This window comes from Paraburkholderia sp. BCC1884 (genome assembly GCF_900996225.1).
Lineage (GTDB): Bacteria > Pseudomonadota > Gammaproteobacteria > Burkholderiales > Burkholderiaceae > Paraburkholderia.
The window spans coordinates 57,672-284,105 of sequence record NZ_CAAJGL010000068.1; the positions used below are offsets into that span (position 1 = coordinate 57,672).

The window sequence follows — 226,434 nt, forward strand, 5'->3', positions numbered from 1 at the left end:
CTTCGCGCGCGAAGAGTTCGGCGGTGGCGAGGCCGATGCCCTGCCCTGCTGCGGTGATCAAGGCCGTCTTGCCGGCCAGTCTTTGTGTCATCTACGACTCCAGTTGAATGGACTACCGTGGTCTTTTCCAGAAATCACAGTCGATAAAACGCAGCGGCATTGCCGCCAAAAACCGCTTCGCGCTCGGCGTCGCTCAAGGACGCGAGCAATGTGTTGGCCGCCGCATGCCAATGCAGATAGTCGCCGTTCAGATCGAGCACCGGCCAGTCGCTGCCCCACATCAGGCGCGCCGGACCGAAAGACGTCAACAGATGCTCGACATACGGCCGCAGCGTTGCCTCGGTCCAGCCAGGCGAAGCTTCCGTGACGAGGCCCGACAACTTGCAATGCACTTGCGGCAAACGCGCGAGCCGCGTGATCGCATCGGCCCAGGTTTGATAGCCCGCCTGGCCGTAACGGATTGGTGGCTTCGCACCGTGATCGACCACCACGCGCAACGCAGGAAACCGCGCCGCGAAGGTTTCGAAATGCTCGACGTGGCGCGCAAAGATGAGCGCGTCGAAGGCAAGGTCATGTGCGATCAGCGCTTCGATCGCCGGGGCGAGAGCGGGATTCGCGATCCATGTGTCGTCCGGCAAATCCTGCAGCATCGGCCGCACGCCCTTGAACTTCGGATCGTGCGCGAGGGCGCCGATCAAGGCGGGCGCTGTCGGCAACAGCAAGGGTACCCAGCCCACCACGCCCGCGATGGACGGCTCATGCCGTGCCATCTCCAGCAGGTAACGCGTTTCGTCGAGGGTCGGCGCCGCCTGCACCACCACCGTCCGCTCGATGCCCGCCGCTTCGCGCAAGGGCTTCAGGTCCGCCGGGCCGAATGTCCGGTATAGGATCTTCAGTTCCGGCGTGAGCCACTCGTAATCGCCGCGAGCGGGGTCCCAGTAGTGCTGGTGGGCGTCGATTGCCATCGTCGAATCAATCCTCTGGCGCGGGCGCGTGGCGCTCGAGCAAGCCTTTGTCGCGCAGCGCGGACCACAACGCTGCAGGAATCGGCTGCTCGAACGACGCGACGTTCTCGCGTAATTCGTCGGCACTGCGCGCGCCGGTCAACACGGTGGCGACCGCCGGATGCGCATACGGAAACTGCAAGGCAGCGGCAGCAAGCGGCACGCCATGCTCGCGGCACACCGCCTCCAGCCGGGCGACGCGCTCGATCACTTCGCGCGGCGCTTCGCCATAGTTGAATTTCAGATCGCCGCCGACGCCGCGCGCCAGAATGCCCGAGTTGAACGCGCCGCCCAGCAGGATGCTGACACCGCGCTTTTCGCATGCTGGCAAGAGATCGTCGAGCGTGCTTTGTTCGAGGAGCGTATAACGCCCGGCAAGCAGCGCGCAATCGATATCGAACTCCGCCATCGCGTCGAGTACGACCGCGCCTTCGTTCACGCCCAACCCGACCGCCTTGATCGCGCCGCTCGAACGCAAGCTGTCGAGCGCGCGAAAGCCGCCGCCTTCGGTGAGCTGCCGCCAAAAATGGGGATGCTGGTCGCCGTGCGTCATGCGGCCAATGTCGTGCACCAGCAGAATGTCGATTTCGACGATGCCGAGGCGCTGCTGGCTGTCTTCGAACGAGCGCAGAATGCCGTCGTGGGTGTAATCGTAGACGGCTTCGAAGGGCAGCGGATTCTGCCAGCCTTCCTTGTCGTCGAAGGGCGTGGTGCGCGGCACAAAGCGGCGGCCCACTTTGGTGGACAACACGTAGTCGCCGCGCGGATAGCGACGCAAAGCGTCGCCCAGACGATGCTCGGCCTTGGTGTTGCCGTAATGCGGCGCGGTGTCGAAGTAGCGCACGCCCGCGTCCCACGCTGCGGCGATGGTCGCGAACGCTTCCTCATCGGACAGATCGCGGTAGAGGCCGCCCAAGGGCGCCGTACCGAGGCCGAGTCCGGTGACTTGCAGCGCGCCACGACCAATACGGCGCCGCTGCGCGATCCTGGAATCGATCGTTGCGGTCATGAAGCGCGTCTCCTGTTTTTTCACGTTTTAACATGCGCGGACGGGAAGTGCGCGCAGTGCCCGGACTGCCGATTGAGGCGCGCAGAAGAACCGCTCAGTGCGGCTCGATCGCGACAACCCGATGCGTCGACGCAGCGCTCGACGGCAAGCATGCCGGCCCAACCGGTTCGAACGTCTTGTAGGTCAGGATAAATTCCTGATGACCGAGCGTCTCCGATTTCGACGCGGCACCCCGCGACACCGCCACTGTCTGCTCGAACACTTCGCGGCCCACTTCGTCGAGCGTACCGCGCCCTTCGAGGATGCGGCCGGCATCGACGTCCATGTCGCCGGACAGGTTGCGATACGTCGCCGGATTCGCGCACACCTTGATGACCGGCGAGATCGCCGAGCCGACCACCGAGCCGCGTCCGGTCGTGAACAGAATCACGTGCGCGCCGCAGGCGATCAGTTCGCCGATTTCCGCGTTGTCGCTGATGTTCGGAAAGCCGAAGCGCGGCTCGCCGTCGGGCACGACGTCGAGCAGGTAGAGGCCACCGGTCGGTGGAATATCGCCCGGTTTGATGATGCCGACAATCGGCGATGCGCCGCTTTTGGCATACGCGCCCAGCGATTTTTCTTCCTGGGTGGTGAGGCCGCCGTCCGCGTTGCCAACCGCGAAGCTGCCGTGTCCGAGGATCGAGTAATAGCGCGCCGCCTTGGCCACGCAGGCGACGATTTCATCGCCGAGTTCCGGGCGTGCCGCACGCGTTTTCATATGAAATTCGCAGCCCACCAACTCGCCGGTTTCCTCGAAAATGCAGGACGCGCCCGCTTCGATCAGATGATCGAACGCGCGACCCACAGCCGGGTTCGCCGTGATGCCGCTGGTGCCGTCCGAGCCGCCGCAAATCGTGCCGATCACGAGTTCGCTCAGCGCCATCGGCACCTTCTTTTGCGCGGCAAGCTGTGCGCGCGCACCGCGAATCCAGTCGACGCCGTATTGAATCGTGCTGCGCGTGCCGCCTTTCTCCTGGATCGTCAGGACTTCGACGGGGCGGCCGCTGGCGCGTACCACGTCCACGAGATAGTGCTTGTTCATGCTTTCGCAGCCGAGCGACACGAACAGCACCGCGCCCACGTTGGGATGCGTGGTGAGCCGCTCCAGCATTTTTTCGGCGTAACCATTCGGATAGCAGCCGGGAAAGCCGATCAGATGCACCGGCGGCTCGCGTTCGGCGGTGGGATCGTCGAAGGCGTCGAGCGGCTCGCGAAACTGCGTGACGATCTCGCGCGCCACGTGATGCGCGCACTCCACCAGATACGCCACCGCGACCACATTGCGGATGCCCTTACGGCCGTCGCTGCGTAGGTAGCCTTGCAGAACGGGCTGCTGCGCGGCGGCGGATGCTACGGAAATATCGGTCATGATCGTTCCAGCGCGGCACAGGGCCGCGTGATTGTGCCCATTTCAGTTCAGTGGTGGACGAACTCGTGGCCCGCGTCGTGGGTGTAGGTCGGCAGGTAATCGCTTTCGAGGTTGTGCGTGTGCAGATGCGCACCGCGCGCCACCGCTTCCGTCACATGGCCGATCACTGCGCCGTAGCGCAGCACCTTGTCGTCTTTCGCGAGTTCATGGCGCGCCACTTTGTGACCGAGTTCGATGGTTTTTCCTAGCGTCACGCGCTCGCCTTCGATCTCGAGTTGCGTGCCCGCGTCGAGACGCGCCGCCGCGATCAGGCAATTGTCGGCAGGGGTGAGCAGGATCAGACGTGGGTCGGTTTGCAATGGACGGTTGGTCAACTGGGTTCTCCGTGATGCCTATGCGTTAGTTCTGACCTTCGCCGCTCGCAAGGCGAGCCACCATCAGCGAGCCGAGGATGATGGCGCCGTAGATCGCCTGAATCCAGAACGACGGCACCTGGGCGAGCGTGAGCAGGTTCTGCACGACGCCGAGCAGCAACACGCCGGTGAGCGCACCGAACATCGTACCCTTGCCGCCGTCGAGCGAAATACCGCCGATCACCGCCGCCGCGAACACCGTGAAGATCATGCCGTTGCCCTGGTTGGCGTTGATCGCGCCGACGTAGCCGGTCACGATCAAGCCGCCCAATGAGGCCAGCATACTCCCGAGCACGAACACGCCCCACGTGATGCGCTCGACGCGAATCCCCGCCGCGCGGGCCGCTTCCGGATTGCCGCCGATCGCATACAACGCGCGGCCCAATCGGTGATAGCGCAACACGAAAGCCGCAATCGCAAACGCCGCCGCCGCGAGCCACACCGACAAAGGCAAGCCGAGCACGATGGTGGTTGCGAGCGAGAAGAACGACGGCGGCATATCGAACAGCGTGCCGCCCTTGGTCGCGCCGACCAGCATGCCGCGCAACACGATCAGCATGGCCAGCGTGACGATGAACGCATTGAGCCGCAGCCGCACGACTAAAAATCCGTTGATCAGTCCGATCACCGCGCCAACCGCGACGATGGCGAGCAAGCCCACCGCTGCGGGCCATTGCGTGCCGAAGCCCGCCGACGCCGCCGGCATCACCAGCATCGCGCCGACTGCGGGCGCAATGCCGACTGTCGACTCCAGCGACAAGTCGAACTTGCCGGTCAGCACGATCAGCGATTCTGCAAGCACGACCAGGGCAAGCGCCGCCGACGCACCCAACACGCTGATCAGATTCGCCCGCGTCAGAAAGCTGGGGCTGACGAATGCGCCGATCACGAGCAACAGCGCGAGGGCCGGCAACAAAGCCAGTTCACGCAACCGCGCAAGTTCGGTGCGGGCGCGTTTGCCGCGCGTCAACGGCGCGGCGGCCTGCGCCTGGCTGGAACCTTGCGCGGTGCTAAATGCCGGACTCGGCACACTATTCTTCATGGAGACTGACTCCTTCAACGGATGCGATCAGGTCGTGGTCCTGCCAACCCGCGGGAAATTCGGCCGCGACACGGCCACGGAACATGACCAGCACACGGTCACAAGTGCGCAGATCGTCGAGTTCACCGGACACGACCAGCACGGCCTTGCCCTCTTCGCGCACGCGATCCACGACGGAGAGCAAGGCCTCTTTCGATTTCACATCGACGCCCGCCGTGGGATCGATCAGCACGAGCACATCCGGATTGGTGGCAAGCGCGCGCGCCATCACCACTTTCTGCTGATTGCCGCCCGACAGACCGGAGACGACATGCTCGGGACCTTGCGCGACGATGCCGAGCGCCTCGATCATCTTCTGACCAAAGGCATTTTTCTTTGCGGGCGGCGCGATACCGAATTTGCCGAGTAGACGCGCGATCGTCATCGACGCGTTTTCCGCGATCGATTGAGTGAGCACCAGGCCTTCGTGATGCCGGTCCTTCGGTACGCAACCGATGCCGTGCGCGAGCGCGGCAGGCACATCGCCGGGCGGCAGGATCGCACCGTCTACGCTGATCGTGCCGCGTCTGGCCGCGCGCAAGCCGGCAATCGCTTCGGCCACGCTCGTGCGGCCGCTACTCGTCGCGCCGGTCAGTCCGACCACTTCGCCGCGCTTCACCGTGAACGACACGCCGTCGTAGTCGGCGCCGGCCAACTCGCTGACTTGCAACGCGATCGCCGTATCGGCGGGCAATGCGTCGCGCGCCGCCGCATCGGCGACCGCGAGGCCGCCGCGTTCGCCGGTCATCGCTTCGATCAACTGCTCGCGCGGTAACGCGGACACCGGCGCGCTGACGATGTGCCGCGCGTCGCGCAACACGGTCACGGCCTGGCAAATCTCATACACCTCTTGCAAGTGATGCGAGATGAACAGGAAGGTCACGCCCTCGCGCTGCAATTCGGTGATACGCCGGAACAGACGTTTGATCTCGTCGCCGTCGAGCTGCGCGGTGGGTTCGTCGAGAATGATGAAACGCGCGCCGTAGGACAACGCCCGCGCGATTTCAACCAGCTGACGCGCTTCCACCGACAGATCGCCCGCGCGCGCATCTTCGCGCACATCGATCTTCCAGTGATCGAGCAACTCGCGCGCGTTGCGACGCATCGCTTGCCAATCGATCACGCCGCCACGCGACGGCTGCCGGTTGATGAACAGATTCTCCGCGACGCTGAGGTCGCGGATGATCGTCGAATGCTGATAGACGCACGCGACGCGCTCGCGCCACGCGTCGCGATCCGCGATCGACGGCGCGGCCGCGCCGCTGAAACGCACCTCGCCGGTGTCGGGCTTGCGCAGGCCGGTCAGGATCGACACCAGCGTCGATTTGCCCGCGCCGTTGCGTCCGACGAGCGCATGCGACTCGCCGGGCATCACGCGAAGGCTCACGTCTTTCAGCGCGGCCGTCGAGCCGTAGCGTTTGGTGATATCGAACGCTTCGACTACCGGCACGGAGGGCGTCGGCTCGCTCATTTGACCGTGTTACCCCAGAGGGCTTTGTCGTCGACGTTCGCCTTGGTCACGAGCGGTGCCGGCAACTGGTCTTCGAGCACGCCCGGCGACAGCTGGATGATGTTGCTGCCGTGATCGGTCGGACCCGGCTTGAAGGTCTGCCCGGCCAGCGCCGCCTTGATGTAGTAGAGGCCATATTTCGCGTACGAATCGGCGGGCTGAGAGACCGTCGCGTCGATGTCGCCACGACGAATCGCTTCGAATTCCTGCGGAATACCGTCATTGCTGACGATCACGACATGCTTCGGATTACCCGCTGGAAACAGCATCTGCTTACGACGCAGCGTTTGCAGCGTCGGCGACAGATAGACGCCGCCCGCCTGCATGTAGATGCCCTTCACGTCGGGGTTGGCGGTCAGCAGACTGTCGAGCGCGGTGGCCGCCACGTCGCCCTTCCAGGCCGCCGGAATTTCCAGCACCGTCACGCCGGGATAGCCCTTCATGCACGAACGGAACGCTTCCGAGCGGTCGCGCCCGTTCACCGATGCCAGATCGCCCATGATCTGCACGACCTTGCCCGACTTCACGTGATCGCCGATGTACTTGCACGCTTTCTCGCCATACGCATGATTGTCGGCGCGCACCACCATCGCGACCTTGCCTTGGGTCGGCGCGACGTCGACGGCCACCACGGGCACGTTCTTCGCCGCTGCGGCATCGAGCGCGCGGCTGATTGCCGCCGAATCCAGCGGGCCGACCACGATGCCCTTCGCGCCGAGATTCAGCAGGTTGTTCATGTCGGTGATCTGCTGAACCGGGTCGCCGTTCGAATTGACGGGGGCGAGGATATCGAGGTTCGAGTCCTTCGCGTATTTGGGGAGGTAGTTGTTGTACGACTGCCAGAACGGCGAGGTGAGAAGCGGCAGATCGAGGCCGATCTTGCCGGTATCGGCGGCTTGCGCTGCGCTGCTGAGGCCAAGCCCGGCGATGCACGCCGCAGCCGCGACGGTGGTCAGCGAACTGCGGAACGAACGGCGAGCCGCAAGCGGCCCTTTCGCGAACGACATGGTTGTCTCCTATGTCGGACCGGCATCAGCGCTTCAGCGCGTATGTCGGCCCTATGCGTTGTGGGAACAGCGTGAACCGGCATGGTTGCCGGCACTTCGTCCTGCGCTTTCTTATGAGTATTGGCGTGCGCTCATTCACCAATGAACGTATTATTCATATACGGACTTTTCGAAGTCAAGGAATGTGCACTGCACCATGCGTCCGTGTTTTCCCTGGACGTGCGTCCCGTCCACGAGAATCGCCACGCAATTACACTCACGCGCCAGATAATGAGAAGACCACACGGAGCCTCGCTGACGATGGACGCAGACGACAAAGACGACGCCGATCGATATCGCGCGCCGGCGCTCGACAAAGGCCTCGACATCCTCGAACTGCTAGCGGAGCAGAAGGACGGGCTCACGCGCGCCGAAATCACCAAGCTGCTGGGGCGCAACGCGAGTGAGATCTACCGGATGCTCGAACGGCTGGTCGCGCGTCAGTACGTGGTGCGCTCGGCGGCGGGCGACCGCTATTCGCTGAGTCTGAAGCTGTATGCGCTCGCGCATCGTCATCCGCCGATGAACCGGCTGATCTCAGAGGCGTTGCCGCTGATGCAACGCTTTGCCGATGCCGCCGAACAGTCGTGTCACCTCGTGGTGTACGACCGCGGCAATCTGCTGGTGATTGCGCAGGTGGATGGACCGGGCACGTGGGGCATGTCGGTGCGGCTTGGGTCGCGCGTCGGTCTGATCGATACCGGCTCGGGTCGCGTGATGCTTGCATTCCAGAGCATCGAGCAGCGTCACAACATGCTGGCCGAACACACCAAGGTGAAGGGCGAAGTCACGATCGATCGCGAGGCACTCGAAGCGGCTTGCGAGCGCATTCGCACGGCGGGTTTTTCGCAGAAGGACAGCCAGCAAACTTTTGGTGTCACCGACGTGACGTTTCCGATTCAGGGGCCCGCCGGTCAGGCGATTGCTGCGCTCACGTGTCCGTATCTGCGACGAATCGACGAATACGTCGCGCCGACGCTGGAAGCCGCGACCGCGCTGTTGCGCGAGACGGTGCAGGCGCTGTCGATGTTTCGCGAGGACACAGTCTGGACTGGCTGACTGGAGCGTGGCTTCGAACTGCGGCCAATGGAAAATCGGCCGCTCTCGCACATGGTTTAGAATGGCGACCCTTTCAAATTTAAGCCGCGTGGGGTCACCCATGCGCGCGCATCGATAAGCAATGGCGAAACTTCTGACCGATTCCGAATTCCAGCGTTTTTCCGAACTCCAGCAGAAGCAGTCGAGCTTCACGATCACGCCTGAAGAAGCCGACGAACTGCGCGACATCGTCGCTCACGCGCAAAAGCGCCGTGACGACCGCGCCGCGGCGATGCAGAGCATCGAATCCTTCATCCAGCAATTCGACATCAGCCCGGACGAGCTGTTCTCGCCGGAGCAGATCGGCGACGCGGCGCGTACTTTCGGCCTGATCCCGGCCGCCAAGAAAGAGCGCGTGTTGCCGCCGTCGTTCACGTTCAACGGCAAGCCGTATCAGTGGACGAGCCGTGCGCTGCCGGACGATATCCGCGTGCCGTTGTTCGATGCGTTCAAGGCGGGTGAGTCGGTGAAATCGTTTATCGCAACGCCGAAGGACGCGATTCGTTGCGCGGTGACGATTGCGCGGCTGGAGCGCGAGACGGGTGCGGTGTATGCGGAGGCGTGGCTGGAAGAGTTGGCGGTGACGCGTGCGCAGGTTGATGAGGCGGTGGCGAAGCTGGCGGCTTAGGGTCGCGCCGGTTCATCCAACGCCATCCTGAACCCAACCACCCCCGGGTCCTCGGTCCGCGTAATCGTGAACCCGCAGGACCTGGCGAGCGCGATCATCGGTCCGTTCTCCCGCAACGCCTCGCCGACCAGCCAATGGGTGCCGCGCGCCCGCGCATACTTGACGATCCGGTCCATCAGCAACTGGCCGAGGCGCCGGCCTTTCTGGTCCGAGCGCACCGCGACCGCGAATTCAGCGGTTTCGTTGTCGGGATCGGCCACCGCCCGCACCACCCCCAGCGTGCGCGTGAAACCCTCTTCGCTTCGCACGGTGGCAATCAACGCCATTTCGCGGTCGTAGTCGATCTGCGTCATGCGCGCGAGCTGCGAATGGTCGAAGCTGCCCACTGCACCAAAAAACCTCAAACGCAAATCTTCAGGCGTCATGGCTTCGACGAAGTCATGATGCGCCGCTTCGTCTTCCGGACGAATCGGCCGCACGGTCACGCGCAGGCCTTGCCAATCAAGTGTCTCCTCGAAACGTCGCGGATAAGGCACGATCGCAAGCCGGCTACGCGTCGCGGCAATGCTCAGCGTGGGATCGATCACCGCCACGCGCTCGCGGAATATGCGCAGCGTCAGCGTCAGTCCGACGATTTCCTTGACGTCGCACACCGCTTGCGAAAGCGCCGTAAGCGCGGCCAAAGCAGGCTCCGGCGAAATCAGCTGCGCGTAACGCGAGCGCGTGACGAGATCGCGCGCGAGCGTCGGATTGAGCGGCGGCAGACCGTAGACCTGCACGGGATCGGACAGGCCATCGGCCGCTGGCGCAGTGAAACGGAAAACCGGGCCGAAGTTGTCGTCGTCATGTAGCGTCACGGCGATGTCCACCACAGGCGTGGCCGAAGATCCCGAGTCGCTTTCCAGGCAATCGGATTGCGCTGTCGCTTGCGATGCCGCTTCGCCCGTCTGCCTCTCAACTTCGAGCCCGAAGCGCTCCAGAAAATGCTTCGCCGCGTCGCCGGCCAATTCGTGCTCACCAGCCGCCAGCGCCGCGCGTGCTTGTGCCTGCGCGGCGTCGATCGCTTCAGGAATCTGCTCCGGCAAGCCCTCTGGCGTCTGCATCAACAATTCACGTCCCATCCGGTAATCGACCAGACGGGCGAACGCGCGCGCAAGCCGCTGCGGTGTCGTATGTACCGGAATGCCTTGCGCGTGCAGCGCGTCGCGCGTGGCCGCATCCACGCCGCCAAAGAAACACGCCAGCAAACCCCGATACGCGAAGCGCTGGTTCTCGATCAGTGCCTGCGCGACCTCGCCGACTGGCGCGCCATGTGTCGACGCATGCACCACGAAGGCGGTGCCGGTGCTGCGATGCTCCGCGAGCAGTTTGAGCGCCGTGCCGAAATGCTCCGGACGAGCGTCGTCGCCGAGTTGCAGCGGATTGCCGCCGACCGCATGCGGCAGCGCTTGCCGCAACGCGTCCGAGGCTGCGTCGGGCCATGGCGCGAGCGTATCGCCCGCGGCAGCGAACGCGTCGCAGGCAAGCGTGGCCAGGCCGCGGTCGCTCGTGATCAGCGTGGCCGTGGCGCCGGCCGCGACGCGGCCGACGCCGAGCGTTTCGATTTCGTCGAGCAGGTCGTCGAGCGCGTCGACACGCACCATGCCCGCGCGGCGAAAGGCGGCGGTGTAGAGCGCATCGGCGGGATCGGCGCGGCCCGAGCGCAGCGCAAGCACCGGCTTGTTGCGCGCCGCCGCCCGCGCGGCCGACATGAATTTGCGCGCCGCCCGCACCGTGTCCAGTTCGAGCAGGATGGCGCGCGTGCCGGGGTCGCTCGCCAGATAATCGAGCACGTCGCCGGCGTCGACGTCGGCTTCGCCACCGAGCGCCACCGCGTGCGAGAAGCCGAGACCACGTGCATGCGCCCAGCCGAGCACGGCGTTGGTCAATGCATTCGACTGCGACACCCACGCGACACCGCCCGCCTTGACCGTGCACGACGGCGCGCCCAATTGCGCGCGCAAGGCCGGCGAGACCACGCCGAGGCTGCCCGGGCCGACGATGCGCAGCAGATGCGGCCGCGCCGCCGAGAGCGCGTGACGCATCGCCAGCCGGTCGTCGTCGCTGCGTACCTCGCCGACGATAATCGCCGCCCGCGTGCCCAACCCGCCGAGCTTGTGGATGATGCCGGGCCACGTGTCCGGCGGCGTGCAGATCACGGCGACAGTCGGCGCTTGCGGCAAATCGCCCGGATCGCCGATCACGGCATGGCCGCCGAGCGTTTCGTATTTCGGATTGACGGGCCACAGCGGGCCTTCGAAACCGCCTTCCAGCACGCGCGCCCACACCATCGCACCGGTGCTGCCCGGCCGCTCGGAAGCGCCGATCACGGCGACGGATTTGGGTCGAAACAACGCATCGAGATTGCGAACGGTCACGGGCGCTCCGCGGATGACTGGGACGCGCCGGCAAGAGGACGCGCATCTTCGTCAGGATAGGCGAACTCGGGCTGACGCGCGCCGGAGATTTCTTATCGAGACCAAGCAAAATGCCGGGCGCAAATGCGACAATCGAGGACCGCCGGAACGGCGGCCTGCCCTGAAAAATCGCTGGCTTGGAACGATCAAAATCTGCGCGTCGGAGACAACGCGCGGTCAGCGAGGCGGACGACTCAAAAAGTATAGAAGGTGATTTATGCGGCGCCTGCCATCGCTGATTGCGTTGCGCTTCTTCGAAGAAACGGCTCGTCACATGAGCTTCAATCGCGCGGCTACAGCGCTCTGCGTCACGCAAGGCGCGGTGAGCCGGCAGATCAAGCTGCTCGAGGAGTCGCTGGGCGCCAAATTATTCGAGCGGGATCACAAAGGCATTCGGCTTACGCAAGCCGGCTCGCAATTCCTGCCCTGCCTGTCCGAAGCCTTCGACACCATCGAGCGCGGCTTCCGTCAAATCACGGCTGCCAAGGGACGGCGCCGCCTCGTGGTGTCCGTGCCGCCCACTTTTGCCACGCAATGGTTCTCCCCGCGACTCGGCTCGCTGGCAGTGGAATTGCCCGACGTCGAATTGTCGATCCGCACGGAGCCGAGCGGCGATTGCCATTGCACGATCCGCTTCGGGCGGCACGCGTTGCCGGAGGCCCATTCCGAATTGCTGATGATGGAGCGTCACGTGCTGGTGGGCGCACCTCGTCTGCTGGGTGAATCGCTCGATACGCTGCTCGACCGGATGCCTGCGCTGCATGTGCTGCACAACGACGCACGCCTGGAACTCTGGCCGAACTGGCTGGCCAAGGCGAATCTGCCCGCGCGTTACGCCGATAACGGCATCGAGTTCTCGACGCTCGAGCAGGCGATTCGCGCGGCGGGCAAAGGCGCGGGTCTCGCGATCGTCGATCGCAACATGATCGTCGACGAGTTGGTGGACGGGAAGCTCGCACAGTTCTCCGATATCGAAGTGATCGGGCCGTTCGGCTACTGGCTGGACATGGCGCCGCGTCATGCCGCGCTGGAGCACGTCCAGGCGTTTGGGGCCTGGATGCGGGAAGAGGTGTTGAAGATGACATGAAAGCGCCTGCGCCGTATGCGTGGCATTGGCGTGGCTTGGCGTGGCAAACGTGCGGACGAAAAAAAACCGCGCCATGAAAGGCGCGGTTTTTTGCTGGACCGACCGACGTTACATCGATTTCTTGAACGGTGCGCCCGAATGCTCGCGCAGTTCGTTGAACACGATCTTCGGCCACGCTTTTTGCGCGACTTCGATTTCCGACACGTGCGAGGCCAGATACGTCGGCGCATCCGATGCGTCGAGCGCGATCCGCGCCGCGTATGAGTCGGTGAATCGGCGCAATTCAGCGGCGTCGTCGCAAGTCACCCAACGCGACATGCGGTAGCGCGCCGGCGCCATGCGCACGTCGACCTTGTATTCGGTCGACAAACGATGCGCCACCACTTCGAACTGCAACTGACCCACCGCGCCGAGAATCATCAGGCCGCCCACTTCCGGACGGAACACCTGAATCGCACCCTCTTCGCCCAGTTGCTTCAGCGCTTCGCCGAGTTGCTTGGCGCGCATCGGATCGACCACTTCCACCGTCTGGAAAATTTCCGGCGCGAAGAACGGCAGACCGACGAACTGCAGCATTTCGCCTTCGGTCAGCGTGTCGCCGAGACTCAGCGTGCCGTGATTCGGAATACCGATGATGTCGCCCGGATAAGCCTCGCTCACCGTCTCACGACGTTGCGACAGGAACGTCACCACGTTATTGGCGCGGAACGTCTTGTTCGTGCGCGTGACCTTCACGGCCATGCCGCGTTCGAAATGCCCGGAGCAAACGCGAATAAACGCCACGCGGTCGCGGTGCGCCAGATCCATGTTCGCCTGCACCTTGAACACGACGCCGGTGAATTTCGGCTCGTCGGGCATCACCGGACGCTGCACGGTCATGCGCATCGACGGCGGCGGCGCCAGGTCGACCAGCGCGTCGAGAATTTCCTTCACGCCGAAGTTGTTGATCGCCGAGCCGAACAGCACCGGCGACTGTTGACCGGCAAGAAACTGCTCGCGATCGAATTCGGGCGATGCACCGGTAATCAGGTCGATCTCTTCCTTCGCCTTGATCCAGGCGTGGCCGAAGCGACGTTCGCCCTCTTCGTCGCTGAGCGCGTGCAGCGTTTCGACTTCGCCGCCCGCCTTGTCTTGCCCCGCACGGAACAGGCGTACCTGATCGCGCTGGATATCGTAGACGCCCTGGAAATCCTTGCCCATGCCGATCGGCCACGTGAACGGCACGGCGGCTACGCCCAGATGCTGCTCGATTTCGTCGAGCAGTTCGAGCGGCTCGCGCACTTCACGGTCGAGCTTGTTGATGAAGGTGACGATCGGCGTCTTGCGGCTGCGGCAGACTTCGAGCAGCTTCAGCGTTTGCGCTTCGACGCCATTGGCGCCGTCGATCACCATCACGGCGGCGTCGACCGCGGTCAACACGCGATACGTGTCTTCAGAGAAGTCTTCGTGGCCCGGCGTATCGAGCAGGTTGATGACGGCGTCGCCGTACTCGAACTGCATCACCGAGCTGGCCACCGAAATGCCCCGCTGCTTTTCGATCTCCATCCAGTCGGACGTCGCGTAGCGGTTGCTTTTGCGGCCCTTCACGGTACCGGCGATCTGAATCGCGCCCGAGAACAGCAGCAGCTTTTCAGTCAGCGTGGTTTTGCCCGCGTCCGGGTGGGAAATAACGGCGAACGTGCGGCGGCGTTTGAGTTCGGAGACTGACATCGGGTCTGGCGGGTCACGGATAGGGGTTCGGGCGGTTCCCGGCGGCTTGTGGCTACCGGTGTGCCGCGCCTTGCGCGGCGGCGTCGAGCTGCGGGAGTCGGGTAATCACCCGCATCACAATGGCAACTCGACCGCGTCGGAAACAGGTCACGAACGAACCTTCGACAATCCGGGAATCGCCAGCGCAGAACAGCGCAGGGAACGAATGATACACGTCATGGGCGCGCGCGTAGGGAAATGGGGTTTGAGGGACGGATGGTTAACGGCGCGCAGCAAATCAAAACCCGCCGCATCGGCGACGATGCGGCGGGTTTTTAGCCAGCGTGGAACCGAGACTTAAGCGCCGCTGGCTTCGTTCAAGGTTAGATGCCTGGTTTCCGGCGCCCAGGCGATCGACACCACCATGCCGATCAGCAAAACGGCGGCAAGCGCCATCATCGTCGCGTGAAAGCCGAGATGGGCGATGCCCAGCGGCAGCAGGAAGGTCCCGATCGCCGAACCGAGCCGGCTGCACGCAATCGCCAGACCGACGCCGCACGCCCGCACTTCAGTCGGAAAGCACTCCGGCGGAAACACGCCGACCAGATTGGAGAACGCCGACATGGTCAACGTGAACAGGCCGAACGCGGCGATCATGCCGAGCGGCGCCGACTCCGGCAGCAAGCTCAACGCAATCAGCGAAACGCAGGTGACCGCGAACGAACCGATCAGGAACACGCGACGCGGCAGCTTGATTGTCAACCAGATGCCGATCAGCGCACCGAGAACGAGGAAGCCGTTCAGCAGAAAATCTGCGCCCGAGTCGTTGTTCAAATGAATCGCCTTGAGGATGGTCGGCAGGAACGTATAGATCGCGAAGTACGGAATGACCAGACACACGAAGAATGCGCAATTGAAGATCGTCCGGCGAATCAGGTCCTTCCTGAACAGGCGCATGAAGCCGCCCGGCAAGTGAGCGTGGTCGGCGTGCGCGTTGTCGAGCGTCACGTTTGCGCCAAAGTGCTTCAGCACGACCGCCTTGGCTTCTGCGATCCGGCCTTTGCCGTGCAACCAGCGCGGCGACTCCGGCGTGCCCATGCGCAGCACCAGCACGATCAAAGCCGGAACGCCCGCCGACGCGAGCAGCCAACGCCATGCATCCGGCGAAGCATCCGCGTAGTACAGGCCGAGCACATTGGCGAGCACATAGCCGATCGTCCACACCACGCTAAAGGAGCCGAGCAAGGTCCCGCGATGCTTGCGCGGCGAAAATTCCGCGAGAATCGCATGGCCGACGGCAAAATCGCCGCCCATGCCGAAACCAATCAGGACTCGCAGCAAACACAGTTCGAGCGGCGAGCGCACGTAGAACTGCGCGAACGCGGCGGCAGTGATGATGAGGAAGCTCAGCAGAAAAATCTTCTGACGGCCCATCCGGTCGGACAGCCAGCCGAACACGAGGCTGCCCAGGAAAATGCCCATCAGCGCGGAACTGCCGATCATGCCCATCCAGAACGCGTCGAGCGGCATCTGGCGGCTCATCGAGGCGAGTGCGTAGCCGATCGTGCCGAGCGCGAATCCTTCGGTGAAGTGCGCGCCGAACGTCAAGCCGGCGATCTTCACGTGGAAGGCGTTCAGCGGGACGTCGTCGAGAGAAATCGGGCCGTGCGTGGAGGGCGCCACTACCGGCCGGGTGGGGGCGAGGCCGAGTGTGGCCGCCTGAAGGTCTTGATTGCTCACGCTGTCTCCTTCGTTGGTATGGGAACGAGGCGCAGCTGGTGTATGACCGGCCGCACCTCGCGGCGTCGCCCGCTTGCGTGGCCTGCATGTGCAGGCGCACGGCGGTGACGCGGTCTGACGATCAGCGCCCGAGGCCGCCCATCATCATGTATTTCAGCTCGGTGTATTCGTCGAGACCGTACTTCGAGCCTTCACGCCCGAGCCCCGACTGTTTGACGCCGCCAAACGGCGCGACCTCGGTGGACAAAATCCCTTCGTTGATACCGACCATGCCGCTTTCCAGCGCCTCACCGACGCGCCAGGCACGGGCCAGGTCGCGCGTGTAGAAATAAGCGGACAGACCGAACGGCGTGTCGTTGGCGGCAGCGATGGCTTCCTGTTCCGTCTTGAAGCGGAAGCAAGCGGCCACCGGTCCGAAAGTTTCTTCCTCGGCGATCAGCATCGAACGCGAGGCGTCGATCAGCACCGTCGGTTCGTAAAACGTGCCGCCGAGCGTGTGCGCTTTACCGCCGGTCAGGATCTTCGCGCCCTTCTGCAAAGCGTCCGCGACATGCGTTTCGACTTTCTTCAGCGCGGCGTGGTTGATGAGCGGACCCTGTTCGACATCGCCTTGCAATGCATTGCCCACGCGCATCTTGCGCACGGCTTGCGTCAACGCAGAGGTGAACGCGTCGTAAATACCGTCTTGCACATAGAAGCGATTCACGCACACGCAGGTCTGTCCGGTGTTGCGGAATTTCGAAGCCATCGCGCCCTGCACGGCGGCGTCGATATCGGCGTCGTCGAACACGATGAAAGGCGCATTGCCGCCGAGTTCGAGCGACAGCTTCTTCAGCGTATCCGCCGACTGTCTGGCGAGCAGTTTGCCGACACGCGTCGAGCCGGTGAACGAGAGCTTGCGCACCACCTCGGACTCAGTCAGCGCGCCGCCGATTGCAACCGCATCGCCGGAAACGATATTGAACACGCCCGGCGGAATGCCCGCCTGCTCCGCCAGCACGGCCAGCGCGAACGCGGACAACGGCGTCTCTTCCGAAGGCTTGAGCACCATCGTGCAACCGGCCGCGAGCGCAGGCCCGGCTTTGCGCGTGATCATCGCCAGCGGGAAATTCCACGGCGTGATCGCCGCCACGACACCGACCGGCTCGCGTGTCACGATGATCTTCGCGTTCGGATTCGGGCTCGGAATCACGTCGCCGTACATGCGCTTTGCTTCCTCGGCGAACCACTCGAAGAAGCTCGCCGCATAGCCCACCTCGCCGCGCGCTTCGGCAAGCGGCTTGCCTTGCTCGAGCGTCAGCAATTGGGCCAGCGCGTCGCGATGCTCGAGCATCAGCTCGCCCCAGCGTTTGACGCGGGCGCCGCGCTCCTTCGCCGTCAAGGCGCGCCATGCAGGGAACGCACGCTCGGCGGCGGCAATCGCCTGTCTGGTTTCACCCGCGCCGCCTTTCGCAACCTCGGTGATGACCTCTCCCGTCGCCGGATTCAGAACGGGGTACGTGCTCGCGCTTTCGTACCACTCGCCGCCGATGTAATGCCCTCTGCGCAGAAATTCGTTCATGCCGCCTCCTCCAGAGTCTCGTCGAACATGCCTTGTGCAAGGCGCGGCTCGCGGGCGATGCGCCTGCCGGCGGTGTAATCGTTGATCAGGTCGCACGGCGTGTAGTTGCGTTCGAGCTCGAACAGTTCATCGGCGGAGAGCGTCGTGCCGAGCGCGGCGACCGCGCTGTCGAACTGCGCCGGCGTGTCCGCGCCGACCAGCATGCTCGACACCCCGCCGTGATTCAGCACCCAGGCCTGCGCAATCTGCGCGGCCGACACGCCACGCCGCGCAGCGACACGCGCCACCGATGCCGCGACCTCGCGCGACGCCACATCGCCATACATCTGTGCGGTGAAGAAGTCGGTCTGATTGCGCGTCGAATTCGGATCGCAAGTCAGCAGGCCACGCGCAAGCGGACTGAACACCGACACGCCGACGCCCTGATCCTGGCAATACGGAATCATCTCGCGCTCTTCCTCGCGATACGCCAGGTTCAACTGCAACTGCATGTTGACCGGCTTATGCCAGCCATTGCGCTCGCAGACCTGCATGATCTTCGCGAACTGCCACGTGTACATCGTCGACACGCCGATATAGCGAGCTTTGCCGGCGCGCACGATATCGTTGAGCGCGCCCATCGTTTCTTCGACAGGCGTGTTCACGTCGTAGAAATGCAGCATGTAGATATCGACGTAATCCATGCCGAGACGCGTGAGCGAAGCGTCGATGCCGTCCATGATGTGCTTGCGCGAATGGCCGCCGGCGTTCTGGTAGACGCCCATGTCGTAGCCGACCTTGGTCGTCACGACGATTTCCTCGCGACGCGCGATGCGCTTCAGAATCCGCCCCACCACTTCTTCGCCGACACCGGTCGAATAGAAATCAGCCAGGTCGATGAAGTTCACGCCGGCTTCGAGCGCATGGCGGACGATCGGCTCGCTTTGCGCTTCGTCGAAAATCCACGGCTTCCACTGCGGCGTGCCCATGTTCATCGTGCCGAGGCACAAGCGCGAAACCTTCAGGCCGGATTGGCCGAGGCGAATGTATTCCATAGTGCGTGTCTCCTTCCAGATCTCATCCGGCAGCGCAGCCGCGTGCGTGACGCCGCTGCGCTGCACGCGATTAACGTTGTTTCGGGGTATAGAACGGGTTCGATACGTCGCGGGCGGCGGCGAACACTTCATCGCGATGCGGCAGGCCCTTCATCGCCGCGAGGATGGCGTTCTTGCACGCGCGGTAGTTGTTGGCGAAGACGGCGTCGAGATCGTCGGTGGCCGGGTTGACCCAGTTCGCCGACACGACCACCCAATCGTTTTCCGCTTCGGGCGGCAAGGTGCCGTTTTCCAGCGACTCGGCCACCGCTTTCGCGATACCGGCTTGCGACGCGCCCCAGGTTGCGTTGCCGTGAAAGTCGCTGCCGATCTGCGCCTTGTTCACATACAGCGTGAGGGGTTTGGTCGGCACGCCGGGACGCGCGATCACGACGAACGGCGCATGGCCAGTCGAAGGTGTCGCGAGTGCGGTAGCGAAAGCCTGGCCCGCCGGGCCGTTGCGCGGGCCGACCAGCACGTTGATGTGCGCGAGGTTGACGCCAGGGCCTTCGAAGCCTTCGCCAATAAAGAGTTGTTTGTCCGTGGAGTCGCTCATGGTCTTTCCGTCGAGGTTGAGTGGATGACGGATTGTGGCGTTCGCCATCCAGGACCATGTATCGATGAGTTTTGATCCGGGGTATGAGGCGAACTCAACTCCGGGTTTGTCCCGAGCGCCGGGCGCGGCCCGTGCGAGCGCGCGCAAAGGTGAGTGTTTTCGGGAGGTGCCACGGTGTGACGCGAGTCGACGCGGAAGGTGAACGCTCGGCGAGTCGTTCACGCACCTGCAATGTCGGCTGAAGGGAGGAACTGAACGTCCTGCAATCGACGGCGTGCGCGTCGAACGCTCTGCAGAGCGATTCTTCGGACAGCCTGGGAACGCTTACCAGCAAGGGCTGGCGCGGGTTTCAGCAAAAAACGGAGAAGCGCGACGTGATGCGACGGCAAGCTGTATGCAAGGTGAGCCGCGCGATGACGCGCTGGTCACCGCCATCGCCGGCGCGGGTCGCTTCGCGCCGGAAATCCTTTGGCATGTGCGTGTGGTTCATGCGAAAGGTGAGGGTTTTCGGGACTTGCCTTGCGGTGCGGAAAACCACGCACGGAGCATCACCCCAGACCGTTGGCCGCGCGACGGATCACCTCATCACGCCGTCAGGTACATCAGCCTTCGATCAGAAACCGCTCGCGGTTCTTGCCCGTCAACCAGGCGGGTGAGCGGCCGCGCCCGCTCCATGTCTCACCGGTTTTCGGGTTGCGATATTTGGCGACCGACACGCTCTTGCGGCCCGGCATGCGTTTGTTCGCGAAGCCGAGCTCCTCGGCAGTGAGATCGTAATCCGCGATTTTCTGCTTGATGTCGGCGATCGCCTCGGCGATTTCCTTCTCGCGCGCCACCGCGACTTCTTTGTGAAGTTTTTCGAGCTGGGCAGTCAACTGCTTGTACGAGGCCATGGCGGGTTGCTCCGTTCGGATTGACGAATTGCAGTGCGGGACACTATCAGACAATAAAAGTGCCGGATAGAGAAGCCCGCAGTTACAACGCGACGCGCGCCACGCGGACGCAGGGTTCGTCCGCCGCGGCCACGAACTCAGTCGTCGATTGCATCGTACACGCGGCGCTCGAAGTCGAGTGCCATTGGAAAAGGCTCGATGGCGCGTCGCTGGATCAGCATCAGCCCGATGAGGTTTTCGACCGGATCGGCGAACCAGCTCGTGCCGTAGGCGCCCGGCCAACCGAACGACCCCAGCGATCGATAACCGAGCGGCAACTGCTGCGCCGGATCGTCCACGACAGACAGGCCCAGCCCGAAGCCTTGCCCCGCCCAGAGCACGTGACCGAACGCCGGCACGCGGCGCTGATCGCGGGAGAGAAAATTCGAGCGCATCAGATCGACGGAGCGATGCGACAGCAAGCGCGTCTCGCCGACGCGTCCGCGTCCCAGCAGCAATTGTGCGAACTGCAGATAGTCCTGCGCCGTCGAGACGAGTCCGCCGCCGCCGCTCTGGAATCGATTCGGATTCGCCCAACGGCTCGCCGAGGGATGATCCTCGACCACGCGCTGTCGCGTGCCGGACTCGACGCTGTAAGCGGTAGCGAGGCGCGCGAGTTGCGCGTCAGGCACCCAGAACGCGGTATCGCGCATGCCGAGCGGCTCGAAAATGCGGGTGCGGAAGAAGTCGCCGAGCGTCATGCCGCTCACGCGCTCGATCAGCACGCCGAGAATGTCCGTGGCAATGCCGTAGTGCCAACGCGACCCCGGCTGGAACATCAACGGCAGCGCTGCCATGCGGGCGAGCCATCGAGCGCCGTCCACGCTCGACTCGAAACCGTTGAACGCAGCCGAATAGGCCTCGGAAAGCGGTCCGGTCGCGGTGAAGTGGTAGGCAAAGCCGGCGCGATGCGTCAGCAGATCGAGCACGGTGATCGGCGCCCTCGCCGGGTCGGTTTCGTCGAGCGGGCCGGCCGGATCGCGCAGGACGCGCGGTGCGGCAAGTTCGGGCAGCCAGAGGGAGATCGGCGTGTCGAGCGCGAGCCGGTCCTCTTCGATCAGCATCAGGATCGCGACGCTGGTCACCGGTTTGGTCATCGACGCGATGCGAAACAGCGTGTCGCGCTCCATCGGCAAGTGCCCGGCTTCGTCGCGTAAGCCGAGCGGCTCGAAATAACCGATTTCTCCGCGCCGCCACACCATCGAAACGACCCCGGCCACTTCGCCCCGCTCGACGTAACCTTGCATCGCGTTGGTCAGCGCCGTCAGCCGGGTCGTCGAAAGTCCTGCTGCTTGCATGAGTGTCCTGGGTCAGTGGATGAAGAGATGGGCCCGCTCACCGCTGCACCGGGCAGACAGTGTGGCCGTTACGTTCCCTCATTCTTGCAGAAAACGTTACGCCGTCGCAGGGTACATAAGCTTCATCCAACGTAACAGGCGCTCAGACTTTCTGGCGATTCTCCAACGCCGACAGCGCGCTTTTGAGTCGCTTGACCCGGCTGGCTTGCGCCGGAACGAGTGCCGCGCCGGACACGGATTCAATGCGGTTGCGCCAATAGGACAACGGAATACGGTCTCCAGCCGAAATATGCGAGATTACGTGTTCGAGATGTTCAATATCTTTTTCGATCTGATGGTGATTCATTGCTTTCCCCGGAATACTTGTTGGACCAACTTGTCAGCAATAAGCATGAAGCGTGCCGAAGACGGATTACGGTTTTACCGTGGACGGAAAATTATTCTTCACGACTTCCGCGCCCGGCGCTTAAACCAGCAAAATCTGCTGACCGGTTTAGACCGTGAATCGGCTGGAAACAGACTACTGCTGCGGAACTTCGCGTTCCGTTAGCTTCCGCACCGACTTCATCCAACGGCAGAAACGGCAGCCTGTTTGATTGACGTCGACGGCAAGGGGAATAATCAGGAAAACCAGCGGCTTATCCGATTCGCATGATAAGTCACTTGCCGGACGTCTATTAGACGCAGGCCTTTATGACGACCATGTGCTTTTGCGCGGGGCTTTGATTTATCGCTCGTTAAGTGGAGCGATGAAAAGTGAAAGCTTATAGGAGAGGCATCCCGCCTTCTTTCAAAGAAGCACGGCGGAATGCGTAAAAAATGGACATCGAAGACGCGCCGATTGGGCGCTGGCAACGCGTTATTTTGCGCGGCAGGCGTAGAGCAGGCTGAGCGTGCCGTTATCGCTGGACTGGCGGACGACGTCGAACGCGCCATTACAACTCGCGCTGGCCTGCTGGGAGCAGGAATCGGAGCCGGCCGGACATTGGACTAGCGTGGTCGGGCGGCCGTCCGACAGAAACAGCGGTGCGCTGCTGCTGCAGCCAATTAGCACGGCGAATGCCCCGATTGCCAGGGCGGCGCAAGCCCGACGCGCGAAGGAAAAATTGCGTTTCATCTGAACCCCGATCACATCTTGTTTTTCGATCACGCGATTGTGCCACGCGGCAATCACGCTGCGTGGTTCGACATCGTGCGACTTGGTCAGATGTCGATCCCGTACGCCGCGATCTTCTTATAGAGCGTGGCGCGGCCCATGCCGATCTGACTGGCCGTCTCGATCACGCGCCCTTCGTTGGCCCGCAAGGCATCGCTCAGGAAGCGCTTTTCGAAGGCCGCCATGGCGTCGTTCCACGATGTCGGCGTGGGCGTCTCCGAAACCAGGTCCGACTGCGCAGACACTTGAGCCGCGATAGCCGGTAGATTGGGGCGCAGACCGCCTCGCGCCGCGCCGCCGATAAACGGCGCCATCAACCGGGCGTCGATCCGCTCGCTGTCGGACAGCATCACGGCCCGCTCCAGCGTATTGCGCAACTCGCGCACGTTGCCCGGCCAGTCGTAGGCGCAGAGCAACCGCAGCGCATCGTCCTGCAATTCGAAATGACCGCCGCCGCCACGCGCCTGAGTGGACAGGTCTTCGAGCATCGCATAAGCCAGCGCCACGATATCGGGGGCGCGCTCGCGCAAAGCCGGCGCGTGGATCGTCAGCACGTTCAGGCGATAAAACAGGTCTGCGCGGAAGCGCCCAGCCGCCACCAGCGCGGGCAGATCGACCGAGGTGGCGGCGATGATCCGCACATCGGCGCGCACGATCCGGTTCGAACCGAGTGGCTCGAACTCTTTATCCTGAAGCACTCTGAGCAGCTTGCCCTGCAGCGGCAGCGGCATATCGCCGATTTCATCGAGAAACAGTGTGCCGCCGTTCGCAAGTTCGAACTTGCCGACCCGGCCCTTGCGATCCGCGCCCGTATAAGCACCGGGCGCCGCGCCGAAGAATTCGACCTCGAGCAGGGTCTCGGGAATCGCCGCGACGTTGACGGTCACGAGCGGCTGATTCGCCCGCGCCGAGCCGCCGTGGATGGCATGCGCCAGCAACTCCTTGCCGGTCCCGGTCTCGCCGAGCAGCAACACCGGCGATTCGAGCTGCGCCGCACGACGCGCCTGACGCTTAACTTCGAGGCTGGCCGCACTCGTGCCGACGAAGCTCCCAAACGTATATTTCGCGCGCCGCGCCTGAGCGAGCGACTGCCGCGTGGCGATCAACTCTTCCTGCACGCGGGAGTAGTGGGAAAACAGCGGTGTCAGCGCCTTGAGTTCGTCGAACAGCGCGAAGCCCACGGCACCGACCGTTTCGCCGGCTTCGTCCTTGAGCGGCAGGCGTGTGACGACGAGCGGCTCGCGGTCCGTTTCCAGAATGTCGAGCAGAATCGGCTTGCCGGTCTTCACGACCTCGCGCATCAGGCTATTCGGGATCACCGCCTCGCAGTCGCGGCCGATGGCCTGCTGCGGGTCCGCAAATCCGAAGCGCGCGGCATATCGCTTGTTGATCCAGACGACTCGCGCCTCGGCGTCGACGATGAAAGTGCCTTCGCTGAAATTTTCGAATGTGCGGAACAGCGAATCCATCGCCCGGCGCAGTACGTCGCCGTAAGTAGCAGGAAGGCCCGCCCAGTCGTTCATCATCTTGTCGCCGTCTCCAACACTCGTTGTTTTGTGCATGTCTCTTTTCGGAGACAAGCTTATCTCATCACCGAGATCGCCAACAAGCTTGTCGCATAGGGGTTTTCCTTTGGTTTACCCAATCTTCAGCGCTTTGTCGTCCCGCTTTTGAGACGTTTGGGTACAATCGGCCCGCATCACGTTTCGAACTTCGGCCTGCGAAATCAACCGGCTAGCCGATCCAGTGCCAGTGGCACGGAACCTGCAATTGCGGGCGCCGTGCCGTTGCGCTTTCGGGACGGCGTACACGTAGAACAACCAAGCTTTGGAGACTCAATGTCCTTTGTCATCGTCCTCGCCGCGCTGGCGTTTCTGATGTTTGCCGCTTATCGCGGCTACAGCGTCATTCTGTTCGCGCCGATCGCCGCGCTCGCCGCGGTGCTGCTGACCGATCCGGCCGCCGTCGCACCAGTCTTCACCGGCATCTTCATGGAAAAGATGGTCGGTTTCGTCAAGCTGTATTTCCCGGTGTTTCTATTGGGCGCCGTGTTTGGCAAGGTGATCGAACTGTCCGGCTTTTCGGAGTCGATCGTGGCCGCCGCCATTCGCTACATCGGACGCTCGCGCGCCAATGCGGTGATCGTCGCGGTGTGCGCGCTGCTCACCTACGGCGGCGTCTCGCTGTTCGTAGTGGTGTTCGCGGTCTATCCGTTCGCGGCTGAGCTTTACCGCCAAAGCAATATTCCGAAGCGCCTGATGCCCGGCGCAATTGCGCTCGGCGCGTTCTCGTTCACGATGGATTCGCTGCCGGGCACGCCGCAGATCCAGAACATCATCCCGACCACCTTCTTCAAGACGACGTCCTGGGCCGCACCGGCACTTGGCACGATCGGCTCGGTGTTCATCATTATCGTGGGTCTGACGTATCTGGAATGGCGTCGTCGCGCGGCAATGGCGACTGGCGAAGGCTACGGCACGAATCTGGTCAACGAGCCGGAGCGCGTCGAGTCGAAGCAACTGCCGCATCCGCTGCTGGCTGTCGCACCGCTGGTGCTGGTCGGCGTCGCCAACTTCCTGCTGACCCGCTGGATTCCGAACTGGTACGGCGCGTCGTACACGATCGCTCCGGACATCCTGCCGGGTATCCACGCACCGGTCACGACGACGATCAAAAGCGTGGTCGCCATCTGGGCCGTGGAAGGCGCCCTGCTGCTCGGTATCGTGATGGTCGTGGTGACGGCGTTCAACCGCGTGCGCGAACGTTTCGCGGTCGGCACCAAGGCTGCGGTGGCGGGCGCCTTGCTGGCTTCGTTGAATACGGCGTCGGAATACGGTTTCGGCGGCGTGATCGCGGCACTACCGGGCTTTCTGGTGGTCAGCGACGCGCTGAAGAGCATTCCCAATCCGCTCGTCAATGCAGCCGTGTCGGTAAGCTCGCTGGCGGGTATCACGGGTTCGGCCTCGGGCGGCATGAGCATCGCGCTCGCGGCCATGTCCGACACGTTCATCAAGGGCGCCGAAGCCGCGCATATTCCGATGGAAGTGCTGCACCGGGTCGTCGCGATGGCGAGCGGCGGGATGGACACGCTGCCGCACAACGGCGCGGTGATCACGCTGCTGGCGGTGACGGGTCTGACGCACCGTCAGTCGTATCGCGACATCTTCGCGGTAACGGTCATCAAGACGCTGGCGGTGTTCTTCGTGATCGCGGTGTACTACGCGACCGGGCTGGTTTGACGGTGCCCGCGCTGCGGCTTGCCGAGTGCAGCGCGCATTTGACTCAGGCAGGGGCTGGCGAAAACACGCATCGCCATGGGTAGTTTTGGTCGGTTAGCGTAGCGGTTCGACAACCGCGACCCGATATTGGCCATTTTCATGACTTCAAGCCCCACCTTTTGGACGATCCCGACCGCACCTACGCCGGTCGGCCCGTTCTCCCACGCCACCGAAGCCGACGGCTGGGTCTTCCTGACCGGCCAGATGCCGACCTCCCCCACCGACGATGACGCGCCCTTGCCGGACGGCGTCGTCGCGCAAACGCAGCGCGTCATGGACAACCTGGGGTTGGTCCTGCACGGGATCGGCCTGGGATTGCAGCATGTGGTCTCCGCGCGCATCTTTCTGACCGAGTTCAAGCGCGACTATGCGTCGATGAACGCGGTCTACCGCGCCTACTTCCCCGCGAATGCGCTGCCCGCGCGCACCTGCATCGGCGTCACCGCATTGGCGCGCGAGGCACTGGTCGAGATCGACTTCATCGCCAGACGACCGGCCTGACTAGCGCGTCCGAACCACCACCGTTACGCCGCTCGATGCAATCACTGCGCCGAGCGCTCGTCCAGGCCGTAGTGGTCGCACAACTCGTCGTGCAAGGAAATGGCGCGCTCATCCATCTCGGTGGCCCAGCGTTCGGTGTCGCGGCATAACTGCTGCAACTCACGACATTGCTGCGCGAAACGCGCCTCCTGCACGATCAGGAACGCGCCGCCGGCGCTATGCGCCCAGCCGCCCAGGGCCTCGCGATCCTCCTGCTCCACGATCGTCATCAGCCTCGGCAATTCGCTTTGCAAATGCGTCTTGAGCATGGCGGTGTAACGCGATTTGTCGACGGGATCGAGCGAGGGCTTCGGTTTGTCCGCGGGTCGCCGTGCCAAGGCCGCGTCCGCTTGCGTCGCACCCGGTCGTGCGGCGGCCACTTCGACTAGCGCCGTCTCCAGTTCGCCCAACGACGCCGGTTTGGCCACATATCCCGCGAAGCCGCGCTCACGCCAGGCATCGTCCTGCTGACTGTCGGTGACGGCGCTGAAAGCCAGCACGGGTAATGCCGGGTGTGACGCGCGCAGACGCGACAGCAGTTCGTATCCGTCCATCACGGGCATGTGGATGTCGGTCAGCACCACGTCGAAGCGCGCGCGTTGCGCCGCAGCCAGTGCTTGCCGGCCGTCTCCAGCGAGGGTCGGCGAACAGCCCAGGGCGGTAAGTTGTTCGACGATCAAGGTCTGAATCAACGGGTTGTCTTCGGCGACGAGCACCGCCAGACCTCGCAGCACGGGACTGACCTCCTGCAATGGCGGGAGCGCCGTGTCGGGAGCCGTCACCGAAGCGTCGTGAGACGTCGCCACGCCGCCAGCCGCGAGATCGAGCGCCGCCTGAACCGCCCTGCGGCTGAACTCGCTGGCCTCGAACACGCCCTCGCGTCGCTCGACCGGCGTATGCGGGCCGCCATAGGTAATCCACACCGTGCCGACCGCCTGCACCGCGCGCAATTCGTCAACTGAATCCAGCGGGTATTCGCCGGTCACCACCATGACATCCGGCCGGTTGACCCGCAACCATGCCAGCGCGCCGCGCAGGGAGGTCTCCGTGTGAGGAGCCCAACCTACACTTTGCATGCCGCTTTCGAGCAACTTCGCCGACTCGCGCTCCTGACAGAGCACCAGGACGTTGCCGCGGCGAGGCGGTTCGACGGCAGGTGTGCGCGACGCTTCGGGCGCGAGCGCAAGCGGTATGGAAACGGTGAATGCCGTGCCGACGCCCAGCACGCTCTCGACTGCGATATGGCCGCCCATCAACTCGCACAACCGCGCGCAGATCGACAGACCCAGACCAGTGCCGCCATAGCGGCTCGAAGTGCTCGCCTCGCCCTGCACGAAGGGATTGAAGATGCGGGCTACCAGCGCCTGGTCCATGCCGATTCCCGAGTCGCAAACGCGGCAGACCAGAACCTGGCGATCCTGCAGATCGTTCTCTATGTCCGCATTCAACGTGATCTTGCCGCACGAGGTGAATTTGAATGCATTGCTCAGCAGGTTATTCACGATCTGCGCAATCCGCGTGCGATCGCCCCGCAGCACCTGATCGAGATTCGGCGACAAATGCGCGTAAAAACGGATCGGCCGATCCGCCTTCATCGGCGCATACGACAGCGCGATATTTTCGAGGTCGTCGATCGGACGGAACAGCTCCGTCACGATCTTCATCTCGCCAGCGTCGATCTTCGAAAAATCGAGGATGTCGTTGACAATGCCTCGCAGCGCATTCGCCGCGACGCCCAGAGTAGCGAGCCGTTGACTATGTGCCTCGAGCCCCGGTGTCCGTGCAAACAGTTCGAGATTGCCGAGCAAGGCGTTCAACGGCGTGCGGATTTCGTGGCTCATGGACGCGAAAAAATTCGACCGCGCCCGCATCATCGTTTCAGAGGTCTGCTGCGCGAGCCGTAGTTGCAGTTCGAGTTCGTGCTGGGCGGTCACGTCGAGGATCGCGCAGAACAGCACGTCCTGGTCGGCATAGCGAGCCGGCGCATAGGTGAACTGCAGGAATTGCGAGGCAGCCGTCTCGCCCGCAAGCGGTCGCGCCGGCGCGACGAACGCCGCGATTTTCGCAAATGCGGCACCAGCCAGTTTGTCCGGCCCCTGCGCACGAATTTCTTCGACGATATGTGAGGGCAGCCGCTCGTCGGCCGCCTCGATATGCAGCAACTCGTTGGCGAGTGCGTTGGCGGTCAGAATCGAAAAATCGCTTTGCCGTACGACGCATAAACCGACCGGTGTCGCACTCACCAGAATGTGATTGATCGTCTCGCTTTCCAATGCGCGCGACGTCTCGACGAAGCTGTTGCGTAGCAAACGCAGGCCCCAGAAACGCGCGATCAGCGCGATCGCCACCAGCACGAGCAGGGTCAGGATCGCCAGCGTCGCGAGTTGCCAGCCCAGCAACACGGTCAACCCGCGCCACGTGATGTAGCCGACCAGCGCGCCGAAGCCGGGCATCAGCGGCTCGTGGAAGGCGATGCCATCGCGCAGATAGAGATTGGTATCCGGCGGCGTTCCCGCCACGGCGTTCTGCAGCGTCTTGATGGTCGGCGCGTCGAGCGGCGGCGACGACACGACCAGGCGGTGGTCCGCCATCAACAGCAACATGGCGCCCGCGCCGCTGGGCCAACTCAGATGCGCCGACAGAACGTCGAGCGGAATGGTGATGACGATCAGCGCGACCGCCTGGTCGCCCGCATAGTAGGTGCTGACCGCCGAGATCACGACGGCGCCCTGCAGCGGATCGCGATACGGACCGAGCCAAAGATGCTCGCCCTTGGCCGGCAGGCGTTTGCCGGTCTGTGCCAGCAGTTCGTGTTCGAGTGCTTCCCGCGCGGTGCCGACGAGCGCCGGTTGCAACGTCGGCGCACCGGCCGTGGACCCCTGCGCGTTCGGTTGAGCGAGCGAGGGCAGGATCGCGGCGTAGTCCTCGTTCAGACCCAGCAGCATCGTTCGCTGCCGCAGTTCGAAGGCCTGCTGTGTCACCAGAGTGGACTGCGCGGCTTCGTACAGCCGCCAGAGTTTCTCGCCGAAGGCCGGTCCCCACGCCGTGCGCGTGGCCTCGCCGACCAACACATCGAACCCGCTGCCGACCCGGCCGACCTGGCCATGCGCCACGCCAGTCTGGCTCACCGACTGTTCGACCGTGTCCGGCGCGCGCATCACGTTGCGCGTGGCCTGATAGTAGTCGAGGGTGTATTCGGTGCGCCGCAGGAAAGACTCCTCGCGATGCAGGACCAGCGAAATATCCGCGGCGCTCTGCGAAGCGAAGGTGCGGCGATAGTCGAGTTGTTTGTATGCGGTGACGACCGCAAGCACGACGGCGAATGCCACGACGATCAGCATCAGCAAGGCGATGGTCGCCAGATAGACGCGCTGTTGGCGCTTCGCGCTCTGTTCGAGCGAAGCGAACGCCTGCGCCAGTGACTCCTGAGTACGGTCGAGGATCTTCTGCATCGGCTCGCCTGGTGGACGAGCGCAGTTTAGCGCTTTCGAAGTCGGCACGCGACGCATCCGGCGCCCGTTTCAACGTCTACTCATCCTGCATCAACCGAACCCTGCAATAACGGCTCAATGCGACCTAAACCTGAGTGGTTTAGTGGGAAACCCTAAAGCTTCAAGGGTTAATTGCCGTTAATCCTTGCACTATGTAAGCCCAGCACGCACTCGTGCCGGGCACCAGCAAGGAAAGCCATGCGCAACAACCAGCCCGTCACCGGGCAAGAGTACGAATTCGCGGCGTCGCACATGCTCGTCTCCGCGACCGATCTGACCGGCAGCATCCAGTATTGCAACCCGGCGTTCATCGCTGTCTCCGGCTTCACGCGTGACGAACTGATTGGTCAGCCGCACAACCTGATCCGGCATCCTGACATGCCTCGCGAAGCGTTCGCCGACATGTGGACGACGATTCGCGAAGGTCGCCCGTGGACCGCGCTCGTCAAGAACCGCCGCAAGAATGGCGACCATTACTGGGTACGCGCGAATGTCACGCCGGTGGTGGAGAAAGGTGCGGTCGTCGGTTATCTGAGCGTGCGGGTGAAGCCGGAACGCGACGCCGTGCGCGCGGCAGAAGCGCTCTATGCGCGCATGCGCACCGGCGCTTCGCGCGGTCTGAAGCTGCGCCGTGGCGTGGTGGTGCGATCCGGCTTGCCGGGTCAAGTGCAAGCGCTGATGCGGCTGCCGGTCGCCACGCGCGCCGGCGTCGGCTACGCGATCACGCCGCTGGCGCTGCTGTTGACCGGACTCGCCGCATGGCACGGCGCGCCGCCTGCGCCCTTCTGGCTGGCTTTCGGCGTCACGGCGGCGGTGAGCCTCGTGTCGTGGCGCATGCTGGCGCGGCAGCTCGCCGCGCCGATCAACGACATGTCGGGCTTCGCCTCGCGTCTTGCCGCCGGCGATCTGACCGCCAACCTCGACATCGCGCGCCACGACGATCTGGGCGACGTGCTGCACGCACTCAATCAACTGAAAGCGAATCTCGCGGCGATCGTGTACGACGTGCGCGCCCAGATCACTGGCATGCTCGACAACGCCCGCGAAATCTCCAGCGGCAATGTCGATCTCGCGCGTCGCACGGAATTACAGGCGGCGTCGCTCGAAGAAACGGCGGCCACCATGGAACAGCTGACCACCACGGTCCAGGCCAACGCCGATGCCGCCGTCCGCGCACTCGACCTGGCCCGCGACGCGCAGGCGGCTGCCGAGGCCGGCGGCAAGATTGCGGTGCAGGTCGAGCAGACCATGGCCGGCATCACGGCCGCCTCGCGACGCATCGCGGACATCACCGGCGTGATCGACGGCATCGCGTTCCAGACCAATATCCTCGCGCTGAATGCCGCCGTCGAAGCGGCGCGCGCGGGCGAATCGGGCCGCTCGTTCGCGGTCGTCGCCGGCGAAGTGCGGATGCTGGCGCAGCGCTGCGCGGCGTCGTCGAAGGAGATCAAGTCGGTGGTCGAGGCGAGCGCGAGCGAAGTCGCAACCGGCACGGAACTGGTGGCGCGCACCACCTCGCAAATGCGCACGATCGATGAAGCCGTGAGCCGCGTCTCGTCGATCATCGTCGAAGTCGCGAACGCGAGCAGCGAACAGGCCGAAGGGATTCGCCAGGTCAATCAGGCGGTTTCGCATCTGGACGGTGCGACCCAGCAGAATGCCACGCTGGTCGAACAGGCGGCCGCCACCGCGCAGCGTCTTGCCGAACAGGCCGACGTGCTGGACGAAGCGGTGCGCCTCTTCACCGTCGCCGAGGCGGCGCCGGCTGCGCGCAAAGCGACATTGATCTGATAGATCGGCGTTACTCCCACCTCGACAGCCCAGTATTGGCGCATCACGATGGAACCGTCAGCGCCCAGTTGGTTGCAAGGGCAGGCTGACCCGAGTAACAACGGCGTTTAGCAGCCCGCCCTCCAGATGAGGACGGGCTATTTTTTTGCTCATGCGATTCGAGTCCATGCCTAGTTGGGCGATGCGTCATCCGCGTGACAGCTCAGGAGAAGAGTTGCACCGCCACGGGGCACGAAAAATGCATTCGTTGCGGTGGGCAGTCGCGTTAAACTGCCTATTGCAGGCGCACGGCGCGACAGACGGCGCGCCATCCTGCCCGTACAATGGTTCGATCAACAACGGAACGAGGACAACTTCGATGCGCACTACCGGGTCTTCCGGGTCAATGGCCCTGCTCACCGAGTACGACGACGCAACGGCGCGCGAACTCCGCTCGCTGCGCCTCGAATCGACAGAAGACGGCAAAGGCATTCTTTTGATCGAAGTCGACGAGCGCAAGCCAGGTATTCATCGCGAAGTGCGTTACGAAATCACGCCAGCCGAATTGATTGCCGCAATTCGCGCGCACGGCGCCGAACTACCCGGCGAGCAGCACAATCATCGTCAATGAAATAAGGTTTGCGGCACTACGCGAATGCGTAAATGCCGCTTGCCGAATCGGCACATCCGGCGCAAGACCGAGTGCAAGAAAACGTTCCAGCAGCGTAAATCGGACATTATTGCCGAGCCGACTTAATACGCGAACGTCCGTTCTTTTCAGATTGTTTTAATCGCACGGCCAATGGCCGTGTTTAAGCGTTTTCGCGCATCGTGCCCGTACTTTCAACGCCCGAATAACGGACATCTTTTCAAGGCGTTTGCACGTCTCGAAAATGCGTCCATAATCCTTGCATTCTCCTTCGCTTTGCCTACCTGCGCCGCTCCCGAAAGGGCTGCGGATGTAAGCCGATGCTACATGATCTCATCGAGCAATATGGGCCGGCGCTCGTCTTCGCGAACGTACTGGCCGCCTCCATTGGATTGCCGGTGCCCGCGATGCCTAGTCTCGTGTTGTTCGGTGCGATGGCCGCCATGCATCCGGGCTCGGTCGGCACGCAAATCGCGCCGGTGCTGATCCTGTCGATCTTCGCTACGCTGATCGGCGACAGCGCCTGGTACCTCGCCGGCCGGATATACGGTGGCAACACGTTGAAAACGATTTGCCGCCTGTCCCTGTCGCGCGATACCTGTGTCAAGAAGACGGAGCGCTTTTTCGGGCGCTGGGGTGTGCGCGTGCTGGCGGTGGCGAAGTTCGTCCCGGGTCTGTCGATCGTCTCGATTCCGATGGCCGGTGCAATGGGTACGCGCTACCGCACCTTCCTTACCTACGACAGCATCGGCGCGGCGCTGTGGTCCGGCACGGGGCTGATCATCGGCGCGCTGTTCGCGGCGCAGATCGACATGCTGTTCTCGCTCGCGGGACGGCTCGGCCGCACGGCGGCCTTCGTGGCCCTCGCGCTGCTGCTGCTGTACGCGGCGTACCGATGGATTCGTCGTCGCCAGTTGATTTCCAAGCTTGCGTCCGCACGTATCGAGGTTGATGAACTCGCCACGCTGTACGCCGCCGGCAAGATGCCGGTGCTGTTCGATATCCGTTCGCAGGAAAAGCGCAAGCTCGATCCGTTCGTGATTCCGGGCTCGCTATTCGCCGACGAACGGCAGCTCGACGAGATCGTCGCGACCTATCCGCACGATCAGAAACTGGTGATTTACTGTTCCTGCCCGAACGAGATTTCCGCAGCATGGATGGCCAAGCAATTGAACGAAGCAGGCTTCGCCGACGTGCTGCCGTTGCGCGGCGGCATGGAAGCCTGGCGCGATTCCGGCAAGCCGGTTGAAGCGCTGCCACACTCGCCGCCGCCGGAAGTCGCGGTCGACGACGTCGCGCCGAAGGCCGTGTAGCGCGCAGCGCACCAGGATTTGCGCCTGCGGGCGCCGCGCCGCTTCGCCTCCGTTCAAATCGATCAATGAACACCGAAGGAGCGGTTCAATGCTTTCGACTGAAGAAATACCGACTCAAGAAGCAGTAGGACAAGCCCAGGCGATCGTCGCAGACGCGCCGTTTTCAAATCTCTCGACGCGCATGCACCAGATGTTCCCGCAACTCACGTGCGCGGAAATCGACCGGCTGCGGCGCTTCGGCGAAGTGGGCCATTGGGAAGCCGGCGAGTTGCTGTTCGAAACAGGCCACACCGGTCCGGGCATGTTCGTGCTGCTCGAAGGACGCGTGAAGGTCTATCAGCGCGACGGCATCGGTCGCGAAGTCCTGATTGGCGAACACGGCGCGCAACATTTCCTGGCCGAAGTCGGACAATTGTCGGGGCGGCCCGCGCTGGTCAACGGCATGGCGCTCACTGCGGTGGATGCCTTGCTGATTCCGCCGGAGCGGCTGCGTGCCCTGCTCGTCGCCGAAGCCGAATTGGGCGAGCGCATCATGCGGGCGCTGATCCTGCGACGCGTGTCACTGATCGAAAAGGGTGCCGGCGGCCCGATCCTGATCGGCAGCAGCAGCGACTCCCGTCTCGTCAGCCTGCAAGGCTTCCTGTCGCGCAACGGCCATCCGCATTCCGTGATCGACGAACGCGATGAAGACGCGTTGCGCCTCATCGAGCAATTCGCCGCACAGCAAGAAGACATGCCGCTCGTGATCTGTCCGGACGGCTCGGTGCTGCGTCACCCGAGCATGCCGGAACTGGCCACCTGTCTCGGTCTGCTGCCCGACCTCGACAATTCCCATGTGTACGACGTGGCGATCGTCGGCGCCGGACCGGCGGGTCTGGCCACGGCGGTGTACGCAGCGTCCGAGGGACTGTCGGTGATCGTGCTCGACAGCCGCGCGCCGGGCGGCCAGGCCGGCGCCAGTTCGCGCATCGAAAACTACCTCGGCTTTCCGACCGGCATTTCCGGCCAGGCGCTCGCGGGCCGCGCATTCGTGCAGGCGCAGAAGTTCGGCGCGCACGTTGCAATTCCCGTTCATGTGAAGGCGCTCCATTGCGCGGAATCGCCGCATCGGCTGGAACTGAAGTGCGGCGGCCAGATCTCGGCGCGCGCCATCGTGATCGCGAGCGGTGCGGTGTATCGGCGCCCCGCGCTCGAAGGTCTCGACCGCTTCGACGGACGCGGCGTGTACTACTGGGCCTCGCCGGTGGAAGCCAAGCTGTGCAAGCGCCAGGAGGTCGTGCTGGTGGGCGGCGGCAATTCCGCCGGCCAGGCCATCGTCTATCTGGCGACACACGCGGCCAAGGTCCACGTGCTGATCCGACGTAGCGGTTTCGAAGCCACCATGTCGCGCTATCTGATCGACCGCATCCGCTCGCTGCCGAATGTGATCGTGCATCCGAATTCGGAAATCGGCCGGCTCGACGCCGACGAAACCGGACTTGCGTCGGTCGGCCTGAAAAAGCCCTTGCCCGACGGCACCGATCACATCGACACGCGGCATCTGTTCCTCTTCACCGGCGCGGACCCGAATACCGACTGGCTGCGCACCTGCGGCGTCGAGCTCGATGAAAAAGGTTTCGTGCTGACCGGCACGAGCGCGGACGGCGTGTCCGCGTGCGACCTCGCCACCACGGTGGACGGCATCTACGCAATCGGCGACGCCCGCGCGGGCTCGACGAAGCGGGTGGCGGCGGCAGTCGGCGAAGGCGCGGCGGTGGTCGCGCAGATTCATCAGCTGCTGGCCGTCTCCGCGGAAGAAGCGGTCGCGCTAGGCGCCTGACGTGTATGACCCGCCTGCCGGACCGCGCGACGGCCCGGCGGGTAACCTGCTGTTACACACCCCTTCAACTCGTTGCACCTTGCCTGCTTTCTGTCTCGTAAGATTGCCGTCAGCCATTCGACAGCGAATGGCCGGCTCTTTCGACTCAGGAGACAAGCATGATCCAACGCGCGATCCTCTTCGCCGCCTTCGGCCTTGCCGCCGCCTGCGCCTCAACGGCCGCCTCGGCCCGGGTGGACGTCGGCGTGTTCGTCAATACGCCTGGCCCCATCTACGCGGCGCCTCCGGTGTATGCGCCGCCGCCAGTCGTCTATGCGCCTCAGCCTGCGTATGGCTATGGCTATCGCGGCGATCGCTACCATGAGCGTCGCTGGCATCATGACCACGGCTATCGTCGCGGCGGGGACCGGCATCACGGGCGCGGGTGGTGAGCGCGTCTTCGCGTGCCAGGCGTCGTATGACAATGGATGACCCGTCGTACTCGGCCGGTGTGTCGACATCGACGCCGGTCTCTGCTCTGGCTTGCTGAAGGCGGACGTCGACGCTTGAGTTGCGCGCCGATTCGTCTGCCTCGTTCGCGCTACAGTAGCGGCTGCTGATCCAGGCCGGGCCGCGTGCCCGCTTCCTCTCGCAGTTCACTGACCGACGCTCGCGTGACGACCCTCCCGCTTTCCGCAGCCCGTACGCTGCATCTGGCCGCCCAAGGCCTGCTGACACCGCCGCGCCGCAAGGCCGTCAAGGCCGACGTGCTCGACGCCATCCGCCGCATGATGCAACTGCAGATCGATACGATCCACGTGGTCGCGCGCAGTCCTTATCTCGTGCTGTTCAGCCGGCTTGGCAGTTATCCGCAGCAGTGGCTCGACGAATTGCTCGCCGAGGGCGCGCTGTTCGAATACTGGTCGCACGAAGCCTGTTTTCTGCCGAGTGAAGACTACGGCCTGCTGCGTCACCGCATGCTGAACGCGAGCACGATGGGCTGGAAATACGCGGGCGAGTGGCACCAGACGCATCGCAAGGAAATCGACAAGCTGCTCGCGCACATCCGCGAGACCGGGCCGGTGCGCTCCGCGGATTTTGCCCGCGAGGCGGGCAAGGGCAATGGCTGGTGGGACTGGAAACCGGAAAAACGCCACCTGGAAGTGCTGTTCACGCTCGGGCAATTGATGGTGGCCGAGCGGCGCAATTTTCATCGCGTCTACGACGTGTCCGAACGCGTCATGCCACATTGGAACGACGCCCGCGATCTGCCGCCCGCGCATACCATCACCGATGAACTGTTGGGCCGCACCTGCCGGGCGTTAGGCGTCGCACGCGCCGATTGGGTGGCGGACTATTACCGCTTGCCGCGTCGTCCGTACCGCGACGAACTGCATGCGCTCGCCGATCAGGGAGATCTGATTCCCGTGCAGGTGGAAGGCTGGAAGCAGGACACATTCGTCCATAAGGATGTCGCGCCGTGGCTCGACGACGCCGCAAGCGGCAAGCTTGCCTCGACTGTCACCACGGTGTTGTCGCCCTTCGACCCGGTGGTGTGGGACCGCAAGCGCGCCGCCGCGCTATTCGGTTTCGACTATGTCATCGAGTGCTACACGCCTGCGGCAAAGCGCAAATATGGCTATTTCGTGTTGCCGCTGCTCAGCCGGGGGCGTCTGGTGGGTCGCGTGGATGCTAAAGCGCATCGCACGCAAGGCGTGTTCGAAGTGAAGGCGCTGCATATCGAGCCGGGCGTGCGGCTGAGCGCGCGCCTGGCCGGCGATTTGCGCCGCGCGTTGCAGCGTTGCGCCGACTGGCACGGCACGCCTCAACTGGAGATAAGCAGCGCGCCGCCGGAATGGCTTGAGGCATTGAGCGTGGACAGCATGACGGCCTGAGCGCAACGTACTCGCTCAATGCAGTGCGGCCCACGAGAGCGGCAAGGAAAACATGCCCAACACGATCGACACGCCGCGCTGCATTTTCGCGGGATCGAACCAACCGATCTCAGTGATCGAGTTTGGCGCGCAATTCGCGAGCGGCTTCGAGCAGACCTTGATAACCCGACCGCGCGTGTTCCGGCAGATCCGGATCGCCGACAAACGCGCCCAGCGTTTCGATCAGGCTATACAGAATGCCCTTGGCGGCGCCCGATGCAATGCTGCCTGAGGATACCTGCTGATCCACGTGACTGAGCGCCGCGTCGAGATGTTCCAGGTCGGGCCGATTGCCCGTAGATGGCTTAGGCGTTAAGTCTTCCGTCATGATGAAACATTTCTCCTGTTGAAGCGTCGGTGAACAAGCCTTCCTTTCAACCCTTATATACCGATCGTGCGTTGGCGTCTATTCGTGATCGGAGCGAGTGCGATCCAGCTTAAGGTGTCCATCGATACATCAGGATCTTGGCGCGCGCGTCGTCTTCCACGAGGACCACATACTCGCCGTTGTCGCGCTGAACCGCGCTGATACCGAGGTACACGTCCACCCAGCCGCTCGTGTTGCCGACGCTCGCGCCGGGCGTCATATAACCGACTGCCTGGCCAGTGCGCGCGTCGTAGACATCGACCTTCTGGGTGTATAGCTCGGCGACGAAGACATAGTTGCCCGCCACCGCGACGCCCACCGTGGTGACTTGCGGATTGCTTTGCGTGTTCCAGGGCAGCGATATCGCGTACTGTTGTGCCGGCGTGCCGGAACTCCAGTTGTCATAGCGCGCGAGCACCGGACCGGCCTCTTTCCAATGCGTTGCATCCCACGGAATCGCGGCTGTAAAGCCGGAGAGATACATCGTGTCGGTTGCCGCGACATACACGAGCCGCGCGAGCCGCGTGAACGGCTGCGGCATCGCGAACATCTTCGCGCTGGCATACGTGTAAATCGGATTGCCGACGGGATCGATACCCTGCAGCGGCATCTCGCGGATGCCGCTCAAGGGCGTGGCAAGCCACACGTTGCCCGGCTCGTCGACCCACCAGAAGCCGTTGCCGACCGTGCTGCCCGTCGACGGATTGCTGCTGATCTCGCTGGCGTCGACCATGCCATTGCCATTGCTATCGCGCCACAACCATTCGCCATAGGTTGGCTGTGCCGCGGGCCACGTCCCCGGCAACGGATTTTGCGCGAGCAAGCCGGAGGGAATCGCGATCTCACCCTGTAGCGCGTCGAAGCGATAGACGTTCAGGTAATGCGCGCCCGGATCGAGCGTGTAGAGAAACGGTTGGCCATTGATACGCCGGACCATCGGCTCACCGCGCACGCCGCGTGGCTGGTGGAACGTCGGGTCGTCCGGAAAATTGAAACGATCGAGCGTGAAGGCCGCATACGACCATTCGTGGCCGACAGGCTGGCTGTAGTCGAGTGTAAAACGCTTCGAACCTGTATAGACCGAGTTCGGCGTGGCGGGATCGAACGCGGCGCTGTCGAGGAAGGTCAGCCCGTACAGCCGCCAGTTAAAAACGTATGAGCGATACCCATAGCTTTCGAGCACCGCGCCTTGCCCGACCGATGCCGATCCCGTCGGCCGGGGACCCTCGCCGTTTTGCGCGACATACAGATTGCCCGCCGGATCGAGCCCAATCCCCGTCATGCCATTGAAGCGCCGGTTGCCCGGCACGCCGCGCACCGTGTGAAAGAGGCCATTGCGCGTGCCGTAAGGCGCGGCGGCTTGCAACTGACCATTAGCGTCTTTGCTGAACACGAGGATTTGCTGCGACGGTCCGTTGTCCGCGACAAGAACTTGCCCCGATGGCGTGATCGCGATGTCGACCGGCACGGCACCGGTGGGTAAGGTCACATTGCTCGCGAGCAGTGTTCCGTCGGCAGTGTAATGCTGGATACTTAGGTTTCCGGATGAAAATCCGGCTATGACCCACAGCGTCGAGTCGGTATCGATGGCGATACGCGACGGCGAGTTCGCGCTCCACGAGCGCAAGCGTTGCATCGTGACGGCATCGAATACGACGATCCGGTTGGCGTAAGTGTCGGCCACATAGAGTTCGGTGTCGGTGGCGGCCATCCCGCGGATGCTCGCGTCGATGCCGGTCGTGATCGTTTCCAGCGGCAGGAAGCTGTTCTTCGTCGCGTTCGCGCTGTTGCCGATGCCGCCGCTGAACGGCGCACCGCTCGCCAGATTCGCTAATGTGCGGCGCGTGATGCCGTACCAGGTGAGGTTGGCCGGTGGATAATCTGCGCCGACCAGACCGTTGTTCTGGTTGCCGATCGACATCGCAGCGTACAGATAGGTATGGTTCACCGCGACGGCGTCGCCGCCGGCGGCACCCCAGCCGTGCGTCGAACCCGCCACGGCGAGCTTGTCTCCGGCGCGGTAAGCGGCGATCTCACTGCCGCTTTCGTCCCAAGGTGCGTTCGTGTAAACGGTACCGTCGGCACCGACACTGATTGCCTGAATGTCCTGCTGCATCCATTTACCGTCGCCAAATCCGAAGCTATTTCCGATCCATGACGTGGTGTAGCTGAGCTGCGATTGCGCCGACGCGCCAGGTGGAAAAAGACCTTGGACCAAGACAACGGCCAAGCCCAAGCGGGATAAGAGATTCACGGCGGTATTTCCTTGCGGGTTGCGGGATGGGCCATCGCGCATACGCCAATATTGGCGTTTTATCCTCGCATAGAAAAAGCGTAAATATATTGATAAAAAAAGTGCTTTTAATTATTAGGCATTTAATCAATTCGAAGTGCATAAATGCATGCACTCTATTAGCGTTGTTTGCTGGTGAGTCGAATACGATAAGCACCGCAGCGCATGGCCGACGCCACCGTGCCCCTTGCTCGATTCGACCCACGCAGCCGCGCTCGATACGGCAACCTGCCAAGCCGCCCGAGCGCGAAAACGAACGACGATGTTTTCACTGACTACATGACTTTCATGCGCCTTTTCAGGCTCCGCGTGACGAGTCGGCCTGGGCGGCCTGGATCGCTTGCGCCGCCGCCGCCTCCCCTGCTGCCACGGCTGGCGAAACAATTGCGGGTTGCCCCGTTTGTCGACGCGAGCGGCCCGAACTCAGATAGTCCGCAATGGAGTCCTGCGTGACCTCTCCGATATATCGGCCGTCGCTGTCCAGTACCGGCATCCATGACGAATTGAACTGATACATCTTCGACAACACGATGCGCAGATGCTCGTCGGCACTGACCGTTGCCTTGAACGGCGTGAGGTGGTCGCCGCACACGCCCTGGCCCGAACGTGCCGCGCGGCGCGTCACGTAACCGAGCGCCTGCTGGGCATCGTCGACGATCGTCAAATACCGGTTGTCGCTCTCGTCCATGATCTGGAAGGCGCGCGCCACCGGCATATCGGCGCGGGCGGTCTCGGGTTGCGTCGCCGCGTCACCCGCCTTCACCAGCAGCAGACGCTTCAGCGTGCTGTCCTGACCGACGAACGCGCCGACGAAATCATCGTGCGGGTGCGCCAGCAGCGTATCCGGATGATCGTACTGCACCAGTTGACCGCGACGGAACACCGCGACACGGTCCCCGAGCTTGATCGCCTCGTCGATATCGTGGCTCACCATGATCACGGTCTTGTTCAACTGACGCTGCATCTGGAAGAACTCGTTCTGGATCGACTCGCGATTGATCGGGTCCACGGCGCCGAACGGTTCGTCCATCAGCAGCACTGGCGGATCGGCGGCCAGTGCGCGAATCACACCGATACGCTGCTGCTGCCCACCCGACAATTCGCGCGGATAACGCTTCAGGTATTGCTTCGGATCGAGCGCCACCATCGACATCAACTCCGTGGCGCGTTCACGGCAACGCTTCTTGTCCCAGCCAAGCAGACGCGGCACGACCGTGATGTTCTCCTCGATCGTCATGTTCGGAAACAAGCCGATCTGCTGAATCACATAGCCGATGTGACGGCGCAACTCGACTTCGTTCAGGCCCGAGGTGTCCTCGCCGTTGATCAACACGCGGCCCGAGGTCGGCGTGATCAGTCGGTTGATCATCTTCAGCGTGGTGGTTTTGCCGCATCCCGACGGGCCGAGAAACACGCAGATTTCGCCTTCGCCGACGGTCAGGCTCACCGAGTCCACCGCGCGCACCTGTTGGCCGTCCTTCTGCGTAAACGTTTTGGTCAGTTTGTCGAGTTCGATCATGTCTTTTGCACTCCCTTCGGTGTCAGCAAGCGTTGCAGCGCTTGAAGCAGCAAGTCGGCGACGATCGCGAGCAAGCTCACGAGTACCGCGCCCACCAACAGTTTCATCATGTTGCTTTGGCCGATCGCGCGGATGATCAGCGTGCCGAGGCCGCCCGCGCCGATCACCGCGGCGATCGTCATCACGCCGATGTTCATCACCACGGCCGTACGTACGCCACCCAGAATCACCGGCACGGCAAGCGGTAAATCGACGAGGCGCAACCGTTGCCAATCCGTCATGCCGATGCCGATGCCGGCTTCCTTGATACCCGGATCGACATTGCGCAACGCAAGATAGGTGTTGCGCATGATCGGCAGAAGCGAATACAGGAATACGGCAGTAATCGCCGGCACCGCGCCGATGCCCTGGCCGAAGCGCGAGAACACGGGAATCATCAGACCGAACAAGGCGATCGACGGCAGCGTCAGCACCACGGTCGCAACGCTCAACAGCGGCGCCGCGAGCCACTCATGGCGATTGATCAGGATCCCCAGGGGTACGCCGACGATGATCGCGCAGCCCACGGCGATGCCCACCAACCACACGTGCTGGCCGGTGAGTTGCAGCAATTCCGGCCAATTGGCCGATAGATAGTCGAATACATTCATCGAAATAGGTCTCCGCTCAAGGCAGCTTGTGCGTGCGCAGGAATTCCGCCGCGACTTCGCGCACCGACTTGCCGTCGATGTCGACTTGCTTGTTCATCTCCAGCATGACGTCGTTGTTCAGCGAGTCGGACAGCGCATTCAATTGCTTCGCGAGTTGCGGGTTCTGGTCGAGCGTAGTCTTGCGAACCACCGGCGTGGCGTTGTACGCGGGGAAGTAGTGGCGGTCGTCTTCGAGAGGCACGATATCGAAGCCTTTGACACGGCCATCCGTCGTATAGATCAGACCAATCGACACCTGGTTGTTATGCAACGCGGTGTAGACGAGGCCCGGGTCCATCTGACGCGTTTCCGCGCGGCTGAAGTGCATGCCATAGGCGGCTTCGAGGGGCTTCAGCCCGTCGGGACGATTGGCAAATTCCGCGTCCATCGCAAACACATGCTTCTTGTTCGGCTCAGCCGCGATCTTTACGGCGAGCTGCGAAATCGTGCGGATGCCGGTTTGCCGTGCTTCCTGCTGCGGCAAGCCGAGCGCGTACGTGTTGTTCAAGGGCGAGGCATCGAGCCAGACGAGGCCACGTTTGGCGTCGAGCGCTTTGACACGCTCGTACATCGTCTTCGGATCGAGCTTCTCGGTAATCTTGTTGTAGACGATCGCGGCGGTGCCGGTGTATTCCCAGGTGATATCCACCTGGCCGTTTTCCTGCGCGCTGCGCAACAAGGTGCTACCGAGACCGGTGCGCGCGTCGATCGTGTACCCCTTCGCGCGCAGGTATTGCGAGGTGATTTCGGTAAGAACGTATTGCTCAGTGAAATTTTTTCCACCTAACACGAGGGTCGCGGCGCTGGCGTGCAGGCTCGTGAAGAGCACGACGGCGGTCGCGAGCCAGCGTCGGCTGCGTTTGAAGAGACTGGTCATGCCGTCACCCCGCGTCGTGCGAGCAGGTAGCGGCTGCCGGCCGAGACGATGCCGTCCAGCACCAGCGCGAGAATCGCCGTCGCGGCGGCGCCAAGCAGGAGTTGCTGCTGATTGTTCAGATAAATACCGGGGAAAATCAGCGTACCGAGACTGTCGGCGCCGATCAGGTAGGCGAGCGGCGCACTACCCACGTTGATGGCGAGCGCCGTCCGCACGCCGCCGATGATGATCGGCATTGCGTTGGGCAGTTCGACGCGTATCAGCGATTGCCAGCCTGTCATGCCGAGGCCGCGCGCCGCTTCGCGCAGCGCGGGCGAGACGTTTTTCATGCCTTCATACGCGTTGCGCGTGATCGGCAGCAAGGACGCGAGAAACAGTGCGATGAGCGCCGGAATGTCGCCGATGCCGAAGATGCCGAGCGCGATCGCCAGCACGGCCAGCGATGGGATCGTGTTGCCGATGTTGAAGATCTGCATGAAGCGTTCGGCGTGACGGGCAAACGATGGGCGGCTCAGCAGAACGCCGGCGGGGATGCCGACGAGCAGGGCGAAGGCCATCGAGTAGCCGACGAGCAGCAGATGGCGTTTCGTGTAGTAGACGAGATCGGGCGCGTACTGATGGAGCGCGCTGGGGTCGATCGCGCGGCACAACAACGCGATGACAACGCCGATGGCTACTAGACTGCCGATGAGTCTGGCAGGATGTTTTAGCATGAAGATCAGCCTCCTGGTTCGGGTTCGAGCGACGCGCGGAAAGAGACGCGGCGCGTGGGCGTCGTGAGGACGCTGCGAATGGGATTCGAGGCGCGGTTTTTTTGCTCCCGCGAGCCTGAATCTTTTAGGTGGCTAGAGAGGTTTTCTCTCTGTTGGGGCGAGGGCGGGGTCGGGATTTTTCCGCTCTCTGGGTGGTTGCCAGTTTGCTAAGTAGCAAGAGCGGTGCCAGAGGGAGGGGCGCCCTCGCTTACTGGGGGTCGTGGTGGAGCAGTCATTTTTCCGGCGGCGCGGGGCGCGCCGCCGGGTCGTTCTTCTGGTGGGTCCCGGAAACGCTCACCTTTCCTACGACGCTCGCGCTCTTCTTATGAAGACTTTGCGTGTCAGATCGAATGCCACCAGGTTGCCTGCTACGACCAGCAGTAAGCCGACTACCGACAGCGCCGACCACTGGTAGCCCTCGAAGATCGTCGAGGCGGCAAGCGCGACTATCGGGAATAGCACAGTGCAGTAGGCCGCGCGCTCCGGGCCCATGCGGCCGACCAGCATCAGGTAAGCCGTGAACCCGATCACCGAGCCGAAGATCGCCAGATAGGCAAGCGCGCCAAGGTAGCGCGTGGTCGGTTCGACGGCGAACGATAGGCCGGCGAGCGCGCTGCCTATCGCCAGGACGCTGGCACCGATCAGCATCGCCCAACTGTTTGTGGCAAACGGGTGTAGACCCATTGATTGCATTCGGCTCGACAGCAGATTGCCCGCCGAAAAACACATCGTCCCGAGAAACGCGGTGCCGAGACCCAGCCACGCGGTTCGGTCGCTCAAATGGCCTGACATCTGCTGCACGAATAAACACACGATGCCGACGAGGCCCAGCAAGGCGCCCGCAATCACCGTAGGCTGCAGCGGACGACCCATGAACAGACGGCCGTTGATCGAGTTCAGGAGCGGCGCAGTGGAGAACACCACCGCAACGAGGCCGCTCGGCACGATCTGCTCCGCGTAGTAGAAACACAGGAAGTTGCAGCAGAACAGCGCCACGCCTTGAGCGACGAGGAACCGCCACGCGGCGCGCGGCGGCCAGATGGGCCGGCGCATGATGCGCAACAGCGCAAACAGCACCAGCGCCGCGATCCCGAAGCGCCACGCTATCGATACCGGCGGCGGCACCACGCCGAGTTGCCATTTGATTGCAATCCAGGTGGTGCCCCAGATCAATACGGTAACGGCGTAAAGCACGAGATTCATGGTCAGGTCTACAGCAGCAATGTCGGAAGCTCGACTATGCGGCCGCGGCGCCTCATGAACTTGTCCAAAATTGCGCACTTTTCCGCCGCTCCAGACCGCGGCACGGCCCGCACCGTATACTGGCGCCCACTCCCTCTTCCAAAGCACTCGCCCGCTGCCGTGAACGCCAGACCGCCCATCCCTGCGATGAATCCTACTGAAACGCCCTTCGGCCTTCAGTCGGTCTGCCACACGCTGAGCAGCGCCAACGCGAATCTGGACCAGTTCGCATGGCTCGGCGACGGGCTCGCCATCGCTCTCTGGACGCGCGACACGGAAGAAGCCGAGACCGTCTACGACCAGCCAGGGCATCACACGCTGTCGTGCTATCTGGATGGCGGCTATCGCACCGAGCGTCAAAAAATGCCGGGGCGCTATGGCGCGCCAGCGCGGCTCTGTGCGCTGCCCGGCGACCACGAATCGCGCTGGTGGGTGCGCGGTCATATGCACTTCATGCATCTCTACTTCCTGCCGGAGCATTTCACGCAGCGCGCCGTGCAGGAGCTGGACCTCGAACCGCGCGAACTGACGCTCGCCGATCGTACTTATTTCGAGGACCCTCGCATCGCCACGCTGTGCCAATCGCTAGTCAATGAAGATTGGCAAGACCCCGATGGTCTGCTGCGCACCAACGAGACTTCACATGAGGTACTGAGTCTGCTGCTGCGAGCGCAAGGCGTGCGACGCGCGAATGCGTCGCTCAAAGGCGGTTTGTCAGTCGCAACGCGGCGGCGACTGCGCGACTACATCGAGAGTCATCTCGCGCAGACGCTCACGCTCGGCGAACTGGCCGGCGTCGCCGCGCTGTCGGAGTTTCATCTGGCGCGTATGTTCCGCACGTCGTTCGGACTGCCGCCGGCTGCGTGGATCGCGCAACGGCGGCTCGAGCGTGCGCGGCTACTGCTGCGCACAACCTCGCTGCCGCTCGCCCAGGTCGCCGAGCAATGCGGCTATGCGAACGCCAGTCACTTCAGCCATCGCTTCCGCGAGAGCGTAGGCGTGGCGCCGACTGCGTACCGGCAGGCTATCGCCGCCTGATCCGCCTGGCCGTCGGCGCGATGTGAATCATTGCAGCGCCATCGCCAGCACACGCGCCACATGCAGGGCGTCCACCGCCGCGCCATCGTGTATCTGATGGCGGCAACTCGTGCCGTCGGCGACCATCAGCGTGTTGTCGTCGATCTTGCGCACTGCGGGCAATAGCGACAGTTCCGCCATCGCCTGCGAAGTCGCGTAGTGCTCCGCCTCGTAGCCAAAGCTACCGGCCATGCCGCAGCACGACGACTCCACCGTCGACACCTTCAACCCGGGAATCCACTTCAGCACGGTCTGCACGGGCGTGAACGCGTCGAAGGCTTTCTGATGACAATGGCCATGCACCAGCGCCTGTTGCTTCGCTAAGGGTTTCAGCGCGAGTTGCAGACGGCCGGCCGTTTCTTCGCGCACCAGAAACTCTTCGAACAGAAACGCCTGCTGCGAAAGCCGTCGCGCTTCGACGCCGAAACCGTAGTACAGAAACTCGTCGCGCAACGACAGCAGGCATGACGGCTCCAGACCGACGATCGGCACACCTCGCTCCACGAACGGCTTGAACAGATCGAGCATGCGTCGCGCTTCCTGCTTTGCTTCATCGACCAGGCCTGCCGCAAGGAACGTGCGGCCGCAGCACACAGGCCGCTCGCCCTGGCGCGCATTGAAATGCACCGTATAGCCCGCCGCCTCCAGAACTTGCTGCGCCGCGCGCGCGTTCTCCGGTTCCATGTTGTTGTTGAACGTATCGACGAACAGCATCACCTCTTTGAGCGCCGCGCCTTGCGCCGCCCGGTTCGCCACGGCGCTCGACAGAAACGATTTCCTGAAGCGCGGCAAACTGCGTTCAGGTGCGAAGCCCACCGCGCGCTTGAACCATGTCGAGAGCAACGGCACGTTGTCGGCCAGCGCCATCACGCCCGGCATGCGACTCGCGGTCGCTGCATATCGCGGCATGAAGGCCACCAGCCTGTCACGCAAACGCAACCCGTGTCGCTTGACACGCGCCGCCCGCGCTTCGATCTTGAACTTCGCCATATCGACGCCGGTCGGGCAATCGCGCTTGCAACCCTTGCACGACACACACAAGTCGAGTGTGTCCTTGACGTCGTCGCTCGCGAGTCCCGCTTCGCCGAGTTGCCCCGAAATAGCCAGACGCAATGTGTTCGCCCGACCGCGCGTGAGATGCTGTTCGTCCTTCGTCACGCGATAGCTCGGACACATCGTACCCGCGTCGAACTTACGGCAATGGCCGTTGTTGTTGCACATCTCGACGGCTTTCGCGAGACCGCCGGCCAGATCGTTGCCGCTACCCGGCGGCGTTTCCTGCCCCGTCAGCGGATCGCGTTCGACATTCCACGCCGACCAGTCGAGCGCCGTATCGATCCGCTGCGCCTGATAACCCGGCGCGAAGCGGAAATTGCGCGTGTCGTCCATTTTCGGCGGACGTACCATCTTGTCGGGATTGAAGCGGTTGTCCGGATCGAAGAGCGTCTTGATCTCGTTGAAAGCCTGATTCAACCGCGGACCGTATTGCCAGGCAACCCATTCGCCGCGGCACAAACCGTCGCCATGCTCGCCCGAATAAGCGCCCTTGTATTCGCGCACCAACGCCGCCGCTTCTTCGGCGATGGCGCGCATCTTCACCGCGCCGTCGCGCCGCATATCGAGAATTGGCCGCACGTGCAGCGTGCCGACGCTCGCGTGCGCATACCAGGTGCCTTCCGTGCCGTGCCGATGAAACACTTCCGTCAGACGGCTCGTGTACTCGGCGAGATGTTCGAGCGGCACCGCGCAATCTTCGATGAAGGACACGGGCTTGCCGTCGCCCTTCATGCTCATCATGATGTTCAGTCCGGCTTTGCGGACCTCCCACAACGCTTTCTGCTCGTTCGCGTCCGGCATTTCGACAACGGAATCGGGCAAGCCGAGATCGGCCATCAACTCGGTGAGCTGCTTCAACGACGCGATTTGGGCGTCACGATCTTCGCCCGCGAACTCCACCAGCAGAATCGCTTGCGGCTCGCCGACCAATGCCTTGCCGATCACTGGCCGGAACGCGGGGTTGCTCATCGCCAGATCGATCATCGTGCGGTCGACCAGTTCCACCGCGACGGGCTTCAGTTTGACGATGTGCTGCGTCAGATCCATCGACTGCCAGAAGGTCGGGAAGTTGACCACGCCAAGCGTTTTATGCACCGGCAGCGGCACGAGCTTGAGCGTCAACTGACGGCTGAACGCGAGCGTGCCTTCCGAGCCAACCAGCAGATGCGCGAGGTTGGCGACGCCGTCGTCGGTATAGGCGCGCGGGTTCTGGCAATCGAACACGTCGATGTTGTAGCCGGCCACTCGACGCAAGACCTTCGGCACGCGCGCCACGATTTCATCGCGTTCACGCTCGGCGATCTGCTTTACGCCCGCGAGAATCTGCTGCAAGCGCGCGCCTTGCGGCGCTTCGCGCAGCGACGCGAAATGGGCTTCGCTGCCATCGGCAAGAATGGCGTCGATCGCTTCGACGTTGTGCACCATGTTGCCGTATTCGATCGAGCGCGAGCCGCAGGAGTTGTTGCCCGCCATGCCGCCAATCGTGCACTGGGCAGCCGTCGAGACGTCCACCGGAAACCAGAGACCGTGCGGCTTGAGCCACGCGTTCAGATGATCCAGCACGACACCCGGCTCGACCGTCACGGTGCGCGCTTCGGCATCGAAGTCGACGATATTGTTCAGCCACTTGCTGGTGTCGATCACCAGCGCCTCGCCGACCGTCTGCCCGCATTGGCTCGTTCCCGCGCCGCGCGCAAGCAGCGGTACTTTCTCGCTGCGAGCAATTTCCAGCGCGACACGCAGGTCGTCCTGGTCGCGCGGCACTACGACGCCGATCGGCGTGATCTGATAGATCGACGCGTCGGTTGCGTAACGGCCACGGCTGGCGAGATCGAAGAGCACGTCGCCGCGCAACGACTTGCGCAGAAGCTGCGCGAGCGGACTCGTCAGACGGGCGGCGGACGGAACGAGATGAATCGGCTTGACGAGTAAAGCGGAGGTGGGGTTCGTCATTTCGTCGGCCTATAGCAAAACCTGGAGATGCAACTAGTACAGCGTCAGCGTGACCGGTGCGAGCCCTTCGATGCGGCCGCTTGCCGTGCCTGCGCGCTGCGGAAAGAACATGCCGGTATACGACCCAGTGGTCACGACCATGTCCGGCGTAATCGCGATGCCTCGCAAGGTGGCATGATTGACGAGCCAGGTCAGCAGGCGACGGGGATCGCCGGCCGGATTCGCGGGCGTCCCTTCGACCACGTCCTGTCCGTCGAAACTGAAACGCAACGCCGGCGCCACGAACGGAAATTCCTCGTGATACGCAGTGAATTCGCCGACCACCAACGCACCGTTGTTCTGCAGATCGGCGAGCTGCGCGAGTTTGTCGACGGCGGGCCACTGCGCATAGCGGCTCGATACGATCTCGATGGTCGCGCCGATCGAACCGATGCCGGCCAGCACTTCAGATTCGCTGTACGGCGTCGTAGCCGGTTCGAAGTCGCGCTTGAAGCGGAACGCGACTTCCAGTTCGAGCCCAAGCGTTTTGAACACGTTGCGCGGCAGACGCGCGCCGTCCGCGTGGACATCGACATGGGGCAAAGGCGCGCCCTGGATCGGCCCGCTGTCGGACTTCGCGCCGATCTTCCATCCGCCGGGTCGCGCGCCGCTCGCGGCCAGGATTTCGTGCTGGATCGCGTACGCCGCGCCGGCATCGGCGGGAATCATTTCTGGCGGCAGCGAGTCGAGCGTCGTGTGATCGCGGCGGGCGTCGGCGAGTTGCCGGCTGAGTGATGTCGTCATGTCTTGAAGGTCGTTGAATGAGAACGCGCCCGACGCTTATGCGCCCAGACTCGTGCGGACCGTCGCCGGGTCTGCCGCGTCTAGCGCGAACTTGCTTTCCGGCTGCATGCGGAACGCGAGCACGACACCGATCGCCATCAACAGCATGCTGCCGGCGAACGGCAATTCCCAGCTGCCGAAGTAGTCGATCAGAAAGCCGCCCACCACCGGCGAGATGATCGCGGCGAGTGCGGAGCCCGTGTTCATCATGCCGCTCGCAGTGCCCGAGTATTCCGGCGCGATATCCATCGGGATCGCCCACATCGGACCAATCGTCATTTCGGCGAAGAAGAAGCCGGACGCGAGACAGGCCATCGACAGATAGAGGTCGTGCGTGAACATCAGCGGAATCAGCGAGATCATGCAGAAGAACATGCAGACCGACACCATCCAGCTACGCGCGCGCTTCAGGCTACTGGTGCGCGTGAAGATCCAGTCGGTCACGATGCCACCGAGCGTGTCGCCGATCACACCGGCGAAGAACACCACCGAAGCAAAGATCGCCGACTTCTGCAGTTGCAGGTGATAGCTGTGCAGGAAGTATTGCGGAATCCAGCTCAGGAACAGCCAAAGTGTCCAGCCGTAGCAGAAGTACACGATCGTCACGGGCCACATGCGGCGAAAAAGTTTGCCCCACGGCACGCGTGCGGCTTTCGGCTTCGGCGCGGGCAGCACGGCGAGTTCTTCGCTGGTGATGCGTGTATGGTCTTTCGGATGTTCAGTGAACGTGACCGCCCACACGACGACCCATATCAGGCTGAAAATGCCGCAGATATAGAACGATTCGCGCCAGCCCCAGGTGGCCATCACCAGCACGATCAAACCGGGCGCGATCGCATTGCCGATCCGCGAGGCCGCATGTGTGATGCCCTGTGCGAAGCCGCGTTTTTCTTTCGCAACCCAGCGCGCCATCGCCGAAGTGGCAGCGGGAAACGTCGCGCCTTCACCGAAGCCGAGCAACACGCGCGCGGCGAGCAGCGAGATCAGGCCGCCAGCTAAGCCGGTCAGCAAGGTCGCGATGCCCCAGATCGCGCCGCAAAACAGCAGCGTGCGCTTCGCGCCGAAGCGGTCGCTCACCCAGCCGCCAATAATCTGGAAGATCAGGTACGGATACGCGAAGGCCGAGAACACGAGGCCCACTTGCGTATGCGAAAGATGGAATTCCTTGCCGAAGCCCGCAGCCGCCGTGCTGACATTCACGCGGTCGAGGTAAGTGATGAAGTACATGATGCAGAGCATCACTAGAACGATACTGGTCGCACTGGTCACACGAAACCGCTTCATCGCCTCTCTCCATTGCATGTGTCGACGGCGCGCCTGAAGTGACACGCTTGCGTCGTTGCCCCGTCGACGGCATGCGCCGCAGGACCATTGCATGTTGTACGGGCCGCGTTTCTGTGCGCGGCTTGTTGAGGAAAGTGCTCCCCGCCTTCCCTTGATGCGAAATGCCTGTTCTGGGTGGCTTGTTGCTGTGTTGCGTGGTGCTCTGGTGGGTTGCCGCACCTGATGTTCTGCGACGTGGTGGCCGGGCGCTTTGCCCCGGCCACCGCGTCACGCCATGCCGCGCGCGTTCAGGCTGCCGCTTTCAGACCCGACGCTTTGCTCGGCTGGCTCAACCACTCCATAGCGGCAGGCAGACCACTTTCCTTAAGGGCTACACCCGCGAGTCGCAGACCCATTTCGCAACCGGCCAGCGTGGCCAGCAACATCAGGTCGTTACAGTCGCCCAGATGACCGATGCGGAACATGCGGCCTTTCATCTTGCCGAGGCCCGTGCCGAGCGACATGTCGAAGCGTTCGTAGATGATCTTGCGCACGGCATCGGCATCCACACCCTCGGGCATCATCACGCCGGTCAGCACCGGGCTATACACCGACGGATCCGCGCACTGAATCTCAAGACCCCACGCGCGCACTGCACGGCGGGTGGCTTCGGCGAGACGCTCGTGACGGGCGAACACGTTGTCGAGTCCTTCGCCGAGGATCATTTCCAGCGCTTCGTTAAGTCCGTACAGCAGGTTGGTATTCGGCGTGTACGGCCAGTAGCCGGTCTTGTTCATCTCGACGATGTCGGTCCAGTCCCAGAAGCTGCGCGGCAGTTTTGCCTGCTTGGCGGCAGCCATGGCTTTCGGCGAGATCGCGTTGAAGCTGATGCCCGGCGGCAGCATCAAGCCTTTTTGCGAACCGGAGACGGTGACGTCGACGCCCCACTCGTCGTGACGATAGTCGGCGCAGGCGAGACCTGAAATCGTGTCGACCAGCAGTAGCGCCGGATGCCCGGCGGCGTCGATTGCACGACGCACGGCGGCGATATCGGAGGTCACGCCCGTCGACGTTTCGTTATGCACGACGCACACGGCCTTGATCGCGTGCTGGGTGTCGGCACGCAGACGCTCTTCGATCATTTGCGGCTGAACCCCGCGGCGCCAACCTTCGATGCCCGGCAGGCCGAGGAACTCCGGCTTGAGTCCAAGGCTTTCGGCCATCTTTTTCCACAGCGTGGCGAAATGGCCGGTTTCGAACATCAGCACGTGGTCGTTGGGGCTCAGCGTGTTCGACAGTGCTGCTTCCCATGCGCCCGTGCCGGACGCCGGGTAGATCACCACGGGCTGCTGCGTCTTGAAGATTTTCTTGATGCCGTCGAGCACTTTCAGGCCGAGTTCGCCGAACTCCGGGCCACGGTGATCGATGGTGGGATAGCTCATCGCCCGGAGGATGCGGTCGGGCACCGGGCTCGGACCTGGAATTTGCAAAAAGTGACGGCCAGCGGGGTGAAAGTCTAGCTTGAGCATTTGGCTCCTCCGATTGAATTTTGCATTCAAAAAACTATATCAGACGATCCACGACGATCCCAAGGTAAAAAGCGCCTTTTCCTCACCGGTGTTTACCCGTGCTATTAACTAATCGGTGAGCTTCCGATAAAATCCGATCTAACGTGATGTTGAGGGCTTTTGTATGCAAAATTCAGATTTCGAGGCAGGTCTGGCTGTCTCCCCGCTGATGCCGAAGGTTGAGCGGCAGCGTTTGCACGACACGGTGGTGGAGCACATCCGCCGCTTTATCGTCGAAGGGGTGCTCGAGCCGGGCAAGAAACTGAACGAGCGTGAGCTGTGCGAAACGCTCGGCATTTCGCGCACGCCGTTGCGCGAGGCGCTCAAAGTGCTGGCCGCCGAAGGGTTGATCGAGATTTCGCCGAATCGCGGGGCGTCGGTATCGAAGATGTCGGAGGCGGAGTTGCGCGAGACCTTCGAATTGATGAGCGGTCTCGAAGCTTTTTCGGGCGAGCTGGCGGCCGAGCGGATGACCGCGGCCGAGCTGGCGGAGATCAAGGCGCTGCATTACGCCATGCTGGCTTGCCGGACGCAGAACGATCTGGCCGGGTACTACAGCCGCAACCAGGCGATCCACGACAAGATCAATGAGGCCGCGCGGAATTCAGCGCTGCGGCAGACTTATATCGCGGTCAATCGACGCTTGCAGGCGCTGCGCTTTCGTTCGAATTTTCAGATCCCGAAGTGGGATAGCGCGATTCATGACCACGATGAGATGCTGAAGGCGCTCGAGGCCCGCGATGGTAAGCGGCTGAGTGCGATTTTGCGGCAGCATCTGCTCGATAAGCGGGATGCGGTGTTGCAGGTGCAATTGCGGGAAGAGGTGTCGGCTTCGCCGTTGAAGGCTTGAGGCGGGTTTGGCGCATTGGGGTGCCTGGTGCCGCGCAAGAAAGTTGTCCACATAAATTGTTCGCAAGGCTGTGGACAAGTTGCGCATAGCTCGTTCAAGTGATTGATCGCATGGGGAGATTGCGGGTCGGTGCGGGGGTGGGCAGGGGGAGTGGAACGACTAGCCACTCCGACCGGTCGTGAACGATTGCATGAATGAGCACCGGTACTTCCTCATCAGTCGCGATCAGCTCGCCCGCGAGCGGGTGTGAATTTACCCAGCCGCCATCGCTTTTTCGGGGTGACTGATCGCGAGACATAACGAATCGTTGATCTTGCGAAGCTGAGGCGTCCAGCGAGGCGCATCGGCTTCGTAGAACAATGCATTCGCTGAAACGGTTAGCCGTTTCGGCGGGTGTGAGGGGCAGCGATGACGACCTGCCAGTTCGGCGCTCGGCAACGATTTAATTGTTTTGTGAGTTCCGGCCTTTTGGAGAAAGTGGTTCCGGCAATCCTTCAACGCGATGCTTTTTGACCCCGGGATTCTCGTAGAACGCAAAGCGCTCGCGAGCAAACGTCATGACGTCCGCCGGGCCGCTCAGAACGCCGGTGCCACCGTTCCATCCTCGGTCGGCATAGATGCACCAGTCCCCCGATTTCGGCAAGACGGCGTACCGCTGCGAATGAAATCCAATCGCATCGGCGGGACTATCGCCAGGGTCTGCCATCATTATTTCGAAAAAATCATCGTTGGTGTGGCATGCCTGAACGAAGAATCCTGGATACTTACCAAAGTGAAAATTAAAATAGTTGAACGGATCGGGGTCCAGAACAATCAGCGAGAATTCGCCTGACCCCTCGAAAGCAGCAACGCTTCGGATAAGATTGAGAAAAATCTCCGTCGCAATATTTGACGAGTCAAAGTGAAGCCGCGTTGAAGACGGACCCGCTATCGCCTTTTCCATGCAGCTGCTCGCCCGCTCCCACAGCAACGTAAACACCTCACGATTCTGGATCAGGTCGATCTTGCTCATTGGCCACCCAAGCGGATCTTGACCGTTGCTTTCTTCGCGCCTAGAGGGAAGTAGTCTGCAGTCGACTGTCCTTGGTTCGACTCGTTCCGGACCCCGTAGCGATTGCCACCTTTTGTAAACATGTCTATTTTTCCGTCCTGCTCTGCGACTCAATCCATCCGTCATTTCTCAAGTTTGCCTCAAATTCGGCCTTCGTCACGTCAGTCTCAATGTTCGTGACACTGTCCCCCTCAGTTATATCCTCGTACTTGGATGCCACTCGACCTGGCGGAATCCCCTCAACCTCGGTCTCGGCAGAGGGCTTGCACATCGCCTTGATACGATCCCAATTCTCCGCGACCTTTTTCGCGCCCTGACCGATTCCGATCTGACGACCGGATGCTGCATCAGCCGGTAGATCATCGCGATGGCCCTTATCGAACCATCAATCAAGCCCGCCGAGAAATGGCACCCGCCACAAACAGTGGACGTCCCGAGTAGGTTATCGCCCAGCAATCGACCTTTGCCTTGGCGGTTTGCGGGCGGTCCTACCGAAGAGTCGCCGTAGTTATAGTTATCGATCCACTGCTTGGCTTCTTCGGCGGAGATGGCGATATCGGTGCCATCGTTCAGGTCCAGAACGCTGCCGTTCCTTGCAACCGTGGCGGAACGCAACGTGGCTTGCCCGTCCGGCGAATAGCCAAACCTCGCCTTAAATACGCGTGGGGTCCCACCGTTCGCGGCGCTTGCGTACTCCATGAACTTGAAGCTATCGATGCGCGGCCGCCGGTCATAGGTCAAATAAAAATCACCGGTCGGGTTGTAGCCCGCCAGGCGCAGCTCGCCGCCATCCAGCCACTCGTCCATGGACCGGACGGCAGCGTGATTCATCCACGCCTGCTGGAGCAGTACACCTACCGTGCGCGTATGACCGGGAGCTATCAAAGCGAAGCGGCTTATCCACCGAACGTTCGCAATGCCCATTACGACGTGGTGCTGGCGGCCGTGTCGGCCGCACGCATCGAGCTATTACATCTGCACCGATCAGGTTTGATTCACGACGAACTTCTGACCACGCTGGAACACGATCTGGACTTGCAGGAAATCGCCGCGCAGCATGGCAAGGGATAATCGCGCGCACGCCTATCGCGTTGCATCGATCCGCCGCAGCGACTCCGGCAGGCCGTACAGCACGATCAACGCGCACACCAGGCTCATCGCACCGATCACATAGAGGGCCGGCGTCGTGCTGCCGGTCAGATCCCGCACGCGTCCCACCATGATCGGACTTACGATGCCGCCGAGTTGTCCGAGCGTGTTGATCAACGCGATCCCACCGGCCGCCCCCGCGCCCGTCACGAGCTTCGGCGGTAGCGCCCAGAACGCCGGAATCGACGCGACCACCCCTGCGCCCATCACCGCCAGCGCAACGACCAGCAAGGCCGTCTGTTTATCGAAGAAGCCCGCAGCAAAGAAGCCGATGGCCGACATCACCAGCAAGCCGAATACATACTTGCGCCGCTCACCGCTCGCATCGGACAAACGCCCCACCACTACCATGCAGATCGCGCCGGCAATATAGGGAACGGCCGTCAACAAACCGATTACGGTTGGGTTATTCGTCCCCGCCACATGGATCAGATGCGGTGCCCAGAAATTCAACCCGTACGACGCCACCTGAATCAGAAAGTAAACCAGCCCGAGCGTGAGAAAGCCCGGCGTTCTGATTGCGCCCATCAACGAATGCCCGGTGTCCGGATGGCGACTCTGCTGCGCAATCTGCGTCGTCAGAAACGACTTCTCTGCCGTCGACAACCAACCCGCGTCTTCGATCCGGTCTTTTAACAGTTTCAGCACCATGACCCCGAGCACGATGCACGGCAGGCCGCCGAGCAGAAACAGCCAGTGCCAGCCCGGCATGCCGAGCACGCCGTTCATGTGGCCGATCACGAGTCCCGCGAGCGGCGCGCCGACCAGCCCGGAAAACGCGGACGCCAAAAACAGCATCGACGTGACACGTCCGCGGTAGCTCGGCGGAAACCACAACGTGAGGTAGTACAGGACGCCGGGCGCGAAGCCCGCTTCCATCGCGCCGATCACGAAGCGCAGCCCATAGAACTGCCATTCGTTGTTGACGAACACCATCGCCGCCGTCGCCAGACCCCACGAGATCATGATCCGCGCGATCCAGCGCCGCGCGCCGACTTTGTACAGAAACAGATTGCTCGGCACTTCGAACAGCACGTAGCCGATCACGAACAGGCTTGCGCCCAGGCCATACGCGGTGTCGGACAAACCGAGATCGCTCTGCAACTGAAACTTCGCGAAGCTGATGTTGATGCGATCGAAGAACGCAAACAGATAGCAGATCATGATCAAAGGCATCAACCGCCACGCCACCTTGCGGATGATGGTCGCGGCATCGTCCGCGCTGTGTTCACGGTTGCCGGTTGCGACTGCGCCCAGGTCACTCATGTTTGTCTCCAATGCCGGATTCGGCGATGCCGTCCGGTCGTTTAATCGATCAGGGGCAGCTCAGATCTGCCGAACGTAGTCAGGCACGGGATGCAGGTCACGGTTGCGGCCGGCCTTCGCCAGTTGACCGGGTACGTCGTGGCCGAGCAACGCCGGCAACCCGCGCGACAACGCGAGCAGTTTTTCCAGATCGATACCGGTCGGGATGCCCATTTCGTCGCATAGGTTGACGAGGTCTTCCGTGCAGATGTTGCCGGACGCGCCGGGCGCGAACGGGCAACCGCCCAGGCCGCCCAGGGCCGCATCGAAACGCCGTGCGCCGGCCTCGTAGGCGGCCAGCAGGTTGGCGAGACCCAGACCGCGCGTGTTGTGAAAATGCAGCGTGAGTGCCGTAGCCGGCAGCCTGTCGAGCACGCGCGTGACGAGCCGCGTCACCTGACGCGGATTCGCCATGCCGGTCGTGTCCGCGAGCGTGATGCCCTCGATCCCCATCTCACGATACGTATCGACAATACTGATGACACGGTCTTCGTCGATCTTGCCTTCGAACGGACAACCGAAGGTGGTCGCTACCGATGCGTTCAGCAACACGCCCGAGTCCTTCACGTGCCGCACGATGTCGCCGAACGCCACCAGCGACGACTCGCAACTCATGCGCATGTTCGCGCGGTTGTGCGTCTGACTCGCGGACATCACCAGATTCAACTCATCCGCGCGTGAGGCCAGCGCACGTTCGGCGCCCTTCAGATTCGGAATCAACGCGACGTAGATCACACCCGGTTGGCGCTCGATCTGCTGGAACACGGCTTCGCCGTCACGCAGCGCCGGAATTGCTTTCGGCGACACGAACGACCCTGCCTCGATGCGCGTGAAGCCCGCAGTCGATAGCGCGTTGATCAGGGCGATCTTGTCGGCTGTGTCGACCCACGTAGGTTCGATCTGCAAGCCGTCGCGCGGCGCGACTTCCTGCACGATCAGTTTGTCGTATTGGGGGTGGCTCATTGCACGGCTCCTTCGCGGCGCAGCCGCTCGATGTCTTCGCTGGTGAATCCGAGTTCGCTGAGTACGCTGCCGGTGTGCTCGCCGAGCGTCGGCCCTTGCCAGCGCACTTCGCCGGGTGTGTCCGAGAGCTTGGGTACGATCCCCGGCATCTTCACCGACGCACCGCCCGGCAATTGCGCCGGCAGCAACATGTCGCGCGCCTGGTAGTGCGGATCGGCGACGATGTCGGCCACCGAATAAATACGTCCGGCCGGCACTTCCGCGCTTTCGAGCGCAGTCAGCACGTCGTCGGTGGAATGGTGCGAGGTCCAGGCGGTGATCGCCTGATCGAGCATCGCGCACTGCTTCGCGCGGCCGTCGTTGCGGGCTAACGCGGGATCGTCGGCAAGGTCGGGGCGGCCGATCACCTGCATGAGGCGCTTGAAAATCGGATCGCTGTTACCCGCGATCACGACGAAGCCTTCGTCTTCCGTGCGATAGGTATTCGATGGCGCGATGCCCGGCAACGCGCCGCCGCTGCGCTCGCGCACATGACCGAGCAGGTCATATTCCGGCACGAGGCTTTCCATCAGGTTGAACACGCTTTCGACCAGCGAGACGTCCACCACCTGACCTTCACCTTGTCCGGTCTTCACGCGCAACAGGGACATCAGCGCGCCGATCACGCCATGCAGCGACGCGAGCGAATCGCCCAGACTCACGCCGACGCGCGCCGGTGCGCCGTCCACTTCGCCAGTGGTGTAGCGAATCCCGCCCATGGCTTCGCCGATCGCGCCGAAGCCCGGCCGGTCGCGATACGGGCCGGTCTGGCCGTAGCCGGAGATGCGGACCATGGTCAGTTTGGGGTTGATGGCGTGCAGCACGTCCCAGCCGAGACCAAGCTTTTCCAGCGCGCCGGGACGGAGGTTTTCGATCACCACGTCGGCGTCGGCCGCAAGCCGTTTAACGACGTCGACGCCATCCGCCGACTTCAGATTCACGCAGATCGACTTCTTGTTGCGCGACTGCAGATACCACCAGAGCGAGGTGCCTTCATGCAGCTTGCGCCATTTGCGAAGGGGGTCGCCGGTCTCGGGCGCTTCGATCTTGACGACGTCGGCGCCGAACTCGGCCATGAGCCGCGCGGCGAACGGCGCGGCGATGAGGGTTCCGATCTCGATGACGCGGATACCCTGAAGGGGTCCACCCATTGTGCTGTCTCCCAGGCGGGTTTCGTATTGGAAGACAGATTAGGTGGGGCACGGCGGCGGCGTCCAACCGCAATTCGCCAACGACCGTTCGCGAACGGCGAACGCTCAGGTTTCGGCCACGGGCGGCGGAACCTCGGTGGCTGGCACGGTTTCTACCTTTTCCGCAGCTTCGATCGAGCGCAGATGGTCGAACAGCAGCCGGCTCACGGGCGAGAGCGCGTCGACGTCGCGGACCACCAGCACGAGGCTACGCTCGGACCAATCGTCCTCCAGCGGCGCGCCCACCAGCCCCAGCGGACGCCCCATGAGCTGAAACACCTTCTGCGGCAATACGCCGACGCCCATGCCGGCCTGCACCATCCGGCACACCGCGTCGAATCCCGGCACGTGGATGCGCAGCCTTAACGGCTTGCCGGCCTGCCGTGCCGCGAGATGCGTGCGGGCATTGATGGAACTGGCAGCGTGCAGGCCGACGTGATCGCCATCCAGCGTTTCGACGAAGGCGACGCTTTGACGCGCGGCCAACGGATGGTCGTCGCGCATCACCAGCACGAGCGAATCGCGCCGGTAGTGTTCGACGTGCAGATCGCGCGTGTCGGCGTCGCCGGAACAGATGCCAAGGTCTGCAAGGCTGTCGTCGATGCCTTCGACCACGCCGCCGCTCGGCCGCTCTTCGAGATCGAGCTTGACGCGCTCGTGCTGCAACTGGAACGCGCGCAAATCCTCCGGCAGAAATTCGACGATCGCGGACAGATTGGCCATCATCCGCACATAGCCGCGCACGCCGCTCGCGTGGCCGGCCAATTCGATACCGATGTTTTCGATGTCGCGCATCACGCGGCGTGCGTGATGCAGCAGCGTTTCGCCGGCCGGCGTGAGCGTCATGCCGCGCGCGTTGCGCTGGAAAAGCGTAGCGCCCACCGCCTGTTCGAGTTCGAGCAGACGCTTGCTCGCGGCGGAAACGGCAATCGCCTCACGCTCGGCGGCACGCGTGAGCGTGCCTTCTTCGTAGACGGCGAGGAAGAGTTGCAGCGTGGTGAGGTCGAGCCTTCGGAGAAGGTTTTTGATTACCATGGCGGGGCGCCGGGAGTTCGATCAGTGGTAATCATCCTCTAGCTGATGCCGCACAGCCAGCACGGTGACAGTTTGACTATCTTCGATGTCGAACAGAGCGACGTATCCCGACCTGCCGAACGGCACGATCAGTTCACGCAAGAACGGCGTATCGCGCTGCACCTTGCGGCAGGTGAACGGCGACGTGCGCAGGGTCGCCATGCCATCGCGGATCGCCTGCAGCGCGCGTTCGTCAAGCTGGAAATCCGTCTCGTCACGTTCGAGAATGACGTCGTAGAGTCGTTCAAGGTCGGCTGCGGCAGCACGCGTGAAACGGACCTGATACGTCATCGTTTCTTCTTCGCCTTGGCTTTCGCCTCGCCGAGCCGTGCTTCGAGTCGGGCCACCACGTCGTCGGCCGAAACGTAGTCGCCGCTCTCTTTCGCATCATCATGTGAAACCAGCCCACGCACGACGAATTCACGGTGCTGCAGGCGCCGCGCGATGTTGTCGCGAATGGCCTGCTCTACAAAGTTCGAAATACTTTCACCGTCTTGCAGCACGTCTTCAGCCGCGGCTCGCAATTCCGGCTCGACCCGCACCGACGGAAAATTGGCGCTCTCATCATTCACCTCATGCATCGCATTTGCAATGCATTATCGCGCCATCCGGTTTTTCGGTGCAAGCGAGCGCGGCCAGCCACCTCGCCGTCGAAGCTGATTCAATCCTTCCAGGCCGACCCCAGAATCATCGTGCAAAAATTCTCGCGATGATAATGCGGGTCTTTCAGCGCCAGCACATCGGCCTTTACGTTGCCGAACGTCGTGTCGGGCTTGTAGATCGTCCCCTGTGCGAAGGCGTCGATAATGCCTTCCTTGAAGTGCTCGCCACGCGGATGCGCATGAATGACCTCATGCCGATGGTGCTCGCTGAACTGATCGTACTCGAGACCCAGTACGTCCATTTCCACGCCTGCCGTCACCAGCGCGACCACGGGCTTCATATGCTGCGGAATACCCGGCGTGGTGTGCAACGCGATCGAATTCCACACCTGATCGATGTCGTCCTCGCCGATGCCGTGACGGCGCAGGAATTGACGCGCCGCATTTGCACCGTCCACTTCGAAACGGTCATGCTCGCTGCTATACGGCGCGACGAGGCCCATGTCATGGAACATTGCGCCGATGTACAACAGCTCCGGATCGTACTTCAACTCTTTGCGCACGCCGGCCAGCGAGCCGAACAGGAAAACCCGCCGCGAATGGTGATACAGCAATTCGGTTTCGGTGTCGCGCACGAGTTGGGTGGCTTCACGCGCCATCATGCTGTCTGGAATCTTGATACCTGCGATCGTGGTCATGTGAGATGCTCCTTAACGGATTCAAATGGACGGAACGCGCGGTCTTTGTGACTTGGAAGCGCGTTTGGTATGCTGGCCCGCGGTGCTTTTTTTGAGCGATTCAAGCAACGCGTCCGATGAAGTGAAGTATTGGCCAACGCGCGGCCGCGAACAATCGTCGCGGGCCGTCGAACACTGCCAAACGCACCGCGTTGACTGCCGCAGCTTGCAAAGTCCGTCCATCGTCAAAGGAAATTTTCCGATGCCCACCGTCGCGATCGCGATCTTTCCCGGCGTGCAGGCACTCGACGTCGCCGGTCCCGTCGACGTGTTTTCCGAAGCCAACCGCTTCATCGCGGCCGAAGATCGCTACGAGGTGAAGCTGCTGAGCACCTTGCCCGCACCGCTGCGCGCGTCCAACGGCATGGCGCTGATCGCCGACGCCACCTTCGACACCGCGTGCAGTCCGTTCGATCTGGCGCTGGTCGCGGGCGGCCCAGAGCTACCCGATACGACGCCCGAGGCGCCGCTGCTGGAGTGGCTGACGAACGTCGCCACACAGTGCACCCGTTACGGCTCGATCTGTACCGGCGCATTCGCACTCGGCCACGCGGGGCTGCTCGACGAACGCAACGCGACGACGCACTGGCAACACGCGGCGCAACTGGCCGCGCAATTTCCGCAGGCGCGCGTCGATTTCGACCGCATCTATCTGCGCGACGGACCGCTCGTGACCTCCGCCGGCGTAACAGCCGGCATCGATCTGTCGCTTGCCCTCGTCGCGGAAGATTACGGTCCGCACATCGCGCTCGCGGTCGCCAAACGCCTGGTGGTGTTCGCACAGCGGCAAGGCGGTCAGTCGCAATTCAGCCCTTATCTGACCGCGCCCGCCGACGACACCTCGCCCGTCGCCAAAGTGCAGGCACACGTCATGGAACGGATTCGCGAGAGCTTCACGGTGAAGCAACTGGCGGACGTCGCCGGTATGAGCGCGCGCAACTTCGCGCGCGTGTTCGTGCAGGAGACGGGCGTGACGCCGCATGAATTCGTCGAGCGGGCGCGTGTCGATGCCGCGCGCAAGCTGCTCGAAAGCAGCGACGCGGCGCTCAAGGCGGTCGCTTACGACTGCGGCTTCGGTACAGCGGATCGGATGCGCATTGTCTTTGCGAGGCGAATCGGCGCGACACCAATGCAATACCGCGAGCGCTTTCGCTCCACATAGAGACGCGGTCTGGAGGCAACCCGGCGTGTGAAAGACGTGCCGCTGCATGCCGGAAATGCGCGTGAGAAAATAGCCGCCTCATCCAGCCAACGATCCCAAGGAATGCCATGACACCCTCTTCTCCGACTCGCGCGATCGTCACCGGTCACAACCGCGGTCTGGGCGCCGCGCTCGCCGAACAACTGCTCGCGCGCGGCATCGCGGTGCTGGGCCTGTCACGCTCGCGCCACGCCACGCTCACGGAACGCTTCCCGGCATTGCTCGAGGAAATCGAACTGGAATTGGCCGACACGACGCGCGTCACGCAATGGATCGCAACCGACGCATTGCGCAGCTTCGTCAGCGGCGCGCAAACCGTTCTGCTGATCAACAATGCGGGCATGGTGCAGCCGATCGGCCCGATCGAAGGACAGGACCCGGCGGCGATCGCCATGGCGGTCAGCCTGAACGTCGCCACGCCGCTGATGCTCGCCAGCGCGCTGGCTGCAGCCGCGGTGGACGCCGCCGACCGCCGCGTCGTCCATATTTCCAGCGGCGCGGCCCGCAACGCGTATCCGGGCTGGAGCATCTATTGCGCAACGAAGGCGGCGCTCGATCACCACGCACGCGCCGTCACACTCGACGCGAACCGCGCGCTGCGTATTTGCAGTCTGGCGCCGGGTGTCATCGATACGAATATGCAGGCGGAGATTCGCGACAGTGCCGTCGAACAGTTCCCGATGCGCGAACGATTCGAAGAGCTCAAGCGCAACGGCCAGCTTGCCACGCCGGAGCAGTGCGCCACGCAAATGCTCGACTACGCGTTAAGCGATGCGTTCGGACAAACGCCCGTAGCCGACATTCGCGAGATCGCGAAGCCGGCCTGAAGCGCACCAACAGCGCTCCCGAAAAGTCTCACCTTTGCGTTAATTCGCCGTTGATCCGCCGCTAACAGGCAGATCAAACGCCGGGCGCGAGCATCATGCCGCGCTCGGCCGCACCGATCTCACCGTGCGGCACGAACACATAACCCTGCCCCCAGACGGTCTGCACATAGCGCGGCTCGGAAGGATCGATCTCGATCAGCCGACGCAGCCGCCATATCGACACATCGAGGCTGCGGCCTTGATGCACCACGCTATTGCCCCGTAGCTTCTCGTTGAGTTGCACGCGCGTGAGGACGGTCATTGCGTGATTGACGAAGATTTTCAACAAGGCGAACTCGGAACTACGCAGCGCGAAGCGCTCGTTGTCGCGTTGCAATTCGCGTGCGGAAAAGTTCAGCTCGCAACGGCCAAAGCGATACGGCGGCCGCGTCTCCGGCGCGCCGGGCGCGAGCGCGCCGCGCCGGCGCAGCAGCACGCGAATGCGTGCAAGCAGTTCGGCCGGATCGGCGGGCTTGCTCATGAAGTCGTCGGCGCCGAGCTCGAGGCCGATCACGCGATCGATCGCCGTGCTGCTTGCCGACAGCAGAATCACCGGCACATCGTTGCCGCTCATGCGCAAGTCACGGAGCACCGCCAGCCCGTCGCCGTGCGGCGCCGAGATGTCGAGCACCATCAGCGCCGGCCGCTCCGCCTCGACCACGTGTTTGAGTCCCACGCCTGGCGGACGTGCCGACACGCCGCAGCCCTGTCCACGTAAAGATTCGCCCACCACGGCAGTCAAGCCGGCGTCGGCACCCACGAAAAGAATATGCTGACTCATCCAACTGATCCCCGGAGACGATCGTTTTTTTCAGCGACGGGCGTGTCTGCCTTGCGGATAGGGCAAAGCCGCCGACCTTGTCGTCTGCGTCGTCATCTTCTCTGTTTGCGTGCGTTCTCAAAACGCGGAACAGCCCCCAAGGTTGCCAATTTCTTCCAAACTCTTTCAACACGGAAAGTGATAGGGGAGCGGGCGTTCCGTCACAGCGCAATATGCAACCCGCTCCCGAAAAACCTCACCTTTCGCCCGTAGCGATGGGAGTTTGACGCCAGGCGGATCGTGAACCGGTCCCGAAAACCCTCACCTCAAGCCAGTGGGGGCAGGCCGCAAAGGCATGCTGGGCGGGGAATGGGTAGTGCAGAATGGGCTACTCCCGCAAACTCTCACCTTTGAGTCGCGAGAAGGGGCCGGTCTATCAAGGCGGGACGCCGCACCCGCTCACGCAGTATGAAAGGCACTGCGCGGCGCGGCTCCCGAAAACTCTCACCTTTCGGCGTTGCGGTCGTGCCGCAAGCGTTCAGCTGGCCAGCTTGCGGAACGTTTCCAGCACGGCCTCGCCCTTGAACGGCTTGACGATCCAGCCTTTGACGCCCGCTGCCTTGCCGCGCTCCTTCATGGCCGGGCTGCTTTCCGTCGTGAGCATGATGACGTTGACGGTCTTGTTCGCGAGTTCGCCGCGAATCTTTTCGACCATCGTCAGGCCGTCCATGTTCGGCATGTTGACGTCGCTGATCACCAGCTTGATGCCCGGGCTCGCCTGAAGTTTCGCGAGGCCGTCCTTGCCGTCCACGGCCGTGTCGACGTCCAGACCGTTCTTCTTCAGAAAGCCGGCCACTTCGTCGCGCACCGTGCTCGAATCATCCACCACCAGAATTTTCGCCATGTTGTTTCCTTTGATAAGACTTAGAACAGATCCAGTTCGCCGGCTTCGACCATCGCGCCGACATCGTCCGCGACTTCCTTGAAGTCCTCCGGCGACCAGCTCAGGCTGAACACGAACCGCTGATGCAACTTGACCGAGTGGCCCGACTGCGGCTCTTTCAGCCAGTACGTGAAGCACAATTGCGGATTGCCGGTGCCGAACGAGATGTACTTGTGCTTGTGATTCACCAGCAACGGCACTTGCACCTGACTGCGCGCCCAGGCATCCGCATCGCCGACATAGCGGTTCTTGAACGAACCCCAGACCAGATTCGTCACCTCACCCAGCACGTCGTTCAGATCGCGGAAGTCCGCCTCGCCCTCGCGCGCGCTGTCGACCATCCGGTATCGATCGAGCAGGTCGAGAATCGGCGTCTCTTCGGCCTGCATCATCATGTAGCCGCGGCACCATGCGCTTTCCAGCGGAATCAGACTGAACACCTCACCGAAGATGATGCGGTCGCGCACGATGTACGGCGTGTCGCACGTGATGGTCAGATCCTTGAAGACGTCGCCGAGTATCGCCTGCGTCATGTCGGCGATGCCGCGCACGAGCGCATTCGGATAGTCCAGACTAAAAATGTATTCGTCGATCACCTCCCGCAGCGGCGCCATGTCGTGCGCGACGTACGCGGCGCAGACCACGCGACGCAAACTCTCCGGCAAGCTGTCCACGCTCGGCTCGCTGTCGCGCCGCATGATGATCGGCAACTCGGGGCGCACCGCGTTGATCCGGATCGCGATCTCGGCGCCGGCCTCGGCGGAACCTCCATAAGTTTCGCCAAACAGCACCGCACCCAGATCGATATTCGAGCGCAGCACCGACTGCAAGCGATTCTTGCCGACCTTCACGCCGACCAGATTGTTCTCATCGCAGAAACGCTTGAGCGCTTCCTTGTGCTCCGGGCAATCGTCCAGCACCAGTACCTTGCTGACCGGTTTATTCATGTTCATCGCACGCTCCTGCTCACAGCGGCTCTCCCTCTCTCGATCAAAACAATTCCAGCTCGCCGCTGCTTTCTTCGATCACACTCGTGTCCGCGACGAAGTCGATCGGTGCGTGCGCGCAAACGCAGAGGGTCGCGCCAAGCCGCACGCTACCGTTGAGCGTCACGGAATACGACGACAACAGACCTGGCTTCAATTCATGCAGATGCGCCAGGCAGCGCGCCTCCAGCACATAGGGCGTCGACATGCCGAGGTCGGGGAAGTTGAGCAGCAGTTCCTGATTCATCGCCCCGCAGCACAGATTGCAGATTTCCAGAAAGGCTTCTTCGAAGGGCCGCTCGTCGGCGTCTTTCAGGTAGTAACCGCGCGTGCTGTCGTCTTCGTCGAAATGAAGGATCAGCAGCAAGCGGAACAGGATCGACGAAATGGTCAGCACGACCACCTGGGTGTCGCGGGTCGAACGGGCACTCGCATCAGCGAGCGGTTCGATTTCGCACAGGTCGGCCGAATCCAGCGGCAGGCGCGCTTGCGCCGCTTTACGGAAAATCCGTTCGAAGCTGTCTTTGGCGTGTGCCGTAATCACGCCGGCACCTCGTGCAGCGTCGAATGAAACTGATTCGCCAGCGATTCCACGCTCGCGAGCGAGGCCGCGATCATCTTGCCGCCTGCCTGGATATCCTGGAACGTGGAGGTGGTCGTGAGGTCGTTGCGATGCAGACTGTCGCGATAGCTCTTCGACAACTCCTCGGAGCGCGCGGCGAGCGCGCGCACTTCGCTCGCCACCACCGCGAAGCCGCGACCGGCCGGGCCCGCACGCGCCGCTTCGATCGACGCATTCAACGACACGATCACCACGTGCCGGACAATCGACGACAGCTCCTGATTCTTTGCGTGCATGTCGTGGTTTTGCGTCATCAGCGAAATCATCTGCTCGTGCCAGCGCTCGAAGGTCGCGCCGAGACTTTTGAGCCGTGTGGCCTCGCCGGCGATGTGACGCGCCTGGTGCGCCCAGCGGTCTTTGTCCTCGGTGACGGCTTTGAGCGCCGCGCGCGCATCGTCAGCGCTGGTCGTTTGCTGCGCGAGTTCCTCGCGCAACTGCTCGATCAGCGCCTCCAGTTCCAGCGCCGCTTTCTCGCGTTGCTGAAGCGCATCGCCATGATCGATCCGTGCGGCTTTGAGCGTGTCGACCCGGATTTGCGCTTCGGCATGCAATCGCGCCGTCAGTTTCCTGCTGTGCAGCGTGTGCGCGGCAAAGGTCAGCAGTGCGGTCACCACGCTGCCGGCTGCCGCCGCTGCCAATACGTACTGTTGAATCACAACCATTCCTTGCGAAGTCCGGCGCGAAGCCGGTCGATTGGCGCTTAATCCGCCACTGCGTCGAGTTGAAGCTCGCCGGCTTCCCCGCGTGCCTGCATGCCGAGCGTGTCGACGGCCACGCTATCCGGCAGGCTCACGATGGTCTGGAACTGACGGAAGGGGGCGCCCTCGTGATCGTCCGTAAAGCGCAGTTCGATGCGGCCTTTCTCACGCTTGAGGAAGTCGCGCACGGCATCCATGCCGACGCCACGGCCCGACAAGCCGGTGACGGTTTCGGCCGTCGAAAAACCCGGACGGAAGATGAACTCGGCGATCGCTTCGTCGCTCAGCGTGTCGCCAGCGCCGATCCAGCCGCGCTCCATCGCGATACCGCGAATGCGTTCGAGCGCGAGGCCGCGACCGTCGTCGCTCAACGTGATCTGCAAGGCGCTGGCGTCCACGCCGACTTCGATATCGATCGTGCCGGCCGGTGTCTTGCCGTGCACGCTGCGCGTTTCCGCGGATTCGATGCCGTGGTCCATCGAGTTACGCAGCAGATGCATGAACACGTTGTTCAACATGCCGCCGACCTCGCCGCGCAAACGGTAGCCGTTGTCGTCGATACGCACGGTGGGCGCGGGCTTGCTTAACTCGTTCGCCAGCGACGGCAACGAGTCCAGCACACCGGACAAAGCGTCGCCCACGCTTTCGCTGCCCAGAATCCGCAAGCGGCGACGCAGCGTGTCGCGCATCGACTGCAGTTCGTGGATCTCACCGGCGTTGGTCTGATCCAGCATGCTCAGCGTGCGTTGAATGTCGTCTTTCCCGACCAGCACGTAGCGGCCTGCGTCGCCGGCCTGATTGGCCTGGCCTTTGTTCTTGCGGCCGAGGCTTTGTTCATTGATCTTCGCATAGCTCTCGATCGCTTCGCGCACGCGCGTCAGTTCGCGCATCAGGTCGTCTTGATCCCACGGGCGATCCGCGTCCGGCTGGCGCAGTTCGTGGTAGCTCTGCTCGGTTTCATGCACGACGTTCGTCAGATGCTGCAGGTTGTAAGTCCGCGCGTTGCCCTTGATAGTGTGCATGTTGCGGAACAACTCGGCGATCGCCGCATGATCCGCTTCCGAATGCTTGCGAATGATCCGCTCGTTCTCGCTGACGAAGCCAGCCGAGCTTTCGATGAAGTGATGGAATTTCTCTTCGCTGACCGCGAGAATCTCGCCGATCATGTCGAGACGACGACGCTGTTCGCTGGCTTCGGCCGCGAGCTTGCGCAACTCGGTCACGTCGCGCACGCACAACATCAGGCGCACGATGACGTCGTTTTCGTCGGTGATCGCCGACCAGCTCAGATCGAGAATCTTCGCGCGGCCGTCCGGCATGCGCTTTGAAATCTCGCTCACCAGCAAGTGCTGATTGAACGCGAAGTTGATGCAGTCTTCACCGAGACACGCGTGCGTGGCTGCATCGATTTGCGAGAGCACGTCCGAGCCGAGGTCGGTGTCCGAGAAGACGAGATCCATCAAACCGCGCCCGGCAATGTCCTTCGTTTCGAAGATATCTTCCAGATAGGCCGAGTACTCCGAATGGACCACGGCACCGTCGATCACGGTCAAGATGCCTTGCTGCATGTTCTGCAACATCGCCTGAATATCGGCGGTTTTCTGCTTGAGTTGCGCGGAGCTTTCCTGAATCTTCCCGATCATGCCGTTGAAGGCGACGATTGAGTGACCGATTTCATCCAGCCGACCCACCGGCACGCGCCGCGTGAAATCCTGGCTCGACGCGATCTCGCTCATCATGGCTTGCATGCGACTGAGCGGACGCGTGATCTGGCGATATAGCAGCGAACCGATCGACGTCAGCAGAATGATCGCGATACCCGTGACGATAGCAATCGCCGTGGTCGTGGTGGAGAGCGTCGTGTTCAGCGCAGTGATCGCGTCGTCTTTCTGGCGGTTCTTCTCGACGCGCAACGTGTCTACGATGCCTTCGAGTTCGTCGCGATACTGCGCGACATTCGCAAAGAGATAAGCCTGCGCAAGTTCGTTCTTGCCGTCGGCCTTCATTTTCGCCGTCTCGTCGATGGCGGAAAAGTAGTTCTCGAGGCTGTCGTTCGCCTGGGACACCAGGCCCTTCTGAGCCTGGCTCGCAGCGTCTTTGGCCTGCAGCGCGAGCGCCTGTTGCAGGGTGGTTTTTTTCTTCTTCAGTTCGTCCTGCGCCTGGCTCACCATGTTGGCGTCGGGCGCGTAGACCAGCGTCATCGTGGAAAGCTGCACGTCCTTGACTTGCGACACGAGGTCGGCGGAAGCCAGCGCGCTGGGAACAACGCCCTCGGTGACCTTGCGCACTTCGGCCGCGCTGCCGCGCGTTTGATACACGGCGTAGCCGCCAATCGCCGATAGCGCGACGAACATCAAAACAACCAATAGCGTAATGCGATGACGGATAGTCATGTAAAACCCCCGAGAGCTGGCCTTCGCGTCAGCCCTCGTTGGAGCAGCGCGCTTTATGCGAAATATGGTTCGACTTGCAGCACTGCGGAGTATTGCGAACGCATGTTACTAAGCGATGACTACAAAGACTTTTTGCGCTTCGGGGAGGTGAAATATAGTGCTAAAGTTTTTGGATGGGATGCCGTTAATCATGGGCATTTTTTTGAACGCTTCAGCGAAGAGGCGGAAGATGCTTCGACGCTTCACGCAAGGTGAGCGGCGACATGATGTCTCTCGTATCGGAGAGAAAGCGGCTCACCGGTTGAGGCGCGTGCCACGCGTAATCGCGTAAGGCCCAACCGATGGCTTTGCGGATAAAGAAATCGCTTTCGCCGGCCAATGAACGCGCGTAGCCGAACAAACGCGTTTCGTCCGTGTGATCGCGCCAGCCCAGTTGATGAATCATCGCGACGCGTCGCACCCACATCGATTCGTGCTTGAGCGCTTCATCCATCGCGGCTTGCACTCGAGGTGTATGGACACGCGCGGCTCTCAATACATCGCCGACCACGCCCGCGAGCGGGTCGACGCAATCCCACCACGATGCGCGCTGTGCGATCTCCAATAGATGCACGATGTCCGCGGCATTGAACGTCTTCCATTTGCGTGCGAGCAGATCGGTGGCGACATATTGGTATTCGCGTGCGGGCATCTTCCACAGCACGTGAGCGCACGCCAGCAGATGTTCGGCATTCTCCACCTGAAGGCGCTTGAAAACCGGTAGCACCACCTGCCGTCGCAGTGGCGTGGCCACACCAATGAACTCGAACTGATCGCGCATGTAGGCACGCATGGCGGGTGCGCGCCCGGCATCCGCGTGCGGCGCGAGCGCTGCCTCGATCTCTTTGGAGAAAGCGGCCGGTGTCACGGCGAGACGCCGTTGATGCGGCGGATTGCTACGTTCAGACGGACAGCCATGCAGAACTCCGATGGAAGGAAACACTATCGAGCGAGGCGAAAAATCGATCGATGAGGGACGATCGGTCGCGATCCCGAATTCCCTCACCTTTACTTTTGAAGTGCGCACACAGGTAGCGATATTCTCACCGCGTGAGCTCCCGAATAGTCTCACCTTTGGCTTTCAGCGGCCTTCTCATTCGTCGCGTGGATCACGCGCGCGGCAGCGTTTCGTTTAAGCCTGCGCGACGTTGCGAGGAAGCACGATCGAACCACGAGGGCCATCGCCGCCACCTGGGCCGCCACCTGGGCCACCGCCAGGACCACCTCCGCCGGGGCCACCACCACCCGGACCACCACGCCCCCACCCCGGCGGCGGCCCCCACCAGCAACCGCTCAGTGTGGCGACCAGAGCAACCAGCGCGGCAATTGCCAAGAGCTTCTTCATGCTTTCTCCTTCGATCAGTCTACGGACACGCTGCGTTCTCGCTTTTGTATGGAGCGATGGCGCTGCGGGTGTTAGCCGCAACTTATCAACCCGTGAAGGATCATGTTTTACGAGGTCGTTACAAGCCTGTGGCGATTAGCGACGCTCGCGTGCCAGGCATGAGGTCTTGCGCAGCCGTGCTCGCGGGTTACGCGGTCGACGCGGCGTTACGCGGGTGGGCCGCTGCATTCACGCTTTGTTTGTATATGGAAGAGGCTGTAAGGAGATGTGGCGTGTCGGTGAGATATTCGGGCGCCAGTCGCGTCACCGTTGCTTGCGACAGAGGCAACTCCCTGGAAATCCTCACCATATCGAAAGTGCGGAGCGGTGGTGAAGTTGACTCACCTCCTAGAATCGCTCACCTTTGGCGAGTCAATCTCCTGGAACGTCTCACCTTCACTCGGGCCGTTGCTGTATCCTGGAATGTCTCACCTATAGGAAACGTTGGCGCGATTCCCTGGAAATCCTCACCTTGACGGCTGAATGCGCGGTCTCCTGGAACGCCTCACCTTTAATCGCGGTGATCGTGTGGCGCTCGAAAACGCTTACCGTTGGGCACTTTGCGTGATCTCCTGGAATTCCTCACCGTCTGTTTTCGGTGACTGCATCGGGACAGAAATTTTCACCAGGATTCGCGGTGACCACATTGAATTCGACGCACTCACCGATGTGTGGGTGACGCCGTCATGCGTGGAACCCTCACCTCTATGGGTTCCACGGACATCTCCTGGATCGACTCACCTTTCGACGTCTAGGCGTTCATCTCCTGGAATTCCTCACCATTCTGGGATCGCTCACCGCGTTGGAACCGAACGCCCATGCCATCAAAACTTCACCTTCACCTGAAACCCGATCGTGAACGGAAGGTTGTCGGAAGGAATCGGCGGGATCACGATGAAGTTCGCGCCCACGCGTTTGTATTCGACCATCACGATAGGCGCGACCACCGGTCCGATCGTATGATCGCGGCCGAGACCCCAGTTGCCGTAGTTATAGCCCGAGATGATGCCGCCGATTGCCGCGAGTCGCACGATGCCCCAGTGCGCAAATTCGGGCGCCCACACACCGCCGCCATAATAGGAAGGCCGGCGCAGCGAGTTGCGGAAGCCCCCGGCGGTGAGCGCCCACTGGTTGTTTAGCCAGCACTCGACGCCAAGACCTGGATTGAACTGATCGAAGTGAGTGCCCGGATCGGGGTCGATATGATACGAGCCAAGCATTGCGTCGACCCAGACGCCACCTTCGCACCAATCGCTTGCATGCGCGGCGGACACTGCGGCGAGACTCGCTACGAGTGCCACCGCCGTTCGTCGAAGGTTCTTTTTGATCTGCCGAAAATGCATGTCTTCTCCGCCACCGGTCGAGCGCCGGCGTCATCTGTGTTCTGGATAGTCGTGCTTGCCGCCCGTCGCGCACTGTACCTCAACCCGCGCAGGCGATGTTGAGGACACGCTCGGACCCGCGGGCACGCGACGTGCCCCGTGAGCAAAGACATAACGATATCGGAGAACCGATGGCAAAGCGGTGAAGACTCGAACTTGCTTTTCGGAAGAAGGTTCAGAGACCGAGGTCGGACAATCCTGGATGGTCGTCAGGACGGCGCCCAAGCGTCCAGTGAAACAGACGGTCCGTTTCACGAATCGGCAAATCGTTGATGCTCGCGTGACGGTGCGCCATCAGCCCATGCTCATCGAATTCCCAATTCTCGTTGCCATACGAGCGGAACCAGTTATTCGAATCGTCATGCCACTCATAGGCAAAGCGCACGGCGATGCGATTATCCGTGAACGCCCAGAGCTCCTTGATCAGGCGATAGTCGAGCTCCTTCGTCCATTTGCGGCGTAGCAAGCCGACGATCTCCGCGCGACCATGCGTGAATTCGGCGCGATTGCGCCACACGCTGTCGACGGTATACACGAGCGAGACGCGTTCGGGGTCGCGACTATTCCAGCCGTCTTCAGCGCCACGCACTTTCTGGATCGCAGTTTCGCGTGTGAACGGCGGCAGCGGCGGGCGGGTTTCGATCGGATCGGCCATGTTGTTTCCTCAGTCAGATTGCACGGTCCGCCGGGGTGGCGGTCGTTTGCGGGAAGACTTGTTTAAAGCGTGGTGGGCCTCGCCGACGCATGCCGCGTCGAGCACCGATTGTGCGGCGGCTTGCGCGTCGAGCGCGGCGTCGGCGTTACCGCTCACGAGTGCCACGCCGATCGCTCCATCGAGCAAAATCAGCCACTGACGCGCGAGGCCTGCGGCGCGGCGCGCATCCATGCCGGACTCGGCGGCGTAGTCATCGCATTGGCTTTGCACGAAAGCGAGCAGGCGCTCCTTGTGCTCACGCGCGACCACCCGGATCGGATCCTCTGGGGAAGCAATTTCGCCAGCCGCGTTCAAAAACGCACAGCCGTGAAAATCCGCCGAGACAAACCATTCGCGTAACACGTCGAACATGCCGAGCAAGCGCGCTCGCGCAGTGTCGCCCCGCTTGTGTGTGCCGGTAATGAACCAGTTCATCCAGCGTTCGTCGCGCCTTTCGAGCGCGGCAGCTACGAGTGCATCCTTCGACTCGAAGTGCGTGTAGAAACTTTTGCGCGCTGTGCCGGACTGTTTGACGATGGCGTCCACACCGGTTGCGTGAATGCCGCCGGCGTAGACCAGCGCTTCAGCCGCGGCCAGCAGGCGCTCGCGCGCACTACCGGGCGAAGACGTTTCAGCTTGAGTTTCGGTGACCATGAACGAAGGGTAGAACGATCATTCTCCTTCGTCAAGTTTTTGTTTTTGCGACCTAAGCACGCTACCTGTTATCGTCAATGGATCGATTCGCTGGAAGGTCCTCCATGATCCGCTCGTTGACACGCACCATCATGCTGCGCAGCTTGCTCAGCGCAACGCTGCTGACGGCGGTGGCCTGCACGCCGATTCAGGTGCTCACGCACTCCGTCAGCCAGAACGAGACGCGCGTACCGGTCGGCCACTACGAAATGGATCCCGACCACTGCAGCATTACCTTCGACATCGACCACTTCAAGTATTCGCGCTTTACGATGCGCTTCGATCGCAAGCGCGGGCAGCTCGACTGGAAAGAGGGCGGTCTGGATCAGAGCACAGCGTCGGTCACGATCGACGCCGCGAGCATCGATACCAATGTGCCGCTGCTCGACAAGATGGTGAAGAGCGACAACATGCTCGACGTCGCAACGTATCCCGAGATTCGCTTCGTCAGCACGCGTTTTGATCGCACTGGCGAATCGCGCGGCACATTGACGGGCGATCTGACCATTCACGGCGTGACGCAACCAGTCACACTCGACGTCACCTTCAACGGATTCGCACCCGATCCGCTCACGAAAAAAGACACGCTCGGTTTTTCGGCAGATGGCCACTTCAGCCGCGCGAAGTTCGGTCTGGCGACCTGGTATCCCGCCGTGGGCGACGATATTCATGTGCGCATTCAGGCCGAGTTTGCAAAAACGCCCGCAGGCGCGTGAGCGCGATGCGGGCGTTTTTGAGGGTGATGCGTTGAATGCGTGCGCTTAGGTCGCGCTACACGAAACGTCGGAGAAACCCGTTCACGCAGCCGTCCAGTCGAGAATCACCTTGCCGCTTTCGCCTGAGAGCATCGTGGCAAAGGCTTCCTGATAGTCATCGACCTTGAAATGGTGCGTGAGGATCGGCGACAGATCCAGCCCGCTTTGCAGCATCGCGACCATCTTGTACCAGGTCTCGAACATCTCGCGGCCATAAATGCCTTTGATTTCGAGCCCTTTGAAAATCACCTGCGTCCAGTCGATTGCGGTTTGTGCGGGCGGAATGCCGAGCAGCGCGATCTTCCCGCCATGGTTCATTGCTTCGAGCATGCTGGTGAATGCGCTCGGCACACCCGACATTTCCAGCCCGACGTCGAAGCCTTCGGCCATGTGCAGGTCCGTCATCACGTCGCGCAGCGATTCGCGCGCGACGTTGACGGCGCGCGTCGCGCCCATCTTGCGCGCGAGTTCGAGACGATAGTCGTTGACGTCGGTGATCACCACGTTGCGTGCGCCGACGTGTTTGGCGATCGCCACCGCCATGATGCCGATCGGCCCCGCGCCGGTAATCAGCACGTCTTCGCCGACCAGATTGAACGACAGCGCCGTGTGCGTGGCGTTGCCGAACGGATCGAAGATAGCGGCGAGATCATCGGAAATCTCGGGCGGAATCTTGAACGCGTTAAAGGCCGGAATCACGAGGAATTCAGCGAATGCGCCTTCGCGATTCACCCCCACGCCCACCGTATTGCGACACAAATGTCGACGACCCGCACGACAGTTGCGACAGAAGCCGCACGTGATATGTCCTTCGCCCGAGACGCGATCGCCGATCGCAAAGCCGCGCACTTCCTGGCCCATCTCGACGATTTCGCCGACGTATTCGTGACCGACGTGCATCGGCACAGGAATCGTTTTCTGGGCCCAGTCGTCCCACTTCCAGATATGAATGTCGGTCCCGCAAATCGCGGTGCGCGTGATGCGGATCATCACGTCGTTATGGCCGACTTCGGGTTTTTTGACGTCCGTGAGCGTGAGGCCCGGGCCGCGTTCGAGTTTTGCCAGTGCTTTCATGTTCGCCCCGTATTAGATGACACCGAGCTCACGGCCGACACGCGCGAATGCGTCCACGGCGCGATCGATCTGTTCGGGCGTATGCGCGGCGCTCATCTGCGTACGGATGCGCGCGCGCCCTTTGGGCACGACCGGGAACGAGAAGCCGATCACGTAGACGCCTTCCTTCAACAGTGCATCGGCCATTTTCGAAGCGAGCTGCGCGTCGCCGAGCATGACGGGGATGATCGGATGCTCGCCGGGCACAAGTGTGAAGCCAAGCGCGCTCATCTTGCTGCGGAAGTACGCGCCGTTTTCGCGAACGCGTGCACGCAGTTGCGCGCCTTCGTCGCTGGCCAGCAATTCGAGTACTTTGAGCGAGGCCGCGGCAATACTCGGCGTCAGCGTGTTCGAAAACAGATAGGGACGCGAGCGTTGCCGCAACAACTCGACGACCTCTTTGCGCGCGGCGACGTATCCGCCCGATGCGCCGCCCAGCGCCTTGCCAAGCGTACCCGTGATGATGTCGACGCGCGCCAGCACGCCGCAATGTTCGGGCGTGCCGCGTCCGTGTTCGCCGACGAAGCCCACTGCGTGCGAATCGTCGACCATCACCAGTGCGCCGTACCGGTCGGCCAGATCGCAAATGCCGGCGAGGTCGGCGATGATGCCGTCCATCGAGAAAACGCCGTCCGTCGCGATCAGTTTGAAGCGCGCGCCAGCAGCTTCGGCTTCTTTCAGGCGCGCTTCGAGATCGGCGAGGTCGTTGTTCTTGTAGCGAAAGCGCTTCGCCTTCGACAGACGCACGCCGTCGATAATGCTTGCGTGGTTCAACTCGTCGCTGATGATCGCATCGTTCTCGTCGAGCAGCGTTTCGAACAGGCCGCCATTGGCGTCGAAGCAGCTCGAATAAAGAATGCAGTCGTCCGTTTGCAGGAATGCGGCAAGCGCCTGCTCGAGTTCTTTGTGCACGGTTTGCGTGCCGCAGATGAATCGCACCGACGCCATGCCGAAGCCGTCGCGGTCCAAACCGTCTTTCGCTGCATCGATGAGACGCGCGTCGTCGGCGAGACCAAGGTAGTTGTTCGCACAGAAATTCAGCACGCCCGTACCGTTTGCCAGGCGAATGTCCGCCGATTGCGGGCTCGCGATCACGCGCTCGTTCTTGTAGAAACCGTCGGTGCGAATCTGCTCTAGAGTGCCGCGCAGATGGGCAAGGTAAAGGTCACGCATGAACCAGACTCCTGAAAGGGTGAGTGTGCCCATGTCAGCCTCAGCGTGTTCGGCATGTGCGACGCAGGGGCGGGCTGTTATAGTCGGCTGTCAGCTTTATCGGATATTTTCGTTTTTCCGAACTAAAATCCGGTATATCGAACAACTCTAAACGATGGATCGGTAAATGGCAAGTACGGGAATCCGCCGTGCCGCTGCGAAAGCGGCGCCCACTTCAGGTGTGAATTCGGTTCCGGCGATTGCGGCGCCGCCGCGTGTGGGCGAGCAGATTCAGCGTCTGCGCGCCGAACGTCGCATGACATTGGATGATCTGTCGCGCGCGGCCGGTGTGTCGAAATCGATGCTTTCGGAGATCGAACGCGACAAGGCCAATCCGACGATCGCCGTGGCCTGGCGATTGACCAACGCGCTCGGCGTCAGTCTGGATTCGTTGTTCGCGCCGCAAAAGACGCCGGAGGCGATCGCCGTTTCCGGTCCGCACGAGATTCCCACGTTGAGTGGGCATGACGCCAAGTATCAATTGCGCGTGTGGGGGCCGATCGAACTGGCCGGCAAGTTCGAGTGGTATGAGCTGACCTTGCAACCGGGCGGGGCGCTGGTGTCGAATGCGCACGAACCCGGCACCCGCGAGCATTTGACCGTGCTGCATGGATCGATAGAGATCGAAGCCGCCGGCACGACCAAACGGCTGAAGGTCGCGGACACGGCGCGCTACGTCGCCGACGAACCACACGCGATCCGCAATGTCGGCAAGGGTGAGGCGAAGGCGCTGCTGGTGGTGATTCACGGCTGACGCACGCGCGCACCGTCACTATGGGTTGGCGGAATTCGCGCACGCTTCGAGGTTGCGCCTGACACTGTATATTTGTACAGTACAGGGTATCGACTGGAGCCGATAATGAACGACCTGACGACCGCCCGACCCGACCACGCTTTGGCCGCGCTGCGCTATCAGACCGCCGCGCGCGATCTTGAACGCATCGTTCGCAGTATTGCCGCGCGCTATATCGTGCAAGAGGTGCCGCTTACGTGGCGTCTGCTGCAGGCCATCGAGGCCGAGGCGCTCGCGGATCTCGGATTCGCCAGCCGGCACGACGCGATCATGCTGGGCCTGTTCCAGCGGCCGTCCGATCTGCCTTATCCGGAAACGGACGAGACGGTGGACTTCGGCAGTTCCACCGCGCTTCCCGCCGTTTTCGCGTTCGCCGTCAGCGCTTATGAAGAAGCCGCGAGGCGAGCGGCGCAGCCTGCATCAATCGTTGCGCCATCGAAGCGCACGCGGGCTTGGGGCGGCTGAAGGCTGTATTTTCTCCGGTTGCCACCTACAATAGGCGCAACTAACGGAAAGATAGCCCATGTCGCCACCTCATCTGACCGACCCCAGTCCGCGCCCAGCACCCTCTTCGGATCTCTTCGATCAGCAACGTGAAGATTGGCGTCGCGACCCGCAAATTGCCTTCGACGCGTGGCTGGCCAAGCAGCATTTCAGACGCTCTTCCGCTACGGTATATCAAGCGCAGTGGGGACTTTTTCTCGACTGGCTTGGGATTCGCCAGAAGAGTCTGGTGACGGTCGACACGCTCACCATCGCCGAATTCGTAGCCAGTCTCGAGGTTAAAAAACCGCAGCGCCTCAGATATTTGCGATTGATCGAGCGCGTGCTGGACCATGTCCGCGAGATCGAGTCCGCCGGCACCAATCCGGCTCGCTTCATTGCTCAGGATGGCGAAGCAGCCTGGCGGAACGCGCGCGAAAATGAGCCGACTGGTTTTCTTAGTCACGCGGAACGCACTGCGCTGATTGCACATCTGTTTGCTCCGTTGCCGGGTTTGTCAGAGGCGCAGCGTTGGCGAGAACGGCGCGATCGAGCGTTAATCGCAGTGTTTCTCGGTGGCGGTTTGAAGACGGGGGAAGCCATTGCGCTTACGGTTAGTTGCGTGAATGCCGGATCGCCGTGGGTGACGATCGAGTCGGCGAATCCGATGTTGACCAGGCGGACGCGACTCGCGCCTTTTGCTTCCGCAATTCTCGATGCGTGGCTCACCGAGCGGCGCCTCGCCGACCTGCCCGGCAATCTGGTCTTTCCGGGGTCGCCCTCCGGGCGCCCCATGCATAAAGCCACCATGCTGCGCTCAGTGGATGCCTTGGTCGACACGGCCGGGATCGCCGCGTCGCGTATTTCGCGAGCCAGTCCGCAAACATTGCGCAACACGTTCGCGGCAGACCTCTTTGAAAGCGGAGTCGAGGCGGAGTTGGTCGGGCAATGGTTGGGATTTGTGCAGGCGGTATCGGCGAATCGGCTGTATCGGGCGTGGCAGGCGTGGATGGATCAGCAGGATCCTGCAACTTTGCAACACCCGGATCCGGCCGCGCCTCCATTGCCAAACCCTAGGCGCGACGGGCGTTGGACGAGGAAACAGTGAGTGCCGATGACCTGTAAATACTCACCGTACAGGTCCCGAATTTCCTCACCTTTGGCACTTTTGCTGCTATTGCACCGCGTCAAACCGTCCAGTCGACGCCGCGATCGAGCCTGGTGCGAGAAACCGGCTAACCGCTTCCAGCCTTGATTCGCCTAATCCCGATGAGTGATCGCACTCTGGACACTGCAGTTCGAAGCGGTGATCCACTTGCGATAGTTCGGGCTCACCTTCTTCGCATTTTGGGCAGCGCGGCGGCAGGGCGATGTGGCCGTCGACCGCGGTGCCAATCGCCCGCAACTCGTCGGCCGAAAGCCGGCCAGCGTCCACCAGCGAACACAGCAGAATCGCGATCGCCGGATCGATGCCTTGCTGGCCGCGCAACCCGGCAACTTCTTTCGTCAAAGCGTCCACTTCGTCCGACTGTTCGCGCAATTGGGCATCCAGTCGGTCACCGCGCGCCTTCGCTGCAGCGATTTGCTGGATGAAGTCGAATTCCTTCCGACTCGCGTCGCGAACCCCCGACTGGTAGGTCGCCGCCATGCTGCGCAACGAATCGAGCTCGACCAGCATAGGTTTGACACGGCGTTCGGCTTCGGCAACCGCGTCCTTGATCTGTTGAGCATAGTGCTCGGTGCTTTGGCGCAATTCGACGTGCAGTGCATCGATCCTGTCGCGCAACGCACTATTGGTCGTCGATTCGGCGTCAAGGCGTTGACGCAACGTTTCGTTGTCCTGGTCGAGTCGCCGTACGGTCGATTGAAGGCCTTCGTGGTGAGCATTTCCCTGTGTGGTTCGGCTGGACAACTCGGTTTCCAGTGCGCGAACCCTTTCCCAGGCTGCTTCAGCGCGCAGTTCGCTGCGCTTAATGGCGTCTTCCGATGCTTCCAGGCGAATTTCCGCCTCTCGAGCACGCTGATCGGCTGCGGTGACTTCAGTGCGGATTTCCTCGCGCTCGTCGTCCAGCGTCGAACGGGCTTGCACAACCGCCTCTTCAAAAAGCGCCCCGAGCAATTCGCCGGCGCGATCCTCTAACGCCTTCGGGATAGCCCCGGCGCCGACTTTTACGCGCGACACATTTCTGATGCGTTCCCAAAAGTGGTCGATGTCCTTTGGGATGTCGCTAGCGCTACCGGTCTGAGTGAGATCGCGCACTGTGGCCATCGACGGTCGAATTCCGAGGTCGAAAAAAAGCCGCTTGCAAGCGTGAAGCGAAAGTTCTTGCCGCCGAGCGCCGCTCGTCCGCAGCGCGTCAAGCTCATCACGAATGGCTTGGCGCTCCTGATCCAGATTCATGTATACCTCGATGTCGCTCGAATTGGATGAATCATAACAATTTACGTAATGTTCGCTACGTATTTGTTGAGGCTTAGCGGTTTCTAGTCAAGCTCTGTGTTTAGGTGATTTTTTGGCGCGGTCAGATCGTCGCCGGTCTGGTTTTTCCGTGAAACAAAACGAAGAATAGCCAATAAGTATTTGTAGATAAAGAGTTTTTAGCTATTTACCAGCGATCGTGCACTGTTTCACGGACTTGTCGTAACGGCGAAGTGGTTGGATTGCTTTGTCCGAAGGACGCGCGGGTGAAGGTTCTAGAGAGTAATAAAAGTAAACACCTTTGAACCCATGTTAAAAACGTTAACGCCACGGCAAAGCCTTATGCAGCAAGCGTTTCAGCGGGGCAAGGTGAGGCTTTGCGGGAAAGATGGTGAGGTCTTGCGGGAAGGTTGAGTGATGAGGTTCGGGAAGCTCGGTGAGGGGGTGCGGGATAGAACGTGAGCGGGTTCAGGAGCTGTTTAATAAATGGAGTATTCCCAATGGTGAGATTTTGCGGGACCAAGAACGCCGGGACCGCCCGGCAGCGCTCGGCATGCGGTTCCGATGCCGGGCGGCCTAGAGGTGAGGGCTTTCGGGACGCTTCTGAACGGCCAATTCCGGCCTTATTTTGGGTGCGAGAACCTCATTGGTGAGACAAGACGGGAGAAAACGGAAATCGAAGGTGAGGTTTTACGGGGCACAGGGACAGTTTTGCCTCAAATTTGTGCATCGAAGTGCCTAAGGTGAGTGTTTGCGGGAGTCAGGGGTGTCTTTCAGGGTGAATCCTGGGGTGACGACTGTGATTTCCCTCTACCATCGATCGAAAGGTGAGCTAATTCGGGATGCCCTGATTTGCCTTCGTGCCGAATTCCTTGGAATGGCTCGTTTTTGCTATAGGTGAGGTTTTTCGGGAGGTGTTTCGAGGTCATTGGTTCGCTGAGGTGAGGGAATTCGGGAGAAAAACGAGGGAAATCACCTTGGAATGCCCTACTGTCGCTGTCGGTAGCCGCTTCTATTTTTGTCGGCGGAATTCGAAAGGTGAGGTTTTTCGGGACCTTCGTAGTTGGAATTCGAGGCAAGTAACGGCGGTGTGGTCGGTTCTGAGGTGAGGGAATTCGGGAGGCATATCCTTCGATGCCAATGATGGGTGTTATATAAGTCGTTGAAATAAAAGAATAAAATGTTGGATCTAGTGAAAGGTGAGGTTTTTCGGGAGGCTATTTTCGGACGATGCCGGCGGTATCCGATGGCGCTTCGGTGAGGGTTTTCGGGGGGTATTTGCCGGGTGTTTGGGGCCCTGATTCGCTGGAGGCCGCGTCGTTTCTAGCACTGGACACGCCTTAAGGTGAGCTTTTTCGGGGGGTGTTTTGCCGGTTCTGGGAGTATTTTCGCGTGGCGGCGCCTCGCGGGCTGACGCTCAGCACTGTGTACTGCGCCGTAGACAGGGCTATGGCGTGACAACGGTTCGACTGTCTGTTCACACGAGATGGGCGGCTAGTGCGCGGTGTTGGTGCTGGTAGGAACTGAATGGCCACGAAGTTGGGAGCTTCGGGTTGTGGCCGGTACTCCCGTACGAACTGTCCCCGCTGTGCCGTCCAGGAGGGCTGCCCGACTGAGCCGATTCGTTTTTTGCCTAGCCACGCTCACCCAGCCTCGATAGGCCGTCGCGCGAGTCAGCATGGCGGTTAGCCCTAAGCGGCGGCGTCGTTCGTCGCGTCCAGTCTCTCCCCTCCCCCACCGACGCAGCCTCGGACCGTGCTCGGAGCGACAAGATCACCGCCGACTCGTCGGCCGTTCCCCCGCACTGCATCACCCAAAACCTGCGAAATTTTTTTGAGGTGAGAAGATTCGGGATCAAAGAGCTCCCGCTCGTGATCGCCGCGAAAACGTCTGGATTTGCCTGGGCCGCGACCTGTAAGGATGGCCCGAACCTGGCGTCAAACGGGAAAGGTGAGGGTTTTCGGGAGTGGCTCGAGGTGAGTCGCGTACCGTAAACTCACTTCACCGGGAACGGTGAGAGTCGCGCTATAGACGCTTATCACCACAGCCGGTATGCTCTCGCCAAATCCCTCCTCGACCAGATGCATGGCCACCAAGCGCGCGAAGAAGACCGATGTAGTCAGCCCGAGCTCGGCGGAATTGCGCAAAGCCGTCGAGGCGATCGCGATTCAGCCCAAAAGCGGCAAAATCACCCTCCTCACCCGCAAGCTGTTCAACGTGCTACTCGCCGTGGCTCAGCAAGCCGACGAATCCGGCGATACCTATCGGGCCTTGCTGTCCGACATCGTTGCCAATTCCGCCTTCGATTCCAACGATACTGCGCTCGTCAAGGAACACCTGCGGCGCATGGTGTCGGTGCAGGTCGAGTGGAGTACGGGTACGTCCAGTCAGAAGCCTGGGCGCAAATGGGGTATTTCGACTCTGATCGCCGACGCGGAAATTCTCGAAGATCCCACCACGCGCCGTGTTTGGGTGGAGTTTTCGTTTGCTCCGAAGATCAAGAAGAAACTGCTCGATCCGGTTCAATACGCGCGCCTGAGTCTGCAGTTTCAGAGTCAGCTGCGTAGTAGCGCCGGTTTGGCGCTGTACGAGATTTGCGTACGCTATTTGACGAACCCTAGCCATCTGACCATGCGTGAATCATGGGAATGGTGGCGTCCGATCCTGTCCGGCACGCCGGACACGGAAGCGGGCGATGAGGCGAAGCGCGAGTACAAGTACTTCAAGCGTGATTATTTGCGCCCGGCGATCGCCGAGGTGAATGCCGTCACGAACATCTTCGTCGAATTGATCGAGCACCGCGAAGGTCGGCGCGTCGCGGAAATCCAGTTCCGTGTGACCGAGCGCAAGCAGCCGATGCTCGCGCTCGACGAGCATCCGAACGTGTTCGACAGCACGTTGGTCGACCGGATGGTGAAGATTGGCATCCCGCTGAAGGAAGCGCAGACGCTTTACGCGGATAGCGAAGAAAACCGCATTCGCGCTGCATTGCAAATGACCGAGCAGCGCATGCGCAGCACTTCGCTGCCGGCGGTGCGCAGCGCACCGGCGTTGTTCAAGGATGCGTTGAAGAAAGGTTATGCGCCGCCGGTTGAATCGTTGCCGTCCGGCGGCGTCGTCGGTAAGGCCGCGATGGCGGCACCGGCCGACGACCTCAAAGCGCGTCTGCTCGGCGAGTACTCGGCTTATCGGCGCAAGGAAGCCTACGCGTTGTACAACGAACAAGGCGACTCGGAGCGGGAGATCGCACGGCAATCGTTCGAAGAAGATGAACTGCCGGTGCTTGGCACGCACATGCGTGACGACTGGCGCCGTCGCGGGCTCGATTCGAAGATCGTCGAGACTGCGTTCTTCGATTGGCTGGCCCGCAAGACCTGGGGCGAGCCAACCGATGGTGATCTGCTTGCCTTCACGCTGAGCCAATCGCGCGCAGCGTAATCATTCAGCGGTGCGGCACTTCAGAGGAAGTGCCGCTGCGTCCCCCGCCTCGCCTTATTTCAGGCTTTCCTACTTCAACATCTTTTCGATTTGCCTGAGGATGTCATCGCGCTTTTCACGCGAGAGCCCCTTCAGGCGCAACTCGATCCGGTCATCTCCATACGACTTGAGATCGCCAACCGATACGCCGCCGAGTTTGATTTCCAGGCGCTGCGCGTAGCGCTGGCGCCCCGCGGGCTTGGTGCTCTCCTGGGCATTGGCTCGTCCTTTGACGATGTCGGCGACCTGCCGCGTGCTCAGATCGTCGGCGAGTATCTTGTTGATCAGACGCAGCGTGGCGTCGGCACCGCGCGCCGTGTGATAACGGCCGACCTGATACGCCATGTTCGAACCGAAACGATCCGGCCGGGCGACCATCTCGTGCATGACTGTTTCGGGCAGCTTGGCGATCGATAAAGCGACAGCGACTGTCGACTCGTCAAGTCCGAGATGCTCCGCGAGCTCTTTCTGACTCTGAAAATGCCGATCATCGAGAAAGCGTCTCCAAACGACTGCGTTGTCGAAAACCGTCTGCGAGTCACGTTGGACGTTGAGGTCGTAGCCGAGCTTGTAGCTTTCGAGGCCGATCGGCAGGTCGATGACGATTGCCTTCGCCGATTCATTGTTCGCTTCCTTCAACGCCCGAACGCGCCGGCCGCCGTCGCTGACGAAGTACGTGCCGGGATTGTCGTAGTCGGGAATGACGTGAATGGCCTGCTGCTGTCCCTGCTTCGCGAGATTGACTGCCAGTTCGGCAATCGACGACTTCAGATAGAAGTGGCGTGGGTTGAACGGGCTTGGCTTGATGGCCTTGAGCGCGAGGTCGATGACCTGGCCCGGCCGATAACCATGCTCGAGTCTCCACGCGCGATAGGCTGCGGATTCATTGGCGACGTCGGTGGTGTCGACTTCTGTAACGCCAGGCGATACGGCCGAAGTAGTCGCTCGCGAGGGGATCTCGTTGGCCGTGGCGCCGTTCTTCACCAGGCCGTCAATTGCGTTCAGGCGGTCCAGCGCGGTTCGCTTTTCGCTGCTGGTCGTATCAGGACGTGCTTGAAAGCCTTTGGCAAATTGGGAGGGTTTCATTCAGGGTCCTTTCTTTATGCGCATAAATTCAGGGGAGCAAGGCGGCGATCTCATTCGCGCATGCCCTTACTTCGAGGGCGGCAAGCTTGGCGCCGCGATCGTTCATCTGAAGCACCGTCTGCCCTAGCGCCATGGCTTGTTTGTAGGCTTCGCGTGTCGGAATCTGAGTCTTGAGCAGGGGAAAGCCGAGTTCTTCCAAAGCGCGCTTCAGTTCGCGCGTCAGCATCCGCTTTTCTTCGGTCTTGTTCAGCAAAAAGACGGCGCGCAGATCTTCATTCATCACTTGGGCCTGCTGGACAAGCTTTACCAAGCCGATGCTCGACCAATAGTCGGCGGGCGATGACGACGTCGGGATGACGGCGACGCTAGCGGCGAGCAGCACGACGCCGGAAACTTTCTCGGTGATGGAGGGCGGGCAGTCGACAACGATGATGTCGTAGTCACTGACGAATTTCTTGATTTCACGGTGAATCTGGCTGCCGGCCTCTGAGAGATTGACGACCGGGAAGGGAATGCCGGTGTCACCGTCTGACGATGCGCTGGCCCAGTGGATCAGCGTGTTTTGACCATCTGCGTCTACGACGAGGACGCGTTTGCCTTTCTCATGAAACGCAGCCCCGAGATGCATCGCGATAGTGCTTTTCCCGACTCCACCCTTCTGCTGAGTTACCGCGATGATTTCCGCTGCCAATCTTCACCCCCTCTTTTTAGACGCAGATGGATTCTACCTGGATGAGTTTGTATTTCAATCGTTTTTGTGTAAACACAATAACGATTAGCCGTTTGGCCTAGGTTTATGCGCATAAAGGTTTGCGGATCGAGGTCGGCGGGTGGTCGCCGGAGGTGCGATTCTTCCGCCTTCGGTTGCGATTGGCGAGGCACCGATTCGGTTACGGCGGAGCCCCGCAGCGCGGCAACCTAGGGAGATGGGAATTGCGAGGAGCAACTCCCGAGGTCAGGGGCGTGACTTCTTTCCGGTCGTCGGGCGCTCTATCGACGATCTTGCGGATGTGTCGAGTCAAGCTCTTATGGGACTCTTCACGCGCAGTCGGGATGCTTCAGCCGACGAAAATTGCGCGTCGGTGCGGTGCGGTGAGAAAGGCGCGGAACGCCCGGGCGCAGCCTAATTGGTTTTTCGTTTGTGCTTTCGAGCCGGCGTGGCAAGCAGCGAGCGGCCGACGGATCACACGGGGACGCAGAGGCTTTATGCGCATAAAGTCCCCCGGCTCACCGGCTCACCGGCTCACCGGCCCAGCGGCCCAGCGGCCCAGCGGCCCAGCGGCCCAGCGGCCCAGCGGCCCAGCGGCCCCTTGGGCGGACGCTCGCTCAGCCCGCGGAGGCGTGTCATTTTCGGTATCGCCGGAACACCGTTGAACCCACGAGCCGACGTTTGCGTTACACCCGCGCGGTTCAGATCTGCGTGCGCTGCAAGCAACCGCCATGAAACGACATCAGCGACGCAAGCTCCGGAGCCGACAGCCTTCAATACTCAACGCGTCTTTATGCGCATAAACCGGAGAGCGAGCTTCACTCCGCCGCGCGGGTCCAATCCGCTTTCCCTAGGCGCATCAGCAAATGGCATTTATTCGCCTCCTACCCTGAATACCGCACGGGTACTCTCCCACGTTTGCCGACTGCTCAGAACCGCAGCGGTTCGGACCGTGGACCTGAGCGCCAGCCTAGGCTCAATCGTGGCTACCATCCGGCTACCCGCTTTCATACAGGCAAAAATCGCCAAAACATTCCGAGAAAAAATATAAGTCATAAATGTTCACTACCTAACCTCCTCGCCACTCGATGAACATCCCACCGCACCCCGCCAATCGCGGTCCCCACCAACCCGCGACTCCCCCCGCAGCCGCTAAAATCCCTCCAAATCCACTACCCCTCCGCCCCACCGTCATGATCACCCTCTACCACAACCCAAATTGCTCGAAATCGCGCGCCGTCCGCGACCTGATCGCGAGCACCTACAACGTCCCCAACGAGGCGACCGAAATCGTCGAATACCTGAAACACCCTCTGACGATCGCCCAACTCCAGCAACTCAACACCCAACTAGGTTGCCCGGTTCGCGAGATGATCCGCGACACGGAAGACGAATACAAAGAACTCAACCTCGCCGACTCCACCCTGACTGAAGCTCAGTTATACGAAGCACTGGCTCGTCATCCGATCCTGCTGCAAAGACCCATCGTCGTGCGAAACGGGCGTGCCGTGATTGGCCGTCCGCCGGAAAATGTCGCGGCCCTCTTCGCCTAGGCACTTCCATCAGAGACGCCACGTGCGATTTGCCACCGTGCCGCCCCGACGCGCCGAGCCTCGCTACAATCCGTCATCCGCACACGGCTGCGGAGGCATCAATCGACAACAAGGGACATCGTGCATCTGACGACAACACTCGCGCCGTGGTCATCCCACGACACTCAACTGATTCTGTCGTGCGGGCTCGGGCTCGCACTGATCATCGTCTTCATCAGCGTGCTGAAGCTCGCGCCGTTTCTGTCGATTCTGGTCGGCACATTTGCGGCGGGCTTCGCGGCTGGCCTGCCGCTCGAAGCAGTCGCCAGCGCGTTCAGCAAGGGCGCAGGCGCATTGCTCGGCGATGTCGGGATCATCATCGCGCTCGGCGCCATGCTCGGCGCGTTGATGGCCGAATCGGGCGCGGCCGACCGGCTCGTTTCGACCATTCTCAAACACTCCACGCCACGCACGCTGCCATGGATGATGGCCGTCGTCGCGCTCATCATCGGCCTGCCGCTGTTCTTCGAGGTCGGCCTCGTGATGATGGTGCCGATCATCTTCGTCATGGCGCGCCGCTCGAACCAACCGATCCTGCGAATCGCGATTCCCGCGCTCGCCGGCATGACGACCCTGCATGCACTTTTGCCGCCCCACCCGGGTCCGTTGATCGCGGTGAGCGCGCTGCACGCCGACCTCGGTCTGACGCTCGGCCTCGGCCTGATCGTCGCGATTCCGGCGGTCATTCTCGCGGGCCCGTTGTATGGCATCTGGTTGTCGAAACGGATGCACGTGGTCGAGCCGGAAGAAATGGGCAAGCTTTTTAGCGCGCAGCAAAGCACGGCCGAGCCGCCGGGTTTCGCCATCTCGCTCGCGACGATTCTGTTGCCGGTCGTGTTGATGCTCGGTCGCACTGTCGCCAAACTGCTGCTGCAGCCCGAAACTTTTCTGTTCAACACGTTGAATTTCCTCGGCGAACCGCTGGTCGCGCTGGGCCTCACCGTGCTGTTCGCGGTGGTTGCGCTCGGCTGGTCGCGCGGTATGGCGCGTGATCGTGTCGGCGGCATTCTGCGCAAGAGCTTGCCGCCGATCGCCGCGCTGCTACTGACCATCGGCGCCGGTGGCGGTCTCAAGCAGGCGCTCGTCGTCGCGGGGATCAGCACGACCATCGGCAAGATCGCAGTCGGCGCGCACATGCCGCTGATTCTGCTGGCGTGGCTAATCGCGGTCGCGTTGCGTCAGGCCACAGGCTCGGCGACCGTTGCCACGACTACGACGGCGGGTATCGTCGCACCGGTCGTCGTCGGATTGAGCGCGACGCACAATTCGTTGATGGCGCTCGCCATTGGTGCTGGCTCGGTGTTCTTCTGCCACGTCAACGATGCGGGTTTCTGGATGGTGCGCGAATATTTCGGGCTGCAGTTGAAGCAGACGGTGTTCGTCTGGTCGGTGCTGCAAACGATCGTCTCGGTCGTTGGCCTCGCCTTGACGCTCGTGATGTGGACCGTGCTGACGTAACAAAAGGCGCGCCTCCCGGCAAGCGACGCGACGTGCACGACCGTACGCGCCGCCTCGCCGGGCGAGCGCCAGAGCATTCACAACGGCGCGTCCGGTGACGTCATGTACGCCGCGAGAGCTGCTGGCTTACTCCTCTTCTTTCGCCGTGCCAGGTGCCGCAATCCCGCTCATCTCATGCGCGGCGACGCGCAGCAAACGGATCTGTTTGCGATAGTTGCGGCAGCCGCTGCAGGTCGGCAAATGCAGTCGGATCGCAACCCACTCACCGGTCGTCAAGCGACGATCGAGCGCGTCGGACAACAGACGCGTGATGTTTTTACATTTCCCCATTCGCATCCTCGCTGGATAAGCCTTTTTCGCTCAGGCACGTGCGCAGGCGAAGGCGCGCGCGATAAATCAGCACACTGCAGTGATTGGCGGTCATCTGCAATTCGGCGCAAATCGCCTCGGTCTCGAGTTCAAGAAATTCGCGCATCATGAAGACGCGGCCGATGTGTTCGGGCAGATGATCCAGACACATCTCGAACAACGTCCAGAACTGCTGGCGGCGCAGTGCGGTTTCCGGCGTCGGCCACGGGCGCGGTTTGGTTTGGGCAGACCAGTGGCCGTTGTCCTTGAACAATTCGCGATCGAGTACGGCTTCACCGTCGAGCTCCGATTCGAGCGATGACAGATTGACCGTACGCCGCCGCGCTCTCAGCGTATCGACGAGCTTGTGCCGCAGGATGCCGAACACCCACGTCTTGTGTTCCGACTGCGCCGCGAATCGGTCTGCCTGACCCCATGCGGCGGCAAGCGCTTCCTGCACGGCATCTTCAGCGGCCGCGGCGTCGCGTAATTGCAAGCGGGCGAAGCGCACCAGGTCACGCCGCAGCTGCGTCACATAGATGGGATCGTCGAGCGCCGGGCCGCCTAGTTGCGCCATGGCTGGCTCCGCCGTGTGGTCAGGTTTGGCGACACAGGGTCTCGTGAATCGTCGTGGTTCATAAAGGCTGCCTTCCCTCGTTCTGACGCTGTTGTCGCGGTATGCAGGGGGCTTATGACAACAGCAATTAATTATTGCGAAAATTGAAATCAAGTGGAGACGAAAGCTGCTTCCGGCCGACCATCGCAAGTCTGATTATTGCAATAATTGAAAAAAAGTCTTTGCGACTTTGCTGTTTTTTGCCTCGCATCCAATCGCTATTCTCCAGTCCATCGATCGCATTGATCGCAAACCCACGCTGAAGGAGTAGCACCATGAAACGCATTCTGTCCGCCCTGATCGCTTCCGTCGCGCTGTTTGCCGCTGCATCGGGCGCTGCTCACGCGGCGGCCCCGGCGCAATGCAATGGCCCGGCATCGTACTGCAACACCTTCTTCGGTAACTAAAGCAAAAAATCCGACGAGCCGTATCGTCGACAAAGCGTTTCGCGAAGTCAAAAAGAAGGGCGCCAATACGGCGCCCTTCTTTGCGTCGACCTCTCGACTGACAGCATCGTCTCGCTCACGCGGCACGCCAAAGCAACACCCGCGCCTGGCGCGCGAATGCGTCAAATACTCGTCGTCCTAACGTGTTACAGTAAGTCGATAGCTTGCAGTTCTCCTGCGCCATCGCGCGGTCTTTACGGCAAACGCCTTTTCATTCTCGTGCCCTGCGCCGAACAGGGTCCCGTCCTCCCACACCGCTTTGTGATGTCGTCAGTTCTGGCTGCCTGAAGGGCCATCCTGCGCACGCATCGTGAATCAAGACCCGGTTTTCGCAGAGGCGTCATGCGTTCGGCGGCACTGCCGCCACAGCAAGGGCGACACGGTTTGCGAAGCCCTTATCGGAGACGACCATCATGAGCAATACCATCAGAAGCTACCGGGGCCTGGAGATTTATCCGCTGGTTTATCCGCATCAGCCGCGCGGTGTCGATGGCGTGCGCCATTACGATTCGGGCTTCGACGCGGCGGTGCGTATCAGCCGGCGCGGCACCGATGACAGCACGACGACGAGCCGGGTGTTTCGCGTGCCGAGTCGCACGCCGTTCGGCGCAGCTGGCGACGCGCGCATGGCCTCCACCAGCTACGCAGAGCAATTGATCGACGGCATGGTTGCCGGTCAATCGATTGCCGGACTGTGAGCCGCACACCGATGGCAAGTTACGCATCCCGCCGCGCGCAAAGCGCCCATCTTCCTGCGCAGAACGACCGCGAAAATTATCAGGTGAGCGCGTCGTCGCGGCGCACCTCGAGTGGCACCGTGCCAACGCTCAAGGTGATCCGTTTGAGCGACGAGCGCGTGATCTACCCCTTCCAGGGTCACGCCGACATGCCCTTCTTCGACGACGCCGAGGCCGCGCAATCTTACGCAGAAACTTACGGCTGGAAACTCGTCGACGGTGACATCGCAGTGCCGGAGTAAGCAGCGGGAAACCGATGCGCGACGAGTTGTTGCGCATAGAAGCAGACCGGCATCTGACCTGTTGGTGCCTCAAATAGTCCGCGACCGGAAGCAGGCTTGATTGGCAAGGCAAAAGTACCAGTTATCCACAAGGTTATTCAGTGAATCTGTGGATAACTTTGTCGCTCGCGAGGTTATCCACCGATAGCGGTGGTTCCCCTGTTCCCAGATAGTGGAAAATCCAAGCTTTGGCACGTACGGCGCAATCCGCTGGGCTTTTGCCTATGATGGACAGTTCGTCCCTTCTGCGCGTCAAGCGCCCTATCTCGAGGAAGCGAACCATGGCCCATCACATTGCAGTCGTTGTCGGCAGTCTGCGCCGCGAGTCGTTCAACCGGCAGTTGGCGCAAGCGGTAATTTCCCTTGCGCCATCGGACTTTACGTTCGAATTCATCGACATCGGTTCCTTGCCGCTCTACAACCAGGACTTCGATGCCGACTATCCTGAAGCCGGCAAGCAACTCAAGCAGCGCATCGAAGCCGCCGACGGCCTGTTGTTCGTCACGCCCGAATACAACCGTTCCATCCCAGGTGTGCTCAAGAACGCGCTCGACTGGGGTTCGCGTCCTTGGGGCACCAATTCATGGGGCAAGAAACCCGGCGCCGTGATCGGCACGTCGGTCGGGGCGACCGGCACCGCGCTCGCGCAGCAGCATCTGCGCAACGTGCTGGCTTATCTCGACGTACCCACACTTGGTCAGCCCGAGGTGTTTATCAAACACGATCCGGCGGTCATCAATGAGAAAGGCGAGATCGTTAATGAGGGAACGCGAAAATTCTTGCAGGGCTTTGTCGATCGTTACGTTGCGTGGGTCAAACTGAATAGCGCTGCCTGACGCACGACGGCGGCGGACCATCGCCTGATGGCCCGCCGCCGCGCTTGACCACTGTCGCGATCAGACGTGGTGATGTCCCGTCACGCGTTCCCAACCATGACGCACGGCGAGCTTGAAACGCTCCCACGTGCTGTCCGGCGAGGTCGTCTCCCACTTGCGACGTGCTTCCGGTTCGACGTCGTCCCACGCGCTGTCGCGGAAACGTGCGTCCTGACCGATCTCCGCGCCATAGCGATACGCCGGCACGTAGTCCTCATAGCGCGAATTTTCGGCGGCGTATTGCTCATCGTAGTGGGACCGAAAATCTTCTTCGTATTCCAGATACTCGTTCGGCATCTGGCCGCCCAGGCCAGCAGTCGGCTGCGCAGCCTCCGACACGACCTCGGACGGCCTCATGATCGCGCCCGAGCCAGGCATTGAACCCGCCGCAACAGCACTGCGTCCGACGTCGCCCACCAGCGGGTCGATTACGGGGTCATTGACCGGATCAAGCACCGGCCGCTCGTTGATGGGCGGCGGCACGAAGGGCTCCGCGTCCGTGCTTCCCGGCGGCATGGTGTAGAGCGGATCGGTAGCCGGCGTGACGGGCCGCGTCGGAGCCACGGGTGTCGTCAAGTCAGGCATCTCAGAGGCACTTACGCTCGATGAGCGCGGCGCCCCCGGCGTCATGGCGCCGATTCCTAATTCGTCGAGTACCGAATGCTCGCGCCCACTAGCCGTTTGCGTATCCCAATCAGGCGAGCGCTCGCCGATGTCCGTCGCGCCCATTCTTGTCAGCGTACTGCGCGCGAGTTCGGCGTGCGACTCGCTGGCTGCGTCCACGCATACCAGGATTGCGCCCCGCCGCACGGCCTCGGCATAACGGGCGGTTTCCGGCGAACGTGGGCCCGATGCGAACAAACTCGAAAGAAAACGCTCGATGTTGGCCAGCACGCCTGCGCCGGCCACTTCATCCGTTGCGGAACCGACGGACGGCTCCGGATTTGCCTGCAACTCAATGGTTTCGCGCGCAAAGCCGGTTTGCACGAGCGTGTCGCGTGCGGCTTCCGCTTGAGAATAGGTGTCGAATAAACCAATCACGGTATGGCGCATGGCTGTCTCCCGACGGGTAAAAAGGTGGAACGAATGGCGCACAAATGCGCCGCTTTCCTTCCTTTTCCCGCCGCAACGATCGTGCCGCGCGTGGTCGATTTGCCGCCTGTCCCCGCCGGGGCGCGCCTGCGCGCGATCCGAGGCCCGGCGGCATGGCGCGTCGGCCGAACGCTTTTACAAGCTTTCACGCAAATGACATGGTCTCGCCGCGCGCCGCTTCGCAGCCGCGTCAATCGGCAGGATGCGCCGCGGGATCGGAGCCGCTCTGCGAGAGGTCTCGCTGAATGGCTTGCAGCAGCGTCTCCAGCAAGCCGATATCGAAGGGTTTGGAGAGCACCCGCACGTCGACGTGCCGCGCGCGATCGAGCTCTTCCGCGTAGCCGGTGACCAGAATGACGGGCAACCTGGGTTCGAACGCCAGCACCGCTTCCGCCAGATCGATGCCGTTCATGGCACCCGGCATGTGAATGTCGGACAACACGAGATCGAACGGCAGCGGCTCGCCAGTGCGGGCTTGCCTCGCGTGCGCGTCGTCGAACAGGCGCAGCGCCGTGTCCGCATTGAAGACGCAGGTGATCTGGTGGCCCATCATCTGCAACAGCGCTTCCGTGCCGGCCGCCACCTCCGCGTTGTCCTCGACGAGCAGAATGCGCAGACCCTGCGGTACGCCGCTCTCGGCGGCGCTCGTTTCGGCAGGACGGTCGGCTTCGGGTTCGTCCGTGGCGCGCGGCAGATAAAGGCGCACCGAGGTGCCCGCGCCGACCGCGCTGTCGATCGCCGCCAGTCCGCCCGAGCGTTCGCAGAACGCGAAAACCTGCGGCAGGCCGAGACCTGTGCCCATGCCCTTCGGTTTGGTCGTGAAGAGCGGCTCGAAGGCGCGCGCGAGCACGTCGGACGCCATACCGGCGCCCGTATCCTCGAGCGTGAGTTGCACGAAGTCGCCAGTCAGCGGGAAACCGTCTTCGTGACGGAACGGGATATTCGACGCGCGCACCGTGAAGCGACCGCCGTTCGGCATGGCGTCGCGCGCGTTGACGGCGACATTGATCAGCGCGAGTTCGAGTTCGGCGACGTCGACGCACATTGGCCAAACGTCCACGCCGATATCGATCACCAGCGACACCTTGGCGCCCAGCGAGGCGCGCAGCAATTCGCGGCACGCCGGCAGCCAGCGTTCGATTGACAGCGTCTCGGTGCGCAACGGCTGTTTGCGCGCGACCCCGAGCAGTTGACGAGTCAGCGCTTCGCCACTCTTGAGGGCCCGCTCCATCGCCGTCAATTCGCGGTCGATGCCCGCCACGCTGCGCCGCCGCGCGATCTGCACGTTGGCGGAAAGGATCATCAACAGATTGTTGAAATCGTGTGCGACGCTGCCGACCAGCGTCCCGAGCGCTTCCATCTTGCGCGACTGGCGGTAGGCGGATTCGATCGAGCGGCGCATCGACGCCTCGGCTTGCCAGCGCTGCCATGCCTCCTCTTCGGCGCCGAGACGCCGCAGCGACAGCCAGATCACGCACCACAGCGCGATGGACGGCGTGAACATCGACAGGATCAGCACGCCGAGGTGCCGATACCAGCCGGCCCAGATCGCCGACGTGCGATAGCCGCACAACACGTACACCGGGTAAGAGCCGACATGCCGGAACGCGACGATCTGATCCTCACCGTCGACGTTCGAGCGCACTTGCACGACGCCGGCGCGCCGCCCTTGCGCCAGCGCATCCGCCAATACCGAATGCGCCGCCATGGCCGTCGGCTCGCGCGGGCTGCGTGGGTAGTGCGCGAGCACCGCGCCGTCCATGCGGACCATCGTCATGGTCACCGGCGTGCTGTCTTTGCTACCGAGCAACTCGCGGTAGAACGCGTCGAAATAGCTGGGCCGCAGTGCGACGGAGACCGTGCCGGCGAACGCGCCATGGGCGTCGCGCCGATCCACGCCCATGTTGAACACCTGCTCGCCGGCGACGTGGCCGGTCATGACCTTCGACACATGTTCCAGATCGCGCCCGTCGCGGATGCCGACGAAGTCGTCGCGGTTGCCGATCGACACCGCCGGCGACGGATAAAACCGGCTGCTTGCGAGCAGGTTGCCGTCGCGCCCGAAGATCGATACCGCGGCGACTTGCGGATAGCCGCCGCCCATCGTGCGCAGCTTCTCGTGAATCTCGGCCTCGCGCTCGCGAATGCCGTTGTCGTCCAGACCCTCGGTCAGATCGACGATGCGCGAATCGAGCGTTTCGTTCATGTCGAACACCTTCAGCGCGTGTTCTTCGGCGACGCGCACGGTGCGCAGGGTCAGGTCGGTGGCATCGGCTTCGCGCGCGCGCAGATCGCTGTAGGCCATCGCCGCGACGTACACGCACGGCAGCACGACGGCCATCACCAGCAGCGCGATGAGCGTGATGCGCCGCACGTGGAAATTCTGCTCCGGCACGGAGGGAAATGTCGCGCCTTCCTGACGGTCGGCGGAAAGTCGGCTCGCACGAGGCGGGTCGAACCGGTCTGATGTCATGTCGGGAATGCCAGGGTGGTTCGGGACGAAAAGGCCGGGAACTACCATCATACGAGAAGCATGGGCGGCCGCGGCGGTAGAAGTGACCGTTCGACGCACGGCGGACGGGTACAGGGTTATTCGTCTGTTTTTTGAATCAGCGACGAATCGAGAAGCGCAAACGTACACAAAAGCGTAAATGAAACAGAAATCTTTCTTTATCTATCGAAATTTTTTCCAAAATCAGCATTGATGGGAAAATTCCATTAGCGAAGCGGATTTCGTCGAGTTGCCTTTCCGCGAGTTTGCTTCGAGAATCGGCCCTACGATAAAAAATGCGTCCGCCATGTTCGGACGTATTGCCGCGAGGGCAGCCCGACCATGCGTACGACGCGTGAGGACGGCGTTCGCGGAAACACGCGCGCGGCAGGGGACCAACCCGATCCAGAAGCCGCGCCGATTCATCTACGGGGTAGGCTTCGAACATGCCGGTCATAGCCGTCGTCCACCGTGCGCGCACGCATTCATGCCTGCCCACCGGTTCCAGCCCGCGCGTTTTGCCGCGCGTCCTCGCTGCTCGCTCGCAGTCTGCCGCCCACGCCGCTTCAACCTGCTTTGCCGCCGGTCGACAGACCTCGCGCTAAAGAAGTCGCCGCTATGCGCCGTTAATACGCTATAGACAATTCCGTTTCCGACCCGCCCATGTCCTTGCCCATTGTGATCGCCGATGATTCGTTGCTTGCCCGCAAGGTGCTCACCAAGGCATTGCCGCCGGAGTGGGAGGTCGACGTGTCTTACGCGTCGAACGGGCGTGAAGCGCTCGCGCTGTATCGCGAAGGCAAGGCATCGGTCATGTTCCTCGATCTGACGATGCCGGACATGACCGGCTACCAGGTGCTGGAAGCCTTGCAGCACGAGGATCTGAATACCTTCGTCATCGTCGTCTCCGCTGATGTTCAGCCGATGGCCCAGTCGCGCGTGCGCGCGCTCGGCGCCGTGGCGTTCATTGCCAAGCCCGTGACGCCCGAGGCGCTACTACCCATCCTCAAGGAGTACGGGTTGTATGTCTGAGCCAGTCCTGAACGAAGACCAGCGCGACGCGCTGCAGGAGGTCGCCAATCTGGCGATGGGCCAAGCCGCGACGCGTCTCGCGCGGCTGCTCGATGCGTTCATCGAATTGTCGGTGCCGCGCGTCAAAGTGGTGGCGGTTCGCGACGCGGCCGATGCGCTGCGCGAGATGACCGGTATCGAGGACACCGTCAGCGCGGTGCGCCAGGGGTTCCGCTCGGACATCAAGGGCGAAGCGCTGGTGATCTGCCGCAGCGACAGCATCGCGCAGCTGTGTTCGCTCGTCAGCGATCCGTACGCACGTTCGAGCTATGAAGCGGTGAGCCAGCGGGAACTCGTGTTCGACGTGGCGAACGTGCTGACCGGCGCGTGCGTCTCATGCATTCTCGACCAGCTCGGCCGCACGCCGATTTTCTCCGCGCCGGGCCTGCTCGGCGAAGCCATGACGCTCGACGAGGTGTTTCAGCCCGGCGTGCTGCAATGGGAAGTCGCCCTGCTGGTCGAAGTCAATTTTGCGCTGGAGGATCAGAGCTTCCGCGCGCATCTCGTGATGCTGATGGCCGAAGAATCGATTCGCCACATGAACGGAGCGCTCGACGCGCTGTTGTCCAGTCTATGAGCGTGTCCGCTGCCTCGTTGAGCGAACTCGTGGTGGAGCGCGTCGGCTTCGGCATTTTCGTGCTCGATCGCGAGATGAACGTGCTCATGTGGAATCGCTTCATGCAGGACCACAGCGGTCTGACGCCCGACCAGGTGGTCGGCAAGTCGCTCTTCACGCACTTTCCCGAACTGCCGCGCGTGTGGTTGTCGCGCAAGATCGAAAGCGTGTTTCAGCTCGGCAGTTTTGCGTTCAGCTCGTGGGAACAGCGCCCGTATCTCTTCAAATTCGATCACGACCGGCCGATTACCGGCGGCGTCGACTTCATGCAGCAGGACTGCACGTTCATGCCGCTCATGCGCGATCGTGAAGTGGTGGCCGTGTGCGTGACCATTTCCGATGTGACGCACGTGAGCATCGTGCAGCGCGAGCGCGAAGAGGCGGTCGCCAAACTGCAGGAATACGCCGACCGTGACGGCCTGACGGGCATCGCCAACCGCCGTTTCTTCGAGGGCCGTCTGCGTGACGAGTACATCCGCTGGCAGCGCTACGGCGGCGAGATGTCCATGTTGCTGTTCGATCTCGACCACTTCAAGAAAATCAACGACCAATTCGGCCACGGCGTCGGCGATACCGTGTTGCGCGTGATGGCGCAGCGCGTCGCCGAGGTGGTGCGGGCGCAGGATACGTTCGGGCGCTTCGGCGGCGAGGAGTTCGCCTTGCTGCTGCCGTGCACGCCGCTCGACGACGCGATGCGCGTCGCGGAAAAGATCCGCTGCACCATCGCCGATACGCCGGTCGAAGTGCAGGGCACCAGCGTGCCGGTGACGGCGAGCGTCGGCGGCGCGTCGGCGCGGCCGGGCGTGCCGACGTACGACGTGCTGATCAACGAAGCCGACGCAGCGCTGTACAGCGCGAAGCGGCAAGGTCGCAACCGCTCGGTGGCATTCGTTTAAGCGGGCGCGGCCGCTTTTCGTTCCGCGCACGAAGCTCTCCGACAGGCACCGCGCGGCTGCCGAACCGCCTCCCGACCGCGCCTGGCGCCTCAATCCGGCCCCACATTTCCCCGCAACGCTGCGGCATCTCACAAACGTTGATATACTTTTCGCCGTTTCCGGCATCCCTGCCGGGTGTGTTGCGCGTGTCCGCGCGCGCGTGCCGCTCGCCTCGCGGGTGAGCATCAAACTTCTTGACCGCCTTTCAGCAGGCGCCTCCAGCGGAGATCGTCTTGGCTGTTTCCAATCCTGTCGTGGACGATACTGAAATCGACGCCGCTGCCGCTACCTCCGGCAGCTCGTTCTATCTCGCGATGCGCATCTTGCCGGCCGCGCAGCGCGATGCGATGTATCAGGTCTACGCCTTTTGCCGCGCTGTCGACGATATCGCCGACAGCGGCATGCCGCGCGCCGAACGCGCCGCCGCGCTCGAGCGCTGGCGCGCCGACATCGACGCGTGCTACGCCGGTGCGCCGCGTGCTTCGCTGCGCGCGCTGACGCGGCACATTCACACGTTTCATCTGCAGCGCGAGGATTTTCACGCGATGATCGACGGCATGGCGATGGATGCCGCCGCCGACATCTGCGGCCCCGACGAAGCCACCCTCGATCTGTACTGCGACCGTGTCGCCAGTGCGGCGGGTCGTCTATCGGTGAGGATCTTCGGGATGCAGGACGAACCTGGCCGGTTGCTGGCGCACCACCTGGGCCGCGCACTGCAACTGACCAACATCCTGCGCGACATCGACGAAGACGCGGGCATCAACCGTTGCTACCTGCCGCATGAATTGCTGGCGCGCGAAGGCATCGCGGTGGAAAGCCCCACGCAGATCGCCGACGACCCGTCGCTGCCGCGCGTGTGCGCGACGCTCGCCGCGCGTGCCAGGGAGCACTTCGCCGCGTCCGACGCCATCATGGACCGCGAGCCGCGCGCCGAGGTCAGGGCGCCGCGCATCATGTCGGGCGTTTATCGTGTGCTGCTCGAACGCACGCTGGAGCGCGGCTTCGACATTCCGCGCACCAAGGTCCGCAAGCCGAAGTTGCGCATGCTGTGGATCGTCGCGCGCTACGCGCTTTTCTGACCGGATGCAAAGGCTCGTACATGTGGTCGGCGCGGGCCTTGCCGGCCTCGCCGCCGCAGTGCAGCTGCAGCGGCGCGGCGCGCAAGTCGTGCTGCACGACGCAGCCGATTACGCCGGCGGCCGTTGCCGCTCTTACTACGACGCGAAGCTGGGCGCGACCCTCGACAGCGGCAATCACATGTTGCTGTCGGGCAATTTCGCCACGCTGAACTATGCTCGCGCGATCGGCGCTGCCGACGAACTGGTTGGCCCGGCGCTGCCCGAATATCCGTTCGTCGACTTGGCTACGCGGGCGCGCTGGACCGTGCGCATGTCGGCGGGGCGCTTGCCTTGGTGGATCTTCGATACGAATGCCCGCGTACCGAACACCGGCCCGACCGATTATCTGGCGCTCGTGCCGCTGCTGTTCGCCAAACCCGGACGCAGTGTCGCGCAAACCATGCGTTGCGATGGCCCGTTGTGGGATCGTCTGCTGCGCCCGCTGTTTCACGCGATGCTCAATGTCGAGCCGCGCGAGGCATCGGCGGAATTGACGGGGGCGATGGTGCGCGAAACCTTGCTGGCCGGCAGCCTGGCATGTCGGCCGCTGGTGCCGCGCAACGGTTTGGGCAGCGCGTTCGTCGATCCGGCGCTGCGCTTGCTGCAACATGGCGGCGCGGCAATCCGGTTGGGCTCGCGTCTGCGCGAAACGCAGTTCGCCGCCGACGGCAGTCGCGTGCAAACGCTGCATTTCGCGGATGAATCGATCGCGCTCGAAGCGAACCATGCCGTGATTCTGGCCGTGCCGTCAGACATCGCGCAGACGCTCGTGCCCGGCTTGCGCGCGCCGACTCGCTTCGCCGCTACCGTGAACGTGCATTTTGCCGTCGAGCCGCCGTTTGGATTGCCGCCGATTACCGGCCTGCTCAATGGAACATCGGCATGGCTGTTTGCTTCCGATGGACGCTTGTCGGTAAGCGTGAGCGACGCCGAGCGGCTGCTCGACACACCGCACGACGAACTGGCGGCGACCGTATGGGCCGACGTGGCCCAGGCGGCCACTCTCCCTGTCCTGCCGATGCCGGCCTGGCAGGTCGTCGCGGAAAAACGCGCGATGTTTGCCGCGTTGCCGGATCAGGAAACGCTGCGTCCGGGCACGCGCACTCGCTGGAAAAATTTGCTGCTCGCGGGCGACTGGACGGCCACCGGCCTGCCCGCGACGATAGAAGGCGCGATCCGCTCCGGCCAGAAGGCCGCGGATACGTTGCTGAATGAACCGATGGAACGCCGATGAACGATTTATCTCAAACCCAGCCGCTGGACGACGACGTCCTGCCGGAATTCGCCGATGCGGCGCATGAAGCCGCGACAGCCGCCGCAACGCAAGCCGCGCCCGAAGCGGCAACGCAAGCCGTGTCTGAAACGGCAACGGCCGCCGCCGCAACTGAAGCTAACGCCGCAACGCACGCAGCCCCCGACGCTTCGCTCGACGCCGCCATCACGCGCGCCACCGATGCGATCCTCGCCGCGCAGAAGCCCGACGGGCACTGGGTCTACGAACTCGAAGCCGACGCGACGATTCCCGCCGAGTACGTGCTGCTGGTCCACTACCTCGGCGAAACACCGAACCTCGAACTGGAGCAAAAGATTGCGCGCTACCTGCGTCGCATCCAGTTGCCCAACGGCGGCTGGCCGCTCTTCGCCGACGGTGCGCTCGACATCAGCGCCAGCGTCAAAGCGTACTTCGCGCTGAAGATGATCGGCGAACCGTTGGACGCCGACCACATGGTACGTGCGCGCGACGCGATTCTGGCGAGCGGCGGCGCGGAAAACGTCAACGTCTTCACGCGGATTCTGCTCGCGTTGTTCGGCGTGGTGTCGTGGCGCGCCGTGCCGATGATGCCCGTCGAGATTACGCTGTTGCCCGAGTGGTTTCCGTTCCATCTGTCGAAGGTGTCGTACTGGGCGCGCACGGTCATCGTGCCGCTGCTCGTGCTCAACGCGAAGCGGCCGCTCGCGCGCAATCCGCGCGGCGTGCGCATCGACGAACTGTTCCGCGGCGCGCCGGTCAATACCGGCATGCCAGAACGCGCGCCGCATCAGCATGTCGGCTGGTTCCGTTTCTTCCGCGGCGTGGACGTGGTGCTGCGTGCGGTCGACGGCCTGTTCCCGACGGCGACGCGCGAACGCGCGGTGCGTGCGGCGGTGGCCTTCGTCGATGAACGATTGAATGGCGAAGACGGCCTCGGCGCGATTTTCCCCGCCATGGCCAACTCGGTGATGATGTACGACGTGCTCGGTTATCCGGCCGATCATCCCAACCGTGCAATCGCCCGCGAGTCGATCGACAAATTGCTCGTTATCAAGGATGACGAAGCATATTGCCAACCGTGTCTGTCGCCGGTGTGGGATACCTCGCTTGCCGCGCACGCGCTGCTCGAAACCGGCGAAGCACACGCCGAACAGGCCGCCGAACGCGGGCTCGCGTGGTTGCGTCCGTTGCAGATTCTCGACGTGCGCGGCGACTGGATTTCGCGTCGGCCGAACGTGCGTCCTGGCGGCTGGGCGTTCCAGTACAACAACGCGCACTATCCGGACGTCGACGATACGGCGGTGGTCGCGGCGGCCATGCATCGGTCGGCGCAGCTCACGCAATCCGACGTCGATCGTGACGCGATTGCGCGAGCACGCGAATGGGTCGTCGGCATGCAAAGCAGCGACGGCGGCTGGGGTGCATTCGAGCCGGAAAACACCCAGTACTACCTGAACAACATTCCGTTCTCCGATCACGGCGCCTTGCTCGATCCGCCGACCGCCGACGTTTCCGGCCGTTGTCTGTCGATGCTCGCGCAACTCGGCGAATTCCCGGAAAGCAGCGAGCCGGCGCAACGTGCTTTCGACTACATGCTGAAGGAACAGGAATCGGACGGCAGCTGGTACGGCCGCTGGGGCCTGAACTACATCTACGGCACGTGGACGGCGCTTTGTTCGCTGAACGCAGCGGGCATGCCGCACGACGACCCGCGCCTGAAGCGCGCCGCCCAGTGGCTCCTGTCGATCCAGAACGAGGACGGCGGCTGGGGCGAGGGCGGCGAGAGCTACAAGCTCGACTATCACGGCTACGAGCGCGCCCCGAGCACGGCATCGCAAACCGCATGGGCGCTGATGGGCCTGATGGCGGTCGGCGAAGTCAATCACGAAGCGGTGGCGCGAGGCGTTGCTTACCTGCAGCGCGAACAGCGCGAGCATGGCCTGTGGGACGAAACGCGCTTCACCGCGACCGGCTTCCCGCGCGTGTTCTATCTGCGCTACCACGGTTATCGCAAGTTCTTCCCGTTGTGGGCGCTGGCGCGCTTCCGTCATCTGAAGCGCCATGGCCTCACGCGCGTCACAGTCGGGATCTAACGGATGCCGCTTTCGACAACGTCGTCAGCCGATGCCGGCCGTAGCAGCTTGCCGGTGATCGTGGTGACGGGCATGGCGTTCGAGGCGCGCATCGCGCGCGGTCCGGGCGTCGAGGTGGTGTACGCCGCGCGTGCCGATTTGCTTGAGCGCGCACTGAGCGCGGCGGTGGCGCGCGGTTGTTCGGGCATCGTGAGTTTCGGCACGGCGGGCGGTTTGGCGCCCGATCTGCAGCCGGGCGCATTGATCGTCGCGGATGCCGTCGAAGGGCCGTTCGGACGCCTCGAGACCGATCGGACCTGGACGGACCGGCTGGCGGCCGCACTGACGACCGGGCCGCTGGCGGCGCGTCTGCAACGTGGTTCGATGGCGGCGGTCGCGGCGCCTCTGGTCAGCGCCGCCGACAAGAGCGCACTGCATCGCTCGACTGGCGCGCTTGCGGTCGATATGGAATCCCACATCGCCGGCGCGAGCGCGGCGGCGCAAGGCGTGCCTTTCGCCGTTTGTCGAGCGATCGTCGATCCGGCCTGGCGCACGCTGCCTTCCGCTGCCACGGCAGGTCTTCGCGACGACGGGAGCACGGCCATCGGGCCGATTCTGCGCGAGTTGATGCGCCAGCCGTCGCAACTCGGCGGCCTGATCCAGGTGGCGGTCGATGCCCGGGCGGCCCGTCTCTCGCTGGTCCAGGCCCGACAGGCGATGAGCACGGCCGGTGCGCTCCGGATGGCCGAAGTCTGAGTGACGCACGTCCTAATTCAGCACATATTGAAATACTAGGGAAAACCCTTATATTTGGTACAATGTCAGTGTTAACCCTAGGTCGCTGGTGCGATGCCTTTGACCTGGGCGCCTTCAAACACGGAGTACCAGATGAATTTCCATACCAGAAAGTCTTACCTGTACTTCGCAAAAGAGGTATAGCCTTACTGGAAAAAGGTTAGCGGGCGATTATAACTTAGAAATACACCTCAACCGCCGTCGCTACCCCAACACCTACCCCAACATAAATGGGGTCATAACACGGGCCTCCCAAAGTGCAATCAGTTGCACTCACGCAGCAGCGGGGGAGGTCTTGGCCTTGGGGCTTGCAGCTTTCGTAGACACCAGCTTGACCCCTTGCTTACCCGAGGCATTGAAAGCCTTAATCAGCTTGGCAGCGGGAAGCAGTTTGAACAGCGCCACCAGTTGCGCCTCGGTGGCCTTCTCACCGGCCTTGATGACTTCCTTGAATGCCACGTCCTGGGCATAGTCAGGAGCAGGCGCGGCCTTGGCTTTCTTTGTGGCAGCACTAGCAGAGCCCGCCTTGGCCTTCGTCTGATTTTTTGAAGCCTTCAGTTCAGGCAGTGCCACCACTTCCTTGTAAGTCTTACCCTCCAGCTTCAGCACGACTTCATCGACGTTCTCAACCGTCAACATTTTGGCGGCAGCAGTCAGGATGGAGAAGGGCAATGCTTTGACCTTCTCGTAAGCGATGCCGTTTTTCGTCAGCGTGCGATACGTGCGGACGAAGTTCATAGCCTGTGCATACTTCACCTTCAATTCCGCGTCCACGTATTCAGTAAACGTGTTGTATCCGAAATTCTTGTCCTCCTGGATATCAATCTTCTCCTTGATCGCGTACAGATAAGCGCCGAGTTCATAGGTGGATTCTTGCCAGTTCTCCACGGCTTGGCGCGTTTTCTTCATCAACACGCGGGGCGACATGCCCGCGATCTCAGCGACCAGGCCGGAAGTATTGAGGACTTCTACAACGGGGGTGACTTGGGATTCCATGTCTGACTCCATTCAGTGTGTGGTTTTGGTCTGCTAAACCGTTTAACAGACCGCAGACCGATACTAAGCGCAAAAATCGCAAACCACCAAACCGCCAGGTATACAAAAAAGTGGTAAACCGCACGCAAAAATGCGTGAGTGCGGAATAAGCGCAGCTACCGGACCACACGCAAAAAGTCTGGCAATCAATTGCAGCAGGCCTGACGACGTTTTGGGTTGCACGATAGCGGATTGCGAAGCGAAGGCGGAGCGTGGCGAACAAACAACAAAATAAATTTTCGAGCACCGACCACTGAGCAGGCAACGAAAAAAACCGCACTTTCCGCACGCAGAACGCGAACTGAATTTGCGAGTTGACCGAACGTTGTTCCGGGTGGAGTTTTGACAGGTTTCGCACGTGTGTATGTTCACTGTATTGTGAACTCACGTCACAACCAACCCGGAGGAAGTCATGGCCACGAACGGACAAGCACTCGCAGCGAAGCGCAAGATGGGCCGGGAAAATTTCCTACTCCCCGATGCCATTCGTCAGGCGATGGAAGCGCTGGCAGAAAAGCGCAGCGTGACAAAGGCGGAAATTCTCAGGACGGCATTGCGCGAATATTTCGAGCGTCAGCCGGAACTAAAGGAGGTCGCATAAAAAGAAAAAAGCCTCGGGTGAGAACCGAGGCTTAGGAAGTGTCAGCACCGGAAGGGCCAGGGCCACACAACATACACATGTACATTTTAGGCCCGCTCCCGAGTTGACACAAGTATCAGTTTGTCAATTTGGAGAAAGTCATCATGAGCAGTAACGATGCCGTCATGTGCGCAGCCGGTACGGTCAGCGCCGAGCAGCAAGCCGCCGAGTTCATCGCCAAGGTGAGCGCTCGGGATTGGCTCCCACGCGTCCCCCATACCCCCAGCGACCGCCAACGCGGGCCACGCGTCCCTCACCCCGACGACACCTCCAGGATGCGCTCCATGAGCGTGTCTGAGGATAAGGAGTCGTGGGTTCACCTTCACGCCGCCAACGTCCGGGCCTTGGGGCCATTGGGCGCGATCATGTTCGATTACGTGTCGCAATGGAGCCGTGCCAGCAAAAAGGGCGGCGCACAGTTGGCCGTGAAGGATTGTCATGGGGAATTCTGGCTCGCCTGTTCCTACGCCAGGATCGAGCAGGACACCGGACTGAAGAAGCGGGACGCCGAACGGGGACTGGCGGATTGTGTGGAGGCCGGAGCATTGGAAGCCACCACCATGAAATACGCACGGAAGCGGTGCCTTCATGTCCGCATCGCCCCTGCCAACGGAGCGCAGATCACCCCTTGGCCGTTGATCGTTGGGGACGTGACTGGCGAGAGACCAAAATCCCTATGCGTGCTTAAGAACGATTCTCAAGCACCGGGGCGTGCTTTACTCACCGACCAAAGCACCGGGGCGTGCTTTCCTAATACAACCTCTATTCTTTCAACCGCGATTAGAAACACAACCGGAGAATCTGTCCCAGCTTCGCCAGGACAACAACCGGCCCCCCCATCCCTGGCCAAGGGGAAGAAAGCCCCCAAACCCCAAGGCGATAACCCCGCCTCCCCGGTTCCGCTGGCCCCCTCCAAGCCCGTGCTGGCGATTGCGGTGCAGTGGGAGACCCTGACAGGGGAGCGGATCAACGGGGCCGCAGCGAAGCGTCTACGCGATGCCATGACCGCGATGCACCGCAAGGGGATCGATTACAACGCCGTCGTGGTGTGGGCAGTCGATAACTGGACAACCATCAAGTGGAAGGTGGACCCGAGGGATACCCGCTCCCCGAGCCTTGACCGTCCGCGCGTCGATTACTTTGTGGCGCACTGGCCGGAAGCCCATGAGGCGATGCTGGCCAGGAATCCGGCCCGTCAGCAGGCTCCCACGGCTCGGGTGATACCGATGCACCCGCCGACCATCACGAAGGCCGCCAGCACCCCGCGAGACGAAGTGTCCCTTGATACCCACCTTGGCACGATTGCGGAACTTGATGCGATCCTCGCCACGAAGAAATAAGGAGCCCACCATGACCGCCAGAATCATTCAGTTCAAGCCCCGCGTGGAAGATCAGCCCGCCGAGCAGCCGACACCAGATCATCCTGGAGAACCGGCACCGCTTGACCGTAGAGGCTTCGATACCCGTGTGGAGTACGTCATCCTGGAGCAATACCTCTGAGAATGGTCTGGCCCCACTTTGCAATCAAATGCAATTGCAATCGTCGGGGCCACCACCGACACCCATCCCTCCCGGTTGCTAGACGTTTAGCAGCCGCGCCAGTAAAAAATCTCAGTTATCCAAAGCGATTCCCCTTCCTCGTTAGCAAATGACGGGTTCAATATGAGTCTTGAGCCAACTGTCTCAACGGGACGCAAGACCATGGAAACGGAAGCAACACAACCAACCCTTAGCGCGTGGCCTCCCTACGTTGTGGACTCCATCCTCTCGCAGATTGCCAGCGGGAGATCGTTAGTCAGCGTACTGGCGAGCAACGCAAGCTATCCGAGTCGCGCCACCTGGAACCGCGCTGTCACGGACGACAAGACTTTCTCCATGCGATACGTGCAGGCCGTGCAACTGGGTGTGGCACGTAGGCACGGTCACTAAGGAGAACACTATGACAACGCAGGCCAATGACTACGTGGCATACCTCAACTCACTGACCCCGGCGCAACTTGAAGCCGAGCGCCAACGCGGAAAAGCCCGCCTCGACGCTGCACTGTACAACCGTGATTTTTCCGAACATGCAGGGAGCCGCGCCGACAGCGTACCGACGATCAAGCCAGTAACGCACCGTGATGGAACAGGGAGAACGATAACCGAGTATCGCGGAGAGCAGGGTTCAATGCGTTCATGGATGGGAACATGGATGACGCCCCCTAATCTCCAGCTTGGCATTTACAACGGCAGTACGCCCGAGCAGGCGAAAGAGTTCCGCCGCCGCATGCAGGACAAGATGATGGCATATGAACGCGCACTTGCTGGGGGTGCGTAATGTCTAACAGACCGTTTGGATACGAGACTTTGCCAGTCGTCATCGATCACCCTGGCCACCGCGACCTCTCCGGCGCGCGCCCCAATGACAGCATGTCCTGGGGCGAGGAAGTGCAGTTCCGTAAGGTGCGCGCCGACCTCGACCGCGTCATTCAAGCCAACCGCGTGACGCTCGACTCTCCACAAGTCGGGGAGACGCCGCAGACCTATGAGCGCAGAGTAATCCGCGACCTGATGCCTCATGCCACCAGCTACTCACCGATGAAGCTGGACAAACTTCCCGCCGAGCTATTCCGTGATATCAAGCGAACCGTGGTGGCGGAAGCGATGCAGGCCCCGGCACGGCGCGGCGAACTGGTGCCGATCACTTTCCGGGACGCAGTGGGCAGGCAGACAACCGAATTCGAAGGCCGCATGTCGTGCTGGATGGGTCAGTTTCGTGGCCCCGCCCTGGCGACCGGAATCTGTATCGACGGACGACCCCAACGATTCTGAAAACACGTTGATGGAGGAGACGACCATGAGCGACTACCAGAACCACAGAAGGCGACTCATTCAGCGCCTCAAAGCGCATGGTCTCATTAGCTCACGTGAAGCGAAGCAGATGGCCAAACCTTCGAAGCCCACGCCCCGCACCGTTGACCGGAGAAAGCCGTGAAGCACTTTTGTGTAATCGAAAACCAGGTTGCTTTTCGTCAGAACCGGGACGCGATGGAGAACATCATCGAATCTCTTTCTAACCCCCGCTTGCGCGAAGACATACGCGAACAGCTTGAGGGCTCGCTGGCGTCGGGGGAGGGACGGGCGAAAGTATTGCTCGGGCAGTACGTCGGAATGATATTGGCACTGACTCCCGATAGCGACAAGGTCACCACGATGGTTGAAAAATTCATTGCTGATGGTGGTCCGCTCGCAGCAATTCAGGATGGCATGAAAGCGATGAAGCGCGAACTGGACCAGATGCATTACGAAGCCACGAAAGAAGTGCGCAAGGCCGCGTGGGAAGCCATGACGACGACCGAGCAGAGAGAGGCCAAAGATAATAAGCGTCGCTTCCGTGAAGAACACTTTGACGAGAGCCAGCACCATGGCGAGATGCCAAGCCACCCATCGCGAGGCTAACCGTGGACACCAATCGCTCAGAGCTGATTCGCGAGGTGGACGCCGCCATGGTTGCGCTGGATGCGTTCATGAAGACGGGTTCAGATTGCGACATTGAATCGTTGTGTCACTTGTCGGGACTGTTGCACGTGATTGGTTGCCGCCTGGGGAGGTTGTTGAACGAGTTCCCGGACGATCAGAACCTGGTTGCGTTGCTGAAGCAGTGCGCCGCCCTTCAGGCCACGACAATGGAGCAGGCTGAAGCCTTGACGCACATGACGCGGGCAGCACTCGCAGAACGGCAGAGCAGCGGCGCAAGTCTCCACTGAGCTATAGCGCAACACGGCGATTCGTCAGTACGAAATTTAGGGTTGCAATCAATTGCAATTGGAGCAGAGCATGGCAGACACCCCGATTATAGAAATTCCGGTAAATAGTGCGGAATTCGACGCGTTCGTTGAGAAATTCAACGAATATGAGGCCAAAGCGAAGGCCGGAACCGCCGACCCATTTGCGCACGTGGCGGCATCGTTGCGCGATGCGGGCGAAGCCTTGGGAGCTTTGGGCGCGCACTTCGACGGAATCGCCAGCGCCGCCACCACCTCAAAAATGGTAGGTCCGCAATCGTTCATCTCGCAGTGGTCGCGGGGTACACACCAATCCGCCAAGGACTGGGAGCTTATCGGCAAAAATACCGATAAGTCCCAGAAGGGACTTACGACCATCGCACGGTCATGGATCAATATCAAAAGTCTGCGAAAAGATGCGTTGTACCTTGGCGCGGGGGCGGCGGCTGGTGTTGCAGCAATGGCCAAAGCCAATTCTGATGTAGCCAAACAGAATCTCGAAGGCCGCGCGCTCGGTCTGCCAATCGGCAAGGCCCAGGCATTCGAAAGCGATTATGGCCCGCTGGGCCTGCAACGTTCGGACCTGTCGAATTTTGCCGACGCCAAAGAGGATTCCCGTTTGTGGAAGCCGTTGATTGCGGCGGGCCTGAGTGCCGACCAGATCAAGGGTATGGACCCTGACGAACTGGCGATTGCGTTCGCACGTTCGGCGGGTCAGAAGTACCACGATTGGGAATCGCAAGGACTCCCCGCCGCGCAAGTGGCGAACAGCATGGGCTTCAATGACCTGTTGAGTAATGGCACATTGCGGGCGGCGGGTTCATGGTCGGATCAGCAATGGAGCGCCACTCACGCGAAGTACCTTAACGACGCCCAGCAAATGGGTATCGACAGCAGGACCGCCGACGATGCCACGTCGTTTAAACAGAAGTGGAGCAGCGATCTAAGCCGCGTTGGCCAGGAGTTCAACAAGCAACTCGTCAACGCAAGTGGGGGCCTTGGTCACTTCGCTGATGCTGCAAGCAACGCCGCTATCAAACTGCTGAAGGCGGCCGGACCCTGGGTAGATAAAGCCGCCGATGGCGTTGGCAATATCCTCGATACGCTGAGCGATGGCGAGTCATTCGTTAGCCCCGAGCAGGGCGGCCCGCAATACAAGCAATACGACGTGCGGGACGGGTTCCGCAAGTTTGGTGATGGCATTCGGTCTGCGTTTCCCGGCATCCCCGATGTGAACCAGCCGGGAGTCACACGCAAGTCTGATAACAACGGCTTCACGTCAGACCCCAAGCGTGATGAGACCTTGCGCCGACTCGAACGGCTCAACAACTTGCGACCTGGCACGCTCGACAATTTCGAACGGCAGGAATCGTCACGCGGGGCCAATGTCGGAACCAACACGAACGACAGTGAAGGCCCAGCGGGAGCATTTCAGTTGACCAAGGCAACCGCCGCCAGCGTAGGCATTACGAACCGCATGGATGAAGGCCAATCCGCCATGGCAGCGGCGGCGTATCTCAACATTCTGAACCGCAAATACAGGGGCGATCAACGCAAAATAGCCGCCTCATACGATGGCTTTGCGAATCTTGATAAGGCTATCGCCAAGTACCCGAAAGACTGGTTCGATCACCTGGACGAATTTGGGTCACGCAAGGCAGCAGGGGAGACAGGCGCGTACTTAAAGAGCATGCAAGCCAACGGAATGGATTTTTCCGTGGACGGTGCGTATGCCAACGCAACGAATGACGCTAATCTGAAACCCAGATCAACGGGACTCAACGAAAGCGACTTCAGGATTGTGGACCTGTCGAAAGACACCTCAACACAGCGAGCCGCACCCAATGACAGCCTGGGCGACCTGTCTGGCGTGCGGAGATTCCTTGCGCTGTTCAGCGAAGGCGGTGGCGAAGCGTTGCGTGGTGGATCGTCTTCGAAGGCCGCACCACCAGCCAACCCCCAACCCGTCAACATCAATGTGAAGGTAAGCACGCCCGCTGGTGCTTCCACTATCGTGACCACCGGCGGAGTCCCCCACTAATGTCGCGCTATTTCAAGATCGTCATTACCGACCCGAAGACTGGCTATGTTTTCGCGCCGAACGTCAATGGCCGATTGGGATTCTCGCTGGTGAAACCCACGGTCAACACGTGGACGTATTCCTCTCTGTATACGGATGGGACACTCACGAAACTTGGATCAAGCAACCCGTCAGCGTTGAAGGTGGAGTTTGACATTCCGGTAAGTTTTCTGGATCAGCCAATTGGCAACCCCTATATCCAGATCAGCGGGGTAAGCCTTCAGGAAATGAGCCAGGGCGCGAATCTCAACCGCATGAACATTGCGGTTTATGGCGGCATGGCGAAGGGACTGCCCCTAGCCAATCCGGCGCAGGCGGGGTTGCTTTGCTCGGGGCAGATCACCCAGGCATTCGGGAACTGGGTGGGCACGTCGCAGACGTTGAGCATTTACGTTCAGGCCGGCGGCTCGTCGCCGAGCTCGAATCAAACGACAGGCAACCCGTCAGGTAACACGATCTTGCCAGCCCCGACGACTAGCGAAGCGCCCGCGAACATCGTATTCCAGTGGAAGGCGGGGCAACCGTTGTTAGTGCCGCTGATGCAGACTCTACAACTCGCGTTCCCGCAGTACACCATAAGCGGTGCAATCTCCCCTAACCTCGTCTGGAGTGGTGCGACCGCAACCGGCTTCTATTCAAAACTGAGTCAGTTCGCAACCTATATCAACAAGGCTTCGATCAACCTGATTAGCGGCTATGCCCCAGGCACCGACTATATGGGCGTGAAGATCGCCCTACAGGACAACACCATTTTAATCACCGATGGCACGACCCAGACAGCGCCGAAACTGCTGATGATGCAGGATTTGATTGGCCAGCCGACCTACGGCCAGCCGCTAGAGATTCAGGCGCTTTGCGTGCTGCGGGGGGATATCAAGGTGGGCTCTTACGTGACGTTGCCGCCGGGACCATTGACGATCCAGCAAGGCGGGCAAACAGGCGCAATCGCACCACCGCCGCAGGGCAGTATCAACACGACAGCGCAATCTTTCGAAGGCACGTTCATGTGTACATCGGTGCGCCACGTAGGTAGCAGCCGGGACGGGGGAGGGACGTCATGGATTACCGCGCTAAACCTGCTGACGACCGCACCGGGAGACGCGAAAGCGAAAGCCTACGCCTTGGACGTGCTACAGCGACCGGCAAAGAATCGCTACGGCTTTTATGTCCCTGGCCAGTTGTGACCTATCGCACAACCCGCCGATTCGTCAGTACGAAATCACGATTGCAATCAATTGCAAAACCGGAGCCGACCATGAGCCACACCTTGCAAGACCGCCTGATGATGTTGCGCCGCCTTCTGGATGCCACCGAGCAAACGCTGGCAGCAGCAGAGAGCGAAGAAAACACCGCTAACCGCAAGTTTCAGCACCAGATCGTGTTATCGAATCTGAAGCAACTTGCCGACACTGCCACGGCAGCGGAGCGAGACCTGGCTGATGGATTGATTACGACTAACCTGGCCTTCCAGAAATGCATCGGCTTGCGGCAGGATGGCGAGTAGCAGTTAAACGAATTTAGCAGAACAGCAGGCGCATAGACGCCGCAGAACAACACACAACTCACCCGCACCACCCAGAAACCAAAATATCGGGTGATGCAATGGCAATTCAATTTAAAACGATGGGCGCGACCAAGCACCACGTCAAAGTCAATAAAACCGCCGTGTCGGTGGCGGAAGTGGAGCAGGCCGCAAATGTTCTCCCGATGAAGGCAAAGACCGGCCAGAAACCAATAGTTGAAGCCAAGTTTCTGGCGGTAATCGAATGGATTCGGCGGGGCGAGACAGCAGCACAAGCATGCAAGCGTCCGGGCATGCCGGGACTCTCGACCTTCCATGACTGGCGCAACCGGAACGAGCGCAACGAACAGTTATACCGGGAAGCACTCGCGATCCAACCGGACGATATGGTGGACGATATCTTTCCGATGCTCGACAGCCTTTTCAACGGCCTGAAGTCGGTAGACGCTTCAGCCCGTCTTGGCCGTGCGCGTTTGCGTATCCAGCACGTGCAATGGCTGGCGAGCCGCCGCGACCCCGTGCACTACGGTAACCAGGTGGCGGGCGATGATGGTGTGTTCAAGCTGGTCAACTCCCCCGACGACGACAAGGGCGAGTCGGACACCAAAAAGAAGGTGTCCTGATGCCCAAGGTAATCCGATTAGAGCCGTTGCATACGGATCAACGGCGCGTCTATCAGGGACTGGGGCGGCGCAGTGTTTTGCGGTGTGGTAGACGCTGGGGCAAGTCCGCACTACTTGAAATCGCCTCTGCTAACTGGGCGCTTCGTTATGGCTGGAAGGTGGGCATCTTTGCGCCTGACTTCAAAAAATCGGCTCCAAGTTTTCGGAACCTGCTGCACACACTGAAGCCCGCGATTGCGCAAGCCAGCAAGGTTGAAAAGTACGTCGAGTTAAAGAATCAGGGGGTAATTGAGTTCCTGAGTCTGCAAGACCCCGACGCGGGACGCTCGCGTAAATATCACCGTGTACTCATCGATGAAGCATCGCTGACCAAGCCGGAAATGCAACACCAGTGGGAGCAGTCCATCGCGCCGACCTTGCTGGATTACGCGGGGTCCGCGATTGTAGCGGGTACGCCCAAGGGCGTGAATATCGAAAATTTCTTCTGGCGGCTATGCAATAACGAAGGCCTGTCAGAGCATTGGGAAGGGTTTCACGCGCCGAGTTTCATGAACCCGCACCTTCCCGTCGAGGAACTGGCGACGATTGAGAGTCGCACGCACCCGCTGGTGTATCGCCAGGAATACCTTGCCGAATTTGTGGACTGGCGGGGCGTGTCGTTGTTGAGCCTTGAAAACCTTGCACCGGGAGGGAAGGGTGTCCCCTTCCCGACGCATTGCGATTATGTGGGCGCGTGTTTCGACACCGCATTGAAGGATGGTCAGGAACATGACGGAAGCGCGGTTGTGTACTACGCACGTTCTCAAACAGTCGGGACGCCGTTGATTATTCTGGACTGGGACGTGTTCCAGGTGCAGGCCAACCTCCTGCCCCAGCGCATCCCCGACATTCTGGCCCGACTGGACGAACTGAAGAAGCAATGCGGTGCGCAGTATGGCAGCGGCGGCATCTATTGCGAGGACAAGGGCAGCGGAACCATCGTGATTCAGGAAGCGCAGTCACAAGGCTGGCCAGTCAGTGCCATTCCTGGAGAGATGACCGCGTTAGGCAAGGATGCGCGAGCGGTTGCATGTTCGGGCCCAGTGTTCAGAAACGAAGTGCGCTTCAGTGACCTGGCCGTGGATAAACAGGTGATGTTCAAGGGCATCATGGCCAATCACCTGGTGCAGCAGTTTTGCGGTTTCACGCTGGCCGATTCGCAGGCGTACAAACGGGCCGATGACCTTTTCGACGCTGCGGCCTATTCGATTCTGATGACGTTGAACGTTACTTTTTGACCTTCTGTTTTAGCAGTCCTACTCTTTGGAGAGCATCATGACCACAGCAGAAACCAGCGTTATGTTTCCCCCCGCCAACGTCACTTTTACGAGCGAGACCAGCGGCACCGTTACCAGCGTGTCGTGCGGCGGCCCCATCGATGCCGAGATCAGAAGTGCGGCAGGCACCCTGCTCGCAGCGTTCAAGGCACCCGCCGCCGCCAGCTTCCCGGTTAGCGTGGCCTTCACTGGTGGCACCCCGTATATCGTGCAGCGCACCCCGAGCGATATCACGCTGACCTTCTGATTGGCCGCGCTCACCTGGAGAACGTCATGGCAACGATTACGCAAACCTTCGTCCCCTTCCAGGGGAATTCCTGGCTTCAGCAGTACGCGGGCGGGGTGCAGGAACAGTTCGGGGGCGAGGGTCTGGTGGTGAGTGGTAGCGGTGTCATTACCTCGATCACCGCCAGGTCAGGCCGCTTCAGGTTATACGACAGTACAGGCGGTGCATCGGGCAACCCGCTGGTGTCGGTTGATTCTGCCGGGGCCTTTTCGCTCGCCCCGAATTTCACCTTCACCAGGGGCGTCTACCTCAAGGCCGAGGGAAGAAACGACACGATCACCGTTGTGTGTAACTACATCCCGGCGTGACGAGACGCACCGTGAGAGCTTGCCGTGTCTGTCACGTTCTGAAACCGCTTCACCTTTTCGGGGTGGGGCGGGAACAACACGTATGCAGTGAATGCGCCAAGACCGATCAACGCCGATGGACACGGGCGGCTAACGGGATCACTGGCAGGTACGCCTTCATTGAAGGGAGCAAGACCCGATGACCATGTTTGAACGAATGGAAGCCAGCACCGCCGAAACCGGCGAACCCGCGTGGATACAGATCGGCTATCGCCTTCTGGTGATCCTGCCGATTGACGGGGAGTTGATTTGGTCCCTCGACGGCGAAGCGCTGACCCGCGAGGAAGCATTGATGATTGTTCAGAGCGTCACGTGACCCAGGGAACCGCGATGCAATCCAGGCAGCAACGACGCGCCGCCGAACGCGCCCACACCAAGGCAAAGACCATCAACGCCACCGCGATCACAAACGCGGCTTTTATGGCGTTTTCACCGTCTTTTTTGCGGGCCGCCGTAGTGCCAGCGAAGCCCCAGGACGCGCCGGAGCCAGTCGCGGAAATTGCAATTGATTGCAATCGACCAGCCGACGACCAACCCCCCTATTCGTCAAACGCACTCCAATGGACGGCAACGCAAGCCGTGGCGAAGTTGCGGGAGCCAGAGTTGGAAGACGTTATAGAAACCAAACGTTGCGACAAATGCAGAAAACGAAAATCGCTGGAGGCATTCTCAAGGCGAGGACTGGCCCCTAAGAAGAACGTCTATGACGGTCACCACGCCTATTGCAAGCTATGCGTGAGCGAGATACGGAAACGCACCAGCGAGTTAGCACAGCGGGCAGCAACACAGCAGGCCAAGGCGCTGGCGAGCCAGGCAGCGATAACGGCACACATGGCCTCAATGGCGGGGGCCGGGGGTGGGCTGGGGGGCGGGGCCGAGGTTGAGACAGCAACACCAATCAATGCAATAGGAACGCCAAGGAAGTACACCCCAACCGGATGGCCAGTAGACGAGTTCCAACGATCAGCAAAGAGCATAAGAAACGCAGGAGCAACGGGAGAGCGCAGAAAGATCAACAAAGCAGGACGGAATGAAAAGACGGGAGACCTGCCAAGCCTCGCAAACGCCGCTTAAACGTTGATCCTCGATCACCGAGGCCGCAACAAACAGGGTGACAGCGAACCACGCGCGAAAAGGGCAGAGCAGGGCGTGTATAAAGTTTTGTACGGAGATGGAACAGTTTGGCTACATGCTCGTTGAAGCGCTAAACACGCGTGTGGGAGTCGTTCTGCGGCCTTCCCTGTCGTGCGTTTTTTCCGGGCCGTCCGGGTCGTCGCTACATGGCCAAAAACCTGCCCTAAGCGGCCTGGAAACGTCGTCCGCACTTTAGCGCTTTCCAGCCGTTTCTGGTGACGAGCTACAGGGAAAATCGAAGGGGAAAATACTTGTCGCGACATTCATCGCTACCCGCCATATCCAGGCCTGATAACGCGTAAAACCAATATTCGGTTGTTAACCTCCATTATGTCAACCGAGTCTTACACCCCACTTCCCACAAACCCTTGCTGGTGGCATGTTGGATAATCGTAATGTCTGGGTAAGGCCATAATTCGTAATAAACGCCCCTTTTGCCCTGATTCCTTACGGTTTGGCTTACAGGTAGAGTTTACAAAGGGTTCTTTTTGCTTGCACTGGCAACCTTCCCTAGCCCACCAATTGCAATCAATTGCACTGGACTGAGGTAGCCAGCGGAGGCGGCGGAGGTGGGCGTGGTGGGGTAAGCAAAGGCATATAGTCGTGCCGACTACTTCGATGGATGCCTATAAGTAGGCAATAGTCGTGACGACTATAGGAGCAGCCCGCAATAGTCGTCACGACTATCACCGTGCCGACTTCTGATAACCCGAACATTCCCCCGGCGAAGTCTTCAGGAAATCGTAACTTCAAGTTACACCGTAGCCAGTACACGTGTATCGCCAGGTTACACAGGCCTTCCCTTCCACACCCTCGCCAGCCCCCACCTCACCAGCGGGAGGCCGATGGAGCCCAGCGTGGGGACGCCTGAAGGTACGTTAGGGCCCAAGGGGACGGCACCCCGACCGCTCGTCGGACCAAAAGACCAATCCCACTATTTGGGCGGCGGCCGCTTGCTCACCACTTCGACAAATTTTTTTAAAAATGAAAACTTGAAGCGCAAGGGTCCGCTTCGTCAAATGGCTAAAGCTAGGAGCGAAGCCATTCGTTAGCCTTGGCCGTCAGTGCCCGTAACAGACCTTCTAGCTCTTCGTCATCTTTTTTTAATTGCGCGGCGTAAGCGACAAGCACGCCTGTTCTGTGATCCATCATTTTTTGGACCACATCGTCCCGTTGCGCAAGTACCAGGTTAGATATTTCACTAACCATGGCGTTGTTCATTTGCAGGGAATACACAAAGCCCTTCGCGCGTGCATAGGTTTTGACGATCAGGCCGCGTAGTTCTTCGTCGTCCACCTTGCCAACACGCGGCGAGGCGTTGTTGTAGATCGTGAATATGTGTCCGTCAACCGGAACCAAGCCATTGAAAAAATCGTTCTCAGGGACCGCGTGAAGGAGAGGTCTGATTTTGTCCGCATAGCCGTCCCATATCACCGTAAGTTCCTGCCTCACCGCCTGCACGAAGGCTCGGGTCTCTGCCATGTCCTTGGCTTCTTCCGCCGCCGCGCGATCAATCTCCAGCTTGCGTGTCTGTTCAAATTGGCTATACGCCACCCCCACCGCCGCGAGGATCGCAACAACGGAACCCAGAGCCTGGACCCACGCGGCGATCACTTCTGACTTGGCGGTGGTATTCAAACACGCACTTATCGCGGATACGCCCGCAATGGTGGCGAGCGGGATTTGCCAGCCGTCAAATTTCATCGCGGGCACACGGCTTTATCGACTTCATACAGATCGGAGTCGGGGTAAATGACCGCGATATCGGAAGGGGCGTAGCCGGTGGAATCGACCACTTTGCCGTTCAGGGCAGCAGTAGACGAGAGCAGCCTGGCCGTATCGTTGGCGCAGTCCAGGTCGTACCGGCCCAGCATCACGTCGTATGTTGCGGCACCCACAGTTCGCGGCTTGGCGAAAGACTGTCGCGTCCACGCCAGCACATGCGACCCTTGGTGTTTGAGCATGGTCTGTTCAACTTCGATCATGCTGTCGGAGTCGCGCGAAACGGTTTTCCAGTCTGCGGCTTGCGCAGAAGCGGCGGCCCCCAGCAACGCAAGCGCGATTAGTTTTTTCATTGATTCCCCCGGATGGTCTTTTTTTGGTTCCCGCGAGGATAGCGCGAGGCCGCCCCCGCGACAATCCTCAGACCGCAGCCCGCGAAGCCAGCGGGTAATCCCCGATGCGCCATGCATGTCCTGGTGTCGTTAGCCCGTCATGGATACGACTGTCCGGGCGGACAGCGAAATAAACAATGCGGGGCGGGAAATGAGAGAGCTTATTGTCTTGGGAGTGCTGGCTGGTCTACTTGCTGGGTGTACTACCGAAGCACAACGGGAGGCCCAGGAGGACCGGCGCACTTTCCTGGAGTGCAAGAAAGCGAACCCGACCAACTGGGGTGACAAGTGCAACGGCGAAATGAACATGTACTACACCACCGCCAGCGCCGCACAGGCTGACTCTGCCCACCGTGCCCAGACTGCGAACGCGATTGCCTCTGGTCTTCTGGCGGGTGCAGCCGCCGCAGCAGCGGGAGCGGCAGCATACGAGGCGAGCCGTCCCGTCTATGTTCAGCCGGTCTATGTTCAACCGGTGGTGATCTGTCGGTGGAATTGTTGGTGATGCCTCACGGCGGAAGTCCCGCCAATTGCAGGCGGCTTTATAATCGGTGTCGCTCGCATGCGTGGAGCGCACGGAAAACTAAAAGAATGGACCGGTCATGCTTATCAAATGTGGGGAATGCGGATCGAGCGTCAGCGATCAAGCTGCAAGCTGTCCTAAGTGCGGCTTTCCGCTAAGACGGGTTCGAGCCGCGACGATCGTACAGGCAAGCCCGGAAGTCCAGACCATCGAGCAGACGGGGAAATCCTATAAGGCACTCAAGGTAGCCTTTTGGGTAATCATTTTATTTGTTTGTCCGATTCTATTTTTTAATGGTTTTATCGGCTCGGGAATTCTCGTTTTGATTTTAGCCGTGATCGGTGAAATTTTTATAAATATTGGAATTTGGTGGGATCACGGCTGACCCCTAGCCGTTAATTGCAATCAATTGCAATTGGCCGCCTTCTTTCGGAGTCGGTACTGTACTCGTTGGTAGGCGTTAATTTCGTCCCGGTGAGCTTCGCGGTACGTTCTGTAAGTCTCCCTTATCCTCTCGGGGTGAGCTTCTCGGTACTGGCGGGCCCGTTCGTTAGCGCATACCTTGCAAACGCTGCGGAAGCCGCCCCGATGCCGGTGGAAGTCCTGTTCCCTGAGCTTTATCCCACCGCAGTCGGTGCAGCGTTTGAATTTCTGGATTGTCACACCCATGGCTCACCTCCTAAATCTTGCCGAGGGTGAGCGCCACCAGCGTGACCAGTACGGCCACCACCTCGACGGATAAGAGGCATGCGAAATACCATTTTTCGTAGGCGTTCATGACTTGCTCCCCAGCTTCACAGCCTTGATGGTTTGCGTAAGCCAGAAGGCGCGCTTCTGGTCGTAACCATCGGGAGCGGGGTAGCGCCCAGCCTTGCGGCCTTCGTAGAACGTGGTTTTGGAAATCTTGAGTTGTTCCCACACGTCCCGCGTATAGAGACGGTCGTCCGGCTTGTTCAGATCGATGGGGGGGCGTGGCAGGCGCGTGCGCGTTTTCTTCGCGACCGCTGGTGCATCGGCAGGCGCGACCGGATTGCAATCAGTTGCAACCGGCGAACCCTCGGGGGATTTGTCTGACGATTTATGCTGCACTGCAATAGAAATGCTCATAGCCCCTCCTTCCGGGGATAGTCGCACTCCATTGCAGGTTGAAATTGATAGAACCGATCTAATTAGATCGGAACAGTTCTAATTCGTCAAGGGTGTCATTTCACGGCATCAACACGGCCAGCTTCTCCCCGAGCGCTCGCCACGCGGCGGCCTGTTCCTCCACCTTCACGGCCCGCTGATACGTGCGCCGCACCTTGTTGCGTTCGGTGTGGTTCAGGCACTTGTCGATCACGTCGGGGCCCACCCCGAGATCACCCATGAGCGTGGCCGCCGTCCTTCGAAGATCGTGAGGGGTCCACCGCTCGCCCCCGACCTCCAGCGCGTGCGGATAGTTGAGGCTGCGGCCTGCCGTCTTGCGTTCGTAGAAGCCGCATTGGCGGTCAGCTACCGCGTTGACCAGCGCCTTGTTATGAACGTGCTGGGCCGGGTCTGCCTGGTCTGGCATGACCCAGGGCGATCCACCGGCGATGGCCAGAAGCCGCTCGATGTGTGGAAGCACCCAGTCATTCAGGTGGATCAGGTGGGGCTTGCCATTTTTGGAGTTGGCAGCAGGGATAAACCATGTGCGCGCCTCGATACTGATATCCGTTCGGCGGGCCCGCAGCAGTTCGTTTGACCGCGCAGCGGTGCCGAGCAGAGCCCGCAACGCCGTGCGCGTCGCATCCTGCAAACCCGCGCTTTCAAGGGCGTGATGAAGTGCGCGGAGTTCGTCATCCACCAGAACCCGCTCCCCTTCACCATCGGCTCCCCCGACGTCCTTCCGCGTGATGCCGACCAGGGGGTTAGTGGGTACTAACTCACGTTTGACACCCCACTCATACATGGACGACAGATACCCCGCCAGTTTGTTCGCCAGCGAACGTGTCCGGGATTTGGTACTATCGAGTTGTTCTAGGTATTTACCCTTAGTGATGTTTGCGGCAGCTAGTTTGCCAAAGACTGGAAAAATGTCCTTCTCCATCGCCCGCAAGGGTTCCGCGCCTTCGTCTTTCCGGCTCGCCAGTTCGGCGTCCTTCCAGAGATTGAACAGATCGCGCACGGTCAACACGTTGGCCTTGGCTTGCTCTGCCAGTCGCGTGGCCGCGCGTTCATCGATTGGGTCACGACCGGCACGCACCAGCTTGGCGGCTTCGTCCCGAGCTTCGCGGATATCCGCCAGCGACCGGCTAGGCCAGCTACCGCACCCGAAGTCACGCGTTTTAGCGCCGACGCGGAAGCGATACGAGAACGATACGGACACGCCCTTGGCGGTTTTGGTGACCTTGCCCCACAGGCCCTGGTCGTCGCGGACGATTGAGCCAGCGTCAAAGTCAGTGAGGGCTTGCAACGTTTTTATGTGTAGCTTGGGCATGACGAACACTCCATTCTCTACCCCAACACCTACCCCAACAAATAGGCCAGTCTGAATAGATCCGTTTAGATCCGTTTAGACCTGCCAAAAGCCGGAAAGCCTTGCTAGTTAAGGGTTTGAGGCTGATAAATTGAACCAGACAGACCAGTATAGGATCAATAATGAATTTCCATACCAGAAAGTGGGTCAAGCCCGAAGATCTCAACCCGAACGGCACGCTGTTCGGCGGCAGCCTGTTGCGCTGGATCGACGAGGAAGCGGCCATCTACGCGATCTGCCAGATGGACAATCAGCGCGTCGTGACCAAGTTCATGTCGGAGATCAATTTCGTCAGTTCGGCCCGTCAGGGCGACATCATCGAACTCGGCATGACCGCCACCCACTTTGGGCGCACCTCGATTACGCTGCGTTGCGAAGTGCGTAACAAGATCACGCGCAAGAGCATTCTGACGGTCGAAAAGATGGTGTTCGTCAACCTCAACGAGAACGGCGAGCCGGCGCCTCATGGCCGCACGAAAATCCGTTACGCGGATGAGGCGTTTGCCCGTTATCGCGAAGATTCGCGACCGGTGCCGCAAGGTGCGGTTGCCGTCGAGGAAGAGATGGCGGTGACGCGCGGTGAGGTGGAAAGCCTGCATTGAGCCGGTGAACCGGCTCGTGGCTTACCGGGCATGCGCCGCGCGCGCCGGAGCGCTTGTTGTCCCCAGCTTTCTGGTTTTTCCCCGCCTTCACATAAGGGGCGCCCGTTCTGGGCGCCCACGGCGCATCGCGCGCCTTTCCCCAATGTTTATTGCGTGGCCGGAGCCGGTTGAGGCGTCGTCGCGGGTGTGCCCGACGCAGCAGCCGGTGCGGCAGGCGTTGCGACCGGCGCAGCCGGCGGCGTGCCCGCAGCGCCGCTTGCCGGAGCGTCGCCCGGATCGCTGTAGTTCGGTACACCCGCCGGTGCGCCGGTTGCCGCGCCGGAGGCTGCATTCGGTGCTTGTGCGGCATCGCCCGGGTCGGCGTAATTCGGTAGACCCGCCGCCGGAGCACCCGCCGCGGGAGCCCCCGCTGCGCCGGAATCGCTCTGGTCGTCGTAGTCCGGCAACGGCGCCGCGCCTTCGCTCGTGCCGCGTAGACGCGCCTTGCGTTGCTGCGTGTAGGCGTCGCGCACGAACGAGTATTTGTCGAGCGCAGCTTGCTGCAGCAAGTCCGTCGCGCCCAGCAGATCCGAGCGCACGCTGACGAATTGCAGAAGGTAAAGCGGATTACGCACCGCCGGTTCCATGTAGTTCAGCGGGTTGAACTTCACATCGACGATGAGGCCCATGCTGTCGCGCACCGTGCTCGGCCCGAACAGCGGCAACACGAGATACGGACCCGACGGGACGCCCCAGTGGCCGAGCGTCAGCCCGAAATCCTGGTGATGCTTGGGCAGACCAGCCGGCGTCGCCCAGTCGAGCAGACCACCCAGCCCGAAGGTCGAATTGAAGGCGAAGCGCACGAGATCTTCTGTCGCGTCGGTGATCTTCAATTGCAGCAGGGCGTTTGCGGCATTGCTCAGATCGCCAAGATTGGAGAAGAAGTTGCTCACGGCGGTGCGCAGCGGCTGCGGCGTCACCTTCTGATAACCCTTCGCCACCGGCACGGCGACGTAACGATCCAGGCCGTCGTTGAAATTGAAGACGACCCGGTTCACCGGTTCGAACGGGTCACCCGGCTTGCGGTCGGGACCGGTCGCGCAACCGGAGATGAGGCCGGTAGCGGCGAGCGCCAGCACGGTGTTATGCAGCTTCATGCTTAGATTCCTTTGTGCTTCGCGCGACGTGGGCGCGGCTTGCCCATCAGCACGGGCTGGAACACCACCGCGCCGATCAGGGTGCATAACAACGAAAGCGCCAGCAGGCGTCCCATACTCGACGTGCCGGGATGATGCGAAAGCCAGAGACTGCCGAACGCGGTGGCCGTGGTTGCCGCACTGAACAGCACGGCGTGCGTCAGGCTCGACTGCAACAAACCTGTCTGACCATTACGCCAGGCCATCACGAAGTAGATCTTGAACGCGACGCCGACGCCGAGCATCAGCGGCAATGCGATGATATTCGCAAAGTTGAGCGACATGCCGAACACCACGCACAACTCCAGCGTGACCAGCGCCGACACGAGCAGCGGCACGATCGTGCGCAGCACGTCGCCGATGCGCCGCAGCGCGATCCACAGCAGGATCGCAATCGACAGCAGCGCATAACCGGCCGCCTGCAGGAACGCCTTGATGATGGTGTCGGCCGAATTGAGGATCGAGATCGGGCCGCCGATCGCGTTCGGCTCGGCCTTCTTCACCGCGCGCACGAAGCGGGCGAGCATGGCGTCGTCGTTCGGATCGGTGCCGGGTTTCACCTTCGGCGCAATGTCGACGAGTGCGCGGCCGTCTTTCGACAACCAGGCGCTGGAGATTTCCTTCGGCAGATTCTCGCGCGTGATCGCGGTGGGTTGCAGGAGATCGGCCAGCTGCGCGAGCGCGATGCGCAACGTGTCGGACATCGCGGTTTCGGCGCGGTCGCGCGTGGCGGCGTCGGCGGCCGCGAGCTTTTGCAGCGTGTCCGATAGATGCTTGGCTTCGGCGGCGCCGGGGCCGGGGTGATCGTCGGCGGCGAGCGAGAGCTGGTTCGACGCGCGCTTGAGCGCGGCCACGCGGATCGCGTCGGTGGCCGGCGGCGAGGGCTGCTGCTGGAGCGCGGGCAGGAGTTGCTGGGCAGCGCTCGCGATCAGCATCATCTTCGGTTGCTGATCGGCGGGAACGAAGGTGTCGAGCGTGGTCACCCGACCCACTTCCGGCAGCGCGCGCAGGTGTGCGGCTTTCTGGTCGGCGTCGGCGAGCGAGGCCGCCAGCACGTGCACGTTATTGACCGCGTTTTCCGGCGAGTCCTTCAGCGACAGCAGCGTGGCCATCGACTCCGTATGCGGGTCTTTCAGGTGCAACGGGTTGAAGTCGAAGTGCAGACGCGTGAGCAGCGGCGTCGCGCCGAGCACGAGGACCAGCGTGCCGATCAATACCGGCTTGCGGTGACGATCGAGGAAGTCGTCGACGGGTGCGAGCTGCGGGAAACCCGGCGAAGCCGCTTCGCCCGGCGGATTGAAAATCTTCAGCAGCGCCGGCAGCAAGGTCATGTTGGTCAGATACGCGACGAACATGCCGACGCCGGCGATCTCACCCAGTTCCGACACACCGCGGTAGGCCGTCGGCAGGAACGAGAAGAAGCTGAGCGCGACCGCGATCGCGGCGAGCGTCAACGGCACGCCGATACTGTGCGCGGTGTGGGCGAGGGCGGCGGACAGGCGATCGTCGCGATTGCGTTCCTCACGATACTTGACCCCGAACTGCACGCCGAAATCGACGCCGAGCCCGACGAACAACACCATGAAGGCGACCGAAATCATGTTGAGCGCGCCCACCAGCAGCAGGCCGAGCGCCGCCGTGATGGCAAGCCCCACGAACAGCGTGATGAAGACCGCGGCGATCATGCGGCCGGAGCGCAGCGCGAGCCACAGAATGATCAACACGACAATGAAAGTGCCGATGCCGTTGAGCACCGCGCCGTCCTTGACCGACGCGAATTCTTCGTCCGCGAGCGGCTGCTCGCCGGTCAGATGGACAGTCGCGCCATAGCGCGAGTCCAGATGCAGGGTGGCGGCGGTGTTGCGAATCGCGCTCGAAGCGCTTGCGCCCGGCTCCAGCGCGTCGTAGTCCACCACTGGTTGCACGACGACGAAGGCGCGCGCGGGATGGGTGTCGGCACTCTTGTCGACCAGCGCGCGCCACGAGAACGCGGCCTGTTTGCCGGCCAACACCTGGTCCAGCGTGGTGGCGCTTTGCGATAGCAGGTGACTCATGTCGGCGAGCTTCACCTGACCGAGTTGCAGCGGCAACAGCAGGCTCGTGGTGAGCGTGCCGGCGAGGCCGGTCAGGCTCGGATCGTGCGCGAGCGCATTGACGAGCGGGCGAGACTGGACAAGTTGCGACGTGGTGGACATGACCTCGTCGGTCGACGGAAACAGCAGGCCGTTGTGTTCGAAGAACGGACCGCCAGCCGGTTGCGAAACAGCGACGAATTCTTTCGAGTCGGCCTTCAGCGCAGCGGTGAGGGCGTTCGCGGCGGCGTCGGCGAATTCCGGGGCGTGCGCTTCGACCACCACCAGCACGGTGTCGCCGCGGTCCGGAAAAGCCTGGTCCATGGCATTGGAGAGCGCGGTCCACTTCTTATCGGTCTCGACGAGACGGCTGATGTCCGTGTTGATCTTGAAGTGATGGGCAACGTAGAAGCCGCTCAGGACGGCGAGCACGAGCGACACGGCGATGATCCGTAGCGGATGACGCACCGAGTAGGCGACGAGACGGACAATAGATGACTTCAGCATGTAGGCGAACGTGGCCTTATCACGAATGTTGTTTTTGACGAAAGTGCACAAGTATACAGAGCCGGAGCAATCCGGCTCGGGTTGGGTAGCAAAGACGACGCCTGGGCGCGTACATTGGGGCGGGAACGCATTCTCGATATACTGGTCTATCCTGCTTACGCCCCGGGCTTACAGGTCCGCGGCGCTTACTTATTTCGGGTTTTGGCGAACGTATGAAACGTTATCTGTCTGCTTTTATGGCTGCGGCTGTGGTGTCCACGGCGGCTTTTGCGCAAAGCGCGCCCGACGCGGTGGTCAAGGGTGCCGTCGAGGGTACGGTTGCCGCGATGAAGGCCGATCCGCAGGCGCGCGGCGGCGACATGGCCAGGATCACCCATCTGGTCGAGACGCGCTTCGTGCCGGCCACGGACTTCCAGCGCACCACGCGGATCGCGGTCGGCAAGGCCTGGGCCACCGCGACGCCGGAGCAACAGAAGCAGTTGTACGAGCAATTTACGCTGCTGCTGGTTCGCACGTACGCCGCCTCGCTTTCGCAACTGCGCGACCAGGACGTGAAGTTCAAGTTTCTGCCGGTGACGGCCGCCCCCGACGCTAAAGACATCGTCGTGCAGTCGCACGTAATCAGCAATGGCGGCGACGATGCGATCGACTACCGTATGACCAAGGGTCCGTCCGGCTGGAAGGTCTACGACATCAACATGATGGGTGCGTGGTTGATTCAGGTGTATCAGACGCAGTTTTCTGATCAGCTCAACAAAGGCGGCGTCGACGGCCTCATCAAGTTCCTGACCGCGCATAACGCGCGCAGCGCCGGGTAAAACGGGTCTCTCGTTTGGTATGAATTGAAAAAAAGCGCGGTGGCCATGCGGCCACCGCGCTTTTTTCATTCCATCATTCCTTCGACTACCGACAGTCGATGAGCAACAACGTCTCGCTCAAGCCTCGCGCGTCGCGAGCGGTTGCAGCAGCTTGGCCGGCAGCTTGAATTCCACTTTCTCTTCGCGGCCGTCCATTGTCGTGACGTCGACCGGGCCCAAGGTGCGCAGCGCGTCGATCACGTTCTTCACCATTTCTTCGGGCGCCGAAGCACCGGCCGTGATGCCGACGGTCTGCACATTCGCAAACCATTCCGGCTTCACTTCGGAGCCGTCGGCCACGAGATAGCTCGACACGCCGGTTTCGCTGCCGATCTCGCGCAGCCGGTTCGAATTCGAACTATTGGTTGCGCCCACCACCAGCAGCACCTCGACCTGTTTGCTCAGTTCACGCACGGCGGCCTGACGATTTTGCGTGGCATAGCAGATGTCACGCGTATCGGGGCCGACGATGTCGGTGAAACGGCGCAACAGGGCGTCGATGATGCCGCGCGTGTCGTCCACCGACAGCGTGGTCTGCGTGACGTAAGCGAGCGGCGTATCGAGCGGCAGATTCAGATGCGCGACCTCGGCCTCGCTTTGTACGAGCAGCACCTTGCCGGGAATCTGGCCGATCGTGCCTTCCACTTCCGGATGTCCGGCGTGGCCGATCAGGATCAGCGTGCGGCCGGCGCCGACATACTGGCGGCCTTGCACGTGAACCTTGGTAACGAGCGGGCAGGTCGCGTCGAGCACGTCGAGACCGCGCGCCTGCGCGTCGCGTTCGACGGTTTGAGCGACACCGTGAGCACTGAAAATCGCCACGGCGCCTTGCGGCACCTCATCGAGTTCTTCGACGAAGCGCGCGCCTTTCTGGCGCAGATTGTCGACCACGTGCCGGTTATGGACGATTTCGTGGCGAACATACACGGGGGCGCCGTGTTGCAGTAACGCGCGATCGACGATCTCGATTGCACGAACAACACCCGCACAAAAGCCGCGGGGTTGAGCAAGGATGACTCGCATAAGTTGGCGAACTCCGACTGACGCGGGTTCGAAGAAGTCGGTAAATATGACTTTATCGCCGCGATCATCTAATTAGTTGACGTCTTGAGCCCGGCAGAGCGCCGGTACAGCAAAACCAAACGCGCATTCTAACGCTATCAGGCAGCCTTTGCTTCGCCGCGCCCGCTGGGCAACGGACGAACCCGCAGAAAGCGGCAATGATTACAGCCTGCACCGCTTTAACGGAACCCTTAAACTACGTGGTCCTGCGGCGCACGGTGCGCCAGCATTACAAAAGGGTTTCGAGGCTCGCTGGATGGACGTCGATCAATACGAAAATTTTCCGGTCGCGAGCGTGTTGGTGCCAAGGGCGCTGCGCGCGCCCATCGGCATTATCTATCAGGTCGTGCGCACGGCGGGCGACATTGCCGACGGCGGCGACTGGAGCGCCGCCGACCGGCATGCCCGCCTCGCCGATTTCCGCGCCGGTCTCGACGCGATCGCACAGCGGCGCGCGGCACCGATCGATCCTTTGCTGTTCGGCAAGCTCGCAGGCGTGGTGGCGCAATACAGACTGCCGCTCGCGCCTTTCTACGACTTGCTGCAGGCCTGCGCCGACGACATCGATACCCGCCGTTACGCCGACCGCGCCGCGCTGCTCGACTATTGCCGCCACTCGGCCAACCCGCTCGGGCATCTGATGCTGCATCTGGTCGGCGCGGCCACGCCGCAGAATCTGGCCGATGCGGACGCGATCTGTACGGCCTCGCAACTCATCGGCCTTTGGCTGGACGTCGGCGCGGATTGGAAAAAGGATCGCGTGTATATTCCGCTCGCGGATTTGCAGCGTTTTGACGTGACCGAAGCGCAGATCGCCGAGGGTGTCGCGAATGAAGCGTGGGCTGCGCTCATGGCGCATCAGGTATCGTTCGCACGGGAAACGTTGGTGCGCGGCGCGCCGCTCGCGTTGCGCATTCCCGGGCGGTTGGGTTTCGAGTTATGTGGCGCCGTGCATAGTGGCCTGCGGTTTCTCGAGCGGATCGAGGCCGCGGGCTATGACGTGTTTCGCGAACGGCCGGTGCTCAATACGTTCGACTGGTGCGTCGTCGCGGCGCGGACGGTGAACATGTGGCTGTCGCGGCGCGTCGGCGTGCAAACGCGTTCAATCGAGGGTAATGCTTAATGTCGGTGGTTCTGTTTCTTCTGTCGTGTCTTTCCCTGTTGATCTGGTGCGTGCTGGTGTTCGCGCGCGGCGGCTTCTGGCGCGCCCGTCCTGCCGCGCCGCTCGCGCTCACGCCGCGCGAAAGCTGGCCCGCCGTGGCCGCCGTGGTGCCGGCACGCAATGAAGTCGATGTGATCGCCGAGGCGGTCACCACGCTGCTGCAACAGGACTATGCCGGCGACTTTCACGTGATCGTGGTCGACGACCACAGCACCGACGGCACCGCCGACGCCGCCCGTGCCGCCGCGCTGCAACTGCAGTGCCCCGACCGTCTGACGGTGTTGAGCGCGAAGCCGTTGCCGCCGGGCTGGTCCGGCAAGGTGTGGGCGCAGTCGCAAGGTATCGAGGCCGTTCGCACACTGGGCTTGCCGGCCGATTTCCTGCTGCTGACGGACGCCGACATCGGCCATCCCCCTGACGCCGTCGCGCAACTCGTCGCTCGGGCTGACGCGGAACAGCGCGACCTCGTCTCGCTGATGGTCCGTCTGCGCTGCGATTCGTTCTGGGAAAAGGCGCTGATTCCGGCCTTCGTGTTCTTCTTCGCGAAGCTGTATCCGTTCGCGTGGGTCAACAATCCGCGTAACCGGACGGCGGCCGCGGCAGGCGGCTGCATGCTGGTGCGCCGTAGCGCGCTCGAAGAAGCGGGCGGTATCGAGTCGATCCGTGCCGAACTCATCGACGATTGCAGCCTTGCCGCGCGCATCAAGCATCGTGGCACGGGGCGTCATGCGATCCGGCTGGATGTGGCGGCGCGTAGCGTGTCGCTGCGTCCGTACGATAGCTGGCGCGAGATCTGGAACATGATCGCGCGCACGGCATTCACGCAGTTGCATTACTCGCCGCTGCTGCTCGCGGGGACCTTGGCCGGCATGGCGATCATCTATCTGATTCCGCCGGTCGCCGCGCTCGTGCTCGGGCCGCTGGGCTGGCCTGCGTGGCTCGCGTGGGCGGTCATGTGCTGCGCGTATGCGCCGATGCTGAGCTACTACCGTCGCTCGCCGTTGTGGGCGCCGTTTTTGCCGCTGGTGGCGTTGTTTTACGTGGGCGCGACGTTCGCGTCGGCGGTGCGCTACTGGCGCGGCAAGGGCGGCCAGTGGAAGGCGCGCGTGCAGGCGCCGGTTCAGGAGCGCTGATTCGAAGCACCCGGTAACGATCCGGACAGAAAAACGGCGCCTTCTGCAGGCGCCGTTTTTACATCAGGCTTTGGTGAGCATCATGTAGAGCTGGATCACCATGTCGGGCGAGAAAGTGAACGGCACCCAGCCGTGCCCGGTGTGCCGCATGACCAGCAAGCGGTCGCCGTTCGACTGCTTTTGCACCGCCATCGCCGGATTCTTGGTCGACACGAAGCGCCAGCCCGGCGGAATGCCCGGCGGTGGTTCCGGCGTCATCGACGCGCGTGCGTTCGACAATTCCTCGATCAGCTGAGCGATCTGCTCCGTACGCAGCGCCACCGTCTGGCCGCCGATGGTCAGGGTGATTTCGTTCTGCGCGGGGCGATTGATTTCGAGCGTAGGCTGCTGCGTCTGGGCAGGCACCTCGGCCGGTTTTTCGGCGGGCGCTTCGGCCTGCTCCGGTGCGACGTGCTCAGTTGCGGGCGCCGCGTGGGCCTCGACCGCCTGCGTGCTCGAATCGTGGATAGCCTGATCCGCCGACGCTTGCGACGCGCCGGCTTCTGCGGATGTCTCGGGAGTTTTTTCGGCCTGCGGGGCCACGACAGCCTGAATGAGCTGATCGACGCCCATTTCCAGCGCGCCGAGCTGTTCGTGAAGGTTCATGCGAGGTTTCTCTGGTAAGACCCGCGATTTTACCTGCTGCGGGTCGGCTTTTACCTTTCGCGACGAAAGTGACGTTGTAACAAAATGCATGCGGCCGCGCCGGATTGCCCGGCGCGGCCGCTTTGCCGAAGGCGGTTTCAGCCCTTCAGATAGCCTGCCTGCCGGAACCAGTCCAAGGCGTCGCTCAGGCCTTCGCGATAGGGTCGCGCGCGATAGCCGAGTTCGCGTTCCGCCTTCGCGGACGTGAAGTACATCTTGTTCTTCGACATCTTCAGACCGTCGACGGTGACGAACGGTTCGCGCCTGGTGATCTTGGCGACCGCTTCGGCGCCCATCGCCAGGGGGTAGAGCGGCCAGCGCGGCAAGCTCAGCGTCGGCGCCTTGCGGCCAGTAAGCGCCGCGATGTCGGCGAGCATCTGCTGAAGCGGCAGGTTCTCGCCGCCGAGAATGTAGCGCTCGCCAATCTTGCCGCGTTCGAGCGCAAGAAAATGGCCGGCGGCCACATCGTCCACGTGCACGAGATTCAGGCCGGTATCGACGAATGCCGGGATCTTGCCCAAGGCCGCTTCGACGATGATGCGGCCAGTTGGCGTCGGCTTCACGTCGCGCGGGCCGATCGGCGTGGACGGATTGACGATCACCGCGGGCAGACCGTCTTCGGCGATCATGCGCTCCACGGCGCGTTCAGCCAGCACCTTGCTGCGCTTATAGACGCCGATTGCCTGGTCCGCCTTGAGCGGCGAGGTTTCGTCGGCGGACTGACCCGAACTGGTGACCTTCAGCGTTGCCACGCTGCTCGTGTAGACGATGCGTTCCACGCCTTCCTTCAGCGCGGCGCGCATGGTCGCCTCGGTGCCTTCCAGATTCGAGCGCTCGATTTCGCTCGGGTCCGGCGCCCACAAACGATAATCGGCCGCTACGTGCAGCAGATAGCGCACGCCGCGCAGCGCGACGCGCATCGACGCTTCGTCGCGCATGTCGCCGACGACGATTTCCGCATCGAGCGCCTCGACGTTCTGGCGCGAACTGGTGGCGCGCACCAGCACACGGACCCTGAACCCCTTCTGTTGCGCGATGCGCGCCACCGACGAGCCGACAAAGCCGGAAGCGCCGGTCACGAGTACGAGATCGCGATTCTGTTCGGTCATTCTGTTTTCATTCCCTGCGTGACAGTCGACGGATTGTACGTGGCGCGCGCGCCGCGTGTCGCGCGATGCGGCTCAGCAGGACCGCATGGCACGAAGCCTGGCGAGCAGGCTCGCCGCGACGCGACTAGAATGCCGGCTTGAAAGATTGTGAGGAGAAGACGGCATGGCCCCGGATCTGGATCAGCGGATCGAAACGTATTACGTGCGCGTGAGCGGCACGGTGCAGGGCGTCGGCTTTCGCCACGCGACCGTGCGGCAGGCTCACGCGCTCGGTATCAAGGGATGGGTCGCGAATCTCGAGGACGGCTCGGTCGAAGCGATGTTGCAGGGCTCGGCCAATCAGGTCGACCGGATGCTGTCGTGGCTGCGGCATGGACCGCCGGCGGCGCGTGTGACCGAGGTGCATGGCGAAGAGCGGGCTACGGAAAAACGTTACGAGCGCTTCGAGCAGCACTGAGCGTCGCGCGGCGAACATGCAACGTCGAGCGCCGGGCGCCGGCACTTGTACGCGCGCTTGCCCCTCCGCGGAAGCAAATGCCAGGTGCAAAAAAAACGGCACGCCATCCTCGTGATGGCGTGCCGTTTTTTTGCAAGTCTTTCCAGACGACGATTAGCGAGCAGCGAAAGACGCTTACTTCGCCACCAGCAAACTCTCTGCAAATCCCCACTCTTTCTCGATCCACTGATGGCTGCACACGAAGCCGGCATCGTCGGCAATTGCCGGCATTTCTTCCGCGCGATATTTGTGGCTGCTTTCCGTCCAGATCGTTTCGCCCGCTTTGAGCGACACGGTCAGCTGCGCCGCACCGACGTGCGCCGTGATATCGCGTTTCGCGCGCAGATGCATTTCGATGCTGCGGGCGTCCGGGTTGAAGCGCGCCACGTGCTCGAAGGCCTCGAGCGGAAAGTCGCCGTCGAGTTCACGATTGATGCGTGCAAGCAGATTCAGATTGAACGACGCGGTGACGCCGATCGAGTCCGCGTAAGCGGCGACAAGAACCGGCGTCGGTTTGATCAGATCCGTGCCGAGCAGCAGGGCGTCGCCCGGTGCGAGCATGTTGCGGATATCGCGCAGAAAGCGGGTCGCCGCGAGTCTGCCGAAATTGCCGATCGTACTGCCCAGAAACAGAACAAGTAACCGTTCGTCCGCTGACCGGTTCTTGCTCACCTCGGCGAGACCCGCCAGATAATCACGCTCATAACCGACAATCGAAATCCGCTCGATGTCGCCTAGTTCGCGTCGGCATAACTGCAGTGCGGCGCGAGAAATTTCAATCGGGAAGTAAGAAGTAGGGCGCTTTTTACACAGCGCTTCGAGAATGCGCCGTGTTTTACGACCGCTCCCGCTGCCGAGTTCGGCAACCGTGACGTCATGCGGCAGATGCGCGACGATGTCCGCTGCGTGCATCGCAAGCAGTCGTTCCTCGGCGCGCGTCACGCCATATTCGGGCAGTACGGTGATCACTTCGAAGAGTGCGGAACCCACTTCGTCGTACAGATATTTGGAGGGCAACTCTTTCTGCGGCGTGTGGGTCAATCCGGCGCGAACGTCGGCAGCAAAGGCAGAGCGTAGATCGGGTGAGGCATCGAGCGAGAGGGCTGGCTGGGTCATGCTGGCTCCAGTAGTCACATTCGGTGAGGCAGGATTGGGCTGACCGGACAGCGTCATGCACGTTCAGCGCAGGGACGCATGCCGCGGGAAAGATGAGGGGGCCGGTGCACAGGACTGCCCTTGCGGGCCCGCCTCGTTGATGTTGCGAACGGTATTGCAAACAGCGTTGCAAGACTCAGTAGCAAGTTTCGCGCTCGAGCGGTGATGCGCGACGCCGCGGACAGACAGTTTCACGTTTTGCCCGCCGCGCGTGAAGTTATGTTCTAGTGCATCGACTCGCGATGCGCACGGAATAATTACAGCATCGCCGATGCCCGCAGCCGAGGCGCAAGCGATAAGCGTCTAGAATGCCGGCATTGAAATGCCTGCCTAAAACGAAAAACGTGGCGCTTACGCGGCGCTGCCCAGCTTGCGAGACTTCAGTTCCATGACCACCACCCACGCGGCGTCGCCGGATGCTGCGCTGCACATGCAGACTCGAGCGAATGCGCCGCGGAGCGCGCAATGAACCAGTATGACCCAAAGCGCGGGATCGCGTTATCGGTCGGCGCGTCCGCACTGTTCGCTTTACTGTCGGCTTACGCAACCCTGCTTGCGCCGTTGAGCGGTCTCGACATCTTCGCGTGGCGCATCGTCTGGACCGTGCCCGGCGCGCTTCTGCTGATTGCGTTGCGAAAACGTACGCCGATTCTCCGGCAACTTCTTTACCGCATGGTGACCGAGCCGAAACTGGGCGCGGCGATGATCCTGAGCGCCGCCTTGCTCGGTGTGCAACTGTGGGTGTTTCTCTGGGCGCCGCTGCACGGCCGCATGCTCGAGGTGTCGCTCGGCTATTTTCTGTTGCCGCTAGTGATGGTGCTGGTGGGACGCTTCCACTATCACGAGCGTCTCGACACGTTGCAGTGGCTGGCAGTCGCATGCGCCGCGTTGGGCGTCGCTCATGAACTCTGGGTGACGGGTGCGTTTTCCTGGCCGACCTTGCTGGTTTCGTTAGGCTATCCGCCGTATTTCGTGTTGCGTCGCAAGATCAATCAGGATTCGCTGGCGATGTTCACCGTCGAAATGGCGCTGTTGTTGCCGGTGGCGATCGTCTTTGTATTCACGGGTGGCTCGCTTGCGATGATCGGCGGCCGTCTGGATATGTGGTGCCTGCTGTTGCCGGGCCTGGGCGCGCTGAGCACCTTGGCGCTGGCGTCTTATCTGAAGGCAAGCCGCTTACTGCCGGTCGCACTGTTCGGCATTCTCGGCTACGTCGAACCGGTGTTGCTGGTCATCGTGTCGATCACGCTGCTCGGCGAAACGCTAAGCGCCGCGCAATTGGCAACGTATGTGCCGATCTGGATCGCGGTGGTATTGACGGCCTTGCACAGCGTGCGCCTCGTTCGGCTCGCACCGAATTGAAGGCAATCACTGCGGCATCCGTGCGGCTCAGCGATGCACCGTCGCCTGATCCGGATTGATACGCGTCGGCCCGACCTGCGTTTCGATCGCCTCACGCAGCGCGGGCCGCCAGCCGGCGCCGAACAACGCTTCGGCGAGCACGAACAGCGGTCCGATCAGCAGACCCATCACGTCGTCGACGAAGGCGGGCTTGCGATGCTCGTAGGCAACGTGGCCGATGAACTGGAACACCCAGCCGACCACGAACAGCCCCACGCCGGTGATGGCCCACGCCAGCGTCGATTGAGCCGCGACCCATTGACCGGATGCCACGCACAGTATCGACACGACAGCCATCATCAAGCCGAGCGGCACGTCGAGCACGAGGTAGTAGAGGGTTGACGCGACGAACAGGACCCACGCTGGCGAGAGCGTCATCGGCAGCGTGCCGACGGTGAATGCCGGCCGGCTCAACAGCACGGCGATCGCCAGCACGATCATCGGAATGCCGACGAAGTGTGTGGCGATATTGCGCCGGTCGCGATGGTAGGCCGCGTATTGGGTCAACTGCTGTGTCAGCGTTCTCATGGATGCCGCTCCCTGGTCAAAGTCAGCATAATCGCGGGCAGTGAAATTTGAAACCATCGGGTAGCCGACAATCGGGCGCGGGCGCCACTCCATGACTGCGAGTTTTCCATCGAATCAGCTTGCCGCTGCACTTGAACGTAGCGGGTGGTTCCGCTCGGCACCCGCAGCCATGCAGGCGCAGTTGCTCAGAGTGGGGCGAGTCGAGCGGCTCGTCGCCGGCGAGCGTCTCTTCACGCGCGGCGATTCCGACGACGGCCTCTATTGTGTGCTCGACGGCCTGGTGAGAATCGGCGCAGCGAGTTCGGCCGGCAAGGAAGCATTGCTCGCCGTGATCGAGCCAGTGAACTGGTTCGGCGAGATCGCGCTGTTCGACGGCCGACCGCGAACCCACGACGCGTACGCCGAACGCGATTCCGAACTGTTTCATGTGCCGCGCGCCGCACTCGCCGCGCTGCTCGAAGGCACGCCGGCGTATTGGCACGCGTTCGGTCTCCTGCTGACGCAAAAGCTGCGGCTCGCGTTCGACGCCATCGAAGAAGCGGCTTTATTGCCTGCCGCTCCACGCATTGCGCGTCGCTTGCTGCTCATGGCGGGCGGCTATGGCGAACCCGGCGCGTTGCGGCGCATCCTCAAGGTGCCGCAAGAAGACCTCGCGATGATGCTGGCGCTGTCGCGCCAGACCATCAACCAGGTGCTCAAGCAGTTCGAAACCCAAGGCGCGTTGAAGCTGCGCTATGCAGAGATCGAAATTGCCGATGAGCAGAAGCTCGCCGCGCTGGCGGAACTGAGTCCGACGCATGGAAATGGCGCTCTGGGATTCAAGTACCCGCCGACTAGCTGATCGCGCCAGCAAACTCGGTGCGCAAATCCGGAAGCCGGTCGCGCGCGGTGCTCACCGGCTCGACGAGTTGCGCGTATGCCCGCGTGATGGGCATCGCGTTGCGGCGTTCCACCGGGCCGATCAACGCAGCGGGAAGCGTGACAATCGGCGTATGCAGCGTGAAGTCGAGATCGTCCGGGGGAAATATCGAGCAGCACCTGCGCAGCGTCGCGACCGGTTTCGGTACTGCCGACGTACACGCCGAGCGGAGACCCGCGCGTAGGCGGCGCGCCAGTACGAAAAAAAAGGCGAGTCATACGACTCGCCCTCCCTGAACGGCACAGTGCGGCTTCGATTAATTCACCACGCGCGGCCGATGCGTGCCGGACCGATCACGTGTTATTGCGTTTTAGTCGTGTCGGTCTTCGTGCCGTCGGCTTTTGCCGGGGCGTTGCTGGCCTCTTTCGCGCTCTCCGTTTTAGTCTTCGCGGCGCTGGTGTCGACGGTGGCCTTCTTGGTGCTCTTGTGCGGCTTGGCCGTGTGATGCGCGGAAACCTTCTTCACATGCGACTTGCTCGCGGCCTTGGCCGGCGCCTTGGTCGTGGCGGCGCTGTCGTTCGTCGCGCCGGTTTGCACGGCGGTGCTCGCCTTCAGATTCGCTTGACCGGCGGGCTGCGTTTGCGCGGGCGCGGCGGTCGGCGCGGCTGTTTGAGCGAAAGCGGTCGACACGACGAGAGCGGAAGCGAGAGCGGCGAAAAGCGTCTTCATGGTGTTACTCCTGGTTAAACCGGTTGTTTCTTGTGTCGCGGCTGAAATGTTTCAGCGCTGCCGGTTTAACGTTGCCGGGAAGACAGCAGTTGACGATGCTCTGGTGACAAAACGTAACCGCCGAAACATATCGGGGTCCTGATTCAACGCGCTATTGAAACGGGTTCTGTACGACACCCGGTTTCGCATCCGGCTCGTCCTTGATCTTCGCCGGCAAGTTGGCTTGCGACTGCAACGTCGCGACGATCGTGTCGAGTGCTTCCTTCAGCGCCAGCGCCGCTTTCAGTCCGCGCTGGTCCTGCGTCAACTCCAGCGTTCCGTTCAGCACGATGCGCGCGGTGCCGTTGCTCACGGTCAGTGCGTCGCCCTGAATGTTGAGCACGTCGTCGTCGTTCGAATAGGGTTTAAACACCTTTTAGTCCTCCCGGTCGCTGATCTTTGAGGTTCTCCGGAATGCCCGGAAAGCGGATGCCCGATGCGGCTTCGAGTTCGTGAATCGTCTTGATGTCGTACCGATTGGTCGACACATTGTCCACCATCACGGCAAATGCCAGTTGACGCGACGGGACGTAGACGACCTTGAACAATTGCGTCGGCACGAATACGCGCGTCGGTCCGATGGTTTGCAATTGCTGGCCGCTGAAAATCGGCCCGGTGACCACGTAAGTATCGTCGTACGACATCGCGATCTTGCGCACCGACGTTTCAATGCGCGCCCACAGACGCTGATTGTTCTCGCGGTTCTGCGGCACGATGTTGGCAAGCGAGAACGATTGCGCCATCGCTTCCTGATTCCAGCGGTTGCCCGCCGGACTCATATGTCCGCGATCGAAACCGCTGCGTTTGTAGTCCGCGAGCGTTGCGCCTTCGCCGTCAGGCAGGCGCGCGTCTTCGAAGAACTTGTTGGTGCGCACCATGTCTTTAGCGGCTTCGATATGATCGCGCGTCAGATGCTCGGCGGACCACAGCGGTCCGTGCGTGATCCCGGAATGCAGCACGGCGAAATCGCTATAGCAAAGCATGCGCGTTTTCGGCGCCATCTTCTGATTGATCAGAACCGGCCATTGCGCATTCGGAGTGAACTGGGTGCAGGAAGGCGCCGCGCTCGCATGGGCCGCGACGGCGAATAACAGACAGGCAAACCACTTCTTCATGTGTCGGTCAGTCGAGGGATGGGGGCGCAAGTATAGCGTCGCGAACCCATTTCGAGCGACGCAAAACAGTGGAAAAAAGAGGAGGAGAAAACGCGTTGGCGCGGCGTGTCGAATCAGGTGGCCGCGACGCGTCGCGGCAAAAAAAATGGGCCGCTTTGCAGCGACCCGAATGCGTGGACTTCCAACTCTACGTACGCAAACTTAAGATGGGCTTAAAGATGCGGAGAGCGGAAGCCGCTATGAATCGAACGGCTGAAACCTAATTGCCGAACATGCTGTTTTCAGCGCGCACCGTTTGCCGATCGACCGCTTGCAGACGCCAGAAACCGCTGGTCGGCGCACGCGTCGGCAGGGCATTCCAGGCGGCGGCGCCTTGCGCTGCGCTCACCCGTTGCTTGCGGTCGACATGCAGGCCGCGCAAGGTGCAAACGGGCGCGTCGGTGCTCGGCGCGCAGAGGGTGGTCACGCCGTTATCGTCGTGTAACTCGCCCCACTCGGGCAGATCGATTCCTTGATGCGCTTCCCTCGACCACCGGTGTTCTTCGGTATCGAGCCAAAGCACGGCGTAGTCGTGGCTGACAGTCGGATCGGAGCCGTTGATGAGAATAGTCAGTCGCATGGGCAGTCCCGTACAAATTGCGAAGTATGGCTTTATCAGTCTAGGCGGCGACACGTGATATGCAAGGCAAAGGTATGGGGTTCCGACACGATAAACGGCACCCCCAACGCTCACGCCAAATCCAGTGTGCCGGTCAGATCGCCCAGCGGTGCGAGGCCATTACTCGCAAACGCCCGGTCCCGCGCGATCACGCCGTCCAGCGGCGCGAGTCCATGCACGCGGCTGATGAAACGAAGAATCGAGTTCGTGTCGTAGACCGTGTGGTCGACATAACCCTTCCTGGCTAGCGGCGAAATGACCAGCGCGGGGATGCGTGAGCCCGGTCCCCAGCGGTCGCCCTGCGGGGGCGAGACGGGGTCCCACCAGCCGCCGTTTTCGTCGACCGTGACGATCACGACCGTATTCACCCACTGCGGGCCGCGCTGAAGGTGCTCGATCACCGTGGCGATGTGACGGTCGCCCGATTCGACGTCCGCATAGCCGGCGTGCATGTTCAGATCGCCTTGCGGCTTGTAGAAGGCGACCGCGGGCAAACGCCCCGCGTCGATATCCGCGAGCAGGCGATTGCTCGACGCATCGTTGCCTAGCCCGGCGTCGCGCAGATACTTGCGCCGCGCCGCCGTGCCCGGCGCGTAATTGGCGAAGTAGTTGAACGGCTGATGGTGATACTGGAAATCGGGCACCGCGCCCGTGTCCTGATGCTCCAGCGCGTATTGCCACGCGCCGCTGTACCACGCCCAGTCGACGCCTCGGTCGCTCAGACGGTCGCCGATCGTTGCGTACTTTTGCGGCGGCAGCACGCGCGGATTCGACAGGTCGGCTAAGGTCGGATTGCCGCCTTCCGCCGGACGCACGTTGCTCGGCTGATAGGGCGGCGCCATCGTGTTGACGGCGTAGCCGTCAGCGGTGAATGCGCCGTCGTTGACGAACTTCGGCGGACCGTCGAGCGCCGAAGCAGGCGAGTCCCCTGCGAGCTTCAGACGCGTGCCGGCCGGATCGCTCCCATCGACCACCGAGGCCAGCTTTTTCGCCGGACTGTTTTGAATGTCGGGATAGAAGGGCGCCTGCGCCGAGATCAGAAAGATGTGGTTCAGCCACGAGCCGCCGAAAGCCGCCATGAAGAAGTTGTCGCACAAAGTGTATTGCTGCGCGAGATTCCACAGCCGCAGCGTGTCGGCGGAGTTGTGGTAGTGCCCCATCACCAGACCGCCGGAGTCGCCCCACGCGGCGAACTGGTTGTTGCGGCCGGCGTTGATCTGCATCTGGTTCTGATAAAAGCGGTGCACCAGATCGCGCGTTATCACGCCGTTGGGCAGCGGCGCACCCTGCGCGTCGGTGATATGGAACGGTCCGTTGCGCAGCGTGCCGAGGTCCTTCTGGCCGATCATGTAGCGCTTGCCGTCCACTTCCTGCGCGCCGGGCACGAGGCCGCCCCAGATGGCCGGCAGATGCGGCAGCGGCGTCCGTCCATCGCGGTCGAGTTGCAGATAGCGCTCGGCGCTCACGGCGTCGAGCGGATGCTGCACGCCAGGGAAATTGCCGTACAGGTTCGCGAAGCTGCGGTTCTCCGCGTAGATCACCACGATGTGCTTGACCTGATCGTGCAGTGCGGCATCGAGACGCAAGTCGGCGGCGCTGCGCGGCGTGCCGTCGCTCGACAGGCTCGGGTCCGTCTTGCAGCCGCTGAGCGCGAGGCCGAACCCTACCGCCGCGAGGCCGGTGAGAACGCGGCGGCGATCGGGGTCGTCGGGCGCGTTGTCGGCGTTGCTGGGGTTGGGCGGCAGGGTGGAATCGTGATCGGTCATGGGTCGATGTCGAAGTGAGCGTGGCGCGCGCGGTGAGTTCGCTCCGGGCAAGCGAGCGTGCGCCAACGGTTACAGAATCGGAGAAGCCGCAAGACGCAGCCTAAGGCAAGCGGCGCTTCACACGCCAGCTATTGTGCGTCGCGTCAACGGCAAGCAGAAGCCAATGTTTAGCATCCACTGGGTGACGCTTTTGTGTCGCATAGGGATCGACGGTCAATTCGAGCTCGTCGAACGCGAGCCGGTGACAGGTGGCGTGCGCGCCGGTGCCATCCGCGAATTCGACGATCGCCGCGGCGGCGCGAGTCGGCTCAGGTAAGTGCGCGATGCGCACCGCGCAACCCGGATAAAGATGCGAGTCGGCAACCTGGATCTGGATGGAATCGGACATGTGCGTGGCCTCCGGACGCCGGGTGAAGCGACAGCGCGACGATCAGGCTGCGCACTGTGGACCGGATCAAAGAATAGCACCGCGCGTCGCGATGGCGGGGCGCGCGAGGCCATGGTTAACCACGCCTCGCGCTGGCATTGGTTAAGCGAGCGTTGCCACGTACACACCGATAAATGACCACTGCGTGCTTCGCGCTATCATGCTGATCTGATCACGATGAACCGCAGAAACGGCAGCCAAGATGGCAAAAGAAGAGCAGACAGGAGCGGGACGCAAGCACGCGAGGCCGCGTGTGGTGGCGGCCACGGTTTCTCATGACGACGCAACGTCGGCCCAGCTGGATCACGCCGACGCATCCGATTCCACCGACGAGGAGAGCGCCGGCGGATCGACTTATCTCGTGCCGGGACTGGAGCGCGGCTTGCGCATCCTCGGCGAGTTCAGCGCGCGCGAGCCGGTGCTGGGCGCGCCCGAATTGTCCAAACGGATCGGCATTCCGCGCACCACGACTTTCCGCTTATTGCAGACACTCGAAGCGCTCGGTTTCCTGGAGCGCGTCAACGGCGATCGTTATTTCCGCCTGAGTGTCGCCGTGCTGCGACTCGGCTTCGAATATCTCAGTTCGCTGGAACTGACCGACGTCGGCACACCCATTCTCGAACGCCTGCGCGATGCAACGGGCTTGAGCACGCATCTGCTGATTCGCGATCAACGCGATGTGGTGTTCGTCGCCAAGGCGCAAACGCATGAGCCGATGTTCAGCTCGGTGAAGGTGCATGTCGGCACGCGTCTGCCGGCGCATGCGACGGTGCACGGCCAGGTGCTGATGGGCGATCTCAGTTTCGAGGCGCTGCGCCAGTTGTATCCTGAGCCGCAACTCGAACGATTTACGGAGCGCACGCCGGCGACCGTCGAAGAACTGTATGGACGCGTGCGTGAAAGCGCAGCGCTGGGCTATGCGGTGAGCGAGGCGTCGTTCGAGCGCGGGATTTCCGTGGTGAGCGCGCCGGTGCGCGATCAAAGCGGCAAGATCGCGGCGGCGTTGACGGTCACGATTCCGCGTTCGGATATCGGCGAAGCTGAAGAGCGCGAGCCGCTCGTCATCGCGGTATGCCAAGCGGCGATTGAATTGTCCGAGCGACTCAGCTATCGGCCGCGTGCGGATGATCCGACAGTGGTGCAAGCGCGTCGCAAACCGGTCGCGGCGACCTGATTCCGTTTTCCGGTAACAAAGAAAAGGCCCGGCTGCGTGAGCAGCCGGGCCTTTTTTACGCAACCATTTTGGATCAGAACGAGTGGTGGATACCCGTCAGCAGAATCGTCTGGTTCCGACCGCTGGACACCCCGGCCGTGAAGAACGCCGCATCCGTATTCGAACCCGCGCGCTCGTAGAGCGCATTCACGTACAGCTGTGTCGACTTCGACAACGCGTAAATATCGCCGATTTCGAACTGCGTCCAGCGATGTCCCGCCAATGTCGTTGTCGCGGCGCCGCCGGCTACGGAGTTGAACGGCGTGAACTGATAATTCGCGCCGGCATCGTAGCTCTGATAGGTGTCCGAGTGGCCGGCGTAATCCAGCTTCACGCGTGTGTACAAACCGTGCACCAGCAGTTTGCCGAACTGATAGGACGCGCCTGCGCCCATGTTCTCGACCTTATCGGCCGTGTAGTTCGCCGCAGCAACACCCTGGAAGTTGGTGATGCCCGTCGTGACGATCGACGGCGTGCGATTGTGCTCGTTGGCGTAACTCGCGCCGGCCTTGAACGGACCGTTCGCATAACTCAGCGCGAAGCTCAGCGTCTTGCCGGTGGAGAAGTTGGTCGTGTTGCCGAGGCCCATCATCGCGCCAACCTGGAAGCCGTTAAAACTCGCTGAACGGAATTTCACCGAGTTATCGAACGGCACCACGCCGGTGTCGGCGAGTTCATCGATATTGCCCGGGTGGAAGGCGTACCAGCTTGCCGCCAGATACGCGGTGCTCAGCGGGCCGAGCACGTCGAAGCTGAATGGCGTCTGATGGCCGAGCGTCACCGTGCCGACCTGATCTGAACTCAGACCCACGAACGCCTGGCGATTGAACAGCACACCGGATTTAGCGAACGCACCCGTGTTCGTATAGAAGCCGTTTTCCAGCTGGAATACCGTCTTCAGCCCGCCGCCCAGATCTTCTACCCCCTTCAGGCCCCAGCGGTCCGGCTGCATGTTGCCCTGTTCCTCGATCCACTTCGCGTGGCCGCCTGCGTTGCTGATATACGCGATACCGGCATCCAGGCTGCCGTATAGCGTCACACTGCTCTGCGCCCATGCGCCAGTCGTTGCGCAGATTGCCGTCAAGCCGGCCGCAATGATGTGCTTCACCGTTGGTTCTCCTGATCACACGACGGGTAGCTCTCGCTGATTTCGTCGTCCCTGATCTTTGCTTGGGGGTTGAATGCAGCTTTGGGTTTATGCGCCAAAACTGCTACGCTTTATGTTCCACCTATGGGCGTCTGTATCGCCTATGGAAAAGTATAGTGAGTCTAGAAGTGGTCAAAATAAATTTTCGGACCCCGGACAAACCCGCATGACCGTATTTGCATTCATCTGAAAATAAGGCGCAAAGCCACGCCCGAGCGGGCCGACGGCGAAACATTCGCATTCACGTCGGCGCGCGCAATGATGTGTTGCCGACACCACAGTCGGTGTTTTCCCCAGGCGCTCCAGATTTTTATTTTTTCTCGCCGACGCCAATCCTATAATTATCCATACACGAACTGATGTTCCTTATATGGAACATAAAGCTTCAGGAGAAGGCGAGAAATGACTGATCAATGGCGCTGCGCCGGCCATGCCGGCGACCTGTCCGACGACGCGCCGCTCGAGTTCAAACTCGACGGCACTGAAATCGGCATCTACAAGGTGGGCGACGCGCTGTACGCGCTGGAAAACGTCTGCCCCCATGCGTACGCGTTGCTGACGCAGGGCTTCGTCGACGGCGATACCGTCGAGTGCCCGCTGCACGAAGCCGTGTTCCATATCCCTACGGGCAAATGCCTGAAAGAACCCGGCGGCCGCGACCTGAAGATGTATTCCGTCCGTCTCGCCGGTGAAGAAATCCAGATCAAGGTGGAATGACATGCGAGAGCAAATCGTGAACTTCAATCCCTTCCTGAAGCCGTGGCTCGCGCCGCAGCCGAACAACGTCGCCGGCAAGGGCGTGATCGAAAAGCCGGGCGAGACCGAAAACTTCATCTGGCAAACGCGTAAGGCCGAGCCCACCCAATACGAAAACGACTTCGGCGACGCGCTCGAAAAAGTTTTCGAAGCCGGCGCAGTCGAGTTGCAGGAAGTGGTCGACGGTTTGAACCGCGTTGGCTTCCGTACTCCGGAAGGCAACGCGTGGGACGCCGACCGCCTCGCCGCCGAATTCCGCCTGCTCGCCGAATAAGCGCGCTTTCCCGAACACGTTTCATCGCTTTCGTCTCCGGAGTCTTTTCATGACGTCCCCCAATACAACGACTCAAGGCGCGGCCGACCCGATCCAGTCTTATCTGGACAGAGGTCTGCGCAACTACTGGTATCCCGTGGCACCGAGCTGGCAAGTCGGCGACGCGCCGGTCGGCATCACGCGTCTCGGCGATCAGATCGTCCTGTGGCGCGACAAGGAAGGCAAAGTCCGCGCGCTCGAAGACCGCTGCCCGCATCGCGGCGCGCGTCTGTCGCTGGGTTGGAATCTCGGCAGCAGCGTTGCGTGCTGGTATCACGGCATTGAAATCGACGGCAGCGGCGAAGTCACCAAAGTGCCGGCCGTGTCGAACTGCCCGCTGGAAGGCCAGAAGTGCGTCAAGTCGTATCCGGTCGAAGAACACGCCGGCGCGATCTTCCTGTGGTTCGGCGATGACGCGCACAAAGAACCCACGCCGCTCGTCCTGCCCGAGGAGTTGGTCGGCGAGGAGTACGCGAGCTTCCTGTGCGTGTCGAACTGGAAGTGCAATTACCAGTACGCCATCGACAACGTGATGGACCCGATGCACGGCGCGTATCTGCACGCGACTTCGCACTCGATGGCGGACGGCGACAAGCAGGCCGACATGCGTGTGCGCAAGACCGAAACCGGTTTGATGTTCGAAAAGGTCGGCCAGCGCGACGTGAACTTCGACTGGGTCGAACTCGGTGAAACCGGTTGCCTGTGGATGCGCCTCGCGATTCCGTACAAGAAGAAGTTCGGTCCGGGCGGCAACTTTGGAATCATCGGCTTCGCCGTGCCAGTCGATGAAGACAACTGCCAGGTCTACTTCTGGCGTACCCGCAAGGTGCAAGGCTGGCAGCGCGACGCGTGGCGCTTCATGTATCGCAACCGTCTGGAAGGTTTGCACTGGGCCGTGCTCGAGCAAGACCGCTACGTGCTGGAAAGCATGGCGCCGAATGCACGCAATCAGGAATTCCTCTATCAGCACGACGTCGGCATGACGCGTGTGCGCCGCATGCTGCGTCAGCGTGCGCAGCAGGATTTCGCGGCGCTGGACGCGCATCGCGCTCAAGCGCAAGCAGCGGACGCCGGCCAGCAAGCAGAAGCAGGCCACAGCCATGCATAACGAAGCGCTCGACGGTCGCCGGGTTCTGGTGACGGGCGGCGCGCGTGGTCTCGGCGCCGCGTTCGTCCGTGCGCTGGTTCAAGCCGGCGCGCGAGTGGTGTTCGGCGACGTGCTGCACGACGAAGGTCGTGCACTCGCGGCATCGCTTGCCGCGCAAGGACACGCGGCGACGTATCTGCCGCTCGATCTCGCCGATCCCGCCAGCATCACGCAATTCGCGCAGCAAGCCGCCGCGCAACTCGGCGGCCTCGATGCGCTGATCAACAACGCGGCGATCACCAACTCCGGCGGCAAGTTCGCCGACGAGTTGTCGGTCGACACATGGGACGCGGTGATGAACGTCAACGTGCGCGGCACCTGGCTGATGAGCACCGCTGCGCTGCCGTTTCTGCGCGATTCGGCCCGCGGCTGCATCGTCAATATCGCCTCGGACACGGCGATGTGGGGAGCGCCGAAGCTGCTCGCTTATGTCGCCAGCAAGGGCGCGGTGATCTCGATGACCCGCTCGCTGGCGCGCGAATTCGGTGCGCACAACGTGACGGTCAACGCGATCGCGCCGGGCCTCACGGAAGTCGAAGCGACTGCTTATGTGCCCGCCGAGCGTCACCAGTATTACTTGCAAGGCCGCGCGCTGCCGCGTGCCCAGGTGCCCGACGACGTGACCGGGCCGGTGCTGTTCCTCTTGTCCGATGCCGCGCGCTTCGTGACGGGCCAACTGCTGCCGGTGAACGGCGGCTTCGTGATGAATTGATCTTGTCGAATCGAAAGGAGAAGGAAATGGCGGACGCCGATATCGAACGCAAATCGTGGGAACAACCTGCGGACGCGAGTTTTGGTCAATGGCTGGACAGCCGCGTGGCGCGTCTGGAAACGCGTCGCTACGACTGGGATGCACTGAAGTTCCAGGCCGACTACGACCCGAAATATCGCCGCGCGCAAATGCGCTACGTCGGCACCGGTGGCACCGGCGTCGCGAAAGACATGAACACGGTGCCCGCGGGCGGCTTCACGTTTTCGACGATGGTGATCCCGGCCGGCAACATCGGCCCCAGCCACATCCATATGGATGTCGAAGAGATCTTCTTCGTGCTGCGCGGCAAGATGAAAGTGGTCTGCGAGAAAGACGGTGAAACGTGGGAAGCCGTGCTCGGCGAACGCGATCTGATCTCGGTGCCGCCGGGCGTGTACCGCACGGAAGTGAACATCGGCGAAGAAGACGCGCTGATGTGCGTGATGCTCGGTTCGGCGAAGCCGATCACGCCGACGTATCCGCCGGATTCGCCGCTCGCCAGGCTCAAGCGTTAAGCCGGCTTCGTTGTTTTAAACCACCCGCGAAGGAAATCATGTCCGCTGTCCCGTCCGTCACCGTCGATCAGAACGCCTCGCTCGAAGCACGCCTTGCGCGCTTCCCGGCGCAGCAGACCTGGTTGGCCTCGCAACGCGCGGTGAGCTATCGCGAAGTGGATAGCGCAAATAGCGATGCGCTACCGCTCGTGTTGCTGCACGGTATCGGTTCGGGTGCGGCGTCGTGGGTGCAGCAGTTCGAAGCGCTTGGCACGACGCGTCGCGTTTTGGCGTGGGACGCGCCGGGCTACGGCGCCTCCACGCCGGTCGCGGCGGACTCGCCGAACGCAGGCGACTACGCAAGCGTGCTGAAGGAATGGCTCGACGCGCTGGGCATCGAACGCTGTGTGTTGCTCGGACACTCGCTCGGCGCGATCGTTGCGGGTGCGTTTGCCGTGGCGCAACCGATGCGCGTCGCCGGCTTGTTGCTGTTGTCGCCTGCTGGCGGGTACGGTTCCGCGTCCGCAGAGGTGCGCAATACGAAACGCGATCAACGCCTCGCGATGTTGAGCGAACTCGGCCCGCAAGGACTCGCCGATAAGCGCAGCAGCAATATGTTGTCGGCTCACGCAAGCGACGAAGCCCGCGCGTGGGTGCGCTGGAACATGTCACGCGTGATCCCGCGTGGCTATGCTCAGGCGACGCATCTACTCGCCAACGCCGACCTCGCGAGCGACCTTGCGCGTCACACCGGCCGCATCAATGTTGCAGTCGGCGCCGACGACACCATCACGCCGCCCGACGCCTGCGAACGGCTCGCGCTCGCCGCATCCACCCAATTGCAGATTGTGCCGCGAGCAGGACACGCCGGCTATATCGAAGCACCCACCGCGTACACCGCGATCATCGACACGTTCTGTCGCGCCTGCGACGGACAACGGAGCCAATGAAATGACGCCCGACACGATTAACGCCGAGCGCGACGCGGACGACGACCGCAACGACACCAGCAGCGAGTCTACGTACCGCGTGCCGGGTCTCGAACGCGGTCTGAAGATCCTCACGGAGTTCTCGCCGCGTGAGCCGGTCCTCGGCGCACCGGAGTTGTCCAGGCGCCTGAAGATTCCTCGCACGACGGTATTCCGTCTGCTGCAAACACTCGAATCGCTTGGGTTTCTCGAGCGGGCCGACAAGGATCGCAACTATCGACTCGGCGTCGCCGTGCTGCGGCTCGGCTTCGAGTACCTGAGCTCGCTCGAATTGACGGACCTCGGCTTGCCGATCATCGAAGCGCTGCGTGACGACACCGGTCTTACGAGTCACATCGTGATTCGTGACGGACGCGATGTCGTGTTCGTCGCCAAGGCGCAAAGCCATGCGCCGATTTTCAGTTCGGTGAAGGTGAACGTCGGCACCCGTCTGCCCGCTTATGCGACTACGCATGGCCAGGTGCTGATGGGCGACATGTCGCTCGACGATCTGAAGAAGCTGTATCCCGAACCGGAACTCGAGCGCTACACGAAGCAAACGCCGGCCACCGTCGACGACCTGTACGAGCGGGTTCGCGACGACGCGCAACGCGGTTTCGCGATCAGCGAGTCGTCGTTCGAGCGCGGCATTTCGGTAGTCAGCGTGCCGGTGCGTAACGACACGGGGCGCATCGTCGCCGTGATTACCACGACGATTCCGCGCCACGAGATCGACGCGTCGCTGCTCGACAGCGGCCTGATCGACAAAGTCCGCCGCGCGGCCGACGAACTCTCGCAGCGCCTCAATTACCGGCCGAACTCCGGCCCGAATTCGGGCAGTCAATACATGAAGGCATTGGGGCTCTGATGATCCAGATCGACTTGACCGGACAGGTAGCGGTGGTGACGGGCGGTTCGTCCGGCATCGGCCTCGCGACCGCCGAACTGTTTTTGCAAGCCGGCGCTTCGGTCGCGATCTGCGGTCGCGACACCGAACGTCTAGCGCAAGCGGAGGCCGCGCTGAACGTGCAGTTTCCCGCTGCGCAACTGCTCGCGCGCCGCTGCGACGTGCTCGACGCCGACGACGTGAGCGCCTTCGCGCAAGCCGTGCAGGCGCGCTTCGGCCGCACCGGCATGCTGGTGAACAACGCGGGTCAGGGCCGCGTGTCGACCTTCGCCGACACCACCGACGAGGCCTGGCGCGAAGAACTCGACCTCAAATACTTCAGCGTGATCCGCCCGACTCGCGCGTTCCTGCCGATGCTGCGCGATGCGGCGAATCCGTCGATCGTCTGCGTGAATTCGCTGCTCGCACAGCAACCCGAACCGCACATGGTCGCAACCTCGTCGGCGCGCGCGGGCGTGCAGAACCTCATCAAATCGCTCGCGGTGGAACTCGCTCCGCAGCGCATTCGCGTGAATTCGATTCTGATCGGCATCGTCGAATCGGGTCAGTGGCGCCGCCGTTACGCGACGCAGGCGCAGCCAGGCCAAAGCTGGGAAGACTGGACCGGCGAACTGGCGCGCAAGAAAAACATTCCGCTAGGCCGCTTCGGTCGCCCCGAAGAAGCCGCTCAAGCGCTCTTTTATCTGGCTACGACGCTGTCGTCCTATACGACGGGCAGTCACATCGATGTTTCTGGAGGCGTTGCACGACATGTCTAATAAAACCACCGTTGGCGAACTGATCGCCGCCTTTCTCGAGCAATGCGGCGTTCAAACCGCATTCGGCGTGATCTCGATCCACAACATGCCGATCCTCGATGCGATCCATAACCGCGGCAAGATCCGCTACGTCGGCGCACGCGGCGAAGCCGGCGCGCTGAACATGGCCGACGGTCTCGCACGCGTTTCCGGCGGCCTCGGCGTCGCCTTCACCAGCACCGGCACCGCGGCGGGCAACGCAGCAGGCGCGATGGTCGAAGCGCTGACGGCCGGCACCGCGCTGCTGCACGTCACCGGCCAGATCGAAACCGAATACCTGGACCAGGACCTCGCGTATATCCACGAAGCGCCGGACCAGTTGTCGATGCTGTCGTCGATCTCGAAGGCCGCATTCCGCGTGCGCTCGGTCGAAACCGCGCTGCCGACGATCCGCGAAGCCGTGCGCGTCGCGCAAACCGCGCCGAGCGGCCCGGTCAGCGTCGAGATTCCGATCGACATTCAAGCGGCCGAAGTCGAATGGCCGGCCGATCTCGCCGCGCCGCATATCACGACGCTTACGCATTGCAGTACGCGCGTCGCGCAACTCGCCGAGCAACTCGCGAAAGCCAGGCGCCCGCTGCTGTGGCTGGGCGGCGGCACGCGTCACGCGACCCGGGCGGTCGAGCGTCTGGTGGCGTTGGGCTTCGGCGTGGTGACCAGCGTGCAGGGCCGTGGCGTGCTGCCGGAAGATCATCCGGCGACGCTTGGCGCGTTCAACGTGCATGCCTCGGTCGAGAGCTTCTATAAGACGTGCGATGCGCTGGTGGTGGTCGGTTCGCGTCTGCGCGGCAATGAGACGCTGAAATACAAGTTGGCGTTGCCGCAACCGTTGTATCGCATCGACGCCGACGCGCTCGCCGATAACCGCGGCTATCGCAACGAGATGTTCATTCACGGCGACGCGGCTTCCGTACTCGATGAACTGGCGACGTTGCTCGAAGGCCGCCTCAAGGTCGATCCGACCTTCGCGCAAGACCTGGCCGCCGCGCGCGAAACCGCCGTCGCCGACGTAGGCAAGGGCCTCGGCCCGTACAAGCGTCTCGTCGACGCACTGCAAGCCGCAGTGGGCCGCGACTACAACTGGGTGCGCGACGTCACGATTTCGAACAGCACGTGGGGCAACCGCATGCTGAAGATTTTCTCGCCGCGCGCGGGCGTTCATGCTCTCGGCGGCGGCATCGGTCAGGGCATGCAGATGGGAATCGGTGCCGCGCTTGCAGGCAACGCGGCGAAGACGGTGTGCCTCGTGGGCGATGGCGGCCTGATGGTCAACGTCGGCGAGCTCGCGACGGCCGTGCAGGAAAACGCCAACGTGATGATCGTGCTGATGAACGATCAGTGCTACGGCGTGATCCGCAATATTCAGGACGCGCAATACGGCGGCCGCCGCTGCTACGTCGATCTGCACCAGCCGGATTTCGCGCAGTTCTGCGAGAGCTTGAAGCTCACGCACTACCGCATCAAGTCGCTCGACCAGGCCGACGCGATCATCCGCGAAGGCATGGCGAAGACGGGTCCGGTGCTGGTCGAAGTGGACATGTTGTCGGTCGGCTCGTTTGCCACCGCGTTCGCGGGTCCGCCGGTCAAGAAAGAGGAGCCGGAACATGCGTGATGCCGGCTACGCGGGGCACCACGCACCCGTCGATGTCGCGATGATCGGCTTCGGCGCGATTGGCCAGGCGGTGTATCGCTCGGTCGCCGCCGATCCAACGGTGCGCGTGTCGCACGTGATCGTGCCGGAACGCCACATGGCGTCGGTGCGCGAATTCGTGGGCGATTCGGTGGACGTGGTGACCTCTGTATCCGCATTGAGCAGCCAGCCGCATTTCGCGTTGGAATGTGCCGGTCATAGCGCCCTGGTCGATCACGTGGTGCCCTTGCTGAAGTCCGGCACGGATTGCGCGGTGGCCTCGATCGGCGCGCTATCCGACATGCTGCTGCTGGACGCGCTGTCCGCCGCCGCCGATGAAGGCGACGCCACGCTGACGCTGCTGTCGGGCGCGATCGGCGGTGTGGATGCGCTCTCCGCGGCCAAGCTCGGCGGCCTCGACGAAGTGCTGTACACCGGCCGCAAGCCGCCCACGGGCTGGCTGGGCACGCCGGCCGAACAGCTCTGCGATCTGAATGCGTTGACCGAAGAGCGGGTGATCTTCGAAGGCAGCGCGCGCGAAGCGGCGCGGCTGTATCCGAAGAACGCCAACGTAGCCGCGACGATCGCGCTGGCCGGCCTGGGTCTGGACCACACCACGGTTCGACTGATCGCCGACCCGAGCGTGACGCGCAACGTGCACCGCATTCTCGCGCGTGGCGCGTTCGGCGAAATGTCGCTCGAAATGTGCGGCAAACCATTGCCGGATAACCCCAAGACATCCGCCTTGACGGCGTATAGCGCGATTCGCGCGCTACGCAATCGTGCCGCGCGTTGCGTGATTTAAGCCATTAGCTGAAGCAAACTGGAATGACCGACATGACTCAATTCGATACCAGCCTCGTGCCCACCGGCGATATTTTCATCGGCGGCGAATGGCGGCAAGGGCGTGGCAAACCGTACACCAGCCTGTATCCGGCGGATCAGTCGGTCAACCTTGAAATCTCGACAGCCGACGCCGACGACGCCCGCGACGCCGTGCAAGCTGCGGACATCGCGTGGCGAAAAGCGGACTGGTCGGGTCTGAAGCCGCATCAACGCGCGCTGATTCTGTATCGCATCGCCGATCTCATCATGGCGCGTCACGAAGCGCTCGCGCAATTGCAGCGTCGCGACAACGGCAAGCCGATCAGCGAAACGCGTGTGTTGGTGGCGAGCGCAGCCAACACCTTCCGCTACTTCGCGGCCTGCCTCGAAACGCTCGACGAAGAAGTCACGCCGTCGCGGGGCGATTATCTGACGATGAGCATTCACGAGCCGATCGGCGTGATCGCCGCGATTACGCCGTGGAATTCGCCGATCGCTTCGGATGCACAGAAACTCGCGCCGGCACTCGCAGGCGGTAACGCCGTCGTGTTGAAGCCGGCTGAAGTGACACCGCTGACTTCGTTGGCTTTGGCGCGCATCTGCGAAGAAGCCGGTGTGCCGAAGGGTGTGATCAGCGTGCTGCCGGGCAAAGGCTCGGTGATCGGCGACGTGCTGGTGCGTCACCCGCTGGTGAAGAAAGTGTCGTTCACGGGCGGCACCGAAGTGGGTCGCGGCATCGCGCGCATTGCAGCCGACAAGCTGATGCCGGTCTCGCTGGAACTCGGCGGCAAGTCGCCGACCATCGTATTCGACGACGCCGATCTCGATCACGCGGTCAACGGCGTGCTGTACGGCATTTTCAGTTCGTCGGGCGAGGCGTGCATCGCGGGTTCGCGCCTGTTCGTGCAACGCTCGATTTACGACGCGTTCATGAGGCGTCTTGCGGAAGGCGCGCGCAAGCTGCGCGTCGGCGATCCCTCGCGCGCTGAGACGCAGATGGGTCCGCTGATTACGCCGGCGCATCGCGAAACTGTCGAGCGTTATGTCGCGCTGGGTCTGGAAGAGGGCGGCCGACTGCTGTGCGGCGGCGAGCGTCCGGTGGGCGACGGCCGCGAGGCCGGCACCTACTTCCAGCCGACGATTCTCGAAGGCCTGACCAACAGTGCCCGCATCTGCCAGGAAGAAATCTTCGGCCCGGTGCTGGTGGCCATGCCCTTCGACGATGAAGCTTCGTTGCTGAAAGAAGCGAACGACAGCGTGTTCGGCCTCGCCGCCGGCATCTGGACGCGCGACTACAAGCGCGCTTACCGGATTGCCCGCGCGCTCGAAGCCGGCACCGTCTGGATCAACACCTACAAGCTGTTCTCGATCTCGACGCCGTTCAGTGGCTGGAAAGAGAGCGGCATGGGACGCGAGAAAGGCCGGCTCGGCATCCGCGAATACATGCAGCAGAAGAGCCTCTACTGGGGCTTGAACGACGCGCCGCTGGCGTGGGCAAATTGAAGACGCAAGATACGTAAGAGGCACGTTATGACGATTCTCGGCATTGAACAGATTATTTATGGCGTGACGGATCTCGACGCATGCCGCCGCTTTTTCGCGGATTGGGGCTTGAAGGAAGTTGCGCACGATGAAACGCGCGCGCGCTTCGAGACGCTGAACGGCTGCACGGTGCTTGCCGTCGAGGCCAACGATCCGTCGTTGCCGCCCGCATTCGAAGAAGGTCCGACGCTGCGCGAAGTGACATGGGGCGTGGCAACGAAAGCGGAACTCGACGAACTGCGCGGCCGTTTCGCCGGTCAGCCGGGTCATTTCGAAACGGACGAAGCGGTGGGTTGTATCGACCCGAACGGTATGGCGATTCGCATTGAAGTGACTCGCAAGCGTGCGGTGGACATTCACGGATCGCCGTCGAACGTGTGGGGCCAGACGCTGCGCGTCGATCAACCGTCGACGATTTACGAGCGCGCCGAGCCGGTCGAAGTGGGGCATGTGGTGTTCTTCACGAACCGTCTCGCGGAGCAGGAGAAGTTCTATCAGGAACTGCTCGGCTTCGAAATGTCGGACCGCTATCCGGGCCGTGGTGCGTTCATGCGCTGCGCGCCGCACGGCGGTCACCACGATATTTTCCTGCTGGCTTTGCCAAACGGTAAGCGCGGTCTGAACCACGTGGCCTTCACCGTGCGCGATATCCACGAAGTATTCGGCGGCGGCATGCACATCAGCCGATGCGGTTGGGACACGCAATTGGGTCCGGGTCGTCACCCGGTGTCGTCGGCTTACTTCTGGTACTTCCAGAATCCGGCTGGCGGCCTGATCGAGTACTACGCCGATGAGGATCAGCTCACGCCCGACTGGCAGCCGCGCGATTTCGAACCGGGGCCGACCGTGTTCGCCGAATGGGCGATCGACGGCGGGATCGACGGCAACACGCGGCGTCAGAAAGACGCCAGGGCGCCGGAAGGCAAGTTCATGACGGAGCGGAAAAATGACTGACGCTGCTGCTGACAAGGCACAAGCCGCGCATGCCGGACTCGAAACGCCGCGCACGATCGTCGTGATCGGCGGTGGTCAGGCGGCTGGGTGGGTCGTGAAGACCTTGCGCAAGGAAGGCTTCGACGGCCGCCTCGTGATGATCGCCGATGAAGTCCATTTGCCGTATGAGCGCCCGCCGCTGTCGAAGGGCGTGCTCTCCGGCGATGCGGATATCGATACCGTGCGGCTCGTGAAGCCGGAAGATTTCGACGCGCTGAATGTCGAAGCATGGCAACCGGATAGCGCGACGTCGATCGATCGCGAACAGCGTATCGTGCGCACGCGGTCAGGCCGTGAAGTTCAGTACGACCGTCTGGTGATCGCGACCGGCGGCGCAGCGCGCCGCTTGCCGGAAGCGCTCGTGAAGACCTCACACGTCGTCTATTTGCGCACGCTCGACGAAGCCGTCGCGCTCGGCGAACGGCTGCGCGCCAGCAAGCGCGTGCTGGTGGTGGGCGGTGGCTGGATCGGCCTGGAGGTGGCGGCCACGGCGCGCAAGCTCGGCGTTGAAGCGTCGGTGATCGAAGGCGCGTCGCGTTTGTGCGCGCGCTCGTTGCCGCCGATGGTGTCCGGCTTTCTTCTGGACTTGCATCGTGCGAACGGCGTGGACGTGCGCCTCAACGCATCGTTACTGACGATCGAAGATCATCCCAACGACGCCAACCGCATCCGCGCAACCTTCAAGGACGGCTCGACCCTGGACGCCGATTTCGCCGTCGCCGGTATCGGCCTTACGCCGCATACGGCGCTGGCTGAAAACGCGGGCGTGAAAGTGGACGACGGCATCGTGGTCGATCACTTCGGCGCGACCGACGACCCACGCATCTTCGCGTGCGGTGATGTCGCCAATCATCCGAGCGCGTGGTTGAAGCGCCGCGTGCGGCTCGAATCGTGGGCCAACGCGCAGAACCAGGCGATCTCCGCAGCGAAGGCGTTGCTCGGCAACTTCGAACCGTACGCGGACATTCCGTGGTTCTGGTCCGATCAGTACGACGTCAATCTGCAGATCCTCGGCAACATTCCGGCCGATGCGCAACTCGCCGTGCGCGGCGATTTGCCGGGCAAGCGCGCCACGCTTTTTTATCTGGAAGACGGCGCGATTCGCGGCGTGATCGCCATCAACACGCCGCGCGAACTGAAACTGTCGCGCAAGTGGATGAACCAGGGCCGGACGATCGACCTTGCCACCTTGACCGACGCCTCAACGGCACTTGCCTAACCACATCTACGGACGGCACCACGGCATGAGAACCATCGACAACACCATGGGGGACCGCAGCAGCGCCGGTGTCTCAGGCCCCGTGACCCGGGGCTCGATCATTGCGCGTCTCGAACGGATGCCCAAGAATGCGATGCAGGTGCGCGCGCGCATTCTGATCGGACTGGCGACGTTTTTCGACGGCTTCGATGTGATCGCGATCGCGGCCACGCTGCCGATCCTGATCGCGAAGTGGCATCTGACGCCGTGGGAAATCGGCTTTCTGATCGGCTCCGGCTCGGTGGGCCAGTTGATCGGTGCGTTTGTGTTTCCGTGGTATGCCGAGCGCAATGGACGCGTGAAGGCGATTGCGTTGAGTTCCGGGATCATCGGCATTACGAGTATTGCGTGTGGTTTTGCGCCGACGTTCGCCGCGTTTATCGTGCTGCGTGTGATTCAGGGGTTGGGGCTCGGCGGCGAATTGCCGGTGGCCGCGACCTACATCAACGAGATCAGCCGTGCGCATGGCCGTGGACGTTTCGTGCTGTTGTATGAAATCGTTTTCCCGGTGGGCTTGCTGGCGTCGAATGCGTTAGGTGCCTGGATCGTGCCGCGTTTTGGCTGGCAGGCGATGTACTTTATCGGCGGCATGCCGTTGATTCTGTTCTTCGTGTTGCGCAAGCTCGTCCCGGAATCGCCGCGTTGGCTCGCCGAGCGTGAACGGATGGCCGAGGCGGACGCTGCCGTGCATGCATTCGAACGTGCCGCGAAGGGTCCGTTGCCGCCGGTGGTGCATTCGGCGGAGTTCGAGGCGATGGCGAATCGTCACCCGAAGCGTCGTATGAGCGATCTGTTCGGTCCGGCGTATCTGAAGCGTACGCTGGCTGTGGCGATGTTGTGGGTGACGTGCGGCTTCATTCAGTACGGACTGTCGACGTGGCTGCCGACTATCTATCGCACGGTGTATCACGCGCCTTTGCAACTGGCGCTGAATCTGGCGGTGGCGGCTTCGGTGCTGGGCGTGGTGGGATCGCTGACTTGCGCGTTGCTGGTCGACAAGGTGGGACGCAAGCCGATTATCAATCTGTCGTTCATAGCATGCGCGATTTCATTGTTGCTGGCGGGCGTGTTCCACGATTCGTCGGTGTATGTGGTGGCCACGTGCTGTGCGTTTTCGCTTGGGTTTCTGGCTTGCGGCTTCATTACCGCTTATGTGTACACGCCGGAGTTGTATCCGACCAGTATCCGTGCGATGGGTTGCGGTGTGGGCGGCGCGTGGCTCAAAGTGGCCGCGATCTTCGCGCCGGCTATCGTGTCGAAGACGATGATCGGCGGAAATTTGCAGGTGGCGTTTTATATTCTCGCGGCGGTACCGTTTCTGGCGGCGATCGCGGTGCACTTTCTTGGGATTGAAACCAAGGGGAAAGTGTTGGAGCAGTTGGAAGCTTGAGGGATTGAATGGTGGCATTGAAGCGTTTGGTGGGCGGTTGATGGTGTAGTGCCGCGATAGTGGGGAGACGAAGGGCGCACCGGGTGGTGCGCCTTTTGTTTTTTGGGGATGGGGATTGTGGGAGTAGTGGGTTGCGTGTGGGGATGTCGCTCGAAACCGTTATCTCACGTTCCGTCATTCCCCCTCTGTCGAAACCCCTCAATAATCCAGATCCCCAACAACCCCGCATTCAGACAAGCAATAACATCCGGCTGACCAATCGCGACCACCATCCAGACCACGTTCACATAGCCGCGAAACAGGGATGGAATCGCGCCAGGCCACTCCTTCCAGCGCGCCGTCGCCAACACGCCGCCGGTCGTCGACAGCAACGTGAAGAGCGCCCAGGCCAACTGCATCGATTGCGCATCGCGCTCCAACAGCAGCGCGATCAGCGCGGCGAAACCAGCGAACCACGTCGCCGCACACGCCCAGGAAACGCGTGAGCGACGCTCGAGCCACACGCGCCACTCAGGTTGGGAAAACGACAGAAAGAAAGCGACCAGCACACCATGCGCATACGGCAGCATCCACGCATGCGGATCGATCGCCAGCCAGTGCCCCGCCAATCCCGAGGCCGTTGCGCAAAATGCCGCCGTGATCGCAAGCCGCTTGAGCGGCGGCCACCCATGAATCAGCGCCGCCCAGATCGTGCAGCCGCCGAGCATGCCCAGCGCGATGGCATACGTCGCGCCGTCAACGTCGCCACACAACGCGGCAATGGACCCGCCAAGCCAGACCGGGACCCAACCATAACGCAGCCAACCGATCGAGCGTAACGCTCGTAATCGGCGCTGCTGCACCTCGTTCAGCAGCACAGCACCCGAGGCAATCCCGACGAGCGCGAGCATCAGCGTCGACAAAAGAACGCCTAGTTGCGTTGGCCCCCATTCCTCGAACCCCCAGCCTTTGACGGGACCGAGCGACGCCGTGGCAAAGAGCAGGCCGCACCACGCATTCAACCCAAGCGCCGGGCCAAACAATCGGCCGACGCCGATGCGCAATTTCAGACAACCGCTCCAGAACTCGACCTTCCCGGCGTCGAGTCGGAGTCGCATGACGTTCGCATGGTAGTTGGCCAGCGCGGCCAACAACTGCTCCAGTTGCGCACGCACGCCTGCGCGTAGCAGCATCCTCACGCCGGTTGCCATCTGTGGCTGCGAACCTTCGAGCAGAGCCATCGCGTCCGTGTAGCGCAGACGTAGCGTGTCATAGTCTTCGTCGGCGAATATGCGGTTCAACGCGAGGCTCGCGATCGCCGCGTTGCGTTTGTGCAGATGCGCGCCGTCCCGCCAGCCGAGCACGGCGCTCAGGTTCGTGCGCAACGTCGCCGGCGTCGATTCGTTCAGACAATGACACAGCGCTTGCCATTCGAGTTCGTCGCGCGTCTCGATGTTCACGACCGACGTGAACAGATCCTGCAGCGAACGGCGCGATTCGAGTTGATCCGGTTGAGCGACGAAGGTTTGCCAAAGTTGCACGGCACGTTCGAATGCATCCGGTTCACGAGGAGCAGCTTGCTCGTCGTGAACCGGACGGGTCGCGCCAGACAATGGTTTGCCCGGCGCTTCAGCCTCCGCGCCCACCTCGGCCGTCTGCACGGCCGTTTGCGTTTGCGTGGCCACACCGCCCGCCGCCATCTGCAACGCCGATTCATACGCATACCGCAGACGCTGAAATCCCTCGGCATCCTCATCCGGCCGTTGCCGCTTCAACAGCTTCGCATACGCGCGACGCACTGCACGCTCGTCGGCATCCGATTCGACGCCGAGCGCATCCCAAGGCCAGTGATTACTCGATCTCGCTTTCATAGCCGATCAATAGGTCACGTGCACATCGAACCGATCCAGCAACGCAGCTAACTCGCCGCGCGCACGGGCGATGTCCCCGGTTTCCTGCCGCTCGATCAACGCCTGAAAGCGCGCGATATGTGCGGCCAGATATTGCCGATGATCCCCGAGCGTCTCCTCGTAGACGCGATCGGCCCGCGTCAACAGCGTCCGGTTTTCGAGTCGATCGCGCGGATGGATCTTCAACGCGCCCAGCGCCGCGAGCCGTTCGCGGATTTCCTCGGGCGTCATCACACCGGGGTTTTCTTCGATCACCATCGCGCGCTTCACGCCGCCGGGAAACGCTGCGGCTTCGACTTCCAGCACGCCGTTGATGTCATACGTAAAGCGCACGTCGGCGCCAGCCTGGCCAGCCGGCTTGATCGGCACGTCGAGCGTGAATTCGCCGAGCGGCACGTTGTCCGCAGTCAGACGCGCTTCGCCCTGAAACACCTTGATGCTTAACACGCTCTGGCTGTCGCACACCGTGAAAATGCGCTGCACGCGACTCACCGGCACGATCGTGTTGCGTTCGATGATGGGTAGAAAATGCCCCGCCGCGAACTGATTTTGTGCGACCTGCATAGCCGTATCGATGCCGAGGCTATACGGTGCGACATCGGTCAGCACCAATTCGTCGAGTCCCGCATCGCGCGCGACGAGTCCGGCCTGCACCGCCGCGCCGAGCGCAACGACTTCATCCGGATTCAGATGTCCCGAAGGCAAGCGGCCAAACATCTTCGACACCAGCTTGCGTACCATCGGCATGCGCGATGCACCACCGACGAGGATGATCTCGTCGAGCGCGGCGACGGCGATCTTCGAATCGCGCAGTGCGCGTTCGACGGGTTTGCGCAGACGTTGCAGCAAATGTTCGCAGGCGTGTTCCGCCGTGGCGGCATCGAGTTCGAGCGCGTATTCCTTGTCGTCGATCCTGAGTTCGAGCGTGGCGCCCTGCGCGCCGTGCTGCGTGAGTTGGCGTTTCGCACGCTCGGCTTGCTGATGCAGACGCTGTGCGGCGATCGGCGTCAACGAGTTGGCCTTCAATTCGTTGCGCTGGCAAAACAGCTCGACCAGCGCCTCGGTGAAGTCTTCACCGCCCAGAAAATTGTCACCGGTGCTGGCGCGTACTTCCATCACGCCTTCGAAAAAATCGAGCACCGATACATCGAAGGTGCCGCCGCCCAGATCGAAGATCAGGAATTTGCGTTCGCTGTCGCGTTGATGCACGCCGTATGCAAGCGAGGCCGCGGTCGGCTCGTTGACGAGGCGCAGCACCTTGAGCCCGGCCAGTTCGCCGGCAGTGCGGGTGGCTTTGCGTTGGGCGTCGCTGAAATAAGCGGGGACGGCAATCACCGCTTCGCTGACTGTCTCGTCGAGAAACGCTTCCGCGTCGGCCTTTAGCGATTTGAGCACCAGCGACGACAACTCTTCGGGACGCAGCTTGTCGGTACCAATCGTGACGCTTCGATTGGTGCCCATATAGCGCTTGAAGTTCGCCGCAGTGCGCGTCGGGTGCGTATGCAGACGATCATGAGCCGGGCGCCCGACCAGAATCGAAGCGTCGTCGTCGATGGATACGCATGACGGCGTGAGCGTCTCGCCCAAGGCGTTTGGGATGAGTGCGGCCTGGTTGTCGCGCCACACAGCCGCGAGACTATGCGTGGTGCCGAGATCGATGCCGATGATCGAAGGCATGGTCAGTTTCCGATTCGTTCTGCGCCCCTCCATGAGGAGATCGCTCAAGTGTTCGCCGATATACCGCGTCGGAGTTGCATGTAGCTCCGTCCAATGGCGATAACGGCAAGCGGCCGGTAAAACTTGAGCGAGGCGTGCGGAGAGATGTCGAATCGGCGCGGACGGAGCCGTGCGCATGATGGCCGTCGTGCACGTTGCTAAACGACGGCGTTCCGCAGCATCACAACGTCTTGCGATACACCAGGAATCCGGAGCGGTCGGCGACGTTGTCGTAAAGCTTCATCGCGGTCTGGTTCGTCTCGTGCGTCTGCCAGTAGACGCGTTGCAGGCCGTCAGCCTTGGCGCGCGCGTACACGGCCTCGATCAGCGCGCGGCCCACGCCTTTGCCACGCAAGGATTCGAGTGTGAAGAGGTCTTGCAGATAGCAGATCGGCGCGGCCATCGTGGTGTGACGGTGATACAGGAAGTGCACGAGACCGAGCAATTCCCCGTTGCGTTCGGCAACCAGCGCATGCATCGGTTCGTAGGCGTCGAAGAAACGCGACCACGTGAGTTGCGTGATTTCGCGTGGCAGGGCGGTTTCGCCGGAGCGGCCATAGAACGTGTTGTAGCCGTCCCAGAGCGGTAGCCAGGCGTCGAAGTCGTCGGGCGCCACGGGGCGGATCTGGATGGAGTTGGACATGTGCGTGGTTCCTTATGAGTTGATGGCAGCAAGCTCCCGACCCATGAGAATAAGAAATTTATGGCACCATTGTTAGCGCCACAAGGTGAGCGAAACCTGGAGCCACGAATTGGACTACGCGCTGTTGATGTCGAATGTAGAGCGCGCGTTAGGCGGCCGCAAGCTCACGCAGCAAGACTTGTTCTACGAAAGCCTGCGCCGCGCAATTCTCGATGGCGCGATCGGTCACGGCCGCCGTCTGCTTGCCAGCCGTGCGCTGGCCGAGCAACTGGGCATCGCGCGCAATTTGGTTCTGTACGCCTATGAACGCCTCACCGACGAAGGTTTCATCAGCGCGAGCTGGCATGGCTCCATCGTCAACCTGTTTTTCAGACGGTCTCGGCTCTGAGCCAACGTGCGAGGGTTGCATCGTCGCCCGTTTCGAGCGCCTGAGCGATGCGCCGTCCCGCTGCCGCGCCGAACTTATAGCCATGCCCCGAACAGGCCGACACCACCAGCGTATTGCCGATGCGCGTCGAAAAAAAGCGCCGATCCGCTGTGAACGTGTAGGCGCAGGTCTTTACCTCGCTCACCGTATATTCATCGAGACGGCTGAACGGCGGCGAAAACATCCGGCGTATGCGTTCGCCTTCGCCGGCCGTCGGATCGCGATTCGCGTCGGGGTTCTCCGCAATGGTCTTATGCAGACCGGCGCCGAACTTCAAGCCGACACCGTCGATCGGCGGCAACACATAACCGTCGCTCTTGCCGCCGATATCGACAATGGCCGGCGCATTGGCCCACGCCTCTTCGAGATCCTCCGGCGGCTCCAGATAAACCACGGCATTGCGAAACGTCATGAGCTTTTCGGCGAGAGATGGAAAGAGCCGCAGCGTCCATGCCCCAGCCGCGACGACCAGTCGATCCGCTTGCACGAGCGTGTCGTCTTCGAGTCGCACGGACGCCGTGTGCGGATCGAGTGAAACCGCGCGGGTGTGCAGGCGAACATCGACACCACGCATCTTGAGCCACGCTTTTATGTCGCGCGCGATGCGTTCGCTGAAGAGCGCGCCGCCGTCGTGATCGAGGTAGGCGTAGCGGAACGCCGAGGGATCGAGAAAGGGATAACGCGTGGCCGCTTCGGCTGCATCGAAGTATTCATACTCGAACGCCATGCGATCGAGTCCCGCGCGGAATTGCTCGGCGCCGTCTCCGGCAAATTGCGAAATGCCGAGCACGCCGCAATTCGCATAGTGGGATACGCCGAGGTCATTCCACAACAAATCCCAACTATCGAGCGCTTCGGCAATGGTGCGTGCATAGCCGTCGGCGTCGCCATAGGCGCGGCGAATCATGCGATGGCGATCGCCAGAAGCCGCGAGCGGATTGGGAATCGAGCCCTGCTCGATCAATGTAATGTCGTGTCCCTGTTTGGCTAGCGACCATGCCGTGCTAAGACCGGCAATGCCCCCGCCAACGATTGTCACTCGCATGCACACTCCCCCGAGTCGATGGTTTCGGGTCAGAGTCTAGCGGGAAAAAAGTCATTGAAACGGGGTTTATACGAAACGATAGGCGAATCCGCGCCGTGAACCGCGCGATCCCGCGCGTCGCGCAGCGGGGGCGGTGGTCTCCTCGCCCTGCCGTGTCAGTGCTTGCGATGGGACCCGAGGCGAAGCTGGCTGCGCACCTTCTTGGCGGCGAACAGCGGCACGTAATCGAATACGCGTGCATCGGTTCGATAGGTGGCGAGAGTGTCGGCGTACATCTTCGAAACGGTTTCGGCGGGCGTATCGGTTTCCTCTGCGATGCTTCTCACGACTTCATCGATATTAGGTTCGGGTTGCGACATGGATTGCTCCGGTTAGGCAGGTTGGACGGAATCGCGGGAAACAGAGGTTCATTACAGGATGCGATCCGCCGCGATGCCAATTAAATCGACCTATCGCAGGCGGCGATCCACAGAGATTTTTGTCTTGCGTTGCAACATGCACCATACCGGCACGCGCGAATGCGCGCAGCTTCGGCGAGAGTTGCCGGCTTGACGGCCACCGCACCGAGAATTGCATCCATCCGGCCCTATCGAACGTAATACGTTTTATGACCGTTCTGTCCGAGGCCTTTGCCATGCGCCGTTTTTTCCAAGCCGCTGCTGCTGCCGTTGCAACTGCTGTGTTGGTGTCGCTCACCGGCTGTTCCAACGATCCGCCGAATCCGAATCCACGGGCTAGCGCGCCGCTGGCCACGGTTCCCGTCGACCTGCCGCGCTACATGGGCCGCTGGTACATCATCGCGAACATTCCGTATTTCGCCGAACGCGACATGGTGGCGAGCCGGGCGGAATGGAAATTGCGCCCCGACGGCAAGATCGACGACTCGTACTACGCCCGCAAGAAAAGCTTCGACGCGCCGGAAAAACACTATCAGTTCCTCGACACGCCGGTGCCCGGCAAGGATGGCGGCGAGTGGAGCGTGCAGATTTTCTGGCCCGTCCACGTGACGCAACTCACGCTCTATGTCGATCCGGATTACCAGTACACGATCCTCGGTTATCCCGGCAAGAACCTCGGCTGGATCTTTTCGCGCGAGCCCGACATGAGCGACGACACATACCGTTCCCTGCTCGCGCGGCTCGATACGATGGGTTACGACACGTCGCGCTTCAAGCGCGTGCCGCAGCACCCCGATCAGTTGGGCAAAGCCGGGTTTTCCTCGCCGGGCGACAAGGATTAGCGGGCAAGCCGGATGGGCCGCAAGCCGCATCCAAGTCTGTTCGTCATACGTATAACCCGCATCGTCATTGAATGAGCGACCCATGCCGCCACTTGCCGCCGCCGTGATTGCCCTGATCGGGCTCGTCGTGATCTTCAGCGCCGCCTGGGCGTGGCAGCTGAAGACGGAGAACGCCGGGATGGTCGATCCGATCTGGGCGTATTCGCTCGGCCTTGTGGCGGTGCTGTACGGGGTGCTCGGCAACGGCGACCCGGTGGCACGTGCGCTGACCGCATTGGGCGGTCTGGTGTGGGGCGTGCGGCTCGGCACGCATCTGTGGCGGCGCAATTTCGGCAAACCGGAAGACGCCCGCTATCACCGCTTCCGCGAAGAATGGGGCGACAAGGCGGCGAGCAAGATGTTCTGGTTTTTCCAGATCCAGGTGGTGATTTCGATGTTGCTGTCGATTGCCTTCATCGTGCCGTCGTATCGCAGCAGTCCGCTGGCAAGCGGATGGATCGTGCTGGCGATCGCGCTGTGGATCGTCTCGGTCGCCGGGGAAGGCGTGGCCGACCGTCAGCTGAAAAACTTCAAGGCCGATCCGGCGAATCGCGAGGCGGTTTGCCGGGTCGGACTGTGGCGCTATTCGCGGCATCCGAATTACTTTTTCGAATGTGTGCACTGGGTGGCATATATCGCACTGTCGATCGGCACGCCGTGGGGCTGGCTCACGTTATTGCCGCCGGTGCTGATGGCGTTCCTGCTGCTGAAGCTCTCGGGCATTCCGCTGCTCGAAGAGAGCATGGCGAAGCACCGGCCCGGTTACGCCGATTACATGCGCACCACCAGTGCGCTGATTCCGTGGCCGCCGCGCCATTAGAAGAAAAACCGACAAGAAAACGACAGGAGTCAGTCTCATGAGCCTTTCCACCACCGACCACACGATGCCGCCGTCCGCGCCTGTCGAGCCCAGCGACGGCTGGCTCATCCAGAGTTGCGAGCGCGGCTGGCTGCCCGATGGACTGATCCGTTTCGGTATGCGTCAGCTGATGCGCCAGCGCCTGCGCGACGAGTCGATCGACAACGGCGAGTTGCGTGCGCAACGGCTCAATCGACTGCTCGACGACTTGCGCGCGAGTCCCATCGCGATCGAAACGCAAGCCGCCAACACGCAGCATTACGAGGTACCGGCGTCGTTTTTTCACGCGCATCTCGGGCCGCATCTGAAGTATTCGTGCTGCCTGTATCCCACAGGTAATGAAACCCTCGCACAAGCCGAGGCGGCCATGCTCGAACGCTATGCCGAGCGCGCGGAACTGGTGGATGGTCAGCGGATTCTCGACCTGGGGTGTGGCTGGGGCTCGCTTTCCTTGTGGCTGGCGGCGCGTTATCCGCATTCGCAGATCGTCGCGTTGTCGAATTCGCACGGGCAACGTGCGTTCATCGAAGCGTGTGCGGCCGAGCGTGGCTTGCAGAATCTCTCCGTGGTGACGGGCAATATCGTCGATTTCGAATTCGACCCGGCGCAACTGGGAGGCGGCTTCGATCGGGTGGTGTCGATCGAGATGTTCGAGCACATGAAGAACTACGGCACACTGCTCGAAAAAATCTCCCGGTGGATGCGCGACGGCGCCAAGCTGTTCGTGCATATCTTCGTGCACCGCACGCTCGCGTATCACTTCGAGGTGCAGGACGGCAGCGACTGGATGTCGAAGTACTTCTTCACCGGCGGGACAATGCCGTCGGAAGCTTTGCTGCTGAATTTTCAGGACGATTTGCGCATGGAGCGCCAATGGTGGGTGAGCGGCACGCATTACGAGCGTACGGCCAATCAGTGGCTCGCCGCGCTCGATGCCGCGCGCGATCGTGTCATGCCGATGCTGGTGGACACCTACGGCACCCGCGATGCCGCGGTCTGGTTGCAGCGCTGGCGTATGTTCTACATGGCCGTCGCCGAGCTGTTCGGCTATGCCAACGGCAATGAATGGGGCGTAGGGCATTATCGTTTTGTAAAGCGCTGAAAGCCGGCCAGCCTCGTCTCGAGGACTGGCCGCGAACGGGGACGGCGGCATATCATCTTGGGCACCACTCACCTCGGTGCCTTGGGAGATCGTTGTTTGCAGATCGCCTCTTGCCGCACACCGCTCGCCTGGAATTCACGATGACCGCTCCGATTCCCTTCGTCCCCGATCGCTTCAAGATGAACGCCGCGCACTATCTCGCGGGCCGTCCTGCGTATTCGCCGCGGCTGATCCAGCGCGTCGCGCAGTCGTGCGAGCTGGGCGGCGCGGACCGGCTGCTCGACCTGGGCTGCGGTCCGGGGCAGCTGTCGCTGGCGTTCTCGTCGTGGGTCGGCGCGGGAGTTGCGCTCGATCCGGAGCCGGAGATGCTGCGCGTCGCGGAAGGCCTTGGGGCGGGGATCGCGCCGAACATCGAGTATCGGCAAGGTAGTTCTTACGATCTGTCGCCGGCGTTCGGCAAGTTTCGCCTCGCCGTGATCGGCCGCGCCTTTCACTGGATGGACCGGCCCGACACCTTGACGCGTCTGGATGCGCTGATCGAACCGCAAGGCGCAGTGGCGCTGTTTTCGACGGCCATCGTGACCGATGCGCCGATTGCCTGGCTCGCGTCTTATCACGCGTTGCTCGAGGACTATGCCCAGAGCGACCCCGCACGTCTGCAGCGCAAATCCGACGACTGGGAGAGCCATGACAGCGTGCTGGCCAGATCGGCGTTCGCCGCGCTCGAACGCATCTCGATCGTGGAAACGCGGCGCGTGTCGGTCGAATCGCTGTGCGCGCGGCCGTTGTCCATGTCAAGCCTGTCGCGCGAACGGCTCGGCGAGCGGCTCGACGAACTGCTCGGGCGCATTCGCGAGCTACTGGATGCGCATGCAACCAACGGCTGGCTCGACGAACGAGTCGAGTCGACCGCGCTGATCGCGCGACGCGAGTCAGCGCGCCGTTGACCTGCGCTGAACTCGTCGCGACGCGTGCCGTCAGGAAATAATCTGAAACACACCATTCAGCGCGTGCTGGAATAAACCGGCACACTGAAGCGTTAGCTTGGTATTGGCGGCACGCCTTGCCCTGCGTCGGCGTGGCCGGCTTTTCAAACAGCTTTCGAAACCATGCCTGTGCGAACGGAACTACCATGAATACCCACGCCGACTCCCTGACGCATTCAAGCGGCACATCGTCGCCCACGCGCTATACCCGTACGGCCATGACGCTGCACTGGCTGATCGCGCTGCTGATGATCGTCAACGTGGCGCTGGGTGTGAGCGCGGAATGGTGGCCCGACGACTGGGTGCGGCCCGTGGTCGATACCCACAAATCGATCGGCATCACGGTGCTGGGTCTCGCGCTGTTGCGCATTCTGTGGCGCGTGTCGCATAAGCCGCCGCCTTTGCCGCGCGAGTTTCCGTCGTGGGAAAAGATCGCTGCGCACGTCGCACATTTCCTGCTGTACCTGCTGATGATCGCCTTGCCGCTGTCCGGCTGGCTGCACGATTCGGCCTGGAAAGACGCGGCGACGCACCCGATGCAGCTGTTCCATCTGTTCCCCTGGCCGCGCATCGGCTACGTGATGCATCTCGATCCGGCGCTCAAGGAGACCTTGCACGACCGCTTCGGCGCGTTGCATACCTGGCTCGGCTACGCGCTGTATGCGCTGCTGGCCATGCATATCGGCGGCGCGCTGAAGCACCAGTGGATCGATCGCAAATCGGTTCTTGAGCGCATGGTGCCGTGAGGCCGGTGGGTGACCTTGCATCCTCTATCAACCGCAACACATCGACGGATTCGGCAGTCATTTTGAAGAAAACCCTGGAACAGGCGCTTGCCCTTGCCTCCCCGCGCATCCTGCCGCGTCGCGCGACGCTGTCGAGCACGCTGATTCACGTCAGCGTGGTCGCCGTATGGTTGCTGCTGTTCGCGCGCGCCTTCTTTCTGAAAGGCGCGTTGGCGTGGTCGACGGGGATTGCGTACGTGCTGTACGACACCTTGCTGCTGGCGTTCGTCACGTGGAAATCGCTGCCGCTGATGCGCCGCACGCCGGCGCTCGAACCCGATTACGACCCGCGCGCGTTGCCGGAGATGGGCGTGATCGTCGCGTCGCATAACGAGGCGACGGTGCTGCCGGTGACGCTCGCCGCCTTGCTGCGTCAGACGCACGGGCCGGCGCAGATCGTGATCGCCGACGACGGTTCCACCGACCACACCGCTGCGCTGCTCACCGAACGCTTCGGCCTCACAGCGGCTGCCGAGGGTGTGCTGAGCGCACCGAGTTCGCTATATCCGAACCTGTTCTGGCTGCGTGTGCCGCACGGTGGCAAGGCGCGTGCACTGAACGCCGCGATCGTCGTCATGACCACGGACACGGTGATGACCGTCGATGCCGACACGCTGCTCGACGACGACGCCACCTACGCGATGCGCGCCGCCTTCGCGAGCGAGCCGCAGCTGGTCGCCGCGGCCGGCATTCTGGTGCCGCTATGCGGCAAATCGGTGTCGGGCCGCGTGTTCCAGTGGTTCCAGACCTACGAGTACATGCGCAATTTCATCGCCCGTTTTGCGTGGATGCGTGCCGACAGCCTGCTGCTGATCTCGGGCGCCTTCGCGTCGTTCAAACGCGACGCGCTGGTCGACGTAGGCGGCTTCGATCCTCAATGTCTGGTCGAAGACTACGAGCTGATTCACCGGCTGCGCCGCTACTCGGTCGATCACGATCTCGGCTGGACCGTGCGCGTGGTCGGCGAGGCGCACGCCCGCACCGATGCGCCGGACAACCTCACGAGTTTCCTGAGGCAACGTCGCCGCTGGTTTGCGGGCTTCCTGCAGACGCAGTACTGGAATCGCGACATGACAGGCAATCCGCGCTTCGGCACGCTTGGCCTCGTCATGTTGCCGGTCAAGGCAATCGACACCATGCAGCCGATTTACGGCCTCACCGCGTTCGTGCTGCTGCTCGGTTTTCTGTTCGGCGGGCATGGCGCGATCGTGGTGTCGATCTTCAGCGTGATCGGCCTGAAAACGGCGATCGATCTCGCCTTCTACCTCTGGAGCATCCATCTGTACCGGCGCTGGACCGGCGAGCGCAGCGGCAACAGCGTGTGGATGGCGGTGCTCGCGGCGATTGCCGAACCGTTCACCTTCCAGCTGGTGCGTCACGTCGGCGCGGCGCTCGGCTGGCTGCAATTCCTGCGCGGCGGACGCGTGTGGGGCGTGCAACGCCGCTCCGGACTCGTCGCACACGACGAAAGCTGACCCGAAACCGGCGAATTTCAGCTCCGACAGCATGCTTTAGCGGGCCTGTAGGCGTCTCAATGCTGCTCCTCGAGACGCGCAGCCCGCGCCATTGTCAAAACCGCACGGCGGCCGGTTCGAGTAGACTGGCGACCATGGCCGCCCAAAATAGGGTGGCAACCTAACCTTCTATCCGTACGTGCACGGAGGCGTCACCAATGCATGCTGTTCCCCCGCTAGAACAAGACACCATCGATGCAAGCCCGGCAGGGTCGCCAGCGCCAGCCCCTTCGCAAAACGACGCGCCAGCGGGCTCGACCGCTCACGCGCCTTCTCAGGCTGCCAGCGGCGCCCAGGTGCGCGATCTGCGCCGTGTCGGCATTCACCCCGACTACTGGTATCCGCTCGCGTGGTCGCATGAGGTCAAGCGGGGCAAGACGCACGGCGTGACGTTCGCGGGCGAGCCGATCGTGCTGGCCCGCACGGAAACCGGCAAGGTGTTCGCGCTGGAGGACCGCTGCGCGCATCGGCAGGTGCCTTTGCATCAAGGTGTGGTGGAGGGCGAATCGATTCGCTGCGGTTATCACGGCTGGACCTACGACTGCTCGGGTAAATGCATCGACGTGCCGTATCTGGGCCGCGAACGTCTGCCGAACGGCGTGCGTTCGTATCCGTGCCGCGAAATCGAAGGGCTGATTTTTGTGTTTCCGGGCGATGCCGCCCTGGCCGACGAACGGCCGTTGCCGGCCTTCAGTTCCGTGTCCGACAAGAAGTACAAGACGCGCCGTTTCGGCCGTCCGGTAAATTGCCATTACTCGTTCATGCACGAGAACCTGATGGACATGAACCATCAGTTCCTGCATCGCCGGCAGATGGGACAAATGCGGGCTCGCTCGGTCGGGCGCCGCAAGGGTGACGGCTGGGTCGAGGTCGACTACACGTTCGCACGCATGGCCGGTCAGCAGCCGATCGGCGAGGCCATCGTGTTCGGTCAGAGCCGCAAGACCGGCGGCGACAACGACAAGGACGTGATGACGATCCGCACACAGTATCCGTATCAGACGCTGCAGATCCGCACGTCCGAACAGACGCTGGTGATGGATCTGTGGATCGTCTACGTACCGCTCGACCGCGAGCAACGCACCAACCGCACCTTTGGTCTGTTGTCGATTCGCAAGCCCGGTGTTCCCGGCGTGCTGAATCTCGCCTGGCCGCTGCTGGTGTGGTTCACCGAACGCATCTTCAAGGAAGACCGCGCGATCGTCGAAGCCGAACAGCGGGCTCACGATTCGCAAGGCTCGGACTGGAATCACGAAGTGTTTCCGGTCATCAACGAACTGCGCGCGTTGCTGCGCGAAAGCGGGGCGCCGGATCAGGTGGTGGGCGCCGGCACGGGCGACACGGCGGTGATCCGTTTCTGGGATTCGCGTCACGGTAATCCGCTCGCAAATACCTGATATTCGAGGTCATTCGACGCCGGGCAGGACCCTACAATCGTCGGCGACGATGAGCGGCGAGTCCGCCGGCAACACTAAAGAAAATCATGCACGCCAAGGCGGCGCGGGCTCATCGATCAGGATATTTACAAACATAAAAATCGCTTGAGAGGCCCCTTCGATGAGTACCGAACTGCATGCAGTCGTGCTGGTTGTCGTGTTTCTGGCGGGCCTCGCCGCCATGGCGGTGGCGCTTATCAAAGGTGGTCCGAGACAGCCGCCGCCGCTGGCTTCGATCAACGAGCCTTTCAAATCCGTCGATACCTCCGATTTACCTCCCATCGAGCGCTATAGCGCACGTGACAACGCCGTGCTGGCGTATCGCCGATATGCAAGCGACGACACGCCGCCGCGCGGCAGCGCGGTGCTGGTTCACGGTTCGTCGGCGAGTGGCGTGAGCATGCACACGCTGGGCAAAGCGCTCGCCGCAGCGGGTTATGCGGTCTACGTGCCCGACGTGCGCGGCCATGGCGCGTCCGGCACGAAAGGCACGATTGCCTACATCGGCCAGCTCGAAGACGATCTGAGCGATTTTCTCGACGAGGTTCAGCCTGCCGTGCCACGCACGTTAGTCGGATTTTCCGCCGGTGGTGGCTTTGCGCTGCGATTCGCCGGCGACGCGCGTCAGATGGCTTTCGAGCACTATGTGCTGCTCGCACCGTTCATCCATCAACGTGCGCCGACCACGCCGCCGTCGGTCGGCGGCTGGGTGCATGTCGGGCTGCCGCGCGTGATCATGCTGGTCATCCTGAACAAGCTGCGCATCACGCTTTTCAATCATCTCCCGACGGTGGCTTACGCGTTGGCACCGGAGGCGGCGGCGAAGCTCACGCCGCAGTACTCGTACAACCTCATGCAGAATTTCCGTCCGCACGACGACTATCGCGCGGATCTCACGGCGGCGCGGCGTCCCATCGACGTGCTGGTCGGCGCCGACGACGAGGCCTTTCACGCCGAAGCCTTTGCCGATGTATTCGCGCAAGCAGGTCGGCCGGTGCCCGTGACGATCGTGCCGAGCGTAGGACATATCGGCTTGACGCTCGACCCTGCTGCGGTGGACGCCGTGGTGGGCGTGGTCTCCGGGAAGGCGAACCGCGCGGGGCTTTCCCAGGCTCACATTGCAAGCGCAGCGGAATGAATCCATCTCCGCGTGGTGGGCAATGCAGACCGCCTGAGCGGCGATAATGGCAACAGATGCACGGGGCTTTGCGCCAATCGGGATGGACGAGCCGCAGACCCGTGTACCATTTCGCTTTTTCCGAACTTCAAGAAACCGCCCGTGAATACGCAACAGATCAACACCGCACCACGTAAGTCCCTCACATTGCTGCAACTGCTTGGCCTGATCGGCGCCGCCGGTCTGATCGCCGCCATCGTGCTGAACCAGTTCGTCTGACCCTTGCGGTCCCGCCTCAGTCATACGCTTCCGACCTACGCCGGTCATTGCTACCGGCTCTCTCCATACTCCGTTTGCCATGTACAAGAAGGGCGTAGCCGTAGAAATCCAGTTTTCTCCCGAACGGCTCAACGACGGTGCAGGCGACCCTTACTGGATCGACCTGACACAGGCTGAGGCGCAGCGCCTGCTGGAAAGCCTGCAGGCGCGCCTCGCGGAGTCCAGCGTGGGCACGGCTGCGCCGCTCGTGGTGAGCCTCGACATGTCGGCCAGGCCGGAGCCGGCCGAAGCGCCGGATTCGGCGCTCGACCATGCTGCCCCGGTGGACGATTTCAAGCAGTGGGTCTGTGTGATCTGCGGCTGGATCTACGACGAAGCCGCTGGTTTGCCGGAGGAAGGCATCGCGCCGGGCACGCGCTGGGCCGATGTGCCGGCCGACTGGCGCTGCCCGCTCTGCGATGTGGGCAAGGAAGACTTCGCCCTGGTCGAGTTCTAGGCGTCCGGGTAGTCCGCGCCGATCGTCGTCGCTTCCCACGCGTCGAAGTCGCCGCGCATGAAGTCGAGTTTCTTGCGCGCCAATTCCAGCGCCATTTTGCCCAACAGCAAGCGCAGCGGCGGATGGTCCGACAGGGCGGCGTCGATGATCGCCTGCGCGGCGCGTACCGGGTCGCCTGCCTGCTTGCCGCTGCGTGCTTCGGTCTGCTTGCGTCGCTCGCCGGCCGTGGACGCGTAGTCGTCGATCACCGTGGCCGATTGCTTGATCGACGGACCGGCCCAGTTCGTGCGGAACGGACCGGGTTCGACGATCAGCACGTCGATGCCGAGCGGTTTCACTTCCGTCGCCAGCGACTCCGATAAGCCTTCTACCGCATACTTGGTGGCGTGGTAGTAGCCCGTCGCGGCGAAACTGGTGATGCCGCCAATCGACGACACGTTGACGATCAAACCGCTGTGCTGCTCGCGCATGATGGGCAGCACTGCCTTCGTGATATCCACCAGACCGAACACATTGGTCTCGAACATCGCGCGCACTTCGTCGTCCTCGCCTTCCTCGATCGCGGCCAGATAGCCGTAACCCGCATTGTTGACGAGCGCGTCGACGCGACCGAAATGCTGTTTTGCCTGCTTCACGACGTCTTTAACCTGCGCCGGGTCGTTGACGTCGAGCGACAGGACCAGCGCGCGATCGCCATGCCCTTCGGCAATGTCTTTCACCTTCGACGCGTCGCGCGCAGTCACCACGGCGCGCCAGCCACGCTCCAGCACCAGCTTCGCCAATTCGCGGCCGAAGCCGGTGGAACAACCTGTGATCAGCCAGACGGGATTGTCTCGATTCATCATTTGGGAAAACTCCTTGGAGAGGGGCTACGACCGATGACGATGCGGGCGGCGCCAGGTTTCGGCGGGCGTTCCACTATCGTGGCTTGCGTTTGGTGTGGGCTTTTAATTGTAGTCGCAGCGCGGCGGCTTCGCTTTGCAGCGCCTGAACGAACGCGGCCGCCAACGGATGGCTCGGCCGATGCTCTGGCTGAATCACGCTCACCCGAAACGGCAACGATAACGCGAGCGGCCGGATATGCAGATGTCGGCCCGCGAAATCGAGGGCGGTCAGCGGGTTGACGATCGCCACGCCGAGGCCTTGCCGCACGAAACTGCAAACGGAAACGGCGGTTGGCGTCTCGATTATCTGGCGGCGCGCGATGCCCGCCTGAGCGAAAGCCTCGTCGATCTGAATCCGGTAGGAATCGTTCGGTGAGAGGCTGATGAAGGGTTGGTCCGCGAAGTCCTGCAACTCGATCACATGTCTGGTCAGCAAAGGGTGCCCGTCCGGGAGCACGCATACTTCGTCCACTTCGAGCAGGGGCGTCAAGCGCGTGCCCGCCGGCGGCGCGCCGTGTTCGGTCAGGCCGAGATCGTAGCGCTGCGCCGTGAGCCATTCCTCGAGAAAAGGTGATTCCTGCGTGGCGATCGACACGCTGGCGTCCGGTTGCGCATCGTGAAACCGCTTCGAAGCGCCGGGCAAGATCGAATGCGAAAACGCGGGCAGGGCGATCACGGAAAGCTGACCGCCCTGGAATTCACGCAGGCTCGCTGCGGTCGAGGCGACGCGTTCCAGCCCGACATAGGCACGCTTGATTTCGTCGAACAGCGCCAGCGCGGACGCCGTTGGCCGCAGACGTCCATGCGCGCGTTCGAACAGCGCGAAGCCGATCACCTGCTCCAGACGCGCAAGTTCGCGGCTCACGGTGGGCTGCGAGGTGAAGAGCAGGTCAGCCGCTTTCGTGACGCTGCCCGCTGTCATGAGCGCGCGGAAGACTTCGATATGCCGGTGGGTGAGCGTCATGGAAGGTATATCAGGAATGAATTGACTGAAGAAAAATAGCTATTTTACTGAATGGTTGATTATCAGGATCATAGGAGTCGTGCAAGCCTTGGACTTCTAGCGAGACCTCACCGATCATGATGTCATTTCCTCCGCAACAACTCGTCGACCTCGCCAGGCAACATGGCACGCCGCTGTGGGTCTACGACGCCGATGTGATCCGTCGACGTATCGCCGGGTTACGCAGCTTCGATACGATCCGCTACGCACAGAAAGCCTGTTCTAACGTGCACATCCTCAAGCTGATGCGCGACGAAGGTGTCATGGTCGACGCGGTTTCTCACGGAGAAATCGCGCGCAGTCTCGCTGCGGGTTTTGCGCCGGACGGCGAGCCCGAGGGCGTGGTGTTCACAGCGGATCTGATCGATCACGCGACGCTCGCCACCGTGCTGGAACGGCGCATCACGGTCAACGCGGGCTCGCTCGATATGCTCGAACGCCTCGGACAACAGGCTGCCGAAGGTCACCGCGTGTGGCTGCGAATCAATCCCGGCTTCGGCCACGGTCACAGCAACAAGACCAACACCGGCGGCGAGCACAGCAAGCATGGCATCTGGCTCGACGATGTACCGCTGGCGCTGGAGTTGGTGCGCCGCTATCGATTGAAGCTGGTTGGACTGCACATGCATATCGGCTCGGGCGTCGACTACGCGCATCTATCGCGCGTGTGCGATGCGATGGTCGATGCCGTCAACAATCTCGGTCACGATATCGAGGCGATTTCAGCGGGCGGTGGCCTGTCGATTCCGTACCGCGACGGCGAACCGCGTATCGATGTCGCGCATTACTTCCGTTTGTGGGACGGGGCGCGTCGGCAGATCGAAGCGCACGTTGGGCATCGCGTGAGATTGGAGATCGAGCCGGGGCGTTTTCTGGTCGCACAGGCCGGCGTGCTCGTGACGGAAGTGCACGCGCTGAGCCCGCGGCCCACGCGGCAATTCGCGCTGGTCGATGCAGGATTCAACGACCTCGTCAGACCGTCGTTCTACGGCAGCCATCATGAGATCACCGTGCTGAAGCCCGATGGCGCACCGAGCGAGGCGGAACTTGATTCGTTCGCGGTTGCGGGACCTTTGTGCGAAGCGGGCGATGTCTTTACGCAGGCAGAGGGCGGCGTCGTGATGAGTCGTTCCATGCCCACGCCCGATGTCGGCGACTTCATCGTGTTCAACGATGCGGGCGCGTATGGAGCATCGATGTCCTCGAACTACAACAGCCGGCCGCTCGCGCCTGAAGTGCTGGTGGAAGGTGGTCAGCCTCGACTGATCCGGTGCCGCCAGACGATCGGTGAACTGATCGCGCTGGAGCAGTTGGACTGAGTGCTCAAAATCACTTTGTCGGCGCACGGTCAACGTGCTCTCACCGTGCGCGTGTACGAGGCGATCATGGTGGCCAGTTCCTGCGCTGCGGGCGTGAGTGGAATGGCCGCGCGTTGCAACAGGCAGACGTTCTGATCGACCGCGCGCTCGCGCACCGGAATAGCGGCGAGCGTGCTCGCAAACGGCCCGCGTTTCACCACGATCGACGACTCCAGCGACAAACAATCCGTCGCGCCCACCAGATGCAATGTCTCGTAGAGACCCTCCACCGTCGCGATGATTTTTGGCGGTGGCAGACCGTGGCTTTCGAACAGATGGCTGAGACGATTGACGTGCGGTTCCTCGGTGAGATTCGGTGAGCGGGTCGCCACCCACGTGCAATCGACCAGTTCGGCCAGCGACTTCGCGCCCGCTTTCGGATGACCTTGCCGGCAGACGATCACCGGATCGGACGGATAGAGCGGCGTGACCGACAGATCGGCTGTATCGGTGTGCTTCGATACCAGCGCCACGGCGAAATCCAGCGTACCTTCACGAATCCACGAGATCATCATCCGCGACGTGCCGGTGCGCAGATGCACCGCAACGCGTTCGAAGCGCGTGCGAAACTCCATCAGCACCGGCGCGAATGCATCGACCAACGGCTCGGTCGTCATGCCGAACGTCACCTCGCCCACATAGTCGCCGCGCAACTGCTGCACTTCCTGCTCGGCCCGCTCGCATTCGCCGATGATCGCACCCGCCCGCTGCAACAAGCGCTGACCAAGCGCGGTCAACGCAATGCCGCGGTTGGTGCGCGTGAAGAGCGTTGCGCCGAGCATCGATTCGAGGTTCTGCAACTGCTGTGTGATGCCGCTCTGCGCAATGCCGAGCGCCCGCGACGCGGCGCGGATGCTGCCATGCTCGGCGACCGCGGTGAACGCGCGTAGCTGGGAGATCGTCAGCGCCATGAAGACTTCCGTTCAGTGATCGGTAAAAGTGATCATGATAGCCTCAACGGGACTTCTTCGAGGCGCAGACGCGGCATAGGATGAGCGCTGTCGTCAATCCGCCCACTTCGCGCCCTTCCTCCATGAAAATTCCGCTGATGATCCTGAGCGCCGCGCTGACTGTCAGCAGCGCCGCCTTTGCCGCCGAGCCCACCACCTTGCGCCTCGGTATCGACCCGAGCTATCCGCCGATGGACGCCAAAGCGCCGGACGGCAGCTTTAAAGGGTTCGACGTGGATCTCGGCAACGAAATTTGCCGCCGCATTCACGCGCGCTGCCAATGGGTCGAGCTCGAATTCTCGGGGATGATCCCGGCGCTGCAGGCCCGCAAGATCGATGCGATCCTGTCGTCGATGGCGATCACGGAGAAGCGCGAACAACAGATCCTGTTTTCGTCGAAGCTGTTCCAGTTCAAATCGCGGCTGATCGCGCGTCAGGGTTCGCCGCTCGCGGGCGGCACGAACGCCTTGGCCGGTAAGCAGGTCGGCGTGCAATCGGGCACGCAGTTCGAAGCGTATGCATTGAAGAACTGGGCGCCGCTCGGCGCGCACGTGGTTGCGTACAAGAGCCAGGATGAAGTGTTTGCCGACCTGGAGAATGGCCGCCTCGACGGCGCGCTGCTCGGTTCCGTGGAAGCGGACATTGGTTTCTTGCGCACACCGGCGGGTAAGGGCTTTGCCTTTGTCGGCGCGCCGCTTTCAATGGGCGACCGCGGCGTCGGCATCGGCTTGCGCAAGGACGAGACGGCAGTGCAGGCGTCGATCAACGAGGCCATCGCCTCGATGCTGAAGGACGGCACGTACGCGCAGATCGCAAAGAAATACTTCGACTTCGATCCGTACGGCAACTGAGCCCTTCGATTTTCACTCTACCTCTCCAGACCTTCCGCTCATGAACAGGCAATCGATTCCGCTTCTCTCGCCGGCTACCGGCACGCACCGCGAACTGGTGTCGTTTCATTTTGGCCCGAAGGGAAGCGGGCAGAAGATTTACATCCAGTCGTCGCTGCATGCCGACGAAACGCCGGCGATGCTGACGACCGTTCTGTTGAAGCGCCGTCTGCTGGAACTTGAACAGCAGGGCTTGCTGGATGCGGAAATCGTCCTCGTGCCGGTAGCGAATCCGGTTGGGCTTGGACAATACGTGCTTGGACAGTTTCTTGGCCGCTTCGATCTGGGCAGCGGCAAGAACTTCAATCGGCACTTCATGCAATTTTCGAAGCTGACGGCGCGCGCCAAGGAACTGTTGGGTGCCGACGCCGCAGAGAATGTGCGGATCATCCGCAAGCTGATCGCCGATGAACTGGCCGAACACAAACCGCTGACCGAGTTCGAGTCGTTGCAACTGGCCTCGCTGAAACTTTCGTTCGACGCCGACGTGGTGATCGATCTGCATTGCTCGCTGGAAGCGGCGATGCATCTCTACACGAGCGAAGCGGCGTGGCCGGAGTTCGAACCATTGTCGCGCTTCCTCGGGGCGCAGGCATCGCTGCTTGCCACCAACTCCGGCGGCGAGTCGTTCGACGAAACCCACAGCCTGCTATGGTGGAATCTGCAGCAGGCGATGCCTGCCGACAAGCCGGTGCCGAACGGCACGATTGCGGTAACGGTGGAGTGCCGTGGACAGCGCGACGTGTCATACGAAGTCGCGCAGCAGGATGCCGACGCATTAGTCGACTACCTGGGGTGGCGCAAGGCGATACGGTTGGAAGCGAAACCGTTGCCGGCGTTGTTGTCGCCCGCTACGCCGCTTGCCGGCAGCGAGCAGTTTTATGCACCGGTCAGCGGCATTCTGATTCATCGCGCGAAGATCGGCGACACGATTCGCGTCGGCCAGCCGCTGTTCGATATCGTCGATCCGTTGACCGACGAGACGACGACGATTTCCAGCAAGACCGAAGGTGTGTTCTACATGCGCCGCGCGATTCGCTTCGTGACCACCGGCGCACCGCTTGGACGCGTGACGGGAACGCGCGCGTTCCGAACCGGTGTTCTGTTGGGCGCGTGACGCCGTCGTCCGAATCAAAGCGGGGGCGTGTCGGGTTATTTTCTTCCAACCAGATACGTCACGCCGTCCGGACCGTAGCGCTCCGAATGCGGCTGGTTCGCGGGGAGGTGGAAGACGTCGCCGACTCGATAGACGCGCTCGTCGTCGTCCACGCGGATGTTCAATTCGCCTTCCAGGATCAGCGCTTTGGCCTCGAAGGGATGGACGTGAACATCCATCGCGGCATTGGCTTCCCGTTTCACCACGACAGATTCCGGGAATCCGTCTTTCGTCAGGCTTTCAGTGAATGCATTGCGGTCCATGGCGTCTTCCCTGGGTAGTGGTGTGGAAGAAATACTGTAACGCCATGCGCGATTTCGTGCCGGCAATCAGGGGCTCCTTTCGGCCGGAGCCCCTGCATCCAGCTTAGTTCGCCACCAGCACCGGCGCCACCGCTGCCGGGTCGCTGATACTCGGGCGACCGTTCTCGACGTGACCCGCCAGACGACGCGAGAAGCTGGCGTCGTCGTTACTCGTCACCGTCAGGTCGTACCAGTGATGGCTCGACGCCAGCACCCACGCCTCTTCGATATGCGCGCCGGCCGGCACCAGCACCGGACGCGTGCGCGCACCGTACGCGTTGTCGGTCACCGTCAAACGTGCAACGCCGCCGCCCTTGTTGCTGAACTTCAGGAACACGTTGCCGTTCGCGACGTCGTATTGCACCTTCACTTCGGGCTCTGCCGGTTTGCCGTGACCGGACCAGCCCGCTACCTGCGACGCCTGCGTCGTCTGCGCGGCGGCTTGCGTGTTGCCAGCGAATTTACGCACGAAACCATTCGGGCCGAACACTTCGAACGCGTACACGCCGCTCGTCGTGGTCAGATCGAAGGTTTCCTTGAGCGACTTGCCGGCTTCGACGGTGTAGCGCCACGGGCCGTCCGTGCGATTCGTCGAGTACACGTAGAAGTGCGCGCCCTGGTCGCCCGTGTTGGCAATCGAAAGGTCGAAGGCATTGGTCTTCACGTCCGCATGGCCGTTCACGTGCAATTCATACGGCAAGGCACGCGCGAAGCGGATACCGCTTTCCTGCGGATCGATCGTGCCCGGCGTCGCGGGAACGGTCGGCTTGGGCTGCGTCGCGCACTGGTCGTCGGCGATGCTCTTGTAGTTGCTCGTGTCCGGCAGCGACGGCACCGACGAATCCGGCGTGCGGAAGTCGAACGCCGTGGTCAGGTCGCCGCACACCGCGCGACGCCATGCCGTGATGTTCGGCTCGTACACGCCAAAGCGCGCTTCGATGAAGCGAATCACGGACGTATGGTCGAACACTTGCGAGCACACGAAGCCGCCCTTGCTCCACGGCGACACGATCGTCATCGGCACGCGCGGGCCGAGGCCGTACGGCAGACCGTCGGCGGTGTAGCTGCCGCCGCGCGCGGGATTGACCACGTTGTGAATCTCACCGTCGGTGCTGACCGTCGACTGGCCTTGCGCCGGCGTCGTTGCCGGTTGCGGCGGCACCAGGTGGTCGAAGAAACCGTCGTTCTCGTCGTACATGATGAACAGCACGGTCTTGCTCCACACTTCGGGATTCGACGTCAGCGCGTCGAGAATCTGCGAGGTGTATTCCGCGCCGTATGCGGGCGTATAGCTCGGGTGCTCCGAGTACGCAGCCGGCGGGCACAACCACGACACTTGCGGCAACTTGTCGGCGAGCACGTCGGCCTTCAGGTCGTCGATGGTGCGCACGGTTTGCGCGCGCTCGTACAACGGTGAACCGGGCTGCGCGTTGATGAAGTTCGTGAAGTTCTGCAGGATGTTGGTGCCATAGTTGCCGTTCAACGGATCGGCGCCCGTCAGTCCTTGCTGATACACCTGCCACGAAATCCCCGCGGCCTGCAGGCGCTCCGGGTAGGTGGTCCACGAAAGCAACTGGTAATTCGGCGGACCGTCGCCGTCGACGAAATCGTTGTTGTCGAGCAGCGGGCCGCCCATCGTGCCGCTCGGGTCGACCATGCCGCTCATCAGATACGCGCGGTTCGGGTGCGTCGGTCCCGGCAGCGAGCAGAAGTACGCGTCGCAAATGGTGAACGCATCGGCGAGCGCGTAGTGAAACGGAATGTCGCTGCGCAGGTGATAGCCCATCGTCATGTCGGTCTTGTTCGCGGGCCACTGGTCGTAGCGGCCGGCGTCGATCGCGGCATGGGTCTTGTACCAGCTATGGTCGAGATCGCCGACGCATTGCGCGCTGGTCGTCGCCGTGTTCAGATGGAACGGCAGCACCGGCTGGGTCGGATCTTCCTTCGACGGTTGGTACCACACCGGCTTGCCGCCCGGCAGCGGAATCGGGAAGCGGTCGTTGTAGCCACGCACGCCGCGAATATGGCCGAAGTAGTGGTCGAACGAGCGGTTCTCCTGCATGAACACGACGATGTGCTCGACATCGCGGATCGTGCCGGTGCGCGAAAACGCGGGCACGGCGAGGGCATTGCGAATCGACTCGGGCAGTGCGCTCAGAGCGGCAGCAGCGCCGGCGGATGAAGCGACTGTCTGCAGGAAACGGCGACGGCTAGTTGATGTCATCGAATATCACCTTCTGCGGGGGGGAAGAATAGCGCGCTCAGGCACGCCGGTGGAATCGGATCAATTGCTATTGGCGCTATCGCCGGGTGCGTAATGCATGACCGGCGTGATTTGCTGGTTGTCGGCCGCGAGGTTGGCCTGCCTGTTTTGCGCGATCGGGTCGGAGGCGGCGGCGGGGTTGGCCGCGAGCGCCGACGATGCGGCCGCGTCGAGCGGGGCGGCGGACGGTGCGGGTATCGACGCGAGGGGCTGTGCGGCCTGGCCGTGGCTGTCGGTTGTCGAGGAGGATGTCGGCGCCGGCGTGGCGTCGTCGGCACCGCAACCGCTGAGCATTGAGGTTGCAAGCGCAACCAGAACGACACTCATCGTGCCTATGTCTCTTCTCATGTCCGCATCCATTTTTGTGAAAGCGGGTGCAGTCTGTATTCCTTTCAAGAAATAATTGTGAAACGTTTGCGAGTGGGGAAAACTTCCCAAATTCTGCGAATGACGTCGGTTATTTGAAAGGACATGGAAAGCGGCAGGAAGGACAATGTTCACCGTAGCGCCACATGTCTGAAATCCCAGGCACACTGAATCATCGACGGCATCGCCTAACCGGTAACTTCATGACACGCATCGAACGACCTTTCGACATCACGCGTTTCGAAGACGAATGGCTCGAAGCAGACGGCTTCGGCGGTTTTGCGTCCGGCACGGTGGGCACGTTGCGTACGCGCCGCTATCACGCGCTGCTGCTCGCGGCGACGCGCCCGCCTGGTGGTCGCACGGTATTGGTCAACGGGGTGGAGGCGTGGCTCGAAGTGAACGGCGCGCGCTATCCGTTGAGCATGCAGCGCTACCTGCCCGACGTGATCTATCCGGACCTCACTGCGGGCCTCGTCGGATTCGACACCGAGCCATGGCCCACATGGCGTTTTCAGTTCGAACCGCACCTGGCGCTGACGGCCGAAGTGTTCGTCAGCAAGACGACCTGCGAGACGGTGTTGCGCTGGCGGCTGGACGATGGCGGCGCGCTGGAGTCAACGAACGCACCGCTGCTGAAAGTCCGACCTTTGCTGTCGGGCCGCGATTATCACGCGCTTCATCACGAGAACAGCGCCTTCAACTTCAATGCCGGGATGAGCAGCGATCAGGCCTGCGTGAGCTGGCAAGCGTACGGCGACGTGCCGGTCGTGCATGCCGCGACGAACGGTGTCTATACTCACGCGCCGGATTGGTATCGCAACTTCTGCTACGTGCGTGAGCAGGAGCGTGGTCTCGATTTCAGTGAGGATCTCGCGACGCCGGGTGTGTTCAGCTTCGATCTCGCGCAGGGCGAGGCGGTGATGATCTTGAGCGCGTCGATCGTAACGGCACCCGCGGCCGGCGCCGTGCCGTTGTCGAGCGCGCAGCAGGCGCTGGCTCGTGCAGCGGAAATCACGCATATCGAGCAGCAGCGCCGCAGCGGATTCAGTTCACGCCTGCAGCGTTCCGCCGACGCCTATGTGGTCACGCGCAATGCAGGCCGTACGATCCTCGCCGGCTTCCCGTGGTTCACGGATTGGGGCCGCGACACCTTCATCGCGATGCGAGGTCTGCTGATCGCATCAGGCCGTCTCGACGAGGCCGAAGCGATCCTGCTCGAATGGTCGGGCGCCTTGTCCGAAGGCATGCTGCCCAACCGTTTCCCCGACTACGGCGATACCCCCGAGTACAACTCAGTCGATGCTTCGCTATGGTTCATCGTCGCCGTGCATGACTACCTCGCCACGAATCACGCGAGCGCCGCGACGAGAACCCGTTTGCAGCAAGCCGCCGAGGTCATTCTCGCGGGCTATACGCAGGGCACGCGCTTCAATATCCAGGCCTCGTCCGACGACGGCCTGCTGAGCGCCGGCCAAGCCGGCGTGCAACTCACGTGGATGGACGCGAAAGTCGGCGACTGGGTCGTGACGCCGCGCATCGGCAAACCCGTCGAAGTTCAGGCTCTGTGGATCAACGCGTTGCGCATTGCAGCAACGTGGAATCCGCAATGGGAGTCGGCAGCCGAGCGCGCATCGCAAGCGTTCCGCGAGCGCTTTATCGATCCCACCACGCAAGCTCTGTTCGACAACGTGGACGTCGACCATGTGAAGGGCGCAACGGACCGATCGATTCGTCCCAACCAGATTTTCGCAGTGGGCGGCCTGCCGTTCCCGCTGCTCGATGGCGCAGCGGCGCGCGCCGTGCTCGCTCAGGTCGAAGCGCAGCTGCTCACGCCGTCTGGCTTGAGAACGCTGGCGCCGTCCGATCCTGACTATCGCGGGCACTACGGCGGACTGCCGCTCGCACGCGACGGCGCCTATCATCAAGGCACGGTGTGGCCATGGTTGCTCGGCCCATTCGTCGAGGCGTGGTTGCGTGTCCACGCCGGCGAAGCCGATGCAGTGGCGCAAGTCAGGGCGCGCTTTCTCGCCCCGCTCTACGCGCATCTCGATCGCGCCGGTCTCGACCACCTCAGCGAAATCGCCGACGGCGATGCGCCGCATGCGCCCGCCGGCACGCCATTTCAGGCGTGGTCGCTCGGCGAGCTGCTGCGTATCGAACATCTGCTTGCCGAGTTCAAGCCCATTGCCGCCTAAACCGCGCTACGATGTGTGTCCCACCGCCAAGCCTGATGCGAGGATGTAGTCATGCCACCGCTGCGCGCTGCCAATCTGCTCGCCACCATCGAAGGTTCACGTTTGCACTCGGCCGACTGTGCCCATTGGCAGCGCTGGGGACCGTACCTCAGCGAGCGTCAGTGGGGCACCGTGCGCGAGGATTACAGCCCGAACGGCACCGCCTGGGACTACTTTCCGCACGACCATGCGCGCAGCCGCGCGTATCGCTGGGGCGAGGACGGCATCGCCGGTTTCAGCGACGACATGCAGCGCTGGTGCGTCTCGCTCGCACTGTGGAACCGCAAGGACGCGATCCTCAAGGAGCGCCTCTTCGGGCTCACCAATTCGCAGGGCAATCACGGCGAAGACGTGAAGGAGTTGTACTTCTACGTCGACGGCACGCCCACGCATTCGTATATGCGAATGCTCTACAAGTATCCGCACGCCGCGTTCCCTTACGAGGACCTGGTGCAGGAGAACGGGCGCCGCGGCGGTGACATGCCGGAGTACGAAGTTCTCGACACCGGCGTGTTCGACGATTTCCGTTATTTCGACGTGCAGGTCGAATACGCCAAACATGCGCCGGACGACATTCTGATGCGCGTGACCATCGAGAATCGCGCGGATCAGGCCGCGTCGCTCGATGTGCTGCCGCAGATCTGGGCGCGTAATTCGTGGTCGTGGAAAGAGAACAAGACCAAGCCTTCGCTAGTGGCCGGGACGGATCACGCGGGCAATGCGCAAGTGGTCGGGCATCAGCAAGGCCAGGATCCGATCGTCGTCACGGCGTGGTCGAAAGACGCGCCGCAGGTCGCGTGGCTCTTTTGCGAAAACGACACCAACGTCAAGCGTCTCTTCAATATGGACGGGACAGGCCCGTTCAAAGACGGCTTCAACGATTACATCGTGCACGCCGATGAACAGGCCGTGCGCCACGACAAGGGCACCAAGGCGGCCGCACACGCGTCGATCGAACTCGCGCCTCACGGCCGCGCCGTGGTGTACATGCGCTGGCGTCCGCAATCGAAACCCGACGAGGTGCAACTCGACGCCGACGCGATTTTCGCGCGCCGCATCGCCGAGGCCGACGAATTCTATGGCGCGTTGCAGCACGAGATCACCGACCCCGACGCGCGACTCGTGCAGCGTCAGGCGCTCGCGGGCATGCTGTGGTCGAAGCAGTTCTACCAATACGACGTGCAGCGCTGGATGGACGGCGATCCGCTGCAGCCCAAACCGGCGGACGCGCGCAAACGCGGCCGCAACGCGGACTGGCGGCATCTGTGCAACGCGGACATCGTCTCGATGCCCGACAAGTGGGAATACCCGTGGTACGCGTCGTGGGATCTGGCGTTCCATGCGGCTGCCTTCGCGCTGATCGATCCGGCGTTCGCGAAACGTCAGTTGCTGCTGCTGGTGAAAGACCGTTATCAGCATCCCAATGGCCAGTTGCCCGCTTATGAATGGGCGCTCGGCGACGCCAACCCGCCGGTGCATGCGTGGGCCGCCTGGCGTGTGTACGAGATCGACCGCGCGCTCACCGGCAAAGCGGATCGCGATTTTCTCGAGCTCGTGTTCCATAAGCTCCTGCTGAATTTCTCCTGGTGGGTGAACCGCAAGGACGCCGACGGTCACAACATTTTCCAGGGCGGTTTTCTCGGCCTGGACAACGTCGGCATCTTCGATCGTTCCGCGCCGCTACCGACCGGCGGTCACATCGACCAGGCCGACGGCACCGCGTGGATGGCCGCCTATGCGCTCGACCTGATGCGTATCGCGCTGGAACTTGCATACGCGAACCATGTGTTCGTCGATATCGGCGTGAAGTTTTTCGAACACTTCCTGTATATCGCCGAGGCCGTGAGTTGCGACGACGGCTGTGAAACGGGACTGTGGGACAACGAGGACGAGTTCTTCTACGACAAGCTGCGCCTGCCCGACGGCAGCAATATCCCGATGCGGGTGCGCTCGATCGTCGGTCTGATTCCGCTGTTCGCCGTGCACGTGCTCGAGCATCGTCTGCATGGCGAGTTGCCGGGGTTACGCGAACGGCTCTTCTGGTTCCTCGAGCATCGGCCCGACCTGGCGAAGCTGGTGTCGCGCTGGAACGAGCCCGGCAAAGGCAATTCGCTGCTGCTCTCGCTGCTGCGTGGGCATCGGATGAAAGCGTTGCTGCGCCGCGCGCTCGACGAAAGCGAGTTTCTCTCCGACCACGGCGTCCGCTCGCTGTCACGATTCCATCGCGATCATCCGTTCGTGCTGAACCACAACGGCGACAGCTTTACCGTCAAGTATCTGCCGGCTGAATCGGATTCGCGTGTGTTCGGCGGCAATTCGAACTGGCGCGGTCCGGTGTGGATGCCGATGAACTATCTGCTGATCGAATCGCTGTACGAATTTCATCGCTATTACGGCGACGATTTCCGCATCGAATATCCCACTGGTTCCGGGCAGAAGTTCTCGTTGAACGAAATCGCTAACGAACTGGCGCGCCGGGCCACGACGCTGTTCCTGAAGAACAAGGACGGTGAGCGGCCCGTGATGGGCGCGTATCCGCTATTGCAGGCCGACCCGCGCTCGCGCGATCTGATCCTGTTCCATGAATATTTCCACGGCGACAGTGGGCGCGGCGTGGGCGCCTCGCATCAAACCGGCTGGACGGGCCTGGTCGCGCTGTTGCTCCAGCCACGTGTGATGGGCGCCTCAGGCAACGTGCCGCAGACGGGCGAATCGGACCAGGCGCCGATCCCGACGTCGACTTCGGCGCCCGCACCGGTTTGCACGCTCGAACCCACACCGGCCAAATAGCGCGTGACGGGCGCTTGTTTATGCTTGCTTGCGCGAGCCTGTCGGGTTACATAAACCCTACAAGCTCGCGCAATCCGGGCTTCGACGCTTGTTTTTGAACTGTGTGGCTTCGCGCGTGGTCTTTCATGTATCACTCCGTTCGTTCCATTGGCTTCCTAAAGTGGATCCTATGTCGACTACCCCGAATTCCCCCGCATCAGACCGTCCCGCTAACCCTGACGAACCGAGCTGCAAAGTCAACGCGGGCTCGCATGACGCGCCGGCGTCGCCGGCCGGCAAGCGGCCTGCGCCGCCTTGCACGCTGGTGATCTTCGGCGCGGGCGGCGACCTCACCAAACGCCTGCTCATGCCGGCGCTCTACAACCTCGCGGTCGACGGCCTGCTCGATGGCGGCATGAAAATCATCGGCGTGAATCATGGCGAGCGCGAGACGAAGGAGTGGGTCGACGACCTGCACAAGTCGCTAGAGCAGTTCGCCGCCGACAAAGCCAGCACCTTCCACGCCGGCAAGCTCGACGACAAGGCGTGGGACTGGGTCGCGCAACGCCTCGACTACATGGCCGGCGAATTCGAAACCGACGACGTCTTCACCAGGCTCAAGCAAAGACTCGAGCAGACGCCGGGCGGCAATGTGATCTTTTACCTCGCGGTCAGCTCGCGCTTCTTCAAGCCCATCGTAGAACGTCTGGGCAAGGCGGGGTTGCTGAAAGAAGGCGAGGGCGGCAAAGGCGGTTTCCGGCGCATCGTGATCGAGAAACCGTTCGGCACCGACCTCGCGTCGGCGCGCGATCTGAACGCGCATATTCTCTCGTACGCGGACGAATCGCAGGTCTATCGCATCGATCACTTCCTTGGTAAAGACACGGTGCAGAGCATCCTCGCCGTGCGCTTTGCAAATGCCTTGTTCGAGCCGATATGGCGGCGCGAATATATCGACAGCGTGCAGATCACCGCAGCGGAGACGATCGGCGTGGAAGGGCGCGGCAAGTTCTACGAACAGACCGGCGCGTTTCGCGACATGCTGCCCAACCATCTGTTCCAGCTGCTCGGCATGGTCGCCATGGAACCGCCCAATTCGTTCGACGCCGAAGCCGTGCGCGACAAGAAGGCGGACATCATGAACGCGATCCAGCCGCTGACCCCGGACGACGTCGTGTTCGGACAATATGAAAAAGGCCCGGCGGGCATCGGTTATCGCGAGGAGCCGGACGTCGCGCCGGACAGCACGACGGAAACCTACGCGGCGGCGCGCGTGTTCGTCGAGAACTGGCGCTGGGCGGGCGTGCCGTTCTACCTGCGCACAGGCAAGCGGCTGGCAGCGCGCCGCACGGAAATCTCGGTACAGTTGAAGCCGGTGCCGTTTCGCCTGTTTCGCGACACGCCGGTCGACGCGCTTACGCCGAACGTGTTGACGTTGCGCATCGATCCTGCGCATGGCACGAGCTTCGACTTCAACGTGAAGACGCCGGGGCCGGTGATGCAGGTCGGCGCAGTGCAATCGTCGTTCGACTATGCGGACTTCTTTGCGGAACGTGCCAACGTCGGCTACGAAACCTTGCTGTACGACTGCATGCTCGGCGACGAGACGTTGTTTCAGCGCGCCGACAGCATCGAGACGAGCTGGGCCGCGGTGGACGATGTGCTGCATCCGAAGAACGGCGGCGCGGTGCCGGTGCGCGGTTATCCGGCCGGCAGCGAGGGCCCGGCCGAAGCCGACGCATTGCTCGCGCGTGACGGTCACGCATGGCGGCCGTTGAAACAGCAAGCCATCGAGAAGAAGTAACTTCGCAGAACGTACTCACACAATCGGGGGACACCGTGGCAACACGCAAGACGAAAGTGAAAAGCAGCACCGAGCGGATTCTGGCGATCGATGTCGGCGGCACCGGCCTGAAGGCCGCGATCATCGACGCCGACGGCAAGATGAAAACCGAACGCGTGCGGGTGGCCACGCCGCATCCGTGCACGCCGGATCAACTGGTGGACGCGTTGGCGAAACTGGTCGCACCGCTCGTCGAACAGGAACCGCCCACGCTGATGTCGATCGGCTTTCCGGGCGTGGTGCGCGACAACCGCATTCTGACGGCGCCGCATTTCGGCGTGGAGGGCTGGCACGACATTCCGTTGGCGGATTCGTTGGCGCAGCGTTTGGGCGGCTTGCCGGTGCGCATGATCAACGACGCCGAGATGCAGGGCTTCGCGGCGATCGAAGGTCACGGCCTCGAGTTCGTGCTGACGCTTGGCACGGGTGCGGGCACCGCCATGTTTCGCGACGGCGAGTTGATGCCGCATCTCGAGCTTGCGCATCATCCGGTGAGCAAGAAAGGCGTGGCCTACGACGAATACATCGGCGATGCGGCGCGCGAAAAAGCGGGCAATAAACGCTGGAACAAGCGCGTTCAGAAGGTGCTCGGCATCCTCGAGTCGCTGGTGAATTACGACAAGCTGTGGATCGGCGGCGGCAATGCGACGCGTCTCACGATCGATTTGCCGGCGAACGTGGCGACCGTTTCGAACGACGCAGGTATCGAAGGCGGTGCGCGCTTGTGGCATCCGAAGTCCGTGCGCGAGACCCGGCAGTTGCCGGAGGCGAATCAACGCACGGGCCACTTCAAGTGATTGCCCGCTAGAGACGTGTCTGCGTGCGGCGTGGCTTCCAGGCCTTCCGGCTTGCGGGTTGGCTGGTCACGTCGCCGCTGCACAACCCGCCGCATTCTAGCGTGCCGCGTCACCCCAGCGGTACGCCACGCTTACCTCGTCGAGTTGCGTTTTCAGTTGCGCATCCAGTTGCCAGTCCGCAGCCGCGAGCGTGTCGCTCAACTGCTCGGCGCGGCTCGCGCCAATGATCGCCGACGTCACTAGCGGATTGGCCAGCACCCAGGCAAGCGACACGCGCGTGAGCGACTCGCCGGTCGGCGCCACGAGCGCTTTTAGCTGCTCGATCGTGTCGAATTCGCGTTGATGCCAGTAGCGTTCCGCATACATGGCTCCGGCTTTGCCGACCGTCTCGGTGAAACGCCCGGTCGTGGGCGTGGCGTCGAGCTTGTGCTTACCGGTCAGCAAACCGCCCGCGAGCGGGTTATACGGCATCACCGCCAGTTGCTCTTCGGCCGCGAGCGGCAATAGTTCGCGCTCGATCTGACGGAACAGCAGGTTGTACCGCGGCTGCACCGAGACAAAGCGCGCCACGCGCAAGACATCGGCACGACCCAGTGCGCGTGCAAGCCGGTACGCCAGGAAATTCGACACGCCGATATAGCGCACCTTTCCCGATCGCACGATCACGTCCAGCGCTTCGAGCGTTTCGTCGAGCGGCGTGTTGGCGTCGTCGGAGTGGAGCTGGTACAGGTCCACGTAATCGGTGCCTAGCCGTCGCAGCGAGGCGTCGATCGCATCCAGCAGATGTTTGCGCGACGCGCCCTGATCCCAGGCCGACGGTCCCACCTTGCCCACCGCCTTGGTGGCCAGAATGAAGCGATCGCGTTTGCCCTTCAGCCAGCGTCCGACGATTTCCTCCGTGCGTCCGGCGAGGTTTTCGCCGCCGCCGAGCGGATACACGTCGGCCGTGTCGATGAAATTCACGCCGGCGTCGGCGGCGGTGTCGAGAATGCGGTGCGAGGCCTCTTCTTCGGTCTGCAAGCCGAAGGTCATCGTGCCCAGACACAGGCGGGAAACGGTCAGGCCGGTGCGGCCGAATTGGCGGTATTGCATGGTCGACTCCGAGGATGAACAGGTCAGTGGCGATGCAGTGTTGCAAAAAGGATAAACGCTGTAGCGAATCGGCGTCGGATCGTGACGAGGCGTGTTGTTATGTTTCAGTAATCTATGTGAAATCGCGAATACGGTTTGACTCAATGAAAATGAAAGGTTTTGCGCGTGCTGTTTATTACATATCGTAATAAACAGACGATTTTCTATCGTCTAACATTACGTATTCCATACGTTCGTAAAATACCGAAACAATCTAATTACGCAACGTAACTTACGCCGCGATTGATGCGCGTTTATGCATGTGGAATGATATCGATTCTCATTAACAACCAGCCAGCCATCCCGTCGTCCTGCTCCGCGCACGACACCGGCAGCCAGCCAATGCGACTTCGTCATCGATTGCATGTCATCCATGCAGTTCCGACAAGCGTACATCGACGGGATTTCCATGTTCAACCACACGCCGCTCGCGACTGCGTTAGCGCTGGCATTTGCCATTCCATTTGCGACTCCCGCGCTCGCCCAGACCGCTCCGCAAACCACCACGCAAACGGCTCCGCAGTCGGGGACCGATAAAGCATCGGCCGCCACCAGCGCCGACAGCGGCACCTTGCCGACGATCGGCATCGCAGCGCAGGTTGAGCAACAGGACTTCCAGGCAGAGAAATCGAACGTCGGCGCCAAGACGCCCACCGCGTTGCGCGATATTCCGCAGACCGTCACCGTGATCAACAAGGACTTGCTGGCTTCGCAAGGCGCCACCTCGTTCCAGGACGCGCTGCGTAATTCGCCCGGCGTGACGATCGGCGCGGCTGAAGGTGGCCAGATCGGCAACAACATCAACTTGCGCGGCTTCACGGCGCAGAACGACATCTATCTGGACGGCTTCCGCGATCGCAACCAGTACTATCGGGATACCTTCGACCTCGAAGAACTCGAAGTGCTGTACGGCCCGTCGTCGATGCTGTTCGGCCGTGGCTCCACCGGCGGCGTCATCAATCAGGTCAGCAAGAAGGCGAACCTGAAGGATTCGGCGGAAGTCACCGGCATGATCGGTACGGACGATCGCTATCGCAGCACGATCGACGTGAATCACAAGCTGACGGACACCGCAGCGATCCGCCTGAACGCGTTCGGCCAAAGCCTCGGTTCGTCGCGCGACGAGATGAAGAACAAGGACTACGGCATCGCGCCGGAAGTGCGGTTCGGCATCGGCACGCCGACCGAAGTGACGATCTCCGCGCTGATCCAGCACAACTACGACATGCCCGACTACGGCGTGCAGGCGTTGAATGGCCACCCGTCGCCGGTACCGAAGAACACCTTCTACGGCCTGACCAGCGACCGCACGATTCAGGACGTGCAGACCTTCACCGCCGCGATCAAGCACAAGTTCAACGACGCACTCACGGTCACCAACCAGACGCAGCTCTCGCACTCGATGACCGACGCGCGCGAAACCGCCCCGCAGTCGGTATTGACCGGGCCGCTCGCCAGCAGCACCGCATTGACCAACGGCAATTACACGACGCTCTCGCCGTCGCAACTGTTCATCAAGTTGCAAAGCCATGACCGTGTGATCGAAAACCACTCGCTGTACAACGACACCGCGCTCGAATACAAATTCGACACCGGCCCGATCAAGCACGACCTGATCGCAGGCTTCGAACTCGGCCACGACAGCTATTCGAATCAGGCCTCCACGCGCAACAACTTGCCGATCGTGTCGATGGTGAACCCGGTGTATCTATCGTCGCCTGCCGGTGTGACCACCACGGTCGGCAACTATGCCGATTCCGGTTCGAACGAAATCGGCGCGTATTTGAACGACACGGTGTCCCTCGGCCAGCACTGGAAGCTGATCGGCGGCTTGCGCTGGGATCGTTTCCAGGCGCAGATTCACAACTCGATCAGCTTGCCGGGTTACGCGACGCAAACCAACTTCTTCACCAGCGTTCGTGCCGGCGTGATTTATCAGCCGACCGACTGGCAGTCGTACTACGTGTCGTACGGCACCTCGTTCGACCCGTCGCTCGAAGCGCTGACGGTCACCAACCTGACGCAGAACCTCGCACCGGAGTCGACCAAGTCGTATGAAGTCGGCGGCAAGTGGGATCTGCTCGGCGGCAATATTTCGGTGACGTCGGCGTTCTTCCGCGAAGAAATGACCAATGCGCGCACCCAGGTGTCGCCGACCGAATACGAACTCGACGGCGACGTGCGCGTCGACGGCTTCCAGGCCGGCGTGACGGGCCACATCACCGACAAGTGGCAAGTGTTCGGCGGCTACACCTACATGGACGCCATCATCCTGAAGGCGCTCGACGGCACTCAGGGCCACGTGCCGGCCAATACCCCGCGCAACACGCTGACCTTCTGGAGCACGTACGCGATCACGCCGCACTGGGAAATCGGCGGCGGCCCGACCTACATGTCGCCGCGCTACGCATCGAACACGAACTACGTGCAGGTGCCGGGCTACACGCGTTGGGATGCGACCGCTGCGTACCACGCGAAGAAGTACGACATTCGCCTGAACCTGCTGAACCTGACCAACAAGATGTACTACGACGCGCTGATTCCGTCGGATGGCGGCCGCTCTGTGCCGGGTATCGGACGTACCTTGCTGGCGACTTTCGACTACCGCTTTTGATTCGCACTGAGCGGATCGGTTAGGCTTGCCGTTTTCTGTCGAACGGCAAGCCGACGCAAAGGAAACACCATGCTGTTGCATATTCCGAATGTACTGAACGCCGAGCAGTTGCGCCTCGTGCGCGAGCGGCTCGACGAGGCGGGCGACGCCTGGGTCGACGGGCGCGCGACTGCCGGCTATCAGGGCGCGCCGGTCAAGCGCAACCAGCAGATCGCCGAACGCTCGCCGGTCGCACGCGAGCTGGGCGACGTGATCCTCGCGTCGATCGAACGTCATCCCCTGTTTATCAGCGCTGTCCTGCCGAACCAGGTGTACCCGCCGCTCTTCAATCGCTACGAAGGCGGCATGCAGTTCGGCAGCCACGTCGACGGCGCGGTGCGCGTGCTGCCCAACGGCGTGAAGCTGCGCACCGATGTGTCGGTGACGCTCTTCATCTCCGAACCCGCCGACTACGACGGCGGCGAACTCGTGATCGAAGACACCTACGGCGTGCAGCAGGTCAAGCTGCCGGCGGGCGACATGATCGTTTATCCGGCCACCAGCCTGCATCAGGTCACGCCGGTCACGCGCGGTACGCGCGTCGCCAGTTTCTTCTGGGTGCAGAGCCTCGTGCGCAGCGATATGCAGCGCGCGATGCTGTTCGACATGGACACCGCCATCCAACGGCTCAATGCCAGTAACGCCGACGATGCCGCACGCCGCAGCCTCGTCGGCATTTATCACAATCTTTTGCGTACCTGGAGTGAAACGTGAGCGTATCCGAAACCATCGACGGTCAATCTGCAGCGGACATCGACGCTCAGGCGAGCGAGCCGCGGCGGCTCGACAGCGGTGAAATGAAGGCGCGCCAACAGCGTTCGCGCCGCGCGACCTTCGTCAAATGGCTGCGCAAGGTACATGGCTGGATCGGTTTGTGGGGCGCCGCGCTCGGTTTGCTGTTCGGCACCACCGGCTTTTTCCTGAACCATCGCGGCGGCCCGCTGCGGGTGTCGACGGGCGAGCCGCAGGTGTCCGTGATGCAGGTGCCGCTGCCGCAACCGGCGCCGCAGACGCCGCGCGAGTTGGGCAAGTGGCTCAGGCACGAACTGAATCTGACGGGCAATCCGGGGCGTATGCAGAAGGAGCCTGCGCATCCCGTGGCGTGGGGCGAACACACGGTGGTGCAGCCGGAACACTGGCAGCTCAACTTTGCTTCGCCGCATGAGAACACCTCGGCGGAATACTGGGTCGGCAATGGCTTCGTGACCGTCAAGCGCAGCGAGAACACGTTTCTTGCGATGCTGACGAACCTGCACAAAGGCGTCGGTTTGAGCGTCGGCTGGGTGCTGCTGATCGACACGCTGGCGGGCAGCATCATTCTGCTTTCACTGACCGGCGTGCTGCTCTGGACCGAACTGAACAAACGTAAGACGGTCGGCGCGGTGCTCGTGTTGGGATCGATCGTCGCCGCGGTGTGCGTGGGTCTGATGTGATGTAAGCGGGGTGGTGGACCTGGCGGATTGCTACGCGATCATTCGATCGGGAGATTCGCCTCGTCCGCGCGCATCCGCGAAGTACGTTTTACCGTTCTTTCCTGCTGCTGCGCGGCGCTTCGCGCGCGCCATCGAGCGCGCCGTCCAGGCACGGCACGCCGACGCTGATAGCCCGTAATTTCAGGCTCTAACGCGTCGTCTCTCCTTCCTCCAGTCCGTCGCTACGTGCGAGAATCCCGCTAGGCCAATTGCGCCGTCGATCGGGATCGGTTATCCAGGTCCCGGGCACTATATTTGCAATAGCGGTCCGCCCCCCTGTCACCCGCCGCGTCGAGGAGATCGCGTTGAAAGAGCCGGACAGCTTCACGTCGGATATATCGCCCTCTCATTCCCACGCCCCGTCCTTTCTGTCCGGAGGCGGAGAGCTGGGCGCGTTGATTCGCGCCTACGACTGGACGCAGACGGCGCTCGGTGCGCCCGAAAGCTGGCCGCAAGGGCTGAAGATCGCGATCCGCATCATGCTGACCTCGCGTCAGCCGATCTGGATCGGCTGGGGCGACGAGCTCATCTATTTTTACAACGACCCGTATAAATCGATCATCGGCGGCAAGCATCCGGCCGCGCTCGGTCAACCCACGCGGGTAGTGTGGCGCGAAATCTGGAGCGAGATCGGGCCGCTCCTGAACACCGCGATGACGGGCACGGAGGGCATCTTCGTCGAGCAGCAATTCCTCATCATGGAACGCAACGGCTTTCCCGAGGAGACGTATTACACCTTCTCGTATAGCCCGATTCCCGGCGAGGACGGCGAGCCCGGCGGCATCATCTGCGCCAATAGCGACGACACGCTGCGGGTGGTCGGCGAGCGGCAACTGGCTTTGCTGAAAGAACTGGCTGCCGCCACCCCGGACGGTCGCGACTGGCGCGAGGCGTGCGAACTGAGCATGCGCGCGTTGAAGTCCAATGCCCACGACATTCCGTTTGCGCTGCTGTACGCTGCCGAAGCCGGCAGCGACACGGTCACGCTGATCGGCACGTGCGGCATCGAGCGAGGTCATCCGGGTGCGCCCGAGTCGATGATCTTGAACGCCGATCCGATCTGGCCGGTCGCCGATGTCCTCAAGCTTCAGGCGCCGCACATGGTGCGTGACCTGACGCAGCGCTTCGGCGTCGAGATGCCACGCGGTCCATGGCATCTCGCGCCTGAACAGGCTGTGATCCTGCCGGTGACGGCGGGTAGCGAAACCACGCAGACCGTGATCCTGATCGCCGGGCTGAACCCGTGCCGTCTTTTCGACGACGCCTATCGCAGCTTCATGAATCTGATCGCGGGCCAGGTCGGCGCGGCGATCGGCTACGCGCAGGCGTATGAGGAAGAGCGGCGGCGCGCGCAGGCGCTGGCCGAAATCGACCGCGCGAAGACCACGTTTTTCTCCAACATCAGCCACGAATTCCGCACGCCGTTGACGCTGATGCTCGGCCCGCTCGAAGAGTTGCTCGCCAAACCGCAACTGGCCGTGAGCGTGGACAGTTCGCAAGCCGCCGGTGACATCGACGACCGCGCGCTGATCGAGATCACGCATCGGAATGGCTTGCGGTTGTTGAAGCTCGTCAACGCGCTACTGGACTTCTCGCGGATCGAAGCAGGTCGCATCCAGATTCATCCGCAGCCCACCGACATCGCCGCGTTTACGGCCGAACTTGCATCGCTGTTCCAGTCCGCCGTCGAGAGCGCAGGCTTGCGCCTGGAAGTGGAGATTCCGACCTCGCCCGTGGTGGTGCAAGTCGATCGGGAGATGTGGGAAAAGGTCGTGATGAATCTGCTGTCGAACGCGTATAAGTTCACGTTCTTCGGCACGATCCGGGTCGTGGTGCGTGCCACATCCGACGAAGGTGTCGAGGTTAGCGTGACCGACAGCGGCATCGGCATTGCGCAAGAAGAAGTACCGCGTTTGTTCGAGCGCTTTCACCGCGTGGCGGGAGCGCCGGGCCGCTCGGTCGAAGGCAGCGGCATCGGCCTCGCGATGGTCCAGGAGCTGGTCAAGCTGCACGGCGGCACGGTGCGGGTCGATAGCGTGCTGGGCGAGGGCGCATGCTTTGCCGTCACGCTGCCGCGCGGTTCGGCGCCGCGCGCGTCGGACGACGGCATGGTGCATGCCCCGATGAGTCGGCATGCGCGAACCTATGTCGACGCCGCGCTTCGCTGGAGTCCGGAGAACGAGGTGCTCGACTCGGCCGCTGTCGACTCAGCGCCGACAACCGAGGGCGTCGCACCGAATGCCGCGCGTCTGCTGGTGGTCGACGACAACGCCGATTTGCGCGAGTACATGAGCCGCATCCTGCGCGCGGCGGGTCACGACGTGCGCCTCGCCGCCGATGGCCAGGCCGCGCTCGAGGCGGCCCGCGCGGAGCCGCCCGATCTGGTGCTGTCCGACGTGATGATGCCGCGCCTCGACGGTTTCGGCCTGTTGCGCGAATTGCGCGCGGACCCGCAGCTGCGCGACACGCCTGTGCTGATGCTGTCGGCTCGCGCGGGCGAAGAAGCGCTCGTGGGCGGCATCGAACACGGCGCCGACGATTATTTGACCAAGCCGTTTTCCGCCCGCGAATTGCTGGCTCGCGTGGCGGGCAATCTGCAACTTGCCCGGCTGCGCCGCGAGACGGAAATGAAGCTGCGCGAAGAATCGCGCACGCTGGAAATTCTTAATCGCGTGGGGTCGACAGTCGCCGCCGAACTCGATCTGCACCGTGCCGTGCAGATCGTGACCGACGCCGCCACCGAACTCACCGGCGCCGCGTTTGGCTCGTTCTTCTACAACGTGCTCGACGACAAGGGCGGCAGTTACACGCTGTACACGCTATCCGGTGTGCCGAAAGAAGCGTTCGCGCAGTTTCCGATGCCGCGCAATACGCAGGTGTTTGCGCCGACCTTCCATGGCGAAGGCATCGTGCGCTCGGACGACATCACGCAGGATCCGCGCTACGGACACAACGCGCCGCATCGCGGCATGCCCGAGGGGCATCTGCAAGTGCGCAGCTATCTCGCCGTGCCCGTGACGTCGCGCGGCGGTGAAGTGGTGGGTGGTCTGCTGTTCGGTCACCCGGAGCCGGGTGTGTTCACTGAGCGATCCGAGCGGATCGTGGTCGGTATTGCTGCCCAGGCGGCGATTGCAATCGATAACGCGCGTCTCTATCAGGCCGCGCAAACCGAAATCGCCGAGCGCGCGAAAGCGCAAAGCGCGCTGCACGATCTCAACGAGACGCTGGAGCGCCGCGTGATCGAGACCGTCGCCGACCGCGACCGTCTGTGGGAGCTGAGTGAGGACCTGCTGGTGGTGGCCGACATCGAAGGCCGCTTGCAACGCGTGAGCCCGTCGTGGAGCAACATGCTGGGCCACAACCTGCAATGGCTGATGTCGCGTTCCTATGTCGACCTCGTTCATCCCGACGACATCGACACCGTCAGCCGGCATCTGGCTGAGCTGCGGCGCACGCTGCAGCCGGTGCGCTATGAAAACCGCTTCAAGCGGATCGACGGCACGTGGCGCTGGGTGGCGTGGACGCTCGCGCTCGATCCAGACACCACGCGCATTCACGGCGTAGGCCGCGACGTGACCGCCGACAAGGAAACCTCCGAGGCGCTGCGGCACGCGGAAGAAGCGCTGCGCATGGCGCAGAAAATGGAAGCGATCGGCAAGCTGACCGGTGGCGTCGCGCACGATTTCAACAACCTGCTGCAAGTGATCGGCGGCAATCTGCAATTGCTGGCGAAAGACGTCGCCGGTTCGGAGAAGCCGGAGCAGCGCGTACGCAATGCGCTGGCGGGTGTCGCGCGAGGCGCCAATCTCGCATCGCAACTGCTTGCGTTCGGGCGGCGTCAGCCGCTTGCGCCGAAGGTCGTCAATCTCGGCCGCTTCGTGCGCGGACTCGACGACATGCTGCGGCGCGCGCTCGGCGACGGCATCGAAATCGAAACGATCGTGTCGGGCGGCTTGTGGAATACGCTGGTCGATCCGTTCCAGGTCGAAAACGCGCTGCTCAATCTCGCGATCAATGCGCGCGATGCCATGGGCGGCCACGGCAGGCTCACCATCGAAGCCGGCAATGCCGCGCTCGACGACGCTTATGCCAAGCGCAACGCGGACGTCACACCCGGCCAGTACGTGATGCTCGCGGTCACCGACACCGGCGCCGGCATGCCGCCGGAAGTGCGCGAACGGGTGTTCGAGCCGTTCTTCACCACCAAGCCGGAAGGCCAGGGCACCGGGCTTGGCTTGAGCATGGTGTATGGCTTCGTGAAGCAGTCCGGCGGTCACGTCAAGATCTACAGCGAACAGGGGCACGGCACCACGATCCGCGTTTATCTGCCACGCGTGCGTCAGGAAGAAGACCTCGAAACGAATGTCGATGCCGGTCCGGCCAAGGGCGGCACCGAAACGATTCTGGCGGTCGAGGACGACGAGGAAGTGCGCACCACCGTGGTCGAAATGCTGTCCGATCTCGGTTATCGCGTGCTGAAGGCAAAAGACGCGCAAAGCGCGCTGGCGATCGTCGAAAGCGGTGTACCGATCGATCTGCTGTTTACCGATGTGGTGATGCCCGGTCCGCTGCGCAGCACCGAACTCGCACGCAAGGCGCGCGAACGGCTGCCGTCGATTGCGGTGCTGTTCACATCGGGCTATACGGATAACGCCATCGTGCATTCCGGGCGTCTCGACGAAGGTATCGAACTGCTCAGCAAGCCGTACACGCATGAAGCGCTGGCGCGCAAAGTGCGCTACGTGTTGCAGACGCAGAATCCCCAGGCGGCCGAGCTTGCCGAGGTCGCCCCGCTGCTGGAGATCGAGCCGCCTGTCACACCGGAGGGCGCCGACAGTTTTGTCGCGGACAAGCATCCGAGTATTTTGCTCGTGGAAGACGACGAGCTGATTCGCGTGAGCACGGCCGAATTGCTGCGGACTTTCGACTTCGACGTTCTGGAGGCCGAAGGCGAGCGGGACGCCAAAAAACTACTCAGCGAGCACGCGATCAACGTGATGCTCACCGACGTGGGACTGGCGGGCAAATCGGGGGTCGATCTGGCGATGGAGGTGTGCCGCGAGCGGCCCGATCTGCGCGTGATCTTTCTGACCGGTCACGACCTCGTGTTGACGCCGGAGCAGCGCAAGGCCTTGCCGCACGCGATGCTGCTGCGCAAGCCTTACGATCCACTCGATCTTGTCGACGCGCTGAAGACGCCACTGTTTTAGTCGCGGGGGCGTCGCAGCATGTCATGCCGCGCGAGGCCGGCTGCGCCGCCGGCCTGCCAGCGGACATGTGGCCGCTCGCGCTAGAATTCCCGCAGACCATCCCACGCCTGGTTTTGCAGGAATTCGCCCATGACCCCATCCGCCAACGAAGTCGACGTCGCACTCATCACGCGGCGCTCGATTCGTGCCTTTCTGTCCACGCCTGTGCCGCGCGCCGAGATCGAAGCTATTCTCGAAACCGCGAGCCGTGCGCCCTCCGGAACCAATACGCAGCCGTGGAAAGTGTATGTGGTAACGGGCGAATCGCTCGCGCGTCTTTCGCGGGCCTTGCTCGCGGCCTACGACGACCCGCAACGCGATACGTTGTACCGCGAGGAGTATCCGTACTATCCGCATCAGTGGGTGTCACCGTATATCGACCGTCGCCGCAAGATCGGCTGGGACCTGTATGGACTGCTCGGCATCGAAAAAGGCGACAAGGCGCGCATGCATCAACAGCACGCGCAGAACTATCGTTTCTTCGGCGCACCGGTGGGACTATTCTTCACGATCGACCGCGTGATGGAGCGCGGCAGCTGGCTCGATTACGGCATGTTCCTGCAGGCGATCATGACGGCGGCGCGCGGGCGCGGGCTCGACACGTGTCCGCAGGCTGCGTTTACGCGCTTTCATCAGGTCATCGGCGCACATCTTGCCTTGTCCGCAGATGAGCAACTGGTCTGCGGCATGTCGCTCGGTTTCGCCGACGAGGCCGCACTCGTCAATACGCTGCGCACCGAGCGTGAACCCGTCGAGCGCTTCACACGGTTTATCGATTGATCTCGCCCGATCGCGGCGTAATCCTCACGCACGACGAATAACGAATGCCCCACTTTCCCCGAACCACCATGAAAACATCGCGCCGTCATTTTTTGCTGTTGGGCATGGGCGTCGGCTCATCGCTCGCGCTGTCCCGTGTCGCGTTTGCCGAGCCGGCGAATACGCTTGGCGAGGCCGATCCGAAGGCACAGGCCGTCGGCTACAAGGAAGACGCAGCCAAGGTGGATAAGGCTAAATTCCCCGGCTATGCCGCCGGGCAAACCTGTGGCAACTGCTCGCTGTTCCAGGGAAAAACCACCGACGCATATGGCGGCTGCACGTTATTCGGCGACAAACAGGTCGCCGCGCGCGGTTGGTGCAACTCGTATTCGAACATGTGAGCAGCTACGTTTCAGGCAACACGCGGCGCGCGAATTCGTCACATCAACACGCTCAGCACGAGGTCGTACGAACGGCCGATCCAGATGGCCGCGTCGCGATGATCGCGTAAAGCGTCGCCGGTGTTGGGATGCAGGAAAACGTCGAGCGCGCCGTGATTCAGCGTGAGCCAGCCGACCAGTTCTGCGAACTGCTCGGGCGCGAACCCGAGTTGATATGACCACATGGGGTGAGGCCCGACCGGGCGCTCGTGAAAACGGCCCAGTTGCAGCTTGCCGTTCCAGTGCGCTTCGATTTGCTCACGGAAAGCCCAGGCCGCGTCGCGGCTGCTGGCGTCGAAGTAGATGTGAGCGTGCCAGCTTTCGATGGTGGAAGTGTCGCGAAGAGTCATCAGTACGTCCTTGAGTATCAGTCATTATCCGACATTCGTTCTGCTTCAGCTTCCGCCGATGCACGCGGCGCGTGCCTCATGTAAAACTGTCTTCTATCCTGGCGGTTAGATGCTGGCAGCGTTTCGCCGTTGCGGCGCTTGGACTGACGGACGGGCGTGCCGATGGCTAGTAAGAATGGAGATGATTTGTCGCGTTGGCAGCGCGTTTTTACCACGCGAGCGTGCGTTGGCCGATCACCTGCTTTGCCCGAGGCTTACGGCACGGCTGCTGTAGCAGGTTCAACGGGTTCCTGGCCAATTGGCATGCGCTTTGCTTTTGCCTCATCCGCGGATGAATCGCGCGCGTAGCTCCGATAGCTCGCGCACGACAGGCCGAGCCGCGAGAAGCGGCGCCCACCTGGCAAATAACGAAAAATGCTGAATACGAAACCACACATTGTCACGCACGGGGTCGACGGGGAAGCGATGACGCTTGTCTTCTATCCCGACACCGGTTGTTTGCGCTTTGCCGACGCGCGCGGGGTTTGCCACGAGCTTCGGCCACCGCATTCGTGGCTCGCACTGGCGGCTGCTTCGCGCGGCGTGCGAGCGGGCGCGCAAGCAGTCACCGAAGGATTGACCACGCTGTTGCATGATTTCTGCACGAAGCGTTCGCCAGCATTGATCAGTCGAAAATATCCGGCGTGAACGACGCGTCTCGATTCAGTTTTTTTCGGTTTCGTTCGTCCAGGACGACGAACGGTTTAACGAACTTTGCGAGGTGGGCCATGGAGATGATCGAGCTTGAGCCTAGCGTCTCGGCAGACGGACGCGCGGTGATTTTCCAGCTTTCGACGCGGGGCCGGGATCTCGAATGCGCCGTCACCCGTGAGGCGCTGGAACAGCACTTCTGGCTGCAGCGCGGCGCGGGCGAAGCGCGCATCCTGAAGACTTTCGCCGACGGTCGCAAGCGGATCACCGCCGTCGCCGAGAGAAAAATGCTCGCGCGGCCCGGCGAAAAAGTCTTGCTGACGATCAGCGACTTTATCGCCCGTGGCTAAAGGTTCAGCGGTCGTCGCGCGGTTGCCTGGTTCAGGCTTCCGCGTTCTCACGCGTTGACATTTCGACGTCGGCGCCGACGGCAAGCCGGCTCGTGAGATCGCCGATCAGCGCCGGCAAATCCGCGAGATGCTTCACCGCGCCGAAGATGTAGTAGTCCGGCCGCACGACAATTGCCTTCACGCCGTGCTCCGCGAAAAACCGCTGATACTTGCCGCTGGTGTCCAGCAGAATGCGCCCCGCCACCGCTTGATCCGGGTCGGCCGTGATGCCGATAGCCCGTCCGCCAATCCGTTCGAGTGCCGCGTGTGACGCGCTGTCCAGGTGCCAGGCCGGATTGGTATCGAGCGTGATGACATGAAATCCGTTCGGCATCGCGTCGTCGAAACGTACCGTGGCTTCACCGGTCCCGATCTGACCGTGCACACTGAGCAGGCCGGCGACGCTAGCGCATGCAAAAGGCCGATCCTTGCAGATGAGGCCGTCGGTCAGACCCGGGAACGGCGCCAGCGGCGGCACGTCGCCGGCGAGATAGGCGGCATCGCGGCGAGCCGCTTCCCCGGGATCGGAAATGCACACCACCTGACCCATCTCGATCGATGCGTCGATCACGGCGCGCACTTGCGGACGACGTTCCGCCGTATAGCTTTCCAGCAGATGCGGTGACGCCTGTCCCTTGAGAATCAGATCGAGCCGCCATGCCAGATTCCACGCATCGCGCAGACCCGAGCACATGCCCTGGCCCATGAACGGCGGCATCTGATGTGCCGCGTCGCCGGCCAGCAGGATCCTGCCGTGATGCCAGTTCCCGGCAAGCAGCGAGCGGAACGTGTAGACCGCGTGACGCACGAGCGTGGCGCTCTCCGGCGTGACCCATGGCGACAGCAACTCCCACACTTTCTCCGTCTTTTGCAGGTCCTCCAGCGTTTCATGCGGCAACCGCATGAATTCCCAACGGCGGAAGCCCGGCCCGCCCGGCACCATCGTCGTGGGTCGCGCGGGATTGCACCATTGGCCGATGTCCGGCACGTCGAGCTTCACGCCTTCGTGCGGTTTCAGATCGATCACCAGCCAGTCTTCCTGAAAGCCCAGGTCGTCGAACTCAATGCCCGCCGACTTGCGCACGAAACTATTCGCCCCGTCCGCGCCGATCACATAGCGCGCCCGCACGGTTTGCGTTTCACCGGTCGGCGTCCACACGCCGTCCACGATCGCGCCGTGGCGCACGCTCACTTCGCAATGGTCGGCATGCTGATGCACGGCGGTCGCTTCCCAACCTTGTTGTACGGAGACATTCGCCAGCGACTTTGCCTTCCTGTCGAACAGCGCTTCGAGCGAGGGCTGATTGAACAGATAGCCGACCGGCCCATCGCTGATCGATTCCGCCGACCAGTCGATCTCGACCAGCTTCTCCCAGTCGGCGTTGAACCATTGATACATGGCCGATGGTTGCGAGATCGCCTCGACCTCCTTGCCGATTCCCATCGCGTGAAAGACCCGGCGGATTTCGTGATCGTGGAATACCGCGCGCGGCAGCGGATACAGCGCGGGCCAACGGTCGAACACCGCAACGTCGTAGCCGCGTTCGCCGAGATGAATCGACAGCGATTGTCCGACAGGGCCGTAACCGACGATCACGACATCAAGCAGTTTCTGGTCAGTCATTTGAGTTCACCTGCAAAAGTAGAACGAGTGTTGCCCTGGCGCCAGTTGGGCTGGCTGCCATTCGATGACAAAAAGGGAGGAGGGCGCGGCCCTCCAGCGTGCGTTCGCGCCTAAGGTTTAGCGCTTAGGCCGGCGCTTCGTAGTTATGAACGAAGTCTTCAGGAACGCGCGGACCCCAAAGATAAAGCGAGTCTTCGGGTGGGAAATCGCCCGCCGGCCAATCGTGTCCCGCCGAAACGAAATCGATGTCCGCCGAGTACTCGCAAAACGAACCCCACGGGTCTTGTACGTAGTGAAAATAGTTCGAGCCGAGCACGTGCCGACCCGTGCCCCAGCCTTTGCTGAAGCCGGCGGCTTGCATCTGCGAGGCGCCTTCGCCGACCTTGTTGACGTTCTCCACGTCCCACGCGGAGTGATGCCAACCGCGTGCGTGGCTCTTCGCGAACGCGACGAGATGGTGATCGCTGCCGTGCGGCGCGTGCGTAAACGCGATGATGTCGATCGATTTGTCCGAGAGCCGCAAGCCCAGAGCTTTCGCGTAGAAATCGATTGCACCGAGCACGTCGGGCGTGAATAGCAGCACGTGCGAGAGGCGGCGCGGTTTGACCTGCTGGGATGCGGAGCGCGCGTGCGAGCCGCGTTCGTTGGCGCCACTGCCGGTGACTACCGAAGGTGTCTTCGCGGACGGGCTCGTTTTCGGACCCGCTTTCACTTGAACCAGATTGCCGTCGGGATCGCGAAACCAGAAGCCCGCGCGATCACGAAACGTATCGGTGACGAGCACGGCGCCGCTTGCTTCGACCTGCGACCGGATGGCCGGCAAATCCGACTCGAAACAGTTGAAGCTGAGATACGCCAATGACTTTCTCGCGGCCGGCAAGACCCGGCCCCAGCGATGTCCGTCCGCAGCGCGCAACTCGAGTTCACGAGCGTCGCCCGTACCGCGCGAGGCGACCTCGAGGCCGAACGCGCTGAAGAACCGCTCGGCTTCGTCGACGCAAGGGACGTCGAGCGCGAAGTGGTCGATCGAATGAACGCCTGCGACGGCGCGAGCGGCTGCCAGATCAGTCATGCCTGTCTCCAGTTTGAAGGGATGAGCGGCCGGTTCTTCGACCGGCTTGATTTCATTGCGGCACTTAAGCCCTGGTTTCGTCGACGATCACGTTTTTCAGCGTACCGATCTTCTCGACCGTCACTTCGCAGATGTCTCCCGCTTTCATCAACAGCTTCGGCGTGCGCGCCCAGCCGATGCCCGACGGCGTGCCCGAGACGATCACGTCGCCGGCTTCCAGCGTGATCGCTTCGCTGATGATGCTGATGAGGCTTTCCACGTCGAACACCATTTCGTCCGTGCTCGCCGATTGCACGACTTCACCGTTCAGACGCGTTTCGAGGCGCAGGCCCTTCACGCCCGGCGGCAGTTCGTCGGCGGTGACGAGGTCGGGGCCGAATGCGCCGGTGCCGTCGAAGTTCTTGCCCACGGTCCATTGCGGCGTCTTGAACTGATATTCGCGCACCGAGCCGTCATTGAAGACCGAGTAGCCGGCCACGTGCGACAACGCATTTTCCTTCGCGATATGACGGCCGCCCTTGCCGAGCACGACGGCGATTTCGCCCTCGAAGTCGAGGCCCGCGCAGTCGCTGACGGCGGGACGCACCATCGGTTGATCGTGCGCGATCAGGCTGGTGTGGACGCGGAAGAACAGCGTGGGATAGTCGGGCTGATCGTACTTGCTTTCCGAGGTGTGATCGGCGAAGTTCAGCCCGACGCAGATGATTTTCGGCGGACGTTGCAGCGGCGGCAGCAGCTTCAGATCCTTCGCTTCGATCTTCTCGTCGCTGGCGTGCTCCCTGGTATAACGCGACAAATCGACGCCGCGCGCGAGCAGCGACTCGAGCGTTTCATCGCCGACCACGCGAACCTGTTCACCGTCGCGGATACCAAGCACTGCCTTCCCATTTCTCTCAAAACTGACGAATCGCATGACTGCCTCCTTATGGTTCCCGCGGCACCGCGAGAGATCTCCAGCTCTTGTTGACACATTTGTCATTTCGTATTCTAGTTGAGTTGACACGTTCGTCAACGTGAACGTGGTTGGGATAAACCCGCATGCCGCAGCGTGTAAAATCCTTTCAGGTCAATGGAAATCGCCAACATGCAAGAGCTAGAGCCAGTTGAGAATCATCGGACGCGGGTCGGCGCGTTACGCCGCGAGAAGACGCGCAACCGCCTGATCGAGAGCGCGTTGGGCGTGTTCGCCGAGAAAGGGCCGGATGCACCGCTGATCGACGACTTCATCGCGGCGGCGGGCGTGGCGCGCGGAACCTTCTACAACTACTTCCGTACTACGGCCGAGTTGCTGTCGGCGGTCGCTGGTGAAAGTAGCGACGAGGTGCTCGCGGTCATCGATCCGCTCGTGCGCGAAATCGACGATCCCGCGCAACGCGTGGCGGTCGGTTCGCGGCTCTATATGCGCATGGCGTTCCGCTATCCGCTGTGGGGTGCGTTCATCACACGCCTCGGCACCAAACGCGGGTCGCGCGGACGTCTGCTCGATGAATACCTGACGCGCGATCTGAAGCTCGCCATCGAGCAGGGCCGTTTCCATGTCGCGGATGTCGTCGTCGCACGCGACATCACGCTCGGTTCGATTCGCTACGGGATTGAAACGCTGCTGTCCGAAGCGGCGCCCGCCGATTACACCGAGCAGTCCATGTACGCATTGCTGCAGGCGTTCGGCATCGCCGCCGACGAAGCGCGCGAACTCGCGTATGCGCCGCTCGTCGACTGTCCCGAACCGCGCGGCGCGATCTTCGAACGCATCGGTCGTGTGGCGGAAATCGCCGCTGACGACGCGGCGCAATAGGGCCGTTCATCGCGCTTCACATCTGACAAAAGCAGCCTGTTACAACGATTCATTAAATTGGGCCGCCATTCCCCCTCGCTTCGCGCAATTGCATTCGCGACCACTCGCATAAACTCTTTTCCATGGCGCGACAAATCACCGAGCTCCATCGACGCGGTCTTCCCCCGCGTTGTTTTGAACCGTACCGTTGATGGCAGTTTGCCGCGGTCGTCCAACGCGGCAGGGGCAGTAAAGCAGTAGGAAGTCGAAGCAATGCAAAGCGCGCAGTCGACGTAACATGCGCGCGAATCAGCAGGGGGTTGTAGCAGCGAGGTGTCATTGAAGGCGAGGGACCGAGCTGTGATTGTGTAGTGGCTCAGATAGAAAAAGTAGGGGTCTGGACGTTTCTCGCAGTGGCAGTGCAAGCAGTAGCGGATTCAGGTAGCAAACAGCTTTTGCAGGTGCAGTTCACGTCAGAATAGTTTTGTTGGTTTGGTGGGTATAGGTCGGCAAGCTCCACGCGCATGATCGACTGTTCCATCCTGTCCGGCTCTGTTCCCCCACGGGAACAGGGCTTTTTTTTCGTCGATACGCGTTGCAACTCTTGTATTTCACGCGTTTGCGCCGATATGCGGGCGTTGCACCCGCGCGCGAAGTCGCACCCGATTACGTTGTGCGCGCCTTTAAGTTTGTTTTAATAGTGGCTTGCCATGATGGCTTCACAGACCCGGAACCGAGGCCTGTCAGAACGCCGGAGAGCAGATGAGTCCGGTGGCGAAGTCGAGAGTGAGTGAAGGAGGTTGAAACGATATGTCCAGTAAATCGCGAGTCCGCAAGCACCACCAGGCGGCCATGTCTCCGCTGCTGCGTGCGCTGACCTTTAGCCGCACCGCACACGAGCCGGTTACGTCGGCGATGTTGATGCAGTGCTACACCGCCCTCGATGCGTTTAGCCGCGGTCACGGCTCGCGCGATCTGCACCTGACTTTGAGCCGGCATCTGCTGGTGTCGCAGGAACTTGCGCGACTGGGTCTCGGCGAGGACGTCCTCGCGGATATCGAAAGCGCGCACGCTGCGATGGTTCAACTCGACGCCCGCGAGCACGACGGCGGCGCGTGGACACTCGAAAACGACGAATATGCACGCCTGTGCACGGCTTTGGCGATTCTCGACGGACAATTGTCGGTAGCGTCGTTGAGCGAGATTGCCAGCGCCGAAGCGAGAATGATCGAAGGCTTGATGCGCTCCGCGCAAGTGCAGGCGATTGCCGAAGCGGTGCTCTGAGTCTCACGAGTGTCGCGGCCAGATGCGACACTGCACTTGAATGCAAAAACGCCCCACGTGGGGCGTTTTTGCATTTCCGCGGCCTTCATCGAAGGCCCTGTCTGCTTCAGTCGTTGTACTGCGAGATGTCGTAGTACGAGATGCCGTTCTGTCCGCCCGTCAGTTGCACGAGGCGCGAATTGCCGCTCGTCAACGGCGCGAACGGGCAATTAGTGCAAGTCTGCACGCCTTCGGCATTGACGCCTGCGCTGACCGTCGTTTGATACTGGCCGAACGTGGTGTTGTTCGGCGCGCCCACGGAGAAGCCGTCGAGATCCGTCATGCCTGCCACCGTCGGACCGACCGTCTGGATTTGTACTGACGTCACCGGATAGGCAAAGTTCTGGCCGTTCACGAGGCTCGACCACGACACGCTCATGGCGTATTGCGCCCCGGCCAGCGAACCGGTCGGCGTGAGGAACTGGGTCACGAAGTCGGGCAACAGTGTCGGCCACGCGACCGAGCCCCCCGCGCTCGCGCTCAGCGGACTGCCCGGATTGATGACGACCGACTGGCCGAGTTGCGCGCCATTCTGATCGTAGAACGTCACGTCGTAAGTCGAGTAGATCGGCACCGTGCTCGCGTCGACGGATTGCGCGGCGTAGTAGCCGCTCGAGGCCGGCGCCGTGAAGTTCGCCGTCGACGATAGCGATTGCCACGACCATCGGTACAACGACGTATTGCTCAGCGTCGTCGCGGGCGAAACCGGCGCGCTGCTCAAGGTGCTATCCGACAAACCGAGCGTGCTGCTGCCCGACGCGTTACGCGGCATCAACCACACTGGCGCGGCAAGGCCCGGTCCGGTGACGGAGGCCGAATACACGCCCGGATTCGACGCCGTCGGAATGGAAATCGTCAGGCCCGACTCGTAGCGGTTCACGTCGTTCAGCCGCGAATCGAGGAACGTGCGGCGCTGGATCTGCGAGTTGATCGACACGGCGAATTGCGACTGATCGCCGATCAGATCCCAACTGAGTTGCGTGCCGCCGGGGAGCGTGACCGGCGCGGCAAGCTGTTGCGCGAAGGTGTAAAGCACGACGGTCGAGCCGCTTGCGAGCGTGACCGGCAACTGCACCAGCGCCTGCTGCTTGCCATTGCGCGTGATGAACGCGAGCGTTTTCGGCGAACCGAAAACCGCGCCCTTCAAGGCTGGGTCCTGCAAGTCGTGACCGACGGCGAGATCGGAAGAGCCGTTCTCCAGGAACGCAGTGTCGATCGCCGGTGTGCAGCTGGTGTTGAGCGTGCCGTTAGCGGCACAAGTCGTCAGCAGACTTGCCAGCGGTTCCAGATAGTTCGCCGCTGCCGGAGGTGCGGCGAGCGTGACCGATTGCCCGGTCTGCGTGTTCAGCGCGACGCTCGTGCGCGGCGCGGCATTGGACACCAGCGACAAGCCGCCGTTGGCCGCCTTGATGAGCGACACGGTGTCGATGACCGCATCCGCGCCGGTATGGTTTGGCGTGAACGGCGCATTGATCGGATTGAAACCCGACGTCGGCATGCCGTTTTGCGTGAGGATGTTCGCGAGTATCTGGTCGAGCGTGATCGTGGCGAGCTGCACCGAGGGCAGCGTGACCTTGGCGAGCGTGGCGGTGGCGGCCAGGTCGGTCGGGTTGCCCGAGCTGGTGAGCATGGCGGCAATCGCGGTGGTCAGCGTGGTGACGTTGGCCACGGCCGGCGCGGTGCCGGTGGGCAATTGGGCCAGCACGGAGACGAGCGGCGGGGAGATGCCGGCGGCGTCGGTGGCGACGATCAGGAATGGCGCCGTCATGCCCTTCACCGAGATCGTGTACGCGCCGTTGATGTCGCTGGTTGCAGTGGCCTGCGTGCCGGTGGAGTCGATCAGCGTCACGGCCGCGCCGACGACGGCGCTGCCGCTCGCCACCGTGCCGCTAACGGAGGTCGCCGTGACCGTGGAGGTGCCCGACGACCCCGAGCCGGAATCACCGCCGCCACCGCCGCCACCGCCGCAGCCGCCGAGTTGGAACAAGGCGAATGCCACTGCGGCTGCAACGCCGGTCCGCACTAACGCGTGATGCATGAATTTCCCCGCTGCGCTCATCTTCTGATGACTGGTTATGCCGGCAGATTTTGCCGATCAATGTATTGGTGTCGACCGTGTGGCGCTGTCACGCCATGTCGTCGAACTCAGGTCCAATCGTTCGACGACGCTCTGCATGAAAACGGCAGTTTCCGGGCGGTCTTTAGCGAATTCGGAGAATACTTGAAAGCGGCCTGATTGTGGCGCGGTGAATGCCGAAGCCGGATGGCATGGCCCTATGCCACGCGGATATTACGAATCCCCGTAAAAGCTTCGACAGAACGCGGCCACCGCGCCGCATGGCGTTTGCCGCAGCGATCCACGCTTGCTAGACTGCCTTTCGCCCCTGCGCCGCCAGCGCGCGGCGCGACCAAACCGGAGGCGCCATGTCTTATATGCTGCTCATCGTCGAACCCACGGGTCAACGCGCTGAACGCGGTGAAACTGCCGGTCGCGAAGTCTACGACCAGATGGTGCGTTTCGCCGCCGATCTGAAAGAGCGCGGCAAGCTGGTCGCCGTCGAATCGCTCGCCTCCTTGAACGACGCCGTGCGCGTACAGGTGCGCGACGGTCAGCCCAAACTGCTCGACGGTCCGTTTGCCGAAGCCAAGGAAATGATCGGCGGCTTCTTCCTGCTCAATGTCGACACCCGCGACGAAGCCGTGGCGATCGCGCAAGCCTGTCCGGCGGCGACGTGGTGCACGGTCGAAGTCCGCAAGCTCGGCCCCTGCTTTCTCTAGGCGATTCGCGCATCGGCGCTGGCGTAGCGGGGGTTTTCCCTGGCTCCGAGGCGTGCGTGTCGATTTGCGCGCACGCTGCTCGTCGTGTGAGTAAGGAGCGAGCCAAACGGCCACGCGCTTCTTCTTAAAACGAACGAGGAGTCACGACGATGCGATTCATGATTCTGGTCAAGGCGACCGCCGCCAGCGAAGCCGGCGAGATGCCGGAGGCTTCCCTGATGGCCGCGATGGGCGCGTATCACGAAGAGTTGGCCAAGGCGGGCGTCCTGCTCGACGCCACCGGCTTGCAGCCCAGTTCGAAAGGCTGGCGCGTCCAGTACAGCGGCGGCCAGCGCACGGTGATCGACGGCCCGTTCGCGGAGACCAAGGAGCTGATCGCCGGCTACACGTTGATCCAGGTGCGTTCGCGCGAAGAAGCGATGGAATGGGCGCGGCGCTTTCCGGCGCCGTTCGGCGAGCAGGCCGACGGCACGATCGAAGTGCGGCAACTGTTCGAACTCGACGACTTCGAACCCGGCCCGGAACTCGACCGGTTCCGTGAACTGGAAGCCGGTCGGCGCTGAACCCGCGCCGTCTGCCTTCTGTTCAAACAAGGATTCTTCATGCACAAGCAGATTTACGTCAATCTCGCCGTCGACCATCTGGAGCGCTCGAAAGCCTTCTTCAGCGCGCTTGGCTTTAGTTTCGAGCCGCAATTCACGAACGATCAGGCGGCCTGTCTCGTTCTCGGCGACAACCTGTACGCGATGCTGCTGGTCAAGGATCTCTTCAAGTCGTTCACGCGCAAGGCGCTGTGCAATCCGAAGGAGAGCACGGAGACGCTCGTGGGCTTGTCCTGCGAAAGCCGGGGCGAGGTGGATGCGCTGGTCGCCAAGGCGCTTGCCGCCGGGGGCAACGTGCCGCGCGCGCCGCAGGACTACGGCTTCATGTACGGACACGGATTCGAAGATATCGACGGCCATATCTGGGAGCTGATCTACATGGCCCCTAACGCCAGCGCGTCGGGCTGAGGCCGTGACGACTGCGGCCACGCATCGTGCCATTGAGGCCGTGTGGCGGATCGAATCCGCCAGGGTCATTGCTCACGTCGCGCGGATCGTGCGCGACGTGGGGCTCGCTGAAGAGCTCGCGCAAGACGCGTTGGTGGCCGCGCTCGAACATTGGCCGGACGCCGGCGTGCCGGACAATCCCGGAGCGTGGTTGATGGCCACCGCGAAGAACCGCGCCCTCGACCGTTTGCGCCAGGAGGCGCTGCATGCCCGCAAGCGCGAAGAGCTGGGTCACGATCTCGACGCGCGGGAGGCTCATCTCGTGCCGGATTTCGTCGATGCCCTCGATGCCGCCCGCGCCGACGACATCGGCGACGATCTGCTGCGGCTGGTGTTCACCGCGTGCCACCCGGTGTTGTCCACCGACGCGCGTGTCGCGCTTACGCTGCGCCTGCTCGGCGGCCTGACCACCGATGAAATCGCGCGAGCCTTTCTCGTGCCCGAGCCCACCATCGCGCAGCGCATCGTGCGGGCCAAGCGCACGCTGTCGGCCGCCAAGGTGCCGTTCGAGGTGCCGCAGGCGGACGCGCGCGCGGCGCGGCTTGCATCGGTGCTGCAGGTGATCTACCTGATCTTCAACGAAGGCTATTCGGCGACGGCGGGCGACGACTGGATGCGCCCGGCGCTGTGCGAGGAAGCGCTGCGGCTGGGTCGCGTGCTGGGCGGTCTCGTACCGGGTGAAAGCGAGGTGCTCGGCCTCGTCGCGTTGATGGAGATTCAGGCATCGCGTACCCATGCCCGTACGGACGCGCAGGGGCGTCCGGTGCTGTTGCTCGACCAGGATCGCGGCCGTTGGGACCCGCTGCTGATCCGTCGCGGACTGGCCGCGCTGAACGCGGCGCAGGCGCTCGGCGGCGCGAGTGGACCGTATGCGCTGCAGGCGGCGCTTGCGGCTTGCCATGCGCGGGCGCGTCGCGCGGAAGAGACCGACTGGACGCAGATCGTTTCGCTCTATGACGCGTTGGCGCAAGTGGCGCCTTCGCCGGTGGTCGAGTTGAATCGGGCCGTGGCGGTCAGTATGGCGTTCGGACCGGCTGCCGGTCTCGAGATTGCCGATGCGCTCGCCAACGAACCGGCGCTCGCGAACTATCACTGGCTGCCGAGCGTACGCGGCGATCTGCTTGCAAAGCTCGGGCGAGTGGACGAGGCGCGCGCCGAATTCGAGCGTGCTGCGGCCATGACGCGAAACGCACGCGAACGCGAGTTGTTGCTCGAACGGGCGCGCGCGATGACGCATTGAGGCTTCGCGTCCGGGACCGGCCTGCGTGACCGGCACGCGCCGGTGCCCTCATGTCAGAGCGCGCACGCTCTCAGCAGATAAAATTCCCGCGGCCCGTTTTCCTGCTGCGGATCGAGCAGCGGTTCGACGAAGCGGGTGATGCCGATCTGACCGAAGCCCGCGCCCGCACACGCCGTTTCCAGTTCGACGTCGCTATGAACGGCGAAGCCGTGTGCCGCGAACGGTTGATCGATCGCCGCTGCCGGCGTGATGGCGGCAATGACGAGAACGCCACCGTCGCGCAGCACGCGCCGCGCTTCTTTCAGGCCGGCACCCAGATCGGGCCAGAAATAGGTGGTGTTGATCGCAATGGCTTTGTCGAACGCGCCGGGCGGAAACGGTAACGCAGCGACGTCGGCGGTTTCGAGCCAGACCTGGCCACGCTCGATCAGATCCGCGTTGCGTCGGCGCGCGTCGGCGATCATGGTGGGCGACAGGTCGATGCCGGTATAGGCAAGTCCGCTCGCCTGGTCCAGCACGGCGGCGATGTGCTCGCCATTGCCTAAGCCGATTTCGAGAATCGCCTCGTTTGCATGTAGATCGAGCAGGTCGAACGACGCATCGATGACCGCCCGGTTCGAGTGCGCCAGCATGTCGCCCACGGCAAGCCCGAGCGTACCCGCGGGGCAGCCGAGTTGCGCGAGCAGAGTGGCATCGTCCAGGCCGGCCAACAGGTCGGTTGCGGAGTCGGTTGATTGATTCACGCTGAGTCCTCCATGACAGGCGCCGCGGGGCCGCGACGTCCCCGAGTTATGTCATGAAGTGAGACGGCAGAGTGTGTGCGTTGAAGCCTGTTTGATGTTCGACAAAACGCGGGACTAAGGATCGATCGTCCTATGCGTCGCGCTGTCAGAGCGACGCTGTCAGTGCCGTAGAACTAGCGAATCAACTGGCGCACGCCCAAAGCGATGATCAGCCCGCCGCATGCGCGATCGACCCACGCCTTGCTACCCCGGTAAGCCGTCGCTATACGTGCGTGCGACAGGGTCAGTGCGACGAATCCGTACCAGCTTCCCGCGACCACGAACACCATGCCGAGCATCGCTGCAAACGTGCCGATGCTTTCGTGCGCCGGCGCAGCGGAGGAAAACACCGCGGCGAAGAACGCCATCGACTTCGGGTTCGCGATGTTGGTCGCGAAGCCTTGTGCGAAGGCCTGCCGGAAGCCGCCATTGGATGCGTGCAGGCTCTGTACCGGCTTGCCCGCCGACGCGTTGAAGATCAGCCGTCCGCCGAACCAGATCAGATAGCCCGCCCCCGCGACCTTGACCGCCAGCGCGAGCCACGGGAACGCGGCGAACACGATGCCAACGCCGAGAATCGCGCAACTGGCCCAGAACAGATTGACCAGCACGATACCCGCGACCACGGCGAGCGCCTCGACACGCGTGGCCGAGGCCGCCTTGTGCGCGACCGCAACGAAGTTCGGCCCCGGAATCACCACCCCGGCCACGTAGACGGAAAAAACGCCTAGAACGGCAGCGCCATCGACCATGCCACACCTCCGATTTCGAATCGGGTCATCCCGCGAAAAACGCGATAGCGCCGGTGATGACACCCGCTCCCGCCACCACGAACGACAGATTGCGCAGCCAGTTCTTGCGCGTCAGCAAGGTGATCGCGCAGAGCGCGATCGCCACCTGAATCAGCGTGGTGGCCTGTGCCCAGCGATGGTGACCATGCAGCAGCACTTCGCTTTTGGCGTCGTTATCGACGACGTCTTTTTCGATCGCTTCGGCTTTCGCACGGATCGGCTCTTTCTGCTGCTTGTATTTGTCGACCTCGGCGAGGAATTTCGTGTGCGCGTCCGGGTTGCTCGCGGACAGCGCCGCGCCCAGTTCGGCGAGGTTCTGTTTCTCGCCCTTGGCCTGGTAGTAATTCCACTGGTTCGATGCTTCGGTCTTCCTGATCGCGGCTTCGTTCTTGTAGTACAGCGCCAGATTTTCGCTGTTGCCGCTCTGGTACGCGCACAACGCGCCGATCGTGGCGAGGATCGCCGTCATCACGGCCATGCGGCTCGCAAACGGGTCCTCGTCATGATGACCCGCGTGTTCGACAGCATGATCGTGCGGACCATGCACTTCAAATTCTTCAGACATCCGACTCTCCGAGGCAAAGCTTTTCTTGTCGTCACCGGACGCACACCGGCGCGAGGGCCTCAATCTTAGCGTGTGACGCCCGGTGATGGGCAAGCTGCCGTCGGAGTGGGTCAGTGAACGCCGGCTGCCAGCCACGTCCGTACGAGCGGAATCAGATGTTCGCCGCCGAGCATGCCGAGCAGTCCGACTAGCGCGACGGTCGGCGGCGCGGGCGATTTCACGTTCATCACACTGTAGAGCAGGCCGACCACCGCGCCGGCGGCTAGCGAGACCAGATAGGGTTTCATGGATGTTGTCCTCGTGAACGCATTACATCGTGATGACGACCCGGCCGCGCGTGCCGGCCGCCACCGCTTCGTAAGCCTCGCGAGCGCGCGCGAGCGGAAATTCCTGCGCGATCACCGGCCCGGTCAGCTTGCCGCTTTCAAAGCCTTCGACCAGCGCGGTCATCAGCGGCGCCGATTCCGCGACGCCGAGCTTGGCGCTATCCACGCCGAGCAGTTGAGTCTCGTTGTGATAGAAATCGATCAGATCGAATTCCACGCGGCGCTTACCCGTGCCGCTGATTTCCAGCACGCGGCCACGTCGTTTGACGAGACTGAGCGCGGTCTCGAAAGCCACGCCGCCGACCGTGTCGTACACCACGTCCGCGCCGGCGCCGCCGGTCAGCGAACGTACCCGTTCGGTCGTGTGTTCGTCGAACGGCACGTAGTCGTCGCTCAGGCGGCCCGCCGGCGTATCGCCTGCGAGCGGGTGACGGTCGACCGCGATCACGCGCGCGCCATGCGCCTTCGCGATCTGCACCACCGCGCCGCCGACACCGCCGCCCGCGCCGATCACGACAATCGTTTCCCCGGCCTGCAGATGCGCGTATTCGACGGTGCCGAGCCAGGCCACCACGAAGTTCACGCCGATCGCGGAGGCTTCGCTGTGGGTCAGCGTGGCCGGTTTGCGCGACAGGGCGGCGAGCGGCAGCTTGATGAACTCGGCATGCGTGCCGTCGCGCGTGAAGCCGATATCGCCGCCGGTGCCCCAGACTTCGGCGCCGAGCCAGGCGGGCGGGCCGTCCACCACCACGCCGCTGAAATCGCGGCCGGGCGTGCGCGGCAGGACCGTGTGCTCGAAATGGCCGGACACGTTCTTGACGTCGCTCGGATTTACCGAGGCCGCCTTGACCTGGACGACGACGTTGTCGGCATCCGCCTGCGGGGTGGGCAGATCGACGTGGTCGAGCACCTCGGGGCTGCCGGAGGTCTTGAACTGAATAGCTTTCATGGCGTGTCGCTCCTAGGGGATCGCGGGCTGCTGGCTGCAACCGATGGAGCCTAGTCTAAATGACCGTCACGAGGGCGTTAGGACAAAGACTTTCGAACTTCGGACATCACGCGATTCACGCGCTCAAGGTGTTGCCCGGATCGAATGCCGTTGGCGGCGTGCCGAGTTCGCGCCGGAACATGTCGCTGAAGCTGCTTGGCTGAAAAAAGCCGAGCGAACGCGCGATGCTGCTGACCGGCTGTCCTTCGGCGAGTCCGGAAACGGCCACTGCCAGTTGCACCTGCCGCCGCCACTCGGCGAAACCCACGCCCAGTTCGCGCGTGAAGAGCCGAGCGAGCGTGCGCACGCTTGCGCCGACGGAGGCTGCGTGCTGTTCGAAGCTGATCGCGATCGATGGGTTCTGGATCACCGCGCGGCACAGCGCTTCGAGGCGCCGGTCCGAGGTATCGGGCAGCGCGATGCGCAACGACGAGCGTGGTGCCTGTTTCAGTTCGAGCATGGCGAGGCGGTAGGCGGCGTCGAGATAGGCCGTGTCGCGCGCTTCGGTTTGTTCGTGGGCCGCGATCGAGGTGATCAGTTCACGCAGCAGCGCGTTGACCTCGAACACGTCGCTGCGCTGGCTGAGATGGCCGACATTGCGGGCGTGGAAGTAGAGATTGCGCATCTCCACCTGGCTCATCATGTGGATGGAGTGGAGCGTGCCGGCCGGTAGCCAGACCGCGCGTTGCGGCGGGACCACCAGCGCCTCGCGGCCGACTTCGACCCACATCACGCCGGAGACCGCGTACAGCACCTGGGCCCACGTATGCGAATGCGGGTCGATGCGCAGGCCGCGCGGATAGTGCCGCGCGAGTGCGTGGGCGTCGGCGTCGTCGTCGAGTTCGGGTGGGCGGGCTTTGGGCACGGCGGGTCGGTGCGCGCTTCACGCATGAGGATCGCGGACCATGTCGGTCCGTGGACGAAGCATAGCGCGAGGCACGGATGCCCGGAGCCGGGCGCACTTCGACAGCGCGCGTGCAACTCAGGTGCGATGGCCCATCAACAGCAGCAGCAACGACAGACTCACGACCGAGCCGACCGTGGAGAGCAGGATCGTGCGCGAGGTGATGTGCGCTTCACGCTGGTAGTACTCGGCGAGCATGAACGGGCCGGTGCCGGTGGGCAACGCGGCCAGCACCACCGCCATTTCGACCAGCGCCGGCGAGAGATCGAACACGCGCGCCGCGAGCCACCACGTCAGCGCCGGCTGCAGGAACAGCTTGACCCCGGTCAGCAACAGGGCGATGCCGCGCGCGCCGGTTGCGGAAGGCCGCTTTTCCGCGAGGAACAAGCCGAGGCTCACCAGTGCGCACGGGCTGGCCGCGCCGCTCAGCAACTTGAGGAACGTTTCGACGCTGGCCGGCATGGCTACGTGCAGGCTCGCGAACAGCACGCCCGCAATCGGCGACACGATCAGCGGATTGCGCGCCAGCGAGGCCAGCACTTTCAGTCCCAGCTTGTGCGGCGCGCGCTCGGTTTGCAAGCCGACTTCGATGAGCACGATAGCCAGCGCGAACAGCACGCACGCGACCAGAATCGTGGCGATGGTGGTCGGCGTCAGGCTGGCCGGGCCGAACGCGATCAGACCCAGTGGAAAGCCGATGTAGCCCGTGTTCGGATACGACGCCGCGATGGCGTCGACACTGGCGTCGGCGAGATGCCGGCCGCTCATTAGACGGATCGCCAGAATCAGCGCGAACACGAACACGCAGGCGATCGAGAACGACGCGACGAAGGCCGGTTGATACAACTGTTGCCAGGTGGCGCGCGCCATCGTGTCGAACAACAAAGCGGGCAGCGCCAGCCAGACCACGAAGCGATTCAGCTCCGACGCGGAGTTCGGTCCAAGCACGCCGCGGCGGCGACATGCAAAGCCCGCGAAAATCAGGCCGAAGACGGGAAGCAGGATTTCGAGGGTGGCTAACATCGGCGCGAGCAAGGTGGACGAAAAAGGACGATCCGCCAGCGTAGTGAAACGCGTTGATACAATCCAATACTGTTTTATGGCTCCGACGATACCTTTTTTGCATCGTCATGGATTGAGGGATATCCCGTGATCGATATCAAGCCGCTGCGCTACTTCGTGACGTTGGCCGAGACGCGCCACTTCGGCCGCGCGGCGGCGCGGCTGAATCTGTCGCAGCCGCCTTTGAGCCGCCAGCTGGCGGCGCTGGAGGCGAACCTCGGCGTCACCTTGATCGAACGCAGTCCGCGCAGCGTGACGTTGACCGCAGCCGGCGAGCGTTTTTACGCCGATGCCAAAGCGATCCTCGTTGCGATGGAGCAGGCGGTCAGCAACGCGCGCGCGGCGGCGCATGGCGAGGCGGGCAAGCTCGCCATCGGCTTTACGATGTGTTCCGCTTACAACGTCGTGCCGGGTTATGCGCGGGTTTTCGGCGCCGCGTTCCCCGAGGTTGCGCTGCATCTGCGCGAAGTCGTCTCGAACGATCTGGCCGCGCAGGTGCTGGCCGGTCAGATCGACGCGGCGATCATGTTCCCGAACGTGCTCGACAAGGGCCTCGCCACTCGTACGATCTTGCGTGAGCCGCTGTGTGTGGCGTTGTCGCGCGGTCATCCCCGTGCACGTGCGCGGCGGCTGAAGATTGCTCAGCTTGCCGGAGAACCGTTCGTGCTCGCCTCCGAAGAAGTCGCGCCGATCTTGCGCTCGACCATCCTCGAACATTGCCGTTCGGGTGGCTTCGAACCGGATATCCGCTTCGAGGTGCAGTTGCAGCAGACGGTGCTGAGTCTCGTCGACGAAGGCGTGGGCGTCGCGCTGGTGCCGGCTTCGATGCGTCGCGCTCAACTCGCCGGTGTGGTGTTCCGGCCGCTGGTCGACGCGCCGCTGATCGAGCAGGTGCTGGCGTGGTCGCCGGTGAATCGCAATCCGTGTCTGGCGCGTTTTCTCGAGTTGGCGTGAGGGGCGAGCTAGAGAGTGGTGAGCGGATGTGAGGGGGCGCGGGCGCTGGCGGCGTCATCCGTGTCGGGTGGATAGCGCAGGGCGTCGCGCTTGATGAGCCGGCGGCACCAGAAGGTCCAGAGAGTTAGCGCAGCGTAGACGCTATAGCCGAGCAGACTGGAGGCGACGGCGGCGTGCGATTCGTCGGGCCATTGCCACAGGATCAACGTGCGCAGGATGTTCTCGCCGGTCATGCCGAGGCCCCACACCCAGGTCATCAGGCGAATGTAGGCGGCGAGCGTGGGGCGTTCGCGCCAGTGCTTCCCGAAGAGATCGGCGCTGTGAGGATCTTCGCGCGACATGGTGGAGCGGGCCAGATAGAAGACCAGCGGGCGCGGCAGGAGGAGCGACACCAGAAAGGACACGCCGACCATGCCCGACACCATGGGGCTTTCGAGCGACCGCATGCGCGTGTCGCCGTCGGCGGCCATGGCGAGTAGCGACAACACAATGCCGACTAGCACGATGGCGCTGAGCGCGTCGAAATGGCGATGCTTCAGCAGATCCCAGCTCATCCACGCGATCAGCGGCAGGGCCGAGGCGATCAGCGCACCGAGGACGCCCCAGTGCGGCAACGCGAGCCGGTAGGCGAGCCAGGGTAAGGCGACGTTGACGAGTAGTGCGCTAAGGTAGCGCAAGCGGGGTTTCATCGACGGGGCGGTGATCACGTAGCGATAGTTTTCGCGCGCATAGGCATGCGCTGAGTGTAGATCGAAGTGTCTTCACGTGCCACAGATTGCAACGCGGGCAAAACGCGCCCGGGGATGGATCGCGAACCTGGCGCGCGCGAAATCTGCGATCATCGTGCGCACTGCTTGCCAACCTACTGCTCCTGCGCAATGTCCATTCAACCCACTGACCTCACCACTTCTCGCCTCACCCTGCGCCCCCACACCCGCGACGATTTCCTCGAAAGCTACGCAATGTGGTCCGATGCCGAAGTGATCCGCTACATCGGCGGCAAGCCCTTCACGCGCGAAGAGGTCTGGGCGCGTCTGCTGCGTTACGCTGGACACTGGGCCATGCTGGGCTACGGGTACTGGGTGGTGCGCGAAACGCAGAGCGGCCGCTTCCTCGGCGAGGTCGGTTTCGCCGACTACCACCGCGAGATGGAGCCGTCGTTGATGTCGACGCCCGAAGTCGGCTGGGCTCTGGACCCCGCCGTACACGGTCAAGGCTACGCGACCGAAGCGGTGCGCGCCGCGCTGGACTGGGCCGACCGCACGTGGCCGGCACGCGAAACAGCCTGCATCGTCGCGCCGGAAAACCTGCCGTCGCTGCGCGTCGCGCAAAAGTGCGGCTATCGCGAGCAGCTTCGCACGACTTACAAGGGTAAACCGACCATCGTGCTAAGGCGCGCGGCGAAAGTCGTCTAACCGATCCACTAGCGACGGCCGCCTGCCGACCGTCGCCCCTAGCTTGCCAGGCTCGAGCCCGACTCCGACCCGATCCGGATTTCGACTCAGGCTCCCGCCGTCGCCGCTCTCTGCTGCGCAATCAGATCGACCAGCCGTTCAACCTGCCGACCTTGCGCATCGAAGTTGCCCGCGTCGAGCCAACGCATATAGCCCTCGCGCAACGCCGGCCATTCGCTGTCGATGATCGAGAACCACGCGGTATCGCGATTGCGTTGGTGATACACGATCGCCTGGCGGAAAATTCCCTCGAACGTGAAGCCATAGCGCAACGCGGCTTCACGCGACGGACCGTTCAGCGAATCGCATTTCCATTCGAAACGCCGGTAACCCAGTTCGCCGAACACCTCGCTCATCAGCAGAAACATCGCTTCGGTCGCGATGCGCGTGCGCTTGAGCCGCGGTGAAAACGTGACGTGCCCGACTTCGATCACGCCGTTGGCGCGGTCGATGCGCATCAGCGACAGCGTGCCGACCGCCTTGCCGGTCGCCAGATCGATCACCGCGAAGTGCATCGGATCGGCCGATGCGGCCATGCGCGTCAGATGCTCGCGATAGGCCTCGAGACTGTCGAACGGGCCGACTGCCAGATAGGTCCAGTCGCGGCCGTCGGTGGCCGATGCGTACGCGTCGTACAGATCCGCCGCATGGCGTTCAACGTTCACCGGTTCGAGACGGCAGTAGCGGCCAGTCAACTCGCGGCCGGGCGCCGCAGCGCCCTTCCAGTCCGATACGGGCGCGCCGATCGGCTGCTCGAACGCGTTACGTCGGGGTTCCATGTCTGCTCTCCTCTGCCAGGTCAATGTGTCGTCGATGATGGAGAACGATACGGCAATCGTGGTATGTTAAAAAGATCCACGATCACTCCATTTGATAGGTCCAGACGACAATGATCGAGATCATCGGCCCGCTCGCCGATCCGTCCGCGCCCGGCGGAGACGGCGAAAAGCCCGGTTCGCTGCAAAAGCAGTTGATCGAGCGTCTTCAGCAGGCGATCCTCGCCGGACGTCTGCCGGCGGGATCGCTGTTGCCTTCGTCGCGTTTGCTGGCGACCGAAATGGGTGTGTCGCGCAATACTGTGGTGATCGCTTACGAACATCTGGCCGCCGTCGGTTATGTGCTGGCCGACCGCCAGGGCACGCGCGTGAGTGCGCTCTCCAGCCCGGCCGCACGCGGCGAACGGGCGGCACCGGCGGCCGCGTCCGCCGTCGCCTACGCGGAGCGCGTCGGTCAGTTCACCGCAACCCGCACGCATGCCGACAACACCTTTCCATTGACGCCCGGCACGCCCGCGCTCGACCACTTCCCGCTGAGCGCCTGGCGGCGCGCGCTCGAACGGTCGATGGAACGCTGCTTGCCACTCGCGCTCGGCTACGGCGATCCCGCGGGCGAACCGGCCTTGCGCGAGGCGATTGCCGCGCATCTGCGGATGGCGCGCGGTGTGCGTTGCGATGGTTCGCAGGTCGTGATAACCGAGGGCGCGCAGGAAGCGCTGAATCTCTGCGTGCGGCTGCTCACGAATCCGGGCGACATCGCGTGGGTCGAAGATCCCGGTTATCGCGGCGCGAAGGCCGCTTTCAATCAAGGCGACCTCAAAATACGGCCTGTGCCCGTCGACCCTGAAGGCATGGCGGTGCCCGCCGACGCGTGGCGCAAGCATCCGCCGAAACTGATTTACACCTCGCCCGCTCATCAGTATCCGACCGGCGCGGTGCTGTCGGTGGCGCGCCGGCTGGCGCTGATCGCCGATGCGCGCCGCCACGGCGCATGGCTGATCGAAGATGATTACGACGGCGAGTTCCGTCACACCGGCGAGCCGATCGCGAGCATGCAAGGTCTGGTGGAGGATGCGCCGGTGTTATACGTCGGCTCGTTCAGCAAGACGATGTTCCCGGCACTGCGCATCGGCTTCGTGGTGCTGCCGCGCGGCATCGCCACGCACACGGCCGTCGCGCTGCAGGAGATGCTGCGCGGCGGGCATCGCCTGGAGCAACTGGCGCTTGCGCATTTCGTCGCGAGCGGCGAGTTCGGGCGGCATTTGGGCCGCATGCGACGTCTGTACCGGGAACGCCAGCAGGCGTTGCGCGAGGCACTGACCCTGCAATTCGCACCGGCAGATATTCTCGGCGGCGATTGCGGGATGCATCTGACGTTGCGGCTACCCGCGCAGATCGACGATCGGGCCCTTGTCGACCGCGCGCTTGAGAAAGGACTGAACCCGCGCGCACTGTCGAGCTTCGCCCTCGAACCGCGCGCACACACGAACGGCCTGGTGATCGGCTACGGCAACACCGCTGCCGAGCGACTTGCGCCTGCTATCGGCCTGCTGGCGGGGCTGGTGGACAAAGCGCACGGCAAGCCGACGCGCAAAGCGGCAAGCGGTGCCCGACGTTAGACGCCTCGTGGAAGTTTTTACGTTTGTCCGCGCGACCCATGTCGCGCTATCGTGTCGTCTATGCGTGGCGATTCTGCGACCGGCAACGCCGGTGGATCGCCCGCAGATCATGCGGGGCGTACCGCACTGCACCGCAGCATTGCGACGCAGTTGGCGCATCTCAGCCGGGCAGTCCGCCCGGGCATGAAGAATGCCTTTGTTGTGGTTATCGATGACGATCTATCCGACCGGAGACGACATGAAGGAAATCGAACCGACCCCGTGGTTTGAGCTTGCCGCCCACACGCCCGTCCGAGAAGGCTGGTACGAGGTGCAGTTGACGAGCGGGGACACGGCATTTGCAAAATATGGCGACGGCATCTGGACCGAGAAGCCGTTGCTGGTTTTTACGCACTGGCGCGGCTTGTCCGCGGACCCGGCGAAATCGGGCGATGGCGAGGCTGAGTCGATCAGCGCGGAGGCCACGGCGGCGCAAGGCGTGCGCGCCGCGTGGAATGCATTCTTCCCGGGACTCGGTGAAGAACAGCACAAACCGCTCGACGCCGTGCCCAACGGTAAAGCGCCACATTAACGCGACGCCTGGCGGCGGCCAGCGGGTCGTCGCCCACAAATTATTCTTTCCATGTGCCGCGCTTCGAGTGCGTGCGCATCGGCTCGCCGTGCTGCACGACATTCCGTTTGATGATGTGTTCGATGAAGATCGCCTGTCAGCGGTTGTCAGTCGGGCAGCGCGGCTGCGTGAACGGCTGCCGCGATAGCGGCCTCGGGGGAAGTCAACGGCTTGCCTCGCGTGACTTGTCCACGCGCGCCGGTCATCGAGGCTTGTGCCAGAGCGACGACGTCCGCGCCATTGGCATAGGCCGCGTCTGCCGCAGCGGCGATTGCCGCCAGATAAGCGGCGGAGTCGCCCGCTTTGAATCGCTCCCAAGCGCCGTCGACCATTTTCAACTCGACTTTCGCGCCAGTATGCGTGGCGGCTTCGAGAAACAATTGCATCGTCGGCTCATACGTTGTCGGCGCGGTAAAGAGCACAGCCACCGTGCCACCGTTTTTCACCGCGCGATGGGCGAGCGCGGCGTCGGCGCGCAGCACGGGAACCGGTGCGGCACGTGCGGCGAGGGCGTCATCCAGGGCTGTGCCGAGCGTCGAGCAGGTCAGCACCACGGCGTGCGCGTCCTTGCAAAGCGCGAGTAGTGCCGCCTGCGTTTGCGTCGCGATTGCTGCGCTCAACCCGCCGGCGCGTTCAGCGGCCGCGAGCAGGTCCGCACGCACCACGTGCGTTAGCTCGAGCGCTGCGAGATTGGCGTCGCGAGCCGCTTTGTCGAACAAGGCGATACTGCTTTCAGCGGTATGCAGGAAGACGAGGCGCATGGCTCTCCACCAAATCGGGTTGTACAGTATTCTCGCCGCGACAGAGCCGAAGCCTCAGTCCGTACTCGCGGCGAATGCCGTCAACGCTTCGCCGGCCAACCGGTAGCGCACCCACTCGCTTTGCGCGCTCGCGCCGATCGCTTCATAGAAGCCGATGGCCGGCGCGTTCCAGTCGAGCACGCTCCATTCGAAGCGGCCGCAGCCGGTCTCGCACGCGAGACGCGCGAGGTGGCGCAGCATCTGTTTGCCCGCGCCACTGCCACGCGATGCCGGCGACACATACAGGTCTTCCAGATAAAGCCCCGGCTTGCCAAGCCACGTGGAATACGAAAAGAAGTAGACGCTAAAGCCGACCGGCTCGCCGTTCATTTCGCAGATTAGCGCCTTGGCGGTGGCGTCGGCCGAAAACAGGCTCGTTTCGATGTCATGGACCGTGGCGACGACCTCG

The 226,434-nt window shown here is 62.3% G+C and carries 215 protein-coding genes and 1 pseudogene (2 of these 216 running past the window's edge); 108 read left to right on the forward strand and 108 right to left on the reverse strand.

Annotation, left to right across the window (positions count from 1 at the left end):
• From FQ705_RS07135 to FQ705_RS07170, 8 genes are all read right to left on the reverse strand, one after another.
• Positions 1–91, reverse strand: the start of a protein-coding gene (locus tag FQ705_RS07135) for an SDR family oxidoreductase (protein WP_144138842.1). Its footprint begins 653 nt before the window's first position; the window shows 91 of its 744 coding nt (coding positions 1–91); the start codon lies at positions 89–91; its stop codon lies off the left edge, out of view.
• A gap of 43 nt (positions 92–134) precedes the next feature.
• The gene (locus FQ705_RS07140) at positions 135–965 is read right to left on the reverse strand and encodes an amidohydrolase family protein (RefSeq protein WP_144138844.1); all 831 of its coding nucleotides are present in this window, start codon (positions 963–965) and stop codon (positions 135–137) included.
• 7 nt (positions 966–972) lie between these two features.
• Positions 973–2,013 carry an aldo/keto reductase gene (locus tag FQ705_RS07145; RefSeq protein WP_144138847.1) on the reverse strand — a complete coding sequence of 347 codons (1,041 nt, stop codon included), beginning with the start codon at positions 2,011–2,013 and terminating at the stop codon, positions 973–975.
• A gap of 94 nt (positions 2,014–2,107) precedes the next feature.
• On the reverse strand, positions 2,108–3,421 hold the full coding sequence (locus FQ705_RS07150; RefSeq protein WP_144138850.1) for a UxaA family hydrolase: 1,314 nt from the start codon (positions 3,419–3,421) through the stop codon (positions 2,108–2,110).
• Between the two features lie 47 nt (positions 3,422–3,468).
• A complete protein-coding gene (locus FQ705_RS07155) occupies positions 3,469–3,795 on the reverse strand; it encodes a UxaA family hydrolase (RefSeq protein ID WP_144138853.1) in 327 nt (108 codons plus the stop codon).
• A 25-nt stretch (positions 3,796–3,820) separates the two neighbouring features.
• Entirely contained in the window at positions 3,821–4,876 is a 1,056-nt protein-coding gene (locus FQ705_RS07160; RefSeq protein WP_144138856.1) for an ABC transporter permease, read from the reverse strand.
• Complete coding sequence (locus FQ705_RS07165; RefSeq protein WP_144138859.1) at positions 4,866–6,386, reverse strand: sugar ABC transporter ATP-binding protein; 1,521 nt, start codon at positions 6,384–6,386, stop codon at positions 4,866–4,868. The genes FQ705_RS07160 and FQ705_RS07165 overlap by 11 nt, the downstream gene beginning before the upstream one ends.
• A complete protein-coding gene (locus FQ705_RS07170) occupies positions 6,383–7,432 on the reverse strand; it encodes a sugar ABC transporter substrate-binding protein (protein WP_260854410.1) in 1,050 nt (349 codons plus the stop codon). The genes FQ705_RS07165 and FQ705_RS07170 overlap by 4 nt, the downstream gene beginning before the upstream one ends.
• Before the next feature lie 300 nt (positions 7,433–7,732).
• On the opposite strand from FQ705_RS07170, the gene FQ705_RS07175 reads away from it, so the two are divergent.
• Together FQ705_RS07175 and FQ705_RS07180 are read left to right on the forward strand one after the other, a co-directional pair.
• A complete protein-coding gene (locus FQ705_RS07175) occupies positions 7,733–8,530 on the forward strand; it encodes an IclR family transcriptional regulator (protein WP_144138862.1) in 798 nt (265 codons plus the stop codon).
• Between the two features lie 121 nt (positions 8,531–8,651).
• Positions 8,652–9,197 carry a hypothetical protein gene (locus FQ705_RS07180; RefSeq protein WP_144138865.1) on the forward strand — a complete coding sequence of 182 codons (546 nt, stop codon included), beginning with the start codon at positions 8,652–8,654 and terminating at the stop codon, positions 9,195–9,197.
• Here the strand turns inward: FQ705_RS07180 and FQ705_RS07185 are convergent.
• Positions 9,194–11,614 (reverse strand): GNAT family N-acetyltransferase, encoded by a 2,421-nt coding sequence (locus FQ705_RS07185; protein ID WP_144138868.1) that lies wholly within the window; start codon positions 11,612–11,614, stop codon positions 9,194–9,196. The two genes, FQ705_RS07180 and FQ705_RS07185, sit on opposite strands and share 4 nt — an antisense overlap.
• A gap of 256 nt (positions 11,615–11,870) precedes the next feature.
• On the opposite strand from FQ705_RS07185, the gene FQ705_RS07190 reads away from it, so the two are divergent.
• Positions 11,871–12,740 carry a LysR family transcriptional regulator gene (locus tag FQ705_RS07190; RefSeq protein ID WP_144138871.1) on the forward strand — a complete coding sequence of 290 codons (870 nt, stop codon included), beginning with the start codon at positions 11,871–11,873 and terminating at the stop codon, positions 12,738–12,740.
• 108 nt (positions 12,741–12,848) lie between these two features.
• Here FQ705_RS07190 and FQ705_RS07195 read toward each other — a convergent pair whose 3' ends face one another.
• From FQ705_RS07195 to FQ705_RS07240, 10 genes are all read right to left on the reverse strand, one after another.
• The gene (locus tag FQ705_RS07195; RefSeq protein WP_144138874.1) at positions 12,849–14,450 is read right to left on the reverse strand and encodes a peptide chain release factor 3; all 1,602 of its coding nucleotides are present in this window, start codon (positions 14,448–14,450) and stop codon (positions 12,849–12,851) included.
• A gap of 336 nt (positions 14,451–14,786) precedes the next feature.
• Positions 14,787–16,169: an MFS transporter gene (locus FQ705_RS07200; protein WP_144138877.1), complete on the reverse strand. Its 1,383-nt coding sequence runs from the start codon at positions 16,167–16,169 to the stop codon at positions 14,787–14,789.
• A 121-nt stretch (positions 16,170–16,290) separates the two neighbouring features.
• A complete protein-coding gene (locus FQ705_RS07205) occupies positions 16,291–17,730 on the reverse strand; it encodes an NAD-dependent succinate-semialdehyde dehydrogenase (protein ID WP_144138880.1) in 1,440 nt (479 codons plus the stop codon).
• On the reverse strand, positions 17,727–18,764 hold the full coding sequence (locus FQ705_RS07210) for an aldo/keto reductase (protein ID WP_144138886.1): 1,038 nt from the start codon (positions 18,762–18,764) through the stop codon (positions 17,727–17,729). Before FQ705_RS07210 ends, FQ705_RS07205 begins: the two co-directional genes overlap by 4 nt.
• A 70-nt stretch (positions 18,765–18,834) precedes the next feature.
• Positions 18,835–19,359 (reverse strand): formaldehyde-activating enzyme, encoded by a 525-nt coding sequence (gene fae / locus FQ705_RS07215; RefSeq protein ID WP_144138889.1) that lies wholly within the window; start codon positions 19,357–19,359, stop codon positions 18,835–18,837.
• A 602-nt stretch (positions 19,360–19,961) separates the two neighbouring features.
• Complete coding sequence (locus tag FQ705_RS07220; protein ID WP_144138892.1) at positions 19,962–20,252, reverse strand: H-NS family nucleoid-associated regulatory protein; 291 nt, start codon at positions 20,250–20,252, stop codon at positions 19,962–19,964.
• 137 nt (positions 20,253–20,389) lie between these two features.
• Positions 20,390–21,589 (reverse strand): serine hydrolase domain-containing protein, encoded by a 1,200-nt coding sequence (locus FQ705_RS07225; RefSeq protein WP_144138895.1) that lies wholly within the window; start codon positions 21,587–21,589, stop codon positions 20,390–20,392.
• 142 nt (positions 21,590–21,731) lie between these two features.
• Positions 21,732–21,935: a hypothetical protein gene (locus FQ705_RS07230; protein WP_144138898.1), complete on the reverse strand. Its 204-nt coding sequence runs from the start codon at positions 21,933–21,935 to the stop codon at positions 21,732–21,734.
• Between the two features lie 513 nt (positions 21,936–22,448).
• On the reverse strand, positions 22,449–22,706 hold the full coding sequence (locus FQ705_RS07235) for a hypothetical protein (protein WP_144142256.1): 258 nt from the start codon (positions 22,704–22,706) through the stop codon (positions 22,449–22,451).
• Positions 22,707–22,792: 86 nt separating this feature from the next.
• On the reverse strand, positions 22,793–24,271 hold the full coding sequence (locus FQ705_RS07240; RefSeq protein WP_144142258.1) for a sigma-54 interaction domain-containing protein: 1,479 nt from the start codon (positions 24,269–24,271) through the stop codon (positions 22,793–22,795).
• Positions 24,272–24,583: 312 nt separating this feature from the next.
• Here FQ705_RS07240 and FQ705_RS07245 point away from each other — a divergent pair, with 312 nt between their 5' ends.
• Together FQ705_RS07245 and FQ705_RS07250 are read left to right on the forward strand one after the other, a co-directional pair.
• Positions 24,584–25,984: a GntP family permease gene (locus tag FQ705_RS07245; protein WP_144138900.1), complete on the forward strand. Its 1,401-nt coding sequence runs from the start codon at positions 24,584–24,586 to the stop codon at positions 25,982–25,984.
• A 138-nt stretch (positions 25,985–26,122) separates the two neighbouring features.
• On the forward strand, positions 26,123–26,524 hold the full coding sequence (locus FQ705_RS07250; protein WP_144138903.1) for a RidA family protein: 402 nt from the start codon (positions 26,123–26,125) through the stop codon (positions 26,522–26,524).
• 41 nt (positions 26,525–26,565) lie between these two features.
• On the opposite strand, the gene FQ705_RS07255 is transcribed toward FQ705_RS07250, so the two are convergent.
• Positions 26,566–30,015, reverse strand: a complete 3,450-nt coding sequence (locus FQ705_RS07255; protein WP_144138906.1) for an ATP-binding protein — start codon at positions 30,013–30,015, stop codon at positions 26,566–26,568.
• A gap of 237 nt (positions 30,016–30,252) precedes the next feature.
• On the opposite strand from FQ705_RS07255, the gene FQ705_RS07260 reads away from it, so the two are divergent.
• The 6 genes from FQ705_RS07260 to FQ705_RS07285 all read left to right on the forward strand — a co-directional run bounded on the left by FQ705_RS07260 (position 30,253) and on the right by FQ705_RS07285 (position 37,479).
• On the forward strand, positions 30,253–31,845 hold the full coding sequence (locus FQ705_RS07260; RefSeq protein ID WP_144138909.1) for a PAS domain-containing methyl-accepting chemotaxis protein: 1,593 nt from the start codon (positions 30,253–30,255) through the stop codon (positions 31,843–31,845).
• A gap of 358 nt (positions 31,846–32,203) precedes the next feature.
• Entirely contained in the window at positions 32,204–32,455 is a 252-nt protein-coding gene (locus tag FQ705_RS07265; protein WP_007178686.1) for a hypothetical protein, read from the forward strand.
• Between the two features lie 338 nt (positions 32,456–32,793).
• The gene (locus FQ705_RS07270) at positions 32,794–33,786 is read left to right on the forward strand and encodes a DedA family protein/thiosulfate sulfurtransferase GlpE (protein ID WP_144138911.1); all 993 of its coding nucleotides are present in this window, start codon (positions 32,794–32,796) and stop codon (positions 33,784–33,786) included.
• Between the two features lie 88 nt (positions 33,787–33,874).
• Entirely contained in the window at positions 33,875–35,605 is a 1,731-nt protein-coding gene (locus FQ705_RS07275) for an FAD-dependent oxidoreductase (RefSeq protein ID WP_144138914.1), read from the forward strand.
• Between the two features lie 158 nt (positions 35,606–35,763).
• Positions 35,764–36,036 carry a hypothetical protein gene (locus FQ705_RS07280; protein ID WP_144138917.1) on the forward strand — a complete coding sequence of 91 codons (273 nt, stop codon included), beginning with the start codon at positions 35,764–35,766 and terminating at the stop codon, positions 36,034–36,036.
• 222 nt (positions 36,037–36,258) lie between these two features.
• Positions 36,259–37,479, forward strand: a complete 1,221-nt coding sequence (locus FQ705_RS07285) for a winged helix-turn-helix domain-containing protein (RefSeq protein ID WP_144138920.1) — start codon at positions 36,259–36,261, stop codon at positions 37,477–37,479.
• A 109-nt stretch (positions 37,480–37,588) separates the two neighbouring features.
• On the opposite strand, the gene FQ705_RS07295 is transcribed toward FQ705_RS07285, so the two are convergent.
• From FQ705_RS07295 to FQ705_RS07325, 7 genes are all read right to left on the reverse strand, one after another.
• Positions 37,589–37,846, reverse strand: coding sequence for a hypothetical protein (locus FQ705_RS07295; protein ID WP_144138922.1), 258 nt, complete (start codon positions 37,844–37,846; stop codon positions 37,589–37,591).
• A 109-nt stretch (positions 37,847–37,955) separates the two neighbouring features.
• Entirely contained in the window at positions 37,956–40,139 is a 2,184-nt protein-coding gene (locus tag FQ705_RS07300; protein WP_144138924.1) for a hypothetical protein, read from the reverse strand.
• 337 nt (positions 40,140–40,476) lie between these two features.
• Positions 40,477–41,697, reverse strand: a complete 1,221-nt coding sequence (locus FQ705_RS07305; RefSeq protein WP_144138927.1) for a betaine/proline/choline family ABC transporter ATP-binding protein — start codon at positions 41,695–41,697, stop codon at positions 40,477–40,479.
• A complete protein-coding gene (locus FQ705_RS07310; RefSeq protein ID WP_144138930.1) occupies positions 41,694–42,347 on the reverse strand; it encodes an ABC transporter permease in 654 nt (217 codons plus the stop codon). The genes FQ705_RS07305 and FQ705_RS07310 overlap by 4 nt, the downstream gene beginning before the upstream one ends.
• A gap of 16 nt (positions 42,348–42,363) precedes the next feature.
• Entirely contained in the window at positions 42,364–43,263 is a 900-nt protein-coding gene (locus tag FQ705_RS07315; RefSeq protein ID WP_144138933.1) for a glycine betaine ABC transporter substrate-binding protein, read from the reverse strand.
• Positions 43,260–43,976 carry an ABC transporter permease gene (locus FQ705_RS07320; RefSeq protein ID WP_144138934.1) on the reverse strand — a complete coding sequence of 239 codons (717 nt, stop codon included), beginning with the start codon at positions 43,974–43,976 and terminating at the stop codon, positions 43,260–43,262. Before FQ705_RS07320 ends, FQ705_RS07315 begins: the two co-directional genes overlap by 4 nt.
• 342 nt (positions 43,977–44,318) lie before the next feature.
• Positions 44,319–45,218 carry a DMT family transporter gene (locus tag FQ705_RS07325; protein ID WP_144138937.1) on the reverse strand — a complete coding sequence of 300 codons (900 nt, stop codon included), beginning with the start codon at positions 45,216–45,218 and terminating at the stop codon, positions 44,319–44,321.
• A 186-nt stretch (positions 45,219–45,404) separates the two neighbouring features.
• Here FQ705_RS07325 and FQ705_RS07330 point away from each other — a divergent pair, with 186 nt between their 5' ends.
• Positions 45,405–46,295 carry a helix-turn-helix domain-containing protein gene (locus FQ705_RS07330; RefSeq protein WP_222105634.1) on the forward strand — a complete coding sequence of 297 codons (891 nt, stop codon included), beginning with the start codon at positions 45,405–45,407 and terminating at the stop codon, positions 46,293–46,295.
• A 27-nt stretch (positions 46,296–46,322) separates the two neighbouring features.
• Here FQ705_RS07330 and FQ705_RS07335 read toward each other — a convergent pair whose 3' ends face one another.
• The 4 genes from FQ705_RS07335 to FQ705_RS07350 form a co-directional block, all read right to left on the reverse strand.
• Positions 46,323–49,343: an FAD-binding and (Fe-S)-binding domain-containing protein gene (locus FQ705_RS07335; RefSeq protein WP_144138944.1), complete on the reverse strand. Its 3,021-nt coding sequence runs from the start codon at positions 49,341–49,343 to the stop codon at positions 46,323–46,325.
• 33 nt (positions 49,344–49,376) lie between these two features.
• Positions 49,377–50,126: a 2-keto-4-pentenoate hydratase gene (locus FQ705_RS07340; RefSeq protein ID WP_144138947.1), complete on the reverse strand. Its 750-nt coding sequence runs from the start codon at positions 50,124–50,126 to the stop codon at positions 49,377–49,379.
• Between the two features lie 36 nt (positions 50,127–50,162).
• Positions 50,163–51,449, reverse strand: coding sequence for an MFS transporter (locus FQ705_RS07345; protein ID WP_144138950.1), 1,287 nt, complete (start codon positions 51,447–51,449; stop codon positions 50,163–50,165).
• A gap of 287 nt (positions 51,450–51,736) precedes the next feature.
• Entirely contained in the window at positions 51,737–52,957 is a 1,221-nt protein-coding gene (locus FQ705_RS07350) for a pyridoxal-phosphate-dependent aminotransferase family protein (RefSeq protein ID WP_144138953.1), read from the reverse strand.
• A 163-nt stretch (positions 52,958–53,120) separates the two neighbouring features.
• On the opposite strand from FQ705_RS07350, the gene FQ705_RS07355 reads away from it, so the two are divergent.
• Positions 53,121–53,846, forward strand: coding sequence for a GntR family transcriptional regulator (locus tag FQ705_RS07355; RefSeq protein ID WP_144138955.1), 726 nt, complete (start codon positions 53,121–53,123; stop codon positions 53,844–53,846).
• 442 nt (positions 53,847–54,288) lie between these two features.
• Here the strand turns inward: FQ705_RS07355 and FQ705_RS07360 are convergent, their stop codons facing one another.
• Positions 54,289–54,858 (reverse strand): hypothetical protein, encoded by a 570-nt coding sequence (locus tag FQ705_RS07360; protein ID WP_144138958.1) that lies wholly within the window; start codon positions 54,856–54,858, stop codon positions 54,289–54,291.
• A gap of 234 nt (positions 54,859–55,092) precedes the next feature.
• Positions 55,093–55,728, reverse strand: a complete 636-nt coding sequence (locus FQ705_RS07365; RefSeq protein ID WP_260854518.1) for a hypothetical protein — start codon at positions 55,726–55,728, stop codon at positions 55,093–55,095.
• Between FQ705_RS07365 and FQ705_RS07370 the strand changes: the two are divergent.
• A pseudogene (locus FQ705_RS07370) lies at positions 55,672–55,968 on the forward strand (Na+/H+ antiporter); the annotation flags it as partial. The gene FQ705_RS07365 and the pseudogene FQ705_RS07370 sit on opposite strands and share 57 nt — an antisense overlap.
• A 12-nt stretch (positions 55,969–55,980) precedes the next feature.
• Here the strand turns inward: FQ705_RS07370 and FQ705_RS07375 are convergent.
• The 7 genes from FQ705_RS07375 to FQ705_RS07405 all read right to left on the reverse strand — a co-directional run bounded on the left by FQ705_RS07375 (position 55,981) and on the right by FQ705_RS07405 (position 61,917).
• The gene (locus FQ705_RS07375) at positions 55,981–57,312 is read right to left on the reverse strand and encodes an MFS transporter (protein ID WP_144138961.1); all 1,332 of its coding nucleotides are present in this window, start codon (positions 57,310–57,312) and stop codon (positions 55,981–55,983) included.
• A 60-nt stretch (positions 57,313–57,372) separates the two neighbouring features.
• Complete coding sequence (locus FQ705_RS07380) at positions 57,373–58,314, reverse strand: hydroxymethylglutaryl-CoA lyase (protein ID WP_144138963.1); 942 nt, start codon at positions 58,312–58,314, stop codon at positions 57,373–57,375.
• Positions 58,311–59,504 carry a CaiB/BaiF CoA transferase family protein gene (locus tag FQ705_RS07385; RefSeq protein WP_144138966.1) on the reverse strand — a complete coding sequence of 398 codons (1,194 nt, stop codon included), beginning with the start codon at positions 59,502–59,504 and terminating at the stop codon, positions 58,311–58,313. Before FQ705_RS07385 ends, FQ705_RS07380 begins: the two co-directional genes overlap by 4 nt.
• A 105-nt stretch (positions 59,505–59,609) precedes the next feature.
• Positions 59,610–60,578 carry a LysR family transcriptional regulator gene (locus FQ705_RS07390; protein WP_144138969.1) on the reverse strand — a complete coding sequence of 323 codons (969 nt, stop codon included), beginning with the start codon at positions 60,576–60,578 and terminating at the stop codon, positions 59,610–59,612.
• 21 nt (positions 60,579–60,599) lie between these two features.
• A complete protein-coding gene (locus FQ705_RS07395) occupies positions 60,600–60,908 on the reverse strand; it encodes a type II toxin-antitoxin system RelE/ParE family toxin (protein WP_144138971.1) in 309 nt (102 codons plus the stop codon).
• The gene (locus tag FQ705_RS07400; protein WP_144138974.1) at positions 60,905–61,198 is read right to left on the reverse strand and encodes a YlcI/YnfO family protein; all 294 of its coding nucleotides are present in this window, start codon (positions 61,196–61,198) and stop codon (positions 60,905–60,907) included. The genes FQ705_RS07395 and FQ705_RS07400 overlap by 4 nt, the downstream gene beginning before the upstream one ends.
• An 80-nt stretch (positions 61,199–61,278) precedes the next feature.
• Positions 61,279–61,917, reverse strand: a complete 639-nt coding sequence (locus FQ705_RS07405; protein ID WP_144138977.1) for an HD domain-containing protein — start codon at positions 61,915–61,917, stop codon at positions 61,279–61,281.
• Between the two features lie 241 nt (positions 61,918–62,158).
• Between FQ705_RS07405 and FQ705_RS07410 the strand changes: the two genes are divergently transcribed.
• Positions 62,159–63,118, forward strand: coding sequence for a GlxA family transcriptional regulator (locus tag FQ705_RS07410; protein WP_144138980.1), 960 nt, complete (start codon positions 62,159–62,161; stop codon positions 63,116–63,118).
• Positions 63,119–63,225: 107 nt separating this feature from the next.
• A complete protein-coding gene (locus FQ705_RS07415) occupies positions 63,226–63,984 on the forward strand; it encodes an SDR family oxidoreductase (protein WP_144138983.1) in 759 nt (252 codons plus the stop codon).
• A 73-nt stretch (positions 63,985–64,057) separates the two neighbouring features.
• Here FQ705_RS07415 and FQ705_RS07420 read toward each other — a convergent pair whose 3' ends face one another.
• From FQ705_RS07420 to FQ705_RS07470, 11 genes are all read right to left on the reverse strand, one after another.
• Complete coding sequence (locus FQ705_RS07420; protein ID WP_144138986.1) at positions 64,058–64,804, reverse strand: winged helix-turn-helix domain-containing protein; 747 nt, start codon at positions 64,802–64,804, stop codon at positions 64,058–64,060.
• 517 nt (positions 64,805–65,321) lie between these two features.
• Positions 65,322–65,687, reverse strand: a complete 366-nt coding sequence (locus FQ705_RS07425) for a response regulator (protein WP_144138988.1) — start codon at positions 65,685–65,687, stop codon at positions 65,322–65,324.
• A 20-nt stretch (positions 65,688–65,707) separates the two neighbouring features.
• Positions 65,708–66,679, reverse strand: a complete 972-nt coding sequence (locus tag FQ705_RS07430) for a chemotaxis protein CheX (protein ID WP_144138991.1) — start codon at positions 66,677–66,679, stop codon at positions 65,708–65,710.
• A gap of 37 nt (positions 66,680–66,716) precedes the next feature.
• Positions 66,717–67,256 (reverse strand): hypothetical protein, encoded by a 540-nt coding sequence (locus FQ705_RS07435; RefSeq protein WP_144138993.1) that lies wholly within the window; start codon positions 67,254–67,256, stop codon positions 66,717–66,719.
• Entirely contained in the window at positions 67,253–67,990 is a 738-nt protein-coding gene (locus tag FQ705_RS07440; protein ID WP_144138996.1) for a methyl-accepting chemotaxis protein, read from the reverse strand. The genes FQ705_RS07435 and FQ705_RS07440 overlap by 4 nt, the downstream gene beginning before the upstream one ends.
• A 44-nt stretch (positions 67,991–68,034) precedes the next feature.
• A complete protein-coding gene (locus tag FQ705_RS07445; RefSeq protein WP_144139001.1) occupies positions 68,035–70,425 on the reverse strand; it encodes a HAMP domain-containing protein in 2,391 nt (796 codons plus the stop codon).
• Between the two features lie 211 nt (positions 70,426–70,636).
• A complete protein-coding gene (locus tag FQ705_RS07450) occupies positions 70,637–71,332 on the reverse strand; it encodes a DNA alkylation repair protein (protein WP_144139004.1) in 696 nt (231 codons plus the stop codon).
• Positions 71,333–71,596: 264 nt separating this feature from the next.
• Positions 71,597–71,809: a hypothetical protein gene (locus tag FQ705_RS07455; protein ID WP_144139007.1), complete on the reverse strand. Its 213-nt coding sequence runs from the start codon at positions 71,807–71,809 to the stop codon at positions 71,597–71,599.
• Between the two features lie 863 nt (positions 71,810–72,672).
• A complete protein-coding gene (locus tag FQ705_RS07460) occupies positions 72,673–73,191 on the reverse strand; it encodes a hypothetical protein (RefSeq protein WP_144139010.1) in 519 nt (172 codons plus the stop codon).
• A gap of 214 nt (positions 73,192–73,405) precedes the next feature.
• On the reverse strand, positions 73,406–73,885 hold the full coding sequence (locus FQ705_RS07465) for a DUF1348 family protein (RefSeq protein ID WP_144139013.1): 480 nt from the start codon (positions 73,883–73,885) through the stop codon (positions 73,406–73,408).
• Between the two features lie 9 nt (positions 73,886–73,894).
• Positions 73,895–74,578 carry a TetR/AcrR family transcriptional regulator gene (locus FQ705_RS07470; protein WP_144139016.1) on the reverse strand — a complete coding sequence of 228 codons (684 nt, stop codon included), beginning with the start codon at positions 74,576–74,578 and terminating at the stop codon, positions 73,895–73,897.
• Between the two features lie 104 nt (positions 74,579–74,682).
• On the opposite strand from FQ705_RS07470, the gene FQ705_RS07475 reads away from it, so the two are divergent.
• Positions 74,683–75,333, forward strand: a complete 651-nt coding sequence (locus FQ705_RS07475; RefSeq protein ID WP_144139019.1) for a YceI family protein — start codon at positions 74,683–74,685, stop codon at positions 75,331–75,333.
• A gap of 81 nt (positions 75,334–75,414) precedes the next feature.
• Here FQ705_RS07475 and tdh read toward each other — a convergent pair whose 3' ends face one another.
• Both tdh and FQ705_RS07485 read right to left on the reverse strand, forming a co-directional pair.
• Positions 75,415–76,446 (reverse strand): L-threonine 3-dehydrogenase, encoded by a 1,032-nt coding sequence (gene tdh, locus FQ705_RS07480; RefSeq protein WP_144139022.1) that lies wholly within the window; start codon positions 76,444–76,446, stop codon positions 75,415–75,417.
• A gap of 12 nt (positions 76,447–76,458) precedes the next feature.
• Entirely contained in the window at positions 76,459–77,658 is a 1,200-nt protein-coding gene (locus FQ705_RS07485; RefSeq protein WP_144139025.1) for a glycine C-acetyltransferase, read from the reverse strand.
• Positions 77,659–77,824: 166 nt separating this feature from the next.
• On the opposite strand from FQ705_RS07485, the gene FQ705_RS07490 reads away from it, so the two are divergent.
• The 3 genes from FQ705_RS07490 (at position 77,825) to FQ705_RS07500 (ending at position 80,081) form a co-directional block, all read left to right on the forward strand.
• On the forward strand, positions 77,825–78,451 hold the full coding sequence (locus FQ705_RS07490) for a helix-turn-helix domain-containing protein (RefSeq protein WP_144139028.1): 627 nt from the start codon (positions 77,825–77,827) through the stop codon (positions 78,449–78,451).
• Between the two features lie 105 nt (positions 78,452–78,556).
• Entirely contained in the window at positions 78,557–78,955 is a 399-nt protein-coding gene (locus tag FQ705_RS07495) for a DUF2471 family protein (RefSeq protein WP_144139031.1), read from the forward strand.
• Positions 78,956–79,013: 58 nt separating this feature from the next.
• Positions 79,014–80,081 carry a tyrosine-type recombinase/integrase gene (locus FQ705_RS07500; RefSeq protein ID WP_144139034.1) on the forward strand — a complete coding sequence of 356 codons (1,068 nt, stop codon included), beginning with the start codon at positions 79,014–79,016 and terminating at the stop codon, positions 80,079–80,081.
• 66 nt (positions 80,082–80,147) lie between these two features.
• On the opposite strand, the gene FQ705_RS07505 is transcribed toward FQ705_RS07500, so the two are convergent.
• Positions 80,148–81,374, reverse strand: a complete 1,227-nt coding sequence (locus FQ705_RS07505) for a DNA-binding protein (RefSeq protein ID WP_144139038.1) — start codon at positions 81,372–81,374, stop codon at positions 80,148–80,150.
• A gap of 2,103 nt (positions 81,375–83,477) precedes the next feature.
• Here FQ705_RS07505 and FQ705_RS07510 point away from each other — a divergent pair.
• A complete protein-coding gene (locus FQ705_RS07510) occupies positions 83,478–84,830 on the forward strand; it encodes a replication initiation protein (protein ID WP_144139041.1) in 1,353 nt (450 codons plus the stop codon).
• A gap of 69 nt (positions 84,831–84,899) precedes the next feature.
• Here the strand turns inward: FQ705_RS07510 and FQ705_RS07515 are convergent, their stop codons facing one another.
• Both FQ705_RS07515 and parA read right to left on the reverse strand, forming a co-directional pair.
• Positions 84,900–85,955 carry a ParB/RepB/Spo0J family partition protein gene (locus FQ705_RS07515; RefSeq protein WP_144139044.1) on the reverse strand — a complete coding sequence of 352 codons (1,056 nt, stop codon included), beginning with the start codon at positions 85,953–85,955 and terminating at the stop codon, positions 84,900–84,902.
• Between the two features lie 28 nt (positions 85,956–85,983).
• On the reverse strand, positions 85,984–86,646 hold the full coding sequence (gene parA, locus FQ705_RS07520; protein WP_144139047.1) for a ParA family partition ATPase: 663 nt from the start codon (positions 86,644–86,646) through the stop codon (positions 85,984–85,986).
• Between the two features lie 1,211 nt (positions 86,647–87,857).
• On the opposite strand from parA, the gene arsC reads away from it, so the two are divergent.
• Positions 87,858–88,217 (forward strand): arsenate reductase (glutaredoxin), encoded by a 360-nt coding sequence (gene arsC, locus FQ705_RS07525; RefSeq protein ID WP_144139050.1) that lies wholly within the window; start codon positions 87,858–87,860, stop codon positions 88,215–88,217.
• 120 nt (positions 88,218–88,337) lie between these two features.
• Positions 88,338–89,714, forward strand: a complete 1,377-nt coding sequence (locus FQ705_RS07530; RefSeq protein WP_144139053.1) for a gluconate:H+ symporter — start codon at positions 88,338–88,340, stop codon at positions 89,712–89,714.
• Positions 89,715–89,840: 126 nt separating this feature from the next.
• On the opposite strand, the gene FQ705_RS07535 is transcribed toward FQ705_RS07530, so the two are convergent.
• On the reverse strand, positions 89,841–90,044 hold the full coding sequence (locus tag FQ705_RS07535) for a zf-HC2 domain-containing protein (protein WP_144139056.1): 204 nt from the start codon (positions 90,042–90,044) through the stop codon (positions 89,841–89,843).
• On the reverse strand, positions 90,031–90,639 hold the full coding sequence (locus tag FQ705_RS07540) for an RNA polymerase factor sigma-70 (RefSeq protein WP_144139059.1): 609 nt from the start codon (positions 90,637–90,639) through the stop codon (positions 90,031–90,033). The genes FQ705_RS07535 and FQ705_RS07540 overlap by 14 nt, the downstream gene beginning before the upstream one ends.
• 314 nt (positions 90,640–90,953) lie before the next feature.
• Here FQ705_RS07540 and FQ705_RS34430 point away from each other — a divergent pair, with 314 nt between their 5' ends.
• From FQ705_RS34430 to FQ705_RS07555, 4 genes are all read left to right on the forward strand, one after another.
• On the forward strand, positions 90,954–91,085 hold the full coding sequence (locus FQ705_RS34430; protein ID WP_260854412.1) for a hypothetical protein: 132 nt from the start codon (positions 90,954–90,956) through the stop codon (positions 91,083–91,085).
• Between the two features lie 452 nt (positions 91,086–91,537).
• Positions 91,538–91,822 carry a hypothetical protein gene (locus tag FQ705_RS07545; RefSeq protein ID WP_144139061.1) on the forward strand — a complete coding sequence of 95 codons (285 nt, stop codon included), beginning with the start codon at positions 91,538–91,540 and terminating at the stop codon, positions 91,820–91,822.
• An 11-nt stretch (positions 91,823–91,833) separates the two neighbouring features.
• The gene (locus tag FQ705_RS07550) at positions 91,834–92,103 is read left to right on the forward strand and encodes a DUF6723 family protein (protein WP_144139064.1); all 270 of its coding nucleotides are present in this window, start codon (positions 91,834–91,836) and stop codon (positions 92,101–92,103) included.
• Positions 92,104–92,423: 320 nt separating this feature from the next.
• Positions 92,424–92,978, forward strand: a complete 555-nt coding sequence (locus FQ705_RS07555; protein WP_144139067.1) for an NADPH-dependent FMN reductase — start codon at positions 92,424–92,426, stop codon at positions 92,976–92,978.
• 60 nt (positions 92,979–93,038) lie between these two features.
• Here the strand turns inward: FQ705_RS07555 and FQ705_RS07560 are convergent, their stop codons facing one another.
• The 3 genes from FQ705_RS07560 to FQ705_RS07570 all read right to left on the reverse strand — a co-directional run bounded on the left by FQ705_RS07560 (position 93,039) and on the right by FQ705_RS07570 (position 97,057).
• Positions 93,039–94,070 carry a hypothetical protein gene (locus FQ705_RS07560; RefSeq protein ID WP_144139070.1) on the reverse strand — a complete coding sequence of 344 codons (1,032 nt, stop codon included), beginning with the start codon at positions 94,068–94,070 and terminating at the stop codon, positions 93,039–93,041.
• 229 nt (positions 94,071–94,299) lie between these two features.
• Positions 94,300–96,582 carry a hybrid sensor histidine kinase/response regulator gene (locus FQ705_RS07565; protein WP_144139073.1) on the reverse strand — a complete coding sequence of 761 codons (2,283 nt, stop codon included), beginning with the start codon at positions 96,580–96,582 and terminating at the stop codon, positions 94,300–94,302.
• A 136-nt stretch (positions 96,583–96,718) separates the two neighbouring features.
• The gene (locus FQ705_RS07570; protein WP_144139076.1) at positions 96,719–97,057 is read right to left on the reverse strand and encodes a hypothetical protein; all 339 of its coding nucleotides are present in this window, start codon (positions 97,055–97,057) and stop codon (positions 96,719–96,721) included.
• A gap of 206 nt (positions 97,058–97,263) precedes the next feature.
• On the opposite strand from FQ705_RS07570, the gene FQ705_RS07575 reads away from it, so the two are divergent.
• The 7 genes from FQ705_RS07575 to FQ705_RS07605 all read left to right on the forward strand — a co-directional run bounded on the left by FQ705_RS07575 (position 97,264) and on the right by FQ705_RS07605 (position 104,423).
• Positions 97,264–97,632: a response regulator gene (locus FQ705_RS07575; RefSeq protein ID WP_144139079.1), complete on the forward strand. Its 369-nt coding sequence runs from the start codon at positions 97,264–97,266 to the stop codon at positions 97,630–97,632.
• A complete protein-coding gene (locus FQ705_RS07580; RefSeq protein ID WP_144139082.1) occupies positions 97,625–98,248 on the forward strand; it encodes a chemotaxis protein CheC in 624 nt (207 codons plus the stop codon). Before FQ705_RS07575 ends, FQ705_RS07580 begins: the two co-directional genes overlap by 8 nt.
• Complete coding sequence (locus FQ705_RS07585; RefSeq protein ID WP_144139085.1) at positions 98,245–99,183, forward strand: diguanylate cyclase; 939 nt, start codon at positions 98,245–98,247, stop codon at positions 99,181–99,183. The genes FQ705_RS07580 and FQ705_RS07585 overlap by 4 nt, the downstream gene beginning before the upstream one ends.
• A 272-nt stretch (positions 99,184–99,455) precedes the next feature.
• Entirely contained in the window at positions 99,456–100,304 is an 849-nt protein-coding gene (hpnD, locus tag FQ705_RS07590; RefSeq protein ID WP_144139089.1) for a presqualene diphosphate synthase HpnD, read from the forward strand.
• Between the two features lie 4 nt (positions 100,305–100,308).
• Positions 100,309–101,577: a hydroxysqualene dehydroxylase HpnE gene (hpnE, locus tag FQ705_RS07595; protein ID WP_144139092.1), complete on the forward strand. Its 1,269-nt coding sequence runs from the start codon at positions 100,309–100,311 to the stop codon at positions 101,575–101,577.
• Positions 101,574–103,688: a squalene--hopene cyclase gene (gene shc / locus FQ705_RS07600; RefSeq protein ID WP_144139095.1), complete on the forward strand. Its 2,115-nt coding sequence runs from the start codon at positions 101,574–101,576 to the stop codon at positions 103,686–103,688. The genes hpnE and shc overlap by 4 nt, the downstream gene beginning before the upstream one ends.
• A gap of 3 nt (positions 103,689–103,691) precedes the next feature.
• Positions 103,692–104,423: a phosphorylase gene (locus FQ705_RS07605; protein ID WP_144139098.1), complete on the forward strand. Its 732-nt coding sequence runs from the start codon at positions 103,692–103,694 to the stop codon at positions 104,421–104,423.
• Between the two features lie 312 nt (positions 104,424–104,735).
• Here the strand turns inward: FQ705_RS07605 and FQ705_RS07610 are convergent, their stop codons facing one another.
• Complete coding sequence (locus FQ705_RS07610) at positions 104,736–105,458, reverse strand: hypothetical protein (protein WP_144139100.1); 723 nt, start codon at positions 105,456–105,458, stop codon at positions 104,736–104,738.
• A 451-nt stretch (positions 105,459–105,909) separates the two neighbouring features.
• Here FQ705_RS07610 and FQ705_RS07615 point away from each other — a divergent pair, with 451 nt between their 5' ends.
• The 16 genes from FQ705_RS07615 (at position 105,910) to FQ705_RS07680 (ending at position 117,149) form a co-directional block, all read left to right on the forward strand.
• Positions 105,910–106,098 (forward strand): CopG family transcriptional regulator, encoded by a 189-nt coding sequence (locus tag FQ705_RS07615; protein WP_144139103.1) that lies wholly within the window; start codon positions 105,910–105,912, stop codon positions 106,096–106,098.
• A 143-nt stretch (positions 106,099–106,241) separates the two neighbouring features.
• On the forward strand, positions 106,242–107,477 hold the full coding sequence (locus FQ705_RS07620) for a hypothetical protein (RefSeq protein ID WP_144139106.1): 1,236 nt from the start codon (positions 106,242–106,244) through the stop codon (positions 107,475–107,477).
• Between the two features lie 10 nt (positions 107,478–107,487).
• Complete coding sequence (locus FQ705_RS34005) at positions 107,488–107,637, forward strand: hypothetical protein (protein WP_186307810.1); 150 nt, start codon at positions 107,488–107,490, stop codon at positions 107,635–107,637.
• Between the two features lie 439 nt (positions 107,638–108,076).
• Positions 108,077–108,454, forward strand: coding sequence for a hypothetical protein (locus FQ705_RS07625; protein ID WP_144139109.1), 378 nt, complete (start codon positions 108,077–108,079; stop codon positions 108,452–108,454).
• A 29-nt stretch (positions 108,455–108,483) separates the two neighbouring features.
• Positions 108,484–108,948 (forward strand): hypothetical protein, encoded by a 465-nt coding sequence (locus FQ705_RS07630; protein ID WP_144139112.1) that lies wholly within the window; start codon positions 108,484–108,486, stop codon positions 108,946–108,948.
• Positions 108,949–109,107: 159 nt separating this feature from the next.
• Complete coding sequence (locus FQ705_RS07635) at positions 109,108–109,575, forward strand: hypothetical protein (RefSeq protein ID WP_144139115.1); 468 nt, start codon at positions 109,108–109,110, stop codon at positions 109,573–109,575.
• Positions 109,576–109,577: 2 nt separating this feature from the next.
• Entirely contained in the window at positions 109,578–109,883 is a 306-nt protein-coding gene (locus tag FQ705_RS07640) for a hypothetical protein (RefSeq protein ID WP_144139118.1), read from the forward strand.
• Between the two features lie 70 nt (positions 109,884–109,953).
• Positions 109,954–111,942, forward strand: a complete 1,989-nt coding sequence (locus FQ705_RS07645) for a transglycosylase SLT domain-containing protein (RefSeq protein ID WP_144139122.1) — start codon at positions 109,954–109,956, stop codon at positions 111,940–111,942.
• On the forward strand, positions 111,942–113,165 hold the full coding sequence (locus FQ705_RS07650; RefSeq protein ID WP_144139125.1) for a hypothetical protein: 1,224 nt from the start codon (positions 111,942–111,944) through the stop codon (positions 113,163–113,165). The genes FQ705_RS07645 and FQ705_RS07650 overlap by 1 nt, the downstream gene beginning before the upstream one ends.
• A gap of 71 nt (positions 113,166–113,236) precedes the next feature.
• Positions 113,237–113,485: a hypothetical protein gene (locus FQ705_RS07655; protein WP_144139129.1), complete on the forward strand. Its 249-nt coding sequence runs from the start codon at positions 113,237–113,239 to the stop codon at positions 113,483–113,485.
• 98 nt (positions 113,486–113,583) lie between these two features.
• Positions 113,584–114,126 carry a hypothetical protein gene (locus FQ705_RS07660; protein WP_144139132.1) on the forward strand — a complete coding sequence of 181 codons (543 nt, stop codon included), beginning with the start codon at positions 113,584–113,586 and terminating at the stop codon, positions 114,124–114,126.
• Entirely contained in the window at positions 114,126–115,403 is a 1,278-nt protein-coding gene (locus FQ705_RS34435; RefSeq protein ID WP_144139135.1) for a hypothetical protein, read from the forward strand. Before FQ705_RS07660 ends, FQ705_RS34435 begins: the two co-directional genes overlap by 1 nt.
• Positions 115,404–115,440: 37 nt before the next feature.
• The gene (locus FQ705_RS07670) at positions 115,441–115,689 is read left to right on the forward strand and encodes a hypothetical protein (RefSeq protein ID WP_144139138.1); all 249 of its coding nucleotides are present in this window, start codon (positions 115,441–115,443) and stop codon (positions 115,687–115,689) included.
• A gap of 26 nt (positions 115,690–115,715) precedes the next feature.
• Complete coding sequence (locus FQ705_RS07675; protein WP_144139141.1) at positions 115,716–116,036, forward strand: hypothetical protein; 321 nt, start codon at positions 115,716–115,718, stop codon at positions 116,034–116,036.
• A gap of 178 nt (positions 116,037–116,214) precedes the next feature.
• Complete coding sequence (locus FQ705_RS34010) at positions 116,215–116,391, forward strand: hypothetical protein (RefSeq protein WP_186307811.1); 177 nt, start codon at positions 116,215–116,217, stop codon at positions 116,389–116,391.
• Positions 116,388–117,149 (forward strand): hypothetical protein, encoded by a 762-nt coding sequence (locus tag FQ705_RS07680; protein ID WP_144139144.1) that lies wholly within the window; start codon positions 116,388–116,390, stop codon positions 117,147–117,149. The genes FQ705_RS34010 and FQ705_RS07680 overlap by 4 nt, the downstream gene beginning before the upstream one ends.
• Positions 117,150–118,238: 1,089 nt before the next feature.
• Here FQ705_RS07680 and FQ705_RS07685 read toward each other — a convergent pair.
• Complete coding sequence (locus FQ705_RS07685) at positions 118,239–118,913, reverse strand: hypothetical protein (protein ID WP_144139147.1); 675 nt, start codon at positions 118,911–118,913, stop codon at positions 118,239–118,241.
• On the reverse strand, positions 118,910–119,284 hold the full coding sequence (locus FQ705_RS07690; protein ID WP_144139150.1) for a surface-adhesin E family protein: 375 nt from the start codon (positions 119,282–119,284) through the stop codon (positions 118,910–118,912). The genes FQ705_RS07685 and FQ705_RS07690 overlap by 4 nt, the downstream gene beginning before the upstream one ends.
• A gap of 139 nt (positions 119,285–119,423) precedes the next feature.
• Here FQ705_RS07690 and FQ705_RS07695 point away from each other — a divergent pair, with 139 nt between their 5' ends.
• Together FQ705_RS07695 and FQ705_RS07700 are read left to right on the forward strand one after the other, a co-directional pair.
• Complete coding sequence (locus tag FQ705_RS07695) at positions 119,424–119,828, forward strand: hypothetical protein (RefSeq protein WP_144139153.1); 405 nt, start codon at positions 119,424–119,426, stop codon at positions 119,826–119,828.
• A 97-nt stretch (positions 119,829–119,925) separates the two neighbouring features.
• Positions 119,926–120,231, forward strand: a complete 306-nt coding sequence (locus FQ705_RS07700) for a zinc-ribbon domain-containing protein (RefSeq protein ID WP_144139156.1) — start codon at positions 119,926–119,928, stop codon at positions 120,229–120,231.
• A 389-nt stretch (positions 120,232–120,620) separates the two neighbouring features.
• Here FQ705_RS07700 and FQ705_RS07705 read toward each other — a convergent pair whose 3' ends face one another.
• Together FQ705_RS07705 and FQ705_RS07710 are read right to left on the reverse strand one after the other, a co-directional pair.
• Positions 120,621–120,953 carry a helix-turn-helix transcriptional regulator gene (locus FQ705_RS07705; protein WP_144139159.1) on the reverse strand — a complete coding sequence of 111 codons (333 nt, stop codon included), beginning with the start codon at positions 120,951–120,953 and terminating at the stop codon, positions 120,621–120,623.
• Between the two features lie 100 nt (positions 120,954–121,053).
• On the reverse strand, positions 121,054–122,304 hold the full coding sequence (locus tag FQ705_RS07710; RefSeq protein ID WP_144139162.1) for a tyrosine-type recombinase/integrase: 1,251 nt from the start codon (positions 122,302–122,304) through the stop codon (positions 121,054–121,056).
• Positions 122,305–122,465: 161 nt separating this feature from the next.
• Here FQ705_RS07710 and FQ705_RS07715 point away from each other — a divergent pair, with 161 nt between their 5' ends.
• Positions 122,466–122,945 (forward strand): acyl-CoA thioesterase, encoded by a 480-nt coding sequence (locus tag FQ705_RS07715; RefSeq protein WP_144139165.1) that lies wholly within the window; start codon positions 122,466–122,468, stop codon positions 122,943–122,945.
• 146 nt (positions 122,946–123,091) lie between these two features.
• Here FQ705_RS07715 and FQ705_RS07720 read toward each other — a convergent pair whose 3' ends face one another.
• Together FQ705_RS07720 and FQ705_RS07725 are read right to left on the reverse strand one after the other, a co-directional pair.
• Positions 123,092–124,081, reverse strand: coding sequence for a VacJ family lipoprotein (locus FQ705_RS07720; RefSeq protein ID WP_144139168.1), 990 nt, complete (start codon positions 124,079–124,081; stop codon positions 123,092–123,094).
• Between the two features lie 2 nt (positions 124,082–124,083).
• Entirely contained in the window at positions 124,084–126,699 is a 2,616-nt protein-coding gene (locus FQ705_RS07725; RefSeq protein WP_144139171.1) for an MMPL family transporter, read from the reverse strand.
• A 212-nt stretch (positions 126,700–126,911) separates the two neighbouring features.
• Between FQ705_RS07725 and FQ705_RS07730 the strand changes: the two genes are divergently transcribed.
• Positions 126,912–127,517 (forward strand): phospholipid-binding protein MlaC, encoded by a 606-nt coding sequence (locus FQ705_RS07730; protein WP_144139174.1) that lies wholly within the window; start codon positions 126,912–126,914, stop codon positions 127,515–127,517.
• Positions 127,518–127,634: 117 nt separating this feature from the next.
• Here the strand turns inward: FQ705_RS07730 and ispH are convergent, their stop codons facing one another.
• Positions 127,635–128,579, reverse strand: coding sequence for a 4-hydroxy-3-methylbut-2-enyl diphosphate reductase (gene ispH / locus FQ705_RS07735; protein WP_144139177.1), 945 nt, complete (start codon positions 128,577–128,579; stop codon positions 127,635–127,637).
• Between the two features lie 295 nt (positions 128,580–128,874).
• Here ispH and hpnC point away from each other — a divergent pair, with 295 nt between their 5' ends.
• Both hpnC and FQ705_RS07745 read left to right on the forward strand, forming a co-directional pair.
• A complete protein-coding gene (hpnC, locus tag FQ705_RS07740; RefSeq protein WP_144139180.1) occupies positions 128,875–129,741 on the forward strand; it encodes a squalene synthase HpnC in 867 nt (288 codons plus the stop codon).
• A complete protein-coding gene (locus FQ705_RS07745) occupies positions 129,741–130,913 on the forward strand; it encodes a glycosyltransferase (protein WP_144139182.1) in 1,173 nt (390 codons plus the stop codon). Before hpnC ends, FQ705_RS07745 begins: the two co-directional genes overlap by 1 nt.
• A 63-nt stretch (positions 130,914–130,976) precedes the next feature.
• On the opposite strand, the gene FQ705_RS07750 is transcribed toward FQ705_RS07745, so the two are convergent.
• Together FQ705_RS07750 and hpnA are read right to left on the reverse strand one after the other, a co-directional pair.
• Entirely contained in the window at positions 130,977–131,558 is a 582-nt protein-coding gene (locus FQ705_RS07750; RefSeq protein ID WP_144139184.1) for a hypothetical protein, read from the reverse strand.
• A 137-nt stretch (positions 131,559–131,695) separates the two neighbouring features.
• Positions 131,696–132,706, reverse strand: a complete 1,011-nt coding sequence (hpnA, locus tag FQ705_RS07755; protein WP_144139187.1) for a hopanoid-associated sugar epimerase — start codon at positions 132,704–132,706, stop codon at positions 131,696–131,698.
• A gap of 163 nt (positions 132,707–132,869) precedes the next feature.
• Here hpnA and FQ705_RS07760 point away from each other — a divergent pair, with 163 nt between their 5' ends.
• A complete protein-coding gene (locus tag FQ705_RS07760; RefSeq protein ID WP_144139190.1) occupies positions 132,870–133,163 on the forward strand; it encodes an acylphosphatase in 294 nt (97 codons plus the stop codon).
• Between the two features lie 174 nt (positions 133,164–133,337).
• Here FQ705_RS07760 and egtD read toward each other — a convergent pair whose 3' ends face one another.
• Entirely contained in the window at positions 133,338–134,318 is a 981-nt protein-coding gene (gene egtD / locus FQ705_RS07765) for an L-histidine N(alpha)-methyltransferase (protein ID WP_144139192.1), read from the reverse strand.
• A 504-nt stretch (positions 134,319–134,822) separates the two neighbouring features.
• On the opposite strand from egtD, the gene rarD reads away from it, so the two are divergent.
• Positions 134,823–135,719 (forward strand): EamA family transporter RarD, encoded by an 897-nt coding sequence (gene rarD, locus FQ705_RS07770; RefSeq protein ID WP_144139195.1) that lies wholly within the window; start codon positions 134,823–134,825, stop codon positions 135,717–135,719.
• Positions 135,720–135,746: 27 nt separating this feature from the next.
• On the opposite strand, the gene FQ705_RS07775 is transcribed toward rarD, so the two are convergent.
• Complete coding sequence (locus tag FQ705_RS07775; protein ID WP_144139198.1) at positions 135,747–136,286, reverse strand: DUF962 domain-containing protein; 540 nt, start codon at positions 136,284–136,286, stop codon at positions 135,747–135,749.
• A 91-nt stretch (positions 136,287–136,377) separates the two neighbouring features.
• Between FQ705_RS07775 and FQ705_RS07780 the strand changes: the two genes are divergently transcribed.
• The gene (locus FQ705_RS07780) at positions 136,378–137,127 is read left to right on the forward strand and encodes a Crp/Fnr family transcriptional regulator (protein ID WP_144139201.1); all 750 of its coding nucleotides are present in this window, start codon (positions 136,378–136,380) and stop codon (positions 137,125–137,127) included.
• A 378-nt stretch (positions 137,128–137,505) separates the two neighbouring features.
• Here FQ705_RS07780 and FQ705_RS07785 read toward each other — a convergent pair whose 3' ends face one another.
• From FQ705_RS07785 to FQ705_RS07810, 6 genes are all read right to left on the reverse strand, one after another.
• Positions 137,506–137,874, reverse strand: coding sequence for a hypothetical protein (locus FQ705_RS07785; RefSeq protein ID WP_144139204.1), 369 nt, complete (start codon positions 137,872–137,874; stop codon positions 137,506–137,508).
• Between the two features lie 151 nt (positions 137,875–138,025).
• Positions 138,026–138,286, reverse strand: a complete 261-nt coding sequence (locus tag FQ705_RS07790) for a hypothetical protein (RefSeq protein WP_144139207.1) — start codon at positions 138,284–138,286, stop codon at positions 138,026–138,028.
• Positions 138,279–139,028 carry a DNA/RNA non-specific endonuclease gene (locus tag FQ705_RS07795; RefSeq protein ID WP_144139210.1) on the reverse strand — a complete coding sequence of 250 codons (750 nt, stop codon included), beginning with the start codon at positions 139,026–139,028 and terminating at the stop codon, positions 138,279–138,281. The genes FQ705_RS07790 and FQ705_RS07795 overlap by 8 nt, the downstream gene beginning before the upstream one ends.
• A 259-nt stretch (positions 139,029–139,287) precedes the next feature.
• Positions 139,288–139,647, reverse strand: coding sequence for a DUF3564 domain-containing protein (locus tag FQ705_RS07800; protein ID WP_144139213.1), 360 nt, complete (start codon positions 139,645–139,647; stop codon positions 139,288–139,290).
• Positions 139,648–139,757: 110 nt separating this feature from the next.
• On the reverse strand, positions 139,758–141,452 hold the full coding sequence (locus FQ705_RS07805) for an acid phosphatase (RefSeq protein WP_144139215.1): 1,695 nt from the start codon (positions 141,450–141,452) through the stop codon (positions 139,758–139,760).
• A gap of 100 nt (positions 141,453–141,552) precedes the next feature.
• Positions 141,553–141,840 carry a hypothetical protein gene (locus tag FQ705_RS07810; RefSeq protein ID WP_144139218.1) on the reverse strand — a complete coding sequence of 96 codons (288 nt, stop codon included), beginning with the start codon at positions 141,838–141,840 and terminating at the stop codon, positions 141,553–141,555.
• Positions 141,841–142,081: 241 nt separating this feature from the next.
• Between FQ705_RS07810 and FQ705_RS07815 the strand changes: the two genes are divergently transcribed.
• Complete coding sequence (locus FQ705_RS07815) at positions 142,082–143,053, forward strand: IclR family transcriptional regulator (RefSeq protein ID WP_144139221.1); 972 nt, start codon at positions 142,082–142,084, stop codon at positions 143,051–143,053.
• Positions 143,054–143,126: 73 nt separating this feature from the next.
• On the opposite strand, the gene FQ705_RS07820 is transcribed toward FQ705_RS07815, so the two are convergent.
• Positions 143,127–144,200 (reverse strand): porin, encoded by a 1,074-nt coding sequence (locus tag FQ705_RS07820; protein ID WP_144139224.1) that lies wholly within the window; start codon positions 144,198–144,200, stop codon positions 143,127–143,129.
• Positions 144,201–144,641: 441 nt separating this feature from the next.
• Between FQ705_RS07820 and FQ705_RS07825 the strand changes: the two genes are divergently transcribed.
• The 14 genes from FQ705_RS07825 to FQ705_RS07890 are packed head-to-tail and all read left to right on the forward strand — an operon-like array spanning position 144,642 to position 158,010.
• Positions 144,642–144,956 carry a non-heme iron oxygenase ferredoxin subunit gene (locus FQ705_RS07825; protein WP_144139227.1) on the forward strand — a complete coding sequence of 105 codons (315 nt, stop codon included), beginning with the start codon at positions 144,642–144,644 and terminating at the stop codon, positions 144,954–144,956.
• A gap of 1 nt (position 144,957) precedes the next feature.
• Positions 144,958–145,269 (forward strand): recombinase-like helix-turn-helix domain-containing protein, encoded by a 312-nt coding sequence (locus FQ705_RS07830; RefSeq protein ID WP_144139231.1) that lies wholly within the window; start codon positions 144,958–144,960, stop codon positions 145,267–145,269.
• A 49-nt stretch (positions 145,270–145,318) separates the two neighbouring features.
• A complete protein-coding gene (locus tag FQ705_RS07835) occupies positions 145,319–146,416 on the forward strand; it encodes an aromatic ring-hydroxylating oxygenase subunit alpha (RefSeq protein WP_144139234.1) in 1,098 nt (365 codons plus the stop codon).
• Entirely contained in the window at positions 146,409–147,167 is a 759-nt protein-coding gene (locus FQ705_RS07840; protein WP_144139237.1) for an SDR family oxidoreductase, read from the forward strand. Before FQ705_RS07835 ends, FQ705_RS07840 begins: the two co-directional genes overlap by 8 nt.
• Before the next feature lie 26 nt (positions 147,168–147,193).
• On the forward strand, positions 147,194–147,721 hold the full coding sequence (locus tag FQ705_RS07845) for a cupin domain-containing protein (RefSeq protein WP_144139240.1): 528 nt from the start codon (positions 147,194–147,196) through the stop codon (positions 147,719–147,721).
• A 38-nt stretch (positions 147,722–147,759) separates the two neighbouring features.
• Positions 147,760–148,650 carry an alpha/beta fold hydrolase gene (locus FQ705_RS07850; RefSeq protein WP_144139243.1) on the forward strand — a complete coding sequence of 297 codons (891 nt, stop codon included), beginning with the start codon at positions 147,760–147,762 and terminating at the stop codon, positions 148,648–148,650.
• 1 nt (position 148,651) lies between these two features.
• Entirely contained in the window at positions 148,652–149,536 is an 885-nt protein-coding gene (locus tag FQ705_RS07855) for an IclR family transcriptional regulator (protein ID WP_144139246.1), read from the forward strand.
• Positions 149,536–150,333: an SDR family oxidoreductase gene (locus FQ705_RS07860; protein WP_144139249.1), complete on the forward strand. Its 798-nt coding sequence runs from the start codon at positions 149,536–149,538 to the stop codon at positions 150,331–150,333. Before FQ705_RS07855 ends, FQ705_RS07860 begins: the two co-directional genes overlap by 1 nt.
• Entirely contained in the window at positions 150,326–151,984 is a 1,659-nt protein-coding gene (locus FQ705_RS07865; RefSeq protein WP_144139252.1) for a thiamine pyrophosphate-binding protein, read from the forward strand. Before FQ705_RS07860 ends, FQ705_RS07865 begins: the two co-directional genes overlap by 8 nt.
• Complete coding sequence (locus FQ705_RS07870; protein ID WP_144139255.1) at positions 151,977–152,807, forward strand: aspartate dehydrogenase; 831 nt, start codon at positions 151,977–151,979, stop codon at positions 152,805–152,807. Before FQ705_RS07865 ends, FQ705_RS07870 begins: the two co-directional genes overlap by 8 nt.
• 32 nt (positions 152,808–152,839) lie before the next feature.
• On the forward strand, positions 152,840–154,330 hold the full coding sequence (locus FQ705_RS07875) for an aldehyde dehydrogenase (protein ID WP_144139258.1): 1,491 nt from the start codon (positions 152,840–152,842) through the stop codon (positions 154,328–154,330).
• A gap of 27 nt (positions 154,331–154,357) precedes the next feature.
• A complete protein-coding gene (locus FQ705_RS07880) occupies positions 154,358–155,323 on the forward strand; it encodes a VOC family protein (RefSeq protein WP_144139261.1) in 966 nt (321 codons plus the stop codon).
• A complete protein-coding gene (locus FQ705_RS07885) occupies positions 155,316–156,581 on the forward strand; it encodes an NAD(P)/FAD-dependent oxidoreductase (protein WP_144139265.1) in 1,266 nt (421 codons plus the stop codon). Before FQ705_RS07880 ends, FQ705_RS07885 begins: the two co-directional genes overlap by 8 nt.
• Positions 156,582–156,606: 25 nt before the next feature.
• Positions 156,607–158,010: an MFS transporter gene (locus tag FQ705_RS07890; protein ID WP_144139268.1), complete on the forward strand. Its 1,404-nt coding sequence runs from the start codon at positions 156,607–156,609 to the stop codon at positions 158,008–158,010.
• Between the two features lie 164 nt (positions 158,011–158,174).
• Here FQ705_RS07890 and FQ705_RS07895 read toward each other — a convergent pair whose 3' ends face one another.
• The 3 genes from FQ705_RS07895 to FQ705_RS07905 form a co-directional block, all read right to left on the reverse strand.
• Positions 158,175–159,860: a J domain-containing protein gene (locus FQ705_RS07895; protein ID WP_144139271.1), complete on the reverse strand. Its 1,686-nt coding sequence runs from the start codon at positions 159,858–159,860 to the stop codon at positions 158,175–158,177.
• A 6-nt stretch (positions 159,861–159,866) separates the two neighbouring features.
• On the reverse strand, positions 159,867–161,576 hold the full coding sequence (locus tag FQ705_RS07900) for a molecular chaperone HscC (protein ID WP_144139274.1): 1,710 nt from the start codon (positions 161,574–161,576) through the stop codon (positions 159,867–159,869).
• 220 nt (positions 161,577–161,796) lie between these two features.
• Positions 161,797–162,258, reverse strand: coding sequence for a GNAT family N-acetyltransferase (locus FQ705_RS07905; protein WP_144139276.1), 462 nt, complete (start codon positions 162,256–162,258; stop codon positions 161,797–161,799).
• A gap of 109 nt (positions 162,259–162,367) precedes the next feature.
• Between FQ705_RS07905 and FQ705_RS07910 the strand changes: the two genes are divergently transcribed.
• Complete coding sequence (locus FQ705_RS07910) at positions 162,368–162,646, forward strand: GntR family transcriptional regulator (RefSeq protein WP_260854413.1); 279 nt, start codon at positions 162,368–162,370, stop codon at positions 162,644–162,646.
• Here FQ705_RS07910 and FQ705_RS07915 read toward each other — a convergent pair.
• Complete coding sequence (locus tag FQ705_RS07915) at positions 162,627–163,730, reverse strand: NAD(P)/FAD-dependent oxidoreductase (RefSeq protein WP_144139279.1); 1,104 nt, start codon at positions 163,728–163,730, stop codon at positions 162,627–162,629. The two genes, FQ705_RS07910 and FQ705_RS07915, sit on opposite strands and share 20 nt — an antisense overlap.
• Positions 163,731–163,885: 155 nt before the next feature.
• Positions 163,886–164,089: a DUF3562 domain-containing protein gene (locus tag FQ705_RS07920; RefSeq protein WP_144139282.1), complete on the reverse strand. Its 204-nt coding sequence runs from the start codon at positions 164,087–164,089 to the stop codon at positions 163,886–163,888.
• A gap of 275 nt (positions 164,090–164,364) precedes the next feature.
• On the opposite strand from FQ705_RS07920, the gene FQ705_RS07925 reads away from it, so the two are divergent.
• From FQ705_RS07925 to FQ705_RS34785, 9 genes are all read left to right on the forward strand, one after another.
• Entirely contained in the window at positions 164,365–164,970 is a 606-nt protein-coding gene (locus FQ705_RS07925; RefSeq protein ID WP_144139284.1) for a lipocalin family protein, read from the forward strand.
• 82 nt (positions 164,971–165,052) lie between these two features.
• Positions 165,053–165,829, forward strand: coding sequence for a DUF1295 domain-containing protein (locus tag FQ705_RS07930; protein ID WP_144139287.1), 777 nt, complete (start codon positions 165,053–165,055; stop codon positions 165,827–165,829).
• 37 nt (positions 165,830–165,866) lie between these two features.
• A complete protein-coding gene (locus FQ705_RS07935; protein WP_144139290.1) occupies positions 165,867–166,970 on the forward strand; it encodes an SAM-dependent methyltransferase in 1,104 nt (367 codons plus the stop codon).
• 140 nt (positions 166,971–167,110) lie between these two features.
• Positions 167,111–167,917, forward strand: a complete 807-nt coding sequence (locus tag FQ705_RS07940; RefSeq protein ID WP_144139293.1) for a class I SAM-dependent methyltransferase — start codon at positions 167,111–167,113, stop codon at positions 167,915–167,917.
• A gap of 185 nt (positions 167,918–168,102) precedes the next feature.
• The gene (locus tag FQ705_RS07945) at positions 168,103–168,702 is read left to right on the forward strand and encodes a cytochrome b (RefSeq protein WP_144139296.1); all 600 of its coding nucleotides are present in this window, start codon (positions 168,103–168,105) and stop codon (positions 168,700–168,702) included.
• Between the two features lie 62 nt (positions 168,703–168,764).
• Entirely contained in the window at positions 168,765–170,216 is a 1,452-nt protein-coding gene (locus FQ705_RS07950) for a glycosyltransferase family 2 protein (RefSeq protein ID WP_144139299.1), read from the forward strand.
• Between the two features lie 197 nt (positions 170,217–170,413).
• Entirely contained in the window at positions 170,414–171,652 is a 1,239-nt protein-coding gene (locus FQ705_RS07955; RefSeq protein WP_144139302.1) for an aromatic ring-hydroxylating oxygenase subunit alpha, read from the forward strand.
• Positions 171,653–171,812: 160 nt separating this feature from the next.
• Positions 171,813–172,829: an alpha/beta hydrolase gene (locus FQ705_RS07960; protein WP_144139304.1), complete on the forward strand. Its 1,017-nt coding sequence runs from the start codon at positions 171,813–171,815 to the stop codon at positions 172,827–172,829.
• 337 nt (positions 172,830–173,166) lie between these two features.
• Positions 173,167–173,583, forward strand: a complete 417-nt coding sequence (locus FQ705_RS34785; protein WP_144139308.1) for a rubredoxin — start codon at positions 173,167–173,169, stop codon at positions 173,581–173,583.
• On the opposite strand, the gene FQ705_RS07975 is transcribed toward FQ705_RS34785, so the two are convergent.
• Positions 173,580–174,428, reverse strand: coding sequence for an oxidoreductase (locus tag FQ705_RS07975; RefSeq protein WP_144139311.1), 849 nt, complete (start codon positions 174,426–174,428; stop codon positions 173,580–173,582). The genes FQ705_RS34785 and FQ705_RS07975 overlap by 4 nt on opposite strands.
• A gap of 73 nt (positions 174,429–174,501) precedes the next feature.
• On the reverse strand, positions 174,502–175,431 hold the full coding sequence (locus tag FQ705_RS07980; RefSeq protein ID WP_144139313.1) for a LysR family transcriptional regulator: 930 nt from the start codon (positions 175,429–175,431) through the stop codon (positions 174,502–174,504).
• A 119-nt stretch (positions 175,432–175,550) separates the two neighbouring features.
• Here FQ705_RS07980 and lysA point away from each other — a divergent pair, with 119 nt between their 5' ends.
• Positions 175,551–176,789, forward strand: coding sequence for a diaminopimelate decarboxylase (gene lysA, locus FQ705_RS07985; protein WP_144142262.1), 1,239 nt, complete (start codon positions 175,551–175,553; stop codon positions 176,787–176,789).
• A 29-nt stretch (positions 176,790–176,818) separates the two neighbouring features.
• Here the strand turns inward: lysA and FQ705_RS07990 are convergent, their stop codons facing one another.
• A complete protein-coding gene (locus FQ705_RS07990) occupies positions 176,819–177,739 on the reverse strand; it encodes a LysR substrate-binding domain-containing protein (protein ID WP_144139316.1) in 921 nt (306 codons plus the stop codon).
• Positions 177,740–177,861: 122 nt separating this feature from the next.
• On the opposite strand from FQ705_RS07990, the gene FQ705_RS07995 reads away from it, so the two are divergent.
• Entirely contained in the window at positions 177,862–178,629 is a 768-nt protein-coding gene (locus FQ705_RS07995; protein ID WP_144139319.1) for a transporter substrate-binding domain-containing protein, read from the forward strand.
• A gap of 40 nt (positions 178,630–178,669) precedes the next feature.
• Entirely contained in the window at positions 178,670–179,785 is a 1,116-nt protein-coding gene (locus FQ705_RS08000) for a succinylglutamate desuccinylase/aspartoacylase family protein (protein ID WP_144139322.1), read from the forward strand.
• Between the two features lie 35 nt (positions 179,786–179,820).
• Here the strand turns inward: FQ705_RS08000 and FQ705_RS08005 are convergent, their stop codons facing one another.
• From FQ705_RS08005 to FQ705_RS08015, 3 genes are all read right to left on the reverse strand, one after another.
• A complete protein-coding gene (locus FQ705_RS08005) occupies positions 179,821–180,087 on the reverse strand; it encodes a cupin domain-containing protein (RefSeq protein ID WP_144139325.1) in 267 nt (88 codons plus the stop codon).
• Positions 180,088–180,190: 103 nt separating this feature from the next.
• Positions 180,191–182,350 carry a phosphocholine-specific phospholipase C gene (locus FQ705_RS08010; protein ID WP_144139328.1) on the reverse strand — a complete coding sequence of 720 codons (2,160 nt, stop codon included), beginning with the start codon at positions 182,348–182,350 and terminating at the stop codon, positions 180,191–180,193.
• Between the two features lie 60 nt (positions 182,351–182,410).
• Entirely contained in the window at positions 182,411–182,737 is a 327-nt protein-coding gene (locus FQ705_RS08015) for a hypothetical protein (protein ID WP_144139330.1), read from the reverse strand.
• A gap of 221 nt (positions 182,738–182,958) precedes the next feature.
• Between FQ705_RS08015 and FQ705_RS08020 the strand changes: the two genes are divergently transcribed.
• From FQ705_RS08020 to FQ705_RS08035, 4 genes are all read left to right on the forward strand, one after another.
• A complete protein-coding gene (locus FQ705_RS08020) occupies positions 182,959–184,953 on the forward strand; it encodes an amylo-alpha-1,6-glucosidase (protein ID WP_144139333.1) in 1,995 nt (664 codons plus the stop codon).
• Between the two features lie 51 nt (positions 184,954–185,004).
• A complete protein-coding gene (locus tag FQ705_RS08025; RefSeq protein WP_144139336.1) occupies positions 185,005–187,782 on the forward strand; it encodes an MGH1-like glycoside hydrolase domain-containing protein in 2,778 nt (925 codons plus the stop codon).
• Between the two features lie 169 nt (positions 187,783–187,951).
• Entirely contained in the window at positions 187,952–189,565 is a 1,614-nt protein-coding gene (gene zwf, locus FQ705_RS08030) for a glucose-6-phosphate dehydrogenase (protein WP_144139339.1), read from the forward strand.
• 35 nt (positions 189,566–189,600) lie between these two features.
• Positions 189,601–190,401 (forward strand): ROK family protein, encoded by an 801-nt coding sequence (locus FQ705_RS08035; protein ID WP_144139341.1) that lies wholly within the window; start codon positions 189,601–189,603, stop codon positions 190,399–190,401.
• Between the two features lie 96 nt (positions 190,402–190,497).
• Here FQ705_RS08035 and FQ705_RS08040 read toward each other — a convergent pair whose 3' ends face one another.
• Positions 190,498–191,493, reverse strand: a complete 996-nt coding sequence (locus tag FQ705_RS08040; RefSeq protein ID WP_144139344.1) for an aldo/keto reductase — start codon at positions 191,491–191,493, stop codon at positions 190,498–190,500.
• A 448-nt stretch (positions 191,494–191,941) separates the two neighbouring features.
• On the opposite strand from FQ705_RS08040, the gene FQ705_RS08045 reads away from it, so the two are divergent.
• The 6 genes from FQ705_RS08045 to FQ705_RS08070 all read left to right on the forward strand — a co-directional run bounded on the left by FQ705_RS08045 (position 191,942) and on the right by FQ705_RS08070 (position 202,066).
• Entirely contained in the window at positions 191,942–194,146 is a 2,205-nt protein-coding gene (locus tag FQ705_RS08045) for a TonB-dependent receptor (RefSeq protein ID WP_144142263.1), read from the forward strand.
• A 69-nt stretch (positions 194,147–194,215) separates the two neighbouring features.
• The gene (locus tag FQ705_RS08050) at positions 194,216–194,899 is read left to right on the forward strand and encodes a Fe2+-dependent dioxygenase (protein WP_144139347.1); all 684 of its coding nucleotides are present in this window, start codon (positions 194,216–194,218) and stop codon (positions 194,897–194,899) included.
• Positions 194,896–195,618, forward strand: coding sequence for a PepSY-associated TM helix domain-containing protein (locus tag FQ705_RS08055; RefSeq protein WP_144139350.1), 723 nt, complete (start codon positions 194,896–194,898; stop codon positions 195,616–195,618). The genes FQ705_RS08050 and FQ705_RS08055 overlap by 4 nt, the downstream gene beginning before the upstream one ends.
• 344 nt (positions 195,619–195,962) lie before the next feature.
• The gene (locus tag FQ705_RS08060; RefSeq protein ID WP_260854414.1) at positions 195,963–200,867 is read left to right on the forward strand and encodes a response regulator; all 4,905 of its coding nucleotides are present in this window, start codon (positions 195,963–195,965) and stop codon (positions 200,865–200,867) included.
• 129 nt (positions 200,868–200,996) lie between these two features.
• Positions 200,997–201,686, forward strand: a complete 690-nt coding sequence (locus tag FQ705_RS08065; protein ID WP_144139354.1) for a nitroreductase — start codon at positions 200,997–200,999, stop codon at positions 201,684–201,686.
• 68 nt (positions 201,687–201,754) lie between these two features.
• Positions 201,755–202,066 carry a high-potential iron-sulfur protein gene (locus tag FQ705_RS08070; RefSeq protein WP_144139357.1) on the forward strand — a complete coding sequence of 104 codons (312 nt, stop codon included), beginning with the start codon at positions 201,755–201,757 and terminating at the stop codon, positions 202,064–202,066.
• Positions 202,067–202,104: 38 nt separating this feature from the next.
• Here FQ705_RS08070 and FQ705_RS08075 read toward each other — a convergent pair whose 3' ends face one another.
• Complete coding sequence (locus tag FQ705_RS08075; protein ID WP_144139360.1) at positions 202,105–202,455, reverse strand: DOPA 4,5-dioxygenase family protein; 351 nt, start codon at positions 202,453–202,455, stop codon at positions 202,105–202,107.
• A gap of 767 nt (positions 202,456–203,222) precedes the next feature.
• Between FQ705_RS08075 and FQ705_RS08085 the strand changes: the two genes are divergently transcribed.
• Positions 203,223–203,495, forward strand: a complete 273-nt coding sequence (locus FQ705_RS08085) for a DUF1488 domain-containing protein (protein ID WP_144139363.1) — start codon at positions 203,223–203,225, stop codon at positions 203,493–203,495.
• A gap of 31 nt (positions 203,496–203,526) precedes the next feature.
• On the opposite strand, the gene FQ705_RS08090 is transcribed toward FQ705_RS08085, so the two are convergent.
• The 3 genes from FQ705_RS08090 to FQ705_RS08100 all read right to left on the reverse strand — a co-directional run bounded on the left by FQ705_RS08090 (position 203,527) and on the right by FQ705_RS08100 (position 207,143).
• The gene (locus FQ705_RS08090; RefSeq protein ID WP_144139366.1) at positions 203,527–205,158 is read right to left on the reverse strand and encodes a bifunctional 3-(3-hydroxy-phenyl)propionate/3-hydroxycinnamic acid hydroxylase; all 1,632 of its coding nucleotides are present in this window, start codon (positions 205,156–205,158) and stop codon (positions 203,527–203,529) included.
• A gap of 124 nt (positions 205,159–205,282) precedes the next feature.
• Positions 205,283–206,230 carry a VOC family protein gene (locus FQ705_RS08095; RefSeq protein WP_144139368.1) on the reverse strand — a complete coding sequence of 316 codons (948 nt, stop codon included), beginning with the start codon at positions 206,228–206,230 and terminating at the stop codon, positions 205,283–205,285.
• A gap of 64 nt (positions 206,231–206,294) precedes the next feature.
• Positions 206,295–207,143, reverse strand: a complete 849-nt coding sequence (locus FQ705_RS08100; RefSeq protein WP_144139371.1) for a fumarylacetoacetate hydrolase family protein — start codon at positions 207,141–207,143, stop codon at positions 206,295–206,297.
• 171 nt (positions 207,144–207,314) lie between these two features.
• Here FQ705_RS08100 and FQ705_RS08105 point away from each other — a divergent pair, with 171 nt between their 5' ends.
• Both FQ705_RS08105 and FQ705_RS08110 read left to right on the forward strand, forming a co-directional pair.
• On the forward strand, positions 207,315–208,025 hold the full coding sequence (locus FQ705_RS08105) for a TetR/AcrR family transcriptional regulator (RefSeq protein ID WP_144139374.1): 711 nt from the start codon (positions 207,315–207,317) through the stop codon (positions 208,023–208,025).
• A gap of 789 nt (positions 208,026–208,814) precedes the next feature.
• Positions 208,815–209,288: a hypothetical protein gene (locus FQ705_RS08110; protein WP_144139377.1), complete on the forward strand. Its 474-nt coding sequence runs from the start codon at positions 208,815–208,817 to the stop codon at positions 209,286–209,288.
• 106 nt (positions 209,289–209,394) lie between these two features.
• On the opposite strand, the gene FQ705_RS08115 is transcribed toward FQ705_RS08110, so the two are convergent.
• Positions 209,395–211,365 (reverse strand): carboxypeptidase-like regulatory domain-containing protein, encoded by a 1,971-nt coding sequence (locus FQ705_RS08115; RefSeq protein WP_144139380.1) that lies wholly within the window; start codon positions 211,363–211,365, stop codon positions 209,395–209,397.
• Between the two features lie 386 nt (positions 211,366–211,751).
• On the opposite strand from FQ705_RS08115, the gene FQ705_RS08120 reads away from it, so the two are divergent.
• From FQ705_RS08120 to FQ705_RS08135, 4 genes are all read left to right on the forward strand, one after another.
• Positions 211,752–212,105, forward strand: coding sequence for a YciI family protein (locus FQ705_RS08120; RefSeq protein WP_144139383.1), 354 nt, complete (start codon positions 211,752–211,754; stop codon positions 212,103–212,105).
• Between the two features lie 149 nt (positions 212,106–212,254).
• Positions 212,255–212,668 carry a YciI family protein gene (locus FQ705_RS08125; RefSeq protein WP_144139386.1) on the forward strand — a complete coding sequence of 138 codons (414 nt, stop codon included), beginning with the start codon at positions 212,255–212,257 and terminating at the stop codon, positions 212,666–212,668.
• Between the two features lie 39 nt (positions 212,669–212,707).
• The gene (locus tag FQ705_RS08130) at positions 212,708–213,115 is read left to right on the forward strand and encodes a VOC family protein (RefSeq protein ID WP_144139388.1); all 408 of its coding nucleotides are present in this window, start codon (positions 212,708–212,710) and stop codon (positions 213,113–213,115) included.
• Between the two features lie 4 nt (positions 213,116–213,119).
• Positions 213,120–214,394: an RNA polymerase sigma factor gene (locus FQ705_RS08135; RefSeq protein ID WP_144139391.1), complete on the forward strand. Its 1,275-nt coding sequence runs from the start codon at positions 213,120–213,122 to the stop codon at positions 214,392–214,394.
• A 53-nt stretch (positions 214,395–214,447) separates the two neighbouring features.
• Here FQ705_RS08135 and FQ705_RS08140 read toward each other — a convergent pair whose 3' ends face one another.
• From FQ705_RS08140 to FQ705_RS08170, 7 genes are all read right to left on the reverse strand, one after another.
• Positions 214,448–215,137: a class I SAM-dependent methyltransferase gene (locus FQ705_RS08140; RefSeq protein WP_144139393.1), complete on the reverse strand. Its 690-nt coding sequence runs from the start codon at positions 215,135–215,137 to the stop codon at positions 214,448–214,450.
• A 173-nt stretch (positions 215,138–215,310) separates the two neighbouring features.
• Positions 215,311–215,928, reverse strand: coding sequence for a LysE family translocator (locus FQ705_RS08145; protein WP_144139396.1), 618 nt, complete (start codon positions 215,926–215,928; stop codon positions 215,311–215,313).
• A gap of 25 nt (positions 215,929–215,953) precedes the next feature.
• On the reverse strand, positions 215,954–216,532 hold the full coding sequence (locus FQ705_RS08150; RefSeq protein WP_144139399.1) for a DUF4337 domain-containing protein: 579 nt from the start codon (positions 216,530–216,532) through the stop codon (positions 215,954–215,956).
• A gap of 110 nt (positions 216,533–216,642) precedes the next feature.
• Positions 216,643–216,819 (reverse strand): DUF1427 family protein, encoded by a 177-nt coding sequence (locus FQ705_RS08155; RefSeq protein ID WP_144139402.1) that lies wholly within the window; start codon positions 216,817–216,819, stop codon positions 216,643–216,645.
• Between the two features lie 22 nt (positions 216,820–216,841).
• Positions 216,842–217,807, reverse strand: coding sequence for a zinc-binding alcohol dehydrogenase family protein (locus tag FQ705_RS08160; RefSeq protein WP_144139404.1), 966 nt, complete (start codon positions 217,805–217,807; stop codon positions 216,842–216,844).
• A gap of 115 nt (positions 217,808–217,922) precedes the next feature.
• Positions 217,923–218,711 (reverse strand): AraC family transcriptional regulator, encoded by a 789-nt coding sequence (locus tag FQ705_RS08165; protein ID WP_144139407.1) that lies wholly within the window; start codon positions 218,709–218,711, stop codon positions 217,923–217,925.
• Between the two features lie 117 nt (positions 218,712–218,828).
• Complete coding sequence (locus tag FQ705_RS08170) at positions 218,829–219,773, reverse strand: AEC family transporter (protein ID WP_144139410.1); 945 nt, start codon at positions 219,771–219,773, stop codon at positions 218,829–218,831.
• Positions 219,774–219,899: 126 nt separating this feature from the next.
• On the opposite strand from FQ705_RS08170, the gene FQ705_RS08175 reads away from it, so the two are divergent.
• Positions 219,900–220,766, forward strand: a complete 867-nt coding sequence (locus tag FQ705_RS08175) for a LysR family transcriptional regulator (RefSeq protein WP_144139413.1) — start codon at positions 219,900–219,902, stop codon at positions 220,764–220,766.
• Between the two features lie 8 nt (positions 220,767–220,774).
• Here FQ705_RS08175 and FQ705_RS08180 read toward each other — a convergent pair whose 3' ends face one another.
• Positions 220,775–221,455, reverse strand: coding sequence for a VC0807 family protein (locus FQ705_RS08180; protein ID WP_144139416.1), 681 nt, complete (start codon positions 221,453–221,455; stop codon positions 220,775–220,777).
• Positions 221,456–221,644: 189 nt separating this feature from the next.
• On the opposite strand from FQ705_RS08180, the gene FQ705_RS08185 reads away from it, so the two are divergent.
• Positions 221,645–222,181 carry a GNAT family N-acetyltransferase gene (locus tag FQ705_RS08185; protein WP_144139419.1) on the forward strand — a complete coding sequence of 179 codons (537 nt, stop codon included), beginning with the start codon at positions 221,645–221,647 and terminating at the stop codon, positions 222,179–222,181.
• An 86-nt stretch (positions 222,182–222,267) separates the two neighbouring features.
• Here FQ705_RS08185 and FQ705_RS08190 read toward each other — a convergent pair whose 3' ends face one another.
• Positions 222,268–222,999: a GNAT family N-acetyltransferase gene (locus FQ705_RS08190; RefSeq protein WP_144139422.1), complete on the reverse strand. Its 732-nt coding sequence runs from the start codon at positions 222,997–222,999 to the stop codon at positions 222,268–222,270.
• Positions 223,000–223,109: 110 nt separating this feature from the next.
• Between FQ705_RS08190 and FQ705_RS08195 the strand changes: the two genes are divergently transcribed.
• Together FQ705_RS08195 and FQ705_RS08200 are read left to right on the forward strand one after the other, a co-directional pair.
• Positions 223,110–224,615, forward strand: coding sequence for a PLP-dependent aminotransferase family protein (locus FQ705_RS08195; protein ID WP_144139425.1), 1,506 nt, complete (start codon positions 223,110–223,112; stop codon positions 224,613–224,615).
• A 238-nt stretch (positions 224,616–224,853) separates the two neighbouring features.
• Positions 224,854–225,186 (forward strand): hypothetical protein, encoded by a 333-nt coding sequence (locus FQ705_RS08200; protein WP_144139428.1) that lies wholly within the window; start codon positions 224,854–224,856, stop codon positions 225,184–225,186.
• A gap of 146 nt (positions 225,187–225,332) precedes the next feature.
• Here the strand turns inward: FQ705_RS08200 and FQ705_RS08205 are convergent, their stop codons facing one another.
• Both FQ705_RS08205 and FQ705_RS08210 read right to left on the reverse strand, forming a co-directional pair.
• On the reverse strand, positions 225,333–225,986 hold the full coding sequence (locus tag FQ705_RS08205; protein ID WP_144139431.1) for an aspartate/glutamate racemase family protein: 654 nt from the start codon (positions 225,984–225,986) through the stop codon (positions 225,333–225,335).
• Positions 225,987–226,040: 54 nt separating this feature from the next.
• On the reverse strand, positions 226,041–226,434 hold the 3' portion of the coding sequence (locus FQ705_RS08210; protein ID WP_144139433.1) for a GNAT family N-acetyltransferase. 92 nt of this gene lie beyond the right edge of the window; only the last 394 of its 486 coding nucleotides appear in the window; the start codon falls outside the window, past its right edge; it ends in the stop codon at positions 226,041–226,043.

What these genes read in the sequence shown, in the direction of transcription:
- FQ705_RS07540 (WP_144139059.1), bottom strand. Translation starts at nt 90,639, where the DNA reads ATGGCGCAACTAGGCGGCCCGGCGCTCGACGATCCCATCTATGTGACG.
- FQ705_RS08095 (WP_144139368.1), bottom strand. Translation starts at nt 206,230, where the DNA reads ATGACTGATCTGGCAGCCGCTCGCGCCGTCGCAGGCGTTCATTCGATC.
- FQ705_RS07835 (WP_144139234.1), top strand. Translation starts at nt 145,319, where the DNA reads ATGACGTCCCCCAATACAACGACTCAAGGCGCGGCCGACCCGATCCAG.
- FQ705_RS07960 (WP_144139304.1), top strand. Translation starts at nt 171,813, where the DNA reads ATGAGTACCGAACTGCATGCAGTCGTGCTGGTTGTCGTGTTTCTGGCG.
- FQ705_RS07220 (WP_144138892.1), bottom strand. Translation starts at nt 20,252, where the DNA reads ATGGCCTCGTACAAGCAGTTGACTGCCCAGCTCGAAAAACTTCACAAA.
- FQ705_RS07295 (WP_144138922.1), bottom strand. Translation starts at nt 37,846, where the DNA reads ATGACGGAAGACTTAACGCCTAAGCCATCTACGGGCAATCGGCCCGAC.
- FQ705_RS07545 (WP_144139061.1), top strand. Translation starts at nt 91,538, where the DNA reads ATGAGCAATACCATCAGAAGCTACCGGGGCCTGGAGATTTATCCGCTG.
- FQ705_RS07730 (WP_144139174.1), top strand. Translation starts at nt 126,912, where the DNA reads ATGAAACGTTATCTGTCTGCTTTTATGGCTGCGGCTGTGGTGTCCACG.
- FQ705_RS07650 (WP_144139125.1), top strand. Translation starts at nt 111,942, where the DNA reads ATGTCGCGCTATTTCAAGATCGTCATTACCGACCCGAAGACTGGCTAT.
- zwf (WP_144139339.1), top strand. Translation starts at nt 187,952, where the DNA reads ATGTCGACTACCCCGAATTCCCCCGCATCAGACCGTCCCGCTAACCCT.
- FQ705_RS07555 (WP_144139067.1), top strand. Translation starts at nt 92,424, where the DNA reads ATGGCCCATCACATTGCAGTCGTTGTCGGCAGTCTGCGCCGCGAGTCG.
- FQ705_RS07380 (WP_144138963.1), bottom strand. Translation starts at nt 58,314, where the DNA reads ATGAGCCACCCCCAATACGACAAACTGATCGTGCAGGAAGTCGCGCCG.
- FQ705_RS08180 (WP_144139416.1), bottom strand. Translation starts at nt 221,455, where the DNA reads ATGAAACCCCGCTTGCGCTACCTTAGCGCACTACTCGTCAACGTCGCC.
- FQ705_RS07845 (WP_144139240.1), top strand. Translation starts at nt 147,194, where the DNA reads ATGGCGGACGCCGATATCGAACGCAAATCGTGGGAACAACCTGCGGAC.
- FQ705_RS07955 (WP_144139302.1), top strand. Translation starts at nt 170,414, where the DNA reads ATGCATGCTGTTCCCCCGCTAGAACAAGACACCATCGATGCAAGCCCG.
- FQ705_RS07750 (WP_144139184.1), bottom strand. Translation starts at nt 131,558, where the DNA reads ATGAACCTTCACGAACAGCTCGGCGCGCTGGAAATGGGCGTCGATCAG.
- FQ705_RS07700 (WP_144139156.1), top strand. Translation starts at nt 119,926, where the DNA reads ATGCTTATCAAATGTGGGGAATGCGGATCGAGCGTCAGCGATCAAGCT.
- FQ705_RS07720 (WP_144139168.1), bottom strand. Translation starts at nt 124,081, where the DNA reads ATGAAGCTGCATAACACCGTGCTGGCGCTCGCCGCTACCGGCCTCATC.
- FQ705_RS07180 (WP_144138865.1), top strand. Translation starts at nt 8,652, where the DNA reads ATGGCGAAACTTCTGACCGATTCCGAATTCCAGCGTTTTTCCGAACTC.
- FQ705_RS08040 (WP_144139344.1), bottom strand. Translation starts at nt 191,493, where the DNA reads ATGCAATACCGCCAATTCGGCCGCACCGGCCTGACCGTTTCCCGCCTG.
- FQ705_RS07490 (WP_144139028.1), top strand. Translation starts at nt 77,825, where the DNA reads ATGGCAAGTACGGGAATCCGCCGTGCCGCTGCGAAAGCGGCGCCCACT.
- FQ705_RS07425 (WP_144138988.1), bottom strand. Translation starts at nt 65,687, where the DNA reads ATGGCGAAAATTCTGGTGGTGGATGATTCGAGCACGGTGCGCGACGAA.
- FQ705_RS07860 (WP_144139249.1), top strand. Translation starts at nt 149,536, where the DNA reads ATGATCCAGATCGACTTGACCGGACAGGTAGCGGTGGTGACGGGCGGT.
- FQ705_RS07565 (WP_144139073.1), bottom strand. Translation starts at nt 96,582, where the DNA reads ATGACATCAGACCGGTTCGACCCGCCTCGTGCGAGCCGACTTTCCGCC.
- FQ705_RS08010 (WP_144139328.1), bottom strand. Translation starts at nt 182,350, where the DNA reads ATGACATCAACTAGCCGTCGCCGTTTCCTGCAGACAGTCGCTTCATCC.
- FQ705_RS07815 (WP_144139221.1), top strand. Translation starts at nt 142,082, where the DNA reads ATGGCAAAAGAAGAGCAGACAGGAGCGGGACGCAAGCACGCGAGGCCG.
- FQ705_RS07500 (WP_144139034.1), top strand. Translation starts at nt 79,014, where the DNA reads ATGTCGCCACCTCATCTGACCGACCCCAGTCCGCGCCCAGCACCCTCT.
- FQ705_RS07535 (WP_144139056.1), bottom strand. Translation starts at nt 90,044, where the DNA reads ATGGGGAAATGTAAAAACATCACGCGTCTGTTGTCCGACGCGCTCGAT.
- FQ705_RS07240 (WP_144142258.1), bottom strand. Translation starts at nt 24,271, where the DNA reads ATGATGAACGACTGGGCGGGCCTTCCTGCTACTTACGGCGACGTACTG.
- FQ705_RS08075 (WP_144139360.1), bottom strand. Translation starts at nt 202,455, where the DNA reads ATGACTCTTCGCGACACTTCCACCATCGAAAGCTGGCACGCTCACATC.
- fae (WP_144138889.1), bottom strand. Translation starts at nt 19,359, where the DNA reads ATGAGCGACTCCACGGACAAACAACTCTTTATTGGCGAAGGCTTCGAA.
- FQ705_RS07460 (WP_144139010.1), bottom strand. Translation starts at nt 73,191, where the DNA reads ATGCATTTTCGGCAGATCAAAAAGAACCTTCGACGAACGGCGGTGGCA.
- FQ705_RS08105 (WP_144139374.1), top strand. Translation starts at nt 207,315, where the DNA reads ATGCAAGAGCTAGAGCCAGTTGAGAATCATCGGACGCGGGTCGGCGCG.
- FQ705_RS07505 (WP_144139038.1), bottom strand. Translation starts at nt 81,374, where the DNA reads ATGAATCTGGATCAGGAGCGCCAAGCCATTCGTGATGAGCTTGACGCG.
- lysA (WP_144142262.1), top strand. Translation starts at nt 175,551, where the DNA reads ATGTCATTTCCTCCGCAACAACTCGTCGACCTCGCCAGGCAACATGGC.
- FQ705_RS08100 (WP_144139371.1), bottom strand. Translation starts at nt 207,143, where the DNA reads ATGCGATTCGTCAGTTTTGAGAGAAATGGGAAGGCAGTGCTTGGTATC.
- FQ705_RS07995 (WP_144139319.1), top strand. Translation starts at nt 177,862, where the DNA reads ATGAAAATTCCGCTGATGATCCTGAGCGCCGCGCTGACTGTCAGCAGC.
- FQ705_RS07775 (WP_144139198.1), bottom strand. Translation starts at nt 136,286, where the DNA reads ATGAGAACGCTGACACAGCAGTTGACCCAATACGCGGCCTACCATCGC.
- FQ705_RS07725 (WP_144139171.1), bottom strand. Translation starts at nt 126,699, where the DNA reads ATGCTGAAGTCATCTATTGTCCGTCTCGTCGCCTACTCGGTGCGTCAT.
- FQ705_RS07585 (WP_144139085.1), top strand. Translation starts at nt 98,245, where the DNA reads ATGAGCGTGTCCGCTGCCTCGTTGAGCGAACTCGTGGTGGAGCGCGTC.
- FQ705_RS07365 (WP_260854518.1), bottom strand. Translation starts at nt 55,728, where the DNA reads ATGAATCACGCTGCCGTCCGGTCCATGGACGAGTGGCTGGATGGCGGC.
- FQ705_RS07980 (WP_144139313.1), bottom strand. Translation starts at nt 175,431, where the DNA reads ATGACGCTCACCCACCGGCATATCGAAGTCTTCCGCGCGCTCATGACA.
- FQ705_RS07920 (WP_144139282.1), bottom strand. Translation starts at nt 164,089, where the DNA reads ATGTCGCAACCCGAACCTAATATCGATGAAGTCGTGAGAAGCATCGCA.
- FQ705_RS07270 (WP_144138911.1), top strand. Translation starts at nt 32,794, where the DNA reads ATGCTACATGATCTCATCGAGCAATATGGGCCGGCGCTCGTCTTCGCG.
- FQ705_RS07150 (WP_144138850.1), bottom strand. Translation starts at nt 3,421, where the DNA reads ATGACCGATATTTCCGTAGCATCCGCCGCCGCGCAGCAGCCCGTTCTG.
- FQ705_RS08200 (WP_144139428.1), top strand. Translation starts at nt 224,854, where the DNA reads ATGAAGGAAATCGAACCGACCCCGTGGTTTGAGCTTGCCGCCCACACG.
- FQ705_RS07470 (WP_144139016.1), bottom strand. Translation starts at nt 74,578, where the DNA reads ATGGTCACCGAAACTCAAGCTGAAACGTCTTCGCCCGGTAGTGCGCGC.
- FQ705_RS07780 (WP_144139201.1), top strand. Translation starts at nt 136,378, where the DNA reads ATGACTGCGAGTTTTCCATCGAATCAGCTTGCCGCTGCACTTGAACGT.
- FQ705_RS07325 (WP_144138937.1), bottom strand. Translation starts at nt 45,218, where the DNA reads ATGAATCTCGTGCTTTACGCCGTTACCGTATTGATCTGGGGCACCACC.
- FQ705_RS07695 (WP_144139153.1), top strand. Translation starts at nt 119,424, where the DNA reads ATGGATACGACTGTCCGGGCGGACAGCGAAATAAACAATGCGGGGCGG.
- FQ705_RS07165 (WP_144138859.1), bottom strand. Translation starts at nt 6,386, where the DNA reads ATGAGCGAGCCGACGCCCTCCGTGCCGGTAGTCGAAGCGTTCGATATC.
- FQ705_RS07330 (WP_222105634.1), top strand. Translation starts at nt 45,405, where the DNA reads ATGAATCCTACTGAAACGCCCTTCGGCCTTCAGTCGGTCTGCCACACG.
- FQ705_RS07145 (WP_144138847.1), bottom strand. Translation starts at nt 2,013, where the DNA reads ATGACCGCAACGATCGATTCCAGGATCGCGCAGCGGCGCCGTATTGGT.
- FQ705_RS07675 (WP_144139141.1), top strand. Translation starts at nt 115,716, where the DNA reads ATGGCAACGATTACGCAAACCTTCGTCCCCTTCCAGGGGAATTCCTGG.
- FQ705_RS08125 (WP_144139386.1), top strand. Translation starts at nt 212,255, where the DNA reads ATGCGATTCATGATTCTGGTCAAGGCGACCGCCGCCAGCGAAGCCGGC.
- FQ705_RS08120 (WP_144139383.1), top strand. Translation starts at nt 211,752, where the DNA reads ATGTCTTATATGCTGCTCATCGTCGAACCCACGGGTCAACGCGCTGAA.
- FQ705_RS07280 (WP_144138917.1), top strand. Translation starts at nt 35,764, where the DNA reads ATGATCCAACGCGCGATCCTCTTCGCCGCCTTCGGCCTTGCCGCCGCC.
- FQ705_RS07805 (WP_144139215.1), bottom strand. Translation starts at nt 141,452, where the DNA reads ATGACCGATCACGATTCCACCCTGCCGCCCAACCCCAGCAACGCCGAC.
- FQ705_RS07485 (WP_144139025.1), bottom strand. Translation starts at nt 77,658, where the DNA reads ATGCGTGACCTTTACCTTGCCCATCTGCGCGGCACTCTAGAGCAGATT.
- FQ705_RS07945 (WP_144139296.1), top strand. Translation starts at nt 168,103, where the DNA reads ATGAATACCCACGCCGACTCCCTGACGCATTCAAGCGGCACATCGTCG.
- tdh (WP_144139022.1), bottom strand. Translation starts at nt 76,446, where the DNA reads ATGAAAGCACTGGCAAAACTCGAACGCGGCCCGGGCCTCACGCTCACG.
- FQ705_RS07745 (WP_144139182.1), top strand. Translation starts at nt 129,741, where the DNA reads ATGTCGGTGGTTCTGTTTCTTCTGTCGTGTCTTTCCCTGTTGATCTGG.
- arsC (WP_144139050.1), top strand. Translation starts at nt 87,858, where the DNA reads ATGATCACCCTCTACCACAACCCAAATTGCTCGAAATCGCGCGCCGTC.
- shc (WP_144139095.1), top strand. Translation starts at nt 101,574, where the DNA reads ATGAACGATTTATCTCAAACCCAGCCGCTGGACGACGACGTCCTGCCG.
- FQ705_RS07620 (WP_144139106.1), top strand. Translation starts at nt 106,242, where the DNA reads ATGAGCAGTAACGATGCCGTCATGTGCGCAGCCGGTACGGTCAGCGCC.
- FQ705_RS07825 (WP_144139227.1), top strand. Translation starts at nt 144,642, where the DNA reads ATGACTGATCAATGGCGCTGCGCCGGCCATGCCGGCGACCTGTCCGAC.
- FQ705_RS07880 (WP_144139261.1), top strand. Translation starts at nt 154,358, where the DNA reads ATGACGATTCTCGGCATTGAACAGATTATTTATGGCGTGACGGATCTC.
- FQ705_RS07935 (WP_144139290.1), top strand. Translation starts at nt 165,867, where the DNA reads ATGAGCCTTTCCACCACCGACCACACGATGCCGCCGTCCGCGCCTGTC.
- FQ705_RS07160 (WP_144138856.1), bottom strand. Translation starts at nt 4,876, where the DNA reads ATGAAGAATAGTGTGCCGAGTCCGGCATTTAGCACCGCGCAAGGTTCC.
- FQ705_RS07850 (WP_144139243.1), top strand. Translation starts at nt 147,760, where the DNA reads ATGTCCGCTGTCCCGTCCGTCACCGTCGATCAGAACGCCTCGCTCGAA.
- FQ705_RS07210 (WP_144138886.1), bottom strand. Translation starts at nt 18,764, where the DNA reads ATGGAATACATTCGCCTCGGCCAATCCGGCCTGAAGGTTTCGCGCTTG.
- FQ705_RS08130 (WP_144139388.1), top strand. Translation starts at nt 212,708, where the DNA reads ATGCACAAGCAGATTTACGTCAATCTCGCCGTCGACCATCTGGAGCGC.
- FQ705_RS07420 (WP_144138986.1), bottom strand. Translation starts at nt 64,804, where the DNA reads ATGAGTCAGCATATTCTTTTCGTGGGTGCCGACGCCGGCTTGACTGCC.
- FQ705_RS34435 (WP_144139135.1), top strand. Translation starts at nt 114,126, where the DNA reads ATGCCCAAGGTAATCCGATTAGAGCCGTTGCATACGGATCAACGGCGC.
- FQ705_RS07475 (WP_144139019.1), top strand. Translation starts at nt 74,683, where the DNA reads ATGATCCGCTCGTTGACACGCACCATCATGCTGCGCAGCTTGCTCAGC.
- FQ705_RS08090 (WP_144139366.1), bottom strand. Translation starts at nt 205,158, where the DNA reads ATGACTGACCAGAAACTGCTTGATGTCGTGATCGTCGGTTACGGCCCT.
- FQ705_RS34010 (WP_186307811.1), top strand. Translation starts at nt 116,215, where the DNA reads ATGACCATGTTTGAACGAATGGAAGCCAGCACCGCCGAAACCGGCGAA.
- FQ705_RS07355 (WP_144138955.1), top strand. Translation starts at nt 53,121, where the DNA reads ATGCAAAATTCAGATTTCGAGGCAGGTCTGGCTGTCTCCCCGCTGATG.
- FQ705_RS07260 (WP_144138909.1), top strand. Translation starts at nt 30,253, where the DNA reads ATGCGCAACAACCAGCCCGTCACCGGGCAAGAGTACGAATTCGCGGCG.
- FQ705_RS07930 (WP_144139287.1), top strand. Translation starts at nt 165,053, where the DNA reads ATGCCGCCACTTGCCGCCGCCGTGATTGCCCTGATCGGGCTCGTCGTG.
- FQ705_RS07915 (WP_144139279.1), bottom strand. Translation starts at nt 163,730, where the DNA reads ATGCGAGTGACAATCGTTGGCGGGGGCATTGCCGGTCTTAGCACGGCA.
- FQ705_RS08005 (WP_144139325.1), bottom strand. Translation starts at nt 180,087, where the DNA reads ATGGACCGCAATGCATTCACTGAAAGCCTGACGAAAGACGGATTCCCG.
- FQ705_RS07685 (WP_144139147.1), bottom strand. Translation starts at nt 118,913, where the DNA reads ATGAAATTTGACGGCTGGCAAATCCCGCTCGCCACCATTGCGGGCGTA.
- FQ705_RS07550 (WP_144139064.1), top strand. Translation starts at nt 91,834, where the DNA reads ATGGCAAGTTACGCATCCCGCCGCGCGCAAAGCGCCCATCTTCCTGCG.
- FQ705_RS07570 (WP_144139076.1), bottom strand. Translation starts at nt 97,057, where the DNA reads ATGACCGGCATGTTCGAAGCCTACCCCGTAGATGAATCGGCGCGGCTT.
- FQ705_RS07350 (WP_144138953.1), bottom strand. Translation starts at nt 52,957, where the DNA reads ATGCTCAAGCTAGACTTTCACCCCGCTGGCCGTCACTTTTTGCAAATT.
- FQ705_RS07415 (WP_144138983.1), top strand. Translation starts at nt 63,226, where the DNA reads ATGACACCCTCTTCTCCGACTCGCGCGATCGTCACCGGTCACAACCGC.
- FQ705_RS07645 (WP_144139122.1), top strand. Translation starts at nt 109,954, where the DNA reads ATGGCAGACACCCCGATTATAGAAATTCCGGTAAATAGTGCGGAATTC.
- FQ705_RS34785 (WP_144139308.1), top strand. Translation starts at nt 173,167, where the DNA reads ATGTACAAGAAGGGCGTAGCCGTAGAAATCCAGTTTTCTCCCGAACGG.
- FQ705_RS07870 (WP_144139255.1), top strand. Translation starts at nt 151,977, where the DNA reads ATGCGTGATGCCGGCTACGCGGGGCACCACGCACCCGTCGATGTCGCG.
- FQ705_RS07310 (WP_144138930.1), bottom strand. Translation starts at nt 42,347, where the DNA reads ATGAATGTATTCGACTATCTATCGGCCAATTGGCCGGAATTGCTGCAA.
- FQ705_RS07710 (WP_144139162.1), bottom strand. Translation starts at nt 122,304, where the DNA reads ATGCCCAAGCTACACATAAAAACGTTGCAAGCCCTCACTGACTTTGAC.
- hpnE (WP_144139092.1), top strand. Translation starts at nt 100,309, where the DNA reads ATGCAAAGGCTCGTACATGTGGTCGGCGCGGGCCTTGCCGGCCTCGCC.
- FQ705_RS07510 (WP_144139041.1), top strand. Translation starts at nt 83,478, where the DNA reads ATGGCCACCAAGCGCGCGAAGAAGACCGATGTAGTCAGCCCGAGCTCG.
- FQ705_RS08190 (WP_144139422.1), bottom strand. Translation starts at nt 222,999, where the DNA reads ATGGAACCCCGACGTAACGCGTTCGAGCAGCCGATCGGCGCGCCCGTA.
- FQ705_RS07855 (WP_144139246.1), top strand. Translation starts at nt 148,652, where the DNA reads ATGACGCCCGACACGATTAACGCCGAGCGCGACGCGGACGACGACCGC.
- FQ705_RS34430 (WP_260854412.1), top strand. Translation starts at nt 90,954, where the DNA reads ATGAAACGCATTCTGTCCGCCCTGATCGCTTCCGTCGCGCTGTTTGCC.
- FQ705_RS07225 (WP_144138895.1), bottom strand. Translation starts at nt 21,589, where the DNA reads ATGCAAGCAGCAGGACTTTCGACGACCCGGCTGACGGCGCTGACCAAC.
- hpnC (WP_144139180.1), top strand. Translation starts at nt 128,875, where the DNA reads ATGGACGTCGATCAATACGAAAATTTTCCGGTCGCGAGCGTGTTGGTG.
- FQ705_RS07940 (WP_144139293.1), top strand. Translation starts at nt 167,111, where the DNA reads ATGACCGCTCCGATTCCCTTCGTCCCCGATCGCTTCAAGATGAACGCC.
- FQ705_RS07795 (WP_144139210.1), bottom strand. Translation starts at nt 139,028, where the DNA reads ATGAAGAAGTGGTTTGCCTGTCTGTTATTCGCCGTCGCGGCCCATGCG.
- FQ705_RS07230 (WP_144138898.1), bottom strand. Translation starts at nt 21,935, where the DNA reads ATGAATCACCATCAGATCGAAAAAGATATTGAACATCTCGAACACGTA.
- FQ705_RS08195 (WP_144139425.1), top strand. Translation starts at nt 223,110, where the DNA reads ATGATCGAGATCATCGGCCCGCTCGCCGATCCGTCCGCGCCCGGCGGA.
- FQ705_RS07250 (WP_144138903.1), top strand. Translation starts at nt 26,123, where the DNA reads ATGACTTCAAGCCCCACCTTTTGGACGATCCCGACCGCACCTACGCCG.
- FQ705_RS07670 (WP_144139138.1), top strand. Translation starts at nt 115,441, where the DNA reads ATGACCACAGCAGAAACCAGCGTTATGTTTCCCCCCGCCAACGTCACT.
- FQ705_RS07840 (WP_144139237.1), top strand. Translation starts at nt 146,409, where the DNA reads ATGCATAACGAAGCGCTCGACGGTCGCCGGGTTCTGGTGACGGGCGGC.
- FQ705_RS07605 (WP_144139098.1), top strand. Translation starts at nt 103,692, where the DNA reads ATGCCGCTTTCGACAACGTCGTCAGCCGATGCCGGCCGTAGCAGCTTG.
- FQ705_RS07610 (WP_144139100.1), bottom strand. Translation starts at nt 105,458, where the DNA reads ATGGAATCCCAAGTCACCCCCGTTGTAGAAGTCCTCAATACTTCCGGC.
- FQ705_RS07335 (WP_144138944.1), bottom strand. Translation starts at nt 49,343, where the DNA reads ATGACGAACCCCACCTCCGCTTTACTCGTCAAGCCGATTCATCTCGTT.
- FQ705_RS07405 (WP_144138977.1), bottom strand. Translation starts at nt 61,917, where the DNA reads ATGACCACGATCGCAGGTATCAAGATTCCAGACAGCATGATGGCGCGT.
- FQ705_RS07560 (WP_144139070.1), bottom strand. Translation starts at nt 94,070, where the DNA reads ATGCGCCATACCGTGATTGGTTTATTCGACACCTATTCTCAAGCGGAA.
- FQ705_RS07175 (WP_144138862.1), top strand. Translation starts at nt 7,733, where the DNA reads ATGGACGCAGACGACAAAGACGACGCCGATCGATATCGCGCGCCGGCG.
- FQ705_RS07345 (WP_144138950.1), bottom strand. Translation starts at nt 51,449, where the DNA reads ATGAAGCGGTTTCGTGTGACCAGTGCGACCAGTATCGTTCTAGTGATG.
- FQ705_RS08065 (WP_144139354.1), top strand. Translation starts at nt 200,997, where the DNA reads ATGACCCCATCCGCCAACGAAGTCGACGTCGCACTCATCACGCGGCGC.
- FQ705_RS07800 (WP_144139213.1), bottom strand. Translation starts at nt 139,647, where the DNA reads ATGCGACTGACTATTCTCATCAACGGCTCCGATCCGACTGTCAGCCAC.
- FQ705_RS07875 (WP_144139258.1), top strand. Translation starts at nt 152,840, where the DNA reads ATGACTCAATTCGATACCAGCCTCGTGCCCACCGGCGATATTTTCATC.
- FQ705_RS07900 (WP_144139274.1), bottom strand. Translation starts at nt 161,576, where the DNA reads ATGCCTTCGATCATCGGCATCGATCTCGGCACCACGCATAGTCTCGCG.
- FQ705_RS07445 (WP_144139001.1), bottom strand. Translation starts at nt 70,425, where the DNA reads ATGACTATCCGTCATCGCATTACGCTATTGGTTGTTTTGATGTTCGTC.
- FQ705_RS07390 (WP_144138969.1), bottom strand. Translation starts at nt 60,578, where the DNA reads ATGGTAATCAAAAACCTTCTCCGAAGGCTCGACCTCACCACGCTGCAA.
- FQ705_RS07625 (WP_144139109.1), top strand. Translation starts at nt 108,077, where the DNA reads ATGACAACGCAGGCCAATGACTACGTGGCATACCTCAACTCACTGACC.
- FQ705_RS08045 (WP_144142263.1), top strand. Translation starts at nt 191,942, where the DNA reads ATGTTCAACCACACGCCGCTCGCGACTGCGTTAGCGCTGGCATTTGCC.
- FQ705_RS08160 (WP_144139404.1), bottom strand. Translation starts at nt 217,807, where the DNA reads ATGAAAGCTATTCAGTTCAAGACCTCCGGCAGCCCCGAGGTGCTCGAC.
- FQ705_RS08085 (WP_144139363.1), top strand. Translation starts at nt 203,223, where the DNA reads ATGGAGATGATCGAGCTTGAGCCTAGCGTCTCGGCAGACGGACGCGCG.
- FQ705_RS08155 (WP_144139402.1), bottom strand. Translation starts at nt 216,819, where the DNA reads ATGAAACCCTATCTGGTCTCGCTAGCCGCCGGCGCGGTGGTCGGCCTG.
- FQ705_RS07385 (WP_144138966.1), bottom strand. Translation starts at nt 59,504, where the DNA reads ATGGGTGGACCCCTTCAGGGTATCCGCGTCATCGAGATCGGAACCCTC.
- FQ705_RS08070 (WP_144139357.1), top strand. Translation starts at nt 201,755, where the DNA reads ATGAAAACATCGCGCCGTCATTTTTTGCTGTTGGGCATGGGCGTCGGC.
- FQ705_RS07705 (WP_144139159.1), bottom strand. Translation starts at nt 120,953, where the DNA reads ATGAGCATTTCTATTGCAGTGCAGCATAAATCGTCAGACAAATCCCCC.
- FQ705_RS07375 (WP_144138961.1), bottom strand. Translation starts at nt 57,312, where the DNA reads ATGAGTGACCTGGGCGCAGTCGCAACCGGCAACCGTGAACACAGCGCG.
- FQ705_RS08145 (WP_144139396.1), bottom strand. Translation starts at nt 215,928, where the DNA reads ATGGTCGATGGCGCTGCCGTTCTAGGCGTTTTTTCCGTCTACGTGGCC.
- FQ705_RS07975 (WP_144139311.1), bottom strand. Translation starts at nt 174,428, where the DNA reads ATGATGAATCGAGACAATCCCGTCTGGCTGATCACAGGTTGTTCCACC.
- FQ705_RS07495 (WP_144139031.1), top strand. Translation starts at nt 78,557, where the DNA reads ATGAACGACCTGACGACCGCCCGACCCGACCACGCTTTGGCCGCGCTG.
- FQ705_RS07410 (WP_144138980.1), top strand. Translation starts at nt 62,159, where the DNA reads ATGCCCACCGTCGCGATCGCGATCTTTCCCGGCGTGCAGGCACTCGAC.
- FQ705_RS07320 (WP_144138934.1), bottom strand. Translation starts at nt 43,976, where the DNA reads ATGCTAAAACATCCTGCCAGACTCATCGGCAGTCTAGTAGCCATCGGC.
- FQ705_RS07195 (WP_144138874.1), bottom strand. Translation starts at nt 14,450, where the DNA reads ATGTCAGTCTCCGAACTCAAACGCCGCCGCACGTTCGCCGTTATTTCC.
- FQ705_RS07455 (WP_144139007.1), bottom strand. Translation starts at nt 71,809, where the DNA reads ATGAAGAAGCTCTTGGCAATTGCCGCGCTGGTTGCTCTGGTCGCCACA.
- FQ705_RS07690 (WP_144139150.1), bottom strand. Translation starts at nt 119,284, where the DNA reads ATGAAAAAACTAATCGCGCTTGCGTTGCTGGGGGCCGCCGCTTCTGCG.
- FQ705_RS08015 (WP_144139330.1), bottom strand. Translation starts at nt 182,737, where the DNA reads ATGAGAAGAGACATAGGCACGATGAGTGTCGTTCTGGTTGCGCTTGCA.
- FQ705_RS08000 (WP_144139322.1), top strand. Translation starts at nt 178,670, where the DNA reads ATGAACAGGCAATCGATTCCGCTTCTCTCGCCGGCTACCGGCACGCAC.
- FQ705_RS07810 (WP_144139218.1), bottom strand. Translation starts at nt 141,840, where the DNA reads ATGTCCGATTCCATCCAGATCCAGGTTGCCGACTCGCATCTTTATCCG.
- FQ705_RS07990 (WP_144139316.1), bottom strand. Translation starts at nt 177,739, where the DNA reads ATGGCGCTGACGATCTCCCAGCTACGCGCGTTCACCGCGGTCGCCGAG.
- FQ705_RS07400 (WP_144138974.1), bottom strand. Translation starts at nt 61,198, where the DNA reads ATGCATGAGGTGAATGATGAGAGCGCCAATTTTCCGTCGGTGCGGGTC.
- ispH (WP_144139177.1), bottom strand. Translation starts at nt 128,579, where the DNA reads ATGCGAGTCATCCTTGCTCAACCCCGCGGCTTTTGTGCGGGTGTTGTT.
- FQ705_RS07615 (WP_144139103.1), top strand. Translation starts at nt 105,910, where the DNA reads ATGGCCACGAACGGACAAGCACTCGCAGCGAAGCGCAAGATGGGCCGG.
- FQ705_RS07865 (WP_144139252.1), top strand. Translation starts at nt 150,326, where the DNA reads ATGTCTAATAAAACCACCGTTGGCGAACTGATCGCCGCCTTTCTCGAG.
- FQ705_RS07760 (WP_144139190.1), top strand. Translation starts at nt 132,870, where the DNA reads ATGGCCCCGGATCTGGATCAGCGGATCGAAACGTATTACGTGCGCGTG.
- FQ705_RS07340 (WP_144138947.1), bottom strand. Translation starts at nt 50,126, where the DNA reads ATGACGACATCACTCAGCCGGCAACTCGCCGACGCCCGCCGCGATCAC.
- FQ705_RS07170 (WP_260854410.1), bottom strand. Translation starts at nt 7,432, where the DNA reads ATGTCGTTCGCGAAAGGGCCGCTTGCGGCTCGCCGTTCGTTCCGCAGT.
- FQ705_RS08170 (WP_144139410.1), bottom strand. Translation starts at nt 219,773, where the DNA reads ATGTTAGCCACCCTCGAAATCCTGCTTCCCGTCTTCGGCCTGATTTTC.
- FQ705_RS07885 (WP_144139265.1), top strand. Translation starts at nt 155,316, where the DNA reads ATGACTGACGCTGCTGCTGACAAGGCACAAGCCGCGCATGCCGGACTC.
- FQ705_RS07660 (WP_144139132.1), top strand. Translation starts at nt 113,584, where the DNA reads ATGGCAATTCAATTTAAAACGATGGGCGCGACCAAGCACCACGTCAAA.
- FQ705_RS08150 (WP_144139399.1), bottom strand. Translation starts at nt 216,532, where the DNA reads ATGTCTGAAGAATTTGAAGTGCATGGTCCGCACGATCATGCTGTCGAA.
- FQ705_RS07275 (WP_144138914.1), top strand. Translation starts at nt 33,875, where the DNA reads ATGCTTTCGACTGAAGAAATACCGACTCAAGAAGCAGTAGGACAAGCC.
- FQ705_RS07360 (WP_144138958.1), bottom strand. Translation starts at nt 54,858, where the DNA reads ATGAGCAAGATCGACCTGATCCAGAATCGTGAGGTGTTTACGTTGCTG.
- FQ705_RS07925 (WP_144139284.1), top strand. Translation starts at nt 164,365, where the DNA reads ATGCGCCGTTTTTTCCAAGCCGCTGCTGCTGCCGTTGCAACTGCTGTG.
- FQ705_RS07465 (WP_144139013.1), bottom strand. Translation starts at nt 73,885, where the DNA reads ATGGCCGATCCGATCGAAACCCGCCCGCCGCTGCCGCCGTTCACACGC.
- FQ705_RS07715 (WP_144139165.1), top strand. Translation starts at nt 122,466, where the DNA reads ATGAATTTCCATACCAGAAAGTGGGTCAAGCCCGAAGATCTCAACCCG.
- rarD (WP_144139195.1), top strand. Translation starts at nt 134,823, where the DNA reads ATGAACCAGTATGACCCAAAGCGCGGGATCGCGTTATCGGTCGGCGCG.
- FQ705_RS07395 (WP_144138971.1), bottom strand. Translation starts at nt 60,908, where the DNA reads ATGACGTATCAGGTCCGTTTCACGCGTGCTGCCGCAGCCGACCTTGAA.
- FQ705_RS07580 (WP_144139082.1), top strand. Translation starts at nt 97,625, where the DNA reads ATGTCTGAGCCAGTCCTGAACGAAGACCAGCGCGACGCGCTGCAGGAG.
- FQ705_RS07655 (WP_144139129.1), top strand. Translation starts at nt 113,237, where the DNA reads ATGAGCCACACCTTGCAAGACCGCCTGATGATGTTGCGCCGCCTTCTG.
- FQ705_RS07315 (WP_144138933.1), bottom strand. Translation starts at nt 43,263, where the DNA reads ATGACCAGTCTCTTCAAACGCAGCCGACGCTGGCTCGCGACCGCCGTC.
- FQ705_RS07785 (WP_144139204.1), bottom strand. Translation starts at nt 137,874, where the DNA reads ATGAAGACGCTTTTCGCCGCTCTCGCTTCCGCTCTCGTCGTGTCGACC.
- FQ705_RS07430 (WP_144138991.1), bottom strand. Translation starts at nt 66,679, where the DNA reads ATGAACATGAATAAACCGGTCAGCAAGGTACTGGTGCTGGACGATTGC.
- FQ705_RS07515 (WP_144139044.1), bottom strand. Translation starts at nt 85,955, where the DNA reads ATGAAACCCTCCCAATTTGCCAAAGGCTTTCAAGCACGTCCTGATACG.
- FQ705_RS07575 (WP_144139079.1), top strand. Translation starts at nt 97,264, where the DNA reads ATGTCCTTGCCCATTGTGATCGCCGATGATTCGTTGCTTGCCCGCAAG.
- FQ705_RS07830 (WP_144139231.1), top strand. Translation starts at nt 144,958, where the DNA reads ATGCGAGAGCAAATCGTGAACTTCAATCCCTTCCTGAAGCCGTGGCTC.
- FQ705_RS08185 (WP_144139419.1), top strand. Translation starts at nt 221,645, where the DNA reads ATGTCCATTCAACCCACTGACCTCACCACTTCTCGCCTCACCCTGCGC.
- FQ705_RS07255 (WP_144138906.1), bottom strand. Translation starts at nt 30,015, where the DNA reads ATGCAGAAGATCCTCGACCGTACTCAGGAGTCACTGGCGCAGGCGTTC.
- FQ705_RS07890 (WP_144139268.1), top strand. Translation starts at nt 156,607, where the DNA reads ATGAGAACCATCGACAACACCATGGGGGACCGCAGCAGCGCCGGTGTC.
- FQ705_RS08110 (WP_144139377.1), top strand. Translation starts at nt 208,815, where the DNA reads ATGTCCAGTAAATCGCGAGTCCGCAAGCACCACCAGGCGGCCATGTCT.
- FQ705_RS08050 (WP_144139347.1), top strand. Translation starts at nt 194,216, where the DNA reads ATGCTGTTGCATATTCCGAATGTACTGAACGCCGAGCAGTTGCGCCTC.
- FQ705_RS07265 (WP_007178686.1), top strand. Translation starts at nt 32,204, where the DNA reads ATGCGCACTACCGGGTCTTCCGGGTCAATGGCCCTGCTCACCGAGTAC.
- FQ705_RS08020 (WP_144139333.1), top strand. Translation starts at nt 182,959, where the DNA reads ATGACACGCATCGAACGACCTTTCGACATCACGCGTTTCGAAGACGAA.
- FQ705_RS08205 (WP_144139431.1), bottom strand. Translation starts at nt 225,986, where the DNA reads ATGCGCCTCGTCTTCCTGCATACCGCTGAAAGCAGTATCGCCTTGTTC.
- FQ705_RS07905 (WP_144139276.1), bottom strand. Translation starts at nt 162,258, where the DNA reads ATGTCCAACTCCATCCAGATCCGCCCCGTGGCGCCCGACGACTTCGAC.
- FQ705_RS07235 (WP_144142256.1), bottom strand. Translation starts at nt 22,706, where the DNA reads ATGAAACGCAATTTTTCCTTCGCGCGTCGGGCTTGCGCCGCCCTGGCA.
- FQ705_RS07140 (WP_144138844.1), bottom strand. Translation starts at nt 965, where the DNA reads ATGGCAATCGACGCCCACCAGCACTACTGGGACCCCGCTCGCGGCGAT.
- FQ705_RS34005 (WP_186307810.1), top strand. Translation starts at nt 107,488, where the DNA reads ATGACCGCCAGAATCATTCAGTTCAAGCCCCGCGTGGAAGATCAGCCC.
- FQ705_RS08115 (WP_144139380.1), bottom strand. Translation starts at nt 211,365, where the DNA reads ATGCATCACGCGTTAGTGCGGACCGGCGTTGCAGCCGCAGTGGCATTC.
- FQ705_RS07205 (WP_144138880.1), bottom strand. Translation starts at nt 17,730, where the DNA reads ATGAACGAATTTCTGCGCAGAGGGCATTACATCGGCGGCGAGTGGTAC.
- hpnA (WP_144139187.1), bottom strand. Translation starts at nt 132,706, where the DNA reads ATGACCGAACAGAATCGCGATCTCGTACTCGTGACCGGCGCTTCCGGC.
- FQ705_RS07895 (WP_144139271.1), bottom strand. Translation starts at nt 159,860, where the DNA reads ATGAAAGCGAGATCGAGTAATCACTGGCCTTGGGATGCGCTCGGCGTC.
- FQ705_RS07305 (WP_144138927.1), bottom strand. Translation starts at nt 41,697, where the DNA reads ATGATCGAACTCGACAAACTGACCAAAACGTTTACGCAGAAGGACGGC.
- FQ705_RS07245 (WP_144138900.1), top strand. Translation starts at nt 24,584, where the DNA reads ATGTCCTTTGTCATCGTCCTCGCCGCGCTGGCGTTTCTGATGTTTGCC.
- FQ705_RS08025 (WP_144139336.1), top strand. Translation starts at nt 185,005, where the DNA reads ATGCCACCGCTGCGCGCTGCCAATCTGCTCGCCACCATCGAAGGTTCA.
- egtD (WP_144139192.1), bottom strand. Translation starts at nt 134,318, where the DNA reads ATGACCCAGCCAGCCCTCTCGCTCGATGCCTCACCCGATCTACGCTCT.
- FQ705_RS07190 (WP_144138871.1), top strand. Translation starts at nt 11,871, where the DNA reads ATGCGGCGCCTGCCATCGCTGATTGCGTTGCGCTTCTTCGAAGAAACG.